Source organism: Chitinophaga agrisoli, assembly GCF_008386695.1.
GTDB classification, from domain to species: domain Bacteria; phylum Bacteroidota; class Bacteroidia; order Chitinophagales; family Chitinophagaceae; genus Chitinophaga; species Chitinophaga agrisoli.
On the sequence record NZ_VUOC01000004.1, the window covers coordinates 3,212,085 to 3,442,770 of the forward strand.

166 protein-coding genes (2 of these 166 only partly in view) are annotated in these 230,686 nt (G+C 50.6%); 77 read left to right on the plus strand and 89 right to left on the minus strand.

Annotation, left to right across the window (positions count from 1 at the left end; all coding sequences use genetic code 11):
* The 4 genes from F0L74_RS31750 to F0L74_RS31765 form a co-directional block, all read right to left on the minus strand.
* On the minus strand, window positions 1–1,902 hold the 5' portion of the coding sequence (locus F0L74_RS31750) for a SusC/RagA family TonB-linked outer membrane protein (RefSeq protein WP_246197898.1). It extends 1,629 nt beyond the left edge of the window; the window shows 1,902 of its 3,531 coding nt (coding positions 1–1,902); its start codon is at window positions 1,900–1,902; its stop codon lies off the left edge, out of view.
* A gap of 112 nt (window positions 1,903–2,014) precedes the next feature.
* Complete coding sequence (locus F0L74_RS31755; protein ID WP_149841896.1) at window positions 2,015–2,983, minus strand: FecR family protein; 969 nt, start codon at window positions 2,981–2,983, stop codon at window positions 2,015–2,017.
* 66 nt (window positions 2,984–3,049) lie between these two features.
* Window positions 3,050–3,619 (minus strand): RNA polymerase sigma factor, encoded by a 570-nt coding sequence (locus tag F0L74_RS31760; protein ID WP_149841897.1) that lies wholly within the window; start codon window positions 3,617–3,619, stop codon window positions 3,050–3,052.
* A 174-nt stretch (window positions 3,620–3,793) separates the two neighbouring features.
* On the minus strand, window positions 3,794–4,537 hold the full coding sequence (locus tag F0L74_RS31765; RefSeq protein ID WP_149841898.1) for a hypothetical protein: 744 nt from the start codon (window positions 4,535–4,537) through the stop codon (window positions 3,794–3,796).
* Between the two features lie 90 nt (window positions 4,538–4,627).
* On the opposite strand from F0L74_RS31765, the gene F0L74_RS31770 reads away from it, so the two are divergent.
* The 5 genes from F0L74_RS31770 to F0L74_RS31790 all read left to right on the plus strand — a co-directional run bounded on the left by F0L74_RS31770 (window position 4,628) and on the right by F0L74_RS31790 (window position 9,001).
* Complete coding sequence (locus tag F0L74_RS31770) at window positions 4,628–5,005, plus strand: lipocalin family protein (protein WP_149841899.1); 378 nt, start codon at window positions 4,628–4,630, stop codon at window positions 5,003–5,005.
* A gap of 408 nt (window positions 5,006–5,413) precedes the next feature.
* Window positions 5,414–5,845, plus strand: coding sequence for an RrF2 family transcriptional regulator (locus F0L74_RS31775; protein ID WP_149841900.1), 432 nt, complete (start codon window positions 5,414–5,416; stop codon window positions 5,843–5,845).
* A 50-nt stretch (window positions 5,846–5,895) separates the two neighbouring features.
* On the plus strand, window positions 5,896–6,291 hold the full coding sequence (locus F0L74_RS31780; protein WP_149841901.1) for a group III truncated hemoglobin: 396 nt from the start codon (window positions 5,896–5,898) through the stop codon (window positions 6,289–6,291).
* A gap of 2 nt (window positions 6,292–6,293) precedes the next feature.
* Entirely contained in the window at window positions 6,294–6,728 is a 435-nt protein-coding gene (locus F0L74_RS31785; RefSeq protein WP_149841902.1) for a hypothetical protein, read from the plus strand.
* Window positions 6,729–6,760: 32 nt separating this feature from the next.
* Window positions 6,761–9,001 carry a nitric-oxide reductase large subunit gene (locus F0L74_RS31790; RefSeq protein WP_149841903.1) on the plus strand — a complete coding sequence of 747 codons (2,241 nt, stop codon included), beginning with the start codon at window positions 6,761–6,763 and terminating at the stop codon, window positions 8,999–9,001.
* A gap of 81 nt (window positions 9,002–9,082) precedes the next feature.
* On the opposite strand, the gene F0L74_RS31795 is transcribed toward F0L74_RS31790, so the two are convergent.
* The 9 genes from F0L74_RS31795 to F0L74_RS31835 all read right to left on the minus strand — a co-directional run bounded on the left by F0L74_RS31795 (window position 9,083) and on the right by F0L74_RS31835 (window position 23,200).
* Entirely contained in the window at window positions 9,083–10,330 is a 1,248-nt protein-coding gene (locus F0L74_RS31795) for a PQQ-dependent sugar dehydrogenase (protein WP_149841904.1), read from the minus strand.
* Between the two features lie 212 nt (window positions 10,331–10,542).
* Window positions 10,543–11,565 carry an isoaspartyl peptidase/L-asparaginase family protein gene (locus F0L74_RS31800; RefSeq protein ID WP_149841905.1) on the minus strand — a complete coding sequence of 341 codons (1,023 nt, stop codon included), beginning with the start codon at window positions 11,563–11,565 and terminating at the stop codon, window positions 10,543–10,545.
* Window positions 11,566–11,579: 14 nt separating this feature from the next.
* Entirely contained in the window at window positions 11,580–12,614 is a 1,035-nt protein-coding gene (locus F0L74_RS31805; RefSeq protein ID WP_149841906.1) for a cyanophycinase, read from the minus strand.
* A 21-nt stretch (window positions 12,615–12,635) separates the two neighbouring features.
* Window positions 12,636–14,033, minus strand: coding sequence for a RagB/SusD family nutrient uptake outer membrane protein (locus F0L74_RS31810; protein ID WP_149841907.1), 1,398 nt, complete (start codon window positions 14,031–14,033; stop codon window positions 12,636–12,638).
* Window positions 14,034–14,045: 12 nt separating this feature from the next.
* A complete protein-coding gene (locus F0L74_RS31815; protein ID WP_213087114.1) occupies window positions 14,046–17,414 on the minus strand; it encodes a SusC/RagA family TonB-linked outer membrane protein in 3,369 nt (1,122 codons plus the stop codon).
* Window positions 17,415–17,522: 108 nt separating this feature from the next.
* Window positions 17,523–18,626, minus strand: coding sequence for a FecR family protein (locus tag F0L74_RS31820; RefSeq protein WP_149841908.1), 1,104 nt, complete (start codon window positions 18,624–18,626; stop codon window positions 17,523–17,525).
* A gap of 75 nt (window positions 18,627–18,701) precedes the next feature.
* Window positions 18,702–19,262 (minus strand): RNA polymerase sigma factor, encoded by a 561-nt coding sequence (locus F0L74_RS31825; protein WP_149841909.1) that lies wholly within the window; start codon window positions 19,260–19,262, stop codon window positions 18,702–18,704.
* Window positions 19,263–19,264: 2 nt separating this feature from the next.
* On the minus strand, window positions 19,265–22,396 hold the full coding sequence (locus F0L74_RS31830) for a S41 family peptidase (protein ID WP_149841910.1): 3,132 nt from the start codon (window positions 22,394–22,396) through the stop codon (window positions 19,265–19,267).
* A gap of 93 nt (window positions 22,397–22,489) precedes the next feature.
* Window positions 22,490–23,200 (minus strand): type 1 glutamine amidotransferase domain-containing protein, encoded by a 711-nt coding sequence (locus F0L74_RS31835; protein WP_149841911.1) that lies wholly within the window; start codon window positions 23,198–23,200, stop codon window positions 22,490–22,492.
* A gap of 248 nt (window positions 23,201–23,448) precedes the next feature.
* Here F0L74_RS31835 and F0L74_RS31840 point away from each other — a divergent pair, with 248 nt between their 5' ends.
* Entirely contained in the window at window positions 23,449–24,420 is a 972-nt protein-coding gene (locus F0L74_RS31840; protein WP_149841912.1) for an aldo/keto reductase, read from the plus strand.
* A 51-nt stretch (window positions 24,421–24,471) separates the two neighbouring features.
* On the opposite strand, the gene F0L74_RS31845 is transcribed toward F0L74_RS31840, so the two are convergent.
* Window positions 24,472–26,478, minus strand: coding sequence for a beta-L-arabinofuranosidase domain-containing protein (locus F0L74_RS31845; protein WP_213087115.1), 2,007 nt, complete (start codon window positions 26,476–26,478; stop codon window positions 24,472–24,474).
* A 142-nt stretch (window positions 26,479–26,620) separates the two neighbouring features.
* On the opposite strand from F0L74_RS31845, the gene F0L74_RS31850 reads away from it, so the two are divergent.
* The 3 genes from F0L74_RS31850 (at window position 26,621) to fusA (ending at window position 29,566) form a co-directional block, all read left to right on the plus strand.
* Window positions 26,621–27,106 carry a YcxB family protein gene (locus F0L74_RS31850; RefSeq protein WP_149841913.1) on the plus strand — a complete coding sequence of 162 codons (486 nt, stop codon included), beginning with the start codon at window positions 26,621–26,623 and terminating at the stop codon, window positions 27,104–27,106.
* A gap of 67 nt (window positions 27,107–27,173) precedes the next feature.
* Window positions 27,174–27,302 (plus strand): hypothetical protein, encoded by a 129-nt coding sequence (locus F0L74_RS34045; RefSeq protein ID WP_262714244.1) that lies wholly within the window; start codon window positions 27,174–27,176, stop codon window positions 27,300–27,302.
* A gap of 203 nt (window positions 27,303–27,505) precedes the next feature.
* Window positions 27,506–29,566 carry an elongation factor G gene (fusA, locus tag F0L74_RS31855; RefSeq protein ID WP_149841914.1) on the plus strand — a complete coding sequence of 687 codons (2,061 nt, stop codon included), beginning with the start codon at window positions 27,506–27,508 and terminating at the stop codon, window positions 29,564–29,566.
* Window positions 29,567–29,620: 54 nt separating this feature from the next.
* On the opposite strand, the gene F0L74_RS31860 is transcribed toward fusA, so the two are convergent.
* Together F0L74_RS31860 and F0L74_RS31865 are read right to left on the minus strand one after the other, a co-directional pair.
* Complete coding sequence (locus F0L74_RS31860; protein WP_188316251.1) at window positions 29,621–29,851, minus strand: hypothetical protein; 231 nt, start codon at window positions 29,849–29,851, stop codon at window positions 29,621–29,623.
* A 13-nt stretch (window positions 29,852–29,864) separates the two neighbouring features.
* Window positions 29,865–30,158 (minus strand): hypothetical protein, encoded by a 294-nt coding sequence (locus F0L74_RS31865; RefSeq protein WP_149841915.1) that lies wholly within the window; start codon window positions 30,156–30,158, stop codon window positions 29,865–29,867.
* Window positions 30,159–30,696: 538 nt separating this feature from the next.
* Between F0L74_RS31865 and F0L74_RS31870 the strand changes: the two genes are divergently transcribed.
* Window positions 30,697–33,126, plus strand: coding sequence for a discoidin domain-containing protein (locus tag F0L74_RS31870; RefSeq protein ID WP_149841916.1), 2,430 nt, complete (start codon window positions 30,697–30,699; stop codon window positions 33,124–33,126).
* Between the two features lie 73 nt (window positions 33,127–33,199).
* Here F0L74_RS31870 and F0L74_RS31875 read toward each other — a convergent pair whose 3' ends face one another.
* The 6 genes from F0L74_RS31875 to leuC form a co-directional block, all read right to left on the minus strand.
* A complete protein-coding gene (locus tag F0L74_RS31875; RefSeq protein ID WP_149841917.1) occupies window positions 33,200–35,206 on the minus strand; it encodes a flavin monoamine oxidase family protein in 2,007 nt (668 codons plus the stop codon).
* Window positions 35,207–35,233: 27 nt separating this feature from the next.
* On the minus strand, window positions 35,234–36,979 hold the full coding sequence (locus F0L74_RS31880) for an alpha-keto acid decarboxylase family protein (RefSeq protein WP_149841918.1): 1,746 nt from the start codon (window positions 36,977–36,979) through the stop codon (window positions 35,234–35,236).
* A gap of 324 nt (window positions 36,980–37,303) precedes the next feature.
* Window positions 37,304–38,377, minus strand: coding sequence for a 3-isopropylmalate dehydrogenase (gene leuB, locus F0L74_RS31885; protein WP_149841919.1), 1,074 nt, complete (start codon window positions 38,375–38,377; stop codon window positions 37,304–37,306).
* Window positions 38,378–38,405: 28 nt separating this feature from the next.
* Window positions 38,406–39,899: a hydroxymethylglutaryl-CoA lyase-like TIM-barrel protein gene (locus F0L74_RS31890; RefSeq protein ID WP_149841920.1), complete on the minus strand. Its 1,494-nt coding sequence runs from the start codon at window positions 39,897–39,899 to the stop codon at window positions 38,406–38,408.
* 95 nt (window positions 39,900–39,994) lie between these two features.
* Window positions 39,995–40,591, minus strand: a complete 597-nt coding sequence (gene leuD, locus F0L74_RS31895) for a 3-isopropylmalate dehydratase small subunit (protein WP_149841921.1) — start codon at window positions 40,589–40,591, stop codon at window positions 39,995–39,997.
* Window positions 40,592–40,639: 48 nt separating this feature from the next.
* Window positions 40,640–42,049 carry a 3-isopropylmalate dehydratase large subunit gene (gene leuC / locus F0L74_RS31900; protein ID WP_149841922.1) on the minus strand — a complete coding sequence of 470 codons (1,410 nt, stop codon included), beginning with the start codon at window positions 42,047–42,049 and terminating at the stop codon, window positions 40,640–40,642.
* Window positions 42,050–42,355: 306 nt separating this feature from the next.
* On the opposite strand from leuC, the gene F0L74_RS31905 reads away from it, so the two are divergent.
* Together F0L74_RS31905 and F0L74_RS31910 are read left to right on the plus strand one after the other, a co-directional pair.
* Window positions 42,356–45,529 (plus strand): TonB-dependent receptor, encoded by a 3,174-nt coding sequence (locus F0L74_RS31905; protein ID WP_149841923.1) that lies wholly within the window; start codon window positions 42,356–42,358, stop codon window positions 45,527–45,529.
* Between the two features lie 114 nt (window positions 45,530–45,643).
* On the plus strand, window positions 45,644–47,581 hold the full coding sequence (locus F0L74_RS31910; RefSeq protein ID WP_149841924.1) for a sialate O-acetylesterase: 1,938 nt from the start codon (window positions 45,644–45,646) through the stop codon (window positions 47,579–47,581).
* Window positions 47,582–47,642: 61 nt separating this feature from the next.
* Here the strand turns inward: F0L74_RS31910 and F0L74_RS31915 are convergent, their stop codons facing one another.
* The 4 genes from F0L74_RS31915 to F0L74_RS31930 form a co-directional block, all read right to left on the minus strand.
* Window positions 47,643–48,407 (minus strand): SDR family NAD(P)-dependent oxidoreductase, encoded by a 765-nt coding sequence (locus tag F0L74_RS31915; RefSeq protein WP_149841925.1) that lies wholly within the window; start codon window positions 48,405–48,407, stop codon window positions 47,643–47,645.
* A 68-nt stretch (window positions 48,408–48,475) separates the two neighbouring features.
* A complete protein-coding gene (locus tag F0L74_RS31920) occupies window positions 48,476–48,862 on the minus strand; it encodes a helix-turn-helix domain-containing protein (protein ID WP_149841926.1) in 387 nt (128 codons plus the stop codon).
* Between the two features lie 22 nt (window positions 48,863–48,884).
* Entirely contained in the window at window positions 48,885–49,769 is an 885-nt protein-coding gene (locus F0L74_RS31925; RefSeq protein WP_149841927.1) for a CPBP family intramembrane glutamic endopeptidase, read from the minus strand.
* A 58-nt stretch (window positions 49,770–49,827) separates the two neighbouring features.
* Window positions 49,828–50,241: a nucleoside deaminase gene (locus F0L74_RS31930; RefSeq protein ID WP_246197899.1), complete on the minus strand. Its 414-nt coding sequence runs from the start codon at window positions 50,239–50,241 to the stop codon at window positions 49,828–49,830.
* Between the two features lie 81 nt (window positions 50,242–50,322).
* Between F0L74_RS31930 and F0L74_RS31935 the strand changes: the two genes are divergently transcribed.
* Both F0L74_RS31935 and F0L74_RS31940 read left to right on the plus strand, forming a co-directional pair.
* The gene (locus F0L74_RS31935) at window positions 50,323–51,573 is read left to right on the plus strand and encodes a putative DNA modification/repair radical SAM protein (protein WP_149841928.1); all 1,251 of its coding nucleotides are present in this window, start codon (window positions 50,323–50,325) and stop codon (window positions 51,571–51,573) included.
* 12 nt (window positions 51,574–51,585) lie between these two features.
* Entirely contained in the window at window positions 51,586–52,347 is a 762-nt protein-coding gene (locus F0L74_RS31940) for a TIGR03915 family putative DNA repair protein (RefSeq protein WP_246197900.1), read from the plus strand.
* A gap of 56 nt (window positions 52,348–52,403) precedes the next feature.
* On the opposite strand, the gene F0L74_RS31945 is transcribed toward F0L74_RS31940, so the two are convergent.
* The 9 genes from F0L74_RS31945 to F0L74_RS31985 all read right to left on the minus strand — a co-directional run bounded on the left by F0L74_RS31945 (window position 52,404) and on the right by F0L74_RS31985 (window position 68,043).
* The gene (locus F0L74_RS31945) at window positions 52,404–53,165 is read right to left on the minus strand and encodes a hypothetical protein (RefSeq protein WP_149841929.1); all 762 of its coding nucleotides are present in this window, start codon (window positions 53,163–53,165) and stop codon (window positions 52,404–52,406) included.
* Window positions 53,166–53,242: 77 nt separating this feature from the next.
* The gene (locus F0L74_RS31950; RefSeq protein ID WP_149841930.1) at window positions 53,243–55,018 is read right to left on the minus strand and encodes a DUF5107 domain-containing protein; all 1,776 of its coding nucleotides are present in this window, start codon (window positions 55,016–55,018) and stop codon (window positions 53,243–53,245) included.
* A gap of 38 nt (window positions 55,019–55,056) precedes the next feature.
* Window positions 55,057–56,862 (minus strand): DUF4091 domain-containing protein, encoded by a 1,806-nt coding sequence (locus F0L74_RS31955; RefSeq protein WP_149841931.1) that lies wholly within the window; start codon window positions 56,860–56,862, stop codon window positions 55,057–55,059.
* Between the two features lie 190 nt (window positions 56,863–57,052).
* The gene (locus F0L74_RS31960; RefSeq protein WP_149841932.1) at window positions 57,053–58,747 is read right to left on the minus strand and encodes a RagB/SusD family nutrient uptake outer membrane protein; all 1,695 of its coding nucleotides are present in this window, start codon (window positions 58,745–58,747) and stop codon (window positions 57,053–57,055) included.
* 11 nt (window positions 58,748–58,758) lie between these two features.
* Entirely contained in the window at window positions 58,759–62,208 is a 3,450-nt protein-coding gene (locus tag F0L74_RS31965; protein ID WP_149841933.1) for a TonB-dependent receptor, read from the minus strand.
* Between the two features lie 247 nt (window positions 62,209–62,455).
* Window positions 62,456–63,640, minus strand: coding sequence for a FecR family protein (locus F0L74_RS31970; RefSeq protein ID WP_149841934.1), 1,185 nt, complete (start codon window positions 63,638–63,640; stop codon window positions 62,456–62,458).
* Window positions 63,641–63,973: 333 nt separating this feature from the next.
* The gene (locus F0L74_RS31975) at window positions 63,974–64,564 is read right to left on the minus strand and encodes an RNA polymerase sigma factor (protein WP_149841935.1); all 591 of its coding nucleotides are present in this window, start codon (window positions 64,562–64,564) and stop codon (window positions 63,974–63,976) included.
* Window positions 64,565–64,740: 176 nt separating this feature from the next.
* On the minus strand, window positions 64,741–66,342 hold the full coding sequence (locus tag F0L74_RS31980; RefSeq protein WP_149841936.1) for a hypothetical protein: 1,602 nt from the start codon (window positions 66,340–66,342) through the stop codon (window positions 64,741–64,743).
* Window positions 66,343–66,468: 126 nt separating this feature from the next.
* Complete coding sequence (locus tag F0L74_RS31985; protein ID WP_149841937.1) at window positions 66,469–68,043, minus strand: glycoside hydrolase family 28 protein; 1,575 nt, start codon at window positions 68,041–68,043, stop codon at window positions 66,469–66,471.
* A 177-nt stretch (window positions 68,044–68,220) separates the two neighbouring features.
* On the opposite strand from F0L74_RS31985, the gene F0L74_RS31990 reads away from it, so the two are divergent.
* Both F0L74_RS31990 and F0L74_RS31995 read left to right on the plus strand, forming a co-directional pair.
* Window positions 68,221–69,078, plus strand: a complete 858-nt coding sequence (locus F0L74_RS31990; protein ID WP_149841938.1) for an AraC family transcriptional regulator — start codon at window positions 68,221–68,223, stop codon at window positions 69,076–69,078.
* A 63-nt stretch (window positions 69,079–69,141) separates the two neighbouring features.
* A complete protein-coding gene (locus F0L74_RS31995) occupies window positions 69,142–69,795 on the plus strand; it encodes an HD domain-containing protein (protein WP_149841939.1) in 654 nt (217 codons plus the stop codon).
* 72 nt (window positions 69,796–69,867) lie between these two features.
* Here the strand turns inward: F0L74_RS31995 and F0L74_RS32000 are convergent, their stop codons facing one another.
* The 6 genes from F0L74_RS32000 to F0L74_RS32025 form a co-directional block, all read right to left on the minus strand.
* On the minus strand, window positions 69,868–70,605 hold the full coding sequence (locus F0L74_RS32000; RefSeq protein WP_149841940.1) for an SDR family oxidoreductase: 738 nt from the start codon (window positions 70,603–70,605) through the stop codon (window positions 69,868–69,870).
* 295 nt (window positions 70,606–70,900) lie between these two features.
* Window positions 70,901–71,506, minus strand: coding sequence for a TetR/AcrR family transcriptional regulator (locus F0L74_RS32005; RefSeq protein ID WP_149841941.1), 606 nt, complete (start codon window positions 71,504–71,506; stop codon window positions 70,901–70,903).
* 74 nt (window positions 71,507–71,580) lie between these two features.
* Window positions 71,581–73,029 carry an MFS transporter gene (locus tag F0L74_RS32010; RefSeq protein WP_213087116.1) on the minus strand — a complete coding sequence of 483 codons (1,449 nt, stop codon included), beginning with the start codon at window positions 73,027–73,029 and terminating at the stop codon, window positions 71,581–71,583.
* Window positions 73,030–73,082: 53 nt separating this feature from the next.
* A complete protein-coding gene (locus F0L74_RS32015; RefSeq protein ID WP_188316252.1) occupies window positions 73,083–73,640 on the minus strand; it encodes a TetR/AcrR family transcriptional regulator in 558 nt (185 codons plus the stop codon).
* Between the two features lie 185 nt (window positions 73,641–73,825).
* Window positions 73,826–77,056, minus strand: coding sequence for a chemotaxis protein CheB (locus tag F0L74_RS32020; protein ID WP_149841943.1), 3,231 nt, complete (start codon window positions 77,054–77,056; stop codon window positions 73,826–73,828).
* Between the two features lie 243 nt (window positions 77,057–77,299).
* Window positions 77,300–77,470: a chitobiase/beta-hexosaminidase C-terminal domain-containing protein gene (locus tag F0L74_RS32025; protein ID WP_213087117.1), complete on the minus strand. Its 171-nt coding sequence runs from the start codon at window positions 77,468–77,470 to the stop codon at window positions 77,300–77,302.
* Between the two features lie 278 nt (window positions 77,471–77,748).
* On the opposite strand from F0L74_RS32025, the gene F0L74_RS32030 reads away from it, so the two are divergent.
* The 6 genes from F0L74_RS32030 (at window position 77,749) to F0L74_RS32055 (ending at window position 84,418) form a co-directional block, all read left to right on the plus strand.
* A complete protein-coding gene (locus F0L74_RS32030; RefSeq protein WP_149841945.1) occupies window positions 77,749–78,327 on the plus strand; it encodes a hypothetical protein in 579 nt (192 codons plus the stop codon).
* Window positions 78,328–78,416: 89 nt separating this feature from the next.
* A complete protein-coding gene (zwf, locus tag F0L74_RS32035) occupies window positions 78,417–79,922 on the plus strand; it encodes a glucose-6-phosphate dehydrogenase (RefSeq protein WP_149841946.1) in 1,506 nt (501 codons plus the stop codon).
* Between the two features lie 290 nt (window positions 79,923–80,212).
* Complete coding sequence (locus tag F0L74_RS32040; RefSeq protein ID WP_149841947.1) at window positions 80,213–80,698, plus strand: peroxiredoxin; 486 nt, start codon at window positions 80,213–80,215, stop codon at window positions 80,696–80,698.
* Window positions 80,699–80,704: 6 nt separating this feature from the next.
* Complete coding sequence (locus F0L74_RS32045; RefSeq protein ID WP_149841948.1) at window positions 80,705–81,220, plus strand: DsbA family protein; 516 nt, start codon at window positions 80,705–80,707, stop codon at window positions 81,218–81,220.
* Between the two features lie 88 nt (window positions 81,221–81,308).
* Window positions 81,309–82,079 carry a 3-keto-disaccharide hydrolase gene (locus F0L74_RS32050; protein WP_149841949.1) on the plus strand — a complete coding sequence of 257 codons (771 nt, stop codon included), beginning with the start codon at window positions 81,309–81,311 and terminating at the stop codon, window positions 82,077–82,079.
* Between the two features lie 122 nt (window positions 82,080–82,201).
* Window positions 82,202–84,418 (plus strand): carbohydrate binding family 9 domain-containing protein, encoded by a 2,217-nt coding sequence (locus F0L74_RS32055; protein ID WP_246197901.1) that lies wholly within the window; start codon window positions 82,202–82,204, stop codon window positions 84,416–84,418.
* An 82-nt stretch (window positions 84,419–84,500) separates the two neighbouring features.
* Here the strand turns inward: F0L74_RS32055 and F0L74_RS32060 are convergent, their stop codons facing one another.
* Complete coding sequence (locus tag F0L74_RS32060) at window positions 84,501–84,950, minus strand: hypothetical protein (protein WP_149841951.1); 450 nt, start codon at window positions 84,948–84,950, stop codon at window positions 84,501–84,503.
* Between the two features lie 211 nt (window positions 84,951–85,161).
* On the opposite strand from F0L74_RS32060, the gene F0L74_RS32065 reads away from it, so the two are divergent.
* The gene (locus F0L74_RS32065) at window positions 85,162–85,665 is read left to right on the plus strand and encodes a DinB family protein (protein WP_149841952.1); all 504 of its coding nucleotides are present in this window, start codon (window positions 85,162–85,164) and stop codon (window positions 85,663–85,665) included.
* A 202-nt stretch (window positions 85,666–85,867) separates the two neighbouring features.
* Here the strand turns inward: F0L74_RS32065 and F0L74_RS32070 are convergent, their stop codons facing one another.
* On the minus strand, window positions 85,868–88,048 hold the full coding sequence (locus F0L74_RS32070) for a glycoside hydrolase family 3 C-terminal domain-containing protein (RefSeq protein ID WP_149841953.1): 2,181 nt from the start codon (window positions 88,046–88,048) through the stop codon (window positions 85,868–85,870).
* 119 nt (window positions 88,049–88,167) lie between these two features.
* Here F0L74_RS32070 and F0L74_RS32075 point away from each other — a divergent pair, with 119 nt between their 5' ends.
* Genes F0L74_RS32075 through F0L74_RS32085 form a run of 3 tightly spaced genes read left to right on the plus strand, consistent with a single transcriptional unit; the run spans window position 88,168 to window position 92,118 of the window.
* On the plus strand, window positions 88,168–89,196 hold the full coding sequence (locus tag F0L74_RS32075) for a LacI family DNA-binding transcriptional regulator (RefSeq protein ID WP_149841954.1): 1,029 nt from the start codon (window positions 88,168–88,170) through the stop codon (window positions 89,194–89,196).
* Window positions 89,197–89,221: 25 nt separating this feature from the next.
* Window positions 89,222–91,342: an alpha-glucuronidase family glycosyl hydrolase gene (locus F0L74_RS32080; RefSeq protein ID WP_149841955.1), complete on the plus strand. Its 2,121-nt coding sequence runs from the start codon at window positions 89,222–89,224 to the stop codon at window positions 91,340–91,342.
* A gap of 41 nt (window positions 91,343–91,383) precedes the next feature.
* The gene (locus F0L74_RS32085) at window positions 91,384–92,118 is read left to right on the plus strand and encodes an SDR family NAD(P)-dependent oxidoreductase (RefSeq protein ID WP_149841956.1); all 735 of its coding nucleotides are present in this window, start codon (window positions 91,384–91,386) and stop codon (window positions 92,116–92,118) included.
* On the opposite strand, the gene F0L74_RS32090 is transcribed toward F0L74_RS32085, so the two are convergent.
* Window positions 92,119–92,643, minus strand: a complete 525-nt coding sequence (locus F0L74_RS32090; RefSeq protein ID WP_149841957.1) for a class I SAM-dependent methyltransferase — start codon at window positions 92,641–92,643, stop codon at window positions 92,119–92,121.
* A 45-nt stretch (window positions 92,644–92,688) separates the two neighbouring features.
* Here F0L74_RS32090 and dusB point away from each other — a divergent pair, with 45 nt between their 5' ends.
* From dusB to F0L74_RS32130, 8 genes are all read left to right on the plus strand, one after another.
* The gene (gene dusB / locus F0L74_RS32095; RefSeq protein ID WP_149841958.1) at window positions 92,689–93,726 is read left to right on the plus strand and encodes a tRNA dihydrouridine synthase DusB; all 1,038 of its coding nucleotides are present in this window, start codon (window positions 92,689–92,691) and stop codon (window positions 93,724–93,726) included.
* Between the two features lie 380 nt (window positions 93,727–94,106).
* A complete protein-coding gene (locus F0L74_RS32100; protein ID WP_149841959.1) occupies window positions 94,107–97,178 on the plus strand; it encodes a SusC/RagA family TonB-linked outer membrane protein in 3,072 nt (1,023 codons plus the stop codon).
* 10 nt (window positions 97,179–97,188) lie between these two features.
* Window positions 97,189–98,535: a RagB/SusD family nutrient uptake outer membrane protein gene (locus F0L74_RS32105; RefSeq protein WP_149841960.1), complete on the plus strand. Its 1,347-nt coding sequence runs from the start codon at window positions 97,189–97,191 to the stop codon at window positions 98,533–98,535.
* Between the two features lie 23 nt (window positions 98,536–98,558).
* Entirely contained in the window at window positions 98,559–99,923 is a 1,365-nt protein-coding gene (locus F0L74_RS32110; RefSeq protein ID WP_149841961.1) for a DoxX family protein, read from the plus strand.
* Between the two features lie 24 nt (window positions 99,924–99,947).
* The gene (locus tag F0L74_RS32115) at window positions 99,948–101,594 is read left to right on the plus strand and encodes a hypothetical protein (RefSeq protein ID WP_213087118.1); all 1,647 of its coding nucleotides are present in this window, start codon (window positions 99,948–99,950) and stop codon (window positions 101,592–101,594) included.
* Window positions 101,595–101,597: 3 nt separating this feature from the next.
* Window positions 101,598–102,185, plus strand: a complete 588-nt coding sequence (locus tag F0L74_RS32120) for a c-type cytochrome (RefSeq protein ID WP_149841962.1) — start codon at window positions 101,598–101,600, stop codon at window positions 102,183–102,185.
* A 10-nt stretch (window positions 102,186–102,195) separates the two neighbouring features.
* Window positions 102,196–103,416, plus strand: coding sequence for a sulfite dehydrogenase (gene soxC / locus F0L74_RS32125; protein ID WP_149841963.1), 1,221 nt, complete (start codon window positions 102,196–102,198; stop codon window positions 103,414–103,416).
* 121 nt (window positions 103,417–103,537) lie between these two features.
* On the plus strand, window positions 103,538–104,968 hold the full coding sequence (locus F0L74_RS32130; RefSeq protein WP_149841964.1) for a phytoene desaturase family protein: 1,431 nt from the start codon (window positions 103,538–103,540) through the stop codon (window positions 104,966–104,968).
* On the opposite strand, the gene F0L74_RS32135 is transcribed toward F0L74_RS32130, so the two are convergent.
* From F0L74_RS32135 to F0L74_RS32145, 3 genes are all read right to left on the minus strand, one after another.
* Entirely contained in the window at window positions 104,963–105,913 is a 951-nt protein-coding gene (locus F0L74_RS32135; protein WP_149841965.1) for an ADP-ribosylglycohydrolase family protein, read from the minus strand. The genes F0L74_RS32130 and F0L74_RS32135 overlap by 6 nt on opposite strands.
* A gap of 26 nt (window positions 105,914–105,939) precedes the next feature.
* Complete coding sequence (locus F0L74_RS32140; protein WP_149841966.1) at window positions 105,940–108,114, minus strand: alpha-L-rhamnosidase-related protein; 2,175 nt, start codon at window positions 108,112–108,114, stop codon at window positions 105,940–105,942.
* A 75-nt stretch (window positions 108,115–108,189) separates the two neighbouring features.
* Window positions 108,190–109,086, minus strand: a complete 897-nt coding sequence (locus F0L74_RS32145) for a serine hydrolase (RefSeq protein WP_149841967.1) — start codon at window positions 109,084–109,086, stop codon at window positions 108,190–108,192.
* Window positions 109,087–109,189: 103 nt separating this feature from the next.
* On the opposite strand from F0L74_RS32145, the gene F0L74_RS32150 reads away from it, so the two are divergent.
* From F0L74_RS32150 to F0L74_RS32160, 3 genes are read left to right on the plus strand one after another with little or no spacing between them, the layout of a single operon-like run.
* Window positions 109,190–109,507, plus strand: a complete 318-nt coding sequence (locus F0L74_RS32150) for a hypothetical protein (protein WP_149841968.1) — start codon at window positions 109,190–109,192, stop codon at window positions 109,505–109,507.
* Between the two features lie 19 nt (window positions 109,508–109,526).
* Entirely contained in the window at window positions 109,527–110,273 is a 747-nt protein-coding gene (locus tag F0L74_RS32155) for a hypothetical protein (RefSeq protein WP_213087119.1), read from the plus strand.
* 5 nt (window positions 110,274–110,278) lie between these two features.
* Window positions 110,279–111,058, plus strand: coding sequence for an Fpg/Nei family DNA glycosylase (locus F0L74_RS32160; RefSeq protein ID WP_149841969.1), 780 nt, complete (start codon window positions 110,279–110,281; stop codon window positions 111,056–111,058).
* A gap of 73 nt (window positions 111,059–111,131) precedes the next feature.
* Here the strand turns inward: F0L74_RS32160 and F0L74_RS32165 are convergent, their stop codons facing one another.
* The 4 genes from F0L74_RS32165 to F0L74_RS32180 all read right to left on the minus strand — a co-directional run bounded on the left by F0L74_RS32165 (window position 111,132) and on the right by F0L74_RS32180 (window position 118,140).
* On the minus strand, window positions 111,132–112,544 hold the full coding sequence (locus tag F0L74_RS32165; RefSeq protein WP_149841970.1) for a RagB/SusD family nutrient uptake outer membrane protein: 1,413 nt from the start codon (window positions 112,542–112,544) through the stop codon (window positions 111,132–111,134).
* Window positions 112,545–112,555: 11 nt separating this feature from the next.
* A complete protein-coding gene (locus F0L74_RS32170) occupies window positions 112,556–115,840 on the minus strand; it encodes a SusC/RagA family TonB-linked outer membrane protein (RefSeq protein ID WP_188316253.1) in 3,285 nt (1,094 codons plus the stop codon).
* 446 nt (window positions 115,841–116,286) lie between these two features.
* Window positions 116,287–117,471 carry a FecR family protein gene (locus F0L74_RS32175; protein ID WP_149841972.1) on the minus strand — a complete coding sequence of 395 codons (1,185 nt, stop codon included), beginning with the start codon at window positions 117,469–117,471 and terminating at the stop codon, window positions 116,287–116,289.
* 81 nt (window positions 117,472–117,552) lie between these two features.
* Window positions 117,553–118,140, minus strand: coding sequence for an RNA polymerase sigma factor (locus tag F0L74_RS32180; RefSeq protein WP_188316254.1), 588 nt, complete (start codon window positions 118,138–118,140; stop codon window positions 117,553–117,555).
* A gap of 261 nt (window positions 118,141–118,401) precedes the next feature.
* Here F0L74_RS32180 and F0L74_RS32185 point away from each other — a divergent pair, with 261 nt between their 5' ends.
* From F0L74_RS32185 to F0L74_RS32195, 3 genes are all read left to right on the plus strand, one after another.
* Complete coding sequence (locus tag F0L74_RS32185) at window positions 118,402–120,783, plus strand: ABC transporter permease (RefSeq protein ID WP_188316255.1); 2,382 nt, start codon at window positions 118,402–118,404, stop codon at window positions 120,781–120,783.
* A 36-nt stretch (window positions 120,784–120,819) separates the two neighbouring features.
* Window positions 120,820–123,168 (plus strand): ABC transporter permease, encoded by a 2,349-nt coding sequence (locus tag F0L74_RS32190; RefSeq protein WP_188316256.1) that lies wholly within the window; start codon window positions 120,820–120,822, stop codon window positions 123,166–123,168.
* An 80-nt stretch (window positions 123,169–123,248) separates the two neighbouring features.
* Window positions 123,249–123,698, plus strand: coding sequence for a DUF6934 family protein (locus tag F0L74_RS32195; protein ID WP_149841976.1), 450 nt, complete (start codon window positions 123,249–123,251; stop codon window positions 123,696–123,698).
* Between the two features lie 169 nt (window positions 123,699–123,867).
* Here F0L74_RS32195 and F0L74_RS32200 read toward each other — a convergent pair whose 3' ends face one another.
* Entirely contained in the window at window positions 123,868–124,764 is an 897-nt protein-coding gene (locus F0L74_RS32200; RefSeq protein WP_149841977.1) for a LysR family transcriptional regulator, read from the minus strand.
* A gap of 117 nt (window positions 124,765–124,881) precedes the next feature.
* On the opposite strand from F0L74_RS32200, the gene F0L74_RS32205 reads away from it, so the two are divergent.
* The 6 genes from F0L74_RS32205 to F0L74_RS32230 all read left to right on the plus strand — a co-directional run bounded on the left by F0L74_RS32205 (window position 124,882) and on the right by F0L74_RS32230 (window position 132,254).
* Window positions 124,882–125,676 (plus strand): SDR family NAD(P)-dependent oxidoreductase, encoded by a 795-nt coding sequence (locus F0L74_RS32205; protein WP_149841978.1) that lies wholly within the window; start codon window positions 124,882–124,884, stop codon window positions 125,674–125,676.
* A 462-nt stretch (window positions 125,677–126,138) separates the two neighbouring features.
* Complete coding sequence (locus F0L74_RS32210) at window positions 126,139–127,392, plus strand: TolC family protein (protein ID WP_149841979.1); 1,254 nt, start codon at window positions 126,139–126,141, stop codon at window positions 127,390–127,392.
* 1 nt (window position 127,393) lies between these two features.
* Window positions 127,394–128,413 carry an efflux RND transporter periplasmic adaptor subunit gene (locus tag F0L74_RS32215; RefSeq protein WP_149841980.1) on the plus strand — a complete coding sequence of 340 codons (1,020 nt, stop codon included), beginning with the start codon at window positions 127,394–127,396 and terminating at the stop codon, window positions 128,411–128,413.
* A gap of 77 nt (window positions 128,414–128,490) precedes the next feature.
* Entirely contained in the window at window positions 128,491–128,790 is a 300-nt protein-coding gene (locus F0L74_RS32220) for a DUF190 domain-containing protein (RefSeq protein WP_149841981.1), read from the plus strand.
* A gap of 28 nt (window positions 128,791–128,818) precedes the next feature.
* Window positions 128,819–131,962: an efflux RND transporter permease subunit gene (locus tag F0L74_RS32225; protein ID WP_149841982.1), complete on the plus strand. Its 3,144-nt coding sequence runs from the start codon at window positions 128,819–128,821 to the stop codon at window positions 131,960–131,962.
* A gap of 79 nt (window positions 131,963–132,041) precedes the next feature.
* Window positions 132,042–132,254 (plus strand): hypothetical protein, encoded by a 213-nt coding sequence (locus F0L74_RS32230; protein ID WP_149841983.1) that lies wholly within the window; start codon window positions 132,042–132,044, stop codon window positions 132,252–132,254.
* A 128-nt stretch (window positions 132,255–132,382) separates the two neighbouring features.
* On the opposite strand, the gene F0L74_RS32235 is transcribed toward F0L74_RS32230, so the two are convergent.
* The 8 genes from F0L74_RS32235 to F0L74_RS32270 all read right to left on the minus strand — a co-directional run bounded on the left by F0L74_RS32235 (window position 132,383) and on the right by F0L74_RS32270 (window position 141,627).
* Entirely contained in the window at window positions 132,383–132,841 is a 459-nt protein-coding gene (locus F0L74_RS32235) for a response regulator (protein WP_149841984.1), read from the minus strand.
* Between the two features lie 64 nt (window positions 132,842–132,905).
* Window positions 132,906–133,901 (minus strand): DnaJ C-terminal domain-containing protein, encoded by a 996-nt coding sequence (locus F0L74_RS32240; RefSeq protein ID WP_246197902.1) that lies wholly within the window; start codon window positions 133,899–133,901, stop codon window positions 132,906–132,908.
* 225 nt (window positions 133,902–134,126) lie between these two features.
* Complete coding sequence (locus F0L74_RS32245) at window positions 134,127–135,191, minus strand: HmuY family protein (protein ID WP_149841985.1); 1,065 nt, start codon at window positions 135,189–135,191, stop codon at window positions 134,127–134,129.
* A gap of 25 nt (window positions 135,192–135,216) precedes the next feature.
* Window positions 135,217–137,256, minus strand: a complete 2,040-nt coding sequence (locus F0L74_RS32250) for a TonB-dependent receptor plug domain-containing protein (protein ID WP_149841986.1) — start codon at window positions 137,254–137,256, stop codon at window positions 135,217–135,219.
* Between the two features lie 309 nt (window positions 137,257–137,565).
* Window positions 137,566–138,597, minus strand: coding sequence for a hemin-degrading factor (locus tag F0L74_RS32255; RefSeq protein ID WP_149841987.1), 1,032 nt, complete (start codon window positions 138,595–138,597; stop codon window positions 137,566–137,568).
* Window positions 138,598–138,601: 4 nt separating this feature from the next.
* Window positions 138,602–139,447, minus strand: coding sequence for a heme ABC transporter ATP-binding protein (locus tag F0L74_RS32260; protein WP_149841988.1), 846 nt, complete (start codon window positions 139,445–139,447; stop codon window positions 138,602–138,604).
* Between the two features lie 99 nt (window positions 139,448–139,546).
* Window positions 139,547–140,632, minus strand: a complete 1,086-nt coding sequence (locus tag F0L74_RS32265) for a FecCD family ABC transporter permease (protein WP_149841989.1) — start codon at window positions 140,630–140,632, stop codon at window positions 139,547–139,549.
* Window positions 140,633–140,784: 152 nt separating this feature from the next.
* A complete protein-coding gene (locus tag F0L74_RS32270) occupies window positions 140,785–141,627 on the minus strand; it encodes a heme/hemin ABC transporter substrate-binding protein (RefSeq protein WP_149841990.1) in 843 nt (280 codons plus the stop codon).
* 491 nt (window positions 141,628–142,118) lie between these two features.
* Between F0L74_RS32270 and F0L74_RS32275 the strand changes: the two genes are divergently transcribed.
* Window positions 142,119–142,370, plus strand: a complete 252-nt coding sequence (locus F0L74_RS32275; RefSeq protein WP_149841991.1) for a hypothetical protein — start codon at window positions 142,119–142,121, stop codon at window positions 142,368–142,370.
* 232 nt (window positions 142,371–142,602) lie between these two features.
* Here F0L74_RS32275 and F0L74_RS32280 read toward each other — a convergent pair whose 3' ends face one another.
* Together F0L74_RS32280 and F0L74_RS32285 are read right to left on the minus strand one after the other, a co-directional pair.
* Window positions 142,603–143,472: a DUF4249 domain-containing protein gene (locus tag F0L74_RS32280; RefSeq protein ID WP_149841992.1), complete on the minus strand. Its 870-nt coding sequence runs from the start codon at window positions 143,470–143,472 to the stop codon at window positions 142,603–142,605.
* A 10-nt stretch (window positions 143,473–143,482) separates the two neighbouring features.
* On the minus strand, window positions 143,483–146,119 hold the full coding sequence (locus tag F0L74_RS32285; protein WP_149841993.1) for a TonB-dependent receptor: 2,637 nt from the start codon (window positions 146,117–146,119) through the stop codon (window positions 143,483–143,485).
* 202 nt (window positions 146,120–146,321) lie between these two features.
* On the opposite strand from F0L74_RS32285, the gene F0L74_RS32290 reads away from it, so the two are divergent.
* On the plus strand, window positions 146,322–147,350 hold the full coding sequence (locus F0L74_RS32290; RefSeq protein WP_149841994.1) for a quinone-dependent dihydroorotate dehydrogenase: 1,029 nt from the start codon (window positions 146,322–146,324) through the stop codon (window positions 147,348–147,350).
* A 6-nt stretch (window positions 147,351–147,356) separates the two neighbouring features.
* Window positions 147,357–148,121, plus strand: coding sequence for a TerC family protein (locus tag F0L74_RS32295; RefSeq protein ID WP_149841995.1), 765 nt, complete (start codon window positions 147,357–147,359; stop codon window positions 148,119–148,121).
* A 45-nt stretch (window positions 148,122–148,166) separates the two neighbouring features.
* Here the strand turns inward: F0L74_RS32295 and F0L74_RS32300 are convergent, their stop codons facing one another.
* The 3 genes from F0L74_RS32300 to dnaB form a co-directional block, all read right to left on the minus strand.
* Complete coding sequence (locus F0L74_RS32300; protein ID WP_149841996.1) at window positions 148,167–148,871, minus strand: RsmE family RNA methyltransferase; 705 nt, start codon at window positions 148,869–148,871, stop codon at window positions 148,167–148,169.
* A gap of 182 nt (window positions 148,872–149,053) precedes the next feature.
* A complete protein-coding gene (locus F0L74_RS32305; RefSeq protein WP_149841997.1) occupies window positions 149,054–150,403 on the minus strand; it encodes an MATE family efflux transporter in 1,350 nt (449 codons plus the stop codon).
* Window positions 150,404–150,608: 205 nt separating this feature from the next.
* Window positions 150,609–152,204, minus strand: a complete 1,596-nt coding sequence (gene dnaB / locus F0L74_RS32310; protein WP_149841998.1) for a replicative DNA helicase — start codon at window positions 152,202–152,204, stop codon at window positions 150,609–150,611.
* Between the two features lie 506 nt (window positions 152,205–152,710).
* On the opposite strand from dnaB, the gene pheT reads away from it, so the two are divergent.
* From pheT to scpB, 11 genes are all read left to right on the plus strand, one after another.
* Entirely contained in the window at window positions 152,711–155,143 is a 2,433-nt protein-coding gene (gene pheT, locus F0L74_RS32315; RefSeq protein WP_149841999.1) for a phenylalanine--tRNA ligase subunit beta, read from the plus strand.
* Between the two features lie 211 nt (window positions 155,144–155,354).
* Complete coding sequence (locus F0L74_RS32320) at window positions 155,355–155,663, plus strand: hypothetical protein (RefSeq protein WP_149842000.1); 309 nt, start codon at window positions 155,355–155,357, stop codon at window positions 155,661–155,663.
* Between the two features lie 36 nt (window positions 155,664–155,699).
* Window positions 155,700–155,993 carry a cell division protein ZapA gene (locus F0L74_RS32325; protein WP_149842001.1) on the plus strand — a complete coding sequence of 98 codons (294 nt, stop codon included), beginning with the start codon at window positions 155,700–155,702 and terminating at the stop codon, window positions 155,991–155,993.
* A 453-nt stretch (window positions 155,994–156,446) separates the two neighbouring features.
* Window positions 156,447–158,012 carry a ribonuclease Y gene (gene rny / locus F0L74_RS32330; RefSeq protein ID WP_149842002.1) on the plus strand — a complete coding sequence of 522 codons (1,566 nt, stop codon included), beginning with the start codon at window positions 156,447–156,449 and terminating at the stop codon, window positions 158,010–158,012.
* A 97-nt stretch (window positions 158,013–158,109) separates the two neighbouring features.
* The gene (locus F0L74_RS32335) at window positions 158,110–158,961 is read left to right on the plus strand and encodes a hypothetical protein (protein ID WP_149842003.1); all 852 of its coding nucleotides are present in this window, start codon (window positions 158,110–158,112) and stop codon (window positions 158,959–158,961) included.
* A gap of 61 nt (window positions 158,962–159,022) precedes the next feature.
* Window positions 159,023–159,637 carry a 3-keto-disaccharide hydrolase gene (locus F0L74_RS32340; protein WP_149842004.1) on the plus strand — a complete coding sequence of 205 codons (615 nt, stop codon included), beginning with the start codon at window positions 159,023–159,025 and terminating at the stop codon, window positions 159,635–159,637.
* Window positions 159,638–159,829: 192 nt separating this feature from the next.
* Window positions 159,830–162,829, plus strand: a complete 3,000-nt coding sequence (locus F0L74_RS32345; protein WP_149842005.1) for a SusC/RagA family TonB-linked outer membrane protein — start codon at window positions 159,830–159,832, stop codon at window positions 162,827–162,829.
* A 19-nt stretch (window positions 162,830–162,848) separates the two neighbouring features.
* On the plus strand, window positions 162,849–164,480 hold the full coding sequence (locus F0L74_RS32350) for a RagB/SusD family nutrient uptake outer membrane protein (RefSeq protein ID WP_149842006.1): 1,632 nt from the start codon (window positions 162,849–162,851) through the stop codon (window positions 164,478–164,480).
* 133 nt (window positions 164,481–164,613) lie between these two features.
* The gene (locus tag F0L74_RS32355; RefSeq protein ID WP_149842007.1) at window positions 164,614–165,195 is read left to right on the plus strand and encodes a DJ-1/PfpI family protein; all 582 of its coding nucleotides are present in this window, start codon (window positions 164,614–164,616) and stop codon (window positions 165,193–165,195) included.
* Between the two features lie 190 nt (window positions 165,196–165,385).
* Window positions 165,386–166,276 carry an ATP synthase F1 subunit gamma gene (gene atpG, locus F0L74_RS32360; RefSeq protein ID WP_149842008.1) on the plus strand — a complete coding sequence of 297 codons (891 nt, stop codon included), beginning with the start codon at window positions 165,386–165,388 and terminating at the stop codon, window positions 166,274–166,276.
* Between the two features lie 114 nt (window positions 166,277–166,390).
* Complete coding sequence (gene scpB, locus F0L74_RS32365) at window positions 166,391–167,566, plus strand: SMC-Scp complex subunit ScpB (protein WP_149842009.1); 1,176 nt, start codon at window positions 166,391–166,393, stop codon at window positions 167,564–167,566.
* A gap of 64 nt (window positions 167,567–167,630) precedes the next feature.
* Here the strand turns inward: scpB and F0L74_RS32370 are convergent, their stop codons facing one another.
* The 3 genes from F0L74_RS32370 to F0L74_RS32380 all read right to left on the minus strand — a co-directional run bounded on the left by F0L74_RS32370 (window position 167,631) and on the right by F0L74_RS32380 (window position 173,090).
* Entirely contained in the window at window positions 167,631–168,455 is an 825-nt protein-coding gene (locus F0L74_RS32370) for a purine-nucleoside phosphorylase (protein WP_149842010.1), read from the minus strand.
* Between the two features lie 94 nt (window positions 168,456–168,549).
* Window positions 168,550–170,010 carry a RagB/SusD family nutrient uptake outer membrane protein gene (locus tag F0L74_RS32375; RefSeq protein ID WP_149842011.1) on the minus strand — a complete coding sequence of 487 codons (1,461 nt, stop codon included), beginning with the start codon at window positions 170,008–170,010 and terminating at the stop codon, window positions 168,550–168,552.
* 14 nt (window positions 170,011–170,024) lie between these two features.
* Window positions 170,025–173,090, minus strand: coding sequence for a SusC/RagA family TonB-linked outer membrane protein (locus tag F0L74_RS32380; protein WP_149842012.1), 3,066 nt, complete (start codon window positions 173,088–173,090; stop codon window positions 170,025–170,027).
* Between the two features lie 400 nt (window positions 173,091–173,490).
* On the opposite strand from F0L74_RS32380, the gene F0L74_RS32385 reads away from it, so the two are divergent.
* The 3 genes from F0L74_RS32385 (at window position 173,491) to F0L74_RS32395 (ending at window position 177,568) form a co-directional block, all read left to right on the plus strand.
* Window positions 173,491–174,867: a 3-keto-disaccharide hydrolase gene (locus F0L74_RS32385; protein WP_149842013.1), complete on the plus strand. Its 1,377-nt coding sequence runs from the start codon at window positions 173,491–173,493 to the stop codon at window positions 174,865–174,867.
* Window positions 174,868–175,018: 151 nt separating this feature from the next.
* Window positions 175,019–176,788, plus strand: a complete 1,770-nt coding sequence (locus F0L74_RS32390) for a DUF885 domain-containing protein (protein WP_149842014.1) — start codon at window positions 175,019–175,021, stop codon at window positions 176,786–176,788.
* Between the two features lie 429 nt (window positions 176,789–177,217).
* A complete protein-coding gene (locus F0L74_RS32395; protein WP_149842015.1) occupies window positions 177,218–177,568 on the plus strand; it encodes an MmcQ/YjbR family DNA-binding protein in 351 nt (116 codons plus the stop codon).
* A 66-nt stretch (window positions 177,569–177,634) separates the two neighbouring features.
* Here F0L74_RS32395 and F0L74_RS32400 read toward each other — a convergent pair whose 3' ends face one another.
* From F0L74_RS32400 to F0L74_RS32415, 4 genes are all read right to left on the minus strand, one after another.
* Window positions 177,635–178,975: a Gfo/Idh/MocA family oxidoreductase gene (locus tag F0L74_RS32400; RefSeq protein WP_149842016.1), complete on the minus strand. Its 1,341-nt coding sequence runs from the start codon at window positions 178,973–178,975 to the stop codon at window positions 177,635–177,637.
* A gap of 664 nt (window positions 178,976–179,639) precedes the next feature.
* A complete protein-coding gene (locus F0L74_RS32405; protein ID WP_149842017.1) occupies window positions 179,640–181,004 on the minus strand; it encodes an alkaline phosphatase family protein in 1,365 nt (454 codons plus the stop codon).
* A 55-nt stretch (window positions 181,005–181,059) separates the two neighbouring features.
* Window positions 181,060–182,271, minus strand: coding sequence for a metabolite traffic protein EboE (eboE, locus tag F0L74_RS32410; RefSeq protein ID WP_149842018.1), 1,212 nt, complete (start codon window positions 182,269–182,271; stop codon window positions 181,060–181,062).
* A gap of 39 nt (window positions 182,272–182,310) precedes the next feature.
* On the minus strand, window positions 182,311–183,486 hold the full coding sequence (locus F0L74_RS32415) for a 3-dehydroquinate synthase (RefSeq protein WP_149842195.1): 1,176 nt from the start codon (window positions 183,484–183,486) through the stop codon (window positions 182,311–182,313).
* Between the two features lie 288 nt (window positions 183,487–183,774).
* On the opposite strand from F0L74_RS32415, the gene F0L74_RS32420 reads away from it, so the two are divergent.
* The 7 genes from F0L74_RS32420 to F0L74_RS32450 all read left to right on the plus strand — a co-directional run bounded on the left by F0L74_RS32420 (window position 183,775) and on the right by F0L74_RS32450 (window position 194,424).
* Window positions 183,775–185,739 carry a tetratricopeptide repeat-containing sensor histidine kinase gene (locus F0L74_RS32420; RefSeq protein WP_149842019.1) on the plus strand — a complete coding sequence of 655 codons (1,965 nt, stop codon included), beginning with the start codon at window positions 183,775–183,777 and terminating at the stop codon, window positions 185,737–185,739.
* Between the two features lie 25 nt (window positions 185,740–185,764).
* On the plus strand, window positions 185,765–186,403 hold the full coding sequence (locus tag F0L74_RS32425) for a response regulator (protein WP_149842020.1): 639 nt from the start codon (window positions 185,765–185,767) through the stop codon (window positions 186,401–186,403).
* Window positions 186,404–186,465: 62 nt separating this feature from the next.
* Entirely contained in the window at window positions 186,466–186,990 is a 525-nt protein-coding gene (locus tag F0L74_RS32430) for an RNA polymerase sigma factor (protein ID WP_149842021.1), read from the plus strand.
* Window positions 186,991–187,057: 67 nt separating this feature from the next.
* Window positions 187,058–188,122 carry a FecR family protein gene (locus F0L74_RS32435; protein WP_149842022.1) on the plus strand — a complete coding sequence of 355 codons (1,065 nt, stop codon included), beginning with the start codon at window positions 187,058–187,060 and terminating at the stop codon, window positions 188,120–188,122.
* A 108-nt stretch (window positions 188,123–188,230) separates the two neighbouring features.
* Window positions 188,231–191,419: a SusC/RagA family TonB-linked outer membrane protein gene (locus F0L74_RS32440; protein WP_149842023.1), complete on the plus strand. Its 3,189-nt coding sequence runs from the start codon at window positions 188,231–188,233 to the stop codon at window positions 191,417–191,419.
* A gap of 9 nt (window positions 191,420–191,428) precedes the next feature.
* Window positions 191,429–192,889 carry a SusD/RagB family nutrient-binding outer membrane lipoprotein gene (locus tag F0L74_RS32445; protein WP_213087121.1) on the plus strand — a complete coding sequence of 487 codons (1,461 nt, stop codon included), beginning with the start codon at window positions 191,429–191,431 and terminating at the stop codon, window positions 192,887–192,889.
* A 26-nt stretch (window positions 192,890–192,915) separates the two neighbouring features.
* The gene (locus F0L74_RS32450) at window positions 192,916–194,424 is read left to right on the plus strand and encodes an alkaline phosphatase family protein (RefSeq protein ID WP_213087122.1); all 1,509 of its coding nucleotides are present in this window, start codon (window positions 192,916–192,918) and stop codon (window positions 194,422–194,424) included.
* Window positions 194,425–194,557: 133 nt separating this feature from the next.
* On the opposite strand, the gene eboC is transcribed toward F0L74_RS32450, so the two are convergent.
* The 7 genes from eboC to F0L74_RS32485 all read right to left on the minus strand — a co-directional run bounded on the left by eboC (window position 194,558) and on the right by F0L74_RS32485 (window position 207,904).
* The gene (gene eboC, locus F0L74_RS32455) at window positions 194,558–195,457 is read right to left on the minus strand and encodes a UbiA-like protein EboC (RefSeq protein WP_149842024.1); all 900 of its coding nucleotides are present in this window, start codon (window positions 195,455–195,457) and stop codon (window positions 194,558–194,560) included.
* Between the two features lie 54 nt (window positions 195,458–195,511).
* On the minus strand, window positions 195,512–196,498 hold the full coding sequence (locus F0L74_RS32460) for a TatD family hydrolase (protein ID WP_149842025.1): 987 nt from the start codon (window positions 196,496–196,498) through the stop codon (window positions 195,512–195,514).
* Between the two features lie 129 nt (window positions 196,499–196,627).
* Complete coding sequence (locus F0L74_RS32465; RefSeq protein ID WP_149842026.1) at window positions 196,628–197,530, minus strand: EboA domain-containing protein; 903 nt, start codon at window positions 197,528–197,530, stop codon at window positions 196,628–196,630.
* Between the two features lie 79 nt (window positions 197,531–197,609).
* A complete protein-coding gene (locus F0L74_RS32470; RefSeq protein ID WP_213087123.1) occupies window positions 197,610–199,034 on the minus strand; it encodes a vanadium-dependent haloperoxidase in 1,425 nt (474 codons plus the stop codon).
* 79 nt (window positions 199,035–199,113) lie between these two features.
* The gene (locus tag F0L74_RS32475) at window positions 199,114–202,689 is read right to left on the minus strand and encodes a VCBS repeat-containing protein (RefSeq protein WP_149842027.1); all 3,576 of its coding nucleotides are present in this window, start codon (window positions 202,687–202,689) and stop codon (window positions 199,114–199,116) included.
* 125 nt (window positions 202,690–202,814) lie between these two features.
* Window positions 202,815–204,572: a RagB/SusD family nutrient uptake outer membrane protein gene (locus F0L74_RS32480; protein ID WP_149842028.1), complete on the minus strand. Its 1,758-nt coding sequence runs from the start codon at window positions 204,570–204,572 to the stop codon at window positions 202,815–202,817.
* A 125-nt stretch (window positions 204,573–204,697) separates the two neighbouring features.
* Window positions 204,698–207,904, minus strand: a complete 3,207-nt coding sequence (locus F0L74_RS32485; protein WP_149842029.1) for a SusC/RagA family TonB-linked outer membrane protein — start codon at window positions 207,902–207,904, stop codon at window positions 204,698–204,700.
* A gap of 293 nt (window positions 207,905–208,197) precedes the next feature.
* Here F0L74_RS32485 and F0L74_RS32490 point away from each other — a divergent pair, with 293 nt between their 5' ends.
* Entirely contained in the window at window positions 208,198–208,626 is a 429-nt protein-coding gene (locus tag F0L74_RS32490; RefSeq protein WP_149842030.1) for a transmembrane 220 family protein, read from the plus strand.
* Between the two features lie 281 nt (window positions 208,627–208,907).
* Here the strand turns inward: F0L74_RS32490 and F0L74_RS32495 are convergent, their stop codons facing one another.
* From F0L74_RS32495 to F0L74_RS32530, 8 genes are all read right to left on the minus strand, one after another.
* Entirely contained in the window at window positions 208,908–210,026 is a 1,119-nt protein-coding gene (locus F0L74_RS32495) for a redoxin family protein (protein WP_149842031.1), read from the minus strand.
* Window positions 210,027–210,149: 123 nt separating this feature from the next.
* Window positions 210,150–213,566: a ThuA domain-containing protein gene (locus tag F0L74_RS32500; protein WP_149842032.1), complete on the minus strand. Its 3,417-nt coding sequence runs from the start codon at window positions 213,564–213,566 to the stop codon at window positions 210,150–210,152.
* Between the two features lie 15 nt (window positions 213,567–213,581).
* Window positions 213,582–214,322, minus strand: coding sequence for a ThuA domain-containing protein (locus tag F0L74_RS32505; protein ID WP_149842033.1), 741 nt, complete (start codon window positions 214,320–214,322; stop codon window positions 213,582–213,584).
* 100 nt (window positions 214,323–214,422) lie between these two features.
* Window positions 214,423–215,217, minus strand: a complete 795-nt coding sequence (locus F0L74_RS32510; RefSeq protein ID WP_246197904.1) for a 3-keto-disaccharide hydrolase — start codon at window positions 215,215–215,217, stop codon at window positions 214,423–214,425.
* 244 nt (window positions 215,218–215,461) lie between these two features.
* Window positions 215,462–215,881, minus strand: coding sequence for a c-type cytochrome (locus F0L74_RS32515; RefSeq protein WP_149842034.1), 420 nt, complete (start codon window positions 215,879–215,881; stop codon window positions 215,462–215,464).
* Between the two features lie 204 nt (window positions 215,882–216,085).
* A complete protein-coding gene (locus F0L74_RS32520) occupies window positions 216,086–217,138 on the minus strand; it encodes a sugar phosphate isomerase/epimerase family protein (RefSeq protein ID WP_149842035.1) in 1,053 nt (350 codons plus the stop codon).
* Between the two features lie 81 nt (window positions 217,139–217,219).
* Window positions 217,220–218,386: a Gfo/Idh/MocA family protein gene (locus tag F0L74_RS32525; protein WP_149842036.1), complete on the minus strand. Its 1,167-nt coding sequence runs from the start codon at window positions 218,384–218,386 to the stop codon at window positions 217,220–217,222.
* 11 nt (window positions 218,387–218,397) lie between these two features.
* On the minus strand, window positions 218,398–219,672 hold the full coding sequence (locus tag F0L74_RS32530; protein WP_149842037.1) for an MFS transporter: 1,275 nt from the start codon (window positions 219,670–219,672) through the stop codon (window positions 218,398–218,400).
* Window positions 219,673–220,056: 384 nt separating this feature from the next.
* Between F0L74_RS32530 and secA the strand changes: the two genes are divergently transcribed.
* The 4 genes from secA to F0L74_RS32550 all read left to right on the plus strand — a co-directional run bounded on the left by secA (window position 220,057) and on the right by F0L74_RS32550 (window position 225,860).
* Window positions 220,057–223,386: a preprotein translocase subunit SecA gene (gene secA / locus F0L74_RS32535; RefSeq protein WP_149842038.1), complete on the plus strand. Its 3,330-nt coding sequence runs from the start codon at window positions 220,057–220,059 to the stop codon at window positions 223,384–223,386.
* Between the two features lie 150 nt (window positions 223,387–223,536).
* Window positions 223,537–224,223, plus strand: coding sequence for a deoxyribose-phosphate aldolase (gene deoC, locus F0L74_RS32540; protein WP_149842039.1), 687 nt, complete (start codon window positions 223,537–223,539; stop codon window positions 224,221–224,223).
* Window positions 224,224–224,248: 25 nt separating this feature from the next.
* Entirely contained in the window at window positions 224,249–224,692 is a 444-nt protein-coding gene (locus F0L74_RS32545) for an SPOR domain-containing protein (protein ID WP_188316257.1), read from the plus strand.
* Window positions 224,676–225,860 carry a M20 metallopeptidase family protein gene (locus F0L74_RS32550; RefSeq protein WP_149842041.1) on the plus strand — a complete coding sequence of 395 codons (1,185 nt, stop codon included), beginning with the start codon at window positions 224,676–224,678 and terminating at the stop codon, window positions 225,858–225,860. Before F0L74_RS32545 ends, F0L74_RS32550 begins: the two co-directional genes overlap by 17 nt.
* Window positions 225,861–225,931: 71 nt before the next feature.
* Here F0L74_RS32550 and glyA read toward each other — a convergent pair whose 3' ends face one another.
* The gene (gene glyA / locus F0L74_RS32555; RefSeq protein ID WP_149842042.1) at window positions 225,932–227,209 is read right to left on the minus strand and encodes a serine hydroxymethyltransferase; all 1,278 of its coding nucleotides are present in this window, start codon (window positions 227,207–227,209) and stop codon (window positions 225,932–225,934) included.
* A gap of 218 nt (window positions 227,210–227,427) precedes the next feature.
* On the opposite strand from glyA, the gene F0L74_RS32560 reads away from it, so the two are divergent.
* Both F0L74_RS32560 and F0L74_RS32565 read left to right on the plus strand, forming a co-directional pair.
* Window positions 227,428–228,420, plus strand: coding sequence for a sugar phosphate nucleotidyltransferase (locus tag F0L74_RS32560; RefSeq protein WP_149842043.1), 993 nt, complete (start codon window positions 227,428–227,430; stop codon window positions 228,418–228,420).
* 33 nt (window positions 228,421–228,453) lie between these two features.
* On the plus strand, window positions 228,454–229,419 hold the full coding sequence (locus F0L74_RS32565; RefSeq protein ID WP_149842044.1) for an NAD(P)H-dependent flavin oxidoreductase: 966 nt from the start codon (window positions 228,454–228,456) through the stop codon (window positions 229,417–229,419).
* On the opposite strand, the gene F0L74_RS32570 is transcribed toward F0L74_RS32565, so the two are convergent.
* Window positions 229,412–230,686 carry the 3' portion of an ABC transporter permease gene (locus F0L74_RS32570; RefSeq protein ID WP_149842045.1) on the minus strand. 30 nt of this gene lie beyond the right edge of the window, so only the last 1,275 of its 1,305 coding nucleotides appear in the window; the start codon falls outside the window, past its right edge; its stop codon occupies window positions 229,412–229,414. The genes F0L74_RS32565 and F0L74_RS32570 overlap by 8 nt on opposite strands.

The following is a 230,686-nucleotide window of genomic DNA, read 5'->3' on the forward strand; positions in this document are numbered from 1 at the left end:
ATAAGACAGATCCACAGAAGTACGTACCATCAGGCTTAATTCACTGGTAAAGGAATAGACAGCCTGCACATTACCAGTAACACCGTTACGGTTAGTACGGTTGATGAACTCATTGGAAACGGCATATGGGTTTTCCGGGAAAGAGCTGTACGGGAACTTGATCTTCAGGCCTTCCTGCCCATGCACCCAATAGTCCTTTAACCAATCTACAGCAGCATTGGGCTGCCAGAAAATGTACCAATACATGATGGACTGGTTGCCGTAGCCGGCGCCGGGTAAATTATCGCTCCATTTGTTGGTGTAATCTATCTTGGAAGAGATCTGCAGTTTATCTGTAGCCTTGGTGCTTACGGACATGGATACCGTATTACGTTTGTAACCGGTATTTGGGATGATCCATTTGTTATCCACGTTGGTGACGGAGAAACGAGCCGTAGTCTTGTCCGTACCACCAGATACGCTGATGCTGTTGGTGAATGTTTGTCCGGAGGTGAAATAATTCCGGCTATCATTCTTATAAGGCACCCAGGGGGTTCTTTCCTTACCCTGTGTTTGCGTTACGGGATCATACTGATAAAATGACTGCCCATTGAACTTAGGCCCGTAGGCAGAGCTGGTGCTGGAAGTGCTGGGACCATCCGCAGAAGCGCCATAGGAGTAGTAATCCGCGCCGCCTAAGCCCTGGCCGTATTCATATTGCAGGGCAGGCCAGCGGTTCACCTCTTCTATATTGGCATTGGAATTAAAGGTAACCCCCAGGCCTTTCTTTTTGCTGGCGCCGGTCTTGGTGGTGATGATGATAGCGCCGTTTGCACCACGCTGGCCGTACAATGCAGCCGCACCGGGGCCTTTTAACACGGTAACGGATTCAATATCTTCCGGGTTAATATCGTTGATGCCACTGCCATAATCCGCCGGCATGTTATCACTGCCGGTACCATAGGTAAGCTCGCCGGTAACCGCTGTGCGGCGGCCGCTGCCCTGGTTAACCACTACCCCATCCACTACGATCAGCGCTTCGTTATCGCCGGTAAGGTTATTTTCTCCGCGGAGGATGATCTTATTAGAGCCGGTAGGGCCACCGTTGGACCTTACCAGGTTAAGGCCGGCCACTTTACCGGAAAGCGCGTCTGTCCAGTTGGCGGAAACGGCATTGGTCAGCTGTTCATTTGTTATTACGGTAGCGGAATAACCCAGGGCTTTCTCTTCGCGTTTGATACCCAGGGCGGTGTTGATCACCACCTCGTTCAGGGTGCGGGAGTCCGGCATCATGCGGATGTCCATGTTCTGGGCCTTTTCTACCGCCACTTCGCGGGGGCTGTAGCCCAGGAAGGAGAAAACGAGTACCGTGCCTTTTGGCACGGTTAGCGTGTAACGGCCATCAACATCGCTGATAGCGCCTTTATTACCATTTTTGGTACGGATGTTAACACCTACCAGTATTTCGCCTTTCTCATCTGTTACTTTGCCGTTGATGGCCACTTCGTCTGCAGGGTCTGCGGATATTGCAACGCGGGACGTAGCATTTTCTTCGGCGGACAATTTGTAGATGATGTTCTTTTCCTTCAGCTGCTGGTAGCCGAAGCCGGTACCGGACAATACTTTTGAGAGCACCACCGCAACGGTCTCGTCTTTATAGGCGCCAGACACTCGTTTGTCTGATTTCCTAAGCTCCAATGCATCGTACATAAAACGCGCATTGATCTTCTTCTCTATTTTATGGATAGCGCCGGTAAGGTCTTCGTTAGAAAATGCTACGGAGATCTTTTTCTCTGCAAAGCTTTCTGCCTGGCTGAACGCCCAATCCGGCTGCAGGCATATGAGCAAGCCCGCAATGAGTATGCAGGTCCTGCGCCGCATACGATGGGCCCATTGTGTAAAGTTTGTTTTCTTCGGGTACATATTTTTATTAGCTGGTTGTTTATTCTTTATTTTCTGACAATAAGCTTCCTGTTCCATTGTTGCCAATGAAAAAAATTGTTCCTGGGCGGGTAGCACGGGTGAGGCTACCTGCTTACGGATATGCTATACTGATAACTCCTGCGGTCGTCTGTTTCCACTTTATCCCTGTGGCCAAAGCCAGGGCGGACATCATATCATCCAAACTATCGTTACTGGTAAAATCTCCGGAGAACTCCTTTCCTGAAGGTACAGGCGGCAGTATCATCCTCACATTCCATTGTTTTGCTATTGTTGTTAAGACCTGTTCCAGCGGCGCTTCCTGAAAGGACAGGCTGTGCTGCGTCCAGGCGGTTACCTGCTGTACATCTATACGCAGCAGGTTTGCCTTGCCGGATTGTTTGTCATAGCGTACCTGCAGACCGGGCTGTAATTCTGCCAGCTGCTGCTCATCCGCCGCTACCCTTACCCTGCCGGTAATTACGCTGACGGTAGCAAAGGCCCGCTGCTCTCCTATTACAAAGGAGGTGCCCAGCACCGTTACATCCAGCGAGGAGGTATGTACGATAAAAGGTTTATCCTGATCTTTTGTTACTTCAAAATAGGCTTCGCCGCTGACGGTAGCCGTGCGGTTGTGACCACGGTAACGTACCGGGAAGCTGATGGAGGCGCCGGTATTAAGGGTTACCAGTGTGTGATCCGGCAGCGCTATCTTTTTGATCTCATAGGGGCCGGCCTTAATGGTCTTAAGGGCCACGGGCGAGATAGTATCTGCCAGCTGATAGCGGAAGAGCCATCCCAGGCTACCGGTAAGGGTGAGGATGATGGAAGCGGCAGCAATACGTACCACCCGTTTAGAAAGGTGGCGGAGTAGTCCCTTAGTCTGCGGGACTTCCTGCGGATGGGTAATGGCATGGAGCCTTGGCAGCAGCCTGGCGGCCACCATCTTTTTCCGCTCCTCTGTAAGTTGGTAGTCATTACCTTCTGTGCGGCGCAACCATTCCTCTATCAGCAACAGGTCGTCATCTGTAGCCTGACCGTTGAGGTACCGTTGCACCACTTTTTCAAATCCGTTTAGATCCATCAATGCGTCTTTACCTATATGTCCGGTAAAATCGCTTTTTAACCAGATCCGAATGTTAAGGATATATTAACAAAAGAAACTGAGCAGCATAGCGTGCTGGAGCGATTTCTTTAACCGGCCGCGGGCAAGGCCCAGCTGGTTGCGCACGGTTTGTTCTGAGAGGGAAAGCAGGTGGGAGATATCTGTTATGGAGCGGTGCTGTTCTATATATAATAAGTAGATCTCGCGCATTTTGGCGGGCAGGGACTGAACCCCCTGGCTGAGGATATGCTGCAGCTCTTTGGAGAGCAGGCCCTCTGACGCATTGTTGACAGCAGGCAACAGCGATTCCCGGACGTAATCCAGTTTTTCCGGGTGCTGCATCATGGCGGCAATGCGGTTAATGACCTTGTATTTAACGGCGGAGAAAAGGTATCCTTCAAAACTGTCCCTTACCTGGAGGGAGTGGCGGCGCGCCCAGAGGCTGGCGAATACTTCCTGCACCACATCTTCCGCATCTGATTCTGTACCCAGGCGTTTCATGGCGAACACGAACAGGGACTCCCATAAACGGAGATACAGCGCTTCGAATGCCTGTACATCATCCTGCTGTATGCGTTGTAGTAGCCCGGTGTCAGTGAGTTCGCTGATGCTCATTTTGATCGATAAACAGAGTTTAAAAAAGCGTTGCAAGTTAACCGCTTTATGCAACAAAAGGAAAGGGCCGGTTTTATTATATTATGAAACACTACGGCCACCAAGCCGTTAAAGTACGGGCGGTATATGAACTTTATGTTAAGCGATCATTAAGTTTAAGCCAACATTCATGCATTAGTAATAATGCGAATATTGAAATGCCTGTGCCTGGCGGAGGTAAAAATGATCTGTGATGAGGCTATCCAGGGCGGCCACAAATACGCTGATCTGTTGGCGCCGCTCTTCCAGCCGTTCCGGCGAGTAGTCATCCCGCCCGGCATTAATATCATCTGCTATACGCTGGCGTAATGCAGCGAGGTAACACTGTTTCTGCGGCCCCACATCATACGGCTCTTTGAACCAAACATTACGGGTCCGGTATTCGTATACGCCGTATTCCGCGTAGCCGACGATCCTTTTAAACTGATGGCCAAAGTAGGTACCCCCATTATTGAGGTAGTCAAATACAAAATTGATGTTACGGAAAATACCTATAAGCGTATCCCTTTTGCCTTTAAGCTCTTGACCGGTATTATGTTTTTGCAGGAACCAGCCGTAGAGGATGTAATAATCATCCTGTCCGGCGAGGCTGGCGAAGAGGATACTGGCGCCGCTCTCCGGCGTTTCTGCGCCGTGCAGGCTGCGGGCCCAGGTGATATCCGGCGGGTCCGGCATTTCTTCGTATAGTTCAGGGTAAAAGGCTATTACTTCCTGCATGTTTTCTTTGGAGAAGGTGATGCTATCGGAGTCTGTAAAGGGAATGGTTATGCTGCTGTCCGGCGCGGGGGTTTTATCATCCGCCTGCTGCTGGCTGTTGCCGGGGGGTGTGTGGCAGGCGGATGTTAACAGGATGCTGTATAATAGGGGAAATATTTTCATAGGAACGAAGTTAGCAAAAGGGTTGGATAGAAGTATGGGGGCGTTGGATGGATAGGGTTATATGGTATTTTGTGGGACAAATCTATAGCTATGAAATATTTATTCTTTCTGCTGTTTTTTATTCCGTTTGTGCAGATATCAGCGCAGACTACCATTCCCGGGAAAGAGGAAGTAATAACGTTGTTGTGTCATAAATGGCACGCCGAGGAAATAATAGCGGGCAATAAAAAACAGAAGGCGCTGCCGTATGTTGGCTATACAAGGTATAAAACTGATCTTACTTATGAAGATAAGGATGGCGATCATGTTGAGAAAGGCACATGGCAATATGACGAGGCCACCAACAAGCTGACGCTTAGCTCAGGGAGTGTTTATACTATAAAGGAAATATCTGCTACGCGGCTGGTAGTGGGTTTTGTGATGGAAGGGATGGCTGGTGGTTTTGTATTTAAGAATATTGGAGATTAGTGATATCGGATGCTACCATTAAGTAGAAAAGGTCTGGGGGCATCTCCGGACTTTTTTTTATCCGTTATCCGTTAAATAATACCTAATGCGCGGCAGGTTCAAAAACGGCCTGCGCCTGCCGCGGGGAGCTCGTTTGGCAAGTAGGCTGCAGGAACCGCGCCAGCCAAGGGCCGTTTTGAATCCTGCCGCGCAAGGTAGGATGCTTTAGGGCGGGAGTGGGTTGGCTGATTGGAAATGGGCTGAGGGAGCTGCGCCAGCTAAGGACCCTTTTGAATGCTATCCATGTGAGGTGGAAAGCCTTGTGACGGGAGTGGGTTGGCTGATTGGAAAGATCTGAAAGTAATTAAAAGAGTTTTTTGTCTTTTATTCCAATATTTAATTATTTTTGTGCGGTAAAAGGAGGTGTTCATGTTTTCCAAGACTTGTGAATATGCCGTAAGGGCGGTGATGTTTGTGGCGCAGCGGTCGAAGGACGGCGAGAAGGTAGGTATTAAAGAGATAGCGAAGGGAATAGATTCCCCGGAGCACTTTATTGCCAAGATCCTGCAGGACCTGGGAAAGCAGGGATTGATACAATCTGTTAAAGGACCTAATGGCGGTTTTTACCTGGACGCCGCCACTGCCAAGTGCAGCCTGGCGGATGTGGTGAAGGCCGTAGATGGTGATAAGATCTTTGCCGGTTGCGGGCTGGGGCTAAAACATTGCTCTGAAACGCACCCCTGCCCTATCCATCATGAATTTAAAAAGATCCGGAAAGACATCTTTACTATGCTGGAGAAGGCTAAGCTGGGCAAGTTCAATGAGCAGCTGGAGCAGCATCTGGCATTTCTGAAACGTTAAAAATTTTATCTAAATAAAGGACAAAAAGGTCTTAATATATTTTTATAGATATGAGCACAACAACAGACATCAGCAACAAAGCTGATATACGGCTGCTGGTAGATACGTTTTACGGGCAGGTGCGGGAGAATACTTTACTGGGGCCCATTTTTAACGGGGCAATAGGCGATCACTGGCCGGCGCACCTGGAGCGGATGTACAGCTTCTGGCAAACGGTGCTGTTCCATGAACAGGACTACCAGGGCAATCCTTTTATGAAACATGTGAACCTGCCCATACACCAGGATCATTTTGACACCTGGCTAAAACTGTGGCACGCCTCCGTGGACCGGCATTTTAGCGGCGAGAAGGCCACAGAAGCAAAATGGCGCGGGGATAAGATGGCCGCCATGTTTATTTCCAAACTGGATTATTACCGCGCTAACCCGGGAAGACCATTACTATGAATATGCAGGTATCACAACCGGCCGCCCTGGTATGCACTTTTACGTGGACCGGCTTTGTATGCGGCATCAGTTTCCTGGAAGCCTGGCTGAAGTTCCGCGCACCAGGAATAACATTGCCCATAGGGCTGGGCATAGGACGGCTGGTATTTGGCGCGCTGAATAAAGTGGAGTGGGTATTTGCCGTGATCGTAACGCTCAGCGCCATCCTATACGGCGGACCACTGCTACGGCTACCACACCTTTACTTGCTGGTAATACTGACCGTACTGCTACTACAGACCTGCTGGCTGTTGCCAGCGCTGGACGCCCGGGCAGAGCTACAGATCCACCACCAACCTGTAACTAATTCTTATTTACATTTCTACTTCATAGGCGCGGAATTCATTAAAACCCTGTTACTGATCGCCTACGGGCTGTCGCTTTTTAAGCGGAGCTGACGACCACACTATCCATTATAAATCACAACATTATGTCAACGAAAAAATTATGGCGAGGGCTGACCCTCGTAATGGTGATCTCTTTTGCCGTACTGATCCTGTTTGGTACAGATATTTACCGGCAGGCCCCTCCTATCCCGGACCGGGTAGAAAGCGAAAACGGCGAGCTTCTTTTTACCGGCCAGGAAATAAAGGATGGCCAAAATGTCTGGCAATCCATAGGCGGACAAACCGTGGGCAGTATCTGGGGACACGGCGCCTATATAGCCCCTGACTGGACGGCAGACTATCTGCACCGGGAAGCTTTGCTGGTACTGGCCGCCCTGGCACAAAAAGACGGCAAGGTATACACGCAGCTATCTGCCGCTGAGCAGGCAGCGTATAAAGTAAGGCTGCAGCAGGACCTGCGTACGAACACCTATAACGCAGACAGGCGTACGCTCGTGTATTCTACAGCACGCACGGTCGCCTTTCACGCGCTGGCGGCGTATTATGGAAAGCTGTTTATGAACGATCCCGGTTTTGCCGCCCTGCGTAACCAATACGCCATACCCGCAGGCACCATTAAAGACACGGCCCGTATGCAAAAGATGGCTGCTTTTTTTGCCTGGGCATCCTGGGTGTGCGTGGCAGAACGGCCGGACAGTAAAGTAAGCTATACCAACAACTGGCCGGGGGATGAACTGACCGGAAATGTGCCTGCCGCCAGCCTGCACCTGTGGAGCGGTTTTAGCGTGTTGTTGCTACTTGCCTGTATAGCTTTGCTGGTGCTGTATCATATCCGCCAGAAAGAAGAGGCGCCAGCGGTGCTACCGCTGGAGGATCCGCTGCGTAATATGCAGCCTACCGCCTCTATGAAAGCCACGTTGAAATACTTCTGGATCGTGAGCCTGCTGATACTGGTGCAGATGCTGGCCGGCGTGATCACCGCGCATTACGGCGTGGAAGGCAGCGCGTTCTATGGGTTTCCGCTGGATAGATACCTGCCACAATCCGTATCCCGCAGCTGGCATGTGCAGCTGGCGATTTTCTGGATAGCTACCTCCTGGCTGGCCACCGGCCTTTATATAGCGCCGGCCGTATCCGGTCATGAACCACGCTTTCAGCGGCTGGGCGTGAACATCCTGTTCACCGCACTGCTGATAGTGGTACTGGGCTCTCTGACCGGGCAGTGGCTGGGCGTAATGCAGAAACTGGGATTGGTGGATAATTTCCTGTGGGGACACCAGGGTTATGAGTACCTGGAGCTGGGCCGGATATGGCAGATACTACTGCTGGGCGGTCTTATCATCTGGCTGGTATTGATGTTGCGCGCCCTGTTACCCGCATTACGTAAAAAAGATGAAAGCCGGCATTTACTTACCCTGTTTGTGATCGCCTCCATTGCTATTGCCGTATTCTATGCCGCAGGGCTGATGTATGGCCGCCAAACGCACCTGGCAGTAGCCGAGTACTGGCGCTGGTGGGTAGTGCACCTGTGGGTTGAAGGCTTTTTTGAGGTGTTTGCCACCGTGGTAGCCGCGTTCCTGTTCTGCAGACTGGGGTTGCTGGAGATAAAATCCGCCACAACAGCGGTGCTGTTCTCTACTATTGTATTCCTTGCCGGCGGTATACTGGGCACCTTCCATCATATCTACTTTAGCGCCACCCCCATAGCAGTACTGGCCCTGGGGGCTACGTTTAGCGCCATGGAAGTAGTGCCGCTGGTGCTGATAGGTTATGAAGCCTACCAGAACTACCTGCTGAGCAAGTCTACCACCTGGATAAAAGCGTATAAATGGCCTATTTATTGTTTTATTGCTATGTGTTTCTGGAACTTTTTAGGCGCGGGCATATTTGGGTTTGCCATCAACCCGCCTATTGCGCTGTATTATATACAGGGATTGAACACCACAGCTGTACATGGCCATGCGGCATTGTTTGGCGTGTACGGGATATTAGGTATAGGACTGATGCTGTTTGTACTGCGGGGATTGTACCCACATCAACACTGGAATGACAAACTACTGGGAGCGGCTTTCTGGAGTATTAATATAGGATTGTTGGTAATGGCAACGGTGAGCATGCTGCCTATCGGGATCATGCAGGCAGGGGCATCTATACAGCATGGATACTGGTATGCGCGGTCTGCGGAATTTATGCAGCAGGATGTTGTGAAGGTGTTGCGGTGGCTGCGGGTGCCGGGGGATATTATATTGGCGCTGGGAGAGACGTTGCTGGTGGTGTTTGTAGTGGGGTTGAAGACGGGATGGTCGTTGAAGGGGAGAAGGTAACCATCAACAGGTTGCTGGAATTGTGAGGCCCGTGTGTAAATAGGCCGTCTCTTTTGAGGCGGCCTATTTTAGTAGCGCTTCTTATAGCGCCGTTATTTTATAGATCACACCGGAATGGTTCAGGGCGCCTACATCATTCTGCGTTACCATATAAATCTCTCCATCTTCTCCCTGGCCAAAGCTGTTGATGCGGAAGGGGAAAACATTATCCTTCTTATCTTCAAAATGTGCATCGTGCATGGCCCATTTATCACCTTCCTGCTGCAGGTAAAAGACTTTAAACGCCCAGTCGGCAAAGATGTATTTGCCTTCCATAGCGGGGTACTGGCTGCCACGGTATACAAAGCCGCCGGTGATGCTAACACCGGTAGTATGTTTATATTCTGCAATGGGGCGAATGAAATCTCCTCCCCTATTGTATAATACCGTATCATAAATATGGAAACCTTCCATAGCCCGCCAGCCATAGTTGAGCCCTTTTTCAATGATGTCCACTTCTTCGTAGGTATCCTGTCCTACATCCCCGCAAAACAACTCACCGGTTTTGCTATCAAAAGAGATGCGCCAGGGCATACGCATGCCATAGGCCCATATCTCCGGCCGGGCCTTTTTACCAACGAAAGGATTATCCGGCGGTATCTTATAAGGAGCGCCATGATTAACGTCTATGCGGATGATCTTACCTAAAAGCTGGTTTAGGTCCTGGCCGTTGCCAATGGTACCGTGTTTATCCCCCTGGCCGCCACCATCGCCAAAGCCCATGTAGAGATAACCATCCTTGCCAAAGACGATGTTGCCGCCATTGTGGTTCTCTTCCGGCTGGTCAACGATCAGCAGTACTTTACCGGTAGGAACGGCCTTGTCTGGATTATCTGTGGATACGTGGTATTCTGCTAATACAGATTTATTATCGTAGCCTTTAATGCGCGGCGGCGCGCTGTAGTGAACGAAGAACCGGCCGTTATGTTTATAGTCCGGATGAAAGGCGAAGCCCAGCAAGCCTACATCCATGTATTTATCTTCCATGTGCACTAAGGAACGCCGTATATCCAGGAATGGCTCCCTGGAGGGCTTGCCGTTTTTAATGATCCAGATGGCGCCGCCCTGGCCGCCTACAAAGAGCCTGCCGGTGCCATCATGGGCATTTTCCAGGGCTACAGGGCCGGGAAGGCTGTCTGCCACTTTGATGAGCTTGAATGTGAGCCCACTGCTGTCTTTGGTGCTGATCGTATCATTACCGGTGGTTTGGTGATCTGTGCCGGATGGCTGATGGCAGGCGGCCATAGCAAGCGCTGCCGCGAGTATAACGGCTTGTAGGTTTCCTTTCATGGCGTGTGCGTTCGATGAGAGGATAAGATAGTGGAATTGTGGGGGATGTCATAATGGGGAGTTACTATAGAAAAAGATAGGTGATGGACCAGAGTGAAAATCCGAGACAGTGTCTCGGATTTCTGTAAGCTTATCTAAACCACTCTTAACACAAAAACGGCCACCACACACAAGTGGCAGCCGTTCCATTCTATAAGCCGTGTGTTAAAAGCTTAATCTTTGTAGATATGTATCTCTATCTTACCATCTTTGGTAACCGCCCCGCGATACATACCTTCTGTATTAAAGGACATTGTCATATGCCCATTATGATCCAATGCGATCAGGCCGCCATCGCCGCCCATATCACCTACTTTCTTTATCACAGTATTACCGGCATCCTGCACGGATAAACCCTTGTATTCCATTAATGCGGACAAGTCATAAGCCACTACATTGCGGATGTAAAACTCGCCCCAACCAGTGCAGGAGATAGCTGCTGTTTTATTATTGGCATAAGTGCCTGCGCCTATAATGGGAGAATCGCCCACGCGACCGTACTTTTTGTTGGTCATACCGCCGGTGGAAGTACCCGCCGCCAGGTTACCGGCTTTATCCAGGGCCACGCAGCCTACGGTACCAAATTTGTAATCGTGGTTCTTGCTGCCCAGCTTCTGTGAGGGGTTGTAAGCCGCGGCGTCTTCCTGTATGGCTTTTTGCAGTTCGTCCCAGCGGGACTGCGTACGGAAATAGCTGGGATCTACGATCTCCAGGCCAGCGTCTTTGGCAAACTTTTCTGCACCCGGGCCTATCATCATCACATGCTCTGACTTTTCCATTACGGCCCTGGCGGCGCTGATGGGGTTCTTTATGGTAGTAACGCCGGCCACTGCGCCAGCCTGCATAGTTTTGCCGTTCATGATGGCGGCATCCAGCTCGTTACGGCCTTCGTGGGTGAATACGGCTCCCTTGCCTGCATTGAACAGAGAATCATCTTCCAGGATGTGGATGGTGGCCTCTATGGCGTCCAGGCTGGTACCGCCGGACTGCAGCACTTTATAACCGGTTTCCAGGGCCTGGGTTAATACGGCGCGGTAGGCCTTTTCTTTTTCCGGCGTCATGTTCTTTTTCAGGATAGTGCCGGCGCCACCATGGATAACCATTACATAGGAGGCGGCTGTTTTTTGCGCCACTGCCCAGTGGCAGCATAATATCAGACTAATTATAAACAGACTATAACCTAACTTCTTATTCATATACCATTTCAGATTTAGTGAGTGATCTCCTTTTTGTTCAGCTGCCCGTTCTGTACATACCACCAGTACCAGGCGCCGCCGCTGGCCTGGGCGGGGTCAAAGTCTGCCACACGGAAGCGGCCGTTACCGTCTGCACTGGCGGGTATTTCGTATACTTTTAGCGCCTGGCCGTTATCATTCCATTCCAGGGGTTGGCCCTGCTCACAGCGCTCCGGGGCTTTGCTTTTGTCTGTGCTGATAAAGTAGGCTTTGCTTACGCCAAATACTTTGGCGTTGCCCTTGTCATCAATACAAACGGCCGTGCGCTCGTCTACGGCGATGCCCTTGGGATAGATATGCCAGTCCTTTATGATGCGGCTCATGAAAGTAACGTGTCTCCCCTCCCGTTTGCGTTTCAGGTAGTGCTGGTCACTGATGACCTGCTGCAGATAGGGCGCCTGCAGGAAATCATTGTTATAGACGGTTACCAGTGAATCGTAAGGGTTGGCCAACACCACATCAGAGGTAGCGCTGCCCCCTTCGCCACTGTAATACATACCGCTGAGGATAGCGCAGCCGGCGCTGGTACCGCCTACGGGCACCTTCTTTTCGCGCAGCAGGTAGTTAATGGCTGCGTTGGTCTTGGTACCCTTCCACTGGTTCATATAGCGCGACTGATCACCACCGGCGATAAAGAGCATTTCTGCTTTACGGATGATGTCCGCCACGGTATCATTATCTGCCAGCTCGCGGGTGGTGATGTTGAGGGTTTCTACGGAGCTCACTTTACCCAGGGCATTGATGTCTGCATTGTAATCGCTGGTACCGGAGGCGGTTAGTACTACTACATTGCCGCCACCGCTCCGGCCTATCATCCAGCGGAAAGCGCCATCCACATTGCCGCCACCGCCTATAAGGGCTACACCGCCGTGGGTGGTCGTTTGCACGTCTGCCGTGTCGCCAATGATGCCAATGGAAGCCGGGCGGGATGGGTAAAACCGTTGCGGCTCATTCTTCCAACTCAATAGTATAAGCGCGCAGATGCCTGCGGCATGGATTCCTTTTATCATTATATGCGTAGTTTCTCTGGGTTAATAAGCTGGGTTTTGTTGCATGTTTTTGTTGGCCTTGGTCTCCGCATCCGGGATAGGGTATGCATAGCCTTTCTGGCCGGGTTTGAGGAGCACTGCGCCCAGGGCGTTGGTAGCATCTGCCGGCTCCCGTGTTACGGGCATATCGCGTCTGCGAAGGTCGAAGAGGCGGTGGCCTTCAAATGCCAGCTCCTTATAACGCTCTGTATAGATAGCGGTGATAAGGGCATCCTTGCTGGCGAACGCCTGTGGCGTGTAACCGGTAATGCGGGCCGCGCGAAGATCGTTCAGGTCTTTGGCAGCGCCGGTAAGATCGTTGTTCTCTGCCCGTGCTTCTGCGCGGATGAGGTACATTTCGCCAGTGCGGAAAAGTTTGATATCCGCCAGGCCCAGGGCATCGTCGCTACCCATGTATTTATTTACCAGGTATTGCGATTTGCCGGCGCCACGGGTATTATCAAATAGGATGTAAGCGGCGTAACGTACATCATTTGTTTTGTCGAACTGGTTGATGAGCTCAAAGGCGGGCGCATATAGTACGATCTCGTTATTGTAATACAGTTTGCCCATGAAGTCATCGTCTGCTGTTTTCTTGAGCTTCCATAACACCTCTGTTTCTTTGGTATCTGTCCAGATACCGGAAAAATCCGCTTTTGCAGCCAACGGCATGGCTTGTATTGCCTCTGTTGCGAAGGTGGCTGCATCGTTCCAGCTTTTGGCATACAAGGCTGCCCGCGCCTGTATGGCTGCCACCGCTGCCGGGGTGATACGGGTATCATCTGTAAAGTCTGCGGGAATGAGGCCTTTAGCGGTCTGCAGGTCTGCCATGATCCGTCCCATCACTTCGCCAAAGGTTTGGCGGGAGGGTTTGCTGATAACGGAGCTATCCATAAAAGGTACGCCCAAAGCATTGGGCTCATAGGCCTCCGCGAAGTTCTGCAGCAGCTCAAAATGGCAGAAAGCGCGCAGGGCCAGTAACTCGCCGTGATATTGTGCGCGTAAAGGCTCTTCGTCCGGTTTGGCGGTCACTTTATCCACGGCAGCCAATGCCTGGTTGGCCCGGTTTATAACAATATAGAGCTCTGTAAAGGGAGCTGTGATGGTGGTGCTGCTGGGATCTATCTGCCAGCGGTAAGAGGCCACACCGCCACCGGTGCCATTCTCATTGGGCAGCGTAATCTCATCAGAAGTAAGTGATACGGCATAGATAGTATTATCACTCAGCCCGGCGTATGCCCCCAGCAAACCGCCATTGAGGTCTGCTACCGTCCGGTAGGCTTTGGATGCATCTATGGTATCGCTGGGCTGAAGGTCCAGCTGTTTGTTACAGGACAGCACGCACAATGAGAGTAATACAGCGCTATAACGGATGGTATATTTAATATATCGGATGATCATGATTGCGAGCTTTTAAAATTTTACATTCAGACCAACGGTGTAGGTTCTGGCAGCGGGATAGTCAAAGCGGCCATCGCCATTATTGCCTTCCGGGTCAAAACTCTTCCATTTGGTCCAGGTGTGGAGGTTCTGCGCCTGTACGAATACCTGTACATCCTGCACATGTTTTAAACTGGCCAGTATGCCTTTGGGCAGATGGTAGCCTACGTTCACATTCCTGAGGCGGATAAAGGAAGCATCCTGTATATCCCTGGAGGAATAGTGCCTGCCATCATCAAAGCGGGGCAGTATGGCATTGTCGCCAGGTTTCTTCCAGCGGTCGTATAACATACGGATAGACTGATTACTGCTGGCGAAGTCCGGATTTTCATTGAAGTAGTCCTCGTTCAGGTAACGCATGGCATGATCTGCAAAAGTGAACAGCGCATTCACGTAGAATGTTTTCCAGCTGAGGGAGGTATTGAAACCGCCGGTCAGGGAAGGGATGTATGTACCAAATTCCGCTACACTGAGATCTGTTTCATTATAGTCTGTAGTAATCTTGCCATCCCGGTCGTAGTATTGGCCGTTACCAGTTTGCGGATTTACCCCGGCCCATTTGGGCGCGTAGTGAGAGCCATAGGGTAGGCCTACCCGGATGATCTGTGTGGTACCCGTCAGAAATTCGTCCGCTCCACCCAGATCAGTGATCAGGTTCTTATTGTAGGCAAAATTGCCGCCTATTGTCCAGGTAAGATCTTTCTTACGCAGCACATCTACCTGGAGGTCCATTTCTATGCCCCGGTTACGCATGGAACCGGTGTTGAGCATCAGATAGTTCTCCTCGAAGCCGGCAGTCAGCGATAACTGCTGTTGAATGAAAAGGTTGCTAGTTATTTTATTATACACATCGGTGATAAGCCGGATACGGCTATTCCATACTGCCAGGTCAAAACCGGCGTTGAATTCCTTTGCATATTCCCAATCATAGTTGGCGTTACCGGGCCGTTGCGGTACAATGGCGCTATTGCCACCGTACTGTGCGCCACCTGCAAAAATGGGCAGGTAGGCAAATTCAGATGCGAATGGGCTGGCAGTGGTACCGTAACTAACGCGGAAGCGCAGGTTGTCTATCAGGTCTACATCCTTCAGGAACGATTCCTTCTTGGTTTCCCAGCCAATACCCAGTGAATAGAAACCATGCCAGCGGTTGTTTACCGGTACGGTAGAAGCGCCATCATAACGGTAGCTGGCATTGAGGGTATATTTTTCGTCGAATGTATAACGTCCCAGGGCGATATAGGATGCCAGCGCACTTTTTACACGCGCGCCGCCCAACTGAGGGATCAGCGAGTTGCTGGAAGAACCGGGCGTAATACCGGCAGGCGTTTCCGGCAGCCGGTCGTCTATCCCAAAGCCCGTATAGTTAAAGGCCCGGTAGTCATTTTTTGTGAACTCGAAATAACCGGATACCTCAAAATCATGTTTTGCGGCAATCACTTTGGAATAGGTAAGCCCGGAAGTGGAAATGATCCTTGTATTACGGGTAACACCTTCGCCAAAGCTTCCCCTGCCACCGTTGGATACTTTGGAGCCGGAATAAGAATCCGGGTTAATGTAACGCTCTGTGGTAGTTTCGCGGAAGTCTATGCCCAGTCTTGTTTTGGCTACCAGGCCTTCCAACAAGGTATAATTAAGGGATGTACCTAAGATGCTTTTAAGCTGGTTATCCTTGCTGCTGGTATTCAGCAGCGCTTCCAGGGAGTTGCTGCCTTCGCGCAGATCCTCTACCGGGTATATATCATCATTGCCACTGCTTACCAGCGTACCATCCGCCGCATAAGGATACTCATAAGGCAATGCATAATAGACAGCTGCTAAGGGATTGGCGCCGCTGCTGGATGCTTCGCGCTCAATGAAAGAAGAAGTGGAGTAAGCCAGGCCCACATTCACATTACCGGATAAACGGCCGGCGTTGAAGTCTACATTATTCTTAAGTGAGTATCGCTTAAGGCCGGAGCGCTTTACGATGCCTTCCTGGTTGTAATAGTTAAGGGAGCTGTAGAAACGGATATTATCATTCCCACCGCTGGCGCTTACCTGGTGCTCCTGGAAAGTACCAGTTTGCAGGAAGATCTTTTTCCAGTCCGTATTGCTGTTACGCAGGCTATCGAGGATATGATCCGCTTCGCGCTGCTCTTCCGGGGTTTTGGTAGCGTAGTCCGGGTTCTTTTTGGAGTATTTCCATCCCGGGCCTATCTCTGAACCGGTTTCCAGCCCAATTTCTTCATCGAACTGCAGGTGCTCTGCGGAGTTCATCATCTGGAACTTAGGATTGGGAATATTGGAGATACCGTATTGGGACTGGTATTCTACGGATACTTTACCGGATTTGCCTTTTTTAGTGGTGATCACGATCACGCCATTTGCGCCGCGGGAGCCGTACATGGCTTTGGCGGATGCATCCTTTAACACGGTAACGGAGGCAATATCTGCCGGGTTAATGCCCTGGAATACGCCCGCTTCAATGGGAATACCATCCATCACATACAACACGGCGGCGTTACCGTTAATAGTACCTACGCCCCTGAGCGTTACATTAGCCGCCGTACCTGGCTGACCGGAGCCGGAGGTAACCACCAGGCCCGGCACCCTGCCTTGTAATACCTGGTCAAAAGTAGCCATGGGCACCTGGTTGATCTTATCTGCCCCAACAATACCGGAGGCAGCGGTAGATTTATCCCTGGCGTAGTTGGTATAACCAGTGACGGTGACGGCGCTGAGCGTTTTCACATCCAGCTCCATGGTAATATTGATCACCAGGTCGTTACCTATCTGCGCCTGCTGACTCGTATAACCAATGAGGGAAAATTGCAGTGTTTGGGCAGTATTGGGGGCGGACAGCGTATAGGCGCCATCCACACCGGTCAGCGTACCGGCGGAAGTGCCTACCGCGCGTACGGTTACGCCAGTTAGGGGCAGGTTATCCGCATCCCGTACAATGCCGCGGATGACCTTATCAGGCGCTACGGGGGCCGCCGCGCTGGCAAAGATCACCACCAGGCCGTCTTCCTTTACGGACCAGGCCAGGTTGGTGCCCCGGAATGCCTGTGTTAAAACGGCATCCAGCGTAGCGTCTTTTGCCACCACGGTAACGGTCTTGCTGTCCGGCAAGGTCTCGTTATGGTATACAAACCGGTAATTGGTTTGCTGCTCAATGGTCTTAAGCACGCGTTGAATGCTGGTTTCCTTTAGCTGCAGGGTAATATTGCCCTGCGCAAAACCAACCGCGCTTGCCTGCAGACAGATCAGGAAAAAGAGGACAGTTAATTTCATAGTTAACAGCAGTTTGCCTGCAGGAATGGGCTTCCCCTTCCATTCCAGGAATACGACTTTTAGCATACCTTTGATGTTGGTTTAGTTAATGATTCATTCAGGACATTTTCTAGCCTCAGGGGAAGTGTGCCAGCACTTCCCTATTTTATTTTGGTTGACTGATTCTTTGGTTGATCACTTACTGATTATAATAACGCCGTTCTCCATCTTAAAGTTAAAGGGATACGAGAGCTGCAAGGCATCAAGGGCTTTGACCACGGTCTCGCTTTCGAAGGTGCCGGAGTACCGGTAGCCTTTTACTTCCTCATCTGCAAACTGTACCGGGATGCCATACCATTTCTCCAGCTTGGCCGCGATCTGTACCAGCGGCTCGTTCTCTATTTCCAGGCGGTTACGTACCCAGGCTATTTCCCGGGCTTTATGATTTACCGGGTCTGCATCCAGGGGCGCTACCTTAAAAGCGCCGGCTGCAGTAATTGGTTGTTGTATGTTATTGCCGATCACCAGCTTCTGGTTAGGGCTTAATATGATCTTATGGTTGGCGTCCTCTTTCCAGACTACTTCCACGCTGCCCTTGAAGAGGGCGGTCTCCATCTGTTTATGATCCTTATTAATGCTTACGTTAAATACGGTACCCAGCACTTTTATATCTGCCAGGGCGGTATGCACCAGGAACGGGCGCTGCACATCGTGGGCCACATCAAAAAAGGCTTCCCCCGTAAGGGTAAGCTGTCGGTTCTGTAAGTTAAACCCTTCATTGAGCGCAATGGTACTATGGGCCCGTAAGATGATCACGGAGCCATCTGGCAGTACGACTGTTTTGCGGGGGTCATTACCGGCGCTGAAAAAGGCTGCATTGGCAGGCGTGGTAACGGCCGGTTTTTGTGGCGCGCGCAGGAAGAACAGCCAGGCCCAGACTGCCAGCGGCACAAAGATGGCCAGGGCGGTAGCGTACCGGCGTACATAGCGGGTGCGGCGGGGGGTAATGGGGGCGGTGTCTTCCGGGATTGGTAAGGCTCCTTTTTCCAGGGCCTGCCGGAGCAGGTCATACTGCGCAATGCCATCCTGCAACTGACGCAGCTGCTCCAGGCGGTTGCCCTGCCCGGCGGATAACAGAACGATCATTTGCCGGGCTTCTGCAATCAGGGCCTGCCGCTCCGGGTGCGTAGCGATCCAGTTTTCCCAGAATGCGGTATCCGTATCATTACCATCGAGGCAATAACGCTGAAAAGACTCGTCGCATACAAAGTCCTCTACCTTGTAATCGTGGAAATTCATTGAAAAAGTCCCCCCCCTTTATATAACAGGCGGCGGAATGGAATGGATTTCCTAAGGAAACGGGAAAAATATTTTTCAGGGGGTCTGTTTCAGGAGCTTACGCAGGGTCTTAATAGCGTCGTAGACGGTATTGTAAGCTGTTTTAACGCTTTGGGAGGTTCTGCCTGCGATCTGTTCATAACTCATGCCTTCAAAGAACCGCAGGCGTATGAGCTCTACCTGGCGGGGAGTAAGTTGTTTGATGGCCTGGTGCAGGCGTTGTTTTATTTCTTCGTCCTGCTGTACGCGGATGATGATCTCTTCATAGGAAAGCTCATTCTCCCCTTCCTTGTCCGTCATCCGGTGCACGGCGGTATGGATCTTTGACTGGTATTCCAGCTGGTCGATCAGGTCCCGTTTGAAGGCGGTAAACAGGTAGGACTGTACATTCGTGACCGGTTTGAGGGTATCCCGCTTGCCCCATAACTGCAGGAACAGCTGGGTGATGCAGTCCTTCACCAGCTCGTCGTTGGCGCAGATCTTTAGCCCGAACCTTACAAGGTGGAAATAGGTATTGTTGTACAGCGCAAACAAAGCTTGTTTGTCGCCGTTCCTGAGCTGCTCCCAGTAAATACCGTTCTCTTCTGCGTAAGACATACTTATAATGCCAGCATTAATTGTTTGATGGCCTCCTGCAGCTGCTGATCAGTGCCGGTGCTGACTTTCTCAAATTCATTCATGACGGGGATATCCGGTTCTGTCTGATGATTTTCCAGGTAATAACCTTCCATGCTTTTTACGCCCAGGGAAGGCACGCTCCAGTGCATGCTGTTATCCTGCAGGGACTCGCCCGTCATAAACGTGCAGGAGCCGGGCACGGGCATTCCTACCAGCTTGCCCATGTGCAGGTATTGGTAGCCGAACACAAAACAATGGCCATCGCTGTAATTAGCTTCATTGGCCAGTACGATGGAAGGTTTTGTCCAGCGGAAACCGGGCTCTATCCCTACCAGGCGGCTGTCTGTCGTATTCTGCAGGATCTCCTGCCCGCTGAGGAACATTTCCAGATCGGAGGCCAGATCGCCACCGCGGTTAAAGCGGGTATCTACGATAATCCCTTTGCGGTTGGTATAACGGCCCATCATCTCCCCATAGGCATTGCGGTAGGCGTCATCGTTCATGCGGTAGAGGTGCACGTAGCCCAGCTGGCCCTTGCTCTTTTCCTCTACCTCCTGCTGGTTGCGTTTTACCCAGCGTTTATACAGGAGATCCGCTTCTTCGTCCGGCGAAATGGGTTTGATGGTGATATTATGGCCGTTGATGGTGAGCACGGCAGGCTTACCTGCTTTATGGTTAAGGTATTGGGCCAGGTCTTTATCCGGCGTGATGGGCTGCCCGTCTATCGCTTCTATGAGCATGCCTGGTTGCAGGTGCAGGCTGCTGTTATCCAGCGGGCCATTTTTAATGATCTCTGTTAACCGCATGCCCGGCCCCTTGTACTGCAGATCATACAACGCGCCCAGGGAGGCAGTTACGTCTTTGCCGGACATCTTATTATTATAGGTAGCACCGCTATGGCTTACGTTCAGCTCTCCCAGCAATTCGCTGAGCATTTCTGCCAGCTCGTAATTATTGCTGATATGGGGCAGGTATTTTTCGTAATCCCGTTTATAACCATCCCAGTCTGCGCCGTGATAACCTTTGGTGTAAAAGGCGGATCTTGTGCGGTTCCATACATGCAGGAACATGGCCCGTCTTTCTGCGGCCGGGTTTATGCTCATGGAATCTTTGATGGTGGTATGGTGTAGTTCTTTACCATCCGCACCCAGCTGGATAATATTGTTATCTGCCAGCAGGAACAGGCGGTGTTGTGCGCTATCCCATTGCAGGCTGGCATCGTCTGCTTTTACAGTGAAGGGAACGGCGGAAGTATTGTTACGCAGGTTGGTGATCCACAGACTGTATTCTCTGCCGGCAGTAGCGAGCGTATAAAGGGTATCTCCGTTTGGCGTGAGCAGGGCGTCTGCCAGCATGGATGGACTAAGGGTGAGCTTTACGGTGCGGTCTTTAAGACCGTCCCAGTCTATCTGCAGGCCGGCATCTGTGGTGCGGGCTGGCGGTTGATTTTGTAGAGAATAAGGCAGCGAGGTATCCTTCTCCCATTTAAAATGCTCCCAGGCATTCTGGGTGAAGAACAGTGCATAGATATCATGCTGGCGGCGGCCGCTGTTGGAGTAACTGCGCAGACCGTTGCGGTCGCTGTTCCAGATCATCATGCTGCCGTTCATGGCCCACTGCGGATGCTCATCGCCATAACCACTTTCTGTAAGATTTTGCAGCTGGCCTTTACCATCTGCGCGGATGATGCCTATATCCAGGTTGCCGGCGCTGCCGGGATTATATTGAAAGAGTATCCATTTACCGTCCGGGCTCCAGCGGAAGAACTGATCATGATCGCTTCTGCTGGAGAGCTGTTCCACACCCAGGATGGTGCGGGTTTGCCGGGTGGCGGTGTTGTAGATCTTTAGCGCAGTGCGGTTGGCGATGTAAGCAATCTCCTTACCATCCGGCGAGTGGAGCGGCTGGTAATTATCTTCCTCGTTTTGAATAAGGACAGCCGTTCTGCCGGAGGCGATGGCGGTTTGGGCAATCTGCCAGCCTTGTTTGCTTTCTGTAGCGTATAAAAGGTACTGGCCATCCGGGGAAAAGCTAAGGTCTGCTTCTTCTCCCGGCGTATCTGTAATGCGTTTAATGGCGCCGGTGGCGATGTTGCAGGCAAATACCTCTCCCCGGCAAATGAAGGCGGCTTCTTTACCATTGGGAGATACGATGAGGTTGTTAATGTTATCAGTAATGGCTACCTGCTGGCGGTTAGTTTGCTGTGGTACAGCAGGTATGCGGACCCGTAGCTTCTGCGCGGTTTTATTTGGTTGCTTTGTATACAATTCCCCGTTGTAGCTGAAACAAAGGGTACCATTGCCGGCGATGGTTAGAAAGCGTACCGGATGCTTCTGGAAATTGGTTACCTGTTGTGTTTGCGCGGGATTGTTTAATGATAGCTGGTATACGTTAAAGCTGCCGCTTGTTTCGCTGAGGTAATAAATGCCTTGCTCATTGGGGGTGAAAACGGGGTTCCTGTCTTCCCCTTTGAATGTGGTGATCTTTTTATGGGTATTGGTTTGCCGGTCATAGATCCAGATATCGCGGGCAATAGAAGATAGCTGATGTTTGCGCCAGGCATTCTCCCGGCCCTTTTTATCATGGTAGATGATATACTGGCCGCTGCGGCTTATCCTGGCGTCTTCTGCCGGGGTGGTGAGTACCTGTGTTACACGGCCGCCACCAGCTGGGACCTGGTATAATTCGGGCATACCGTCAGATGGGAACTGCCGGTTGCCGGCATCATCCAACCGTACCGCGCCAAAGAAGACGGTACTGTCCCTTTCTGTAAAGTCATAGGGGAACTCATCCGCGGAGTGAAAAGTAAGGCGCGTTTCCGGGCCGCCGGTAGCGGGGATCATAAAGATATCGAAGTTGCCATAGCGGCTGCCGGCAAAGGCGATATAACGGCCGTCGTGGCTCCATACCGGCATACATTCATGCGCACTGTCTGTAGTAAGAGGTGTGGCCGTGCCACCATTTGCCGGTACTTTATAGAGGTTGCCCTGATAGGTGAATACGATAGTTTGGCCATCCGGAGAGATGGATGGATACCGTAACCAGGAAGGCGCTTCCTGCGCCCATAGTCCCCCGGCCAGGAAAGTACATAACAAGATAAGTAAGCCTTTCATCCGGGCAGAAGGTAGAAAAAAAAGCGGAATATATCTAAAAAGGCACGGACCGCCACTGCGATCCATGCCTTATACAATATATACACTATAACACTATGCTTCCTGCGGAGTAGCTATATCGATACCTAAAGCAGCCAGCACTTTCCGGCCTACAAATTCTGCGGAAGCTGGGTTCTGACCGCTGATGAGATTCCCATCCTGCACGGAAAACGGCAGCCAGTCCGGTCCTTTTACAAAATCAGCGCCTTTTTCTATTAACATATCTTCCAGCATATAAGGCACCATATCGGTGGTATTGCCGGCAATTTCTTCTGAGTTGGTAAAAGCAGATATTTTTTTGCCTTTTACCAGGGGTTGTCCGTTAACATCTTTAACATTCTCCAGCGCGGCTGGCGCATGACATACCAGCGCGGTGGGCCTGCCGGAGTTATGGAAGGCTTCCAGCAGGGCGATAGATTTTTCGTTCTGCGGCAGGTCCCACATGGGGCCATGTCCGCCGGGATAGTAAATGGCGTCATAATCTGCATCATTCATATCTTCCAGCTTAAGGGTGGTCTGCAGCCTGTTAAGCGCTACTTTATCTTCCAATATCCTTTCTACTGACGGGGCCATGAACTGCGGTTGCAGACTAAGGGGATCAACAGTGATAGCACCTCCTTTAGGACTGGCGATGGTAATATCAACGCCGTTATCTGAGAGCAGGTAATAAGGGGCGGCAAACTCTTCCATCCATTGACCAGTGATCTTACCGTTGGCAGCTTTGTTGGCAGAGGTGAGCACGAACAACACTTTTTTTGTTTGCATGGCATTTGGTTTTTAAGGTTAAAATTTGTTGATACCGCTTAATTTCAATTCAAAGGTCAAGTAAAAACAATGCTTTATGTGGTGATCTGTATCACTTTTTTTGACCAGTGATCCCGTTACTTTTGAGTAGTTTGCCCAATGTGATGATAACAGCTTATCTATCTGTCAGCTATTTATCTTAATAGAAGGTATATTACCAAAAACAATATTTATTTTTATCGCTCAACACTGTAAAAAATCAGAAACATATGCAATACAGAAAATTCGGAAGGACCGGCTGGAACGTGAGCGAGGTAGGCTACGGTATGTGGGGTATGGCAGACTGGACCGGATCAGAAGAAAAAGAAGTCAACGATGCGCTGGACAGGTCCATAGAACTGGGCTGCACTTTCTTTGACACTGCCTGGGGCTATGGCGAAGGCCGTAGTGAAGGCATCCTGAACAAGACCTTAAAACGCCACCCCGGCAAAAGGTTATATGTAGCCACCAAAGTACCGCCTAAGAACCGTAAATGGCCTTCCAAGCCGGAATTTACAATAGACGAGGTATTCCCTGCAGACTATATAGTGGAATACACAGAAAAAAGCCTTAAAAACCTGGGCGTAGAGACCATTGACCTGCAGCAGTTCCATGTATGGGAAGATAACTGGGCACAGCTGGATGAATGGAAAGAAGCCATCACTAAACTTACCCAACAGGGCAAGGTACTGGCCTGGGGCCTGAGCGTGAACCGTTGGGAACCGGATAATTGCCTGGAGACCATCAAAACCGGCTTAATAGACGCCATACAGGTGATCTATAACATATTTGACCAGAACCCGGAAGATAATTTATTACCCCTGTGCCGGGAGAAGAATATCGGCGTAATTGCCCGTGTGCCCTTTGACGAAGGTACCCTCACCGGCACCTTTACCAAAGAGACCACTTTCCCTGCAGGCGACTGGCGCGGCAGTTACTTTGTACCGGAGAATCTGAACGCTAGTGTGGACCATGCCGATGCACTAAGGCCGCTGATCCCCGCTGGTATGACCATGCCGGAAATGGCGCTGCGGTTTATCCTGAGCAACCCGGATATTGCCACTACCATACCTGGTATGCGTAAGATCAGGAACGTGGAGGCGAATATGGGAGCCAGCGATGGCAAGGGATTGCCCGCTGATCTGCTGCAAACGCTGAAAGGGCATAGGTGGGATAGAACGCCTACGGAGTGGTCACAATGATCTTGTATAATTTTATGTGAAAGGGCCGACAGTGTTGGCCTTTTTTTTATTTTACCACCTTCTCCCCACTACCGGAAACTGCGCAATCCTTAAATGCGTACAACCATATGGTATCAACGTAACTTCCTCTTCCGGCCCTGTTTCCAATCCATAGCCAACACTGTAAGGCAACGGACCTGTCATATCATTATACAATCCCCAGGACGGGATCCGCCTTGCCTTTGTTTTAATGACCAGCGGTGCAGCCTCCGGGCTCCAGGGATAGGCAGCCACAGCGCCTTTCTTTTCTACCGTAAAGGCTGTATCCAGCTTATTATCCGGAGTTTCCGGCAGGCCGTAATTCCAGGGCGTGGTAGGGTGTATCTCTTCATAGGCAGCGCCATAATCGATAGGATCTTTATCATTCTTTATGTGCTTCCGCTCCTCCCCTATTTTTAATGCATAGGTAAGCGGGCCACGTTCCACAGACATAGAATTCTCAAACCAGCGCTCCTTAAAAACATGCATAGGCAGGTTCAGCTCCACCACATCACCAGATGACCAGCTACGGCTGATCTTAACCAGCTGCCCACTACCGGCTTCTTTAAAAAGCTTACCGTTGATGGAAACCGTGCCCTTCATACACCACTCCGGGATCCGCAATTCAAGGGGAAAGGTCACCGATCCTGTTGCCTTCTGTGCTATCTGTAAGTTAAACCGGATGGTCTCTTCAAAAGGATAATTAGTTGTTTCTTTCAACGATACTTTAACCCCATTCGCCACCGTGGCATGTACTTCGCTGGGCGAGTACAGTAAAGCAGCAAGCCCTTTATCCGGTGTAGCAAACCACAGGTTCTGCGTAAACTTGGGCCAGCCCTGGTGCATATTGGAAGTGCAGCAGGGGTAACCGGTCAGCAGGCCATAACATACATCCGTACCGCTATGGTTTACATCAAAATTGCGGGTATGGCGCGTAAGCATTACCTGGTTGGCCTGCTGAAAATACTGCCGGCCGTTAAAGTCTTCCGTGATCTGGGTAGGCAGGGCATTAAAAGCGATCTTCTCCAGCTGGTCTGCAAGACTACCGTCGCCGGTGATAGCCAGCATACTTTCCAGGGAGTACATCATCTCTACTGCGGTACACAGCTCTGATCCCTGTGTGGGATTATTGCCATGCAGGGCCTCATCCGCCCCATATAAACCATGCGCCATACCATCATATTTACGCAGATCCTGCAGCGCTTTTTTAATCGCATCCAGGTATTGTTTGTCCGGGTGTTGCTGATAGTAGATCACCGGCTCTTTAATGCCCTGGGCCAGGTTAACGCCATGGATACTGCCGGCAGTGGCCAGCATATCCGTATGCAGAAAAGCTTTTGTATAATCAAAGGTTTGTTTGTGCAGCAGGTCTGCCAGCTGCAGCAGGAACTGATCGCCGGTGATATTATAGAGCCAGTACACCACCATCAGGTTATCGCCGGCGCGGTACCGCGCCCAAAAAGACCAGTGATCCAATGGTTTGGAAGGCAGCTCTTTTAACTGATAGCGGAAATACCCCGTCAGCATTTTAATAACGCGTGGATCATTGGTAGCGGAGTAATACTGCTGCAGCACTTTTAACATCACCATCTTAGGCCACCAATCCCGGCTATTATCCCTTTGCAAACCCCGCTCCGGACCATAATCTTTAGCGGGACCAAAATAACCATCCGCCTGCTGACTGTTAATAGCCCATTCCACCCAGGGTTTTACCTTAGCGATCAGGGCGCTATCCTGCAGTATATAAGCCAGCGGCAGCAGCCCGTCTATCCAGTAGGGGCCGCGTTCCCATTGGTCGCCATCGCCGCCTAACCAGCCATTACGCTGGTTCATGACCAGCGGATACAATTGATCCAGATTACCGGTAGCGCCGTTCTTCTGGCGGATCAGCATTTCCTTTAACCAACCCTGTGGCTCAATAGCGCCTAATGGCAGCGGTATATAAGGATTCTGCCGCAAAGGGCTGCGGCTGTTTACCTGTGCGGAAATATGCAATGTGCAGCAGATCAACAGGGCCTGCAGTAACCATTTCATGCTCATGTAGTGGAATTTAACAACAGCTGAACATACGAAGTTCTTTTGTAATTGTCAATCTGCACTTTAATTATATATTACGGAATGGCGCAATTTCCTTGTTATTTATATCTTTAAAGTCTGTTCCTGTTCCAACAAATTATAATTTATGTTCCCTTTTACGATCTCTTCCCTGCTCACAAAAAAAGAGTATACAAAAGCTTATATAGCAGCTATCTACAGAAAGCCCCTTACCCTGGTGATCACCGGGGCGTGTTTGCTGGTAGCAATCTCAGATCTGTTGCAATATTGCGGAATACCATTGCTGGGGACCTACCGGCCGGATCTTACCAACACATTACTGGTCGCTTTTGCCCTTGTGGCGTTGCCGCTTTCTTCATGGATGCGGGCCAGCCGGTATTATGATGCGCAGAAAAAGATCCAGCAGGTGATAAACTACCAGTTTACTGATGAAGGCCTTACCATTAGCGGTGACAAATTCACTGATCAGTACACCTGGCAGGAGCTGCACAAAATAAGGGTCTACATAGGCTTTGTATACATCTATCCTGTGCAGGGTATGGGATATGTGATCCCCCAGAAAACATTCACCACAGAACAGGTTGCAGCCATCCAGCAAAAAATGAAACGCTAGCAGCACCTGCACACGCTTGTTCATTACATTAAATTGTACTATCTTTGCACCGCAAAATTGATTTATTATGATCAACAACTTCAAATACAACACAGGTATCCTTACCAATACCACCATCAGGGCGGTAATTGCCAGTACTTGTATTGTCTTTATTAAGAACGGGGAGACAGATCCTGTTCAGGATAAAAGAGGTTAAGATCATTCTCTTGAATATACTTCAGGGGCCTCTTCATCCGAAGAGGCCTTTTTTATTTGTCTCCCCGTACCTCCAGACACACTAATCAATTTATTTATCCAATTATTTGATCTGTAACAACAGGTGTGCGTGCTTATTGCCATCACCTGCCCTGTTACGGAACGGGCAGCTTATTGCCTGCCATTTTGCAAACATTATAATATATGAAACGCTTAGATCAATTCAGGAATATAGGGATCATGGCCCATGTGGATGCTGGTAAAACTACTGTTACAGAACGTATGCTGTATTACACCGGGCTTATACATAAACTGGGTAATGTAGATGATGGTAATACCGTAATGGACAGCGATCCGCAGGAAGAGAAAAGAGGTATCACCATTTCTTCTGCCGCTATTACCACCTACTGGAAACATGGAGATGATACTTACCAGGTGAACATTATTGATACGCCGGGGCACGTGGATTTTACCGCAGAAGTAGAGCGTTCCCTGCGTGTGCTGGATGGCGCCATAGCGGTATTCTGTGCAAAATCCGGCGTACAGCCGCAATCAGAGACCGTTTGGCTACAGGCCAACCGTTACGGCGTACCACGTATTGCACTGGTGAATAAAATGGACCGGCAGGGCGCGGACTTTATGCACGTGGTGAATGAGATCCGCGAACAACTGCATGCCAATGCAGTACCTATACAGCTACCCATTGGCGCGGAAGATAATTTCATTGGCGTAATAGACCTGGTGCGCATGAAGGCTTTAGTATGGGACAGCCAGGATGGTAAGACATACACAGAACAGGATATTCCTGCGCATTTGTTAGCGGAAGCAACGCAGGCACGTATGCATTTACTGGAAGAACTGTCCCTCACAAATGAAGACATCTTTAACCAGTTTGTAGACGATCCTGCGGCGATCAGCACCGCCAGTATTTATGACGCATTGCGCACCGCTACCATTAAGATGCAGCTGGTGCCCGTACTGGCAGCCGCCGCGTATAAGAACAAAGGGGTACAACCATTACTGGATGCCGTGGTGCAATACCTGCCCGCGCCGGTGGATATACCTTCTGTTACAGGAACCGATCCCTATACCGGTGAGACCATCACCCTTCATACAGATACAGCAGCTTCCTTTACCGGCCTGGCCTTTAAGACCATTGCCAATGATTATACGGGCAAGCTGACCTTGGTACGTGTATATTCCGGCATCCTGCACGCAGGCGATACGCTGTGGAACAGCCGCACGGGTAAGAAAGTACGCGTAAGCCGTTTGCTGCGTATTATGTCTGACAAATACGAAACCACAGAACAGATCACCGCCGGCGATATTGGCGCAGTAGTAGGTTTGAAAGAGATCAGAACAGGCGATACCCTCGCCAGTATTGATACCCCGGTATTATTGGAACAAATGCATTTCCCTGAGCCGATGATCGGTTATGCGATAGAAGCAAAATCAGCGAAGGAATCCGGTAAGATGGGCGAAGCCTTGTCCAAACTGGTAGAAGAAGACCCTACCCTGACGCTGGAAATAGACCCTGCCTCCGGACAAACCATCCTGAAAGGTATGGGCGAACTGCACCTGGAAGTAGTGCTGGAAAAGCTGGCCACAGAGCACCAGGTGGAAGTAAATAAGGGCCGTCCGCAGATCGCTTATAAAGAGATCTTTACGCAGGCAGTACAGCATAAGGAAGTATTCCGTAAACAAAGCGGCGGCTCCGGCAACTTTGCGGAAATACATTTTGAGTTGTCGTCCCGTGAGGATGAAGAGCCGGGCCTGGAGTTTGTAGACGATATCCGTGGTGGCGCTATACCAAAGGAATTCGTCTCCGCTGTACGCAAAGGGTTTGAAGACGCCATGCGTACCGGCGTGCTGGCTGGTTACCCGGTAAAAGCCATGCGGGTAAGATTGTTTGACGGAGATGTGCACGTTAAGGATTCCCATGCGCAGGACTTTGAACAGGCCGCACACCTGGGCTTTAAAGCCGCTGCCGCCAGGGCCATGCCCCGGTTACTGGAACCACTGATGCTGGTGGATGTGACCTTACCGGAAGAGTACACCGGCATCGTAACCGGTGATCTGAACCGGCGCAGAGGTCTTATAAAAGGCATGGAGATGAAGGACAATGCCCAGTATATAAAAGCAGAGGTACCGTTGTCTGAGTTATTTGGCTATATAACGGTGCTACGTACACTTACCTCCGGCAGGGCTGCCGCATCGCTGACGTTCCAGCGGTATCAGCTGGCGCCGGAAGCGGTGATGGCGTAAAGGCAAAGAAGGGTGTATCGGAGTACGGTACACCCTTCTTTTATCTAAGGATATCTAATGAGACAAATAGTCGTTTATGCAGCTGGAGGCTTTACCTTGCCCACAACAGAGGTCCAGCCATTTGGCATAGCCTTGTTTATGAATAGTTGTTATAAGATGATCTTCCGGTTTAAATCTAAATTCCTGTTCGTAGCTATTGATACCGCTGGCATTACGCTCGCGGTTCATTCTTGTGTTGGCAACAACAGAAGACCAGATAAGTTCAGATTCCGAAAGCAATTCCATACCAATAATTAATTCATGCTGTATGCATAAATATACTCATCATACGCAACAACGCCAAGCCCCAAAGCGCCAGATATACCCAACCCATCACACGTAAAAAATGACGATGATACCGGATAGTTATTATACCTAAAATTGGTAACACCACTAATATTCCAAACGCAAAAAAAGCATTCCAGAACGCGCTGCCCAATAACTTAAAATCTGTCCCCAACACCCACGAAATGGCTATCCTGCCTGCGCCATAAGAAAAACACAACGCAAATACATGAACCAGAACAACCCATATGTTTTTTAGTTTTGCCATGAATTATGCTTAATAGTGATCTCTTTTTTTTAATCCCCTAAATATCAGCATCTTCTTAAGAAATTCTAATATTAGATGAATTTCGTATTGCAAATAAGGGTAAATAGTATAATTTTACATTAACGAAAAACATTATTCAAGTATTACGAGAGGCCGTATTGTTTACTGTGAGCTATTAAAACCATCTGTCTGTTATTCCCATGTCGTGTAGTTTATGAGATTAAGAATTATAGTATAAGGCGTAACAGTTTATCTTTTGAAAACCTAAAATAACCAATTTGAAGAACCAGACACCAGCAGTTTCCAATTTAGAGTAGCAATTACCTGAGGGTATTACCTCCGGCACGGAACTTTTATTGCATTATCTGTAGCGTGCTATCACCAGCCGTGCGGGAATCTTATGCCCGTTAACTAAAGCCAATGGATGTGTATTAAAGCAGTTGCGGTAGCTAAATACCCTTCAGCATAGTACTGTTGTTACGCTCATACGTCATCAATACAAACCTTACCATAATCTTTAAAAATCAATCCTTCAATTATGCAGAGAATTAAACTCCTATTTGCTCTTGCTTTCGTTTTAATAACAGGGCAAACGTTTGCACAATCGTGCTACAACATTGTGGGGTATTTCCCCTCCTGGGTATCCGGTGGTGGTAACTACATCAACCACCCTTCAGAGATCGACTACAGCAAATACACCCACATCTGCTATGCTTTCTCTATTCCCGGCTCAGACGGTAATATGGGCATTGACGGGCCGTCTATCCTGCGCGACCTGGTAACCAGGGCGCACGCCAACAATGTTAAAGTGTTACTGTCCATCGGTGGCTGGCTGGATTCTTCTCCCAGCAACACCCCTTTTGAAGCAATTTCTACCAATCCCACTGCCATTAATAACCTGGTAAATGCCTGCGCCAATTACGTTACGCAGTACAACCTGGATGGTATTGACATTGACTGGGAATATCCTACGCAGAAATCCCGTTGGAATGCAGTAGCCGTTCCCCTGGGCAACAGGCTGCACAGCATGGGTAAAATGTTCACTGCTGCTGTATCTGAAAGCGCTAATAACAACGGTAACAATTACGATAACGTTACTATGTTAGACCTGGTGAATATCATGTGCTATGGCAGTGATAACCTGGCCAGCAGCGCTATGAGCTACTGGACTTCCCGCGGTGTAGCTAAAGAAAAAAGAATGCTGGGCGTACCTTTCTACAGCGGCGACAACAATACTGCTGAGCATATCCGCAAAGCCAACATGGCAAAATCTACCGGTGGTGGTATCATGATCTGGGATATCGCTACTGAATATGGCGATATCAACGCGATCTACAACACCTTAGGCAATGTTTGTAAGAACGGTCAGAACCCCGGTGGCGGAGATACAGTTCCTAATAACCTGGCTAAGCACAAACCTGTTAAAGTTTCCTCCCTGGAACCTAATCCTCCCGTAACCATCGCTGCTGACTACCTGACAGATGGCGACTACGGCACCCGCTGGTCTTCTGCCTGGGCAGATCCTCAATGGGTATATGTAGACCTTGGCGCTAATTACGATATCAGCCGCGTTAAGATCACCTGGGAAGCTGCTTTTGCTACTGCTTATAAAGTACAGGTAGCTACAGACACCAGCAACTGGGTGGATGTGAAGAACGTTACCGGCAATGCTACTACTGTTAACGACTTTACCGGTCTTTCTGCTAATGGCCGTTATGTAAGGATCTATGCTACCTCCAGGGTTACTACTTACGGCTACTCTATCTATGAGCTGGAAGTATATGGCAACACATCTGTTGCTCAGGCGCCTTATGGTGGTACAAGGGCAACCATCCCCGGCCGTATCGAAGCGGAGAATTATGACCTGGGTGGCGAAGGCGTGGCTTACCACGATCTTACTCCCACCAACATGGGCGGCCAATACCGCACCACTGAAGCGGTTGACCTGGAAAGCTGCAACGAAGGCGGTTATGACCTGGGTTACAACCAGAACGGCGAATGGTATGAGTACTCTGTAAACGTTACTACTCCTGGCGTATATACGCTGCAGGCCAGGGTATCTACCAATGCTGCCGGCAAATCCTTCCATGTAGAACTGGATGGCCAGACTATTGGCACCATCAACGTACCTAATACCGGTGATTGGCAGATCTGGAACACTGTTTCCATCACTACGCCTTCATTAACTACCGGTAACAAAGTGCTGCGCCTTGTAGTTGATAACGCTGAATTTAACATTAACTGGATCGAGTTCTCTTCACAGGCCAGCAGCGGCGCCGGTAACCTGGCGCTTAACAAACCTGTTCACGCATCTTCTGTAGAAGAAGCTGGTTTTGAAGCGTACAAAGCGGTTGATGGTAACGCTACTACCAGCCGTTGGTCTTCCCTGTACAATAACGGCGAATGGATCTATGTTGACCTGGGCAGCGCTCAGTCTATCAATAAAGTGATCCTGAAATGGGAGAACGCTTATGCTACTGCTTACCGCATTGAGACTTCTACCGACAGCGTTACCTGGACTCCGCAGCAAACTGTCTCTGCAGGTGCTGGTGGTACTGAAACAGTAACCTTCCCCGCTGTTACTGCACGTTATGTGAAAATGCAGGGTGTAACCAGGGCTACTCCTTATGGTTATTCTATCTGGGAATTTGAAGTATACGGCGCTGGCCTTCAGTCTATGAAACAGGCCGCCAGCATGGTTAGCAATAACAACCTGACCATCAAAAATACTCCCACTCAGTTCTCTGTAGCTGTTAGGCCTAACCCGGCTTCTAACATCATGACAGTGCAAACTAAGGGCGAAACTGTACCCGGTATCTTAAAAGTGTACAGCTTAAGCGGTCAGCTGATGTATCAATCAAGGGTTTCCGGACAAGCCGGCCAACAACAGATCGATATCTCCAGCTGGGCTAAAGGTGTTTACATCGTTACTATAGGCGAAAGCCGTACGAAAGTGGTGGTACAATAAAAGATCGTACCTGGTAACCACAAAAAAGGCCGTCTCCCAAGTGGAGACGGCCTTTTTCATTTATTGCTGCCTGTTATTTTTTAACGCTGCAGGGGCAAATGAACGGATAGTGCTCCGTTGAGATGATAGGCTGTATACCAAAGAAATCGTTCAGTACGGATTCTGAGGTACAGTAAGCGCCTTCTACCCAGGCCTGGTCATTGGAGTAGGCTTCGCCCACAATAAAGATGTCCGCATCCGCGCCATCTATCAGCTGACTGGGTTTACGGATCTTCTGCTGTACATCGCATACATCGTAGTGACCGGCATAGGCATGGTAACCTGCATTAAACGGCGGCAGGGACCAGTCCATATACCTCGTTTCCAGTGGTTCCGGTACAAAGCTATAATCCGCCTGGGGACCAAAATGCACCTGTGCCAGCTGCGTACGCAGGGCCTTTACCATTACTTCCGGCGCCTGACGAGGCCCTTCCAGCGGCTGATAGTTTTCTGAGATAGGCCGTTCGCGTTGTTTGTTGGGCCCAATCTCCAGCTCCTGCCAGAACGTGGTGAACTGTTCATCGTCATAAGCGGCCAGCAAGCCATATACCGGTTTTCCCTTTGAGTCCAGGGCGTTATTACCAAAATACACCACCTGGCGGATGGGCATATCTGTTACACTGGGGCCGATGGTATTACGAACGGATGTGTTCAGCAATTGCTCTTCCTGTTTTACCGTAAGGCGTTGCTCAATACGCTGCTCCACAGCCTTGATAAGCGCCGCGGAAGAGGAATAAGGCACCTCCACGATCGTTGTGTTATCCGTGGCCATGAGTGCTATATACTCCTTGGGGAAACCATTCTTTTCAAGCTGCTCCAGCACATCTTTGGTTATTTCATAACCGCTCACCTTTGCCGGGTAAGGCGCCGGATTTTTTGTGTAGTTATCTGCCCACCAGGGTTCATGGAAGAACATACCTACTTTATAGGATGGTTGTAAAACGGCAGACTCCAGGTACAGCTGTACTTTCTTATGGTTAAGTACATCCAGCCCTTCATGTTTTTTATAACGGGTAGCCTGTGCTACCAGCTCTATCGCATACCGGGGCATCGCCATCCACGCAGCGGCAGTAGTGCCTTGTCCTGATTCCTTGTTGGGATTTTCACGGGTAGCAGTAGTGTAGTGGATCACTTTGTCTATCACCAGTATGGAGTGCAGGCGGGTGTCAGGATGGTAGTCAAACTTTACGCCCTTATCACCAGCCAGCTGTATAATGGTATTGAACAGCGCATTGAACATGCTGGAATAACCGTGCGTAAGCGTGCGGTATTCCGTGCCCGGCGTAAACTCATTATTAGCCTGGAAAGCCACGGCAGAGTTCCAGTTGATCACATTGGAAGTATAACCATTACCATCAGAGGTATATTTATACCCTTCGGAGCCCAACTGGTCAAACATCAGGTTCCAGTAACCAATATCTTTCAGGTGATCACCTTTCTTAAATATGGAAGAATCCGGCAGTTCTGCCTTGATGGTGCCATTGCTGTAAAAATCACACCACTCCAGGCGGGTCTGAGGCCCGGTATGTTTAGTTACTGACAGGTTCTCTACGATATTAAAACCGGTATCCGGTGAGTCCGCCTGACCAAAATTCTTTACATTATAAGGCGCGGGATTGGCAGATGAGATATCATTCAGGTACATGTTCTTTGTGCGCAGATAGAACAACGGATTGGTTGATTCATTAAAAGGCACAGAGAACTTTTTGAGATCCAGCTTTTCTATCACAGTCGTTACCAGGCGGTGACCACCGGTTTTGGGTTTGCCATCCCAATAGGAATAACGCATACCACCCAGCTCCAGGTAGGAGTTATTAGGATCATCTTTATAATGCCAGGTACAGATGCGGGCGCCGGCTTCGCGGGTGCCCTTGTTTTGCTCATTGAAGTAATACCGGCCCCAGTCATATAGTTCCAGGGTATCGCCGGGGGATAATTGCTTGGAGGATACAACTTCGCTATTGCCCATGCTATCCAGCAAACGCCATGCGGTATACAATCCGGCAGCGCCGGCGCCAAAAATAGAATACTTTTTTCCCATGATTATGTTGGTTTGAGGGTGATGTTTTTATGCAGGTAAAACTTCTGTGCCAAGGCGGTACATCTGGCGCGGCAGGTCCTTTTCGGGGATCACTACTTCTACCAGGGTAGGCAGGTTCTGATACTGTGGCTGTGTCCATACTGCCGCCAGGGCCGCATTCAACTCATCTACCGTGGTTACGCGGATAGAGTTTGCGCCAAAGGCTTGTGCCAGGGCCTGATAATCCCATTTAGGCAGGAGGTCAAAAGTGTCAAAGGGTACTTTCTTTACCGGATCAAAAGCCTCAATATTCACATACACCTGTTCAATAGCATACACCTGGTTGCTCATTACAAAGATCACAGCATTAAGGTTGTTCCGCACCAGGGTAGAAAGGGATTGGCACACCATCATGAAACCACCGTCGCCGGCTACCGTCCATGCACGCTTGCCGCTACCCAGCTGTGCGCCGGAGGCCGCGCCGGTCTCATACCCGATGATCTGCCAGGCCGCGGAGGCAAGGAAGCTGTTCTTTTTTAAGCCATAGGCATTAGTGGCCACATACATGGCAGAGCTGATACCAAACGTCCATACGATCTGATCCAGCAGGTTATTCTGCGTCAGGTACTGCATGCTGTGCTGGAAGAAACGGTTGTAGGTAAGAATGTTGGGCTGGGCATCAAACCAGGGATCAGAGTTAGACACCCAGGGCTCCGGGTACTTGGGCTGCGGAGGGGCCGTTACTGTTAACGGATAGGTATTGGCCTTTTTGAAACGGATCAGCAGCGCATCCATAAACTCCTCCATGGATACATTCTCATAAGTAAAATAGCCCGCGCGTGTGTGCTCAGTAGTGCACAACACCATATAGGGATACTTGTTCTCCACAAACCAGAGATAGTCATCCGTCATAATGGTGCCCAGGGTAAGGATACAATCAGACTCTTCCACCGTCTTACGTACGCTTTCGATGGATGCCGCATCTGAATAGGTGCCGATAAACTTATCCCCGCCTTCGTCCAGCACGGTTTTACCCAGGGAAGTAGTAGTGTAAAGGAAACCGCTGGCATCAATAAGGTCCTGCAGCAGATCAGACAGTCCATGGCGCAGTACTTCCACACCGGCAAAGATCAGCGGTTTCTTGGCCGCGGTGATCTGTGACCAGGCCTCGTCTACCGCATTCTTGAGTACCAGGGGATCAGTGACATGTTTTCTTGCCCGGGGCAGGGTTTCAGGCAGCGGCTGCGGGCAGGGCTCGCCCCATACTTCTTTGTAACATTCAATAAATACGGGTCTTTTGTGGGTAAGGGCCTCTGTCAGCAGGTGGTCTATCTTTTCCGCAGCGCCTGCGGATGTGCTGAGCGTAATAGACCCTACGGTCACCCCTTCGTATACCTTCTGGTCATATGCCAGGTCGCCGGTGGAGTGGTGGTACAGCACATCATACATTTTGCCTATCCGGCGGGCGTCAGATCCTGGCGTGGCGCTGATCACCACTACAGGGCTCTTTTCTACATAAGAGCCGCCAACCCCATTCAGGGCAATAAAGGTACTTACGCCATATTGCAGGGATACGGCGGCAAGGCCCCTGGTGCGCCCATAAGCGTCTGCCGCATAACCGGCGTCCAGCTCATTGATACAGGCAACGGCATTGACGCCGTCAAAATGCTCCAGGGCTTGTGTGAAATTCTTTACGTAATCGCCGGGGATCTGGAAGACCTCCGTAACATTCAGTTGCTTTAACCTCGTGAGCAGGTAGTCTGCCACGGTAAATGGTGTTGCTTGCTGTTGCATTGTCAGCTTGGTTTATTGATTGAGGGATATTGTGTACGGTGTAGCGGTGGTGTTTCTCAGTTTTTCATCAGGACGAAAACAGTGTCATATCTACATAGGATTTTATGGTAAAGCGGGCCTTCCTGGGAAGTTGTTTACTATCTACAAAAAAAGCAAGCAATATTCTCTAAACATACACAAAAAACTGATGTGAATACAGTTGAGTTATGTTAAAAAAATAAAAGCCTTTAGTCTAACGACTTAAAGGCTTTTTTGTTCAAATAAATTGCGGAATAACCGTAATTTTTACAAGTCTCCCATTTTTATAGCTATTAGCTCTATTTTTTAGATAAACTGCAATACTTGTTCCCCCATAGCGGCGGTACCCAGTATTTTATCGGCGGCAGTTTGCTGGTCGGCAATATCCCTGGTACGGAAACCTGCTTTCAGCACTTTATCCACTGCATTGATCACCGCTTCAGATTCCGCTTTCAGGCCAAAGGAGATATCCAGCAGCAGCGCGGCAGACAGGATAGAGGCCAGCGGATTGGCTACGCCTTTACCGGTGATATCATGCGCGGAACCGTGGATAGGCTCATATACGCCGGTGCCATCACCTATGGAGGCAGAGGCCAGCATCCCCATGGAACCGGCTATCTGAGATGCTTCGTCCGTTAAGATATCGCCAAAAAGATTAGCCGTCACCACCACATCAAAACGGCGCGGGTCTTTGATCAGCAGCATGGCGGTAGCATCTACGAACTGGTGCTCTACTTCTACATCCGGGTATTCCGGCGCTATTTTCTGGATCACTTCGCGCCACAGGCGGGAGGTCTCGATCACATTGGCTTTATCTACGGAGCACAGTTTTTTACGGCGGGTACGGGCTGCCTCAAATGCTTTACGGGCAATACGCTCTACCTCAAAACGGCTGTATTCTGCAATATCGTAGGCGGTATCGCCATCATTCTTACGGCCTTTTTCGCCAAAATAGATATCGCCGGTCAGCTCGCGGAAGAACAGGATATCTGCGCCTTTTAATATTTCCGGTTTGATGCTGGAAGCGCCCAGCAGCTCATCAAACAGTTTAATGGGGCGCAGGTTGGCATATAAGCCCAGCTCCTTACGCATCTTTAACAGGCCCTGCTCCGGTCTTACCTTGGCGGTAGGGTCGTTATCATATTTAGGATGGCCTACAGCGCCAAATAATACGGCGTCAGACTTGCGCATCTTCTCCAGCGTTTCATCCGGCAGGGGAAGCCCGGTAGCCTCAATGGCTACGTGACCAATTAACGCCTCATCATACGTGAAAGTATGGCCGAATTTAGCGGCTATCTTATCCAGTACTAACTTTCCTACGGCAGTTACTTCCTGCCCGATTCCGTCGCCCGGAACAATTAAAATATGTTTGCTTGCCATTCTTGGTTTGATTGATATAAAAGGTGTGTCAGATCAGGTTCAGCATTTTCTGGGTAGCCTTGATAGCGGATACCGTCTGGTCGCTATCAAGCCCCCTTGTTTTAAATTCCTTGTTCCCGTGGCTCCAGGTGATGATGGTCTCACAAAGGGCGTCGGTCTTACCACCGGGCGGAATGCGCACAGCGTAGTCAGTAAGCGTGGGTAGCTCCTGCTGCTGTTTTTTATATACTTTCTTCAGCGCGTTCATAAAGGCATCGTACTGTCCATCCCCCTGGGCATGCTCCTCAAACAACTCGTCCTGTATGGAGATCTTGAGCGTGGCGGAGGGTTTCATATTACGGGCATGGGTAAGCACATAATCCTCTATCCTTACTTTTTCACTGATCGTATTGCTATCCAGGATATCGGAGATGATATAAGGCAGGTCTGCCTGGGTAACCACCTCTTTACGATCGCCCAGCTCGATGATACGTTGGGTCACCTTTTTCAGGTCCGGCTCAGAGAGCTGTATACCCAGCTGTTGCAGGTTGTTTTCTATATTGGCTTTGCCGCTGGTCTTACCCAGGGCATACAGGCGCTGACGGCCAAAACGTTCCGGCATCAGATCGCTGAAGTACAGTTTGTTCTTTTTGTCGCCATCTGCATGGATGCCCGCCGTTTGGGTGAACACATTCTCCCCTACCACCGGTTTATTCACCGGTATACGGAAACCGGAAAAGGTTTCTACCAGCTTGCTTACGCTGTATAACGATGCTTCCACAACGGCTGTTTTCACTTCCGGCAGAAAATCATTTAATACCGCTACCGCACTGGCCAGGGGAGCATTGCCGGCCCGCTCTCCCATCCCATTGATGGTGAGGTGGATGCCATGTGCGCCTGCTTTTATGCCTTCCAGCACATTGGCCGTGCCCAGGTCATAATCATTATGCGCATGAAAATCGAAATGGATACCGGGGTACCGCTGTACAATAGTGCTTACATACGCATATACCTCAGAAGGGATCAGCACGCCCAGCGTATCCGGCAGCATAATACGTTTTACCGGCTGGTCCTTCAGGAAATCCAGGTACTGGAACACATATTCGCTGGAGTGGCGCATGCCATTACTCCAGTCCTCCAGGTACACATTACATTCCAGGCCGTTTTTATTTGCCAGGGCTATCACGGCTGCCACCTCCGCAAAATGCTGCGCCGGTTGTTTTTTTAACTGATGGGTAAGATGGTTCAGCGAACCTTTGGTCAGCAGGTTCATCACCTTGGCGCCGGCTTCCTTCATCCATTTAATGGATACATCGCCATCTACAAAAGTGAGTACCTCTACCTTATGCAGCAGGCCCTGCTCCGCCGCCCAGCCGGTAATGGCCTTTACGGCCGCCAGCTCGCCTTCAGATACACGGGCAGATGCGATCTCAATCCGGTCTACCTTTACTTCAGTTAACAACAAACGGGCAATGGTGAGTTTTTCAGACGGGGAGAAAGAGACCCCGCTGGTTTGCTCCCCATCCCGCAGGGTGGTGTCCATTATCTCTATAAATCGTGGGACCGCTGGCATATTAGTATCAGTTGTGGTAGTATACAGTTAGCGGCATGACTCTCTGCCGCTAACTGCAGATAAGTTTAGTATATACTTTTGGCGGCGAACGTCTGTATATCGCCTTTCATGGCCTGCAGATAATCAATATCATCAAAGCCATTCATCATGTTATGCTTTTTGTAGCCGTTGATGTCGAAGGAAGCTTTTTCGCCGGTGGCCAGGATCGTGATGATCTGGTCCTGCAGGTTCACTTCCAGCTCCGTTTTAGGATCCGCCTCAATAGCGGTGAAGATCTTATCCAGGAATTCCGGGGTGATCTGCACGGGTAGCAGGCCTATGTTCAGGGAGTTGTTCTTGAAGATATCCGCAAAAAAGCTGGATACCACGCAGCGGAAACCATAATCATAAATGGCCCAGGCGGCGTGCTCACGGCTGCTGCCGCTGCCAAAGTTCTTGCCGCCTACCAGTATCTTACCGGTGTAGATAGGGTTATTCAGCACAAAATCCCGCTTGGGGGTATCGTCTGTATTATAACGCCAGTCGCGGAACAGGTTATCGCCAAAACCTTTACGCTCCGTAGCCTTCAGGAAACGGGCGGGAATGATCTGATCAGTGTCCACATTCTCAATGGGCATGGGCACTGCGGAACTCTTTAATATGGTGAATTTATCGTAAGCCATTGCTTTGTTTCGTTTATTGTTTTTGCAGATTGTGAAAGAAGCGGCTTTTTAGTCCGCCAGTAATACCCTGGGATCCGTTACAACACCGGTTACGGCAGCAGCGGCAGCCACCAGCGGGCTGGCCAGCAGCGTACGTGCGCCAGGGCCCTGCCTGCCTTCAAAGTTGCGGTTGCTGGTGCTTACGGCGTATTTGCCGGCAGGTATCTTATCATCATTCATGGCCAGACAGGCGGAACAGCCAGGCTGACGCAGCTGGAAACCGGCTGCAGTGAGGATGTCCAGGATACCCTCTTCTTTGATCTGCTGTTCAACGATATGAGAGCCGGGCACGATCCAGGCAGTCACATGATCCGCTTTCTTACGCCCTTTTACAATAGAGGCAAATGCGCGGAAATCTTCTATGCGGCCATTGGTACAGCTGCCAATGAATACATAATCCACTTTTTTGCCCAGCATGCCTTCATCTTCATGAAAGCCCATGTAGTTAAGGGATTTTTCGTAGCTGGCCTTACCGGCGCCCGCTTCCTGTGATACGGGAATATGGTGGGTAATGCCAATGCCCATACCCGGGTTGGTACCGTAGGTGATCATGGGCTCTATATCTGCTGCATTGTATTCATATTCCAGGTCAAAAGCGGCGCCTTCGTCTGTTTTCAGCGTTTTCCAGTAAGCCAGGGCCTTATCCCAGGCTTCGCCTTTAGGCGCTTTTTCGCGGCCTTTGATATAAGCGAAAGTGGTCTCGTCCGGGGCGATCATACCGCCGCGGGCGCCCATTTCTATACTCATGTTACAAACCGTCATACGGCCTTCCATACTCATTTGCTCAAATACCTCGCCCGCATATTCTACGAAATAACCGGTAGCGCCGGCTGCGGTGAGTTTGGCAATAATGTACAGGATCACGTCTTTGGGAGAGATACCCTTGCCCAGCTGACCATTCACCTTAATGCGCATCTTCTTGGGCTTGGGCTGCATAATACATTGTGAAGAAAGCACCATTTCCACTTCTGAAGTGCCAATACCAAACGCAATAGCGCCAAAAGCGCCGTGTGTAGAGGTATGGGAGTCGCCGCATACAATGGTCATACCCGGCAGGGTGATCCCATTTTCCGGGCCTACTACGTGCACAATACCGTTCTTGGGGTTACCCAGTCCCCAATGGGAAATACCATATTTGGCGGAGTTTACCTCCAGGGCTTTCAGCTGGTTGGCAGAAAGCGGATCCTGTACGGGCAGGTGCTGATTGATGGTAGGCGTATTATGATCGGCGGTAGCAAAGGTCTTTTCCGGGAACATCACTTTCAGCCCCCTGCCTTCCAGGCCCAGGAAAGCCACCGGGCTGGTAACTTCATGAATGAAATGCCGGTCTATAAAAAATACGTCTGGTCCGTCATCAATTTTCCTGACCACGTGGGAATCCCATACTTTGTCAAATAAGGTAGCGGGTAATTGGCTCATTTTTCACAATTTAAAAGTGCAGTGCAAAAATCTTAAAACCTATCCAGATAATTTGCTTTTTTTCTGAATTTCGTCTAAAAATACGGCTTAAACGATAAAAAATCAAGTATCCGGGGCAACATAGGCGCTGGTGGCCGTTTACATATAAAAACAGAGCCGCATATCAGCCGACAGGGTCAGCCATGGCATTTCCGGAAAATTTCCCAACTTTTATAAAAACAAGGTAACTGTTTAGCTAATATGAACTTTACGTTACCAAGCTGTAGCTGTATTGCATCACTTTTACCACCATTCTAATTTAGCGTCATGAAACCTATCTGCAGAACCTTATTCGTACTTCTGGTATGCTGTGTTACCCATTTTAACCTGTTTGCGCAAACTACCCAGGCCTCCATCACCGGCGTAGTCACTGATGAATCCAAACAGCCTGTTCCCGGAGCATCCATACTGGTACGTAACGAATCCACCGGCTTCAACACCCGGAGCATCACCAACGCCAAAGGCGAATTTTTCCTGAAAGAGCTCCCCCTGGGCGGACCGTACACCATCACGGCCACTTTTATGGGGTATGCGGAACAAAAACTGACCGGCTACGCGCTGAACCAGGGCGACCTGGTAAAGGTGCCCATCCAGCTGCGGTCAGCCGCTGTAAGCATGAATGAGATCACCGTATCCGGCAGCGCCCTTAAAAACAAAACAGAGAACTTTGGCGCCGCCACCACCGTTACCGCCCGCGATATTGCACGCCTGCCGGTAAACGGCCGTAATTTCACCACGCTTATTGATCTGTCGCCCTTAAGCAGTGGCAGTAACCTGGCGGGCCAGCTAGGCTCTTCCACCAACATCACCATTGACGGTACCTCTGCCAAGAACCCTACTTCCAGCGCCGGCACCAACTCCCGTATCGGCGGGCCTTATGCCATTTCTATGGAAGCCATCCGCGAGTTCAAGGTAGTGACCAACCAGTATGATGTTACTTTCGGACGCGCCGGCGGCGGTACCATCAGTACCGTAACAAAATCAGGTACCAACACTTTTTCCGGTACCGCCTTTATGTATGCCCGCGCAGATGAGCTCTCCAGCTCCTATGATCTCCGCGGCAACAAACGCCAGAATGATTTCTCCACCTATCAGTACGGCTTCTCACTGGGCGGCCCTATCATCAAGGACAAGGCGCATTTCTTTGTAGCCTGGGACCGCCAGGATGATGCCCGTCCTCTCTTCCTGGCAGACATCCAGACGCCGGCCGATGAAAAACGCCTGGGCGTCAGCCAGACCACATTGGACCAGTTCCTGGGTATTGCCCGTACCAAATATGGCGTAGCCAACACGCCGCAGTTTGGCTCCTTTGACAAAAAACGCCATACCGATGCGGTATTTGGCCGTATAGACTGGCAGCTGAACGAGAAAAACCTGCTTACCATCCGCGATAACTATATCAATGACCGCGCTCCCCTGGGCCGCGACGATAATACGCAGATCAACATGTACGAGGTATATGCGGATGCCCATGCGCTGAATAACAGCCTGCTGGCCACCCTGCGTACCGTGGTAAGCTCCCGCCTTACCAATGAGCTGAAACTGCAGCACCTCTACACCTTTGAAGAAAGCTCCCCGGGCGATGAGCTGCCGGATGCCAACATTCCCCGCGCCATCGTAGAGCAGATCCGCTCCAGGGTAGGCGCCATTACAGATAGCGGTACCGCTGCCATACAGCTGGGCGGCCAACGCTATTCGCCGGAGCATTTCTACAACCACGTAGTACAGCTGGTAGATAACGTATACTTCAGTACCAACAAAGCCAACTACACATTTGGTACAGATATCATGTACAGTCATATGAATTCCTTATATGGCAGTGAAATGAACGGCCGTTTCTATTTCTCCGGCATGGACAATTTCAATAACCTTACGCCCTACCGCTATGCGCGGGAGGTGGCGCTGGCAGACGATCCGGCCCTGAACCAGAACATCATCGCCGCCGGTGTTTATGCACAGATGCAGACCAAACTGTTCAAAGGTTTTGAAATGATCGCCGGCCTGCGGGCAGATTATACCGCCTACCTGAATAAAGCGAACTTTAACCAAACAGTGTACGATGAGCTGGGCCTGCGTACCAACAACGGCTTCACCACTTTCCAGCTGCAGCCCCGCCTGCAGTTTAACTGGGATATCAACGAAAAGCATAAGGATTACCTGCGCTTTGGCGCCGCCATCTTTGGATCAGACATTAATAACTATGCCGTTATCAACAACATGCTGTTTGACGGTACCAAGGTATTAACCGTGGATGTACAGGGCGCCAACGTACCCAAGCCTAACTTCCCCGGTTACCGCAAGGATCCTTCCACCGCGCCCGGTAAGGAACTGTTTGACCAGCTGGGCCTGCCCCGCCAGGGCACTATCAACCTGAACGGCGCAGATGCCCGTATACCCGTGGTATACAAGGCTAATCTCTCCTATAACCACTTCTTTACAGAGCGTTTGAAAGCAGGCGTTACCTTCTTTACCACTATTGCCCGCAACAACTATATGTATGTGGATCGCAATATTGCTGACCAGCCTTTCTTCCGCCTGGCCAATGAAGATAACCGCGGCGTATATGTACCCGCCAATACCATCAACACCACTAACGGCGCTACAGACTGGCAAAAAGGCCGCAAGACCACAAACGTGAGCCGCGTGCTGGAACTGAACAGCGCAGGTAAAGTGAACCAGTACGCCTTTGTATTGGATGCTACCTACCGCTACTTTAAAGATGGCGAGGTTACCTTCAGCTACACCTGGAACGACGCAAAGGATAATACCTCCTACAATGGCGACGTAGCCAACAGCGCTACCTTATCGCTTATGGTAAGGGACGATCCCCGCGATCTGAGCCATATGACCTACTCCGATGTACAGTTTCGTCATAAAGTGGTTTTCTACGGCACCCTGCCCAGCTGGAAAGGTTTTGTGGTAGGCGTGCGTTTCTCCGGCATAGGCGGTACCCGGTACTCCCTGGCGGTGAATGGCAACGTAAACGGCGATTTTGTGGCGTCTAACGACCTCGCCTATGTATTCAATACCAGCGATGCCTCCGTACAGGAAAAGATCAGGACCGGTATACAGACCCTGCTGAATAACCCCAGCGTTTCGCAGAGCACCAAATATTACATCAGCAAAAGCATGGGCAAAATAGCGGAGCGTAATGGCGGCGAAAACGGCTTTTACGGCGTGTGGGACCTGCGGGTGGCCAAGAAGTTCAAGATCCATAAGTCACAGAACATAGAGATCTCCGGCGATATCTTTAACGTAGCCAACCTGCTTAACAAAACCTGGGGCGCCAACAAAGCGCTGGGTAAACAGAACCTGTACACGCTCAACGGTTTTGACAACGTAAATAACATCTATAAATACAACGTAAACGCGAATACCGGCGTAGTAACCCCAGGTGGTAACCCCTGGCAACTGCAGTTTGGCGTTCGTTATTCATTCTAAGCTATATTGATGACGGGATGACCCCAAAGGAATGGGTCATCCCGTTTTACAACCCCTCCGGTTTGAAATCCCATAGCGAAGCCGTATCTTCCAGAGATATTGCGATCGCACGTTATGAAACATTCTTTCCTCATTGGGGCCCTATATGCCCTTTGCTGTTTTCAACCCGCCCATGCCCAGGTAAGATTACCGCGTTTAGTACGGGACAGTATGATCCTGCAACGGGATACGAAAATAAAGCTATGGGGCTGGGCCGGCAGCAAGGAAAAGCTAACCATCCGGTTTACCGGTAAAACTTACCATACTACCGCAAACGCCAATGGCGAATGGACCATACAACTGGCGCCTCTGCCGGCAGGCGGCCCATATACCATGGATCTTATCGCCAGCAATCATATTACCCTAAAGGATATATTAATAGGCGATGTATGGCTTTGCGCCGGGCAATCCAACATGGTGCTGCCTATGGAGCGGGTAAAGGAAAAATACCCGGCAGAAATAGCGGCGGCCAATAACCCCGCCATCCGGCATTTCTTCATCTCTACCCTCAGCAACCTGCAAGGCCCGCAACCAGACCTCCCTACCGGCTATTGGAGATCTGCGGTGCAGGGAGATATTCTACAATTCTCCGCTACGGCCTACTTTTTCGCAAAGAACATTTACGAAAAATACCATGTGCCTATTGGGTTGATCAACGCCAGCGTAGGCGGCACACCTATTGAAGCCTGGATCAGTGAAGATGGCCTGCGATCTTTACCCGCCTACTCGCAACGGATACAGCAACTAAAAGACACCGGTTATGTAAACCCCATTAACAGGAACGCGGACGCCATTGCCGCCGCCGTAAAAGCCGCCCTGCCACCAGATGATGGCCTCACCGCCCCGGTAAAATGGTTTGATACCGCGTATATTCCTAAAGGATGGCGCCCCATCAACACCCCCGGCTATTGGGAAGAACAGGGTATAAAAGACCTCCGCGGCACTGTATGGTACCGGCGGGAGATAACAGTACCGGCAGCTATGGCGGGTCTTCCCGCCAAACTATTCATGGGCAGGATCAAAGACGCAGACTTTACCTATGTGAACGGGGTGCTCGTGGGCAATATCACCTACCAATACCCGCCCCGCAGGTACACCGTGCCTGCCGGCGTATTACGCCCGGGCAAAAACCTGGTAGTGGTAAGGGTTACCAACCAAAGTAAAGGCGGTGGTTTTGTACCGGACAAGCCCTATTACCTGGAAGCAGCAGGCCAGCGCATAGACCTCAAAGGAGAATGGTTATATAAAACCGGCCAGGTATTTCTCCCAACTGATGATGACGTACCGGTCATAGACGCAAAGTACGAACCGGCAGCCCTGTTCAACGCCATGATAGCGCCACTTACAGGCTACACCGTAAAAGGCTTTCTCTGGTACCAGGGAGAAGCCAATACAGACCAGCCAGAAAACTACAAACAGCTCTTGCCCGCGCTCATCAACGATTGGCGCAAGCAATGGCAACTGGGCATTCTGCCTTTCCTGTATGTACAGCTGCCTAATTATATGGCGCGGCAATACCTGCCATCAGAAAGTAACTGGGCTATTTTACGGGAAGGCCAGCTAAAAGCATTATCCACCCCTAATACCGCCATGGCAATCACCATTGACCTGGGCGAGTGGAACGACATTCATCCCCTGAATAAAGCAGATGTAGGTAAACGCCTGTCCCTGGCGGCGCAAAAACTGGCTTATGGGGATACCACCATCGCTGCATCCGGTCCCATATACCAATCAGATAAAATTGAAGGCGATAACATCATCATCACCTTCAGGTATGCTGATGGCGGATTAGTAGCCAAAGATGGAGAGCCCCTCAGCCAGTTTGCCATCGCTGGCGCAGATAAACAATTTGTATGGGCACAGGCCATCATATCCGGCAACACCGTGATCGTACACAGTAACCAGATAAAACACCCCATGTACGTACGCTACGCCTGGGCAGATAACCCGGATGGCGCTAACCTCTCTAACGGACATGGGTTACCGGCGTCCCCTTTCAGAACAGATCAATAAGCAGAATAGGAAAGATAAATTGGCAGGCCTGCCGTTGAAGGGATTAACTTACCATAACAAATTACAGATGCATACCACCGGATGCTTCCAGACGCTGACCATTCACCCAGCGGGATTCTTCGCTGCACAGGAACGCTACTACTGCGCCAATATCTTCCGGTACGCCTACCCGGCCTAACGCAATATGAGAGGCTATCAGGTCATTGAGGGCCTTGGTATCGCGCACCACGCCGCCGGCAAAATCTGTTTCTATAGCGCCCGGGGCAATTACATTGGAACGGATGCCCCTGGCCCCCAGCTCCTGCGCCTGATACCTGGTCAATACCTCAATAGCGCCTTTCATAGCGGCATAAGCACTGTAACCAGGCGTAGTAAAGCGGGCCAGACCGGTAGATACGTTTACAATAGCGCCGCCATCCGCCATCAACGGTAATAATTTTTGCGTAAGGAAGAATACGCCTTTGAACTGGATGTTCAGCAACTCATCAAACTGCGTTTCCGTAGTCTCTGCAAACGGGGCGTATACACCAATACCGGCATTGTTCACCAGGGAGTGCAGCTTATCTGCGCCAAAGCTATCTTTCAGCGTAGCGCTTACAGATGTAACAAAAGCGTCAAAGGAGCCAATATTGCCTACATTAAATTGTAAGGCGGCGGCTTTCTGGCCGGTTTGCTCGATCTCCTTTACCACTTGCAGCGCTTCCTCTTTTTTACTGTTATAGGTAAGGATCACGCTAATACCTTTTCTGGCCAGGCTTAAAGCCATGTCTTTTCCCAGGCCGCGGCTACCGCCGGTAACCAGGGCAATCTGTTGTGTCTGTGTCATATTGTTTGTGTTTTATTGTTCACACAACAAAATTACCACAGCCCTGTGCCTCAAAAATGGTGTAAGCTTCAGATTTTAGTTTCCCGCTGGCTTTTGCGGTATTGCAGGGGCGTAATACCCGCCATGCCTTTAAAGAATTTGGTGAAATTGGTGGGATCATTATAACCAAAACGGTAGCCAATATCCGCTATGGACAGCTCCGTTGCCCGCAGCATTTGCTGCGCCTCTGCCAGTATCCGCTGCTCCATAAAATCGCAGGGAGATCTGCCGGTAGTTTCCCGCAGGGTGTTCGTTAGATGCCGGGGGTGAATATATAACCTGCGGGCAAACTCCGTTGCACTAAAACGGCCTTCTGCCCGCCCACTCAGCAGATCTGCGATATGTTCTTCCATCAGCTGTAAAAAGCTGGTGGTAATTTCCTCTTTCCTGGTAAGTGCTGCTTGTGACAATGCCATAGCTGACAGGCTTTGTGCAAATTTAGCTAATATCTGCGGGCACAGGTAGCTCTTTCCGTTTTCGCCAGAAAAGATAAGCCACAATTACAGTAGCAATAGGCAAGCCTATCCCAAACTCATCAATATAATAGGCGGTTTGCCCTTTATCTACCGTTAGCGGCGTAAAGATCACCTGGATAAACAGGTTATGACTGGCGTGCAGGATAGCGCCGGTCCAAAGGCTACCGGATTTAAGACGCATCCAGGTAAATATAAAACAGCTGGAAAAGATCATGACCGTAAAACAGGTCAGCGAAAACCATTTGGAAACGCCGGAATTATAATCAGCAAACATCAGCAAAGGATAATGGTAAAGCGACCATATCAACCCCATCCACAGGGAAGTGGCCGTGTAGGAATTAACCTTGGCTATTTGCGGCGTAAGAAAGCCCCGCCAGCCAATCTCTTCGCCCACCGCAGACGACATAGAACGGGCCATTCCAAAAATACCTACCAATATTACATACAGAAAGATCACTACGCCATCCGGCAGGGACCAATGGAAGCCCTCCCTTACCTTATCCAGCAGTTCCTTGTTATAGAACCCGCCTTTACCGCTGATCCAGATGATGAGATAAGGGACCAGGGCATAAAAAAACGGGATCAGATAGGACCATAACTGGTATTTGGTCTGGCCCCATTTCCAGCCCAGGGAAGCCACCGGAATACGCCGGATGGCACAGGTAATAAGCGCGCCTATCGCCGGGCACCACATGATCATGATCGTGTAACCAGCCCCGCCAAAACCGGCTCTAAGCGTACCCGCGCGGGCAATCAAAATGTAAAGGGGAAGGCATAACAAGCCAGTAATAACCAGGAACGTGGTAATATTCTTCCTGGTCGCAATTTTGGTTGAAGGAGTTTCCATACGTGGTGCTACATTAAGGGTATCTGGTAATATACAGAAAAGGTTTGATATAAAACAGCTACGGATAAATAGTCACCACCGGTGGCGGCCCCCAGGAACTGATATCATCCGCAGTTAAGATATGATACCGTGAACCAGCCCCGCCCAGCTCGCCGGTATATTTACTGAACACCACCTCCACTATACGATGGTGGCGGATCATATACGAGCACAATATACAAGGCTCTGCATTGCTATAGATAGTAGCGCCCGCACAACTCCCATGGCGTTTTACCGCCTCCAGTACCGCCAGCGCCTCCGCATGGCGCGAGATATCTTTCAGCTGCCGGCTCTTTTCAGCGGCCTCACCCAGTATTACCCCATCCTTTACCACTACGCTGCCTACCGGGCTCTCCCCTTCTGCAGCCGCTATGGCCGCCAGTTCCAGGCATCGTTGCATAAACGGGTAATGCGGGTCTGTTGTAGTATCCATATGGCGCAAATTAGTATTTAAACCCCAGTGTTTATTTGCTAATATTTTTAGTAATTTTGATAAAGACATAACCACCAACCCATGAGCGAGCGGATACGTGAGAAATTGACCTTACTGGCAGATGCTGCCAAATACGATGTGAGCTGCGCCAGCAGCGGCAGCGACCGGAAGAACGAGAACAAAGGCCTGGGCAACGCCTCCAATGGCATCTGCCACGCCTACACAGAAGACGGCCGCTGTGTAAGCCTCCTGAAAATACTCCTCAGCAATTTTTGCATCTACGATTGCGCCTATTGCATCAGCCGCAAAAGTAATGATATCAAACGCGTAGCATTTACCGTACAGGAAGTAGTAGACCTCACCATCAACTTCTACCGCCGCAATTATATCGAAGGCCTGTTCCTCAGCTCCGGCATCTTTAAAAACCCTGACTACACCATGGAGCGGCTGGTGCTGGTAGCTAAAAAACTACGTACAGAACATAATTTCCACGGATACATTCACCTGAAAACCATCCCCGGCGCCAGCGATGAGCTCATGCAGGCCGCCGCCCTCTATGCGGACCGCTTAAGCGTGAACGTAGAAATGCCTACCAAAGAAAGCTTGCGGCTCCTGGCCCCGGACAAAGACCGGGACGATATGCTCAAACCCATGCAGTACATTGATAAGGCCCTGATCCAGAACCAGGAGGAAAAGAAACAATTTAAGCAAGCCCCCACCCTCGCGCCTGCCGGACAAAGCACCCAAATGGTCATTGGCGCCTCCCCGGAAACAGATTTCCAGGTGCTTTATATGTCCGACTATTTCTACCGCAAAATGCACCTGCGGCGCGTATACTACTCCGGTTATGTACCCATAAGCTATGATAACCGCCTGCCTGCCATAGGTACGCCAGTCCCCATTATCCGGGAAAACAGGTTATACCAGGCAGACTGGCTCATGCGGTTTTACCATTTCAAAGTACATGAGATCATCACGCCGGATGCACCGCTCCTGGATATGCAGATCGATCCCAAACTGGCCTGGGCCTTACGCAACCTCCATTTGTTCCCCATAGACATTAATACGGCAGACTATCATCTCATCATGCGGATCCCTGGTATTGGCCTCCAATCGGCCCAAAAGATCTGCGAAGCCAGGAAGTTCAGCCGCCTGAACATGCACCATCTGCAACAGATAGGCATCGCCATAAACCGCGCCCGGTATTTCATTACCACCAGCGATGTAAAAATGGTAAAGGATTACCAGGCAGACCAGATAAAGGAATTCATTTTAAACGAAGGCAAGAGCAAATACGCACCTAACTTTTCCCAACAGCTAAAGCTGTTTTAATACAAGAAGTGAATGATGCAAACCGTGTTATATGACGCCAGCTTCGAGGGCTTTTTTACCGCCGTATTTGAGATCTACGAATACCGCATCAGCCAACCGGACATACAAAGGGAAGGCGCCGCTGCCGTAAGCCTCTTTGGCAATACCCACACCGTACATACAGACCGGAACAAAGCAGGCAGGGTAATAAAAAAGCTGCAGGAAAAACTCTACGAAGATGCATTCCGTCAATTATACTGGTCCTTTCTCTCCGCACAACCAGGCATAGAAAATACCCTGTTCCGGTATACCCGCTACGCCTTGTCATCGTCCCAGCAAATAACAACCGATTATAGCAACGCCGATGTACTGACCATACAACAAACCGCCAAAAAGATGGGACGGGAAAAACACCGCATGGAAGCCTTCATCCGTTTTCAGCAAACAAAGGACGGGCTGTATTACGCTGTAGTATCGCCAGACTTTAACGTACTGCCGCTGATCAGCCGGCATTTTGAAGAGCGGTATGCAGACCAGCGCTGGCTCATCTATGATACCACCCGCAAGTATGGAATATTCTATGATCTTAATACCGTCAGCGAAGTAAGTATTGATTTTACCACCTCCCCGCAGGATACCGCTGCTATCTATGATGAAAAAGAAGCCCTGTACCAATCCCTGTGGCAAACCTATTTTAACAGCACCAACATCACCGCCCGTAAGAACATGCCCCTGCATATCCGCCATATGCCACGGCGGTACTGGAAATACCTCACAGAGAAAAAACCTTATTAAACAACAAAGGCAGCCGATACGTTCAGCTGCCTTGTTGCAATTATGGCAAATACGGGTTATTGTTTCACTGTTACAAAGAAGCGGCCGGAAAAGCGGTACTTCACTTCTTTTTTGCTGATAACGCCGTCTTCCGCTACATCCGGCATAGTAAAGGTAGAGGTCTCCGTATCATACTCAATCAGGGAGCGGTCCCGCTTTTTACCGGATACCGTACTGGGATCAAAAGTAAAGCCCAGTTCATTGCTCATACGGGTCTCTGTTTTGATCAGGGGGATGGTATCATTCAGGCCATTACGGTCAACACTGAATGCTTTCACACCCTGGTAAGTATCTTTGGCAGAATACACCGCATGGCCAATACCCAGGTAAAAAGTCTTACCGGCAGCCTTTTTCACAAATACATCCGTGTACCAGAAACCTGCCGCTGCGCTAATATCCGGTTGCAGTTTGGCAAATACCTTATTGGCGCTTTTATATTGATAAATGTTACTGTAGTATTGCGTGCCACCCGTGCCGCCGGTGCGCCAGGAGTAGATCCGGAACGCGCCGCCTTCTGCCTCCGCCACATACAGACCTTCTTTTACCAGGGCTTTGAACTCATAGGTAAGCGTACCCGGCTCTGACAGATATGATAACAGGCTTTCACGGAAATAACGGTTGGCTTCCTTTAGGGAATCCGCGTTTGCTTGCTCTTTGAAGCTTACCCAATGATTGAGATCCTTTAAGATAACCGCCAATTTCTGTTCTCCCGCGGCGAGATTCTGGGAGTAGGCTGCCTGGCTATACACAAATGCAATGACAGCAAGTAATTTTTTCATAGGATGGAAATATTAAATGTTCTTACTATATAAAAATACCTTTTTTTTCCAGATAAGAAAATTAATTTCCCCGCCCCCTACTCATACTCCCTGTAGGCCCCAAAACGGGCTAGCCGGTCTTCTCCCAGCTGGGCAGGTACCTGCGTGCTATCCATACCCAACTGCCGGCAAAGCTGTACCCATAGTCCGGTACGGGTATAGGTTTGGTGCACCTGCTGAAAATGGGTGGCCAGCAGCAATGTTTTCGCCTGCTGGTACTGCCCCTGGTCGATCAGCAGCTGTATTTTCCGCTCTATGACCCACTCATCCGGCAAGGCATCCACGGCTGCCAGCCATTGTGCCCGCTCCGCCAGGGTCTCTTTGCCCAGGGCACGCAGTACTTTATCCCGCTCTACCACCACCTGCGGGTGCAGCAGCAGCCAGTTTTCCCGGATGCCGTCAAACGCCTTTTTAGCCCCGGGCACATCGCCTTTTAGTTTTAACAACCTGGCCAGCAATACTTTTCCCAAACCGGAAGACGATTGCTCCAATATTGTTATAGCCGCATCATGCTGGTCCCGGCCGGCCAGCCAGGCGCCATAATAGCACCGCCATAACGCCGCCACATCCCCGCTGGTTTGGGCTATTGCCCATTTAAAAGCGCCATCCAGGTCTTCCATACCAGAAGGCGCCCAGCGCTCCTCTTCTATTCCCGGTGGCTGCGGAGGGGTTGTTCTAGCCTTATAAGCAGCCTGCAGACGGGTCCAGACAGCTACGTCTTTTTCCCTTGCCCAGCTAAATAAAGGGATCGCCGTTACCGGCCTTAACTCCGCATGCGGCAATGGCAGGCTATAAATATCCAGCTCCTTAGCAGCGGGTATCCAATATTCCGTGTGTGACCGGGTGGCATTAGGTTCCAGCTGCAGTTTCGTAGCCTGGTCCCCAATAGGCCCGCCCTGCAGTTCTATATAGGTTTGATGCCGGGCAGTGCTAAGCGTAGCCCAGGCGCTATCTGCTCCCCGGCCATAACTCCAGAGCTTAATACCCGGCGCTATCTTATCATCAGCTATATGATACAGACCCGTACCAAAAGAAGGCGTATAGGCCCCAAAAGCATTTACATCTTTAGTCCGCCAGAAGTAACCGGTCATTTCATGGATATCATTTTCCGTTTTAGGCCCCTGGGTTTCCCAGTTGATGGTATCCAGCACGGAAGCATGCGATAATACACTGCCTTTAGGGAAATCATATTTGGTATCTGCGGCAGAAGGGATGGCCGCATTGGACCAGCTCATCCAGGGGTATGCCTGGCGGCCGGGGTTATGGAACTTCACTCGCTCTGTCAGATACTGATCGTCATCCCCCAACGAGTACTCCACAGACCATTGCATCCCAAAACGCAGTTCCCGCTCCCCACAGGTAACATAAATGCGGTTGGCCGTACGGTCTATACGGTACTGCACCCGCTCATTCTGAGAAGGAGAATGCGAAATAGGAAAACTCACCTCAATCCCTCCGGCTACAAAATAGAACCGCGGCAATATACGCGTATACCGCACCACATCCGGTTTATACAACACCTCTTTACCAGATGGCACATGTACCATGGACACCACTTTGCCACCCAGGTCCGGGCAGATGGTAACCCGGACCTGGCTATTTTCCAGCACTATAAAACGGTATTTCTTCAGCACCGGCCGGTTAGAGGTTTCCGCATAACTCTGGTAAGGATACACGCCGTTAGGATCCAACGCAGTAGGAATAGGCCCCGCCGGCGTTAAAACATGCGTAAGCCAGTAGTCATCATATTCCCGGTATTGGAGTTTACCGGGCGCAGGGGCAGTGGCTCCGGTAACAGCTGCAGTTCCCCCCATGATACTACTTATCAAACAAGCAAACATCCAGTGCTTCATCATAATTTGTCACTTAATTCAGCTATCAGTTCTTTTCCCTTGTCTACATCTGCAGTGATCTTTCCCTCTTTAAAATTATGCTCCGCCGCAAATGTTTTCAAATGCTGTTCCAGCGCCCCCCACAGCGCTTGCACATTTTTATCCTTTGAAGCAGCAGCTTTCTGCTTTAATATGCGCAGCTTTTCAAAATCCACAATCCCCTCCCGCAGCTTTTCAAAACGGATACTGCTATTAGCCCCTGGATACACCAGGAAACAATCCCCGGCCGGCCAGGAGCCAAAGCGGGCGTCCCTCATCGGATCTTCCGGCCAGGCGTCATATGCCCAACGCAGGAAACCGTCGTACCCACGGGCGGCAGAGTACCAGCTGATCCAGCGGCCCTCTATCGGCGGAGAGAATACAAAATTATTAGGATAGGGCGGGTTACAACATACGTAGTAGGTAGTAGTAGCGCCCCTTTTCCTCCGCTGTTGAATGGCCGCATCATCTGACTCCTTCCCATACAGGAAGCAATAATCATCCAGCAGGGTATCCAGCTGCGGATGCCAGTCGCCTGCATAGGTAATGCGCCATTGGGGGGAATGTTCCTTTACCACCTTGATGGCAGCCAGTGTTTGGCTCATCTCATTCTCATTAATACCCAGATAGGTCTTTTTAAACCAGCCCTTTTTCTCCAAATGGGCCCTCAGATCTGTAAGGAACACATGCCAGTACTTTTTATAATCTGCCGTACCGGGCGCCCAGGTTTCATGCACATAATTGCCCGTAGCGGCATCCAGGTAGCGGAAACGGTTACCCCAGGGCACCGGCGTATATACCGTTATAGCCTTATCTATCCCCAGTGACATAGCCAGTTCCACATACTCATCAAATATCTTGTAATCAAATGCCCAGCTGCCATTTTGTTGTTTTATAGATGCTATCATTCCACCCTCTATCATATAGGAATTGTCTGACCACGGGGAATGCACACCGTAGGTGGTAATATACTTCCCACCGGCATCCGCATACAGCTGCAGGTACTTTTTAAGCAACGCCTTATGTTCTGCAGACCAGGGCTCAATATGATTGGACCAGGCCACTACCCATGGATTCTGCCACAGGTCCAGGCGGTGCTGCCATTCATGCGGCGGCGGCAATACCGGCGCCTGTACTTTTATTTTTACCTGCAATTCCTGCGTATGCTTTTCTGTTTGCACCGTAATGGTACCGGTATACAAACCCGGTGCAGCGCCTGCCGGCACATTCAGCGATAGCCATACCGGCCGGGCGGTTTTACCGGGCAGCTCAAACCGGTCAAACGTCTCAAAACGATCCGGCATAAGATAACCGTTCTTATAGGGCGTTTCTCCGCATACGGCATCCCTGGCGCCATAAGGATAGTTGGAGAGCACATAACGCACCAAATGCAGCTGAGCCTCTGTAGCGCTGATGGTTTGCCCTTTTTCATTCGCCAGGTTATGAACAGTAAACCGTACCTGCCGCAGCGTATCCGGAGACCAGACCAGCAACTGGGTATTCAGGCGCTCGCCCCTCCAGCCGGTAGCCTCCCAGGAATGAGCTTCCTGTTGCACCGGTACTTCTGTCCGGAAATATAATTTATCTGTAGTGCCAAAACTTACATGCAATCCGGCAGACTGGCCCGTCCAGGCCTGGGCGTCTACCGGGGTATCAAAAGTATATTCCGGTTGATAGTGCGGCGGTGATGCCGGCATACGGCCGGCAGGTATTTCCCCTTTATGCTGTGCAAAGACCGGTGCTGTCAACCAAACGGCCAGGCTACATAACAATGCGAATTTCCTCATGTATGATAGTTTTATTGTATCCGGCGCAATCTGACAGGTAAAACATCGCTGCTCCGGAGATGGTTCTATGATGATGTTATTATGGTCCGGTGATAGTTCGACGATAGTTCGATGATACTTCGATGGTACTTCGACGATAGTTCGATGATAGTTCGACGATTAAGCATCCTAAAAGCGTACCCTCCCTATGCTACCAACCGGTATTCTGATCCAGTGTCGCATGCGATAACTGTATCTGCTGCAACGGCACCGGGTCCAGGTAGTGTTTAGGCAAAAAGCTCCGGGCGCTGGCCGGTTCCACGATAATAAACCCGTTCCCATCTACCTGTATATCCGTACCGATCTTCAGGTCCGGGTAGCGCTGCTGGTATTCCGTGCCCTGGAACTTAACGCCCCGTACCGCCATCGGCATCAGCGTTTCTGCTGTCTTCCACCGCCGCAGATCATCCCGCCGGAACCCCTCAAAGGCCAGTTCCACGGTACGCTCCCGCCGGATCTCATTCAGCATGTTTAACCCGTTGGCAGTAACAAAAGCATTCGTCAGCGGCGGCATATTTACCCGGGTCCGTAACTGGCTAATGGTCCGGGCCAGGTCCGCGTCAGAGATGGTCCCGTTCTTTTCATACAGGGCCTCTGCCAGTACCAGCAGCACCTCCGCATAGCGGAACTCCTTAAAATCGTATTGCCCCCGGAAAGTAGCCGCGTCAATGGTCTCATCCAGGAACTTACGCTGCATATAACCGGTACGGGTAGCATTCGTGCCCGTAAAACCCGGGAAAGTGGGCCGCATAATACCGCCCTCAAAAAACACATTAGAGCCGGGCATAATAAAGCTCATCGCCATCCGCGGGTCCCGGTGCTGGAACTCGCTGGTAAGGGTATTATACCCCTGGAACAGGGCCGATTGGGTAATGGGTAGCCCGTCCGTCATCAGGTACATATCCGCCATCGTTTTGGTAGGCACAGTGGCGTTAAACCAAAGCTCACGGGTCCAGTTATGCCAGTTCCGGTTGGTATAATAGCGCAGGGCCAGTATTACCTCCTTACTATCATCCCCCTGCTGTATAAAAAGATATTTATAACTATCTGCTCCCCTGCTGTTGTATAAAGCATATTCCCCGGAGCTGATGGCTTTATCGGCAGCATCAATGGCCTGGTCCAGGTATTTATTGGCGTCTCCCTGACCATGGTATTTAGCCCAGGTACCCATGTACAGGGCCGCCCTGGCTTTCAGCGCCAGTACCGCGCCCCGCGTTACCCGGCCCAGCTCGTCTCCTGTAAGCCCGCTTTGCGGCGGCACCTTGTCAACGGCATTATCCAGGTCCGTTAGTATAAAATCAATGATCTCTGCCTGTGAAGAACGTGGCGTATACAGTTCCGGCGAGTTTACCTCCAGCACCGTTTCAATCTTAGGCACACCGCCAAAGGTCTTTACCAGGTTCCAGTAATGATAGGCCCGGAAAAACAGGGCTTCCCCTACCCAACGGTCTATATCTGTTCCCAGCGTGGATGATTGGGCTTTTTGCAACAGGTAATTCGTACCCCGGATCCGTTTATAGGAACTATCCCATAAGGGCGAGGTAAGCGTAGCCAGGTAAGACCCGTTGCTCACCGCCCGGGCGTCTGCCCCCGTGCTGGAGATAACGCCGCCACCCACGCTGGTACCAAAAGCGATATCAGAAGTATTGTCTATATATTCTGGCACCGCCTGCAGGTCATAATAAAAATCATTGGCGGCCAGGTGAAAATCTTCCGGTGTATTCCAGAAAAGCGTATCTGCGATCTGGTCCTTAGGCGTAAGGTCCAGCTTCTTATTACAGGCCGCCAGCAGGAATGGTAGCAATGGCAGCAGTAAGTATTTATAGCGGTTGAATAAACGTAGCATGATCAAGAGCATTAAAAGGTGACGTCTAATCCGAATGAATAAAATCGCTGAAAAGGATAGTTGAAGCCGGTAACAGACGCTTCAGGGTCCCATCCGCCTTTTACATGATGCGCCTCCCACAGGTCCTGCCCGCTGAAGTACACCCTGGCCTGGGCAATAGACCATCTGCTCAGCAAACCGGTAGGCAGGGAGTACCCTACCTGCAGGTTCTTTAACCGGATGTATGCGCCATTGATCTCCTGTAATGTGGAGGGCTGATAGTTCCAGTACCGGATACTACCGTGGCTCAGGCGGGGATAATAAGCATCTGGCCGGTCTTCATTCCAGGTCTGTTTATAGTAGAATTGCGGAGGTTGCCGCCACCAATCGCTCCAGGGCATTGAATACTCTCCCGTGCGGAATACAGAACGTTTACCCACACCCTGCAGAAAGATCCCCAGGTCAAACCCTTTGTATTTTGCGCCCAGGTTAATGCCATAACTATACCGGGGCGTAATCGTGCCGGCATTCACCACATCGCCATCGTCGCCGGCTTTATCTCCCGTAGGACTGATCTTGCCATCCCCGTTCACATCCTTGAACTTAGCGTCGCCTATACCGATATCAGACGGCACACCACCCAGTTTTTTATAGGCTTCCAGCTCCTGCGGGGTACGGATCAACCCATCAAATACATAGGCGAAATACGTGTTGATAGGATAACCTTCCCGGATATTATTAAGCCCCGGCACATAAGTATCCGCGCCGCCGTAGTACACTACCTTATTCTGCGCATCGCTGAGCAGCAGCCGGGCGCTGTATTCCACATTACCTATCTTATCCTTCCATCCCAGCGAGGTCTCAAAGCCTTTGGTATGCAGCTCGCCTGAATTAGAATAAGGCGCTACGGCCCCTAGCACGCTGGGATAGGTAACTGGTATCAACAGGTCTTTATTCGTCTTAATAAAGTAATCAAATGAGAAAGTAAGGCGGGCGTCAAGTAGCGTAGCATCCACGCCAATATTCTTATTGATCAGCGTTTCCCAGGTACGGTCTGTGGATACAATACCCGCCACCGCGGCAGACTGTCCCTGCAAACCCGCCCCAAAAGGATAAGGATAACCCCTGCCTAAACGGATAAGGTTTAAATAATCATAATAACCGATCCCTTCCTGGTTACCCGTGCGCCCATAGGATATGCGCAGCTTCAGATCATTCAGCATGCGTACATCGCGTAAAAACCCTTCCCGCGAAATACGCCACGCAGCAGAGACGCCCGGAAACCATCCCCAGCGCCGGTCCGGCTCAAAACGGGAACTGCCATCATAACGCACATTGGCTTCCAGCAGGTATTTACTGTCATAGCTATAGCTTACCCTGGAGAACAGGGAACTGATGGCCCATTTAAACCCTCCGCCGGAATTGGTCATATTGCCCGTACCGCCCAGGTTTAATGCCCATGGCCCTTGCACGATATAATTATCCCGGCGCGCCCCAAATACATCATAGTCATTCTCTTCATGAGAGGCGCCTGCCATGATCTCTAAATTGTGCCGGCTAAAGTTTTTACTATACTGCAGATAGCCCGTATAATTGCGGTAGGTATTATCGGAATGAGATTTGGACGCCGAATTAGTGTTAGGATCAGCAATCGTATAATAAGCCAGATCGCCATCCCAGTTATACAGCGGTACAGATTTGGCAATATCTTCATCATTCTCTGAGCTATAGTTGATCCCCGCCTGCAGGTTCAGTTTCAGACCGTCCAGCACTTCTGCCGTCAGTTTGAAATTGGTGTTCAGATTACGCGTATTATAGGTAGAAGGCACCGCTTCCTTAGCCTGTGCCACCGCATTACCCCAACCGCCCTGTGCAAAGAACTTTCCATCCTTTGAGTACACCGGGTGGTTAGGCATGCCAAAAACAGCTTCTGTGATCACCCAATCACCCAGGCCGCCAATATCGCTCCGCTTCTGGTTCTCAAAAGATACTTTGGACTCCAGGCGTATACGTTTGGAAAAATCATAATCATAGTTAAGGCGCAGATTATACCTTTTGTTATTATCATCCGCATAGCGGATCACGCCCCGGGTATCCGTATAACTGCCGGAAAGATAGTAGCTGGAGCTTTCGCCGCCGCCGGTGATATTGATATTGTGTTTTTGCTGAAACCCGTTCTCCATTACCTCATGTATCCAGTTGGTATTGGTAAAGAACAACATCCAGCCGTCGTATAGTGGATGCGGTATGGGGTTGGGATCGTTGTTCTGTATCCGCTGTAACAGGTCCGATGTATACATGGGCGCGGCCCCGTTATGGATATTAGCTTCATTATCCATGATGGCCATCTCGTAATTGGTAGGGCTTTTCATCATACCAGACAGTTTGGTGATGGCCATATTGGTGCTGTAATTGATACGTGGCTTTCCTTTCTGTCCTCTTTTGGTGGTGATGATAAAAACGCCGCCGGCTGCACGTGCGCCATAGATAGAGGCTGCGGCATCCTTCAGCACATCAATGGACTGGATATCGTCCGGATTCAGCAAGTTAATATCTCCCGGTACGCCATCCACCAGCACCAGGGGCGAGTTACCGCCATTGGTAGAGGAATAGCCCCTTACATTCAGATCAAAACTTTCCGCCCCCGGCCGGCCGGAAGCCCGTTGTATCACCACGCCCGGTATCTCGCCCTGCAAAGCGGAAAGGGCATTGGCAATAGGGCGGGCCTTGATCACCTCCGAGTTCACGGAAGAAACAGCGCCGGTGAGGTTCTCCTTCTGCTTCGTACCATATCCCACTACCACAAAACTTTGCAGCGTCTTAATATCGGTGCTCATGCTGATGTTAAAGCTGGTACGGCTACCCACCGGGATCTCCTGCGGCAGGTAACCTGTAAAGGAAAATACCAGCGTACTACCCTGTGGCACCTGCAGGTTAAACTGGCCGGCGCCATTGGTTTGGGTACCCAACCGGGTCCCCCTGGCCAATACGGTTACGCCCGGCATTGCCAGACCGGCGGAGTCCGTGACCGTGCCGCTCACCCGCACCGTAGTATCTGTGGCTAAAGGCAATGCCGGTAGCAATGGCGGCTTATTGGCGGCGCTTTTGATGATGATATTGTTATCCCGGATAGTGTATATAATAGGCTGGTTCCTGATACAGATATCCAGCACCTGTTGTATAGGCACATCTTTTACGTTGATAGTAACCGGAGCGGTGCCCTTTAACAACGTTTCATTACATACAATGGAAACCCCTGTTTGCCGGGATATTTCAATAAACACCTTCTGCAGCGGGGCATCCCTTACAGTGAGGGTAACTCCCTGGGAGAGGGCTGCTGCGCTGATATGCAGACAGGCGACAAGCATTAAAAAAGCGGTCATTTTCATAACCAGGAACAGTTTAGGCGGCAGATAACGCGGATGATGTTTGGTGGATATACGTTCCCCAATTAACGTGGCTTTGCAAAAGTTTAAAAGCATACTTTTGTAGTGTTTGGTTGATTACGAGATAAATGGTCTTAGCGGATTGTTTCTTTTCGGAATGCCCAAACTTTCCGCCGGAAGTGGTACCAGCACTTCCGGCATCTTTTTTTGATGTGCTAATGTGCCGATATGCTAATTTGCTAATGAATTGGCGCGGTACTACATGAATTAATCAACATAATTAAATCATCCGCTGCACTCCCATTAGCACATCAGCACATTAGCATATCAGCACATTGGCATTCTATTGTACTATTACTTTCTTCCCTTCTACGGTAAATCGCACCCCATTTTCTTCCAGCAGGTGCAATATCCCTGACAATGGTTGATCCCTGCCAATACGGCCCAGGAAACGCTCTTTACTATGCGTATTCCTGTATTCCACTTCCACATCGTACCAGCGGGCTATCTGCCGCATAATGGCGGCCAGGTCTGTGTTCGCAAATTCAAAGAAGCCTGTTTTCCAGGCGATCACCTGGTTTACATCTGCCATCTGTACGGTCAGGGCATGATCTGTATAACCCAGCACCGCCTGCTGACCAGGCGAGAGGGTAGCGTTGGTGGCGCCCTGTTGCACCCGTACGGCCCCTTCCAGTAACGTGGTATGTATATGCTGCTCGTCGGTATAGGCCATAATGTCAAAGCGGGTGCCTAATACCTGTACTTCCATGTAGTCTTTGCCGTTTTGCCGGGCAGGTACCCGTACTTTAAAGGGCCGGCGCGCATCCTTTGCTATCTCAAAATAACCCTGCCCTTTTAGCTCCACGATCCTTTCCGCTCCCTTAAAAGCGATGGGATAACGTAGTGATGAAGCGGAGTTCAGCCATACTTTACTCCCATCCGGCAGGGTAACGCGGAACTGTCCGCCCGCGGGTGTGGCTAATATGTTATAACTATCCGGCCCGGTATGCCCGGCGGCGTATAATAGCTGCCCTTTATGCTGACTGATAGCAGCGCCGCCCTGCTGGATCGTCCGGCTCTCCGCGCTGTCCAGCGTCACGGTAGAACCATCCGCCAGGGTGAGTGTTGCCTTATTAACGCCCGGTGCTATATCTGTACTAATGGGGGATGGTACGGCCGCTATGTCTGCTTTGGGAATACGTTCCAGTAATAAATAGGTACCGGCTACCAGCAGTCCCGCCAGCACTGCAGCAGCAGCCCACCAGTTGCGCCACATGGGGCGGGCAGGCGGCAGAATGGCCAGGTCCTGCATTTCTTCCCGCTGCAGCAGTTCGTTATAAAGCGTATCAAGATGGAGATGTTCTGCTCCTCCAGCCGGCAAATGCTGCATGGCCTGCAGGATCATCTCGTCAAATGCTGGCTGGTTGGCCGGGTCGGCCGCCCAGATCCGGAATTGCAGGTAGTCATCCGGCGAGATGGTATCGTCCAGGTATTGGCGGAATAATTGGCGGGCCTGTTCCGTGGTCATTTATAAAAGCATTTAATTTTTAGCGGTTAGCACGTGGTCTTATCTCCGCAGGCGGTTAGCGTGAGCCAATAGTATGAACCTTTCTCTGCTTGTCAGCCTTTAGCTCCTTCATAGCACCCCTACCCGTTGCAATCGATGGGTAACGCAACCCTCTGATACTATCTTAACCTACATACCCTATTCGAACCTCAAGCGAACCTTAACCGAACCTTAACCGAAGGAAAAGCGAAGGAGAACCCAGGCACAAATCAGGTAAAATAATACCATTCACTACCCCTCCCTATCACCAGGACGAATGACTTTGAAAAAGGAATGCGTTGGAATAAAAAAATTTTAATGATCCTGGGAAAACCAGATCAGGAGAACAAGCAATGCTTCCGGATTTTCTGCCAGGTGTTTGCGCAGGTAATCCAGCGCCCGTACAATATAACTTTTGGAGGTTACCTTGGAAATATGCATTACCCGGGCTATCTCGTCATGACTATACCCCTGAAACCGCAACAAAAAAGCTTTCTGCATCTGCGGCGGCAGCCTTTTAATAATATTGTCTACCGCATGCTGTGCCTGTGTGCCTTCCAGTACCTGCTCCGGGGTAACGGGCTCCTGGGTAAGATACTCCAGCATATAGCCATCATTCCCCGGTTGGAATACCCGTTTCTTCAGGAAATCGCGTACCTGGTTGCGGGCTACTGTAAACAGGAAGCCCTCAAAATGCTGCAACTGCGGCAGTAGCTGACGGTGTACCCATAGCTTTACAAAGATCTCCTGCACCAGGTCTTTTGCCTGTTCCGGAGATTTGGTCATTTTCAGACCAAGCGCATACAGCCGTTTCCAGTAATGGTCAAATACGCGGCGGTAAGCAGCCTCATTGCCCTCAGCTATAAGCCGGAGCAGTTCTCTTTCATTATGTAGCACATCATGCATTCCAGAATGGTTGTCCCCTAAAGCGATCTAGCAGTTGGCAGTTGGCGAATTGCAGTGATTGACTGCCTGCTGTTTTGGTTTGTATTGCATTATGAAAATACTAAAATCCGGGGGAATAACCCCCAGATGTTAACGGCTCTTTACAAAAGGTATAATTCCCTGCTTTATCGGCTATATTAATATCCCACATTTTTCACCGCCTGCGCTCCCAACCGCTCTGCCAGCTGTGCCAGGTACAGGCTATTCGGCGTTACCGCCTCACCAGCTGCATCATAGATCCCCTCTTCCAGCAGCGGCGTTTTATCAAATGGCCTGGCTCGCTGCTGATGCGCCCCCTGGCTCCCTATTACCCAGTTAGCCGCTCCGGGTGGCTGCTGGTTCAGATAAGACCGGGCCTTGCAGTTCCAGGCCACCGCCCAGCCAATAGCCCAGCCATGACCGGAGCCCATCGCCCCCCTGTTCATAAAATCGATCCCGCCATCCGGCACATTACATCCATCTACCAGCAATACAGTAGCCCAGCGCTGGTGGGGCTGTATCCATCCATTTCCCTCAAACGTGCAGTGTAACAATACAACCGGTCCGGATACTTTAGGCCCGGTAGCAAAATAGAATACATTATCCCCTTTAATATAACACTGGTTAAACAACAGCTGAGACCCGCTGCCATTAAGGTCCGCCGGTTTTGCCGATCCCACGGTAGGCATGGTATGCGTAATCCGTACCCGCTCCACCGTGATCCGTTTTGCATCCGAAATGCTCACACTGTTGATAGTGTTCTGTATCTCGATATTCCGCGCCCAGCTATCTCTTACCCCTTTCATCGTAAAAGCCCGGTGATGCGCTTCATTGATCGTCCCGGTTTGATCCGGGGCCGCCATACGCAGGTCCTCGATCCCCGTCTGGAACAGCCCCCCACGTAGCGTTACCTTACTAACAGTAACACCCGGCGGGTTCAGGTAACGGGCATCATAATTATCAGTAAGTGGCAGGCCTACCGTTATGGTGTTATGGGTTATACTTTTAATCACCCGGTCAATAACAATATCGCCGCTGATCCAGGTCTGTTGTTTACCATCGCGGGTAAGCTGATCCATACCCATAAAATGTACCCAGGCCGGCGTTACCGGACGGGTAATACGGATGGTATCACCCGGCGCCAGGCCGCCCGTCTCATTTACGGTAAACGAACTGGCATTTACCGGCACATAACTATCCGTAATACGAACAGCATCGCCAATAGGCTGAGCGGTTACCATACCCGTAATAGTAATACACGCATGCGGGTTTCCTGTCATACGGATAACCGTACCATCCGCCCCGGCCCCACTGCCGCGCAGCACAACCCCGCTGGCACGGATAACCAGCGGCCGTTCACAGTCATAAATACCTGGTTGTAACAGCACTGCGCCACGGCTGCCATTTACCAGGGGCATGCCCGATACGGCGTCAATGGCCTGCTGAATAGCGTCCGTATTATCGCCGGCGGCAGGGCTAAGCGTTATCTTCACCGGTAATAGCGGAATGGCCACGCCGCCGCCTTTATAGCCGGCATAGGAATAATCCGGGATCCGGTCGCCCCGTTCCAGGGTTTTGTAACTAAGCTTACCCTGGCCGTTCTGATATACCCATTGGCTGGTACGCCGGCTGGCGCCGGACAAAGATGCGTCTTCGCTATGGCGGTTATTATTTGCAGATAGGTTTCCCTGGGCGTGTATCTGGACTAAGGGCCATAACAGTAGGGTTAAACAGTATAACAGGCAATTAAGTGATTGCATTTGATGACGTGCTTGAAGTGATAAATTTGTGTGATAATATCTCTGTGAATGATCTCACGGCAATGCATCTTATCAACATAACGATGATCTCACCCCGTAATAACATCCTCCCGTAACAGGCAGTCCCTATTGGGCACTTATAATTTCCAATTCCTTTGAAAAACCTTTACTACAATTCCCCGCTACTTTTACCCCACTACTCTCCCCCTCTACCCTTACCAGCGCCCCGCCCGTGCCCTTTGCCGCTACATCCTCCACATGAGCCCCTTTTACATGCTCCAGGCGGATCACCGCTTCCGCGCCCTGGGTTTCCGGCAACTGCCACCCATTCAGCCGGATCTCCTCCCCATCTGTGGCGATAAAAGCCGGCCGCAGATCATTGGCCGCCAGGCGCAGGGTAATGTTATTCAACCGCAGCCCTTTTACATGCCTTGCCCAGATACCATAAGCTGGTACCAGCGGCCCAAAGGTCTTCACCTCCGGGTATTTATCAACAGCCTCCGGCACTTCCTGGCGGGCATTGGCCGCCGTGCCGCCGCCAGCCAGGTCTATTTCTATATCTTCCAGCGTAAGGTCCGTGATAGCATGCCCCGGTACACCGGTGATAAGGATGCCGGAAGGTGGCATTAACTGCGCATTGGCCGCCGCCTTTGCCTTTACCCGTTTTACCACCACATTTTCAAAGGTCCCGGGCGGCTGCTGGGTATCCTGCCCTTTGCGGAATACGCTTAAACGCGCCCCCAGGCGGAATAGCATAGGCGTTTTTACATTCACCATGTTAATGTCCGATATAACCACATTGCGTAAATGTGCGCCATCTACCGTAAGCAGCTTTATCCCCCCGTTCTGGGTATCATAGATATAACAATTGGATATACGGATATTCTCAAAAGCAGCCATCGACTCCGTACCCATCTTAATAGCGCCCTGGTTACTCTTAAGCTGCATATTGGTGACCACCACATCGCTGCAGGCCATCTTGCTGGAAGTGGTCTTAAAACACAACGCATCGTCCCCGCTAACAATATCGCAGTTACTGATACGCACATCCTGACACCCATCTATATCAATCCCATCATTATGCGCCACCCCATGACTCCTGATGCGCACATTTTCTATACGTACCTGTTTACTCTGAAAATAATGGGAGGTCCAGGCAGCGGCATAGAACAGGGATACACCGCTAACAATAACATCCTCACAGCGCACGATCCGCAACAGAAACGGCCGCCGCCCCCATCGCTGAGATTCCGGCCGGGTATCCGTAAGGATCTGCTCCGCCTTTAGCTGCGCGCCCTGTCCGTCTATAGCGCCTTTCCCGGTAATGCCAATATGTTTGGCGTCTACCGCTACCAGCAACGCCCAACCTACATCTATGCCCAGGCCATCTGCAAACGGGTCTACATTCCGGTAATCAGCCACCTGCGTGCTGCCCAGCAATACGGCATTCGCTTGCAAATACAGCGTGGTATTATCTTTCAGCACAATAGTGCCAGACAGGAACCGGCCGGCCGGGAAAATAACCTGACCGCCGCCACTTTTGTTACAATCGTCTATAGCCTTTTGGATGGCAATGGTATTAAGAGTGCGGCCATCGCCAACAGCGCCGTAGGTGGTAATATTAACATCTGTAGCCCCGGCCTTGGGTATGATGCCTGGTAATAGCCCGCATAGCAGGCATAGGAAAATACAACGTTTCATAATGACGTGGAAACCGGTTTGATGACGTAATAAACAATAGGTAACAAGTTAGCAGTTCCACCAGAAGCTTTATAATAGTATCTTCCTGGCCCTTAATGCTATTTTAACGCCTGCCACGCCGCATTTAATTTTCAGGATCGTATTACCTTTGTCCTGTCATTTACAACTGCTTAGCGCATGAAGATCCAGGAGCTATCTACCGCAAGGTCTATGCAGGACCTGGCTTTTTACATCAGCGGGCTCGGGGCTGATAGTTTTATCTATGACAGCCGCCACCGCAATCCTTACCACACCATCATGTGGGTAACCGGGGGCCAGGGCGCCATGAATATAGATGGCAGTGATTATGCGGTAAAGGCCTCCGACCTGCTGCTCATGGCTGCCGGACAGCTCTACCAGGTAGCGCCGGGAAGCAATTTCCAGGGTTATATCCTTTCTTTTGGAGATCCCTTCTGGGAGCGCACGCCAGCCAGCGCCCGCAACTGTAAGGCCAGCCTGTTCAACAGCGCCCGCCTGCACCAACTGCTTACGCTGGATGAGAGCAATGGCCCTGCTATGACCAAACTCTTTGCGCACTTGCTGGATGAATATACGGCGGACAATTACTCCAATAAACCCGATGTAATGGCCGCATTCCTAAAGATCATCATTATAAAGGCCGCCAATATCAAATCCCTGCTCACGCTACATACCAATAACCACGACTACCGCCTGTACCAGCGCTTCCTGGAGCTCATTGGCCAGGATTTTACCCGCCAGCATAGCGTAGTGTCCTATGCCAGGCAATTGGGGCTTTCTACCCGCAAGCTTACAGAGATCTGTAAACTATATGGCGGCGAGGGCGCTAAGGAACTGATCAACGACCGCCTGATCGTAGAGGCCAAACGCCTGCTGCAGTTCTCCGTACAACCCGTGAAGGAGATCTCCTTTTCCCTGAACTTTGCTACTCCCTACCAGTTCAGCAACTTCTTTAAAAAACATACCCGCCAGTCGCCTACCGCCTACAAAAAGCAGTTTGCGGAAATTGGTATCTAATCTGGCCTTTTTGGTATTTACCCGCCTGGTATAGCGGCATAATTTTGAGTAAAAATTAAGATTATGTCACAGCTATTAACACAACACACGATTGCCGGTATTAACATACCGGATAGCAAGATTGCAAAAGAAGCCACGGACCTGTTATTAACGCATGGCACGGAATTCATATACAACCACTCCCTTCGGGTGTTCCTTTTCTCTTCTTTAAACGGCCAGCGTACCGGCCTTAAATACGATCCTGAGCTGTTATACGTAAGCGCCATATTCCATGACCTGGGCCTCACAAAACACTACAGCAGCCCTGACAAACGCTTTGAAGTAGACGGCGCCAATGCCGCCCGCGAGTTCCTGAAAGGCCATGGCCTGCCACCCGCTACCCTGCAGCTGGTTTGGGATACCATTGCCCTGCATACCACCATCGGTATAGCAGAATATAAAGAGCCGGAGGTGGCGCTTATGTACTCCGGCGTAGGGTTGGATGTAATGGGCGAGGGGTACGAGCACCTATCTGATGCCAACCGGGAAGAGATCATCGCGGCATTCCCCCGCAACGACTTCAAGAAAAACATTATCCCCACCTTCTTTAGCGGGTTCTCCCATAAAACAGACACTACTTTCGGCAATATCAAGGCCGATGTATGCGCCTTTATGATCCCTAACTTCCAGCGTAAGGATTTCTGCGATCTTATCTTAAGCTCCCCCTGGAGCGAATGATCCTGTTCCGGATACGGAAAAAGGGGCGCAACAAATGGCGCCCCTCTCTTCCGCTGTTAATCCCTACTCCTATTATTGTACCCCGTTGATATAGTTGAATGCAGTATCAGGCGACTGCAGGAACATATCATAGAACTGCGCGGTGGCGCCCGCCCTTACCACTTCTGTATTATTGGCCAGTCCTTCCAGCGTTGCTGCCGCCACGCCGGATGCAGGAAATTTAGGCATATCTATCCCGGTCGTCATATCAGTATCCGTTAGCGGGGGCAGTACTTCCATTACCTGCACATTTGTGCCTTGTAAAGCCAGCCGCAGCAGCCGGGTATAGGCCTGTAAAGCCGCCTTGGTGCCGCTATAAGTAGGCGCTAATGCCCAGGGGGCCAGGGTTACGATAGAGGTAACGTTGATAATAGCCGCCTGGGGCTGTTTTTTCAATACCGGCAGTAATTGCTCTATCAGGCGGATGGGCGCCAGATAGTTCAGGTCTATCTCCTTTTTGGCGTTTTCATATACATTGCCTTGTTGGGTAATGTCTTGTGGTATGCTAAGCCCAGAGTTATTCACCAGGATATTCAGGTCGCCAAAGGAGGTCTTTATCTGCTCTACCAGGCGGTTAAAATCTGCGTCATTGGTCAGGTCACAGGCGATCGCCGTTACATTCTTCAGCTGGGCAGCCGCTTTGTTAAGCCGCTCTGCATTACGGGCGGCAATAATCACCTTATTGCCCTGTTCTGAAAACTGCTTAGCTATTTCAAAGCCAATACCGGTACCACCGCCGGTGATCAATACTGTGTTGTGCTGTGTGTTCATTTTTAGAAGATTTTAAGTTTGTTTATAAAAAGATGCTCCCGTTCAGATACCTATAGGTATCCGTCAAGGCAAAAAAATATGTTGATTGCTAACTGTATGGTGGTGTTATACCTGCTTTCTTCCCATTGACCCTGCCATTCCCCTTTTAGCCCTCAAGCCCACCAGCCTCATTCATTTTACTTCCGCGTAAATACCTATAGGTATCCATCCAAAGAAAAAACCACCTTTTATCCATTCCACCTTCCCTCATCCCACTTATGAGATACCTAGCGGTATCCAATTCCACAAAAAAATATCAATGCTTCTTAGTGATATTATCCACCACCCCTCTCGCTATATCCAGCGTCCGCTCCAGGATCTCAACGTTCTGCGTAGCCTTCCCGATCATCACCGCCCCTTCCAGCAGCGCCATAATATGCAACGCTGTCTCCTCCGGGTCCGTGCTTTTACGGAACTCCCCCGCGGCCATGCCTTCCTCTACCAGCTTCACCAGGTCCTTTTTCCACCGCAAAAAGCCATCACCAGCCCGTTTCCGTAACGTTTCGTCCGTATCATCCGCCTCCAGGGCAGTATTCCCCATTGGGCAGCCCCCCTCCGGAATAGGCAGGTTCGCCTTGCTGCTAAAGAGGTGTATATGCGCCAGCAGCTTATCCTTATACGTCTTGGCCGCCTCTACCAGCCCTTTCTGGATGGTGCGTAAACAACCCAGGTTATAATCAAAAGCTGCCAGCGCTATATCTTCCTTGTTCTCGAAATTACCGTAAATACCACCCTTGGTAAGATTGGTGGCCTTCAGCAGATCAGACACATATGTTCCCACATAGCCCTTCTTATTGAAGATGCTGGCCGTAGCCTTAATAATGGCCCTCCGCGTTTCTTCTGACTTTGGAACAAAATTCATAATGCAAAGATACCGATCGGTCTCTGAATACCAAATTATTTTTACAACGAAAAAGCCCGGTTTCCTTATCAAACCTATTCAAATATCATTTCTTCCTCTACCGGCGCCCTACTTACCGCTGTATTCCCTGCAGGCGCTGCCACCTCTCTCTTATCCGGCAAAAGATATAACAATACCCCTACGATCACCGCACAGATAATATTCGCCACCATGCCATAATCAAATGCTTTTGTATAATCCCCCGTCTCCACGAAGAAGAAAAACACACCGCCAATAATACTGATCCCCAGCGCAGACGCAGTCTGCTGGAAAGTGGAATATACCCCTGCCGCTGCCCCTGCAAATTCCACCGGCACGCTTTTAAGGGCCATATTAAGCAGGGAAGGCAGTACCAAACCACTCCCCAGACCATAAATAGCCATCAATACCAACATGCTGATATGATTGGCATGAAACCCAAATACCAGCAATTCCATGATCAACGCCGCGATCATGATCACTACGCCTACCTGCAATACCCGCTTACCATACTTTACCACATAATGGATAGAGAGCATAGACGCAATCGTGAACATAATACCCATGGCAATAAAAAACAGGCCACAGTCAAAGGCGGAGAACCCCAGCCCACCCTGCAGATACACCGTGATGATCAGCAGATAGGCCGTATGCAGCATAAAAAAGAACAACACCGTCAGCAGCCCCAGGTTAAAATCCTTAAAGCGGAAAAGCCGCACATTCACCAGGGGCGCCTTATTAGCAAACAATTTCCGGCGCTGGTGGCGGATAAAATAAACAAAGACCAGCGCCGCGCCGCCCAGCATTAAGATGCTCCATAAAGGCCAGCCAGATTCGCGGCCCTGGATCAACGGATAAATAAGCGCTACCAGCCCCACAGTTAATATACCCACACCAGAATAGTCGAACACACTGGTATTATTCTTAGGCGTTTCTTCCAGGTACCGGTGCGTGGTCCACAGGGCGGCAATGCCTACTGGCAGGTTAATGAAGAATATCAGCCGCCAGCCTTCAATAGCAAAATGAGAGTCTGACAGGTAACCGCCCAGGAACTGTCCTATCATGGCGGCAATCCCCAGCGTAATACCAAAGTAGCCAATAGCCTTGGTACGTTCTTCCCGCCCGGTAAAGATCACCTGTATATAGGCAATCGTCTGCGGTACCATAAAAGAGGCGCTTACCCCCTGGAAAAACCGGGTCACATTTAGTTGCAGCGGCGTCATAGATAAACCACAAAGACAAGAGGCCACCGTAAATGCCAGCATGCCCCAGAAAAACACCTTCTTACGGCCAAAATGGTCCCCGGCACGGCCACCGGTAATAAGAAAGGCCGCATAGCCCAACAGGTAGCCGGCTATCACCAGCTGGATCTCTCCATCCGTGGCATGCACGCCTTTTTTAATGGCCGGTATGGCTACGTTAATGATAAACACGTCTATTACGGACAATAAGGGGGCCGTGAGCACGATCATGAGCTCACCCCATTTCCTGGAGGTAGTTGCCATCTTGTTTGGTATTGATTTATAGACAAATCTGTCTACTTTATAGGTAAAATTTTTTAAAGAAACTGTTCTATTATCTTTTTAGCCTTCCGGGTAGCCTCCGGGGAGTGTTGGATAACACCCGTAGTGGAGCTGCCTTCCAGTAAAAGGAAGATCGTATCCGTTAACATCTCATCTGTCAGGAACTTTTTATGCTCCGCCTGTTTTACCAGGGAGAGAATGTAATTATTAAGACGGTCCTTGAACATTTTTATCTGGTCCATTGCTTTTGGTTCTCCGCGGCCTATTTCTGCACTGGCCTTTATAAACTGGCATCCGCTGAAATTGCTGACCAGCTGCCGGTTCAGCCGGAAATCAAAAAGCCCCAGGATCTTTTTACGGGGATCCTTTATCGGGCTGAGATAAACTTCCATATCTGCAAACCAGCGCTCATGCGCCTGTTGCAGATAAGCTACCAGCAAGTCTGATTTAGAAGGGAAGTGATTGTAAAGCGAGCCCTTGGCGATGTCTGCCTCATCGATCACCTGGTTAATACCAGTGGAATTGTAACCCTGTTGGTAAAACAGGCGGGCAGCTACATCAAGGATCCGTTCTTTTACAGCTGATTCTCTCATGATACAAAGGTAGGACTTATTTTTGAGTAGACAAGTCTGTATATTTTTATGACGGTCAGGAGACATGGCCAGGTTACAGGCGCATGCCACAGGTTGCTAAGAAACAGCGCGGGGGGATCTAAGGAACGCCATAAAAGGAACATCACAAAAGGGGATCAGGCGCCCCCTGTAAAGCTGCCGCCGGATCAGCGGCCAGCTGGTTGATCAAAATAAATGCTGAAAGTGCTCCCTACCCCCGGTTCGCTTTCCACTTTCGTCATACCACCCGCAGCATCCACGATCTTTTTCACCACATACAGCCCAATACCCAGGCCCTCCGCATCCCGGTGCAGCCTTTTGTATATATTGAACACATTTTGCATTTTTCCCTTCTCCATACCAACGCCATTGTCTTTTACCTGCAGCAGCAGGAAACCGTTCTCTTTCCGCGTGGCGATATGGATCTCCGGCCGGCGCTCAGCGGCATAGAACTTCACGGCATTACTGATAAGGTTATAAAGGATGCTCCGGAAGTCCTTTGGAGAGAAGACGATCCTCGGCTCATCAAGCGTAATGGAAATATTGGCTTTGGCGCCCGTTATTTTGTCCTGTAAGCTTAACAGCACTTCTTTAAGCACACTGGCGATCTCCACTACCTGGTTTTCCTCGGGTATTTCGCCCTCTATGCTGCCTATTTGGGCCAACTGCTGCAGATTGCCCCGCAGCTTAAAGATCGAAGCCTCCATTACACTGGTAAACTGGTCTATCCCGGGGCTTTTATCATCCAGACTATCTCTCAGCTGCCGGATGGCTGCTTCTATGCTTGTCAAAGGCGCCAGCAGATCATGTGAGGCCGCATGTACAAAATTGTCCAGGTCTTCGTTGATGCGTTTCAGGGTCTGGTTAGAGCGGTGCAGCTCTGCCTGCGTTTTTTTCAGCGTGGTGATCTCATTAAACGTGATAATAGTGCCGTCCTGCACATTATTGGGCTGCCTTATATAAGGCATTATCATCATCTGGTACCATTTACCGCCTACGGATTCTACCTCGCGCAGCAGTACCTCGCCAGTGGCGATTACCGCCTTAATATCGCGCTCCAGGTTACTATCCAGCAGGTTGGTGGTAATATTATGAATGGGGCGGCCAATATCTGTTTCCCGCAGGTTGATATGAGTAACCGCCGCAGGCGAGAATTTCTTCAGCAACAGCTCATTGTCTACAAACAGCTGTCCGTTCAGGTTACTGCGGAAATAGTTATTCATGTCGTCATTGAGCAGGGTCAGCTCTTTGATCTTCAGCTGGTAGTCCGTATTAATAGTTTGCAGCTCTTCATTTACAGATTGCAGCTCCTCGTTGGCGCTCTGCATCTCTTCGTTGGTAGACAGCAGCTCCTCATTAAAGGACTGCATATTCTCGTTGGATGCTTCCAGCTTATCCAATGATTCCTGCAGCCGTTCCCTGGTTTGCTTCAGGTCTTCTTCCAGCCCTGCCATACCGGACTGCAGGTATAACTGCTCGTCAAAGGCCTGACCGCCGGGAAGCGATTGAATAGTACGCTTCTCTTCGCGAAAAAGCACCAGCAGCAGCCGCAGATCAGGATCCCTGGCATCCAAAGGCCGTATGATCATGGTCACCAGCCTGTTTCCGGCATCAGGCCCCGGCACGTTGATACCCGTAACGGCTACGCGCTCGTTATCGCTCAGCGCCTTCCGCGATGCAGTCACAAAGGCCAGCGCCAGGGGCCGGGGCAACAGCTCCATCAGATCGAAATTGAAGATCTTTTGTAGCAGGAATTCTTCCACCTTACCCAAAGACCTCACCACATTGTTATTTTGATCTACACAAACGCCGGCGTAACCGCCTTCCTCCAGTAGTATTCCATTTATTTCTTCCATCTGGCTGTTTTTATGGGGCAGACCTCCGGGCTTCTTGGCCTGGGTTAAGATCTGTACATGCGGATCAGGCATGCGGCTGGGCGTAAATATATCGAAACGTACGGACCTCGAAGATTCCAGGTTCCGGTAGATCTTCCATTTCTTGTCCTCCTCTTTAAGGAATGGCTGAAGGATCCCGGCATTTTCACTGGACCCCAGGAACAGATAACCATCTTTCCTGAGCCCGAAATGCAGCATCGAAAGCGCCTTATTCTGCAGTGCGGTGCTCATATAAATAAGCAGGTTCCGGCAGCTGATAAGGTCCATATTACAATAAGGCGGGTTCTTTGCAACATTATGTTGGGCAAAAATGAGCATCCTGCGGATATGGGGCCTTATCCGGTAGTAGCCGTCTTCTTCCTTAAAACACGCGTCCAGCCGCTCCTGCGTAATATCTTTGCTGATAGCTTCCGGATAGGCGCCTTTGCCGGCAAACTCAAGCGCCGCCTTATCAATATCAGTGGCAAAGATCCTTACAGGTATGTCTTTTTGAGCAGCAGCCAGCTGCTCATGTATCAGGATCGCCAGTGAATAAGCCTCTTCTCCGGTAGCGCATCCCGCTACCCAGATCTTTATCTCGTCGCTGTTTTTTTTACTGTTGATGATAGCCGGGATCACCGTGTCTTCGATCGCCTTAAATGCATCTTTATTGCGGAAAAAAGCGGACACGCTGATCATAAATGTTTGGGCCAGGGTGTCCATTTCATCAGGATGAGACAGCAGGAAGCCATGATAAATGGCCATATCATCAAAATTAAGATGGGCCATGCGCCGTTTGATCCGCCGGAGTATAGTGGTGGGCTTATAATCAGAAAAATCCAGTGGCGATCTGTCCTTTATCAGGCTGATGATCTCTGTAACATATCTTTCGCCAGAAGGATCTTCCAACACGCGTTTGTCTGCCGGTGGCGTCTTTTTAAAACCATGGTTAATATACCGGGTGATAGCAGCCGGCATACTGGCAGGTGTCAGCACATGATCCACAGTCCCTGTGGCAATAGCGTTCAGCGGCATGTTATCATATTTGGCGCTGGCAGGGTCCTGCACAATGACCAGGCCGCCTGCTTTTTTGATGTTCACGACACCTTTGCTGCCATCATCACCGGTGCCGGATAACACCACGGCAATAGCATGAACGCTGGTATCTGCCGCCAGCGAATTAAAAAAGGCATTGATCGTCTTATGTGGCGCGGTGTTTTGTTTTTTGTCCTGTAGCTGTAAAAAGCCGTTCTGGATATACATGTACTGCTGACTGGGAATCAGGTACACCTCGTTAGGCGCTACCCGCATATTATGGGCAGCTTCTTTTATCTTTAGCTGGCTATGGCTGGATAGTATCTCTACCATCCTGCTTTTATAATCTGCGGACAAGTGTTGTATAATAATATAGGAAGCCTCTGCAAGCGAGGTATTGTCAAAAAAGGCGAATAAGTCCTCAATGGCGCCCGCGGATGCCCCTATAGCAATAATGAAATGCTGCGTTTGGTCGTTCTGAATTTCCATATCCCAGGCTTAAAAATATGCACTATTGATTACATCTTTTAGTGCGGCGTTGCATACCATGAGTAACCAGTGGCTCTTCTATAAGCTAACATGCATGGGTATTCGCAAATCAAGGAGCAGGCCTCCCTGTATGCCCCTTCTAAATTAGTAAAATAATAAGCGCTTGCCAAGGCAAATACAGCGGGCAGACAGCATTATTATCGCTCATCCGTTATCTCCACCGCCTCACTTCCCCTGCCGCGGCTATCCAGTACCCGTAGGCGGATGCGGCCTGCGGCAGTAAATGGCCGCGCCTGGCAACTGCACATTGGCCCATACCTTACCGTCTTTTACAACAGCGCCCGGCCGCAGAACGCGGTAGTTGTAGCCGCCGTTATATACATCCAGACGCGGCAGTTCTTTTTTACCCAACACATTGGCAAACCTGTTCCGCCAGTTAGCCCCGTTGGTATACTCATATAAAACAGGTACTAACAGCGTTCACAATTGGGGTTAATAGCGTTCATCATATGGGTAACAGCGTTCATCCACCCTATATGTTATGTCATGATCCAATACGGTCAGGTATCCCTATTATTACTGGTTTATTCCTCCCAGTGTTACGATTTCTTGACATTTGCCAATTTTTTGCATTCGCCGCTCCCCTAATTTTGTACCCGTTAACATTATTTATTTATTAAAAATTCTACGTTATGGCCAAACAAACAGGCCCTGTATTTATTACAGGCACTTATAATGGAATTTGTTTTTATAAGCTGGGTGGTAAACATTATGCCCGCCGCCGAAGCTCCTTAAGCGGTAAACGGGTAAAAAAAGACCCCGCTTTTCAACTTACAATGGTCTACGCCGGTATGTTTGCCCAGGCGTCCGCAATAGCCGCAGAGGTTTATCGCGATCTCCCCGCCCGCAGCCGGCAGGTGGCCTTGTACCGGGCTATGACCAGCCAGGCGAACGGCCTCCTGAAAAAAGGCATAGATGCAACGGAAATAAAGAAGCAATTGACGGCACAGCACCATCCAACAGAGACCCCATCGCAAACCATAACCAGCCGCCCGGTAACGCAAAACACACAACCACATACACCCGCCAAATCTATACGGATATTAAGCGCCCGGCTCGTAAAACGCCCGTTGCTCCGTGACCGTAATGGCGCATTACATGTAAGCATGCAGGGACTGACTGCCAATACAACTCCAAACGGTATAACCACGCTACGGGCCAGGCGGCAAAGCCGGTTTACCGTAAAAGCGCATCCGCCGGCAGACCGGTAACAAGCCCCTTTATCCCAAACAGTGAAACTGCATAACTAATTTCCCATTGGTAATTAGTACCTTTCCTGTTATTCTAAACGCATGCTTGAATGAAACCTGTAAAAAAAACAACACCTTCCGTGATCGTCATTTTCGGCGGAACGGGAGACTTGTCAAAAAGGAAATTGATCCCTGCGTTCTATAATCTTTTTATAGAAGGCTGGATGCCGGAAAACTTTAACATCATTGGATTAGGATTAGAACAGTACGACGATGCGGCTTATCATCAGCACCTGCTGGACGGGCTGACCGCATTCTCCCGCAGCGGTACGCCCGAAGAAGCAAAGTGGCAGGAGTTTAAATCGCGCGTGCATTACATGGAGTCTAACATCGAAGATCCTGCTTTTTATGAGCGGCTCGCCGGCCGGCTGCAAATGCTGGACGAAGCCGTTGGCACACGGTCAGACCGGTTGTTCTACCTCTCCATTGCCCCGCGCTTTATTGCGCCGGTGACCATTAACCTGGGCCGCACTGCCATTGCCAACAACGTGCAGGCAGACCGTATCATCGTCGAAAAGCCTTTCGGGCATAACCGCGAAACAGCACAGGCCCTCAGCGATCTGCTCTGCCAGACTTTCCAGGAACAACAGATCTACCGTATCGACCACTACCTGGGCAAGGAAACAGTACAGAACATACTGGCGTTCCGTTTTGCCAACGCACTGTTTGAGCCGTTGTGGAACCGCAGTTATATCGATTATGTACAGATCACCGTGGCAGAAGAAGTAGGCGTAGAACAACGGGGCGGTTATTACGAAGGCGCCGGCGCCCTGCGCGATATGATCCAGAACCACCTCCTGCAGATCATGTGTATGGTAGCCATGGAGCCGCCCGTATCTTTTGAAGCGGAAGAGATCCGTAACAGGAAAGTGGATGTGCTCCGCGCTATCCGCCCGCTGAAACATGACGAAGTATACAAGTATGCCGCCAGAGGCCAGTATGCCCCCGGATGGATGCAGGGCAAAAAAGTAGCAGGCTACCGCGAAGAACCGGGCGTAAAACCGGATTCCAATACAGAAACCTATGCCGCTATCAAGTTTTACCTGGATAACTGGCGCTGGCAGGATGTGCCTTTCTATCTGCGCACCGGCAAACGCATGCAGGAAAAAACATCTTCCATCACCATCCAGTTCCGGCCAGTGCCACACGCCACCTTCCCGGACAAATACGCGGACAACCTTACGCCCAACCGGCTGATCATTAACATACAGCCGCAAATGGACATCCGCCTGCGTTTTACCGCCAAAAAACAAGGCCTGGTAATGAGCCTGAACCCGGTAGAGATGGTGTTCAATTACGAAAACCCTACCAACAAAACGCCAGAAGCCTACGAAACCCTGCTGCTGGACGCTATAGAAGGAGACGCTACCCTCTTCATGCGCTCTGACCAGGTAATGGCCGCATGGGATGTGATCACGCCTATACTGGAGAACTGGGAATCGCATGACTCATTACAGTTCCCGAACTATCAGGCAGGCACCTGGGGACCGGAGAATGCAGAATCGCTGATCGCACGGCAGGGACATACATGGACCTCGCATACGATGGATTATTGATCCTTCATACACCACAACCATGTAACCCGTGACCTAAGCCGGGATAATGGTCCCAGGCTTTAGCCGGACTAACGTTTTAACGGTGAACGATTAAAATATGTACGCACCGCGTGGATTTTTATTCCCACGCGGTGCGTTGTTTTTTGGCGGGCACGGCATTGGCCGCAGATCTGCGAAAGCCCGGTCTTCAATGGTATTACAGGCAATTGGAATGATAAGGATGGCACGAGGCCCCGGTGCAGGCCAGCCCGGTATGATATTCGTATGGTTATATAACAAACTCTATATAAATGGCGGATACAATCTTAGCAAAAGGCGCCCAGGCCCCGGATTTTGAGTTATCCTGCACGCCGGACCAGCGTTTACGCCTGCATGATCTCAAAGGCAAACGGGTAATACTGGCCTTTTATCCTGCGGACTGGAGCCCGGTATGCAGTGACCAAATGGCCTTGTATAACGAAAGCCGGAAACTCTTCCAGCAACACAACGCAGAAGTGATCGGTATTTCTGTGGATAGCAAATGGTGCCACCTGGCCTTTGAGCAGGACCGGCATCTGCACTTTCCCCTGCTGGCGGACTTTGAGCCCAAAGGGGCCATCTCCCGGCTGTATGGCGTATACAATGAGCAGGAAGGACAAAGCAAAAGAGCCCTGTTTGTGATAGACGAAGAAGGCCTGATCCGGTGGAGCTACCTCTCCCCCGATGGTATTAATCCCGGCGCAGACGGTATCCTGGAAGCGCTGGAAGAAATGGATAATGTACACGAGGAAAAATAGTAGGTTATGTCACTGAAACCCCCAATAACACACAATGACCAGCAGACCGGCAACCCGGACGCCTCCTTTGTGCTGGTAGAATATGGCGATTATCAATGCGAGCATTGCGGACATGCCTATCCGCTCATCAAAAGATTGCTCAAAGAAAAAGGCAAAGACTTATTATTTGTGTTCCGGAACTTCCCGCTGCAGGAAAGCCACCCGGCCGCCTATCCTGCCGCGCTGGCAGCAGAAGCAGCCGGTAGACAGGGTAAATTCTGGCCCATGCACGACATGATCTATGAGCACCAGGATAACCTGCACGGCAATAGCTTTATGCAGTTTGCAGAAGCCCTGAAGCTGGACATCGAGCGGTTCCGGGAAGATGTCGAAAGCGACGCCCTCGGACTGAAAATAGACGCCGATTTTGAGAGCGGGGTACGCAGCGGCGTAAATGGTACGCCCACTTTCTTCATCAATGGTGAATTGCTTGCATATGACGGCACGTATGCCTCCCTGTTAGCAGCCCTGCAACCGGTATAGCCATCTACCGCTCATCAGATTCCCTGATTTTATCCTATCAATTTATCATTTAGAAGATTAAATTAGAGGATTAAAATTATTGTGAATCATGCATAAGAGAATTATTCTGGCAGCTACAGCTGCCGTGTTGTCCACGTCTGTGTTTGCTCAAACAAAACCCGAAGAAACGGAAGTATGGTCCCCGGTTCCAAAAGTGGTGACTCCCGGAAAGGTTGCTGCAGATGCACCTAATGACGCTGTGATCCTGTTTGATGGTAAAGACCTGAGCCAGTGGGAATCTGTGAACAATCCCGGTCAGCCGGCGACCTGGAAAGTAGCCGACAAAATACTGACGGTGAGCAAAACCGCAGGCAATATCCAAACTAAACGCACCTTTACTGACTACCAGCTGCATATCGAATACCGCATTCCCGCCAATATCACCGGCACAGGACAAGCCCGCGGCAACAGCGGCATCTTCCTGGCTGGCATAGGCCCCGGCGATGCAGGTTATGAGCTGCAGGTGTTAGACAATTATAACAATGCCACCTATGTAAACGGACAGGCCGGCAGCCTTTACAAACAAACAGCCCCGCTGGTGAATGCCTGTAAAAAACCCGGCGAATGGCAGGCATATGATGTGATCTGGACCGCCCCCCGTTTTAATGACGATGGCTCCGTTAAATCACCCGCCCGTGTAACCGTTATCCATAACGGCGTACTGGTACAGAATAATACAGAACTGCAGGGCCCTACCCGTTATATCGGTAAGGCTTCCTATGATAAGGCGGCGCATGGCCCCAGCCCTATCAAGCTGCAGGCACATGGAGATAAGAGCGAGCCCCTGAGCTTCAGAAATATCTGGGTGCGGGAGCTGTAAATAAAATAAACGTATTAAAAAGGTGAAATAAGAAGCCGTACTTCTTGTTTCACCTTTTTTTATTAGCAACATGCTAAAATGATGAACGGCAACGCCGCCCACTGGCAAATACCACCTGCATTTTGTATTTTGTTCGGGTGATCAACCAGCAACTATCAACTGTCATACGAGCAATTCCACGTTTACTCTGCTGCTGCCTGTTTAGCTTACCACTTACAGCACAAAAGAAAAATGAGGCCTACCAGCTGCATATACGCAGGGCCAACTCCCCCGTTAAGATAGATGGCGTTATAGACGAAGCAGCCTGGCAGGCGGCGGATACCGCCACCAATTTCTACATGATCCTGCCCATGGATACCAGCTACGCACAGGTACGTACAGATGTACGCATGACCTACGATGCGCAGAACCTCTACCTGCTGGTAGAGAACTACAACAAGCTGCCTGGCCCCTATATGGTCGAAAGCCTGCGCCGCGACTTTTCCTTCCTGAAAAACGATAATTTCCTGCTCTTCATGGACCCGTTTGACGACCAGACCAATGGCTTCTCCTTTGGGGCCAATGCTGCCGGCGCACAATGGGATGGGCTTATGTACGAAGGCGGAAAAGTAGACCTTAGCTGGGATAACAAATGGACCTCCGTAGTTAAGAATTACCCGGATAAATGGGTGTTTGAAGCGGCCATCCCCTTCAAGAGCATCCGCTATAAAAAAGGCATTAACACCTGGGGCATCAACTTTGGGCGGAATGACCTCAAGACCACAGAAAAAAGCAGCTGGGCGCCGGTGCCCCGGCAGTTCCCTTCCGCCTCCCTGGCTTATACCGGGGTGCTGGTATGGGATGTGCCACCGCCGGATCCAGGACCCAATGTATCCATCATCCCCTACCTGCTGGGCGGCATCAACAAAAACTATGAAACCGGCACTAAATCGGATTTCCGCCGTAACGCAGGTGTAGACGCAAAAGTAGCCGTCACCTCTTCTCTCAACCTGGACCTGACCGTAAACCCGGATTTCTCGCAGGTGGATGTAGATAAACAGGTCACCAACCTGGACCGGTTTGAGCTTTTTTACCCGGAAAAACGCCAGTTCTTTATAGAGAACGGCGACCAGTTCACTAACTTCGGCTACTCCACTATCCGGCCCTTTTTCTCCAGGCGTATTGGCCTGGGCGTTCCTATCCGTTTTGGCGCGCGCCTGAGCGGAAAACTGAACCGCAACTGGCGCCTGGGCCTCATGAATATGCAAACCGCCAAAGACGAAGAACTGGGCCTGCCGGCGCAGAACTTTACGGTAGCCGCCCTGCAAAGACGGGTCTTTGCCCGTTCCAATATCGGGTTCCTCTTTATTAATAAAGAATCCCTGAACTACGACCCGGACAAGGTTACGGATAAACCCGTGTACTCCCGCTATAACCGTAACCTTGGGCTGGAGTACAACCTCGCATCGGCCAACAACTTCTGGACAGGCAAGGCCATCCTGCTAAAATCCGCCAGCCCGGGTAAAAGCGGGCATGACTGGGCACAGGCGGCTAACCTTAATTATACCAGCCGCTCCTGGAACATCAACTGGCAACACGAATACGTAGGGCGTAACTATAATGCGGAAGTGGGATATGTGCCCCGCCAGGGATACATAAAACTGGCCCCGCAGATCACCCGCCTGTTCTTCCCCAGTACCGGGGTTATCCTCAGCCATGGGCCACAGGTCACCTCTACCACTTTTTTTAATGAAGATATGCGGCGTACAGATAACGAAACGATGTTATCCTATGCGTTTGTATTCCGCAAACGTAATACCCTTACCGCCTATGCTTCCAATACTTACATACGGCTGCTGGCGCCTTTTGACCCCACCAACACCGGCAAGGATAGCCTGGCCACCGGTTCCCAGCATAACTGGAACACGGTAGGCCTGGACTATGTGTCCAAGCCGCAAAGCCTTTTCACATACTCCCTTTCCGGCCGTTATGGCGGTTATTATGCAGATGGGAAGCGGCTTACGCTGGGCTCTGAGCTGGGTTACCGTTTTCAACCTTATGTAAGCATTGCCCTTAGCAGCAGCTACAACGATATTCGCCTTCCCCAACCCTGGGGACATACCGCCTTCTGGCTGGTAGGCCCCCGCCTGGATGTAACCATGACAAATACATTGTTCTTTACCGGTTTTATGCAGTATAATGAACAGCTGAAGAACATGAACCTGAATACCCGGTTCCAGTGGCGTTACCGGCCGGCATCGGATCTGTTTATTGTATACACAGATAACTATCTGCCGGAGCCGTTTTATGTAAAGAACCGGGCTTTAGTGGTAAAACTGGTGTACTGGTTAAACCTATAAAATTAAGAGGGTGTATCAAGTACGATACACCCTCTTTCTATTCAGATACCTGATGGAGACAGGAGGCATCCTCTCTATCTGGCTATAGCGACGCTAGCATCTGTCCATCGGGTAATTCCGCGGCGGCATAATAGATCGTAAGCTGAGCGCCGGCGTTCTTATTCTCCAGCGCCAGCAGTTCTGCCACGGGTATGGTCATCCCTCCTTTGGAGGCAGTAGCATCTGCAAATTTCCATTGCTTTAATGCATTACCTTTATCGTCCTTTACAGTGATAGTCCGGGAAGTGCCGGGGCCTTTACCATGGCAGTGTGTATAATAGATCACCAGCTGATCTGCGGTGGCGGCTTTATCCAGCTGCAGGCTTCTGAGGCTGATGTCTTTTCTGGCATATTCTTTCAGGACCAGCTTATTGTTTAAATAGATCTCAAAACTGTCTATCCCCGTGGGCGCTTTAAATGCGAACAGGGTTAAACAGAGGGCGGTAAACATTAATGCCCTTGCCAGTGTTTGTCTGATAGGTACTTGTAGCATAGTAAATAAGTTTTGGGATGAATAATGTGTTTCCGATACAAAACAAGGCAATAACGACCTAAATAGGCCGGAGGTTTGACAAGGAGAAAAGGATCCTTGACGTAAGGAGGATTTTGCCACGAAAAAAAGTTTACCCCCTGCTGCCAGCTATTGACATACTGTTGTCACAAGCCCATGTCATCTTTGTATCAACAAACAAAAACCCATACACATGTCACAGATCCAAGCCTTATTGAAAGAATTAGAACAGGAAGCCAATACTACCCGCAAAATGCTGGAACGCGTACCTGTTGAGCATTTTAGCTGGAAACCCCACCCTAAAAGCGGCACCCTCCAGTGGTTATCAGCCCATCTGGCAGAGCTGCCAGGCTGGGTAAGCATGACGCTTACCACAGACGAACTGGACTTTGCCAACAACCCCTACAAGCTCCCCGAAATCCAGGACAAGGCCGGCCTGCTGGCATTTTTTGAACAGTCCCTGGCCAGCGGTAGGGCAGAGCTCGAAAAAGCCACAGAAGACCAGCTGGAAGAGATGTGGACATTACGCCAGGGAGATTATATCATCAGCAAATCCACCAAAGCAGAAGTGCTCAGGATGGCATATTGCCAAACCGTGCATCACCGGGCACAATTAGGCGTGTACCTCCGGCTGCTGGATGTGCCGATCCCTGGCAGCTACGGTCCCAGCGCGGATGATATGGCAGGTAATGAATAATGATCACCTTTCATCCCAATAAACAGAGGCCGTATCAGCATGCGATACGGCCTCCTTTCATCCTGTTTTATCATCTATCGGTCAACCTATTAGCTGTCATTGCCTGATAGTTTATAGCTATTATAGCAGCTATCTTATAGTTGCTATTGCTGATATTATATATAGCTATCATTGCCTGCTATCTTATAGATGCTATTCCTTGCTATTTTATATCTACTACTGCCTGTACGCCTTTACCAGCGCCCAGCGCTTCACTCCTCGCCCCAGGCAAAGCCCCGCCTATATAAATAGCCAGTTTGCCGCCCGGTTGTACCGCAACTCCCTGTTCATTTACCAGCTGCATCATATCAGGCGTGATATTAAAACTAAGCGTGGTTGCCTCCCCCGCCGCCAGCGTGATCCGTTTAAAAGCTTTCAATGTATATAAAGGCGCATCCGTCACACCGGGATGAGTAAGGTATAACTGCACCACCTCATCACCAGCCGTTTTTCCTGTATTCTGTACAGTAACAGTAGCAGTAACCGGGCTGCCTTTACGGATACTATTACTGTTTACATGCAGATCGCTATAAGCAAAACTGGTATAGCTTAAGCCAAAGCCAAAAGGATACAGCGGTTCCGCTGTCATATAGCGATAGGTGCGTCCCTTCATAGAATAATCCTCATACGCCGGCAGCTGATCCAGTGATTTTGGGAAAGTGATAGGCAGCTTACCGGAAGGCGCTACCTTACCAAAGATCACATCCGCTACGGCATTCCCCCCTTCTTCACCAGGATACCATACCATCAGCACGGCATCCGCCAGCTCATGTATCTGAGCCAGGTTCATAGGACTACCACCCGTGATCACGGCAATCACAGGTTTAGGGTTATTGGCCTTCATCTTTTTCAGAAAATCTACCTGGTTCTGCGGGATATTATAATCCAGGCGGTCGCCATACGAGGGCGATGCAATGGACTCTCCCTCCTCTCCTTCCAGCAGGCCGGTAATACCCAGCACCACGATGGTAGCGTCTACATTCTTTGCTTCGTCTGTGGTCCAGTCGATGGGATTTACATTGGGCCTATCCAGCAGCGCGCCGGGGCGGTACTGTAGCTGGCTGCCGGCCGGTATCTGGGCCGCTATGCCTTCCAATATCGTTACCAGGTTATTATTGATGCCATAATAATTACCCAGCAGGGCATCCACATTAGCCGCATTGGGGCCGGTGATAAAATACTTCTTAAGCTGGGTGCTTAAAGGCAGCGCCCCATTATTTTTCAGCAGCACAATGGATTGCTGGGCCACTTTCCGGGCCAGGGCCCTGTGCGCTTCGTTATTGATCTCGGTGACAGGAATGCGGTTATACGGGTTGGCCTCCTCCGGATCGAACATCCCCAGTTTAAAGCGGGTACGCAACAAAACAGACAATGCGGTATCTATCTGTTTCTCTGTGGCCAGCCCTTGTTGTACAGATTCCATGAGGTGCGGATAGGTATCGCCACATTCCAGGTTCACGCCCCGGTGCAGGGCCAGCGCCGCCGCCTGAGCGGGATTAGATACCACTTTATGCCCCTGGTAGAAATCTGTCAGCGCCCAGCAGTCGGATACAATATGTCCTTTAAAATGCCATTGACTGCGCAGCACATCCTGCAGCAGGTAGGTATTGCCGCAACAGGGTTCGTCATTGGTGCGGTTATAGGCGCACATCACGGCTTCCACGTTGGCGTCTACCAGGGCTTTAAATGCCGGCAGATAGGTTTCCCAGAGGTCTTTCATAGACGGCTTTGCATTAAACTCATGCCGCAGCCTTTCCGGGCCGCTGTGCACGGCGTAATGTTTAGCGCAGGCAGCCACCTTCAGATAGCGGGGATCATCGCCCTGCAGGCCCTTTACAAATGCTACGCCCATACGGCTGGTAAGGAAAGGATCTTCGCCATAAGTTTCCTGCCCGCGGCCCCAGCGGGGATCACGGAAGATGTTGATATTAGGCGTCCAGAAAGTAAGGCCGCCATATTTCAGATGATGGTCCCGTTTAATGGCGGCATTATACATGGCCCGGGCCTCGTCAGAGATAACAGTGGCCACCTGCCGGGCCAGGCTGTCATTAAAGGTAGCCGCCAGGCCAATAGCCTGCGGAAATACCGTAGCCGGACCAGAGCGGCCTACCCCATGCAGGGCTTCACTCCACCAGTTATAGGCAGGAATATTGAGCCGGGGAATGGCAGGGCTGTTGTAATTCAGCTGCGCTATTTTTTCTTCGAGCGTAAGCTGACGGACCAGGTCCTGCACCCGTGATTCCAAAGGGGCGGCAGGATTGAGGTACACAGGGGTTTGTTGGGCATAGGCAGCCAGCAGGAGCAGCTGCACGTTCATAACGGTTAGTAACAGGAATTTGCGCATAGTATAGTGGTTGATTACCTAAATTACCACTATTCCCCATAAATGTAACCGATTACATTACATTTTTACAAAAATATTCTATTACCTTTATCCAGCGTCATGTAACCGATTGCAGTAATATGGACAAAGGAAAAGATGTCACTATCTACGATCTGGCAGAAAAACTGAACATTTCTGTAGCCACCGTAAGCCGTGCTTTAAAGGACGATCCGGTTGTTAGCAAGAAAACAAAGAAGAAGATCTTTGAGCTGGCAGAAGAAATGGGTTACCGTTCCAACAACTTTGCCCGCAACCTGCGTACACAACGCACCAATACCATTGGCGCCATCCTGCCGCGGCTGAACAGCTATTTCATGTCAACCGTGATCGCCGGCATTGAACATGTAGCCAACAGTCAGGGCTACAACCTGATCATCAGCCAGTCATCGGAATCCGGCGAGAAGGAACAGCAATGCGCCCGCACCATGTTCAACAACCGGGTAGATGGGCTGCTGGTATCCCTGGCCTACGACACCGATACCATCCGGCATTTCGATTCCTTTTTAAAGAAAGACATCCCGGTGCTGTTCTTTGACCGCTGCGCGGAACATGACCAGATCACCAGTGTACTGATCGACAACCGCAAAGCCGCCTACGAAGCCACCAAACACCTGATTGCCCAGGGCTGCCGGCGGATCGTGCACATCACCGCCCATACCAGCCGTAACGTATATACAGAGCGCCTGGCAGGATACCGGCAAGCGCTGGAAGAAAACCAGCTGCCCTTTGATGGATCGCTCATTATTCGTAACAACCTGAGCCAGGAAGCCGGCTACGAAGCCGCCAAAGATATCCTGGCCATGCCCCGGCTACCGGACGGCGTTTTTGTGGCCAATGACAACTGCGCGGTAAGCTGTATGCTGGCCTTGAAAAAACAAGGCGTATCCATACCGGCAGACATGGCCTTTGTGGGTTTTAACAACGATCCCGTATCTATGGTGATAGAACCTAACCTGACCACGATCAACTATCCCGGGTACGAAATGGGCGAAGTAGCCGCGCGTTACCTGATCAGCCACCTGATGGGCGGCGCGCCCATGACGGCCACCAATACCGTGCTGCTGCGCTCAGAGCTGATCATCCGCGACTCATCCCTGCGAAACCCGTAACTCAAATCATACAAACTGCCACGTTATGCGAAAATATTTTTTGCTGCTCTTACTATTCGTTAACCTGCACCCCCTGCATGCAGAAGATGGCTATCGCCTCTGGCTGCGCTACGATCTTATTACCGATGCAGCCCTGTTACAGGATTACCGTACGCATATCTCCGGCATCTACATCACAGGAGAATCAGCCACCATGGCCGCCGCACGGCGCGAGCTAACCACCGCACTAACAGGTATGCTGGGCAAAACGATCCAGGAGCAGCCAAAGCCCCAGGGCGGTACGGTAATTGCCGGCACGGCAACAGCCCTTGGCCCCCTCCTGCCCAAAGGATCATTGTCCGCAACCGGCGAGGAAGGCTTCCGTATCCTCACAACAGCAGGGCGCACCATCATCACCGGCAACACAGACGCCGGCGTACTGCATGGCGTGTTTCATTTCCTCCGCCTGCTGCAAACACACCAGCCCATCCAAACGCTGGATCTCAGCAGCGCCCCAGGGATCCGTTACCGCATACTGGACCATTGGGACAACCTGAACCGCACCATAGAAAGAGGCTATGCCGGTTTCTCCATCTGGGACTGGCATAAACTGCCCGGCTACCTCGACCGCCGTTATACGGATTATGCACGCGCCAATGCCTCCATTGGCATCAATGGCACGGTGCTGAACAATGTAAACGCCAACGCCCTCTCCCTTTCCCCAGCCTACCTGGAAAAAGCCGCTGCACTGGCCAATGTATTCCGGCCCTATGGCATTAAGGTCTATTTGTCGGCCCGGTTCAGCGCTCCCATAGAAACAGGCGGATTAAAGACCGCAGATCCACAGGACCCACAGGTGCAACAATGGTGGAAAGACAAAGTGAAAGAGATCTACAGCTATATACCAGACTTTGGCGGCTTCCTCGTTAAAGCCAATTCCGAAGGACAACCCGGCCCGCAGAACTATGGCCGCTCCCATGCAGACGGCGCCAATATGCTGGCAGACGCGTTAGCTCCCTATAAAGGCATTGTGATGTGGCGGGCATTTGTATACAGCAATACCAACGAAGACCGTTTTAAGCAGGCCTACGACGAGTTCAAACCGCTGGATGGTCAATTCCGCGACAATGTGGCCGTACAGGTAAAGAATGGCCCTATTGACTTTCAACCCAGGGAACCATTCCATCCCTTGTTTGGCGCTATGCCGCGCACGCCCCTAATGATAGAATTCCAACTCACACAGGAATACCAGGGCTTTGCTACCCACCTCGTATATATGCCCCCGCAATTCCGGGAAGTACTAATGGCGGATACCTATGCAAAAGGCAAAGGCTCTACCGTGGCAAAAGTAATAGACGGCTCCCTGGAAGGCCATTCACTATCCGGCATTGCCGGCGTAGCCAATATAGGCAACGACCGTAACTGGACCGGGCACCCCTTTGGACAAGCCAACTGGTATGCGTTGGGCCGTTTGGCCTGGGACTATACCCTTACCCCAGACCAGATCGCCGATGAGTGGCTACGCCAAACCTTTACCAACGATACGCGTTTCGTAAACCCGGTAAAGGCAATGATGCTCGCCTCCCACGAAAACCTCGTGAACTATATGACGCCTTTGGGGTTACATCATATTATGGGCTATGGCCATCACTATGGCCCCGCACCCTGGTTTGATAAAGGCGCGCGGGCAGACTGGAATCCAGTATACTTTCACCGGGCAGACAGCGCAGGCATAGGCTTTGACCGTACCGCCACCGGCAGTAATGCCCTGGCGCAATATACACCAGAGGCCCGGCGGCAATGGGCTACGCTGGATAGCTGCCCGGATATCTGGCTGTTATGGTTCCATCACGTGCCCTGGAATTATACCTTACACTCCGGCAATACCCTATGGAACGAATTGTGCAAGCGTTATGAAGCCGGTGTACAGGGCGTACAGACCATGTGCAATACCTGGGATAAGGTCAGCCAGTTTGTAGATGAAGAACGTGCGGAGCAGGTAAAAATGCTGCTGCAAATACAGCTAACCGAAGCCGGCTGGTGGCGGGATGCATGTCTGGCTTATTTTCAGACTTTTGCAAAGATGCCCTTACCAGCGGGCATACCCGCGCCGGCGCATACGCTGGAATATTATAAGGAACTACAATTTCCTTTGGCGCCACATTGATAATTTTAAATACGAGCGATAACCATCACAATGAAAAAAATATGACTACAGCGATTGTAACAGGCGGCGGATCGGGCATAGGGCTGGCGATCACGGAAAAATTCGTACAACATAATATCCGCACCATCATCATTGGCAGGGATCTGAGCAAACTGCAGGCCGCACAGGAAAAACTGGGCGCGCTTTGCATTCCGGTAGCGGCAGACCTCTCTGATCTGGGCGCCATCCCTGCCCTGGTAAACAAGATCACCGCACAGTACGGACCCGTACAGGTATTAGTGAACAATGCAGGCATTAACCTGAAAAAGCTATTTACAGACGTTACGGATGATGATTTCCAACGGATCTTAACCACCAATGTAACCGCCGTATTTGCCCTCTCCCGTGAAATGGTAAAACATATGCGTACACTGGGCGGCGGCGCTATCATCAATATCAGCTCCATGGCTGCCCAATACGGCATCCCAAAAGTGATTGCCTATACCGCCTCCAAATCTGCCATTGAAGGCATGACAAAAGCCATGGCGGTGGAGTTATCGCCGGAGGGCATACGGGTGAACTGTATAGCGCCTGGGTTTATTGCCACGGATATGTCGGCCAAGGCATTGAATGATGATCCGGAAAGAAAACAGAAGGTGATGTCACGCACGCCGATGGGAGTGTTGGGAACACCGGCGGATATTGGAGATGCGGCCTTGTTTTTAGCAGGGAACGGCGCAAAGTATATTACTGGGGTAGTACTACCGGTGGATGGAGGTAATTCGGTGGGGTTTTAATTACCGCCCCACCACCACCGCATACATATTCGCCCTTCCATACACGGATGCCCGCTCTCCCAGCCGCTGTATATCCATAAACCCCTCTTTATGGAATAACCGCAGCAGCTTATGATAACTCAGCGGGTAAGGCACCCAGCGGTTAGCAGCATCCGTATCGTACTCCACAATTATAAAACGGCCATTTTCCTTCATATGCCGGCTGATCTGGCGGATAAATCCCCCCTGATCGGCCACATAATGCAGGGAATTGGCCATTAATATCCCGTCCAGGTCCTGGAAAGGCAACTCATTGGTCACAAAATCCAGCTGCAGCGGCTGTACCGCCACCCCTTCCGGAAATGGGGCCTCGTTGAGTATTACCCGTTGTTTATCAACGGCATACAACTGACTCCCATCCGCCAGCATACTGGCCAGCGCGGCCGTAAACAGCCCTGATCCACAACCCAGATCTGCCCAGGTAACCGGGCCATTGGGGGCTATTGTCCCGTCTTTTATAAGTGCTATTGCTTCCTTCAGTTCCATCCGCCAAAAAATGAATATCTTTGCGGCGCAAATTACACTATTGGTTTGATAAAGATCGGAAACATAACACTGCCTGAGTTCCCCTTATTGCTGGCTCCCATGGAGGACGTAAGCGATCCGCCTTTCCGCACGCTGTGCAAGGAAAACGGGGCTGACTTGATGTATACGGAGTTCATTTCCAGCGAGGGACTGATCCGTAATGCCATGAAATGCCGTCAAAAGCTGGACATTTTTGAGGAAGAACGCCCGGTAGGCATCCAGATCTTTGGCGGAGACGAAGACAGCATGGCCATGGCCGCTGGCATCGTAGACGTCACCAACCCAGACCTGCTGGACATCAACTACGGCTGTCCCGTAAAAAAAGTAGCCTGTAAAGGCGCCGGCGCGGGCGTGCTGAAAGATATAGACCTGATGGTGCGCCTTACGACCGCCTGCGTAAAAGCCACCAACCTGCCGGTAACAGTAAAGACCAGGTTAGGTTGGGACGATGACAGCAAGAATATCGAGGAAGTAGCAGAACGCCTGCAGGATGTAGGCATTAAAGCCCTCGCCATCCATGGCCGTACCCGCAGCCAGATGTACAAAGGCCAGGCAGACTGGTCACTGATCGCCAAAGTGAAGAACAATCCCCGCATACATATCCCCATCTTTGGCAACGGCGATATCGACAGCCCGCAAAAAGCGCTGGAATATAAGAACCGTTATGGCGTAGACGGCATTATGATAGGCCGCGCCGCTATTGGTCACCCCTGGATCTTCCGTGAAATAAAACACTATGTGCAAACCGGAGAACTGTTACCCCCTCCTACCGTAGCTGAGCGTGTATACGTATGTAAGGAACATATGCGCCGGGCCATTGCCTGGCAGGGCCTGAAAGTAGGCGTTAACGAAATGCGCGGCCGTTATGCCAGTTATCTTAAAGGACTGCCAAACATCAAAGAATTCCGCAGCCGTCTGCTACTGCTGAATAGCCCGGAAGAAGTAGAGGCTGTGCTGGATGAGATCCTGGTGAAATATGAAGGCTTTGAAATGGAAAGGGCTCCCATCACGCTGATCGATTATCATGAAAGATGCCCGTTGTAAGCCCTTCTAAAAAAAATAGTCCACCACTCTTGTAGACTAAATAATTTTTATCTAATATTGTACCGGCTTCTATAGCCAACACTCCGCGCTGCCGTTCTGCCCACCACTACAACAGCAGCCAGTCTATATCCTTGTGCACTGATCTGTAAGATCATAATATATATCATAACCACAAATGGGTGACATGCAACAACCAATTAAAGGAAGCAGCCGCCTTGCGCGTCTATGCCGGCGCTGCCCGGCCATTTTTACACATACGGACTTATAAAAAAAACCGGAATTGTTGCAGCAATTCCGGCGGATAAAACAAGGCTGAGCTAATTGGCAGCTGGTGAAAAACACCGGCCACCGCCTTATTGTTTATTACCAATACAAATATAATGAAGATCGCCATTATGTCGTGGTTAGCCTTGCTGCCACTGATTACCTATGCGCAAAGTGAAAACAACAGTAACATCACGCTATCGGGCGTTGTAATTGACGCACAGACAAAAACGCCGCTACCCGGCGCTACCATCCATCTTAAGAACACTACACACGACGGGGTAACAAATGACAAGGGGGAATTTAACTTCTTAACCGGGCAGAAATTGCCTATCACATTTCAGCTTACCTACATCGGTTACAAACAGGCAGAAATCACCGTCAACCAGCGCACCAATATCGTACTGGCATTAGAAGCCGCCAATACACAGCTGAATGATGTAGTGGTAGTAGGTTATGGTACCCAGCAGCGTAAAAGCCTTATCAGCTCCATTGCCAAAGTAACCGCCGCAGATGTAAAGGATATTCCTGTAGCCGGCGTAGATGCCCAGCTGCAGGGTAAAGCCGCCGGCGTGCAGATCAACTCCAATACCGGCGTACCGGGCGATGGGGTGTTTATCCGCGTACGTGGCGCTACTTCCATCAATGCCAGCAATGATCCGCTATATGTAGTAGATGGTGTCTTTATCAACAATACCAGCCTGCAGACAGTGAACACCGGCGGCCGCGCTACCTCTCCTATTGCAGATATCAACCCCGCAGATATCGAAAGCATTGAGGTACTGAAAGACGCCAGCGCCACTGCCATCTATGGCTCCCGCGGCGCTAATGGTGTGGTGATCATTACGACCAAACGGGGTAAATATGGTTCCAAACCAACCATCAACTTCAATACTTCTCATGGCTGGGCATGGGCGCCACAACTGTGGGATCTCACCACCGGCCCGGAGCATGCTACTATAGTAAATGAGTTTTACCGTAACTCAGAACAGGATGCTATTGCCGCGGGCGACCAGGCAGGTATCACGAAATATGCACAGCTGCCTTTCCGCTCTGTTGCCTCCGGCGGCCGCGGCTTACCGGAAGAGCAAAAGACCTATGACCGCCTGGGAGAGCTGTTCCGCACCGGCGCGCTGCATAATTATAACCTGTCATTACAAGGTGGTACCCAAACCAATAAATACTACCTGGGCGCCGGCTACCAGCAGCAGGAAGCAGATATCAGGCCTATTAACTTTAACCGCGCCAGTTTAAAATTCAATTTCGACCAGAAGATAGGCGACCATGTACAGGTAGGTACCAGCAACAGCATTTACCGCACCTACCGCAACCAGGCCCGCTCCGGCGATGGCCCGCAGGGCGGTTTGCTGCAATCTGCCTTACATACGCCTACTTACCTGCCGGAACTAAACCCGGATGGTACACCCGCTCGCTACGCCGGTTTCGATAACCTTCAGGTACTGATCGATAATTATGATGTACATTCTACCAGCCTCCGTTATATAGGTAACATCTATGCAGAAGCAGAGCTCCTGCCGGACCTGAAGTTCCGCACCAGCTGGAGCCTTGACTATAACCACTACGACGAATCCGAATACTGGAATAACCTTACCCAGCTGGGCGCGGCCCCTACCAATGGATTGGCCACTTCTGCCCTTACGCAGAACACTACCTGGATCAACGAGCAAACGCTGAACTACCGTAAGACCTTTGATGGTAAACATACCCTGGGCGTACTGCTGGGCAATACTTTACAGAGTAATATACAAAGCACTACCTCGGCGCAAGGCTCCGGTTTTCCCAGCAATGATTTTAAGCTCATCTCCGCAGCGGCTACCCGTACCGCGGACCAGGAATGGACCAAAGCTACGCTGGCCTCTTTTTTTGGCCGGATAGACTACAACTACGCCGGTAAATATTTTGTAGAAGTAAGCGCCAGGGCAGATGGTTCCTCCCGCTTTGGGCAGCACCATCAATTCGGCTATTTCCCTGCTATTGGCGGCGCCTGGCGGCTGAAGGAAGAACCGTTCCTTAAGAACGTAAACACGATCAGCGATCTGAAGCTGCGCGCCAGCTATGGCCTTACCGGTAACCAGAATGGTATCGGCAATTTTGCTGCACAGGGACTGTGGTCCGGCGGCGCAGGCTACCCGGAGACCAGCGGCAGCAGCGACCAGGCAGGCATCTATCCGCTGCAGCTCTCCAACCCGGACCTTAAATGGGAAAAGACCAGCCAGGTGAATGTAGGCGTAGACCTGGGCTTATTCAACGACCGCTTAGGCATTGAGGTGAACCTCTACTCCAAGAACACCACCGATGCGCTGCTACAGCTGCCCGTAAACGCCATCTCTGGTTTTAATACCTATTACGCCAATGCCGGTAAAGTGGGTAACAAAGGCTATGAAGTAGCCATTACCAGCATCAACGTGCGTAACAAACATTTTACCTGGCAAACCAATTTCAATATCTCTGGCAATAGCAATAAGATCAAAGAGCTGCCGGTGCCCGTCACCTATTATAACCGTGACTGGGTAAGATTACAACAAGGCTACTCCATGTACTCCTTTTGGCTCTATAAACAGCTGTACGTAGATCCGCAGACCGGTAACGCCGTGTTTGAAGATGTGAATAAAGACGGCCAGATCACCACAGCAGACCGCCAGATCATGGGCAGCGCCATTCCCAAATTCTTTGGCGGTATCAATAACAATTTTACCTATGGACCATTTGACCTGGGCATTGCATTCAGCTTCCAATACGGCAATGACGTCTATAACCTGAACCGCTTTTTTGGCGAAGGCGGCGGTACCCGAGACGCTAACCGCGTATTGTTTGCAGACCAGCTGAAACGTTGGCAAAAACCCGGCGATATTACAGATGTACCAAGGGTTACCGCCTATGGCAACAACTATACGCTGGAGCAGAGCAGCCGTTTCCTGGAAGATGGTTCTTTCCTGAAACTAAGCTCCCTCAGCTTTGGTTATAACCTTCCTAAAAGCCTTATCTCCAAAGCCGGCTTCCAGAACGTGCGGTTATACTTTATTGGCAGCAACCTGCTGATACTGAAAAAATATTCCGGCCCTGACCCGGAGATAAATGTAACCAGCCTGCAGAACGTACAGGGCCTGGATCTGGGCACCCCGCCACAACCCAGGACCGTACAATTTGGGGTGAACGTAACGCTTTAAAACTAACAACATGAACACACATAAATATATCATACCGCTGCTGGGCACTGTGCTGCTGTTCTCCTGCAAAAAGTTCCTGGATGTAGCGCCGCGCGATGCCGTATCTGACGAAACCGCTGCCGTGATCACGGATGGCACCTCCGCCGCCAACGCCGTAAGAGGCCTGTACCGGGGAATAGCCGCCGATGGGTATTACGGCACCACTTTTCAGGCTATCGGTTATCTCTCCGGTGATAATATTGTATGGACCGGCTCTCAATCCATCGTACAGCAATTCATCAGCCATAATGTAAGGGCCGATAATGCCAGTATAGCTACTGCATGGTCTGCCATCTACGCGGTTATTAACCGCGCCAATCATATCATTACGGAAGTACCAACCGTTACAGACCCGTCCCTCACACCGGCGCTGAAAAACCAGTATACCGGCGAAGGTTATTTTGCACGCGCATTAGGTTATTTTGACCTGGCCCGCACCTGGGGCGGCGTACAGATCACTTTAACGCCAACCGTAACAGCCCAGGATAAATACGGTATCAAACGCAGCACCCTTCAGCAAACTTACGCGCAGGTATTAAGTGACCTGGTAGCGGCAGATTCCTTACTGCCGGAGACCACCAATCGCGTACGCGCCACCCGTAAAACCGTCTGGGCCTTACGGGCCAGGTATCACCTGTACCGCCAGGAATGGGCAAATGCCGTTACATACGCCTCCAAATTGATAGACGATCCTTCGTATACGCTGCTATCCCCATACAGCGCCTGGTTCGCCAATAACGTAACAGGCACGGCGGAATCCGTTTTTGAAATGTCATACAGCACCACCTATCCCAATACCCACCGTAACAGCTGGCAACCGCCGGCCAATAACGGCACACGGCAATGGGCGCCTAACGATGCTTTCCTGGCATTGGTGAACGATCCCACGATAGGCGGCAGCCGCAGCGCGCTGGTAGCTAAAACCTCCGCGGGCCTTTGGTATGGCAACCTGTACTACCGCCCTAACCCGGCTACTGATCCTTCTTATGTTATCCGTATTGCAGAACTCTACCTGATCCGTGCAGAAGCCCGCGCACAGCTAAATGACCTGAATGGCGCGCTAAGCGATCTGGATGCCGTACGTACCAGGGCCGGCCTGGGACATAGCGAAGCAGCCACTAAAGAAAACATACTGCTGGCCATAGAGAATGAAAGAAGGCTGGAATTTGCATTTGAGCCACACCGCTGGTTTGACCTGGTACGTACCGGCAGGGCCGCTGCTGTGTTGAATGTGACCAATCCTGACCGCCTGCTGATGCCCGTACCGGCGTCAGAAGTACTGAACGATAAAGACCTGGATCAGAATCACGGCTATTAATAGGTTATTATAAAATATTTCCCATGACAACTGCCACGTACAACCCTGCACACACACCTCCCGCAGCCACCGGGTGGAAGGAATATGAAAAGATCATACTCCGGGTGTTCTTTATTTACTTCCTGCTCCAGCTAATACCGCTGGACTGGAAATTCTATCGCGATCTTTTTGCGATCAACTGGCTGCACCTGCAGTATGGCGATATCTTCCATATTGCGCATTACCTGCCCCGTTTCTTTGGCAGCGTGCCGCAGTTTACGGATGGTTTCATCTTCCTGCTCATCGCTATTATTGGCAGCGGAGTATGGACTTACCTGGACCGCAGGAATCATTACAACGTTAGCTACGATGCGCTGTATTACTGGCTGCGCGTACTGCTGCGCTACCGGCTGGCCATTGCCCTGCTGGTATATGGGCTTATTAAGTTCTTCCCCCTACAGTCGCCCTACCCTTCTCTTAGTAACCTGAATACACCTTATGGCGACTTTACTGAATGGAAGCTGTTCTCCCTGAGCCTGGGCATTGTACCCGGTTATGAGACCTTCCTGGGTTTAGTGGAGATCCTGGCGGCGGCATTGCTGTTATACCGTAAAACGGCCAGCGTGGGCGCATTTATCGTGTTGTTGTTTACCGGTAACGTGTTTATGTCTAACCTGGCTTATGGCGGCGGAGAAGCCGTATACAGCTTTTACCTGGTAACGCTGGCGCTGTTCCTGTTCGCCTATGATCTGCCGCGCTTAGTGAACCTGCTGGCGCTGGGCCGCCCTACCGCGCCCCCTCACTATAAACCCGCTTTTGATACGCCAAGGCTGCGGTATACCCGGCTGGCGCTAAAGACGTTTGTGATACTATTCTTCGGTGTATTATACGGCGCGCAGGCAGGCGCCGCGGCTACCTACCAATACCCCACCACACCGGGGCTAAGCAATACCAGCGGTTTATATAATGTACGCGAGTTCCGTCTCAATAACCAAACATTACCCTACAGCGATACAGATGCTGTACGCTGGCAGGATGTGGTATTTGAAAAATGGGCTACTATCAGCATCCGCTCCAACCGCCCGGTAACGGTAGACAGCACCAACGTAGATAATATCTATGCTGCCGATAAGGACCGCACGTTTGAGCTGGAAGGATCCGCCGCCAGGCATTACTACAACTATACGGCAGATACAGCACAGCAGATACTGACCCTCCACAACAGGAATAAACACCACCAGGAGGAGCAGTGGGTACTGCATTATAACCGGCCCAATGACTCTACGCTTATACTAAGCGGCGCTAACCAGCAGCATGATTCCGTATACGTGGTACTGGACCGGATCAATAAAAAATACCTGCTGGAAGAAGTCCGTAAAAATGGCCGGGGCAGGTCCATCAAATTGTAGATCACCATCAGAAAAAACTTTCTTATGTCTACCATCACCATTCCACAGATACAGCCTTTGCAGGGTAATGGTTTTACCCACACCGCAGGCGCTGCCGCAGCATGGAAAGCCTACGAACGCGTAGCTTTCCGTATTGCCTTTGTATTTTTTATTGCGATTGCTATCCCAAATAACACAGAATGGTACAGCCATGTGCTGGGCATTAACTGGCTACGCCTGCATTACCGGGATCTGTATGATATTGCACGGTTTGGCTCCGGCATCAATGTTTTTGGCAATACCATCTTTGGCAGCTCCCTGCTGGGTTATGCCAACTGGGTCATTACCTTACTGGTAGCTATAGTAGGGGGCCTGATCTGGACCTTTATTGACAGCCGCCGTAAAAACCCGGCGCTGGAATATAACCAGCTCTATTATTGGCTGCGCGTAGTGGTGCGTTACCGGGCCGGTATCGGCATCATTGGTTTTGGTTTTACAAAACTACTGCCCGTGCAGATGCCTTTCCCCTCCCTGGCATTGCTGGATACCAATTTTGGCGATTTTACCGCGCAAAAGATCTACTGGTTGATCATTGGCATTGTGCCCTGGTACCAGGTATTTGCCGGCATAGTAGAAGTAACAGCCGGTACGCTCCTGTTCTTCCGCAAGACCACTACCCTGGGGGCCGCCCTGCTGGTAGGCGCGTTGGGGGATATTGTATATGTGAACTTTGCCTATGATGGCGGTGTACACGTATACAGCTCTTATTTTGTGCTGCTGGGCGGTTTCCTGCTGGTACAGGATCTGCCCAAGCTGTACAACCTGTTGATCCGTGAAAAGCTGACCATACCGGTCTATCATTTCCCCAGCTTATCCAGGGGATGGCAGGCAGCGCGGATCACACTCAAATCCGTTACTATCTTCCTGTTCCTGGGTGTGCTGTTTTACCTGCAGCTCGTCAACTTCCAGTACGATCCGTATAAGCAGCCTTCCACCGCCGGCGTGCAGGCCTTACGGGGCAATTACCGGGTAACGGAGTTCCGTATCAATAACCAGGTATTACCATACAACCCTACTGATACCGTACGCTGGCAAAGCGCCACTTTTGAACGCTGGACCTCCCTTACGTTCACCGTGAACCGGCCTGCATCCATTGACCTGAGCAACGGTGGCGGCGATCCCATGCGCGATATTAACCGCACCTTTGAATTAACCGGTACCGGCGGTGGCAGAAGGACTTTCCACTATTTAGCCGATACCATAGACCATGTGCTTTACCTCCAGGATAAATTCAAAGCCATCCCAGACCGCCGCAACCGGGTAGCCGGCGTAGGCGGCGATGGTGACTACAACCAGAACCGTGGCGGCCGTGGTCAACGCCAGCAGGATCGCAAACCTAAACAGGATACAGCCGCCGCCAACTGGATCTCTCCCCAGGCCTGGGCCCATATTGGTAACGAAAATCACATGATAGACCCTAAGGGCTGGTCTACCCGCCGTGACCGCGAGTTTGCCACCGCGCCTAAAAATGAAAAGCGGAACCGCATGGTGCTGCAATACTCAACAACAGACGGTTCACATGTGATCCTGACAGGCATTAACGAACATAAAGATTCCATTTATGTAGTGCTGGACAGGATAGCGCGTCCCTATAAAGTATCCCGTAGCACCCTGGATGCGGGTAAATACTAGCCCATGCGTTTAAAAACGTACATCGTTCTTAGCTATATAACACTGGCTGCCTGTAAACCAACTACAGGCAGCCATACCGCGCTTTTACAAGATACCGGCAGCTGGCCGGCCAGTTTTCATATAGGCCGCCGCGCCACGCTGGCGGAGATCAACGCATTGGATATCGATATCCGGCCTGATGGTAAAGGTTTACCACCCGGCCAGGGCAATGCGCTTAGCGGACAAACCATCTATACCGCCAAATGCGCAGCCTGCCATGGTACCGGAACAGCAGCCATGAACGTGCAGCTGCCCGGCCCCGCCCTGATGAATGACAGTGCAGGCGCCAACAGGAAAAAGCTGCGCACTATTGGCAATTACTGGCCCTACGCTACTACCATTTTTGATTACATACGCCGGTCCATGCCATACAATGCACCCGGCACTTTAACGCCGGATGAGGTATACAGCATTACCGCCTATCTGTTGTATGCCAACAGGATCATCGATCAGCAAACGATGATGAATGCGGCCAGTTTGCCCGCCGTAGAGATGCCGGCTAAAAAATTATTCATAGCAGACGACCGGCAGGGCGGACCGGAGATCCGCTAACACATAGCACATGAACAAAAGAAAGATCAGCCGGCGCACCTTGCTGGGCGGGGCTGCCACCGCAGCCGTCATGCTCTTTAAATCATCCTATGGCAGGATGATACAAACGGCTATCCCGGAATCACTGTATACGGATGATCCCACCAAAGTGGTTGGCCCGCCGCCCGGAGCAGTGGGCGCCCGCTCCCCATTTGAGCATCCGGTAAAGAAAGCGTCCGATACCTCTTCCCGTACGCCACTACAGGACCTGTACGGCACCATCACGCCGGCAGACCTGCATTACGAGCGCCATCATGCCGGCGTACCGGTCATAGATCCGCATAAATATGAACTGCTCATACATGGCATGGTAGATAAACCCATGGTATTTACCCTGGCAGACCTGAAACGTTTCCCTTCTGTATCCCGCACCTGTTTCCTGGAGTGCTCCGGCAATTTCAGGAGCAATAAAGAAACCTTAACACCACAAGAGATCTGCGGGCTCACCAGCCAAAGCGAATGGACAGGCGTTATGCTCACTACCCTGTTCCGTGAAGTAGGCGTGCAGCCCCGGGCCAGCTGGTTCCTGGCAGAGGGCGGGGATGCTGCCGTCATGACCCGCAGCGTACCGGTCCGGAAAGCATGGGATGATGCCATGATCGTATATGCCCAGAACGGCGAGGCCATCCGCCCGGAGCAGGGGTATCCCGCACGCCTTCTGTTGCCCGGATGGGAAGGCAATACCAATGTAAAATGGTTACGTCGTTTAGAGCTATCGGATCAGCCCTTTATGACGCGGGAAGAAACCTCGCGGTATACCTACCCGGTAAAGGACCGCATCCGCCAGTTCAGCTTTGAGATGGATGCGCGTTCCATTATCACTTTCCCCGCTTTTCCGCAACAGGTAGAAAAAGGCTGGATAGAGATCCGCGGCATAGCCTGGAGCGGATGGGGCAAGATCGCCCAGGTAGAAGTAAGCACCAATGCCGGCAAAACCTGGCAGCCCGCCCGCCTGCAGGAGCCTGTACTGGATAAAGCCCACACCGCTTTCCGCTACCTGTGGCAATGGAACGGCGAAACCACAGAGATCCTGAGCCGCGCCACAGACGAAACCGGCTATACACAACCTACTATACAACAGCTGCTCAACGCCCGCGGTGCAGATATGGGCGGCTACCACCTGAACCCGGTAACCGCCTGGGTCATACAACGGGATGGTAAAGTGTTGTTCCGGCCTGAGAAATGGAAATAATGATCACAGGTATCATGCTATAAAAACATACCGTAATAGCGAAACCGCACACGTACGTAAACCGTGATAAAGGCAGTCTTATACCATAAGTAACTACCTTTGTCTTTAATATAAAGTCTATATGCAACAGGATTTTGACGCAGTGGTAGTAGGCGCCGGCCCTAATGGCCTGGCCGCAGCTATTACGCTGCAACAGGCAGGACTATCAGTTTTGTTGGTGGAGGGATCAGATACGATCGGCGGCGGCCTGCGCACAAAAGAGCTCACCCTGCCAGGCTTTTTACATGATGTATGCTCCGCCGTGCACCCTACAGCGGTGGTGGCCCCTTTTTTCCAGAACCTGCCCCTGGAGCAATTTGGCCTTGAGTTCATATACCCGGAGATAGCCGCAGCCCATCCCTTTGATGATGGCAGCGCGGCGGTATTGAAAAAGTCCATTACGGAAACAGCCAGTCTGCTGGGCGATGATGAGCAAACCTATTTAAAGTTATTCCAGCCCCTGGTAAAGGACTTCCGGCAATTGCTCCCGGATATACTGGGGCCGTTGCGTTTTCCTGCACATCCGCTGGTAATGGCCCGTTTTGGGCTAAATGCCCTCACTTCTGCCTCCTACCTGGCTAAACGTTTCCATACACAAAAAGCGCGGGGTTTATGGGCAGGCATGACGGCGCATTCCATACAACCTTTAACCAACCTTACCACCTCCGCTATAGGCCTGGTATTAATGGCCGCTGCGCATGATAAGGGCTGGCCTGTCCCCAAAGGCGGCTCCATAGCCATTGGCAACGCGCTGGTGGCTTATTTTGAGTCCATTGGCGGTAAGATAATGACCAACCATTATGTACGTAAGCTGAGCCAGTTGCCCAGCTCCAAAGCAGTACTGCTGGATGTTACGCCAAAACAATTGCTGGAGATAGCCGGAGACCAGTTCAGCTCCCTCTACAAACGGCAGCTGCAACATTACCGCTACGGCATGGGCGTATTTAAGATCGATTGGGCGCTGGATGGCCCTATCCCCTTTACTGCGCCGGAATGCCGGCAGGCAGGTACCGTGCATCTTGGTAATACGCTGGAGGAGATAGCCGCAGATGAAGAAGGTTCTGCCAAAGGCCGTACGCCGCAAAAACCTTTTGTACTGCTGGCACAGCAAAGTTTATTTGATACTACGCGGGCGCCGGAAGGCAAACACACCGGCTGGGCCTACTGCCATGTACCTCATGGTTCTACGGCGGATATGACGGAAGTAATAGAAAACCAGGTAGAGCGTTTTGCGCCCGGGTTTAAAAAACAGATAATAGCCCGGCATACCATGAATACCGGTCAGCTGGAAATATATAATCCCAACTATATAGGCGGCGATATTAACGGGGGAATCCTGGATATCCGGCAGTTATACACCCGGCCGGCACTGCGCAGCTCTCCTTACCGTACTTCTGCCAAAGGCGTGTACATCTGCTCCTCTTCTACCCCACCGGGAGGCGGCGTACATGGCATGTGCGGCTATCATGCCGCACGCAGGGCGTTGAAAGATGTGTTTAAGATCAGCTTATAGATATTGCTTTGCTAAGCGGTTACACAAGTCATCTACATCCTGGTGGCGGTGTAAACCTGTTTTCCATTTTTCCGGGATCTGATCATAACCATAATATAAACCAGCTAAACCGCCGGTAACCGCGCCGGTGGTATCTGCATCATTGCCCAGGTTGACGGCAGCCAGTACAGCGGCAGCATAATTATCCGTACTCATAAAACACCACATGCTGGCCTTCAGCGTATTCATTACATAACCAAAAGAAGGAATGGTAGCGATATCATATTGTGTGATATCATGCTTTAGCAGTGGATCAAACAAAGCGATCTCCCTTAAAACAATATCCTGTTTTGTAATAAAAGGAAGCACCTCAGCGGCGGTTTGCTCATACGCTGTTTTCTTATCCATTCCCTGAAGCAGCCGGTTGGCAAACTCCAGGTAATAAAAACAGGCGATCACGGAACGTATATGAGCATGGGTAATGGAAGAGATAGCCTTTGTGATGGCAAACCGTTGATTGATGTCCATATCCTTGATATAGAACAGCAGGGGCATTATACGCATCAGCGAGCCATTACCGTTATTCTCCTCTTCGTAATCTCCCGCCAGGTCCGGGCGGATATTCCGTTCCAGGCGTTCAATGGCCCTTTTAGTGGTCATGCCAATATCAAACAACTCATTATGAGCTGTCCAGTAAGCCTCCCGGTACCAGGCAATGAATTTTTTCCCAATATCCTGAGGATCATAGCCATTCACTAACGACTCCGCCAGGCAAAAGGTAAGGGAACTATCGTCTGAGAAAGTGCCGGCAGGCTGGTCATGGCTTCTGTATCCTTCATAATCTGTTATCGGTTCCAGGGCCAGTTTCTCCCGGCTCATAAACTCTGCGGGTACACCTAAAGCATCGCCAATGGCTACGCCAAACAGGGTGGCATGGATAGGCTGGGATTTATTTGCGTCATTCATACGCAAATAAAGTTACGGATTAGTCCTCATTTGAGCGCCACGTATTTTATTTCGTAAGATCGGCCCTGTTCTACCTGCATTTCGTAGGCATTATTCCCTTTATCCATAACTGTTCCCTGGGCGCATACCGGTTTGGTCTTGCTGTGGAAATACAAAATACCTTTCCCCTGTGCCGCCTTTACCTTTATCTGTTTAGTACTGCAGTGAATGGTAATATCTCCGTTGGGTGTAGGCACCGCGCCTTCCATCCATTGCAGGCCGCCCAATACCGGCGTAATGGAATAGGTCTGGTAACCGGGTGAAGTAGGTTTTACGCCTAAATAATATTTACCCAGCAGGTAAATAGGGCTGGCGCCCCAGGCATGGCACAAGCTGCGGCCAAAAGGACGGCCATACATAGCATAATGTTCCGCGCCTTTTTCTTTAGGATCATATTTTTCCCAGAAAGAAGTAGCGCCCAGTTTTAACATACCGCCCCAATAATCCTTCATTTCTTTAAGTACATAATCCTGTTCTCCCATAGCGCATAAAGCCTCCAGCTCATAAAAACGCATATAAGGGGTAGTGATCTGCTGTACGCTGTCGTTCAGCAGCACATGCTGTTTTACGCCCTGTTTCTGCGCTTCGTTCAGGTAATCAAAGAAGATGGAGAACATATTGGTATATCTGGTCACATAAGATGTAGGTTTACCGTTTATGCGGCTATGCACCAGGCCTTGTTTATTAGCATCCCAATAATAATCAAATAATTTAGCGCGCAGGTCTGTAGCCAGCTGTTTATACTGTGCAGCGCCTTTGCCATCCTTCACTATATCTGCACAAAGGGCCATCGTTTCCAGGCTACGGCAGAAGAGCAGCTGTTCAAAGCTTACTTCGCCCTGTTTGCTCAGGCCATCTGCCCAGTCGATAAATACCCAGTCGCCGGCCTGTCCTTCCAGCATACCGTCTTTATTACGGCGTTGCAGGCAAAAGTCTATCAGGCTTTGCATCCGGGGATAGAATTGCTGTATAAAAGATTGATCACCCGTATAGAGATAATAATCATAGATGCCCAGGAACCAGTAGAACGTATAGTCCATAATGGTATTGATATGGCTGCTCACCGGGTCTTTACCTCTCAGGGCCAGCAGCGTACGGGATACGGTAGGCGAATCAAAGAACAGGTAATAGTTCATCAGGAAGCTTTGATAAGCATCGCCTGACCAGATCCAGCGGTCGCGTTTAATACCGTCTATAAAGAACTCGCGGGTATTCAGGTGCAACGTATAAGCAGCTACGTCCCATATTTTGTTCAGCTCTTCATCTGAACAGCGGAAGCTGCCACGGTTGGCTACGGGTAAGAACTCGTACAACATGGATACGGAGTCTATCTGCACATTGGCATCGTATTGTATATGCACGTAGCGGAAAGCCTTGGACAAAGGCATGGTGGAGTCCTTAGCCGCAGGCTGGTTAATATCCAGCTGGTCCATCGTTTCGCAGGTGGCGGTAGCCTGTGCTTCTTCCAGCGATTCACCATAGTAGATAGCTACAGGTCCTGTTCCCTTTAATCCATGTAGCTTAATAAAACCAAAGGTTTCTTTACCAAAATCTACAGTCAAACTATGCGGCGCGCGGGTAATATGGGCAGGGGATTGCGGTTGTGTATTAAGCTTAAAGCCGGAGGGCGGCGACTGCGGATCATCAAAGTTCCAGGAGCCCGCATTGAGCCACTGGGTACCGGATTGGGAAGATACCATGCCGGTGGCGTCTATCCACTCCTTGTCTTCATAGGTCACTTTCCAGGTGGAGTCTGATATCACCGTTTTACCCTGCACAAAGATGGCCGGTACTTTTTCCTGGTTGTATACTTTAATATTCAACCGGTGTTTGCCGGCGGGAATGGTTACTTTTTGCGGACGGCCGGGCAGCATTTTACTATCCAACTTTACATTGTAAGCGCCTTCTGCATACAGCATTACTTCTTCCGGAGCGGAGAGGTCAAATACCTTATGAAAATCCATCAGCACATAATGGCTGTCCATCCGCCAGAAGGGAGGGAAGAAAGAGCCACGCTCTGTACGGCGGTTCTGCATCTTATTGCCCAGCCATATTTCAAAATCGCCGGGATACCAGATCCAGGTAGCTTTTGACTGTGCAATAGCAATATCTGTCAAAAAGACACTTAATAGTAAACAAACGCTGATTGATAGTTTTTTCATAACAGGAGACTTCAATGCGCACAATATACGAAAGTAAGCGGAAGTTCCTAACCTATCAGAGCCCTCTACAAACGGTCATTTACCCTCCGCCACTCTCTTATAGATCATCTCTGATACCGCCGCCATGGCCTGTACACCGCCCGCCGTATCCTGCAATTGTTTAGACAGTAGCACCAGCACATATTTGCGGCCATCTGGCAGGAAAACAATACCGGCATCATGCCGTACACCGGTGATCTCTCCGGTCTTGTGCGCTACGGTAACGCCCTGCGGTAACCGTGCCGGGATAATATCATTAAACTTTTGATCCAGCAGTATTTTTATCATCTGATTGGCGGCCGGCGTGTCTATTGTTTTGGCTTCCGCTATTGCGGTAAAGATCAGCATCAGATCATAAGCCGTGGTCGTGTTATTCACCCCCTTTTCAAATGCCTTACTATCCTCTACGCCACGTAACACTTGTATATCCTTTGCGCCCATTTGCCGCATGGTTTGGGTCACCTGGCGGCCAGTCACCATCTCCATAATGATATTAGTAGCCAGGTTACTGCTCATAATGATCATATCATATACCAGGGAAGACAAAGGCCAGCGTTCACCTATATGTGTATACAACTCCTGCTCACTATCATCTTCCGGATGCAGCTGAAAGCTGCTGCTATCTACTATACTTTTGAACTCATTTTTTATAAGCACAGAATCTGACAAAGAGAACTTCCCGGCCTTTGCCTGTTTAAACACCTCCACCATTACGGGCACCTTCATTGTACTGGCGGCATGAAAACTTTCGTGCGCATTGATCAGCAATTCCTGACCGGAAGCCAGGTCTTTAAATGCTACTGCAAAAACGCCGGCATGTTGCGCCAGTGTATCCGCTATCTGCTGCTGCAGGGAGGCAGGCGGTTTTCCGGAATGACAGGCGGCCAGGTGCAGCGCCGCCAGGGACAAAAGCAGGCTAAAACGGTGTGTCATATTGTTTAAAATACGGCAAAGCGCTCATATTTACAAAACCGGCGTTACTGACCCATCATCCCAACTCCGGCACATCCTTTGAGGCTTCTCTAAAAAACGCCGTATGCAATTAGTACCCGGAGAATTATACCTGGTAAAAAGCGAGGCTATTGATGAGCTGAGGCGCAAATACGGCCCGTTCACTTTTGTAGTGAGAGTAGAGCGGGTAGATCATGATAAAGACAAGGTCCGTTTTACGCTCTTCAGCTCTGATAACTGGAATGCCACGCCAGACGTACGCAGGTTAGTAGAAATGCACACAGATGGCCAAACCATCGACGAAACCACCGGTACGCCCATGTCCGTTGATCCTATCTTCCATACAGAAAGCAGGTTCATTTACTGCTTTGACAAAGGAACTGTGGAAGCATATACCCAATAAGCGCATTAAACTTATTCTTATGGCTACAACAGTAAAAAAGCGCAAGGCGGCGCCCAAACGGAAGCCCGTTAAAAAGACCACTGCCACGGAAAAAGCGCCTGCTACCAAAAAGAAAAAAGAAGCCCTCAAGGACCTGTCTGTTACCTACGACCAGTTCAAGGAATTTGAAGGCCAGCGTTATACCGGCATGAAGGTGGGTAAAAGCCACAAATGGTATTATGATAAAGGCGAATGGCATGAGACAAAGATCACACCCGATCTGTGGGAGATCGCTTACGCCGTTACCAAACGCAGGGCAGGTAAAGCCCCTCCCGGTTCCGGTGTACCGGTGGGCACTGCCTATCACTGGTACATATTCGCCCACCAAAATGTACGCAAGCTCAATGCAGATGACTATACCACTTCCATGACGGGCCTGAAATTCAAGTTGGCGCATAAACGGGCAGATAGTGAGAAATGGAGCGTTAGCGCCCATACCCAGCGTAAACACCTGGTGGCCTTTTTACAGGAGCTCATCAAACAGCTGGAACAGGAGCCCATTCCCGTGGAATTTGATTATAATGGCAAAACCTACAAAGGTGAAGCCATCCCCATTACCCAAACCTGCCTGGATGGGGTTTGTACCAAACTGGATGTGATCCTGAATGATGAACCAACCGGCATTATCCGCTACCTGAAAAGTGGCTGGAAAATAGATAACACGCCAGATAAAAAATTTGTACAGGCCATTGGACAATCTATCTTGCAATGGTATAACAAAAAATAAACGCTATGCCCGAATTACCGGACCTGCAGGTATTTAGCCGTAACCTGGATAAAAAGCTGGCAGGCAAAACACTGGAAAAAGTCACCGTGCCCAATGATAAGAAACTGAATGTTTCCGTTAAATCCCTGCAGTCCACCCTGCAGGGACAAAAGCTACAGAAAGTGCACCGGGTGGGAAAAGAACTGCATCTTGATTTTAAGGACGGTGATGTATTGGGCCTGCATTTAATGCTACGCGGACAACTGCACCTGTTCGAAAACAAGAATGATCACAAACATACCGTTATTGCCTTACTGTTTGATGATGGTACCGGTTTAGCCATGACAGACGGGTTTGGACAAGCCACCCCCACGCTGAACCCGGAAGACAGAGAAGCCATAGACGCCCTATCTCCCAAAATGACAGCCGCCTTCCTTACAGAACAGCTGCAAAGCACCAAAGCAGCGGTAAAGAACGTGCTGCTGGATCAAAACATTATCCGCGGCATTGGCAATGCCTACGCGGATGAGATCCTTTGGGATGCCGGCATCTCTCCTTTTTCTGCCGCCAATAAGATCCCGGAAGCCAGCATCAAGGCCCTGGCCAAATCCATCAAAGAGGTATTGCACAACGCGGAAAAACACATCCTTAAAGAACATCCGGATATTATCAGCGGGGAGATACGGGATTTTATGGATATCCATAACCCTCATAAAACACATAGCCCAAAAGGCGCTGCCATCCAGCATAAAACTGTTGGCGGGCGTAAAACCTATTATACAGAAGAACAGGAATTATACAAATAAAAATCCCCGTTACCGGATGAGTAACGGGGCTGCATGTACCGGGGCGCTGTATACACGTACGCTCCGGCAGTTGCTAATAACCTGTGGTTTGTTTTAATGATGGATTGGCTTTAAGATCTTCTACAGGGATGGGCCACCACTGCATATAAGGCTGCCAGCCCCTTCCTCCTTTCTGCGGCGTGATGATGGTCATAATCGTATTGAGCGTATTCCTTCTTCTCAGATCAAACAGGCGATGGCCTGCTTCCGCAAACAATTCTACCCGTCTTTCATGATCTATGGCAGTCAGCATAGCTGATTGCGTGGCTGCTGTAGTGCCGGGCAGTGCAGCCCTGGCCCTTACCACATCTATATCCTGCTGAGCGCTGTTGGCGCCCGTAACCTGCCCCAGCTGCGCACGGGCCTCCGCACGTATCAGGTATTGCTCCGCCAGGCGGAATAATACCAGGTACTCCTCGCCCGGCGTTTTGGACTTATACTTAGAAGGGAATACATAGGTAAGCGTATTGGAACTAACTGTTTTTGCCCATTCCGTTTTGCGGGCGTCACCCGGTTCAAAAGCGGCCGCCAGGCTGTCGCTCATGGCAACGAATACGTTACTGGCAGGAAAAGATGTTACCACATCCGGAATATCATTGTAATAAACGCTGTAATCATCTACGATCGCAGCCATATCCGGCGCCAGGGACCAGATAGTTTCCGGGCTGGCAGTAAGAAAGGTTTGCGCCGGTGGCACAAGTTGGAAGGCGGCATTTTCAATCAGCGTAGTAGCCTGTGCAGCCGCCCCTGCCCAATTGCCGGTATAGAGGTAAACGCGCGCCAGCAAAGCGGCAGCTGCCGCTTTATTGGGCCGGCCCCGGTTAAGAGTGACTGTGCCTTTGCCGTCTTTATACTCCACGCTTAACAGTTGCTGCGCCTGTTGCAGGTCTTTGATCACCTGCTGGTATACCTCGTTTACCGGGCTGCGGGGGATGGTATTGATCACGGTGTAATCTGATGTGGTGGCTACTACGGCATCTCCATACAACGCCGCTAAATAAAAATGCAGGAAAGCGCGCATAAAATAAGCCTCTCCCAGCCATTGATCCTTAAAATGCAGTGCCCCGGTATTATTAGCCGTAATGCCTTCAATAGCCAGGTTGCAGGTATAGATCCTGAAATACAGCTGTTCCCAGGGATTATCTGTATTGCCAGGCTGCACATTATTAGCATACAGCGCCAGCTCATCTACATCAAAGATGGGAGATAGCCCCAGGTCCTGCAGTTCATCTGTATACAGCCCTGCGCGGTAACCTACGCCGGCGCCGTCCATCATCTGCCCGGACATTAACTGGGAATATATCCCGTTCATCACGGCGGCACAGGACCGGTCAGAATCATAAGCACCGCTGCCTGCCACCTGGTTGGCCGGCAATGGTATTTCCAGGTAGTCCCGGCAGCCGGTGAGCAACAAGATCACTAAACAATATGTATATTTCCATTTCATGCAGTACTCCTTTATAGATCCATATTTACCCCGGCTGTATATATCCGTAACGGCGCCACGCCGGCGCCCAGGTTTTCCGGATCCCAATCTTTATAACCAGTTATTGTTAAAAGGTTCTGCCCTTGCAGAAAAACACTTAGCCTGCTGATATGCGTCTTTTTTAGTACAGTAGCAGGGAGCGTATAAGTAAGGCTGAGGTTATTGAGCCTGGCATAACCCGCATTGGCATAAGCCCCCGTGCTATTGTAAAAATTAAACTGGTTAAACAGGATGGGCGGGCCAGTAGTTACTTTTGCCACATCAGTAATATCGCCCGGGCGCTGCCAGCGGCGTAAAAGCGAAGCAGGTCCATTCCTGCCCATAAAGCCAAAATGAAAGACCTGCGATCCCATATAAGTCCTGGCCATCCGGTTGGTGAAACTGAACAGGAACGTGAGCGAAAAGTTTTTGTACTGCAGCGTATTCTGCAGGCCGCCAAAATATTTGGGCGCCAGGTCTACAAACTCCGTTTTGTCTTTTATCTCATCCAGTGCGCCACCGGAAACAAAGGTCCATTCCCCTTTTACCCCTTCCTTATAAAAAGTGTAATTGCCCGTTTGCGGATCTACCCCTGCATATTTATACAGCTTCTGCCCCTGGGTAGAGGCGCCTTCCTTAAGACTGGTCTGTGTTAATATTTCGTCTGAAGGATAGGCCACCAGTATATTCTTTGGGATGGATATATTCAGGCTGGTGGTCCAGGTAAAGTTGCGGGTGCGCATATTTACAGTATTCAGCACCACTTCCCAACCATAACTTTTGATAATGCCGGGCGAGTTCTTTGTGATGCTGGAATAACCGGTAGTAGAAGCCAGTGGCTGGGTAAGCAACTGGTTGCTGGTGGTATTGTTATAATAATTCAGATCCAGCGCCAGCTTTCCCTTCAGCACTTCAATAGAAAGCCCCAGTTCCCGTTTTGTGTTCTTCTCAAACTCCAGGTCCGGATTGGCCAACGTAAGCGGTATCAGGCTGGGATCTCCCTGGTAAGTGGATAATGTGTTATACGTGTAGGTATTCAGGAACTGATAGTCCTGGATAGCATCCCCACCTACAGTGCCCCAGCTGGCCCTTAGCTTGGCAAAATTCACCACGGGCAGCAGCCTGCGGAACCACGGCTCCTCACTGATGTTCCATGCTACCCCTACAGAGCCAAAAACGCCAAACTGCTTATTACGCCCAAACCGCGTAGAGCCATCATACCGCAGCTGGCCATTTACGATATACTTGTTAGCCAGGTTATAGTTAAGTATGCCAAAATAGCCCAGATATTTACCGGGTGTTTGCATATAGACCGTGGCTACATTGCCCGGTGGCGCCGCCGACGGATTATACAACTGGGCATCGCTGATAAACCCGGACCCTGTAACGCTTTGCCGGTAAGAAAGCCGGTCCATCAGCGTAGCGCCGGCCGTAGCGCTCAGCGTGCCGCTAGGGCCCAGCGGGGCAATATAATTGATATTGGGGTCCAGGCTCCAGGTACGGAGGTTATAGGTATTCAGCGAGCTGGTGGTCAGGAAAGTACTGCGGGGATTAAAGAAGGCGGTAGGCTGCCCGATGAACTGTTTGCCTTGCGCATTAAAATAGCCAACCGTAGCGCGCAGGGTAAGACCTGTTACCGGCATATACTTAAGCTCCATACTGGAGGTAAGGCTGTTAGTGGTATTGTTATAGAGCAGCGCGAAAGGGGATGCCAGGCTAAGACTGGTAGAATCTGCAGGACTAACCAGCGCATCCGGCGCCCAGTTAATGCTGCCATCCGGCAAAAAGGCCGATGGGGCATTAGGCGCAGCAAAATTGCTATTGTTATTATTGGTAAAATCTACCGGTATGATCTTATTCACCGTGCTGTTATAGATGGCAGACAGGAACAGCGATAGTTTCTGATTAGGCGTGGCGGTAGTGATATTAAAATTCATTCCCCCGGATTTCAGGTCGCCGGATTTACGCTGCACGCTCTCCAGCCGCCGGAAATTACCGCCCAGCAGAAAAGTGGTATTGCCAGCGCTGCCGGAATAGTTGAGGTTCAGGTCACTGGTTTGCCCGTGTGATCCGGTGAACAGGTTTTGCCAGTCGGTATACCGGTCTTCCGGCCAGGTACCGTTTATATCCAGATCCGCCGGGCCGGGCTGCGCATTATTATTCTTTAACGCCTCCCGCCGTAACAGCAGGTACTGTTGGGTATTGAGCAGCTTTACGGTAGTGCCTCTTTCCATAAAACCACTCCGGGCGCTAAAGCTAAGCTGGGGTTTGCCGGGCTTGCCTCTTTTGGTGGTGATCAGTATCACGCCATAAGCCCCCCGGGAGCCAAAAATAGAGGTAGCGTCCGCATCTTTCAGCACTTCTACCTGTTCTATAAGCGAAGGATTTAAATAATCCAGGATATTGCCTCCCTGTAATATACCGGGCGTAAGGTTAAAATAATTAAAGGGCAGGTTACCATCCGGGTAGCTAACGCCATCAATAACGATCAGGGGCCTGGCGGTGAAGCTCAGCGAGCTTTTGCCCCGTATGAAAATACTCACCGGCGTAGCCGGCAGGCCGCTTTGCTGCTGTATAAACAAACCCGGCACCCGGCCTTGTAATGCTTGTAATACATTAGGCACCGGGTTACGGGCAATCTCTTCTCCTCTTACGGTAAATATGCTGCCGGTGGTGAGTCTTTTGCTGGTAGTACCGTAGGCGGTGATCTGTACTTCATCCAGGCTGGAGTTGGATGGCTGCAGCAAAAGCAGCAGCAGATTGGTATTGGCCAGGGATACTTCCTGGGTTTCGTAGCCCAGGGTAGATACGATCAGCACATCCCCCACACTGGCCCGGATGGCAAAGCGGCCCTTTTCATTGGTATGGGCGCCGCTGTTGGGTTTGTTCTTTACCCGTATGCTCACGGCTGCCAGCGGGTCCTCAGCGGCCGCGCTTAATACCATGCCCTCAAAGATGCGGTATTTGTTTGCCGGCTCTCCCCCGGCCTGTCTATTGGCGGGCGCCGATACCGGGGGAGTATGCTTCCGGCTGATAACAATCGTTTTTCCCTTGATTGTATAATCTAACGATTGGTTCTTGAACACATCCTTCAAGAATGTCTCCAAAGGGATATGGCTTACGGTAATAGTTACTGGGAGGGCATCGCGGACCAATGCCTCGTTATAAAAGAATACGTAATTAGTTTGCGATTCTATACTGGTAAGCACCTTTTCCAACGCCACATTCTTCCCGGAAAAGGTAACAGACTGCGCCGCTACGCGAGCGCTGATCTGCAAAATAATTGCCGTTAAAAAAACGCACATTATTCTCATGGCATTCACTGTTAGGGTGCCTGCCTGCCCGGTAGGGCCATACTGCCCTGCAGTAGATCCATCTCAGGCCAGACAGCACATTGCTTGAATACCAGCCCGGATGATACTGTTTACCCTGAAGTGGTAAAGGGATAGGCTGGCTACAATACTCGTTTTTTTGCATAACTTGCAAATGTTTGGCTGATTAAAAAATAGTAATTCAAGCTTACGTTTTTGCTGTTGGCCAGATGATAAGCCGCCACGGATTAGGCCCCGTAGCGGCTTTTTTTCTACTGATGATGATCTATCTGTTGTTAAACCCTACTACTTGTTTCAACTTTTTTGGAGCTGTAGCGCGTACTTTACCAGATAGTTTATTGTTCACTGTTCTATTCCTGTCTATATGTTGGCATGTTATTCCCATTGTTGGCTCAGGGGGCAACGATCAGTTTCCTGCCTTCCACCCTGCATTTTACTTCTGAGCGTTGCAGCGCTTCCACTACATCCGCCAGGCTAAGGTCCCGGCCCAGTTTACCCCGGAAGGACTGGGCAGGCACGGCTCCCTCATATACGATCTCCACATTGTACCAGCGCCCTATCTGACGTAATACCGTGGGAAGGTCCGCATCCTTGAAATAGAAGATCCCATCTTTCCATGCCACCGCTGCTGAAAGGTCTGCATTGTTCACAATCTTTATGTTGCTCCCTTTGTTCACCTGCGCCTGCTGTCCCGGCGTCAAGGCCGCCTGCCGGTTGCCGGCGCGCACTCTTACAGCCCCTTCAAGCAGGGTGGTAGTAATGGATGGTTCATCCGTATAGGCATTCACATTAAAATCCGTTCCCAGAACCTCTATTATAGTTGTGCTCTCATTGTTCACCTTTACTTTAAATGGCTGGGTAGCATTCTGCATCACCTCAAAATAGGCCTCCCCGGTTACTTCCACTACCCGGTCCCCGGCCGTAAAGGCGGTGGGGTAGCGTAAGGAGGAAGCTGCATTCAGCCATACTTTGGTGCCATCCGGCAGCGTTACCCGGAACTGGCCGCCAATAGGAGTGGTTAGCTTATTATAGCCCGCCGCTTCCGGCGTACCCTCCGTGTAGTAGTATAGCTGGCCGCCCTGTTGCCGGATAGCGGTGTGACCTTGTCTGATGGCAAGGCCACCCGTACTGTCCAGCATTACCTCCGATCCATCTGCCAGCGTAAGCATAGCTTTGTGGCCGCCCGGCAGGATCACCTCTGCTGTGAGGTCCTGCTGGCTATGTGTTTGCTGTAACCAATAGTAGCCCCCTACTCCAATTGCCAGCACTAACACCGCCGCCGCTGCCACCCACCGGAACCTGTGCAGGATCGAAACCTTATGTACAGGCGCCGGCGCGTTCCCCAGGCCCAGCGGAATGCCCGCTGCTATCAATAACTGATCAGACCTTCTCTTTGCAGCCTCCAGCTCCCTTAATCCGTTTTCTACATACCCCTCGTGCAACATTTCTTCCAATGCCGCTGCATTCGCTGCCGAAGCCCGTTTCCAATCTTCCAGCTCCATCAATTCCTGTTCATTTGCTTCCTGCTTCAACAGCTTTGCGATCAAGATCGGTATTCGTTCCAGTGTATCACTCATAAAGTAAGTTCGCTATCCGGTGCTTTCTACTATATATACTGAGGGCCTGCCGGATTGTTACGGAGAAAAATGAATTTTTTTTCAGGGATTTACCCAAACGGCCATTTTTATGATGATGATCAATTCCGTGCGGTAGAGGGTAGCCCTTAAGATCTTCAGCGCTTCGGCCTTACGCACCCGTACAGAGGCGTCTTTCATGTTCAGTTGCCGGGCAATTTCCGCGTTCTTGAGGCCATCAATATAAGCCAGCTTAAACACCTCGCGTATATGCGGTGGCAGTTGGTCGATCTCTGCGCGGATAAGGGTGAATAAACGGCCTTCTATGATCTCGCGGAAGTACTGGTCCTCGTGCTCCTGCTCACTTATATGCAGCAACGCCCGCATATGCTGCATGTCCCGCTGCTGTTTTTTGAGCAGATCATAACAGGCATTACGGGTCATGACCCGCAGGTAAGCCAGCAGATGGCGGTCATTCTCGAACAGCTTACGCTGTGTCCACAGCTGGATAAAGACCTCCGCCACGATATCCGGGGCGGCGTCCGCGGCCAGCCGTTTAGCCAGGTAATAGAGCTCAGGATAGTATTGATTGTAGATGGCCGTGAAAGCCGTAGTTTGTCCGTCCGCCAGTTGCTGCAGTAAAGTTGGCTCCTCGTTAAATAATGCTTTCAATATCAGTGGTCGTTACAGATCAGATAAATCATCACTACTAATATACTGATTTACAGTTGAATATAGAAAACTATTATTTGTTGGCCGCCGGGGCGCTGTATAGCTATTTCAGGACCGGACGGCGCCATTCCATAATCGAACAGGCATTGTCCGTTTCCGGACAAACCGCCCTGTTAAAACGCGTCTTTTCCCCTGAAAATGAGGCATCTATATAACTGGCACAAAGACTGTAACTTACTGTCAACTCATTCTTTTACGGACATGCCTTATAACGATCTGAAAATTGCCGGGCGTAATCTACGGAAAGACCGCTTCTATACTATCATTAATGTAACAGGACTGGCCATCGCCATGGCCGCTTTCCTGCTCATTATCCATTATGTGCAGTTTGAGCGCAGTTATGAGAACTTCTATAAAAAAGCGGATCATATTTACCGGGTAACGCTGAACATGTATAAGGATGGGGCCTTTATTACCACCGATTGTGAAACCCATCCGCCCCTGGCGCCTTTACTCAAATCTCAGCTGCCGGAGGTAAAGGATTATGTACGTATACAGCGTATAGGGTTGAGTGAAGTAACCACCCCGCAACACCAGGCATTCCTGCAGGAGCGGATCTATGCCGCAGACTCTTCCATGTTCTCCATATTCAATTGTGAATTTATCAAGGGCGATCCTTCCCGGGCTTTAAAAGGCCCTGACGATGCCATATTAACCGCCTCCACGGCTCGTAAATACTTTGGCGACAGGGATCCGGTTGGCCAAACCCTTACCCTGAGAGGCAGAAACGTAACGGTAGCCGGCATTATCAAAGACCAGCCGGGCAATACCCACCTTAAATACGATATACTGCTTTCTTTTCATTTTGTGACTGAACTGGGAATCGACCTCGATAGCTGGAATAGCAATAATAATTTCCTCTACCTGGAGATGCAGCCCGGCGTTAACCTATCCGCTTTTAATGCCAAGCTGGCGGCGCTTTGCAAAGCGCAAACCCAGTTAAGGGATAAGATCTACACGGCAGAACCGATAAAAGATATACATCTCCATTCCAAAAAAACATTCGAGCCGGAAGTGAATAGTGATGTAAAGACCGTACAGTTCCTGCTGATCGTAGCCTTTCTGATACTGCTGATAGGCACCATTAATTATGTGAACCTTACTACTGCCCGGTCTGCGGAGCGGTTAAAAGAAGCCAGCATCAAGAAGATCCTGGGCGCATCGCAATGGCTGCTGATAAAACAGTTCTTTGCGGAATCGCTTATTATTAACGTACTGGCCTTTTCACTAGCCCTGGTACTGATCTGGATAGCCATGCCGTTCTATGCTGGTATTGTAGGTAAGGTGGCCGCGGCGGGTATTTTTACCAGCGCCGGTTTCTGGGGTATCAGTACTGCGCTGTTTGTATTAAACGGTTTATTATCCGGCCTGTACCCGGCCTATGCACTGTCATCCGCCAAAGCGGTGAGTGCCCTTAGCCGCAGCTTTACAAACGCATTAAAAGGCGGCAGCCTGCGCAAAACGCTGGTAGTAGGCCAGTTCACCATTGCATCTGTAGTACTGGTGGCCTCCCTGATCGTATACCAGCAGCTTTCATACATGCGCCATCAAAACCTGGGTATGAATATAGACCAGGTGCTGGTATTGCGGGCGCCAGAGCTGCAGCATGACAGCACCAGCGCCCCTGCATTCAAAAGCGAATTGCAGCAGCTGAGCGGCGTTCAAAAAGTAGCGATGGGCGGCTCTATGCCTGGCCAGGGACTGGAATATCTGTCCACCACCTCGCATGTAACGCGGCAGGGCGATAACGGCAAATCCAGCTATAACTACTACCTCTATGGCATTGACGCGGACTTTATACCCACTATGAATATAAAGATGGCCGCCGGCCGCAATTTTGTAGCGGGCACGCCCAACAACCGGGAACTGGTTATTAACGAAGAAGCCTGCAAACGCTTAGGGTTCCGCAGCCCGGAAGAAGCCATCGGGCAAAAGCTGAATTTCTGGGGAGGATACTCCACCGTAGTGGGCGTTATAAAAAACTATCATCAGCGTTCGTTAAAGGAAGCCCTGCTACCCATGATCCATTTTTATATGAATAATGCCGCAGGTTATTTTGCGCTGAAAATAAAAAGCACAGATCTGCCCCACACGCTGGCTGCTGTGGAGAAAAAATGGCAGGCCCAGTTTAAAGAACATCCGTTTGAATACTATTTCCTGGACGAAATGTTTAACCAGCAATACCAGGCGGATCAGCGCCTGGGCGAGATCGTGAATATCTTCTCTATATTCACCATCTTCATTACCTGCTTAGGGCTGCTGGGCCTTACCGCTTATAACGTATCCCGCCGCACCCGGGAAATAGGTATCCGCAAAGTACTGGGCTCCAGCGTAAGCGGTATTATACACCTGCTGGCCCGCGACTTCATCCGTCTGGTGGTCATTGCCATCATCATTGCTACGCCTATTGCCTGGTGGACGATGGATCAATGGCTGCAGGACTTCGTATACCGCATTACGATCCCCTGGTGGGTATTTATCACCGCCGGCGGGTCTATGATCTTTATCGCGCTGTGCACTATTGGCCTGCAGTCCGTAAAAGCAGCGTTGATGGATCCGGTGAAGAGTTTGCGGAGTGAATAACACATGATCCGTTTTATCAACCAAAAATATTGTTGCATGCTCCGGAATTATTTTAACATCGCCAAACGCAGCCTGATAAAAAACAGGCTATCGTCCCTGATCAACATATTTGGCCTGGCCATTGGGCTGGCCGCCGCTATCCTGATCTTTCTGCTGATCAAGCAGGACCTGGACAAGGATAAATTTCATCACAACCTGGCAGATATACACCTGCTGATGATGAACCAGCCCCAGGAAGGCAGGATCTTCACCGGCAGCTCAACCTGCGGCCCGCTGGCAGATGCTTTACGTGGCCAACTGCCGGAAATAACGCATATAGCCCGCACCAGCTCCACCAGCCGGCAGTTGCTTACCTATGGCGACAAAAGCATTTATGAACAGGGCATGTTTGCAGAACCGGACTTCTTTAACATTTTCCGGTTTCCGGCGGTGATGGGCAGCCCTATAAGCGCTTTACAGGAAACAGGTAATATCATCATCACGGAAGCTACCGCGCATAAACTTTTTGGTGATGAAAACGCCGTAGGTAAGATCATCCGCCACAATAATGAATACGATCTGAAGGTAGCCGCAGTTATACGGGACATCCCCGCCAACAGCTCCCTGCGGTTTAATGTGGTGCTGCCCTTCCGCATGTTTGAACAACAGAACCAGCGGCTGGTCAGCGAATGGAACAGTTATATATTGGCTACCTATGTATCCCTGCAACCAGGCGTAAATATGGCCGCTCTGAACAAAAAGCTGACCGCTATCATACTGCCCAAAACGGACAATAAGGATACACGCCTTTTTGCCTACCCCTATCATGATCTACAATTATTCGGCAGCTTTAAGAACGGTAAACCCAATGGCGGACGCATTGAAATAATTATCCTGTTAAGTGCCATAGGCCTGTTTATACTGCTGATCGCCTGCGTAAATTTCATGAACCTCTCCACCGCACGCTCCATGCACCGCGCCCGCGAAGTAGGCGTAAGAAAAACATTGGGCGCATCCCGCAGGCAGGTGATCCTGCAATTCCTTACAGAAGCACTCACCACTACGCTGGCCGCTTTTATATTGGCCGTATTATTCGCCTGGCTGATACTACCCAGTATCAACCATGCTATTGGCGGCAACCTAACGCTTTCCTTTACAGACTGGCAAACCGTGGGCGTGTTGTTAGGCCTGGCCGTGCTTACCGGTTTGGTATCCGGCAGTTACCCGGCCTTTTTCCTCAGCGCGTTTGAGCCGGTACGGGTATTAAAAGGCGTAACAGGCAACGGCAAAAAAGGCGGGCTGCTACGCAAAGGGCTGGTAACTTTCCAGTTCATTATCTCCATTGCCCTGATCATTACCACCATTGTGATCTTTAAACAGCAAGCCTATATTGAGAACCGGCCTATTGGTTATGAACAGGATAACCTGGTGGAGATCCCTGCCTCCGGCGATATGGGCAACGGGTTTGCCATACTCAAAGAAGAGCTGCTGCAGATCCCCGGCATCAAAAGCGTATCAGCCAGCACAGACAATATGGTACAGTATGGCGGCGCTACCAATGATATCAACTGGCCGGGCAAAACAGCAGATCAGAACTTTATGATCAACATCAGCCATGTGCAATATGACTGGGCACGCACCACCGGCGCCAGGATCATAGCAGGCAGGGACTTTAGCACGGCATATGGTAGCGATAGCCTGGGCGTTATCCTTAACCAGGCCGCCGTAAAACGTATGGGCTTAAAGGAGCCGGTAATAGGCGCCATGCTGGGCAATTATGCCGTAATAGGCGTAGTGGCTGATTTTAGTTTTAATGACGCTTTTAACAGCCCCGGTCCATTAGCCGTTTACCTGGGTACAGGCGGCATGAATCACTTCTTTATCCGGCTGGCTAATAATGACCATTGGCAACAGACCATGGCCAGGGTAGAAAAGACAGTTAAAAAACATCATCCCTCCTATCCGTTTGAGTTCCATTTCACGAAAGATATTTATGAAAAGAAATTCACGGGCATCCGCGCTACCGGGCAGGTGCTGTCTCTAACAGGTATACTGGCCATATTTATTTCCTGCCTGGGATTGTTTGGATTATCAGCCTTCCTGGCGGAAAGGCGTACCAAAGAGATAGGTATCCGCAAAGTATTTGGCGCTGGCGTGGCCAAGATCTGGCTGATGCTTTCCTGGGAGTTTATAAAGCCGGTATTGATCGCATTTGTGGTGGCTGCGCCGCTGGCGGGTTGGGGTATGCATATGCTGCTTACCAGCTTTGAATATCATATTAATTTATCCTGGTGGATGTTTGCCGCAGGCGGGGTAACGGCATTGGTGGTAGCACTGGCAACGGTAAGCTGGCAAGGGATCAGAGCAGCGTTGATACCGCCGGCGGAGAGTTTGCGGGCAGAGTAAATAATGCGCATTAATAGTGGATTAACTATTTACTGTGTGATAGTTATTTATTATTGCGGCTGTAACCCGTTTTAGGAAACATGCAGCTTGATAGATATTTTCTGTACGAAACGAACCCGCAATATTTAATTTATAAATTCCATAGTGATGGATGTAATGGTCATATTATGAAGATCATCGAGTACACGAGGATACAGGAAAAACCTGAGCCTGTGTATAATCTTGCATTTGGGGATATAAACATACAAACAGGTACCATTGACGACTTTTCAGTTAGTAACAATGGTGATCGGGATAAGATACTGGCGACGGTAGCGGCCACAGTGATAGCCTTTACTGATCACTACCCGGGCGCTCTCATATTTGCACAAGGCAGTACAGCCTCACGCACCAGATTATATCGAATGAGCATTGCAAAACATCATAATGAGATCAGCGGCATCTTTGATATTTACGGTTTCATCAAAGATCAATGGGAACCATTTAAACCTGATGGAGCTTATGCTGCATTTTTGGCTAAACGTAAATAAAGTCTTAAATTGCATAACAATGGGTATAACTCTTTCAAATACCACCAAAACCACAAAGGTCATAGTCAAAGTAAACGAACAACTTGAAAGCTATGCCAATGATCCCTTCTTTGTAAAAAAGAACCAGCAAGCCGCAGCCTTCCTGCAAGCCCACGGCCTACCCAAAGCCTTACGGAAGCGGCGTAAATAACCCTTTTACCATCTCCAACTCCCCACTACTCACCTTCGTTCTATCATACGCCAGGTAGATCGTATTCCGCGTTTCCACAGCCCCCTTCCAAATCAACTTTAGCTGCCCCTGCGCCAGCTTATCATTGACAAGATAATCCGTGGCAATCGTTACCCCATTGCCCAGCGCAATCGCCTTTAAAATGGCATCAAAATCCGGTACAATAAACTGCGGCCGCAAAGACGGCCGTTTCCGGAAATTCTCCAGCCAGAAACGGCGGATGATCATCAGATCGCTGGAATAAGCAAACCACGGCAGGGCGTTTAACCATTGTTCCGCCTTATTGAGCTCATTGCCGGCAATATACTCATCAAAAACAGCGGTATCCAGCGCAGGGTTACCTACCAGCAGAAACTGCTCCCCCAGCACCTGCTCATATACAATATGTTTTTCTTCCGTTTGCTGGGTAGCGAACACAAACTGCAGCTCGCCTTTCTGCAGGCGCTGCATCAGCCCCCTGGTAACGCCAAATTCCATGACAATGGGCGCGGGCATAGCGCTGATATTACCGGCCAGCCGCGCATGGAAAAATTCCTTGGGCGCGCCAATGTTAGTGAGCGGCAGCTGGCGGCATAAACAATCATGCCTGAAATGTGTTTCTACTTTTTCCAGCCGCTCTACAGATTCTATGATCTGGGTGTAGAAGAGTTTGCCGTATTCAGTTGGCGCCATTTTACGGGGTTTACGCTCAAATAGCTGCTGCCCTATGTAGGCCTCCAGCGAAGATAGGTGCTGACTTACATTGGGCTGGGAGATCAGCAGCTCCTGTGCAGCCCCGGTAAGGGTGCCGGTTTGATAGATAGCCTTAAAGGTGCGGTACCACTCAAAGTTCAACATGCGGCAAATCTATAAATAAATTTATACACCGCTATAAATCAAACTATTTTATTTATAGCAGAAAGAGACCCAATTTTGCGAAGGAAAATCGATAAAACTTAATAAAACAGCACTAAAATGGATTTACAATTAAAAGGAAAGACCGCTTTCATCAGTGGTTCCACCCTGGGCATTGGCTATGCAATTGCCAGGCAATTACTACAGGAAGGCGCTACCGTGATCATAAATGGCAGAAACGCCCAACGGGTGAATGAGACCGTGGAGAAATTGACCCAGCAGGTACCGGGGGGTAACGTACTGGGCATTGCCGCCGACTTTTCTAAAGCCGCAGAAGTGCAACACCTGATAGAACAGCTTCCCCATATAGATATCCTCGTCAACAATGCCGGCATTTTTGAGCCCAAGGCTTTTACAGACATCCCTGATGAGGATTGGTACAACCTTTTTGAGGTGAACGTAATGAGCGGCATACGCTTGTCCCGCGCTGTACTGCCCAAAATGCTGGAGAAGAACTGGGGCCGTATCATCTTTATCTCCAGCGAATCATCCATCATGATACCGGAAGAGATGATCCACTACGGCATGACCAAAACAGCACAACTCGCCATTAGCCGCGGCCTGGCAGAACTGACCAAAGGCACCGCCGTTACCGTGAATAGCGTACTGCCCGGTCCTACCCGTTCAGAAGGCGTGAGTGAATTTGTGAAACAGGTAGGCGTTTCCCGGGATATGACACAGGAACAGGTAGAAGCAGACTTCTTTAAGACCCTGCGCCCCAGCTCCCTGATCCAACGTTTTGCAGATGTAACGGAGATCGCCAACATGGTCACCTATGTGGCCAGCCCGCTGTCTTCCGCTACCAATGGCGCCGCCCTGCGCGCAGATGGCGGCCTGGTAAGGTCTATTATATAGTTAGTCCGGACACTGAACAATATGGCTTTGAGTGGCTGCAACGGCTGCTCAAAGCCATGTTTTTTTAACCCACCCCTCCTCCGCTAACATTACAATAACGTTTTACTTAACCGGGTATTAACCATCCCCCCTCTGAAACTGCCTAATATTGCAGTAACATCAAGCGATTTACACACACCCCGACGGTGTTTGTTTTTGGGTTTTCATAACGTGAATTATTATAGCGACCGCCTCTCAAGGCGGTTTCTTATTTTATGTGCACCTCTGCCACTTTTATATGAACCTCCGCTACCCGTTCTGTGTTAATGTAGCAACAACGCCGTTCCATACACCTGCTTGGGGACATTAAAATCCCCTTAAAAAACCACTTAAAATCCGGTTAAAATAAGCTGGGCGCGCAATGGCGGGTATAACTTTTGCCAACTTTACAGTGGTTTTCTAAAAAGTAGACAAGCATAGAGCATGAACAAGAAAATTGTTATTGCTGTGGCCTCCCTCCTGCTGACAGGCGCCGGGAAAGCTGTTGCGCAAACAGTATATACCCTGTCCTCCGCCATAGATACAGCGCGGCAAAGCAGTCCTGTATTAAAGGCGCAGTATATGAACATTGGATCAGCCCAGGCGGATGTTATTACCGCCAAACTACGGCCCAATCCCAACCTCAATAACCAGACCCTCCAACTGGCAGATGCCGGTCATTTTCCGCCCAACACCAAATGGTCTGACAATACCAACCGCCAGGTATGGTGGCAGCTCACCAAACCTATCCAATGGCCCGCACAGCGTAAATACAAGATCGAATCCGCCACACAGAATATTGCTGTAGCCAACGATACCTACCAGGAAAACGTACGCAACCTGTCCTGGAATGTAGGCAGCAGCTGGGTGAATACCTGGGTGTTGAAAAAGAAGCTTACCCTGTTACAGGAAAGCAAAGGCAACCTGGACTCCCTGGTAAAGATCAACGAAGTGCGTTATAAGAACCAGGCTATCACGCAAACAGACCTCGTACGTACACAGGTACTGCTTAAACAATATGATCTGCAGCTAACCGTATTCTTCCAGGATTATAATAACGAGCTGCAGAACCTTAAACTGCTTACCGGCGCGGCAGACAGTGTGGATGTGGATACCAGCAGCCAGGTAATTACATTGCTGCCCACGGTTACGCTGGACAGCCTTATAAACCAGAGCCGGGAGAACCGCGCAGATGTAGCCCTGGTAAAAAGCACCATTTCACAAAGCGCCAGCAATATCAAATACCAGCAATCCCTTTCCTGGCCGCAACCGGAACTGGGCGTTATCTATAACCCGCAGAACTCGGTGCCCTATGTAGGCTTCTTTGGTACTATCAGCATACCGATATTTGACCGCAACCAGGGCCAGATCAAAAAAGCGGAGATCCAGAAAGCCCAGGCGGAACAATCCCTGCAGGCTACCCAGCTACAGGTACAAACAGATGTTAGCACGGCTTATAAGACCTACCAGGTGCAGCAACGTAACATACAGCAATACGAGTCTGTGCTGCATCAATCACAACAGATCCTGGATAATGTAAAATATGCTTATCTGCGCGGTGGCACCACCATTATAGATTTCCTGGATGCCCAGCGCAACTGGTACGATACCCGCCTGCTGTATTATGACGCGTTGCAGGCTTACTATCAAAGCTACCTGCAATTATTATTTGTCACCGGCCTTATTAATCAACTGTAAGATGAACAGCACAATCATTCCGCTTTTAACGGCCTGCCTGTTTTTTACCGCCTGCTCCCATGCAAAAAAGGAAACGCCGGCCACCACTGACCCAGCGCCTCAGATAACGCATGACGGGCAGCGTATTGCCTTCCCGGATACCGCCATGGCCGCTTTTTTCCAGACAGAGCCCGCAGGCGACTCCGCCCTTTCCGGGGAGCTGCATGCCCCCGCCCGCGTAGCCGCTACCGTGCTTATCTCTGCAGAGGGCGCGCAAAATGTAGTGTTATTCGATAACCCCGATCTTGAAAGCAGCTACACCCAGCTCATGCAGCATCTCATCAACATCCGCCACATACAGGATATTAATATCAAACAACGCAAAATAGAACTGGAGCGCGCACAAGATCTTTTTAATCACGGCGCCGCCACCGGCAAGGACCTGCTGGATGCCCAGGCTGCCCTGAGTATGGAGCAGACCAACCTGGCCAATGAAAGGGCCGCCATCATAGAGCACGAGGCCAAACTAAAGGCCGGCGGCTTTAACCCGGAAGCCCTCCGCAGTTCCAACCCAGGCATAGCGTACATCATCTGCGATATACCGGAAACACAGATCAACAACGTAAAAGAAGGCAATGCCTGCCGGATTGCCCTTCCTGCTTACCCGGAAATGCCTGTCAGCGGTAAGATAGAAGACATTGCAGACGTGATAGACGCTACCACCCGTATGGTAAAACTGCGTATCCGCATCAGTAATCCCGGCAACCAGGTAAAAGCCGGCATGTTTGCCACCGTGTCTTTCCCCGTGGCCATGGATCTGAAAAGCAATAACACCATCAGCATAAACAGAGCCGCCCTTATCACCGCCCAGGGACGCAATTACGTGTTCGTAAAAACTGCGCCTGCCACCTTCGAAAGAAAAGAAGTGACCACCGGCCTGCAGATAGGCGACCGTATCAATATATACAATGGACTGGCCCGCAATGAAGACGTAGTAATAAACGGCGTCATGCAATTGAAAGGGCTGAGTTTTGGATACTAAAAACCAGCTATTAGCCTTTAGCGGTTAGCCTTTAGCAAAAGGCCGCGCCAAAAGCTAATAGCTAAAACCTAACCGCTATGCTACAGGCCCAGATCTATATAGATAAAGACGAAGTATTTGGTTCGCTCCCTTTGTACGAATACATCCTGCGTTTCCTGATCCGCCACCGGGTAGCAGGCGCCACCGCCTTCCGCGGTCAGATAGGTTTTGGCGTACATCACCAGCTGAAACGGCCCGACAGCATTTTCAGCTTTGACGAGCCGCCCATGCTCATCATTTTTATTGATGAAGAGCACCGGGTACGGGAGGTACTAAAAGCCCTGCGTAAAGAAATAAGCAGCGGTTTGATCGTAGTAAACCAGGTAGAAAAATTCTGACCGGCTATTAACCGTAATACAAGAACAGATGATCCGGAACTTATTGATATTCTCGCTCAGGAACCGCTGGGCCGTTATATTGGGAGGTATTGCCCTTATGGCCATTGGCTATTGGTGTTTTACGATGCTGAAAATAGAGGCCTACCCGGATATTGCAGACACTAACGTGATCATTGTAGCCCAGTACCCTGGCCGCGCGGCAGAGGAAGTGGAGCAGCAGGTGACCATCCCCATAGAAAGAGCCCTGCAGAACACGCCCAATGTGCTGGACCGCCGCAGCCGCACCATTTTTGGCCTGAGCGTGGTACAGCTTACTTTCAAAGACGGTACAGACGATTATTTTGCCCGGCAGCAGGTAAACGAGCGCCTCTCTACCGCGGAGCTGCCAGACGGCGTAGCGCCGGAACTGGCGCCCTTGACCACCGCCGTGGGCGAGATCTTACGTTATGTGGTAGAAGCCCCGCCCTCTTTTACCCCCATGGAGATCCGCGACCTCCAGGACTGGGTAATAAAACCCTACCTGTTACAGGTACCCGGCATTGCGGACATTACCACTTTTGGCGGCCCGCTGAAGGAGTTCCATATCCTCACCTCGCCGGATAAACTGCGCAAATATGGGCTGGACCTGCAGGAAGTGGTAGATGCGGTACAAAAGAACAACCAGAACACCGGCGGTAATATCATTGCCCGCGGCGAACAGGGATTTGCCGTGCGCAGCCTGGGCGCTGTAAAATCAGAAACAGATATCGCCAATATTGTGCTCACGGAAAGTAACGGCATGCCCGTATTCCTGCGCGATGTGGCCACCGTGGAAATAGCCCCGCCACCGCCCAGCGGGGTAATGGGGTATACCATCAAAAGCGCCGGCATTAACTCCAGCAACGGCATAGAAGGCATTATACTCTTACGCCGTTACGAGAACCCCAGTGAAGTGCTGAAGCTCTTAAAACAGCGCATGCAGGACCTCGAAACGGACGAGCTGCCCAAGGGTGTAAAACTGCGCACCCTCTACGACCGCAGCTTCCTGATTGACCACTCCCTGGAAACAGTAGGCCATACCTTGTTTATGGGCGTATCCATCGTGATCATCATCCTGGTATTTTTCCTGGGCAGCCTGCGCAGCGCGCTGGTAGTAGCGCTCACCATCCCCTTTTCCCTGTTGTTTGCATTTATACTGATGCGGCTTACCGGCATACCGGCCAACCTGCTATCCCTGGGCGCCATAGACTTTGGGATCATTGTAGATGGGGCCTGCGTAATGGCGGAGCACCTGATCCGCACCTACCGCACTGCCCCGCCGGAAGAGAAAAAACGGGGCATTATCGCCCTTACCCTGCACTCCGCCCAGGAAGTAGGCCGCGAGATCTTTTTCTCCGTTACCATCATCATCCTGGCATATATGCCCATTTTGCTGATGACCCGCGTAGAGGGCAAATTGTTCTCCCCCATGGCCCTTACCCTGGCCTTTGCGGTAATAGGCTCTATGCTGGCGGCACTGACATTGATACCCGTGCTGATCTCCTTTGCCTATAAAAAAGCCTTCAATAACCAGGATAAACCCATGAAACAGCACCGGAACGTGGTGCTGGACTTCCTGGAACGAGGTTATAGCAAAGTGCTGCGCAACGTGCTTAAAGCCCCTCGTGCTACAGTGCTGGGCGGTTTCCTGGTCGTGGTGCTGCTCATCCTTTTTGGCGGCAGCCTGGGTACAGAGTTCCTGCCGGAGCTGGACGAAGGCTCCATTTTCCTGCGTGGAAACTTCCCTTCCGGCATCACCATACAGGAAAACGCGCGGTATGCGCCAAAGATCCACGAGATCATCAGCAAATACCCCCAGATAGATTTTGTGATCACCCAAACCGGGCGTAATGACGATGGTACAGACCCTTTCCCCGCTAACCGTAACGAGATCCTGGTAGGCCTGAAGGAATACAAGCTATGGAGTGATACCATCTCCAAGAAAACGCTGGTCACCAGTATCCGGCACGACCTCGAGAAGGCCATGCCTGCCGTACACTTCTCATCCGGGCAGCCGATCATTGACCAGGTAATGGAGATCGTGACCGGCAGCGCCGCAGACCTGGCCATCTCTATTGTGGGCGATGACCTGACCATGATGCGGGGCAAGGCGGATACCATTGCCAATATCGTACAGCATATGGCCGGCTCAGAATCTGTGAATATAGAACAGGAAGGACCGCAGGAGCAGATCGCCATCAACATAAACCGGGAAAATGCCGCCCGCTTTGGCATTAATGTAGCGGATATCCAGAACATGATAGAAGCCGCCATTGGCGGTAAGGCCATCAGCACTTTGTATGATGGCACCAAACGGTACGATATCACCATCCGCTACGTACCGGAGAACCGCAGCACCATAGAGGCCCTTAAGAACCTGCAGGTAACCGCCGCCACCGGCGCGCTGGTGCCCATGAACCAGCTGGCGGATATTGAATATGTGCAGGGGCAGACAAACATTTACCGGTATAACGGCAAACGGATGATCACGGTGCGCACCAACATACGCGGGCGCGACCAGGGCGGCTTTGTAAAAGAAGTAAATGATAAGATCAATGCACAGGTACATGTACCCAAAGGATACTCCATTATTTACGGCGGCCAGTATGAGAACCTGGAAAGGGCCAGCAAACAGCTTTCCTTTACCATCCCGCTTACCATTGTAATGGTATTCCTGGTGCTGTTTATGCTGTTCCGCAACATGCCGCATACGATCGTTACCATCAGCTGTATCTTTTTTGCAATGGCGGGCGGTATTATGGCGCTGTTCATCCGGGGGTATCATTTTAATGTATCCGCCGGGGTGGGTTTTGTAAGCATTTTTGGTATCTCCGTAATGGCCGGGGTGCTGCTGGTATCTTCTATAACGCGGTTAAAGCTGGCGGGAGAGCATGACCTGGGGCAGAGCGTATACCTGGCTTCCCGGGATCAGCTGCGCGCTATCCTCTCCATCCTGATCGTGGCCATTGCCGGCCTTATACCGGCGGCTACCTCCTCCGGTATTGGATCAGATGTACAGCGCCCGTTAGCTACGGTGATCATAGGCGGCCTTACCAGCACTTTATTGTTTGCGCCGCTGCTTATTCCCCCTTTATACTGGTGGGTAGAAAAAGGCAGAAGCGCCAGAAAGCCGGCTGTAAGGGAAGGTGAATAAATATTTGTGACAATTGCACCACGAATGTGCTATCTTCGCACCTTCACGTTTCGCTTTTGATGCTACTAACTTTTGTTAAATGAAGAAAACTGCCCTGTTCATCCTTGTTGCAGGTATATTAATAGCCGTGCTGACCTATATTGCCAACCTCACCGATCTTATTGGCGTTAAATCATTCTTTAAACTGGGATTCCTGGCACTGACCCTGATGGTAATATCCGCCGGGTATTTCCTGATCTCTTCCGTCCTTGAATGGGCAAAAGAAACAGAATTCTTTAAGAAAGTGTTGTAAGACAGGCTTTAGCCCCGGATAATGAACAACCGTTTAGTTCCCCAGGCAGCATAACACTCCCATTTACCGCCTTCCGGCTGTACAATCGATTAATTCATTCAGGTAACAGATGAGGGAGAGATTTGCCCTTACAAAGGCAGCTGTACGGTGTTGAACCAGTAATCATGTAACATACCGGCAAATTGTACCAGGTCTGAGAAGTTGGCGGGTTTGATCATATAACTGTTTACGCCCAGCTCGTAACAATGGCTGATATCCTTGGCAGCGGTAGAAGTGGTAAGGATCACTATCGGCAGGGATTTGAGCAGCTGGTCGCTTTTTATTTCACGCAGGGCGTCCCGTCCATCCTTCTTAGGCATGTTCAGGTCCAGCAGTATAAGGCTGGGAAAGGGATATTGTATTTCATCCTTGTATTTACCCCGGCGGTGCAGATAATACAGTAATTCCTCCCCGTTCTCCACAAAACAGATCTCCGCTTCCGCCCCTTTCTCCTCAAACGCCACTTTTATCAACTCCCTGTCATCGGCATCATCGTCCGCCACCAGGATACATTTTCTCGCTGGTTGGCCATTACCGTTAATGATCATTCAAATATTGGGTTTGACGCTAAATTTACAACAAGTTTCGTTGTTCAGTGCGCTTTTACTCAACTTACTTTTTCTGCAGTTTTGCCAATTCCGCAAACAGCTCTTTTTCCTTATCCGTAAGATGCTGTGGGATATGTATTATAGCGGTAAGGTACAGATCGCCTGGTTGGGAGGCATCGTTAGCGGACGGCATACCCATACCTTTGAGGCGGAACACCCGTCCGCTATCGGTACCGGCCGGTATATTCATATTCAGCGGGCCGCCCAGTCCCTGCACGGAGATCTTGCCACCCAGGATGGCGGTATAGAGCTCCACCGGCACATCGCCGTACACATCCTGTCCTTTTAAGTCATATTGGGGGTGTTTGGCCAGCTGGATGGTGATCAGCAGGTCGCCGTTTTCCCCGCCGCCGCGGCCGGGGGCGCCTTTGCCTTTGAGGCGGATCACCTGCCCTTCGTACAGGCCGGGTTTTAGCTTTATGTTCAGGCGCGAGCCGTTAACGGTCACCTGCCGGGAGCCGCCGGTATAGGCGTCTTCCAGGGGTATTTCCATGGTAGCGGTGAGGTCTTGCCCACGGCCGGATCGTTGCCGGCGCTGGCTGCTGCCGCCGCCGCCAAAAGAGCGTCCAAACAGCTGCTCAAAGAAGTCGGAAAAATTACCGCCGCTTTCGCCGCCAAAAAAGTCTTCCGCATTGCCCTGGTAGCTATAGGTATTGCCGCCACCACCAGCGCCCCATTGTCCCCAGTCATAATCCTGGGCACGGCCGCCGTGCTGCTCATAACTCTTCCAGTTCTCGCCCAGGGTGTCGTATTTCTTCCGTTTTTCCGGATCGCCCAGCACCTCGTAGGCTTCGTTTATCTCCTTAAATTTCTCCTCTGCCGCTTTGTCACCAGGATTCTTGTCCGGGTGATACTTCACGGCCAGCTTGCGGTAGGCTTTTTTCAGCTCTGCCTCCGTGGCCCCTTTCTCTACGCCCAGTGTTTTGTAATAATCCTTGAATTCCATATGCAGGAAGGCAACAAGAAGTATACCATGGGCAGCGGCATAACATTCTGTCACCTTTTCCTGCAGGAAAGACAGGGTTAATGTGCAGATGTGCTAATGTGCAGATGTGCTAATGGGTGAATAATGTTTTAATGTGTAGATTAAGGAAAATCATGGGATAGTAAGCAGTTATATTATTGGGAAAGATGAATGAAGGCCGGGGCTACGAGGATCAGCAGATTAATACATCAGCACATAAGCAAGGGCCGGCAAACGCCAGCCCATACTCCCTTGGCTTTTTCATTTTATCAACTTGTACGCAATTTCAGGATAACCACGCTGGCCGCCATCCTGGCCAATGCCAGCGCTAATGAATTTTAGTTTATAATGATTGCCCGCACCGTCCTTGATCACATAAAAACGGTCGGTTTTAATACCCAGGGTACCGCCGGAGGTGACCCGCCATTTGCTGCCGATAGCATCGCGCGCCCCGCTGAATACCAGCCTGGTATTGCTGAGGTCTGTTGCTTTAAACGTATCATAATTGAACCCATCTGCGGTGGTGGCTTCTGCCGCCTGTACCCCGCCCAGGGTATTGCTATACACAAAATCAGAGAACAGGTAAGGGATCACTTCAGGGCCAAACGCAGTGGAGTATACGCCATAGGACCACTGGATATCCCATTCCGCTTTTTTAGGCTCCGCCGCCACGGCTTTACCGCCATTCAGCGAGAAGAAACTAAAATTGAAGTTTTCATCTTTGCTCATGTCTGCCGTGCGGATACTGGTCTCCGCCAGCTTTGCGTATTGCAGCTTATACCCGCTGCCGTTGCGGCTTATCTTTATCTTATACCAGCTGGTATGATCCGTGGCGCTGGCCGTTTCCGGCTTTACCAGGTATACCTTGTTATCAGCGTCCGTAGCGGATACCGCTGCAATAGCGGTTTTGCTGATATCGCCGGTAATATCGTCTATCATGCTCAGCGTACCCTGCCCCTGCCCTATGGCCAGGCTGATGCCGGTGGTATCATCCAGGTCAACCTGGGTGATATCTGTTTTAGCCAGGGCTGCTATGGAGATGGATGAAGTATAGTTCAGGACCACCCGGAAATCATTGCCGTTATAAAAACCCAGGTCCCAGCTGGTACGCGGCACTGCAGTGGGTTTATCCGCACTAAAATCCACATACACGGCATTGGGCGCGCCTGCGCCACCACCGCCATCCAGTTTTAATTCAGCCCCATCAGAGGGCGGGATCACCGGCACAATATCATTATCATCATTACTGCAGGCGCTGAAAGCAGCGGCCAAAAAAAAGGCTAAAACGCTTTGACGGATATACGCTGGTTTTGTGTTTTTGTACATGTTTTTATAGGTATTTATGTTGATATTATTTTTTTGCCCACCGGAAATTCAGTCCCAGGAAATAAGAGCGGCCGTACCACATCAATACCGGGCCACCGGTGCTGTGGGCTTGTCCTGCATCTGCGGCCGTGTTCTTTAACCGGTCCACATCAAACAGGTTCTTTACGCCTGCATTCAGGGTAAGGTACGGGGTGATGCGTTTGCTGGCCGTAACATCCGCATAATGAAAAGCCGCTGTTTTAGCCAGGTGCACCACTTCCACGTTATTGATAGCTGCCAGCTCATAGGTAGGCCGTTCGCCGGTGTATTTGTAGAACACATTCAGCGTAGCACCCAACCGGCGGAAACGGTAGCTGATATTGGCATTCACCTCCGGCGTCCATACAAAGGCGGGCGTAGCGGTAGTTTTATTATAGGCCGTATCATCCGAGAAACGGTTATAGCGGCCTACCCATACCAGGCCCACGCCGGCTTCCAGCGCTTTCCAGCTAAGGGTATGTTCCAGCATGCCGCCGGTGGTCCGGAACTTATTTACGTTGATATAGGTGCTGATCGTAGGGTCTGCAGCGCTGTAGCCGATATCTATCAGGTTATCGAAATCATTATAAAAACCGGAAAGGGCTACGGTATAACGCAGCTCTCCGCGACGCAACGCCTGCCAGGTAAAGGAGCCGTTAACACTATGCGAGTACTCTGCCTTCAGCGCTGGGTTGCCTTTAATGGAGTGACTGGCGTCAAAGAAATAGAAATACAGCTCCCGCAATGCCGGCGCGCGGAAACCGCGGGCATAGGATACCCGCAGGTCCATATCCTTATTAAAGGCCCATTTGGTATTGATGGATGGGATCACCGGCGGCGCACTGTACACGGAGTTATGGATGAAACGCAGCCCCGGCCGTATATTGAGCCAGGATACGGGCTTGAGCTCCGAAGACACGAATACCGCATAGTCATTGATCACCGGCGAGCCTTCAATACGCTGCCCACTGCTGCCATCCCGTTTGATCTCTATACCGGGTTGCAGCATTACGGCGTCTGATAATTTGTATTGTACCGTACCGCGGAAGAACAACATATTGAACTTTGACAGGTCCTGCGCGCCATCATCCTGCGAGCGTGTTTCCGTATTGGTACGGAAATCTTTTATGTTGGTTTTTGTTTTACGTGTATAATCCTGGTAAGAGAGCGCTCCGTTAAAACTTAAGCGCTCCGTAGGTTTCCAGCTACCTTGCAACTGGTGCGTATAACGGTTGGTATTATAATACTGATCTGTAGACCGGTAATTACCCGTATTGATATCACCCAGGCTTTTGATGGATTCATCCAGGTAATCCAGCCGGTACCAGGCTTCCCATTGATGGCCGCCATAACCGATGATGCCATTCGCTAAATACTGGTTCTTAGGATGCCACTCTTTTTTACGGCCGGTAAACTGGCCCTGCCATCCGCCAAAATCTGTACGGGTAAAACCACCGCCGGCAAACCATTTACCGTTACCCCATTGCAGGCCCAGGTGCTCGCTGTGCAAGCCTTTACCATCCAGGGGACGGTACTCCCTGCCTACCGTTTCTTCCTGTGCACGGGCAGTAACGGTAAGATGCTCCGTTCTTTTTTTGGTGATGATATTGATCACGCCTGCCAGCGCATCCGTGCCATATATAACAGACATGGGCCCTTCTACGATCTCTATACGTTCGATGGTATTTACATCTATCTGGCTAAGGCTTTGTTTGGTGCTGCCGCGGTCTACCAGCGGTACCCCATCCAGCAATACCTTTACGCTCTGGCCGCTCATGCCCATCAGTTCTACATCGGTCTCGCCCAGGGTGGCATCGTTGGAGAAACGGATACCCAATTCATTATTTAATACGCCCAGTACATCTGTAGCGCCCCGCAGCTGGATCCGCTCACTGCTGATGGTGCGTACTTTATATACGGAGTTTTTGACAGATTGTTGCTGGTATTGCCCGGTTACCACTACGTCCCTTAACTGAACAGTAGTATCCTGGGCCATACTTTCATGGCATAGGAGGCCGCATATAAAAAGCGCCGTCAATTGTTTCATCCGTTGTAGTTTATTTTTCAGATCAATGCATATACCTGTTGCATCATCACGGCTTCATCTACGGTTGATGTAAGTATCAGGGTTCTGGTTTCACACATACTGAATATTGATTATGCCCGCATTGGTCTGTCCTACCCGCCACACACATGCCTAAAGCCGGTATAGCGGGCAGACAGGAGGGTTGCAAAGCTTATAATGGAAAAGACTTATTCTTATAAATGCCGGCGGAGAGTGGCAATACAAAAGTAATCAGTAGTGTGCAGGCGCATTGCTCAATTCAGGAAAACTATTTACGTTAAAGGGAAATCATTACAGCCCTTTTACCAGTGCTCTCCAGGCTTCCAGCTCTGGCGCGCCGGGCTTGCGTTTGCCAAAGAACTGTACGATCATGTCCTGCTTTGCATCAAATACTTCTACAGAAGTAACAATACCATCTGCAGAGGGTTTTTCTACCGCCCAGCATTGCCCAATATCATCTGTCTTCAGGTGCAGGTTAAAATCAGGATCCATTACATTGATCCATCCCGGTATCTCAACTATCTTATGTACCGGGCCTGTATGGATCTCTATATTGCCGGGATTACTCACAAATACCATGATCTCCAGGCCGGTGGCCGCAGCCTGTTCCAGTAGGGTCTTCACGGCGTTACTGGGTACGCGGCGGGTAAAGCGGCCGGCAGCTGTTTCCAGGGCATGAAGGCGGGCCGCTTTGTATTTACTCAACAAGGGAAAGAAATCATGCGTATCCTGCAATGCCGCCCAATCTGCCAGAAAAGCTGCCTGGTCTATTTCCTTCGCATACACCGCAGGGGCAGGCGCAGGGATCAGGTGGATGGTATCCGGCTGTGTAGACGCTGTAAAGTCCTGCACCAGCCGGTCCCAGGCCGCCAGATCGGTTTCCGGCACTGCATAGATCTTGATCACGGCGCCACCCTGCGCGTCAAATACCTGTAAGGACCTTTTAAAGCCCAGCGTTTCATCATCCAACACGGCAAAGCCATATACCCAGCGGGAAAAGAACATACGCAGGTCTATATCCGGGCCTACTACGACGCCTACATGACGGCTCTCTGTGCGTACATCTTCAAAAACGCCTTTTCTTTCTATTACACAGCTTTCATTACGGGTAAGCACCATTAGTTTTCCCAGTGGCGGCATGCGTTGCAGCAGTGCGGGAAAATCATTACGCAGGTGCAGCACGGTAGCGCCGGTACAGGCGGCCACCAGTTCCCCTTCACTGGTTTGCAGTTCACGGGCGGCGTCGCGAATCCTGGTTCTGGGATGTTGCTGCCGGTAGGCTATCCATTGCTCCTTTAAGTTGGAGGTAGTAGTTGTGCTCATATCGTTAATATACGTTTATTGCCTTATCGGCAGGTGATGGGAATAAAGCGCCCGCGGGGCTGGTAGCCACCAGCGGGTACACACAGTCCGGATGATGCAGTACGGATACCTCTACGCCAAAACATGACTTTATATACGCGGAGGTGAGCACGTTAGCTACATCGCCCTGTGTAAACAAGCGCCCTTCTTTCAGTAAAAAAATACGCTGTGCATAGGCCGCTGCCAGCTGAAAATCATGCAGCACCGCCAATACCAGCACCCCTTGTTGTGATAGCCGGGTAGCGAGTTGCAGGGATAATTGCTGATGTAATATATCCATGCCTGTTACCGGCTCATCCAGTAATAACATTTTGCGGCCGGTATAATCAACCCCATCCAGGTCCGGCGCTTCCAATAGCTGGGAGAGCACACGGGCCATTTGTACGCGTTGTTGTTGCCCGCCAGAGAGCGTAAGATAAGAACGGTCTTTCAGATCATATACCTGTAGTAATTGTAAGGCATACGTAACAATGGCTTTATCCAGGGATGTTTCCCGGGTATAATAGGCATAACGTCCCATACCGGCTACTTCCATCACGGTAAAAGGCATCTGCAACACCAATTGTTGGCCTAATACGGCTCGTTGCCGGGCCTGTGCTGCTACGGGTATCTGGTGCAGTTCCCGTCCGTTAAGGGTGATGCTGCCCCGGTAATGTATATATTCCCCTGCAATGGTACGCAGCAAGGTGGATTTACCCGCGCCGTTAGGCCCCATGAGTACGCACAATTCTCCCGGCCGGGCCTGCAGCTGTACACGGTCCAGTATACGGGCCGCGCCAAAAAAAAGGGAGAGCTCTTTTATGCCTAACATAATGCTGTTTGAATGTTTGAATAAGTTGTTGCTTTACCCCGGATTACGATATTTTAAAGCTGTTACCTGCCTTCTTTCCAATATCAGCCGGATAAAACATTATACAGCTATTACCCTTTTATCTTTTAAGATCAGCCAGATAAAAAACGGCGTGCCGGTAATAGCGGTGATGATCCCTACCGGCAACTCTGCCGGGGCAATGATCGTTCTGCAGATCAGGTCTGCCACGGTAAGTAGCAAGGCGCCGGCCAGTGCGGAACACGGGATCAACACCCGGTGGTCCGGGCCGGTGAATTGCCGCGTAATATGCGGCACCACCAGGCCTATAAAACTGATGATACCCGCCACCGCTACGCCTGCCGCTACCGCCATAGTAGCATAAATGATAAGCTGCGTTTTAAGCTTATTTACTTTTACACCGCTATGCATAGCCTCCTGCTCGCCCAATGCAAATACATTCAGGGCAGGCGCCATGCCTGGCAGTAACAGTACCGGCAGCCCCACAAAAGGCAGCACCGCCAGTACCGTTTGCCAGCTGGCGCCACCCAGGCTGCCCAGTGTCCAGAAGGTGATATTACGTAGCTGCTCATTGTCAGCTATAAAAGTCATTAATCCTGTAAAAGCCCCACAGAGCGCATTGATGGCAATACCACACAAGAGCATGATAGAGATCACTGCACGGTTGCCGTATACAGACATACGAAATACTGTCCATACCGTGATCATAGCCCCGGCAAATGTGATGATATTCTGCAGGTAGCTTTGCCACATATTCCCCCCGGCAAAATGCAGCCAGGGCTGCAGTACGATCAGCACTACGGCCGTAAGCGAAGCGCCGGCGCTAACGCCTATCAGCGCGGGATCTGCCAGCGGGTTGCGGAACAGTCCCTGCAACGCCGCCCCGGAAATACCCAGCCCCGCGCCTATTAATACGGCCAGTATCACCCTGGGCAAACGTATCATCCACAGCACGGCCACCATATGCTCCGGATAAGCCACCGGCAGGCGGATGCCTGCCCGCTCCAGCAATATGGCCACTACCTGCGCGGGCGATATATGCATAGCGCCCGTACCGGTGGCAATGATGATCACCAGCAACAGCAGTATGCTTAATATGGATATGCTGCCCAGGCGGGTAAAAGCTGTTATTGTAAGATAGGCCGCCGGCCTTGCTTGTTGTTTCAATGGTTCCTATTTTGTTGACGCCGATAAATACACACAGTCGTTGCTTTGCAGGCTACTGTATTTTATACGCCTGCGGTTCTGCAGATAGTGGCGGTAACGCGCTACAGTTTTCCCAAAAAACCGGATTATGTTTATACGCCCTGCAATTTTGTTTATACCCCTTGCAATTTCACGGATAATTCCTTGATGGCCTGTATCACCCGTGGGCCAAAACCAGACAGCAGCTGGCCATCCATCGCAACGATCTTTTGTTGTTTTCCGGCATTGGTTTGCGGTATGCCTGGCACTTTTAGCAGGCCATTCACCCCGCCTACGCTTTGCAGGCCGGTATCAAATAACAGGATCACATCCGGGTTGGCGGCTACCAGCGCTTCTGTAGTAAGCGGTTTAAAATCTTTAAAGCCATTGGCGGCATTCTGCGCGCCTGCCAGTGTGATCATATGGTCCAGCGGCGTTTCCTGCCCGGCTACCATCAGGGTACCCGCGCCACGCGCATAAATGAATAATACTTTTTTGGATTGTTGGGTGATATGCAGCGCCAGCTGTTCTTTATCCAGCTGTTGGCATAATGCGTTACCTTTTTCCGGCGCCTGCAGTGCGGCAGCTACCTGGCGGATAAGCTGTTTGGTACCTGCCAGCGTAAATTCCTGTTTCAGCACCACCGTTTTTACACCCGTTTGTTTAAACTGTTCCAGCACAGCGGGCGTGAGGAAATTATCCGTGGCCAGGATCAGATCAGGCTGCAATGCCAGCACCGGCTCTGCAGAGATGTTACGGTTATGGCCTACTTTAGGCAGCTGGCGTACACTAGCCGGCCAGGTGCTGGTCACATCCACCCCAGCCAGCGATTGTTCAAAACCCAGCGCACAAATGATCTCTGTTACCGTGCCATTAAGGGATACAATACGTTTTGCGGGTTGGGCAAAACCGGCTACCGTCAGCAGCAGGCAGGTACACAAAAGTATAAGGAAAGGCCGTAGCCGGTGAAGTTGCATAAGTTGTTTGATTTACGGAAGCTATGTATTAAAAAATTAATGGTTGACCCTACCCGCGCGGCTCGGGCCAACCACCACCTGCACGGAAGCACTTTACTCCGCCATGCTCCGGCAAGTATCTTTAGGGGAACAGGAAGCCGCTATCCTGCACAATGCACAGGATGCCAATTGCGTTAAACAATAACGATGAATTGAATATCAACACCGTCTACAGGCGCTGCGGAAATACACGCGTAGTATGGCTGCTACATTCATTTTCGGCGGAGTAAAGGAGTAGGGCAAAGCTACGTCACCGGAATGTAAAACATTACTCGGATCGGGAATTAAAAACAGGGTCATTTACGCAAAAAGAAAAACAACCGCCCGCCCGGGGAAAAAACAACCACCGATTTTGAACTAAACCCGCTGCCGATTGTTCTTCTTGTATACTAGCCTGATACTGAACCCTGTAATACAGAGAATACATCTAAACACCTCTTTAAAAGTATTTTATGGACTGGGACGAAATTCTGAATCCGTTGTCACCATTGTATCAGGATGCTATGTACGAGCAGCAGCAATTGGTGAGTTTGCAGGATGGCATGATCGAAGCCACAAAAAAGATCATTGAGACCGTATATCCCCAGCTGTACCACCTGGAGTCAGCGGGTTATAAGGAACTGGAATCTGTGATCATTACAGAATGCGTAAAGTTTTCCTGTAAGATCAACGAGGTAATGAACCGGTATTATTCCGGCGAATAGGGAGTACATTGCCATTAGCGGGCGGGATAATAAACCAGATAGGGGGATAATTATGGAAACAGTGAAACACAACTGCCAACGACCTGATCCTACCTCAAAGCCAGTACCCAATAACAGCAATGTTAACTAACTGCAAACCGCACTATTACCCGGTAACAGATGTGTACAACGGCAGGCATGGCCTGTAAAAACTGTTAACCGCAGCTCATTACTGCCGAGTGTCTTTTGTTACCTATTCTTTTACCTTACAGCTGATCCATTTCGCATACATGCCGGCTACGATGCCGTAACCATTCTCAATATTGGAATACACCTTTACAGGTGGCGTGAGCGCATTGCTTTCATCCGCATCGCTCTGCTGCCGGGCGGCTGTTTGCAGGTATTTATAAGCGCTTTCAGAAATACCTATCACCTGTGCCATCATAAAACGGTAGTCAATGGTATTGGATGTTTGCAGTACAAACTGTACCGTTTGCCCGGCAAAACGCTCATCCTTGATCACGATATCCTCATAAAAAGCATCAGAGACAATATCTGCAAAATTATTGCTGAAAGAAGGGTCTAACCGGTATACGATACGTTTCTTCGCCTTTAACTCGCCACCGGTAGTATCTGCCTCATACAGATGAATGCGGTAGTAATTGGTAATGCCCGGCGGGTCCTGCAGGGTAAACCGTACCTGGTTGCCGCCTTTCTGTGCAAAAAGGTCCTGTACTGCGGGCTGCATGGGTATGCTGTCTGTGCCGCGTACGCTGCTGAGCCCTGTCATGGCCGCTGTTACGGTATAATGTTTGCCAGGCCTGGCAGGTAAGCTGGATACAAAATATCCCTTGCCAATGATCTGCTGCCAGTTCACCGTTCCATAAGGCGCGCCATCTTCGAGGATGGTTACCTGCGCCTGCGGCAGCTCCTGAAAGTTCAGGTCATTGATCACCGCCACCGGCTGACTTTTAGTAACCCGAATATACACCGGGCTATCTACCTGTATAAACGTGTTCAGCACGATCCGGTCCCCTTCATAGGGAAGGTCGATATCCGCCTTTTTATTACAGGCCGTGCCTGCGATCAGTAGTCCTATTATACATAACAGCACAACACGCATATCGTTTGTTTTATAATTTGATGCTATAAGTGATACTGGGCAATATGGGCAGTATGGTCACCTGCTGCAGGTACCGTTCCTGTTTGTTATAATCCACCGCTATCTGGTAAAAGAAAGGGTTCTTTTGATTATAGGCATTGTACAGGCTCAGGTTCCAGGTCCTGGTCCGTTTCTTTTTCGTTGTGGTAAAAGTAACGCTCAGGTCCAGGCGGTGGGTATTGGCCGTGCGAACGGCATTGCGCGGCCCCAGCTCATCCACCCTTTGCCCCGGCCCGGCTACCGGATCATAGGGCGAGGGGTCCTGGATACCCTCATAACTGGCTACCGGCAGCGTAACCGGCATTCCCGTGGCAAACTGCCAGCTGCCGGAGAGCTCCCAGTGTTTCCCCAGCCGCTGCATGAATGTTAGCTCAATATTATGCCGTACATCATACTTAAAAGGGAAACGTTGCCCGTTATTTACATCAGGGAACTGGCGGTCTGTCCAGGCCAATGTATACCCCAGCCAGCCTTTGGTATTACCCAGCTTTTTCTCCAGCAGCAGTTCGCCGCCATAGCTGCGCCCGGAGCCTATGATCACCTGGTCATCCCATTTTTTCCCGGCAGAATTGAACATACTGGCTTCCTCCGTATATTCTATCACGTTATTCATGCTTTTGAAATACGCTTCCATAGAAAACTCATACTGATGATCCTCTGTGGTCTTGGCAATACCCAGCGCCCATTGCCTGGATAACATGGGCCGCACTTTTTGGGTAGATGGTACCCAGAGATCCGTAGGCAGGTTAGTACCATTATTGGTGAGCAGGTGGATGGGCTGGTTCATATGGGTATAGGCCGCCTTTAGCGCCCAATGCTGGGGCAACAGGTACCGCAAACCCAGGCGTGGCTGCAGGGAGAGATAAAAACGCTTCTCTACCAGGAAGCCGGCCGTATGCAGCCCTGCATTCAGGTGCAGGTTGGGCGCCAGCTGCCAGTCATCCTCCCCATACATGATCATCTCCACGCCTACCGTATTAAAATTATTATAGGTAGTATCCGGCAGTGATGGCGTAGCAGAATTATCCTCAAAGAAAAAACTGCCTGGTTTAAAAATATGGGTGGTGGAGCCTATTCCGAACTTCACCGCATGATTAGGATTAGGGCGGTAATCAAAATCTATCTTACCTACGCCATTCTGGATACGCGAAATATACCGGCCGTATAATTCAGAATGTTCCGGCACCGTGATACCATCATATTCGTAATGATAGTTAGTAAGGAAGTAGTATTGTGAGTAATTGAAGGTGACATTAGAGAACAACCGCGGACTAAACACATGGTTCCAGCGTAAGGTACCGGTAAGATTACCCCAGCCCAGCCTGAAACCATTCTTCTGGTTATATGGCCCCGGGGAAGGATCATCGCCATCGCTGTTATCATGCTCCTCCTTGATGGAAAGGGCATCCTCCCCGCCATAAGCGCTCAGATAAAGCCGGTCCTTTGGAGAAAAGATATGGTTAATACGCACATTGGCATCATAGAAATAAGCATAGAAATCGCCTTTTTTGCCCAGTCCCAATGTTTTATTCATCGCATCCTGCAACAGCAGGTCAATATAAGAACGCCGGCCGGAGAGGATAAAGGAGGTCCTGTCTTTCCAAAGCGGCCCCTCCACCATAAACTTGGCGGCAATGGTGCTGATGGATACCTCGCCATGGTACTCCTTCATATCGCCGTCTTTCATGGAGATATCTATCACGGATGACAAACGCCCCCCATAGCGGGCGGGAAATGCACCTTTATACAGGTCCGCATTTTTAACAATATCCGGGTTAAATACGGAGAAGATACCAAATACATGGGAGGAGTTAAACACCGGCGTACCGTCCAGCAGTACCAGGTTCTGATCCGGGCTGCCGCCACGTACGCTCATACCGCCGCTGCCCTCTGCCCCGCCGCTTACCCCCGGCAGGCTTTGCAGGGTCCGGAGTACATCCGGCTCGCCCAACAGCTTAGGCACAGACTTTACCTCCGTAACCGCCAGGTTGATCTTGCTCATCTGGGTCTGCTCCTGCAGGTGGGGCTGCATATTTTCCGTTACCACCACCTCCTGCAAACTGTTCAGCGGCTGCAGGGCCACGGTTAGCTGGCGGTTGCCCGTAGCCGGCAGCGGATAACGCTGCGGGGTATAACCCACATAGGACGCCAGCAGGCTGCTGGTATCCTTTTTCAGGGTAAGGCTGTAAAAGCCGTACTGGTTGGTAACGGTGCCGGCCTGCTGTCCGGGGCAATAAATGGTAGCGCCAATGAGCTTTTCGCCGGTATGGGCGTCTTCCGCATACCCGCTGATGGTACGGGCAGGGGTGATCTTTACCGTAAGCACCACCTGGTTGCCGATACGGGTATAGGCAATATCATTAGGCTCAAATAACAGCTCCAGTACTTTTTTGAGGGGTTTGTTGCGCGCATTGATGGTCACCTTACGGGAAAGATCCACCAGGTCGCGGCTAAAAGAAAAGTGAATGCCATAGTTCTTTTCCAGTAAACGGCAGGCTGTTAGCAGGGATTCCTCCTTCAGGACCAGCGTTACCCGGGTATGCCAGTCCCAACCCAGCACCTGCAAGGGAACACAGCTTAGCAGCATCCCTAGCAGCAGCTTTGACATAGACAGTTGGATAATTTGATGGTTAAACGCTTCATGTGACAAGTTTCCGCACACAGTACAGGTAAAGGTGGTAGCTATACGGGTGGCTATCAATTAAGACGTGCCGCCGGAGGGCTACCCCTATTTGCGGGGGTAAAAATAGGATTTAAATACCACCCCCCACCTTTGCACATCCACACATTATTTTATCTTTGCCCCACGCATGTATCAGCTTATCAAGAAACTACTTTTCAGCTTTCCTCCGGAAAACATTCACCATGGCGTTATGCGCGGCCTTAAGATCGCGCACAGCCTGCCACTGGGCAAAAAACTCATCAACGCTTTTTGCAGTTCCAAAAAAACCGGCCTGGAAAGGGAGCTCTGGGGCCTTACCTTCCCTAACCCGGTAGGCCTGGCCGCTGGCTTTGATAAAGATGCGCGTTATACCGATGAACTGGCCAGCCTGGGCTTTGGTTTTGTAGAGATAGGCACTGTTACGCCCCTGGCCCAACCTGGTAATGACCAGCCCCGCCTGTTCCGCCTGCCGGCAGATAAAGCCCTTATCAACCGGATGGGCTTTAACAATGAAGGCGCTGTGGCCGCCGCCAAACGGCTGCTGAAACGGCGCTCCAACATCATTATAGGCGGTAACATTGGCAAGAATAAACAAACCCCCAACGAAGAGGCGGTAAGCGACTACGAAAAATGCTTCCATGCCCTGTTTGATGTGGTGGATTATTTTGTGGTGAACGTAAGCTCGCCCAACACCCCTAACCTGCGCGCACTACAGGAAAAAGAGCCCCTGAAACAGCTGTTGCACCATCTGCAGCTGCTGAACGCGCAAAAAACAAAGTCAAAACCTATATTACTGAAGATAGCGCCGGACCTTACCCCCGAACAGCTGGACGACATCATCGAGATCGTACAGGAAACCGGGCTGGCCGGCATAGTGGCTACCAATACCACCATCAGCCGCGAGGGTTTACAGACCCCGGCGGAGGAAGTAACCGCCATAGGCGCCGGCGGATTAAGCGGCCTGCCCGTAAAGGACAAGTCCACCGCGGTGATCCGTTACATTCATGAGCGGGTCGGCAAAAAGATCCCCATCATAGCGGCCGGCGGCATTTTTACCGCCGCAGACGCCCGCGAGAAACTGGAGGCTGGCGCGGTATTGGTACAGGTATACACCGGGTTTATTTATGAAGGGCCCACTATCGCCAAAAAGATCTGTGCCGGCCTGACTAACCAATAATTGACCATGGAACAACTGTTCACCACGGAGTCCCTCATCAGCTTACTTACACTGGTGCTGATGGAGGTTGTACTGGGCATCGACAATGTTATTTTTGTTTCTATTGTAATGAACCGGCTGCCGGAGCATAAACGGCTGCAGGCCCGCCGTATCTGGATGTTTACCGGCATAGGCGTGCGGGTGATCCTGCTGCTGTGCATTGGCTATATTGTACGCGCGGTAAACCCGCTGTTCCATATAGGCAGCCATGGTTTTAGCCTGCGCGACCTCATTATGCTGGCCGGGGGCCTGTTCCTGCTGATCAAGACCACCCTCGAGATCCACCACAAGCTGGAAGGCGAAGAAGAGGTGAGCATCAAAGGCGGCGGCCAACAGGGCGCCACCCTCCTGAAAGTAGTAGGGCAGATCATCATCATAGACCTGGTATTCTCTTTTGATAGTATCATTACGGCGGTGGGTCTGGCTAAACATGTTCCCATCATGATCATTGCCGTGATCATTGCCATGATCGTTATGTTCATGTTTGCACCCCGTATCAGCAATTTTATACATAAACATCCCACGCTTAAGATGCTGGCCCTCTCCTTCCTGGTAATGGTAGGCGCTATCCTGATCGTAGAAGGCTGGAATGCGGAAAGGGCGCATGAGCTGCACCTGAAGAACTATGTATATTTTGCGATGGCGTTCTCCTTTGCGGTGGAATTGTTGAATATGCGGATGCGCAAGGCAACGGCGAAACCGGTGGAACTGCGGGAACCGAAAGCGGAGTAATTGATGTGCGGATGTGCAGATATGCACATTAATTCATTCTGCACATTAGCTCATTTTCATCAGCACCGCCCCTACCATGCCGGCGGTTTCTGTACGTAACCGGGTATTTCCCAATGATACCGGCTGAAATCCTTTGGCTAATGCAGCCACTACTTCCTCTGGGGTAAAATCCCCTTCAGGGCCTATCAGCAACAAAGTATCCTTACCGGGCAACATAACCTCCTGTAACGGGGTCTTCTGATCCGGCAGGCAGTGCGCAATAAACCGCTGGACCGCCTGGTGTTGCTGTACCAGTTGCTCAAAAGCGGTGGGCGCTGCCAGCTGTGGTAGATAATATTGCTGGGATTGCAGCATAGCGGATACCAGTATATTCTCCAGCCGCTCTGTTTTAAACTTCTCTTTTTCTGTACGATGGGTGATTAAAGGGATGATGCTTTGAATCCCTATCTCCGTAGCCTTTTCCAGGAACCACTCCATACGGGAGGCATTTTTGGTAAAGGCAATGGCAATATGCAGTTGCGGTGTAGGCGCCGGGACGGTTTCCTGCTGTTGTATCTGTACCGTGCAGCGTTTACGGTTATCATCCGTGATCACCGCGGTGAATTTCTGACCAATCCCATTGGCCAGCAGCACCTGCTGACCATTTTCCCTGCGCAACACCTGCACACAGTGTTTGGAGGTGGGCTCGTCCATTGTATAAGAGGCGGCCTCCGGGGATAAGCCTTTGGCGTAAAAAACCGGTAGTTCCATGACAAAAAATGAGCGGTTAAGGTAATTTATTATCCGGGGATCTGCGGTAGAAATCTGTTTAAACATAAGACCACTGTAAAGTTTTTCCAGTATAAGACACCCGTAAAATACGCCGGCTGGGGGAAAATACTACTGGCGGAATAAGGCCATTTGCCGTTCTGCATCTCAGGCGTTTACCGGTATTAGTTCCTTACCCCCGCCGCCACCAATTTCCGCGTTTTGCCCTGAAACCGGATAAACAGCAGCACAGACGCTGTTAACAGCCCCAGTAGCAGCCCCCACCAAATCCCCTGTATACCAAAGCCCCATTGTATACCCAACAGGTAACCAATTGGCAGGCCCAGGCCCCAGTATGCAAACAGGGTAATGACAGTAGGCATCTTTACATCTCCCATGCCGCGCAGGATGCCCAGCCCTACTACCTGGGTGCCATCAAACAGCTGGAAAAAAGCCGCTATGATCAGCAAATGGCTGGCAATAGCGATCACCTCTGGCTCTTTGATGTACATCAAAGGCAGCAGCCGGTTGCCCAGCATGAACACCAGGGCGGCAGTGCCCATCAGCACCAGCACCATATGGTAGCTGGCAATGGCGCTCAGGCGCAGCTCTTTTGGCTGGCCCGCCCCCAGGTGGTTGCCGCTTTTTATACCGGCGGCGGCAGATACGCCGCTGGCCATCATATAGGTCATGGTGGCCAGGCTAATGGCTATCTGGTGGGCAGCCAGCTCCCTGGCGCCTATCCAGCCTACCATGATCACCGCCCCGCTAAAGGCGCTTACTTCAAAGATGTATTGCAGCGCCACGGGCGCGCCTATACCCAGGATCTTTTTGATGGTGGAACGGGATACCTCCCGGAAGTTAAACTGCTGCAGGTAAGGTTTGAACCGGGGGGCTTTCAGCACGTAAATGGCCATACTGGTCCCCATCAGCAAACGGTCCGTGAGGGTGGCAATACCTACGCCTATCACGCCCATACGCGGCATGCCAAACAGGCCGTATACCAGGGTAATGCCCAGCAGCACATTGATCACGTTGCCAATGATGCTGATATTCATAGCCTGACGCGTAAAGCCCAGCCCTTCCGCAAACTGCTTAAAGGACAGGTACACCATCAGCGGCAAAAAAGAAAAACCCAGGAACTGCAGGAAAGGACGCGCCTGTACAGCTACGGCCGCAGGCTGATCCAGCAAACCTATATAGTGACTGCCAATAACGATCACCCCGCAGAGCAGCAGGCCAACGGCCATATTGATCAACAGGCTTTGGCTTAGCAGGGCGCCGCAATAAGCTTTGTTGCCACGGCCATTCTCCTGCGCTATCAGCGGCGTAAGCCCGTAGGAGATCCCGATCCCCATTACCATAAAGATGGTGAAGATGCTGTTGCCCAGGGATACGGCCGCCAGCGGCACCTCGCCGGTATGCCCGATGATGATGCTGTCTGACAGGCCCACCAGGGTATGCCCCAGCTGGGAGATCACAACAGGATAGGCCAAACGGAAATTATCCTTATAGTAAGGTCTGTATCGTTTCAAAGTAAAAAAGGTAAAAGTAAAAAATGGCGATCCGTAACGCTATAGTACAGTTAATATCAAAATAAAGGGCAAACGCACCGTCGTAATATAGTTCACTACCAAAGTAAAAAAGAAAGAGCAAAAATTAAAAAAGGAGGAAACGAACGCCCTCCTTTTTTAGTTTTTGCTCTTATGATTTCAGGGGTACTCCCCTCTTTATTTCATTTTAGAACGGTGCATCTTCCAGGCCATCATCCTCAAAATTCATATCATTCATCTTGGAGCCCTTCTGGATATACAGTTTGGCTTCTTCGCCACCACCGCGGTTACCGCCCATGCCTGCAAACGGACTACCGCCGCCACTACCGCCACCACTTGGGCCGCTAAAGCCGGGGTTCTCGAGGCTGCCATCGTCTTCAAAACGCTGGAACTCCAGTACGGCGCGCAGCTTGATGGTATCCAGCTGACCGTTACGGTGTTTGGCTATACGCACGTGGGTTTCGCCTTTATTGGATTCGCCCATTTCATTGGCGGTGATCTCGTAGTATTCAGGACGGTACAGGAACATTACCATGTCCGCATCCTGTTCGATAGCGCCGGATTCGCGCAAGTCACTCAGCTGCGGCATCTTGTTGCCATCCTTACGTTTTTCCACGTCACGGCTTAACTGGGACAGTGCGATCACCGGTACGTGCAACTCCTTGGCCAGGCCTTTCAGGTCGCGGGAGATCTTACTGATCTCCTGCTCACGGTTGGTGTTACGGCCTTCGCCGCCACCGCTCATCAGCTGCAGGTAGTCAATGATGATCACCCCTACGCCGTGGTTATGCACCAGCCTCCGGCATTTAGCGCGCAGCTCAAAGATGTTCAATGCCGGGGTATCATCTATAAAGATGGGCGCTTTGGCCAAACGCTCAATACCATGGGTCATGAGCTTCTTCATCTCGTACTCTTCCAGTTTACCGCGGGAGATCTTTTCCAGCTTTATCTCTGACTCGGCGGACAGGATACGCTGTACGATCTGCCCGGAGGACATTTCCAGGGAGAATACCGCGGCGCCTTTGGGGAACCGGGGATGCAACGCCGCATTCCTGGCCAGGTTCAGCGCAAAAGCGGTCTTACCTACGGATGGACGGGCCGCGATGATGATAAGATCCGTAGGCTGCCAGCCATAAGTTACCTTATCCAGCGATGGGAAGCCGGAAGGACATCCGGTAATATCGTCGCCTTTATTACGCAGGTCCTCGATACGTTTCATGGTATTTACCAGTACGCGGTCGATGGAGTCGTAGTTCTTACGTAAGTGGTTATTGGTGATCTCGAACAGCTTGGATTCCGCGCCGTCCAGCAGGTCAAATACATCGGCGGTGTCTTCATAGGCCTCGCTCAGGATCTCACCTGAGATACGGATCAACTCCCGCTGAATGAATTTCTGCAGGATGATACGGGCGTGCGCCTCAATATTGGCGGATGATACAACCGTATTCGTTAGCCGGGTAACATAGAATGGTCCGCCGATCATTTCCAGCTCGCCGGAAGATTTCAATTCTTCCACTACGGTCAGGATATCCACCGGCATGGACTTAGCTGCCAGCCGTTGCATGGATTGGAATATCTTCTGATGTGCCTCCACATAGAAACACTCGGGCTTCAAAATCTCTATCACGGTATCAAAGGCTCCCTTTTCCAGCATAATGGCGCCCAATACGGCTTCTTCCATATCCTTGGACTGAGGGGGGATCTTCCCATATACCATAGACGACACATCAATGGATGGCTTCCTTCTTACGTTGTTACGGTCTTTCTTTACATTAAGATCCATTTATGTCAACAGAATTAAAAAAAATGAATGAAAAGGATTACTCTTATGGCTTGTCCCCCATCTGGGCTTTACAATTTTTCTTGCATTCAGATGTTAAGCCTACTTTAACAAATTGTAAACTTTTTTGAGCCGTAAAAACTAAGGTAAAGGCATTTTTCCATTAAAGTCCTACGACCAAAGGATTATATTTATCCGACCTCACCCACACCATATACACACGCAAATTGTCAGTTATCCACTGACTAGGATATGGTTATCCACGTATTGGCTCAACAATACCCCACAAATCTCCGATTATTCACACACTTTGTGCAAAAAGATTTTCCACATAATGCTTGGTTCGTAATTCACATATTCATGTGACGGCAAGGGGCAGATGCTACCGGAAAATGCTTGTTTTTTTAAAAAATATGACACCTACCGGGTACAAAACCGGTAAAATTGGATTTGGCCCCCTCGATTGTTGGTTTATACTATCTTTACAGCACTTTTTATTCAATTATCAAATGACTATCTCTTATAATTGGCTTTGTGACTATTTACCGGTACAGCCGTCACCGGAGGAACTTTCTGTTATTTTAACCCGTATAGGCCTGGAAGTAGAGAGCCTGGAAAAGTTTGAAACAGTAAAAGGCAGCCTGGAAGGCCTGGTAATAGGCGAAGTACTGACCGTAGCAAAACATCCCAATGCGGATAAACTGAGCGTGACCACCGTTAATGTGGGTGGTGATACTCCTTTACATATTGTATGCGGCGCCCCTAATGTGGCTGCCGGTCAAAAAGTGGTGGTAGCCCCCATCGGCGCCACCATCTACCCCGCCTCCGGCGAGCCCCTGACCATGAAAAAGGCCAAGATCCGCGGTGAGGAAAGCGAAGGAATGATCTGCGCAGAGGACGAGATTGGCCTGGGCAGCAGCCATGCCGGCATTATGGTGCTGGATAGCGCCCTGCAACCCGGTACCCCCGCCAGGGAGGTATTTAGCCTGGTACAGGACTGGGTATACGAAATAGGCCTCACTCCCAACCGGATGGACGCCATGAGCCATATAGGCGTGGCCCGCGATGTATGCGCCTACCTGAATAATGTAGAGGGATCTGCCAGATACCAGGTGCAACTGCCTGCCGTAAAAGAGCTGCCCAAAGCAGATACGCCCCTGCCCATTACCGTTACGGTAGAAAATACTGCCGCCTGCCCCCGTTATGCCGGTATTTCCATTACCGGGGTACAGACCGGCCCTTCGCCGGACTGGCTGCGGAATAAACTGGCCGCCATTGGGGTAAGGCCTATTAATAATATAGTAGACATCACCAATTTTATACTCCATGAAACCGGTCAGCCCCTGCATGCTTTTGATGCAGACCAGATAGCCGGCAACAAAGTGATCGTAAAGAACCTGCCCGCGGGCACGCCTTTCATCACCCTGGACGAAAAAGAACGTAAGCTGGACGCCGCAGACCTCATGATCTGCAATGGCAACGGCGAAGGCATGTGTATAGCCGGCGTATTTGGCGGCCTGCACTCCGGCGTAACAGACGCTACCCATAATATCTTCCTGGAAAGCGCCTGCTTTAGCGGAGGCGGCATACGCGCCACCTCTTTCCGCCATGGCCTGCGCACGGATGCGGCTACCCGTTTTGAGAAAGGGGTAGATATCTCCAACACCGTATTTGTATTGCAACGGGCCGCCGCCCTCATTTGTGAGCTGGCCGGCGGACGTATAGCTTCTGATATAATAGATGTATACCCTCAGCCTAAACCCAAAGTGGAAGTAAAATCCACCTGGGCCTATATTAAAAAGCTCAGCGGCAAAGATTATAGTGAAGATAAGATCAGCAATATCCTGAGCTGGCTGGGTTTTGAGATCCTGGAAAGGACCGCAGAATTCCTGCGGGTGAGCGTGCCTTACAGCAAAACAGACATCAGCATACCGGCAGATCTTGTGGAAGAAGTGATGCGGATAGACGGGCTGGATAATGTAGAGATCCCCGCACAGGTGCGTATTACTCCCTCTATTACCGCTAAACCAGACCAGGAGAACATCCGGGAAAAAGTAGCGGGTTACCTGTCAGACAATGGCTTTTACGAGATCTTCACCAACTCCATCACCAATAGCAAGTACTTTAGCCCGGAAGTGCTGGAGCGTACTGTGAAGATGATCAATAACCTGAGCGCGGACCTGGATGTAATGCGCCCCTCCATGCTGGAAACCGGTCTGGAGAGCATTGCCCATAACCTGAACCGCCGCAACGAAAACCTGCTGTTCTTCGAATTTGGTAAAACCTATGCCACCACCGGCGTAGGCCAATACCAGGAAACACAGCATCTGAGCCTGTACCTGACCGGCGCTAAAAGGCCGGAAAGCTGGCTGTATAAGGCTGCCCCGGTAGATTTTTACTTCCTGAAAGGGTATGTAGGCAATGTGCTGGCCCGTTTAAACATCACCAACCTGCAATGGGCAGAGCTGGAGACTGCCGGACTGGATGCTGCCTGGCAGATAAAAGCCGGCAATAAAGCCCTGGTTACCTTGGGCGCTGTATCCGCCGCCAAACTGAAACAGTTTGACATCAAACAGGCGGTATGGTTTGCGGATTTCAACTGGGAATCTGTTTTGGCCGCCTTGCCAAAAAAGGATACCTTTTACAGTGAAATACCTAAGTTCCCCGCCGTACGCCGGGACCTGGCCCTGGTGCTGGACAAACAGGTACGTTTTGCAGATGTAGAGGCGGCCGCCAAAACGGTAAAAGCTCCGCTGCTGCAACATATCAACCTGTTTGACGTTTTTGAGAGCGAGAAGCTGGGCGCCAATAAACGGTCCTACGCGGTAAGCTTTACCTTCCTGGATACGCAGAAAACATTGACAGACAAGGAAATAGATACCGTAATGGATAAGCTGATCAAGGCGTTCGAGACCCAGTTACAGGCACAGATCAGGAAGTAATTACAAATTACGAATTACGATGACCGGAGCGGCTGAAGGGTAATTACGATGACCGGAACGGTCCCTGAGTAATTAATAATTACGGCAACTATACATCAGGAATTGATTGTATTGATAAAACAGCCAATTATTTTAACAATAATATCCGCTACATTACCATTCGTGATTGATAATTAGTAATTTGTAATTAGTAATTCGTAATTATAAAGGGGTGTTATTAGAGCAACATATACAACGCGTTGAAGAGAAGGTGCTCTTGCTGCTGAAAAAGCTACAGCAGGAGCAGGCGGACAATGCTTTGTTGAAAGAACAGTTGCAGTGGCATCAGCAAACAATGGCCCAGCAGCAGCAGGCCATTGAATCGCTGGAAGGCAAGCTGCAGATGGCCAAAATAGCCAATGTAGCCTCTGGGCCGCCCAGCACCCAGGAAGAGGACGAGGACTTTAAGAAGGAAATGCGCAATAAGATCAATGATTATATTAAGGAGATAGACCGTTGTGTTGCGCTGCTGAATGGGTAAGATACTATAAGCAGTAATTCACGTCAAAAACATGTCATGGAACAGCTGATCCCCGTAAATATATTTGTAGCGGACCGCTCTTACCGGATCAAGATCAACCCGGAGGAGGAAGAAGCTGTACGCCGGATCATGAAAGAGGTGAATGAGAAGATCATTGAGTTTAAAACGGCCTATGCCGGCAAGGACCTGCAGGATTATATCGCCATGGCCCTTATCATGTACGCTACCCATCCCGTAACAAGCGGGGGGAAAGCGCAGGCAGAAACAGCGCCGTTCCTGCAGGAGAAGCTCCAGAAGTTGGAGGCCCTGCTGGATGATCAGTTGAAGTAAGGAGGGATTGTAGGCTGACAGTAACCTGTTGACCACCAGGACCTGAAAGAAGCAGGTGGTCATTTAGGTTGACAGTAGACCTGAACGATGACTGGAAACGACAGACAACCGGTCAGTTTTGAAGGCAGATTGACGCGCGGACCAGGAAGAGAGCAGGGAGAAGTGCGCCGGGAGGCGGTATGCAGAGCAGATGCATGGAAAGGGTAAGTTTCGTGGAAAAAATAGATTTACATAAAGTAATACATACTACGCTGGCAGTATACATAAGTATCTCTATAACAACAGATTAAAATAACAGGCCGTAACAGTCCTGCTTTTTACCCCACCGTTCATCCCTACAGCATATCAGCACTTTAACACTTCAGCACATTATTTTTGTTATTTTCGCGCGTCACATCCCTGAAACCAGGGAGTGGAGGAATACTAATATATATTCAATTATAAATCGTTTGTATGGATGCAACTTTAATAACGACAATCGCCGCGGTAGTGGCATTGGTCATAGGGATAGTGCTGGGTAAGGTGATTTTTGCCAAGAGCACAGCGCACAAAATACAGGAAGCGGAGTTACAGGCTCAGAAAATAGTGAGTGAAGCCCAGATAACCGCAGAAACCCTGAAGAAAGATAAGTTACTGGAAGCCAAAGAGAAATACCTGCAACTGAAAAGTGAGCACGAGAAAGAGGTGTTACAGCGCAATCAGAAACTGGCCGACTCAGAGAACAGGATCAAACAGAAAGAATCCAGCCTGAACCAGAAGAACGAGCAGCTGACGAAACAGGTACAGGAGAATGAAGCTATCAAGGAAAACCTGAACCGTCAGATGGAACTGGTAGCTATCAAACGTAACGACCTGGAAAAACACCAGGAAGAGCATATCCGCCGCCTGGAAAAAGTAGCCGGCCTTACCGCAGAAGAAGCTAAACACCAGCTGGTGGAAAGCCTGAAAGAAGAGGCCCGCAGCCAGGCGCTGTCCCATATCCAGGAGATCATTGAGGACGCCAAGAGCAAGGCCAACAAAGAAGCGAAGAAGATCATCATACAATCCATCCAGCGTACCGCTGCAGAGCAGACCATTGAGAACGCCATTACCGTGTTCAACCTGGAAAGCGACGAGATCAAAGGCCAGATCATTGGCCGTGAAGGCCGTAACATCCGCGCCATTGAGGCGGCTACCGGTGTAGACCTGATCGTGGACGATACCCCGGAGGCCATTGTATTATCCTCTTTTGATCCCCTGCGCAGGGAAATTGCCCGCCTCTCCCTCCAGCGCCTGGTACAGGACGGCCGTATACACCCTGCCCGTATTGAGGAAGTGGTGGAAAAGACCAAGAAACAACTGGAAGAGCAGGTAATGGACATTGGCGAGAGAACGGTGATCGAACTCGGTATCCACGGCCTGCATAAAGAGCTGGTGCGCCTGGTAGGTAAGATGCGTTTCCGCTCCTCCTACGGTCAGAACCTGCTGATGCACTCCAAAGAAACCGCTAACCTTTGCGGCGTAATGGCGGCAGAACTGGGCCTGAACCCCAAGCTGGCCAAACGCGCCGGTCTGCTGCACGATATAGGCAAGGTGCCGGACGAAGAAACAGAACTGAGCCATGCACTGCTGGGCGCTAAACTCTGTGAAAAATATGGCGAACATGCCGCCGTGGTGAATGCCGTAGGCGCCCACCACGATGAAATGGAAATGCAGTATGTGATCTCCCCCATCGTACAGGCCTGTGACGCTATCAGCGGCGCACGTCCCGGCGCCCGGCGCGAGATCATGCAAAGCTACCTGCAACGCATCAAAGACCTGGAGAACCTGGCGCTGGCCCACGAAGGCGTGGAAAAAGCCTACGCTATACAGGCCGGCCGCGAACTGCGCGTGATCGTAGAAAGCGACAAGGTAACAGATGGCGATGCAGACCGTCTTTCTTTTGACATTGCTACCAAAATACAAACGGAAATGCAGTACCCCGGCCAGATCAAGGTAACCGTGATCCGGGAAAAACGTTCCGTGAATGTAGCCAGGTAAAACATATGATATTATAAATGTTAAAATCCGTTCACCAGCTGGTGAACGGATTTTTTTTTAGGTAGATAACGTAACTTGTAAGGCCAATTTTCCTCTTATGAGCCAAAATCCCTGCCGGTACTCCCTTTCCGGGCGTACATACTTACTCCCGTACCTGTTATTAACTTTTGCAGCCATAGTAATGGTATCCTGCGGTAAAGATGATGTAGCCCGTCCGCAACAGCCCAGGATAGACAGCTTGCATTCGCGGTTCGTGCTCAATGCCAGCGCATTCAATTACAGCATATTGCCCATAGGCGCTGTGCCCACCGGTGATCCCTTTCCGATGGTATTATTCTCCTACCGGGATGGGAAACCGTACCTGCGTACCGGCTATGGAATAGAATTGGGTTTCATCAATGTCCGCTACAGCCGGCTGGTATATGATAGCGTGGCTTATAACGGCAATAGCCTTATCACTACTATCACCATCACGCGGCATTACCGGGGCACAGATATTAACATGCCGCCCCGGCAGCGGGATATTGTCCTGGAAAACGGCCGCATGCTGCAGCAGATCACAGAAAAAGATACCACGCGCTACTATTATGACGGCAACAAGCTCTCCCGGCGCGAGATCCGCTCAAAAAGCCATAGAGTAACACAGCAGTTCTATTTTAACCTGAGCGGAAACCTCGAAAAAGTGACCAGCCGCGATAGCAGTAATTACGATAATGCATTACTTGGCACTACCGAAGAAACTTTTAGCGGGTACGATAACAGTCCTAATCCTTTCCGTCAGCGTTTCCTGATGATATGGGAGGACCTGTTCTACCGGAGCCTGTCCGTAAATAATTATACCCAATATAACATGGTCACCTACACACCAGGGATCGACATCCCCGCCATGACAAACATTGTCAGCACCTTTTACTACCGTAACGACGGCACGCTGGATTTTACAAAATAAACCGGTAAAATGCTTATCTTAAGGTCTTTGTGAACATTCAAATCCTTAATAAAGCAGCATCATGAAAAGCACCACGTCTTTACGCGCCGGCCTGCTGGCAGCAGGTTTATTTTTGGCTACAACAGCCGCTATGGCGCAGAAAGCCCAACCCTTATTCAATGGTAAGAACCTGGACGGCTGGAAGATCTACGGCACAGAAAAATGGTATGTAGACAACGGCACCCTGGTATGCGAAAGCGGCCCGGATAAAGAATATGGCTACCTAGGTACCGATAAGGACTTCAAGGACTTTGAACTGACCGTGGAGTTTAAGCAGGAAGCCAACGGTAACAGCGGCGTATTCTTCCACTCTACCATAGAAGGCACCAAGATCACCGGCTGGCAGGCAGAAGTAGCCCCTCCCAATTCCCATACTGGCGGTATTTACGAATCTTATGGGCGCGGATGGCTTATACAGCCCACTGCTGATAAGGAACAATACCTGAAAATGGGCGAATGGAACACCATGAAGGTGCGGGTCAAGGGCAACGAGGTAACCACCTGGCTCAATGGGCACGAAATGATCACCCTGAACGATGAAAAGATTGGCGGGCGCAATGGCCAGATAGCCCTGCAAATACATTCCGGCGGCGGTATTAAGGTACGCTGGCGCAATATCCGCATACAAACCCTGTAATCCGCAGCGCGGCACAGAAAATCATATTATAATACGCTGTAATGCACTACCAGCGGCCTGTTCCATTTATTAAGCGGACAGGCCGCTTTTTTATATATAATTATTGCAATCGTTTGCAAATTATCTACGGGGTTATTATCTTGTTAACTCGGACTGAAAAAACCATTTAAAGTTAAACTTACATTTCACGCTATGAAGAACATGCTCAAGAGGGGCGGACTGTGGCTATTTCTGCTATGCCACTGCCTGATCGTCCACGCCCAAAATGCCACCATTCAAGGAAACGTAACAGATGCCAAGACCGGCGCGCCGCTGCCGGGAGTGACGGTATCTGTAAAAGGCAAATCCAGCGGCACGCAAACAGACCCCCAGGGCCATTACAAGCTGTCATTGCCCGGCGGCGGCGCCACCCTGGTGTTTTCTTTTATCGGGTACCTGCCGCAGGAAGAACCGGTAAATGGCCGCTCCACTATCGACATAAAGCTGGGTGAAGACCTGAAAAAGCTGGAAGAAGTAGTGGTAGTGGGTTATGGCGCCCAGAAAAAGAAAGATGTGACCGGCGCTATTGCCTCCATCAATTCCAAATCCATACAGGAAGTATCCGTTACCAACCCGCAACAGGCGTTGCAGGGCCGCGTAGCCGGTATTGATGTATTGATCAACAGTAACAAACCCGGTGATGAGCCCCGGGTGCGCGTACGCGGTAACCGCTCCATTACAGCCGGTAACGACCCGCTGTATGTGGTAGATGGGATCCCTTATGCCGGTAACCTGAACGATATTAACCCTTCAGATATATCCTCCATGGATGTGCTGAAGGACGCCTCTGCCACGGCCATCTATGGCTCCCGCGGCGCCAACGGTGTAATACTGGTCACCACCACGCGGGGTAAGTCGGCAATGCCCACCCGGGTAACCTATAACGCAGATTATGGCATTATCAAAGCATTGGGTACCACGGATATGATGGATGCCACCCAATATACCAATATGAGAAGGGAGGCCAACCGCACGATCGGGAAGTATAATGATAACAACCCCGATTCTTCCGATGCCGCCATTTTCACGCCCCTTGAATACGAGAACATAAAACGGGGCGTAAATACCAACTGGCAGGACCTGCTGCTGTCTACCGGCTGGCAAACATCCCATAACCTGGGCATATCCGGCGGCTCAGAGAAGACCAAATATGCCGCCAGCCTGGGCTATTTTAAACAACAGGGCGTATTTGAGCTGCAGAGCTATGAGCGTTATAATATACATGTGAACCTGGACCAGGAGATCACCAAACGTATACGCGCAGGCGTATCCCTGCTGGGCACGTACAGCAAACGGCGGGGCGAGACCTATAACGGGATGAGCGCGGCCCTGAAAATGCTGCCCATTGCAGACCCGTACGATGCCAACGGTAACCTCATCATCCTCCCCACTGGCGATAGCCAGCAGCCCAACGCGTTGCTGGATTATGTGCCCGGCAACCGTGTAGAAGACAGGAACCGTTTCCGCCTGTTCACCAGCCTGTATGGCGAAGTGGATATCGTGGATGGTCTTAAATACCGGCTGAATGTAGGCCCGGATCTTCAGACCAGCAACTATGGCCTGTTCCAGGGTAAGAACAACACAGACCTGCTGATAGGCGGCGGCGATGCCACTGCTCAAAAGACCAACCAAACCGTATTCGCTTACACAGTAGAGAACCTGCTTACTTATAATAAAGTATTCAATAAGAAACATAACCTGGGCGTTACCGCCCTGTATAGCGTGCAGCGCCAGCGCGAAGACACCTCTAACGCCAGTGTAAGAGGCCTGCCGGTAGAAAGCATGCAATTCTATAACCTGGATGATGCCGGCAACGTAACCGCGCTTGGCAGCCAGCTGGGCACCTGGACCATCCTCTCTTATATGGGCCGTATCAATTATGGCTTTGACGACCGTTACCTGATCACCTTAACCCTGCGTGCGGACGGATCTTCCCGTTTTGCGCCGGGTAAACAATGGGGTTATTTCCCCTCTGTGGCCGTGGCCTGGAACATGACCAGCGAAACGTTCATGAAAAACATTTCCTGGCTGGACAACCTGAAGGTGCGCGGCAGCTACGGTAAGATTGGTAACACCGGTATACCGCCATATGCCACACAGGGCGCGTTGTTACGCACGCCGTACTCCTTTAACAACAAAGGCCTGTTGGGATATCAGCCCAACCAGCTGCGCAATCCCAACCTTACCTGGGAAACCACCGCTTCTGTGAACGTAGGCTTTGACTATAGCCTGTTCAAAGGCCGTATTAGCGGTACCGTGGACTGGTACAAACAGAAGACCACAGATCTGTTGCTCCAACGCCTGCTGCCCTTCAGCAATGGCTTCAACAGCGTGCTGGAAAACGTAGGCTCTACGCAGAACAAGGGCTTTGAAGCAGCATTATCCGCCGCCATTATCCAAAACCCTAATGGGTTTAACTGGAGCATGGATGTGAATTTTTTCCTGAACCGGGAAAAGATCCTGTCATTGGGCAACGGCGGTAAAAACGACCCTGGTAACAGCTGGTTCATAGGCCAGCCTATTACCGTGTATTATGATTACCAGAAAGTAGGTATCTGGCAAACGGAAGCGGAAGCGCAGGTATATCAGCAGCACCAGGGTGAGATCCGTTTAAATGATGTTAACCAGGACAAAAAGCTGGACGCAAATGACCGCGTGATCCTGGGTTCTCAACAGCCAGACTGGTCCGGCGGTTTTACCCAGCGTTTCTCCTGGAAAGGCATAGACCTTAACGTAGTAGCGTTTGCGCGCATAGGAGGTATGGTAAGAAGCGAGTTTTACCAGAACTACAATACCCTGTTTGGCCGGTATAACAACCTGGATGTAAATTACTGGACGCCCTCCAATCATACCAATGATTTTCCGCTGCCCAACCGCAACCAGGAGCGCCCCAATAACTATACCGCCCTCAGTTATTTTGACGCCACCTTCTTCAAGATCCGTAATATAGGCATAGGCTACACGCTGCCGCAGGATCTGATGAAACGCTGGGGTATGCAATCCCTGCGGGTACATGCGGATGTTAAGCAGCCGCTGATCCTGGCGCCTTACCGTCAGAAATATAAAGGTATAGATCCGGAAGATGTGACAACCATCACCGTGGACGCACCGGCCACCTGGATGCTGCAATTTGGGATCAATGCTACTTTTTAATGCTTAAAAACCGCAAGTAATGAACAAGAGAAAAATATACTGGTTAATAGCGTTGCTGGGCTTTGCCACGGTAAGCTGTAACAAAATGCTGGAGGAAGACCTGGTATCTACCGTAAACGACGATTTTTATAATACCGCCAGCGGCTTCAACTCCGCTATTAATGGTTCTTACCTGGCCATGCGCAGCTTTTACAGCACGGAAAGGGGAATGACGCTGACCGTGTTTGGCACAGATACCTACTCCAACGGCTCTGATGGCGACTTTAAATGGGTGAACCAATACACCTCCCAGCTGGATGGCCGCTATGCCCACCTGCGGGAGCTCTGGAACTCTGTTTACCAATCCATAAACACCTGCAATGTGGTGATAAGCCGGGCCGATAATATCCCTGGTCTGGATTCCGCCGTAAAACGTAATGGCGTAGCGCAGGCACGTTTCTGCCGCGCGCATTACCATTTTTTGCTGATGCAGATGTTTGGCGCCGTTCCCTTACGCCTGACGGAAAATAAGGATATCGTAACAGAAGCATATCGCGACTCTGCGGTGAATATCTATAACGCAGTGATCGAAGACCTGCTGTATGCGGAGGCCAACCTGCCGGAGGTATTAAATACCGCGGACTTCGGCCGCGCCAGCAAACCGGCTGCAGAGCACCTGCTGGCCAGGGTTTACCTGACCCGTGGCTACTCTAACCTGAAACAGCCTACGGATTTTGACAATGCCGCCAAATATGCGCAGATGGTGATCAGCAACTACGGCTTTTCACTGCTGCCGGATGTAGGCCAGGTATGGGCCCAGGGCAAGGAGAACAATGCAGAAACAGTATGGGCAGTGCAGTACACCAACGACGCGCTATACAATACCGCGGATAATAATGCCTGCCGGTTCTTCCTGATGCAGTATGACATCCTTAAAGGTATGAAGCGCGATCTGCCCAATGGCACCCCCTGGAAACGCTTCCGCCCTACAAAATTCCTGCTGGATACCCTTTACCAGGAACGGGTGCACGATAGCCGGTATGAGAAATTCTTTACCTCCGTATGGAGAGTGAACGCCCCCACCGGTAACCTGAAAATGGGCGATACCTCCGTATGGATGCCAGGTTATAACGTAACAGACGAAGAGATCAAGAGTAAGCCTTACCTGCTGGTACCGCCCCGGAACTATACACAGGTATTATATCCTTCCCTTAACAAATTTGCGGACGCGCTGCGCCCGGATAACCAGGCCTCCGGCGTACGGCCCTTTATCGCCTTCCGCCTGGCGGAAGATTATCTGAACGCCGCGGAAGCATTCGTGATGAAAGGCGAGCCCGCCAATGCCCTCCCCCTCATCAATACCTTGCGTATGCGTGCCGCCCGCCAGGGCGCCACACCGGAAGAAACGGAAGCGCACCGCCAGGCCATGAAGGTAACGCAGGCCCAGATGACACTGGATTTCATGTTAGATGAAAGGGCACGGGAGATGGTAGGTGAGCAAACCCGCTGGTTTGACCTGAAACGCACCGGCACCCTGCTGGACCGGGTAAAGAAACACAACCCGGAAGCGGCTAATAATATCCGGCCCAAACATCTGCTGCGCCCCATTCCGCAGGATCAGATAGACAGGGTGAGCAACCCGGCCGATTTTCCGCAGAACCCGGAATATTAGTAAGAACAGGTTTACGAATAGTTATATGATGTAGATCCGGCAGCGGGCTATCCTCGTGATGGTCCGCTGCTCCTTTTTAGGCAATATACCCGCTGATTTATTGTAACTTGTTTACCTTAAAAACCCTAACGTTATGTCCCAAAAGAAAATACTCTTCCTTACCGGCGATTATGCAGAAGATTATGAAACCATGGTACCGTTCCAGATGCTGCTGATGGTAGGCCACCAGGTGCATGCCGTATGCCCCGGCAAGGTAGCCGGCGACAAAGTGATCACCGCTATCCATGATTTTGAAGGCGACCAGACCTACAGCGAAAAACGGGGCCATTATTTTGTGCTGAACGCGTCTTTTGCGGATATTAACCCGGCAGATTACGACGCCCTGGTGATTGCCGGCGGCCGCGCCCCGGAATACCTGCGGATGGACAGGAAGGTAATAGACCTGGTAAAATACTTTGTAAATAACAATAAACCCCTGGCGGCCATTTGCCATGCCATCCAGATCCTGACGGTGGCGGATGTGGTACGGGGCAAAAAACTGACCGCCTACCCGGCCGTAGGCCCGGAAGTGACCATTGCCGGCGGACACTACCAGGCAGTGAACATAGACGAAGCGGTAACGGACGGCCTGCTGGTAACAGCGCCCGCCTGGCCGGCACACCCGCAATGGATAGCGGCTTTTCTGAAAGTGCTGGGCACGAAGATAGAATTGTAACCGGGGCAGGGTCATATATCAGAAACCCCCATACCTTACCGGGTTGGTGGTCTGTAGCCGTAATTTTTAATCGGTAACCCAATGATTTTTAGCCTTTTACTCCGTATTCAAATAATCCTTTCTCCCCTATTTCTTAATTTTGGCAGCAATGCTTACCTTTGCAGCCAAATTGAATAATTCCTAAACTACTATGTCCGGACAGCTTAAAGAAGTTCGTAACCGTATAAAATCAGTACAATCCAGCCAGCAGATCACCAAGGCGATGAAAATGGTGAGCGCCGCCAAGTTAAGGCGTGCGCAGGATGCCATTCTCCTGATGCGTCCTTATGCGCTCAAACTCCAGGAAATGCTGCAAAACATTGTTTCCAATACGGAGGGCGATATAGATATGTCCCTGGCTGCCCAAAGGCCCATAGAAAAAGTACTGGTGGTAGTGATCACTTCTGACCGCGGGCTGTGCGGCGCATACAACTCTAACCTTATTAAGCTCACCAAACAGCTGATCCGCGAGAAATACGCAGAGCAGTTTGCACAGGGGCATGTAGATATTATGCCGATCGGTAAAAAGGGCTGGGAGCACTTTGTAAAGAACGGTTATAAAGTAAATGACGAATACTGGCACCTGTTTGCCAACCTTAATTTTGAGCACGTAAAAGAGGCCGCTGCGGTAGCCTTGAACGGCTTCATCAAAGGTACTTACGACGCTGTGGAGATCGTGTACAGCCAGTTCCGCAACGCCGCTACCCAGGTATTTGTAGCTGAGCCTTTCCTGCCCATAGCTAAAGTGGAAAACAAAGCAGACGGTCAGAAAAAGATAAAAGCCGATTACATCTTCGAACCGGAGAAGGAAACGCTGATCGCGGAGCTGATGCCCAAGATCCTGAACACCCAATTCTTTAAGGCCATCCTGGACGCCCACGCTTCTGAGTATGGCGCCCGTATGACGGCAATGGATAAAGCCAGTGAGAACGCCAATGAGTTGCTGCGCAACCTGAAGCTTTCTTACAACCGTGCCCGTCAGGCCGCTATCACTACCGAACTGACAGAGATTGTGAGTGGCGCTGCCGCACTGGCAGGCTAATGTGAAGGTTATTCACAATAAATCAACAGCAGAAAATTCTTATTTCTTCAAGAACGTCAAAGACTGTAACTTTCGGTCCTTGACGTTTTTTTTGTGCGTCACAAACACATCACCATGGAAATCTCTCAGATCATACCGCACGTAGAGTCCTTAATATTCGCTTCAGACAGGCCCTTGCCTATGCTGGAAATAGTGGATATGCTCAATAATGCGCTGGCCTTCCTGGAAGACCGCGCCACATTGGACCAGATAGAGACCGCCGTGGAAGCCATCCGCGAAAAATACCACTCAGAGTTCTATGCTTTTGAAGTGCGCGAAAGCGGTGGCGGATACCAGTTCCTGACCAAAAAAGATTATTACCAGACCGTGGCCCAGCTGAACGGGGAAAAGTTCCTGAAACGCCTTTCCACCGCTGCGCTGGAAACCCTGGCCATCATCGCTTATAAACAACCTATCTCCAAAGGGGAAATAGAACATATACGCGGCGTAAGCTCTGATTACTCTATCCAGAAACTGCTGGAAAAAGAGCTGATCGTGATCTCCGGCCGTAGTGAAGACCTGCCCGGCAAACCGCTGCTGTACTCCACTTCCAAAGCCTTTATGGATTATTTTGGACTGAACGGACCAGCTGATCTGCCCAAACTGCGCGAAGTGTTTGATGAAGAAACGGTGATACAGCCTACGCTGATCAACGATGAGCATTTTACGCATACCAATAATGGCAGCCTGGTAGTATCCGAAACCGGGGAACTGGTAGAGGACTCGTTCATCCCTACGGTGACGATCATCGATGAAACGGCCTCCACTACAGCAGATGCGGTAGAAGAAGTACCTGCTCCGGAAGATGAAACACCGGAAACAGACGCTACAACAGCAGCAACAGATGCGGATGCAACCGCTGATGCGGAAGATGAATCTGCGATTGCAGAAACCACTGCTGAAGAGCAGCCGGATGAAACCACTGCTACACCAGATATTGAAGCCGCCGCTCCTATAGATGAGGATGAAGACGATGAAGACGAAGAAGAAGACGATTTTGATGAGGATTTTGAGGAGTTTGACGGCGAGGGTGAAGATGAGGATGAAGAAGACGACGAAGAGGATGAGGATGAGGACGAAGAGGAAGGTGATGAAGATGGCGATGAGGAGGAAGAAGAAGAAGAGGATGATGAAGACGAAGACGATGAAGATTTAGACGACGAAGATGAGGAGGACGAAGAGGAAGATGAGGATGACGAGGATGAGGATTTCGAAGATGAAGATGAGGAAGACGATGACGAGAAAAAATAAACCTTTATATAGTAAAAGCGTCCCGCTGATAAACTCAGCGGGACGCTTTTTTTATTAATAGCTATCAGCCTAATTGCTGTACCACCGCTGCAAATATGTTACTTAAATGCTGGTCTGCCTTACCGGCTACCGCAATGATCTCTTCAATAGATACCGGGTGCAGGTTATCAGGATCACATTCATCCGTGATCACAGATACGGCTGCGCAGGGCAGTTGTACCTGGTTCGCTACGATCACTTCCGGCACGGTGCTCATACCTACCATATCCGCGCCTATCATCCGCAGGAAACGGTATTCCGCCCTGGTTTCCAGGTTAGGGCCCATTACGGACACATATACGCCTTTTTTAAGCGGGCGGCCGCTGGCCTCCGCTGTCTGCTGCAATAAGGCGCTCAGCTCCTTATCGTAGGGGCAGCTCATATCCGGGAAACGAGGGCCAAATGCCGGGGCATTTAAGCCCCTTAGCGGGCTTTCCGGCTGCAGGCTGATATGATCATCCAGCAGCACCAGGTCGCCTTTTTTAAAGGCCGGGTTCATGCCGCCGGCAGCATTGCTCAGCAACAGCCGTTGTATGCCCAGGGCTTTCATCACCCGTATGGGAAACGTGATCTGCTGCATCGTATATCCTTCGTAATAATGGAAACGCCCCTGCATGGCTATCACCTTTACATTGCCTATACGGCCGTAAATAAGCTGCCCTGTATGCGACTCCACCGTTGACTCCGGGAAATGCGGGATCTCGTGGTATGGGATGCTTTTTTCTACCTGGATATGCTGTACCAGCTCTCCCAGCCCGGTACCCAATACAATGCCTACACGGGCCTGGTCATAATTGAATTGCCGCAGGTAGGCGGCAGTAGCGTCGATCTGTTGTAATAGTGTGTCCATGTTGGAGGAAAGATATAGGATGCAAATGTAAAAACCAGGAGCAATGTTTGGAGCATTGCGTCCTGGTTTTGGAGAAATATAGGTAAATGGTTCCCTAGTAGCCGTCGTTCTGTCCCAGTTTGGGATTCAGCAACAGCTCATTTTCGGGTATGGGGTACAGTGCTTTCTGAGGAGTATAGGCCTTTTTTGCCAGCGAGTCCGCGCCCATTACCTGGGTAAGCTGGCCCCAGCGGATCAGGTCATAGCGGCGGTTGTATTCAAAAGCCATTTCATGGGTGCGCTCCTTACGTACAGAGTCGCGGAACTGCGCCTGTGTAAGCCCGCTTAAAGCAGGCAAACCGGCGCGGTCCCTTACGCGGTTAAGGGCGGCATAGGCATTGGCCGGCCCGGCAGCTTCGTTCTCTGCCTCGGCATAGGTGAGCAGCACATCTGCAAAACGCACCACCGGTACATTAAGGTTAGTGCGCAGGTTATTGTCCTTGAAATTGGAACGGCCGGCGTCTATCCATTTATTGATATAAGGTTTACCCGCGCTAAAGGCTGGGTAGTTCTTATTATCCATCGTGGTCAGGAAAGTGGCGGCTTTGCGTTTGTCCGTATCCGGAAATTCGTTCATAAATGCCACGGTAGTGCTCCAGTAATCCCAGCCCGATTCGGCGTTTACATTGGCGGGCCTGGACTGTACAGACATTACGGATACGCCGGTACCGGAGCTATAATACTGGATGGCGAAAATGCTCTCTTTGTTATTATTGTTGGCCACTTTCCAAAGCGCGCTAAAATCCGGCAGCAACTCGTAATGGCCTTCATCTATCACCATTTTGGCGTAGCTGGCGGCGGCGGCCCATTTGCTGTTATCCTTCAGCGGTTCGCCGGCCATGGTGGCGTATACTTTGGCCAGCAGGCCGCGGGCGCTGCCGCGGTCCGGGCGGCCGGGCAGGTTATCCGGCCAGGATACCGGCAGGCTGTCGCTGGCAAATTTCAGGTCTTCCTCTATGAGCTTATATACTTCGCCGATCTCTGAACGGGTAAGGTTGGCCGCCTGGTTAGGGTCCGTTATGGGCGCGGAGATCAAAGGCAGCTTACCGTAGTTGCGCACCAGGTTAAAATAGGCCAGGGCCCGTATAAAACGGCCGGCGCTGGTGTACCAGCTCTTTTTCTGTGCGGTGATCTGGGAGGCTACCGGCACTTTCGCGATCATGGTATTAGCGCCATCAATAATGCTGTAGCTGGTACCCCATAAGTTTACCAAGTATTCGTTATTGGGCAGCCAGGTATAGGCGTCAAAATCATACCGGCTACCGGTTGTGGCGTTAGAGTTTACCAGCTCGCCACTTACTTCCGCCAGGAAATAATAGGCGCGGTCGTAATAGTTCTGTCCGCGGAATTTGCCCAGCGTGCCGTCCAGCAGCAGCTCTGCATCTTTTTCCGTTTGGGGGAAATTATCCGGCGTAAGGAAGTCAAAATCATCGGTCTTTTCTTCCAGGAATTTGCTGCAGGAGGCGGCGCTCATCCATGCGGCTATAATGAATATATATGTGCAAATGTTTTTCATGATGTACAAGCTTTTTAGAAGGTTACATTCAATCCAACAGTGTAGGAGCGTACAGCGGGATAGCTGCCCAGATCATAGCCCCATAATAAGTTCTTGTTCTGCTGCTGGGTATCATCGGCGCGGGAGTTCACTTCCGGATCATAACCGGTGTATTTGGTAAAAGTGAGCAGGTTCTGCGCGCTGGCATATAAACGGATCTGCTGTATACCCCAACGGGTGGTAAGGCTGGCCGGCAGGGTGTAACCCAGCATCAGGTTCCTGAGGCGCAGGTAGGAGCCATCTTCAATAAAACGGCTGCTCATATCGCCGGTACCCTGGTCCAGCGCCTGTATGGTATTGCTGGTACCTTCTCCATGCCAGTAACCCAGTACGGTGCGGAAGGAGTTCTCATCATTACCGGTACGCTCCAGCTTAAAGCGGTTCAGGTTCAGGATATCATTACCGTAAGAGCCCTGGAAAAATATGCTCAGGTCAAAATTGCGGTAAGAGAAATCGTTGGTGAAACCGTAGGTGAATTTGGGCGTGGCGGAGCCTATCACGGTGCGGTCATCCGGGGTGATCTTATTATCGCCGGTGATATCTTTGTATTTTACCGTGCCCGGTTGTGCATTAGGCGCCGGCAGATCTGCCACCTCTTTGGCGTTCTGGTAGATGCCGTCAAAGACATAGCCGTAGAACTCCCCTATCTCGTGCCCGATACGCAGTACGCCGGTACGGTCAAAACCGCTGCCTAATGCGCCGGCGGAGCCGTTCAGGTAGATCTCTTCCAGATCGCCCAGTTCCAGTACTTTATTCTTATTAGCGCTGAAATTCACGTTGGTGTTCCAGGTAAAAGCGCCGGTAAGGTTGCGGGTATTGATCTCAAACTCCCAACCTTTATTCCGCATTTTACCAATATTACTGATAATGTTGGCGTATCCGGAATAAGACGCGATAGGTTTGTTGTACAGCAGGTTGGAGGTGGTTTTCTCGTAATAATCCACAGAGGCGCTGATCCTGTCCTTAAAGAGACTGATGTCCGCGCCGGCATCCAGCTGGCGGGTGGTTTCCCAGGTAAGGTTGGGATTGGCCATGGCATTATTGCTGGCGCCTACCAGCTCCGTATTGCCATAAGCGTAGGCATTGGTACCAAGGGTAATACGGGCCAGCGACTGGTAGCGGGAGATGGCCTGGCTGCCGGACTGGCCATAGCTTACGCGCAGCTTCAGGTTATTGATCACGGCGCTGTTACGCAGGAATTCCTCTTCACTTACGCGCCATGCCACTGCAGCAGAGGGGAAGTATGCCCATTTGTTGTTTTTGGCAAATTTGGAAGCGCCATCCGCACGGCCGGAGACCGTTAACAGGTACCTGTCTTTAAACGAATAATTGATCCTGCCCAGGAAAGAGGCCAGCGTATTTTGTCCGTTATCAGAGGTGATCACGGCCGTACTGGCAGCGCTGAGATCATTGTATTGCAGTACCTCTGTGGTCAGCTTACGGCCGGTAGCGTCAAACTTGTAGCTTTCTTCTGATTCTGCCGTAAAACCGCCTACTACGGTCAGCTGGTGCTCATTGAATCTTTTGCTGTAGGTGAGTGTATTCTCTATGATCCAGTGGTTGTATTTATCATCTGAGGCTTGTGCGTGGCCGGCGTTCAATGCTTCCATCAGCTTACCGGAAGTAAAGAACTTATCCAGGTTATCCTCATAATCATAGGAGAAGCTGGAACGGAAATTCAGGTCCTTCGTGATGGCATACGTACCAAACAGGCTGGTGACCAGGCGGGTGGAGTAGTATTTACGTTGCCGTTCATAGATCTGGGCCACCGGGTTTTCCAGCTGGCTGCCTGCATTACGCATTTTGCTATAGGCGCCCTCCGCATTATATACGGGAATGGAGGGATCAAATTTGGTGGCATTCTGTATAATATCGCCGCCTTCTGAGCCGCCCGCCCTGTTTTCTGAAGAGCGGTCCTCGCCTGTTTTTACTATGTACATATTGAGGCCTACATGCACTTTGCTGCTTACTTCATGATCCAGGTTCAGCCGGAGGGTAGCGCGGGTAAAGTCCGATTTTTCCACGATGCCGTTCTGTTTCATATATCCGCCGGATAACATAAAGCGCGTTTTTTCTGTGCCGCCCGAGAGGGAGAGCTCGTGGCTCATTTGCAGGCCGGAGCGGTATACGGCGTCCTGCCAGTCTGTGTTAACAGAAGGGTCTACGGTGCTCAGCACATCGCGCAGGGCGGTAGCACGGGGATCGTTCTTTTCTTCATACATATCAAGCAATGCGTGGCGCATTTGCATAAACTCCTGCGCATTCATCAGGTCCAGCTTTTTAGCCACCTGCTGAGTACTTACATAACTATTATAGGTGACTTTTGTTTTACCTGCCTTACCGCGTTTAGTGGTGATGATGATAACGCCGTTAGCGCCGCGGGAGCCGTAGATGGCGGTGGCGGAAGCGTCTTTCAGCACATCCATGGAGGCGATATCGCTGGGATTGATATCCTGGAAGCTTGCGCTTATGATCCCGTCTATCACCACCAGCGGGTCGTTGCTGCCGTTAATGGAGTTGCTGCCGCGGATGTTGATGCGCACGGAGCCGCCGGGCCGGCCGCTGTTATTAGACACTTGTACGCCGGGCAGCTTGCCTTGCAGCATCTGGTCCGCGCGGGTAACGGGCAGTTTGTTCAGCTCTGCGCCGCTAACGGAGGTAACAGCGCCGGTAAGGTCTTTACGTTTCTGCTGACCGTAGCCTACTACCACCACTTCTTCCAGCTTACGCTCATCTTCTTCCAACGTAATATTAATAGCGGAGCGGCCGTCCAGCGGCTCCTGGCGGGGCATATAGCCCATAAAGGAAAATGCCAGCGTGGCATTGTTGTCCGGTACATTCAGCTGATACTGTCCTTTGGCGTCTGTTTGGGTACCTATACTTTTGCCGCTAACGGATACGGTTACGCCCACTAAGGGAGCGCCATCTTTAGCGGCGGTGACAGTGCCCCTGATGGTAAGGGATTGGGCATGCACAAGAAAGGTTGGGCCCATCAGGAGGCAAAGCAATAGCCACCTGACCGGAAATGATAGCAGTTTCATAACGGTTCGTTTAACTTAAATGGTTGTGATGTGAAAGTCTGTAATCCTGTTTTTTTAGGCCTTTTAGTTTTGATTGACGTGGTATACTACATGCTTGCTACAATATCACGCAAACGTTTGCGTAAATTTTCCGGGATAAAACTAAGTATTTTTATTAATTCTGCAATCGTTTGCATAAAATGTTTTTTGGGAAAGCCTGCATCTCAACCCATTGGAAATCCCATGGGAACGGATGTGTTTTCCGCTCATCACATTTTTCGTACAATTGGTTGTCTATTTTCCAACCATTTCCTATTTTGGAAAACATTTTGCAGCCTGTACAGCACGGGTAATGGTTAACCAGGAAACTGCGTAGAAGCCACTTTGAGGAACTTTGCTAAAAAACAGATAAATACACGGGATGAAAAAGATTCTATTAATATGCAGCAGCTTACTGCTGTTACATGGCGTTACAAACGCCGGTACAGGCGACAGAAAAGGACAATGGCAACCGCTTTTTAACGGTAAAGACCTGAAAGGCTGGAAGCAACTGGGGGGAAAGGCACAATACAGTGTGCAGAACAATGAGATAGTGGGTACTACGGTACTGGAAACGCCCAACTCCTTCCTGGCCACAGAAAAAGTATACGGCAATTTTATACTGGAACTGGAATTTAAGCTGGATAAGGAATTCAACTCCGGCATACAGTTCCGCAGCCAAAGCCGGGCCGACTATCAGAATGGCCGGGTATTTGGATATCAAATGGAGATAGACCCGTCTGACCGGAAATGGAGCGGCGGTATCTATGAGGAAGGGCGCCGCGGCTGGCAGTACCCGATGGAGCTGAACCCGCAGGGCCAGAACGCTTTTAAGAAAGCAGACTGGAATACCTACCGGATAGAATGCAGGGGCTCAGAGATACGCACTTTTGTAAATGGGGTACCTACCGCCCACCTGGTGGATACCGCCCTGCCAAAAGGTTTTATTGCACTGCAGGTACACAGCATTGGCAAAAAATCAGAAGATGCAGGTAAGAGCATCCACTGGCGTAATATACGTATCATAGAAGACCCGGCTGCCGGCCAGTATGCGCCATATGATAATATCTATGTCGTAGACAATGTGCCGAACGACCTGTCTGCCCAGCAGAAAAAGAACGGATTTCAGCTGTTATGGGATGGCAAGACCAACAAAGGCTGGAGAGGCGTTTATAAAAAGGACTTCCCCACCAAAGGCTGGACGCTGAATGACGGTACCATCACCATTCACCACTCCAACGGCCATGAAGAGGGCTCTGGCGGTGATATCGTGACAGACAAGGAATACGGCGCTTTTGAGCTGGAATTTGAGTTCAAGTTGACAGAAGGCGCCAACAGCGGATTGAAATATTTTGTTAGCGAAACATATAAAACTGACGGTAAATCAGCCATTGGCCTGGAATACCAGGTACTGGACGATGAACGTCACCCGGACGCCAAGCTGGGCCGTGATGGAGACCGCACCTTGTCCTCCCTGTACGACCTTATGCCCCGGAAACAAATAAAACAAGCACTCAAACCGATTGGAGAATGGAATAAAGGGCGTATTATTGTGTTCCGAAATAACCATGTGGAGCATTGGCTGAATGGTTTTAAGGTGTTGGAGTATGAACGTGGCTCACAGGAGTTCAAAGACCTGGTGGCCATCAGTAAATATAAAAACTGGAATAATTTCGGACTTTGGCCGGAGGGACATCTCCTGTTACAGGATCATGGTAATGAAGTTTCCTTCCGCAGTCTTCGTATAAAGACATTGTGAGACAGCCCTGCTGATCTCATGCATTAAAGAGTTTTCATTGTTCACTGTTCTATATAAAACATTCCGATTCTTCGGAGTGTTTTTTTATTTTTAGCTATAGCCATTCCTGTGTGCATACATGCATGGCTATGCCCTCACCAAACTACATTCCATGCAAACAACCAGATCTTACTGCTTATTAACGATCAGCGCAGCCTTGTTATGCGCCTGCGGTACCCGCCAGGAACAACAGGGCAGCAGCGCCGCCGCGGCGGATTCCCTGCATCATATCGTAGACCGCTATTATGATGAAAAGATGCAGCTGTTCCCTATTGAAGCTACATTTAACGGAGAGCATCAATACGACGGCACGTTGAATATTGATATCAGCCAGTCCTTCCGCCAGCACGAAGACAGCGTTGAAACCCGCTACCTGCAGCAGCTGCAGGGCGTAGATACCGCTGCGTTAACGCCTAATGACCGCATCAGCTATGATATGCTGTACCGCGAGCTGAGCATGGCCAAAGAAGGCTTACAGTTCCATGATGACCTGATGCCTATACATCAGTTCTGGGGCCTTACGCTTACACTGGCGCAACTGGGCTCCGGCACCAGCGCTCAACCATTCAAAACAGCGGATGATTACCATAAGTTCATGCAGCGCATGAAAAGTTTTGCCGCATGGGCAGATACCGCTATCGCCAATATGCGCAAAGGCATGGCTACCGGCTATGTGCTGCCTAAAGCGCTGGTGGTAAAAGTGATCCCGCAATTGAAAGATCTGTCCAAAAAAGATACCGGCAACATCTTTTACAGTCCGCTGAAAACTATGCCCGCCGGCACAGATACCGCGCTGCAAACCGCTTACCGCCAGACCATAGAACAGGATGTGTTGCCCGCCTATGACCGGCTGCGCACTTTCATGGAAAAGGAGTACCTGCCCAAAGCCCGCACCACCAGCGGTATTGGCGGCGTACCGGATGGCAAGGCCTATTATGCCTACCTCATAAAATACTGGACCACCACCAACAGCACGCCGGAAGAAATCTTTAATACCGGTCAGCAGGAGGTAGCCCGTATACGCAAAGAGATGGAGGAGGTAAAGAACAGCACCGGCTTTAAAGGCGATCTGCCTGCCTTCTTTGAGTTTGTGCGGAACGACCCGCAGTTTAAGATCTTTAAAACACCCGCCCAGGTACTGGATTCCTTTAAGGCCATTGAGAACAAGATCATGCCGGGCGTAAAACGGATCTACGGCCATTTGCCAAAAACAGGGTTTGAGATCCGGCAAACAGAGGCTTTCCGCGCCGCATCCGCCAGTGCGGAATATATACAGGGCAGCGCAGACGGCAGCCGTCCGGGCGCATTCTATGTGCCCATCCTGGACGCCAAAAAGTTCAGTTATGTAGGCATGGAATCCCTGTTCCTGCATGAGGCCATTCCCGGTCACCATTTCCAGATCTCCCTGCAGCAGGAGAACGATTCCCTGCCTAAATTCCGCCGCTTTAGCTGGATAGGCGCCTATGGCGAAGGGTATGCGCTGTATTGCGAAAGCCTGGGTAAAGAGCTGGGTTTATATACCAATCCCTACATGTACTTTGGGCGGCTGAGCGATGAGATCCACCGCGCCATCCGCCTGGTGGTGGATGTAGGTATGCACGCCAAAGGCTGGAGCCGTGAAGAGGCGCTTAAATACATGCTGGATAATGAGCCTGCCTCAGAGGCGGAAGCCATTGCGGAAATAGAGCGTTATATGGCCATTCCGGGCCAGGCCCTCTCCTACAAGACCGGCGAGCTGAAGATCCGGGAGCTGCGCAAAAAGTATGAGCAGCAGCTGGGCAGTCAGTTCAGTCTGAAGGATTTTCATGATGAATTGCTCAGGGATGGTTGCGTACCGCTGAGCGTGCTGGAGCAAAAAATGAAGCGGAAATTTGAGAAATAAAGCCAATAACACAAAAGGGTAATGGAATTTGATCCGTTACCCTTTTGTTTTTATCTAAAGCAGCCTGTTTCGTATATATTACAATTTTAACAATGCATTGTTTTGTTCCCAATTTCACTTCATATCTGTGAGCGAACTGTTAAAATTAATGCCCATCAATCTCAACATTAACAATTTAATCATCTCCATTTACGAAAAGATACTTAAATTTATATAACTATACAGGGATCAGATAACAGGGAACACCCAGGTCAAAAGTGGATTGGCCATATCTTTCAGGACTTAGACTTACAACTCTCAGCCACGCTTTATTAACTATGAAACGCCGCTGACTGTTAACCACAGTCAATCAAGCTTTCGACCGCGCTACTTATCAGGGTTTGTGACGTAGGCGCAAACCGATTTTTAACTGCTTAACCTTGGGGTATTATGTTAGATCTTACATTTAATTACTGCTTGTCCTTCCCGGGCGTAACGGCAGAAGAAAAGTGGGATGAAGAGATGTGTTTTTCAGTAGGGGAAAAGCTGTTTTGCTCTGTGCGGGTAGATCCGCCTTACAAGCTATCCTTTAAATGCACGCCGGGTGAGTTTCACCGGCTGATCGCCCATCCGGGGATCGTGCCCATGCCTTACCTGGCAAGGTATCACTGGGTACAGGTAAAACATCCCGCCTCCCTGGAGTGGAACGAGCTGCAAGGCTTCATCCAACAGGCGTATGACCTGGTGGTGAACACCCTGCCGCCGGAAGAGCGGGATGCTATACTTAAAGCAAAAGTTTGATCTGTTTTAGAAAAACGAATGCCTGAACTGTTTCCAGCCCTAGATGATCCATCTTACTGAGCTTTGCTATACCTTAGGCTCCCAACCCTTCTCATAAGACCTGCCCCACAGTTTTGCCGCATCGCTATCATCGAGGATGTGCCCGTTGCTGGGATCGCAGTGTAAGATCCGTCCAACGCGCTGGGAGATGTTTGCCAGATGGCATAACATCACGGAAGTATGGCCGGTTGCTATCTCTGCATTCAGTTTAGCCTTACCGCGGATGCTTTCCAGGAAATTGCTGATATGGATAGCATCCAGGAATTCGCCTGCAGGGCTTACCACGTTGGTCACGTTCTGATCCCCATGATTCTGCTGCTTTACTTCCTTCACCACCTTGCCTTTAAAGTCTACGATCTTGTAGCTGTCGCCACCGGTGTTGTACAGGGCGCCGTTTTCGCCAAAGATGGTAAAACCACGGCCGCTGCCTTCCAGCTCAAAAGGATGACAGCTGCGGGCTTCCCAGGAGATGGATTTGCCGCCTTCAAACTCGAAGTTCACCGTTTGGGTATCCGGCGTTTCCCAGTCATCTTTAGGATAAGCGTAACGGCCGCCAGCGGATGTTACCTTGGTAGGGAACGTTACATCCAGGAACCAGCGCATACAATCCAGCTCATGGGTACCGTTGTTACATGCTTCGCCGGTACCCCAATGCCAGCGCCAGTGCCAGTTATAGTGCACGATATTGTCCAGGTAATCTTTACGGGGGGCGGGGCCCTGCCACAGATCCCAGTTAAGGGTAGATGGCACCGCTATCTTTTTACCGATGCCGATAGGCTGCCGGTTGTTTACATACCAGCCACGGGCATAATATACCTTGCCAATAGCGCCATCCCGTACTTCTTTTACCGCCTGGGTAAGGTTAGGCCAGGAGCGGCGCTGGCTGCCCATCTGCACCAGTCTGTTATGTTTGCGGGCTGCCTGTACCAGTAACTCGCCTTCGTGGGGGTTCTGGCTGCATGGTTTCTCTACGTACACATGTTTGCCGGCAGCGGTGGCCATGATAGCGGCCGGGGCATGCCAGTGGTCCGGCGCAGCTACGAACAGCGCGTCAAAATCCTTGCGCTCCAGCAGCTTGCGGATATCTTTGATCACTTCCGGCTTGCGCTGCTGGCCGCCGGGGCCTGCGATGGCTTTCAGGCCTTTATCAATGGCGCCGTCTTCTACATCGCATATATAGGCGATCTCTGCGCCGGGCAGTTTGGCTGCTACCTGTGCCAGCCAGTTACCGCGGGAGTTTACGCCCATTACTGCCAGCACTACCTTGTTGCTGGGGGCCTGCTGCCCAAATACCGGGAAGTTGAGGTAAGTAAGGCCGGCTCCCATGCCTGCCATGGCGCCGGTTTTCAGGAAATCTCGTCTTTTCATCCGTGTTGTGTTTTATTTCGTGGTATGTTGTTTACTGTCTGTTGTGATGGCTTGTGTACCAGTTTACGAATATCTACATTTTAATTGCAGCCGCTGTGTTAATGGCGGTTACAATCGGTTGCAAAAGATACGGCAACAAGGGAGATAAATGCAAATTATTAATGATGAGCGTACTGTAGAGGCGACGAATAGCAGGACATATGGCTCTGTGAGCTCACCAGCAGATCACTATCGCCCAATCCGGCAGCGCTATGCCGGCAATGTTCCTCTGGGCTAATGCGGATGGGCATAGGCTATGCCGGCAGTGTTCCTCCGTGGGGCTGCGCCTGCCGCGGTTGGCTGTTTGGCAAGTAGGCTGTAGGAGCCGCGCCAGCCAAGGCCCCACTGAGGAACCTGCCGGCAACGCGGTATGCACGTCAGGCGAGAGGGGTTTTACGGGTTAGGCGGGAGCCTTGTCATGGGTTAGGCGTGAGGTGCGGCAGATGAGTTCAGGGGATGACTCTAGGGCATGAGTCCAGCGGTGTAGAGGGATGGCGATGGGGCTGGATCTTTAATGGATGGCAGGGGTAAAAAAATGCCCCCCGGCCTGTTTGCCGGGAGGCTATAATATTATTGCATCATCAATATCGTTACATCATCATCGATAGCATTCTATCCAATATCATTACATCATCGTATTCCAGATAGTGCCGTAAACATCCGTCGCCTGCAGCTGTTGCGCTGCCTGGGCGGTAGGCGTGATCAGCACGGGATGGTAGGCAGGATCAGCCGGGAGGCGGCCATGCGAGCCTTTGATAAGTGTGGCATCCAGCGGTATCACATCCATGAGGTAGCGGAAGCCCATTTTCTTCTTTAGCAGCTTGCCTACGATCTTAGCCTTTACCATGGGATCTGCAGGGTTCAGGAACATTTCTACCGGGTCATAACCGGGTTTACGGTGGATGTCTACGATACGGGCGAAATCCGGCGCCTTGTTATCTTCCAGCCAGTAGTAGTAGGTGAACCAGCTGTTGCTGTCTGCTACTACCACAAACTCACCGCTGCGTTCATGGTGCAGGTGATGGGCGCGTTTGCCCTCCCGATCCAGCACCATTTCTACACCGGGTATATTTTCCAAAATGTTGCGCACTTTTCTGGCGCAACGGGGATCGTTGATATAGATATGCGCCAGCTGGTGATCCGCTACTGCAAAGGCCTGTGAAGCGCCGGGATCCAGCAGTTCCAGTCCTCTTTCAACACGTATCTGCAGCAGGCCTTCCTGCCGAAGTACACGGTTAATGTGCACTGGATTATTCACCGGCGATATGCCGTATTCAGAGAGTATGATGACCTGCGCGCCTTTCTGTTCGTAAAAGCTGACCAGCTGTTTGCAAACGGCGTCTACCTCCTGCAGCTCTTTGCTGATGCGGGAGAGATCCGGTCCGAATTTCTGCAGGCAGTAGTCCAGGTGGGGCAGGTAAATAAGCGTGAGCGTGGGATCGTAGAGGTTGTCTGTTACCTGGGAGGCGTCCGCTATCCACTGGGTGGATTTAATGTTGGCACCGGGCCCCCAGAACTGGAATAAAGGGAACTGCCCCAGTTCTTTTTGCAGTTGGTCCCGCAGGGAAGCGGGGTGGGCATAGCAGTCCGGCATCTTGCGCCCGTCTGACAGGTATTGCGGGCGGGGCGTTACGGAGTAGTCTGCGGAGGAGTACATATTGTACCACCAGAACATCTTGGCGCAGGTAAAATCCGGCTGCAGGCGGCTGGCTTTTTCCCAGATCTTCTCTGCCTGTACCAGCTTATTGGATTGTTTCCAGAATTTCACTTCGCAATCCTCGCGGTCGTACCAGCCATTGCCAACAATGCCATGGTCTGCGGGCCATTTACCGGTTACATAGGTGCTTTGTACGGCGGTTGTCACGGCGGGTAACATAGGTGTAACCGTTGACAAGTGGTTCCGCTGTACGTACTGCTGCAAGAATGGAGTATGCTCGCCTATTACGGATGTAGAAAGTCCAACTACATCCAACACAACTGTTTTTCTCATAGAGCCTTATATATGAGCGTTAATACAAATCCACCCCAAAGCTATGATGTGTGCGTCACAATTCCAACTGTTGCTTTACCCAGGTCAGTTCGCGGGCAATGGATTGGTCCATTGGCAACTTCAGATCTGCCGGCAGCACTTCCCAGGTGTAAGTCTCCACTTCCATATGCGCCGTAAAGGCCTGTTGCTGCTGTAAAGCCAGCACCTCGCGTATATCTTCCTGCGTGGCAGACAGCAGCCCGTAATGATCTATAAACAAAGGTACATGAAAGTGGGAGCGCCATTCCAGTACCTGCGGGTTCTCCGCATCTGCCAGGGCTTCCGGGAGATCAGGATAATGTTGAATACCGGCAGCAGTGCGGGCTAATACCTGGTGCAAATAAATTGGTTCATTAAAGGCGCGGAAAGCGGCTATCACGGCGTTCCGCTTCGGGGTACCGGCAGCCGGTAAGGCGGCCTTGAGGGCAGCGCTGATCTGCAGCTTGCCTATTTTAAGGCCATGCTCCCGCATGGTGGCCAATACCTGTGCCGGTTGCTCGTATGCCAGCGCAAAATGGCAAACATCGTAGCATAACTGCACATGATCCTTGATCATATCTGCCGCTTCTGCTGCGGTTACGCCCAGCTTATCTTCCAGGAAGGGAATGCCGGCGGGCAGCAGGCGCTGAAAATACCAGTGTATATATTCCTGTGAGTTCTCCAGCAGGCCATCCGGTTCCGGCTCAATATCAATATGCAGCAAAGGCCCGCCGTTGCGGCGGATGCGCGCCAGTTGCTCCACTACCAGCAGCAGGTTAAGGGTGCCGCTTTCTGTTACGGAATTCACTTCCTCTTCACAACGCGCCCAGAACTTGTAAGACAGGGGCGATGTGGAAATGCTGCCTTCCATCCCTTCCGGCAGCAGGGCCGCCAGCAGGCGGAACAGGCGGATGGTATAGATTACGCGGTCTGCCTGGGTCCAATCCGGTACATGTACCTGGTCCTTCACTTTTACATGATGGAAACCGCCATAGGGGAAACCATTCATGGTAAACACATAACAATCCTGTTCTTTAAGCCATTGTTTAAAGGCCGTTAGCTGCTCCTCTTTGCTCAGTTCCAGGCTGGCCTTATTAGACAGCCGTAAACCAATGCCAAAGGGCTGGGAAGGGCTTAAAACGGCCTTTACCAGGGGTATATGCTGCCGGAGCTGTTTAAAGTGCTCATCCCAACCTTCGCCGGGATGTATGTTAGTGCAGTAAGTAAGGTGTCCGTGGTTTGTGCGCATGGTAAAAATAGCGGTTAGCAGTTAGCCGTTAGTTTTTAGCTATTGGCTGACAACGGTTAACTGTTTTAATATATCGCCTGCCTGTTGCAGCAGGGTTACATCCATATCGTTTATTTCTGCCCCTTGCCCTATTGCCTTTAACAGGCAGATGGTGAGGCGGCCGCCCAGGTGCTCGCGGAACTCCTCCAGGCCCTTGATCACCGGGGAGGTAGCGCCCGCCTGCATATCCAGCAACGGATGGTATAACGGCAATCCCATTTGCTGCAGCAAGTGCAGGATGCGTTCCATAGACGGTTTATCCAGCCAGCCTATCAGGTTGGCGTATACGCTGTCCAGCGCAATACCAATAGATACGGCCTCGCCGTGGCGTAAGGAGAAGTTGGTGAGCTGCTCCAGCTTATGGGCGCTCCAATGCCCAAAATCCAGCGGGCGGGAAGAACCGCTCTCAAACGGATCGCCGCCACCGCCAATATGTTGCATATGCAGCTCCGCACAACGGAATACCAGTTTTTGCATGGCGTCCATATCACGGGCGGCCAGTGCGGTGGCCGCTCCTTCCATCCATTCAAAGAAGGCGGCGTCTTTGATAAGGGCCACTTTTACGGCTTCCACCATACCGGCGCGCCAATCGCGGGCATCCAGGGTGGTGAGGAAATGCGCATCATTGAATACGGCTGCCGGTGGCGCAAAAGCCCCCAGGAAATTCTTTTTGCCTTTGAAATTGATCCCGTTCTTCACCCCTACCCCGGAATCGTTCTGGGACAATACGGTAGTAGGGATCCGGATATGCCGTACCCCGCGGTGGGATACCGCGGCGGCAAACCCCACCAGGTCCAGCACGGAACCGCCGCCAATGCCTATCACAAAGGAGTGGCGGTCTATGGCATATTTATCAATAGCGTCTACTAAGCGGAAAAATAGCGCTTCGTCGTTCTTACAGGCCTCCCCGCCAGGTATCACGATGATCTCCGGCGCCAGCTCCACCTCCTTAACGGCCTGGAAATAAGCGCTTACCTGCGCTTGCAGGTAGGGATGCGATTGCCATACGCCATCATCCGCTACCACCAGCAAACGCTTGCGGTAATGCGGGCTGGCCTGCTCCCGCAGCCAGGCTGCGAGTTGGGTATTGGTGGGTTCAAATATGTGATCTGAAAAAAAGACCCGGTAGGCATAGTTTACCTGGAACGACTGTTGGATATAGTTGCTGATCTGCATCTTCACAAGCTCCTTTCTGTTGGATTAATGGTTCAAAGTACAAAAATATCCTAAAACCCTCATATGTAACCGTATTATTCCCTTATTTAGGCCACGTACTAGTACGTAAAACTTAAGGGATGCTACTGTTGCGCATCTTGCCGGAAATACCGACTTTTGCTACGGATAATACAATTGAATGTAACGGCCCCTGTTAACCCTGTAACAAAGTAAAATTTCCATAATACATTTTGTTGCATCGCCGCATTGGAGGATAATTCCGGCATTGCCAATTTTAGAAAAACAGGTATGAACAGGATCGTTTTATATATACTACTGTTATGCTGTTGCACGGGCTGGCGCGCCCAGGCGCAGTTAACGCGTGCAGACAGCCTGTACCGCCTTATACAGCGCCAGCCTGCTGATACGGCTACGGTAACTGCCATTTACCTGTATGGCGACCAGTTCTATCCTGACCAGCCGGACAGCGCGGCCTATTACTTCAAAAAGGGGCTGGCCCTCTCACGGCAGCTGCATTATCCGCTGGGCGCGGCCATTTTCACTTCTTACTACATTAACATACTGAACTTGCGGGGAGAATATACCAAAGCCTTATTCCTGGCCACCCAGGCAGCCGTGATCTATAAAGCGTTTAACGATGAACGGCGGCTGATGGTGTCCTATAACAATATGGGCAATGAATACCATGAGACCGGCAATTTCTCTGCCGCAGCCAATTATTACCTGCAGGCATTGGCGCTGGCAGAAAAAACAGGCCAGCTACCCGTAAGGAAGAAGCTCTATAATAACCTGGCTTCCATCTTCCTGAGCACAGAGGATTATGAAAAAAGCCTTACCTACGCCAACCGGGCCATTGCACTGGCCCGGCAGGACAGGGATACGCCCCGTACCGCATCTGCCCTGGTAAACCTGGGCTATGCCCTTACCAAGCTGGGAAAATCCGGACAGGGCGAAGCCACTTTCCTGGAAGTGATACGCCTGGGCCGCTACCTGGGCGACAGTACCTATGTAATGGATGGCCTGATCAATACCGGGAGCATTTATTCCGATATGAACCAGCATGACAAAGCGCTGCGGCAGTATGAGCAGGTGATGGCCATTACAGACCACTACCCGGACCAGGATTACCGCTTATATGCCCAGCTGGGATTTGGCCAGGAATTGCTTAAAACCGGGCAGGCAGCCAGGGCCGATACCGTGATCGCCTCTACTATAGCGCTGGCCAAACGTATGCAGGCAAATGACGAGCTACGGCAAACCTATCTCACCGCTGCAGAGATCAAGGAAGCATTGCGCCAGCCACAGGCCGCCTTACAATACCGGCGGCAATACGAAGCGCTGAATGACTCCCTTTTAGGCGCCAGCACCCGCAAACATGTGCAGCAATTAGAAATAGCCTTTCAAACGGCAGAAAAGGATAAAGAGCTGGCCCAGAAAAAACTGCTGCTTACAGAAAAAGACCTGCAACTGGCCTCCCGCGCCAAATGGCAGGCCATCTTCCTGCTGGCGGCCGGCCTGCTGGCAGCCCTTTCCCTGTTAATATGGCTGCGGTATAAACAACGCATCAAACTACAGGCACAACGGCTGCAGACCCTGGAAAAAGAGAAGACCGTACAGGTGCTGGAAGCCCTGATGCAGGGCGAAGAAAAGGAACGCGTGCGCCTGTCCAAAGACCTGCATGACGGTATAGGTGGTTTACTGTCCGCCGTAAAAATGCATTTTGCCGCTATCCGGCAGGAACAGACCGTGTTAAAGGAGAACCCCGCCTATATGCATGCCATCGGCTTACTGGACGATGCTATTGACGATGTACGGAAAACCGCCCACAACCTGATGCCGGAAACATTATACCGGCTGGGGTTAAAAGATGCGCTGCAAAACTTTTGCAGCAATATCAGCTACTCCGGCACCCTGCAGGTGCAGTTTTACAGCGCAGGTGAGATTGGGCGTTTTAAGCCAAATTTTGAACTGTCTGTATACCGTATTGTGCAGGAGCTGGTCAACAATATCATCAAGCACTCGCGGGCCAACGAAGCGCTGGTGCAGTTAAGCCGGCATGATAGCCTGTTGTCCATCACCGTAGAAGATAACGGCGTGGGTATTGACCAAACGGCCAAACAAACAGGCAATGGGCTTATCAGCCTGCAGTCACGTATACATGCACTGAACGGAAATATTGCCATTGACGGGGCAACCGGACAGGGCACCACTGCGTATATTGAGTTTGATGTAAGTATTGTATCGAATAACTAACCTGTAGCAAATAATATTAATTGATATGCAAATTAAAGTGGCTATTACGGATGATCATTTGCTCGTGATCAATGGCATCAGGACAATGCTAGCCCCTTATGCCCATATAGCTGTCGTATACCATACCACCGATCCCGAACAACTGTTGCCCGCGCTGGCAGATACTGGCGCGCAGGTACTGCTGCTGGATATACAGATGCCCGGTATGGATGGTATTGAACTATGCAAGCAGGTAGTAAAACACTACCCGGATATAAAGGTGATCGCCCTTAGCAGTTTTATGGAAACGCATTACATAAAACAAATGCTGCGTAACGGCGCCGTGGGTTATCTGCTTAAAAATACGGACCCTGAAACCATGCTGGCTGCTATAGAAAAAGTATATGAGGGAGAACAGTTCCTGGATGATTCCCTTAAACAAAGCCTGCTGAATGAAGTACTCTCCGGACAAAGAAGCAGTAATTACGAAATACCCCTTACCCGCCGCGAAAAAGAGATCCTGAAGCTGATAGCGGAAGAACATTCCAACCAGGAGATAGCGGATATGTTATATATCAGCTTACGCACCGTGGAGACCCACCGGCTGAACCTGACACAGAAACTGGCGGTGAAGAATACTGCGGGGTTGGTGAAGGAGGCGATAAAACGGGGATTGCTGGAGTGATCCATTCTTAACAATAGGATAACCCATCCCCTTCTCCACAGCTATTATTTTTATGCCCTATTATGGAGATCAGTATACAGGAAATAAGGGATGGGAACAACAAGACCTTTGACAAGGTGTATGCGCTGTACCATACCAAACTTTATTTCTATGTGCTGAAATACACCCAATCTGCTTACCTGAGCGAGGAGGCCGTACAGCTTACCTTTATCCGTATGTGGGAGCGGCGGCAGCAACTCTCTACAGAGGTGGAGCTCTCCAGGCAGATCTTCCGCATAGCACAAAGCACGATGATAGACCTGCTGCGGAAAGAAGGCAGTTATACCAAACAACATATTGCACCAACAGAAGCGGCGCAATCTGTTTTTATTGAAATGGATACCGTGCATAAAGATGAGCTGCGCAGGCTGCAAACCCTGGTAGAAGACCTGTCCCCCGCCAGGAAGATGATCTTTAAACTGAGCCGCTTCGAAGAACTGTCCCATAAAGAAATAGCCCAACAATTGTCCATCTCTCCCAAAACAGTGGAAAACCATATAGGCCGCGCACTCCGCCAGTTAAAGGATAAATTACTGTTGCTTTTCTGAGCATTCCCGTGTTAACTAATTGTTACGCAGTGAGGGATAGGACTTGTTCCTTACGAAGTAGGTATGTATGAAAATTACGGAAGCGCTTATTATACGATTCTTTAGCGGGGAATGTAACGAACAGGAAAGGCGGATGGTGAAATCCTATTTTTTGGAACATCCGGAAGCGCTACAGCAATACGTAACAGAAGAAAGCTGGGATAATTTTACCAGTAGTCATTTACTGCCGGAAGCTATTTCCGGCAAAATGCTGCAGGCTATCCGGCAGCAGACCACATTCCGGCGCAGGAAACTGATCACCCGGTATGGATGGGCGGCAGCAGCTGCGGTATTATTATCACTGGGAGCGCTCACTTATTATATGCAGGACCGTCAGCGTGCTATGGTAGCAGCAGCCCAACCGTCCATCGTGATCAAAGACAGTTTACCTGAGTATAAGGAACAACAGAATACAACGGCCACCATGTTATCTTTTTCCCTGAGCGATGGCAGCCGTATTGACCTGTTGCCACACAGCGCTATCCGGTACCGGACGCCTTTTGGCCAGTATAACAGGGATATACAACTGCAGGGAAAAGCCAGTTTTCATGTAGCGCAGAACAGCAGGCTGCCATTTACAGTATACGCCGGCAAACTGGCTACCACCGCATTGGGCACAGTGTTTACCGTTACTGCTTTTAATGCGGATAAAGACATGATCAGCGTACGGTTATTAAGCGGTAAAGTAGTAGTACGCCCGGATAGTATATTAAAAGCGCAAGGCGTAAAAAGCGCTTACCTGGCGCCCGGACAGGAGCTTCGTTTTAATCCGCTCCAAGGCAGCATAGCTATATACAGTGAACCAGTGAAGCGCCATATTCCGGCAAATGTTGTAGCAGCAAAACATACCATAGATACTGCCAACGCAGCTATGCTCACATTCAACAACGAGCCGCTGGATGAAATTTTCGACAGATTGTCTGCCAGGTTTAATACCCGGATCGTATTCCGGCAGGGCGCGCTGACCGGTATGCGTTTCACCGGCGGGTTTAACAGTGAAAAAGAGTCATTGATGGCGTTCCTGGAAACGATCGGGTTACTCAACCACCTGCGCGTGTATGAAAAAGAGGGAACGATCCATATAGAGGAGTAATAACATTCCAACAATGGTTTCATATAAGCATCCGCACACTGTATGCGGCATGCATAGGATTGCTTTTCTCTAAACTCAAAAAATATGAATGCGAAGATCTACCTATCTATGCGAACGATCAAAGCTACCGGCTTGCTATGCCTGTTACTGGCTGTAGCTGTAAGCAGCCAGGCGCAACAAATTCCCAGCGCCGCTGGTATTGTAAAAGATGGTAACGGCGAAGCCGTAATTGGCGTGGTGGTAACCATGAAAGATGGCGCCAATCATGTATTGACCAATACCACCACCAATGAGCGGGGCATATTCACCCTCTCTAACCTGCGCCAGGGCGGTCCTTATCATTTTGTATTCAGCCATGTGGGCTTTACAACAGACAGCCTGTCCGGGTATACGGTGGACGCCAATACCCGCCTGTCCCTGTCTGTTACCCTGCATGAACGTTCTGAAGAGCTGAATGCGGTAGTAGTGACCGCATTGGGCATACGCCGGGAGGAGAAATCCCTGGGCTACGCCGCACAGACCATCAGGGAAAATGCGGTAAAAGACGCCAAGACCAATAACTGGATCAACTCCCTATCCGGTAAGGTAGCAGGCCTGAATATACAGGGCGTAGGCGCAGGCCCTATGGGCTCTTCCAGGATCACGCTGCGCGGCGAGTCTTCCCTGAACCTGGATAATAACCAGGCGCTGATCATTGTGGACGGCGTACCGGTAAGCAAACGTATTACCGGCACTGGTTTTTCCTCCCACCTGTCTGCAGATAACCCTATTGATTTTGGCTCTGATCTGTCTGACCTGAACCCGGACGATATTGAAAAAGTGACCGTACTGAAAGGCGCCAGCGCTACCGCCCTGTATGGCAGCCGGGCAGCCACCGGCGCTATCCTGATCACCACTAAAAGCGAACAGCGTAAGGAACGCGGCCTGGGCGTTACCTATAATCTGAACGTAAGTATAGACCAGGTAAACCGCTGGCCGGATTACCAGTTTGAATATGGCGAAGGCAGAACGGATAAATATTATTCTTACCTGAATAGTGAAGATGGCGCCAATACCAGCACCACTGTGGCTGCGGGCCGTGCCTTTGGCCCTAAGTTTAACGGGCAATCGTATTTCCAGTATAATCCCAACTCGCCTGATGGCAAGCCCACAGAACGTACGCCCTGGGTGCCGCAGAAAGATTATATCTCCGGTTTTTTCCGTACCGGTATTACGGTATCTAACAGCGTAGCCATTGAGGGCAGTACGGAAAAAGGCGCTGCCCGCCTGTCCCTTACCCATCTGAAAAATGAATGGATCCTGCCCAATACCGGTTTTGAGCGTATTAACGCCGCATTGTCCGTAAATCAGCAGATCAATAACAAGTTAAAGATCAGCGGTAAGGTAAACTACACCAATAAAAAAAGCGATAACCTGCCGGGCGCTGGTTATAATAACCAGTCCATGATGTATTTCCTGATCATTGGCACCGCGCCTAATATAAAGCCGGAATGGTTCAAACCTTACTGGCAGCCGGGGCTTACCAATGTAAAACAGCGGAATCCCTTTAATACAGGGCCAGACAACCCTTACCTGGACCTCTACGAGATGCTGAATAAAATGGATAAACATGGGGTGATCGGTAACCTTACCATCAACTACACCATCACACCAAAACTGGAACTGATGTTACGCAGCGGTACCGATCTTTCCTTTGAATACAGGTCACAACAGCGTCCTTTCAGCATGACCAAGTATCCTAACGGTATGTTCCGCGAACAGCATGTTTTTAATATTGAGACCAATTCCGATTTCCTGCTGACGTATAATGACAAGATCAATAGTGATCTGAAATTTACGCTGTCCGGTGGGGGTAATGCCTTGCGGCAGAAATACGATTTTGCCGGCATGTATGCGGACAGGCTGGCACAGCCGGGCATCTATATGATCTCCAACAGCCTGGACCCCGCGGTGAGTGATCCGCAACGGTCAAAAAGGAACATTAACAGCCTGTATGGCGCCGGCCAACTGTCTTACCGGGAAAAGATCTTCCTGGATGTAACCGGGCGTAATGACTGGTCCAGCTCCCTGCCTGCCAGCAATAATTCCTATTTCTACCCTTCTGTAAGCAGCAGCTTTTTGCTGAATGAGATCTTCCCCATGCCAGCTATGTTCTCACTGGCCAAGCTACGGTTATCATGGGCGCAGGTAGGTAATGACGCGCCGCTTTACAATATTGATAAATATTATGACAAGATCTACGGCAACAGCTTTACCAACCCTGCGGCCCTGTTTAATGCCAACCTGAAACCGGAGATCACGACCAGCTGGGAAGCCGGTATCGATGTCCGTTTATTTAACAGCCGCATAGGCGTAGATGCTGCCGTGTATAACAATAACAGCCGCAACCAGGTCATCGCGATCCAGGTGGATCCTGTTTCCGGCTACAACAGCAAGTATGTAAATGCAGGCCTGATCAATAGTCAGGGCATAGAATTGACCTTAAACGGCAAACCGGTGGCAGGCCGTAATTTCAGCTGGACCACTACCCTTAACTGGAGCATGAACCGCAGTTATGTAAAAGAGCTGGCAGAGGGCGTACCCAGCCAGATCATCTATAACCATGGCGGTAACGTAACCATCGAAGCCCGCGTAGGCGGCCGCATGGGCGATATGTACGGCCTGGGCCTGCAACGGAATGCGGATGGCAAGATCATCTACTCTTCTGTAGGACTACCGGCCGCTTATGACCCTGTGGTGAAGAAATGGGGCAATGCCTTCCCTGACTGGAAAGCAGGGCTTATGAACGAGTTCACCATCCGTAATGTACGGATAAGTATACTGCTGGATGGACAGAAAGGCGGCAGCATGTACTCACAGACCAACCACAAGAACAACACGCTTGGCAAGACCAAGGTAACGCTGCCTGGCCGCGATGAGGGCATTGTAGGAGACGGCGTAGTGCTGAACCCTACTACCGGCAAATATGAGCCCAACACGGTAAGGGTATCCGCCGGTTCTTATTATGAAACCATCTATGCCATCAACAATGCGGAAAACAACATCTTTGACGCCTCTTACCTGAAGCTGCGCGAAGCCCGTGTAGAATTCAATCTGCCCGCCCGCTGGCTGCACCGCCTGCGCCTGGCGCAAACCAGCGTAGCCTTATATGGCAGGGACCTGTTCAACATTACCAGCTTTCCCGGTTTTGACCCGGAAGGCGGTAACCTGAATAACGGCACCCTCACACCCGGTGTGGAGCTTACCCAGTTCCCCTCTACCAGGACCATGGGCATCAATCTTACTGTAAAATTTTAATCATTATTTATGACAGCCATCAAACAGCTTTCTATTGTTATATTATCCGCCTTGTTTGCAGTTTCCTGCACCAGGAACTTTGACATACTGAGCACGGATCCTAACCGCCCTAAGGAGGTCACACCCGGCGTTATGCTGGGACAGCTGGAATACCGTATGGTAAATACCGCCATCAACGAAGGGCGTTTCTTCACCCATGAGCTGATGCAGGTAGACGCTCCGCGCGCCAGCAATACCGGCGGCGGCGTGCACCGTTATATCATCAACCCGGGAGAAGGCGTATGGACAGATTTTTACCGGTATATGACGGATATTGAGGATATCTATACCATCTCTTCCGGCCTGGGAGAGAATAACTACAAAGGCATTGCGCTGGTGTATAAGGCCTGGGCCTATTCCATCCTTACAGACCTGTATGGGGACGTACCTTATTCCGAAGCAACCAAGGGCGTGGTTGGTAATTTCCTGCCAGCTTTTGACAAGCAGAAAGATATCTATCCTTCCCTGTTAAAGCTGCTGGATACCGCCAACACCCTTTTTACCCCCGGGCCGCTTACTTATGGCGGCGATCTATTATACGATCCCACCAACGCAGGCACAGGAACGATGAAATGGAAGAAATTCGCCAATTCCCTGAAACTGCGTTTACTGCTGCGGATCAGCAAACGCGATGGGGAAGTGAATGTGAAAGAGCAGATCAATACACTGCTGGCAGACCCGGCTAAATATCCCATGTTTACCGGCAACGCAAATGAAGCCATCATGAAATACCCGGGTACTTATCCCTATTTTAACCCCTTCTATAACACACGGCAGCTGGAATGGCGGGACCAGGTATACCTGACCAAATTCTTTATTGACCAGCTGAATGCCAATGGCGATCCCCGGCGTGCGGTATGGGCCACACAGGTAGATAGTCCCCTGGTATACCGTGGCATAGAGAGCGGTTACCCTACCTCTGTAAGCTACCCGGTAGGCGACAATTCCAGCTATCCGGATGCATTGAAGACCTTTTCCGGGCTGGGTATTATGATGACCTATGCAGAACTGGAGTTTATTAAGGCAGAACTGGCGCTGAAAGGTTATAATACAGCGGGAACCGCGCAGCAGCATTACGAAGCAGGCATCCGCGCCTCTATGACGCAATGGGGCGTAACCATGCCGGAAAATTTCCTGCAGCAGCCCAATGTTGCTTATAATGCAGCCGGCACGGTAGATGCGCAGCTGCAGCAGATCATGCTGCAGAAGTATTTTGCCTTTTTCTTTACAGACTATCAATCCTGGTTTGAGAAAAGGAGAACAGGCTACCCGGTGCTGCCCAGGGGCAGCGGTATACCGATGGAGAATAAATTCCCGGTACGGATGCCGTATCCTCCTTATTTGCAGTCACTGAATCCCCAGCGCCTGGCAGAAGCGGTGGCCGGTATGGGTGGAGATAATACCAATATCAATGTATGGTGGGACAAATAAACTTTACAAACAATAACAGCAATATCATGAAACGGATCAACAGCTTTATGCTTATGCTGGGCTGCTGCCTGCTAACCGCCGGTTTGCAGGCCCAGACAGCGCCCAACGGCCAGGCCTCTACCCGGACCCTGATCGTATTCTTTGACGGGCTGCGCCCGGATTATATTACCCCTGAGCTGATGCCGCACCTGTATGCCTTTAAAAAGCAGGGCACTTACGGCCAGGAGCATCACAGCGTGTTCCCTACGGTTACCCGCGTGAATGCCTCTTCCTATTCTACCGGCAGTTACCCGGCAACGCATGGTTTAATGGGTAACTCCGTATACTTTCCGGAAGTAAGCAAAACAAAAAGTATTAATACCGGCGAGGCAGAAGAGCTGCAAAAAGTGATCACTGCCACCAATGGTCATCTGTTAACAGCCGTTACCCTGGGCGAGTTAATGCAGGCGCAGGGTAAACGTATGATGGTATTCAGCTCCGGCTCTACCGGACAGGCTTTGCTGCAGAACCATACCATCAGCGGCGGCGCTATCATCAACCCAGGAATGATACTTCCCGCATCCATCAAGGATAGCGTTACCAGGGACCTGGGCCCCATACCGGCAGAAGGCAAGCACAAATGGGTAACAGATGCCCTGATCCGTTATGGCCTGGCCAACAACGGCCCGGAAGTAAGCGCCATCTGGTACGGCGATCCTGACCATAACGGCCATGAACATGGTATTGGCGCCCCGGAAACCGTGGCCGCTTTAAAGACCGTAGATGCGCAGTTTGGCCGGATCATTGAAACGCTGGCACAAAAAGGGTTAACGGATTCCTATAATATCCTGATCTCTACAGACCATGGGTTTGCCACCCATGTGGGTAAAGCCGGGCTGGTACCCCTGCTGATCGCTGGCGGATTTAAACAAAGCGCCTATTCTGAAGATGTAGTAGTAGCTGGTGGCGCCATCTATATAAAGGACCATAACGAAGCGCTGATCGAAAAGATCGTAGCAGCCCTGCAGCCGCTGGAATGGGTAGGCGCCATCTTTACAAAAGCCGCCAAACCTGGTGATGCACAGGGGCATGTAAAAGGCACCCTTTCCTTTGACCTCATTCACTGGAACCATGAGCGGGCAGCAGATATACTGGTAGACGCCAACTGGGACGACCGTAAAAATGCCGCCGGTTATGCAGGCGCTACTTATATACCAGGCGTAGCCGGGCATGGCACCCTGGCCCCTTATGATGTGCATATTCCCTTAATTGTATCTGGTCCTGCGTTTAAGAAAGCGTCTGAAAGCAAACTGCCTACTTCCAATGTAGACCTGGTACCTACGGTGCTGTATATACAGGGCATTGCGATCCCCAAGGCCGCAGACGGAAGGGTAATGTATGAATTGCTGCGGAGCGCTACCGCGCCTGTGTTAAAACCAAAGAAAGAGAAGATCGAGACGATGGCAGATTATGCCGGCGGACATTATAAATTAACGCTGGAACGGACCATACTGGGTAAATACTGGTATGTAGATTTTGCGAAGACAGAGAGATAATGTGCGGATGTGCAGATGTGCGAATGTGCAAATGGATTGATGCGACGTAAAAAAAATGTGCAGATGAATAAATGCGGGTTGAACCGCTGCATTTCATCTGCACATTTGCATATATGCACATCTGCACATTAACTCATGTTACCGCAAATGCCCTGGCTAACAACACAGAAAGCGGCAGTAACAGTAATATCAATAATGCGTAAGGTAAGGTGAAGAAGGCGGCGGCCCAGGCGGCATTCATGGCAATAAGCGCCAGGATCCCTCCTTTTACTGCCTTGCCTATATTAGGCCCCGTGGGCGACTTCATGGCTTTGATCAGCGGCGCGTTGATCATGATCACAAACAACACCAGGAAAGGCAGCGCAGGCAACAGGCGCTCATTGATCACCGCCAGTACCGCGATAGTGCCATATACAAAGGCATAACAAACAGCTGCGATACGCAGGGTCTTAACACTGCCGCCATATACTTCGCCCCGGCTGATAGCGGTAATAGCCGCAATATAGATCACGGGGATAACGGCCATCCAGGTGTAGTGCTGCAATACCGGCTCTACCAGGCTAATACCTAACAGCAGGTTCAGACCGCGGCACAGGCCCATATTCACGGGCCCCCAGCTGGCATGTTTGCCCCATTTATCATAGATCAGCGCGGAGGCCATTATGCCCAGGGCTATAACGCCGGCGGCACGGCCTACGGTAAACGCAGCCAGTATACCTATCAGGAACAGGTAACTACCCAGTATGATGGCCTGGGTCTTTGTAATAAGTCCGCTGGGAATGGGCCTTTCCGGCCTTTCGACCTTATCGAGGGAGGCGTCAAATACATCGTTGAATACTACACCGCCGCCATATAAGCCCATAGTGGCTAAACACAGGCAGGCTACGGGCAACAGATCCAGGTAATTGGAATATCCTTTGTGCAAAAATCCCGAAACCGCTATTCCCGCCAGTATATCTGCAACTGCGGTTAGCAAGTTGGCCGGCCGCACCAACCTTAAATAACCTAACGATTTGCTAAGAATATAACTCACCGGATATAGGGGGTTTTATCAATAAATCTTCGTATCTCATTACTGTCTTATACTTTACCGAATGATCATCGCATTCCTGTCTATCCGTGGTTGCTGACCACCTCTTAGCACAGTGCTTCCGTTAAATTTCTCACTCTGATCTACCTGTTTCACCGTTTCAAAGTCTGCTTCATTGATTTGTCCGCTCTGGGCAAATGCGGTGATAGCATTACGGTAAGTTACCAAATGAATGTGGTTCGAGTCAATACCACTTTCGTGCATGAGGGCCGCTGTTTTGGGCACTGCCAGGGGATCACTGATGCCCCAGTCTGCTGCGGAATTGACCATAATACGCTCACTACCATATTGTTTAACGATGTCTACCATGCGCTCGTTCCCCATTTTGGTAAAGGGGTAGATAGTGAAGGCGGCCCAGAAACCCCGGTCCAGCACTTCTTTTACGGTTTCTTCGTTATTATGATCCACGATCACCATGGCGGGGTTGAGGCCATGTTCTATGGCAATATCCATGCTGCGCTGGGTGCCTTGTTTTTTATCGCGGTGAGGGGTATGGATCTGTACGGGCAGGTTCGCTTCTTTTGCCAGCTCCAGCTGGGCGCGGTAGTATTTTTCTTCTGCGGGGGTCTGGTCATCAAAACCTATCTCGCCCACGCCCACTACGCCTTCCTTGTAAATGAACAGGGGCAGGATCTCCATCACGGCTGCCGCCAGCTTTTCGTTATTGGCTTCTTTGGAATTGAGGCCTATAGTGGTATAGTGCTTAATGCCAAACTGGGCGGCGCGGAACCTTTCCCAGCCAATGAGGCTGCTAAAATAATCGCGGAAGGTATCTACGCCGGTACGGGGCTGCCCCAGCCAGAAGGCCGGCTCAATAATGGCGGTAATGCCGGCATCGGCCATGGCCTGATAATCGTCTGTGGTCCTGGACGTCATATGCACATGCGGATCGAAGAAACGCATTCCCTTAATACGATCCAGGTAATCCGGCAGCACGGAAAGCGGCTGCAGGTCTTTTTCTGTTAACTGGTGGCTATAACACATGAGAATTTCCTGTTTAATTTGATTGTCCGGAACTGATCTAAGCACCCCTTTCCGGAGATGGAACCGCTTAAACGCGGTACATCATATATTTATTTTATGCTTTTACAGCATAAGGTCCCCGTTGGTTTGTTATTGCAATGTTGCTTGTTTTTGTGCTACATGGGCCCAGCTCAGCCTTCCGTCTGCGATCTCCTGCTCCAGCATGGGCGATTGCCTCAGCAATTCCCGGGCAGGCGCATAAGCGGAATGATAACAGGCCAGGGCGGCGGCTTCCCTTTCAATATGTTCTGTGGAGTGCCATACCCGCTGCATATCGGGCATCACCCCTTCGTGTATAAATGGTGAAACGAGGCGCCATAACATGGGGTTCACCGGGCGGCCGGCGGCCCAGCGCTCGTGGGCATAATCCACCAGTATAGCGGCCAGGCGGGCATTGGCCCTTTCATCCAGCCCAATGATCTGGTGCACGTCTTTTTCTGTAAAAAAGGCTTTGAGCACCAGCTGGTTCCAGGCGGGTTCTTCCAGGTAACGGGCGGGATACGGATTATTGAGCATAATGGCTTCCAGCACGATCCCTATGTTGGAACGGATGCCTTCCGAGGTGCGCGCTTTCCACTCCTGCGGCCAGGCCAGCAGGGGCAGGGCGCCATACAACGCTACCAGCTCGTTCATTTCCGCGGCCTGGAACAGGCCTTCTATGGCATTTACATATACCTCCCGGTTTGCTGCCGGCCATTGCAGCAGCCACCATAACCGGGCCAGCCGGTCTAACGTATAACCCTGTATGAAAATTCCATGAGCGGTCTGCGCCAACTCACTGATAGTGCCGGTGGGTAACGTGATGCTCTCTTTACCGGTAAAACGCGGGATAGCGCTAAAGGTAAGATTAAACTGCTGTAATGCTTTGGTTTCCTGTAGCACTTTACTTTTTTGCTCCAGCCAGTCGCGTGCCTGAGTGGAACCGTGCTGTCCGATAATAGCATAAAGTAATGCGCTCACATTGTTCCTGTCATAGTCAAACGGATGCTCCATTGCGCCTTTGGTTCTAATAGGGAAAAATAGGCCTTTGAGGGGATAAAGATAGCAGATTTTGATGAACGGAAAAAGGACGTCAGGCCTTTGGCTTGTTGGGGATGACCGTATCGACTTTGATCTTCTGTATAATAAATGCGCCGATACGGCGGCCTTGCTCCAGCCCGTTCTCAATAGACGAGCGGTAGTGGATACCGCCATACAAGCGGCTGATGCCTGCCTCTTGTGCCGCGTGGGTAAAGGAGTTAAAATAGCGCTGGCCCGCGCCGTATTCCACTTCCGTGGTATCCATAAAAGCCACATTATCGCCGTACAGGCGGGTAAGGGTAACGGCGGCTGCGCCGGATACTACACTGTGCCCGCTGGTGTATTCCGGGAACGGCGGGGTTTGCAGCAGCGGCTCCCAGCCCTCATCAAAGGTTTGGTTGATAACGGTCTGCGGACGTATAACACGGCTGCGGAACTTCTCGTCCCAGCAGGAGATGAAGGCATCCAGCAGGGTGGCGGCGGTGAGCGCATAAGCCTGGCCGCTTTGTACATAACCTGCTTTTGCCTTACGGCTGGCAATGGCGGCAATGCCCATCCAGTGGCCGCCCGGCGTGATCTTTTTGGTAGCGAACATGGCATGGCCGGTATGGTGCATCACATAGGGGTTACAATCCCAGAAGCTGGCAATGGCCTTTTGCTCCTGGCTCAGGTTAATGCGGGCATTATATACTTCTTTCACTTCTTTATAGAAACTGCTGGTGGTATCCAGGTCGAATTGCAGGGCCGGTGGCGGCTGAAACTGGTTACAAGTATCCAGCATCAGGGGCTTAATACTGCTCCAGTAGGGCTCTACAGCATCCATATAATCCGGTGGGGTGGGTTGCCATACGCCTTTCTCGCGGGTAACGGTGTACCGGGGAAACCCACGGCTTTCCCGGTAGTTATCCTTGGCGGCGCGCTCCAGTACTTTGGCGGCCACGGCTTCCCCAAAAGCCATGGAGTTGGCAAAAGTGGTCTCGTTCACGCCGGCTTTACGGAAGCGGCCATACAGCTGCTGCTCAAATAATTTTAACGAGTCTGTAGAAAAGGTCACTTTCTGCGCTACGACCTGGAAGGCGCGCGCGCCCGCAAGCAGGTAGTTATATACCTTGCCCGGTTCGGGTTTGGGCATGGGCGGGAAACCGCGCATCTGGTCCGTGAGGGAAGGATACTGCGGCTCCTGGTAGCGCATGGTCTCATACATGGCCAGGCTGGTATAAGCGTAGATGCGGCTGGCTACCGGGGGTGAGAAGATATCATATACTATGATGTCTGTAAGGCGTTTTACAGAAGCGTGCACCACTTCCGGATCCTGCAGCAGTTTGGTATCTGAGGGTTGCGGGGCCTGGCAGGCAGGGATCAGGAGAACACAGCACAACAGGAAGCAAGCCATCCCTTTGGCACGGCCGGCCGCGGTAAAAAACCGGTTGATAATAGTATCGATACGTTGGTGGTATGTGGCGATAGCTACGTGCACGTTTAATGAAATTACTGATGAATGATCTTTATACAACTCATATTGCTGATAATGCGCTGGTAAACAGGAAAGGCGCCCCTCATTGCAGGGAAGCCGTTCTTTTCTGTCCGCGGTAATCTGTTATCTCTACAGACCTCACCGGGGCGGTAAATACCAGGCTGCGGCCGGATTGCGACAGGAAACCCTGCCCATAGCTGCATTCCTGTTTTTGTGTTTGCCCGCTGGCATAACGTACGGTAGCCCATGCATCATTAGGCCGCAGGGCCAGCTGTTGCACCGGTTGCCGTGCGCGGAAGATCTTTAGCGGCCCCTGGTTCTGAGAGGCGGCCAGGAGCAGGCGGCCCTGTCCGTCCTTTAGCTGTACAAGGGCCTTGCCATCGCCGGGAATGTAGATACCGCTGCTGCGGATGTCCATCGGCTCAAAGTCCCCTTTACCATTACCCAGCAGCACCAGGCCATCCAGGGCATCGTAGCGGCCTACGGATACTTCTGTGCCAAAGTCGTTGCCGTTAATGACCACATCCAGGTTGCCATCTCCGTTCACATCCGCCGCCACCATGCCATATAGCGGCGCAGCCTGGGCCAGTAAGGGCAGCGGGGTACAGGTAAAGCGGCCATTGCCTTTATTTTCCAGGTAGCAGGAGCGCAGGTTGGTGGCTTTTAGCTGCAGGGCGCCTTTGAGCTCTTCCGGTTTAAGCAGATCCTGTATGGTGGCTATTGCAAAATCGTGGTAACGGGGAAAGCGCGCCCGCATCATGATCATTTGTTTGATCAGGTCATCGCGGGTATGGGCGGGGAACTCCCTCTTTTTGCCGGTGCTGTCCGGCAAAAAGAGGGTGGGCACGGCATCAAAGCTGCCGTTTTTGTCAAAGTCCGCGGCATAAATGCATACCGGCTCTTTGGCGCTGGCCCTGTAGAGGGTATTAAGGCCGGTGTTGCCGGCTATATAGTCCATGTCACCGTCGTTATCAAAATCGCCGGCCACCAGGCTGCTCCACCAGCCGGCTTCCTGTTCCAGGCCGGTTTTGGCGCGCTCCAGCTTTCCCTGCCTGTTATGCAGGAAAACGGGGGCCATCCACTCCCCTGCCAGCAGCAGGTCTGTCCAGCCATCGTTATCATAATCTGTCCACAATGCGTCGCAGATCAACCCTACCTGTTGTAAGGCCGGGGCCGCTGCGGTGGTGATATCCGTAAATTTTACCTGGTCTTCCTTAGAGTCATTCCGCAATAGGTAACTATTGACCGGAACGGGGTATTTTCCAGGCTCTACCCGCCCGCCGATGAATAGATCCAAATCTCCATCCCGGTCGAAATCTGCCGCCTTTACGCACGATTTACTGGCATAAATGACGGGTATGGCGCCCTGCGCCTCCGTAAAGCTGCCTTTTCCGTTATTCAGGTACAGGCGGTCGCGGTAGCTGAGGCTGCCGGCCTTATTCTCACAACTGCCGCTGGCAATATAAAGGTCCAGGTCATTATCGCCATCCACATCCAGCAGCAGGCAGCCCATGTCCTCTGCCGCCTTACTGTCCGCCAAACCGGGCAGCAGGTCTTTTTGCGTAAAAGCGCCACCGGGCTCCTGTAACAGGAAGGCCCCTTTAAACTGGGTGGCGCCGCCAATGAAGATATCATCCAGCCCATTGCCGTCCACATCTCCCACGGCCAGGGCGGGACCGTACTGGGATAACTTATGGGGCAGCAGTTTCTGGTCATTAAAATCTATATAGTCAAACTCGTGGTGTATGAAATTAACGCCTACGCTGTCGGTAACCGTGGTGAACAGGGCTTTTACCGGCATCGCTTCTGTATCGGGTTTTAACTGGGACAGCGTATAATCGGCCACCAGCAACCGGTTGGCCGGCACGTTGCGCCAGGTTTGCACCCCACCGCCGGGCCAGGTCACTTTTACGGCCGTTACCGTGTCTACGGCGCCCAGGCCAAAATGCGCTACATTCTCTATAGAAGAGAGGTAACCGCGGTAGACCGTATTTTCATATACCTGTTGCTGCGGCCGCCCGTTCTGCTGGTAGCTGATCTCCACCAGGGCGCCCTGCGCCTGGGGATTGTGCGTGGGGCCTTTCCATTGTATACGCAGCCAGTGGGCCGGATTGGGTAATTGGTCGCTTTTGTTCTCGTAGATCTCCGCCTTGTCGTTGATGTTATTTACTACATAATCCAGGTCGCCATCGCCATCCAGGTCTGCGTAGGCGGCGCCATTGGAAAAAGAGGGCTGGTCCATGCCCCAGTCTTTGGCCACGTTGGTGAAGGTAAGATTGCCGTTATTGCGGAAGGCATAGTCCGGGATCTTTACCCGCGGCAGCTGATCCAGCATAAATTCCGTGGAGGCGTAGGGACCAGCGGTGGCGTGGAACGATACAAAATCGTGGTCTGTAATATCCCGGGGGAAACCGTTGGTAACAATGATATCCCGGTAGCCATCATTATCAAAATCCACTACCATGGGCGTCCAGCTCCAGTCTGTTTCCGCAATACCGGCCATAAAGCCAATATCGCTGAACGCTACGGCCGGTATGCTGTCCCCGCCGGGCACCGCGCCCCTGTTCAACTGCAGCATGTTACGCGGATACTGGTACTGGTAGCCATACTGGTCATTATTAATATAGGTAAAATAGTTGTTGGCGTTCATCATCATCTTCTTGCGCAGGTTGGTTTCCGGCAGCATATCCAGGCTCACAATATCCACCAGCCCGTCGTTATTGATGTCATTTACATCCGTTCCCATGGCGGAGTAGGCAGTGTGTTTGCAGTATTCCGCGGAACGGTCTGTGAACGTGCCGTTGTGGTTATTGATATAGAGGATGTCGTTGGACAGGAAATCGTTGGCCACATAGATATCCTTCCAGCCATCGCGGTTAATATCTGTGATATTGATGCCTAAACCGTAGCCTTCTATGAGAATGCCCGCCTGTTTGGATACGTTGGTATAGACCGGATGATGGAGGGAGTCGTTCCAGTCGTTACGGTACAGGCGGTCTGTATTCAGGCTGCTGCCATCGAGAGCGCGGGGTTTGTATTTGCTGGGAAAATGGGCGGAGTCTATCTGGTTGGTGAGCACATACAGGTCCAGGTCTCCATCGTTATCGTAATCAAAGAAAGCGCTCATGATGGAGTAGCCGGCGTCGTTTACGCCGTATTCCTTTGCCATTTCGCGGAATACAGGCACCCCGGTGGTTTTATCCACCCCCTGGTTTACAAACAGCATATTCTGGCGGCGGGTACTGTCTTTATTCATAGCGGCGCATATGTACAGGTCCATACGGCCATCGCTGTTAATATCCACTGCCGCTACGCCGGTGCACCATTTTCCATCGCCGCCTACGCCGGCCTTATCTGTTACATCTTTAAAATGCAGGTTGCCCTCATTCAGGTAAAGGCGGTTGGCCACCATATTACCGGTAAAACAGAGATCCGGCAGGCTGTCATTGTTAAAGTCTGCAATGGCTACGCCGCCGCCGTTGTAGATGTACTCAAAGTTGAGCACATTCAGGCTGTCGGTGTCTGTAATAATATTATTGAAATCGATGCCGGAGCGGGATGCATTGAGTGGTTGGAATAATGTAGGTCTTCGGTTACAGGAGCTGATAAGCCCTGCTAACATCCACATAAACAACCATAAACGAATGGTGGTTTTCATTGCCCTTAGTGATTTGTCCCTCAGTGAAGTGGTGTTCCCCTGTACGTGATGATGTGGCGGCTACAAACCAGGGGTAAATAAAAGAGAGGCACAAGTGCCTCTCCTTCCGCCATTCTAAAACCTGATCAATAATCAGGATTCTGTTTCAGAGCACTAACCCCGTTGGTCGCGCTCAAATCAATTTGCCGTTGCGGTATCGGGTAATAAATATTTTTCGGATCAACAAACCTGGCGCCTCTTAAAAGGCTCATGATGCCAGATTCGTATGCAATATAAGCATTTATCGCGGAACTTGCCTCTCCCCAGCGCACTAAATCAAAAAATCTGTGTCCTTCCATGGCCAGTTCAAGCTTCCGTTCAAAGTGGACGGCCTTCCTGGCATCGGCCTGTACCGTCCAAGCTGTCTTGTATGTGTTGATCACATAATTGGCAGCCAAACTACCATCCGGTCTTTTTACCCAGGCAGCGGTATCTTTCATAGCCCTTGTACGTACGTCATTTACATATTCCCGGGCTTTTTCCAGGGAACCGATCTCTACTTCGCATTCTGCAGCCCAGAGGAGCACATCAGCATAGCGGATCAGGATGTAATTGATGGCGGTGAGGCCGTTTGTCCAGGAGGAACCGTCTGTGAGGACTTTTTCCTGGGATTTGTAATATACATTCTTCTTGGGAGAATAAGGACCACCGTTTGACTGGTCACGAATCCAGGACACGCCCGGGTGGTTGCCCCAATCAAGATAAGGAATTCCCCTGCGGCCTACCGTCCAGTCAAGACGAGGATCGAGCGGGCCGGCATCCGGTGTAAAGGCAGCGCCTGCTGCTACGCCCTGGTCGCTCTTTACCTGGTTGGCGCCCGTGTTATAGGAACCATCCAGTAAGGGCAGCCCGGTAGTGGGGTTGGTGCGGTAAGAGTTCACCAGTTCCTGTGTAGGCTGGAAGAAACCGCAACATCCGCCCGGCGCACCGGCATCGGAATAAGGGAAATTCAGTATCTGATCAGGATTGGCGTTATTGCCAGCGCCGCCGTCATTAACGGAAGCCTGTACAGCAAATATGGATTCTGGGCCGTTCTTTGTGTCTGCGTTGTAATTGTCCGGGAAATGGGTTGCCAGGGCAAATTTGGTCCCTTTGGGATTTACGCCACTGGCGATAATGGCTTCCAGGAGGGGTTTAGCTTCCGCGTACTTTTTTTCGTACATATAGGCCTTAGCCAGGAAAGCGGCAGCTACCCATTTATTGGCGCGGCCTATCTGGGCCATGGCATTTGGCAGGGTATCGTAAGCTGCTTTCAGGTCTGCCTCAATTTTTGGCCAGGCGTCATCTGTGTTCGCTACTTTATAATTGCCGGCTACATAATCGATGGTCTCATCCACGTAAGGGATGTTGTTCCACATCTTCTTGGCTTCCAGGTGATAGAAACCGCGCAGGAAACGGGCTTCGCCCCGGATACGGGTACGGTCCTCATCGCTTACATCTGCCAGGGCCAATGCCTTGAGCACATTGTTTGCGCGGGCCACGCCATCGTATACCGCTTTCCATTTCACATTATAGAAATCATTGGTAGGCTGTGACTCATATCTTTCGATAGGGTTGATATCTGCCTGGTCACCGGCATTGGAGCCCTTATGCGCATCGCCACCGGCCATACTGCCATACACCCAGTTGGTACAGGACGCCTGCCAGTTGAAGCCGTTGTAGTTGCCGTCCAGCACCGCGTAGGCGCCTATGAGCAGCTCTTCTACCCCCTTTTTGGTGTTTACATCGGCGTCTCCAAGCTGGCCGATGGGGTTCCTGCTCAGGAAGGATTTTTTACACGCGTAAAAGACCACGCTCACCGTTCCCGCCAACAGCAACATCCCTATGATCGCTTTATTTTTCATCCGTTAAGATTTTAATATGTTTGAATGGCCCCTTTTCTTCCTGCCTGCTTTATTTTATCTGCAGCTCATGCATCGTTGTCAGGGCGCAGACAGGATACTATAGGTAGTCCGTTGAATGTTTATGATCAAAAAGTGGCGCTCAGACCCAGTATAAACTGGCGGGTAAGCGGATAGTTACCGTAGTCCACACCAAAATTGGTATCCACCCCACTCACCGCAGGGTCCAGGCCCTTGTATTTGGTGATGGTGAATACGTTGGTGGTCTGTACGTATACTTTCAGTTTTTCCATACCAATTGTCCGCGAGGTATAAGCGGGCAGCGTATAGCTGAGCTGCAGGTTGCGCGCCCGGATATAATCACCGTCTTCCATATAGTAGGAGTTAGGCTGGGTATTGGTGCTGAAGTTAGATACGTCTTCGAAAATGGGTACGGAAGTGTTCTTATTATTCGGCGTCCAGGAGCTCAACACACGGTCGCTGATGGCCTGTCCCGGGAAAGAGGGATAGAAGTCCGTAAACCAGCGGGTGTAGTTGATCACCTTAGAGCCTTGTACCATGTACAGGAACAGGTTCAGGTCAAAGCCTTTGTAACCAATGGTGAGGTCCAGGCCGGAGGTGAGGCGCGGGTTGGGATCGCCAAAGAACACGCGGTCATCCGGAGAGATCCTTTTATCGCCATTCACATCGCGGTATTTAAAGCGGCCGGGAGCAGCGCCATCCTGTATGGGGCTGTTCTTTACATCATTATCATCCTGGAAAAGGCCAATCACATCATAACCAAAGAAAGCGGAGATCGGGTGGCCTACTGCGTTACGGGTAAAGGTACCTATACGGGTGGAGCCGAAGCTGTTACCGTCAAAGTAATCTACGCCTTCCGCCAGTTTGGTGATCTCGTTCTTGTAGGTGGTTAGGGTAAGGTTGGCCTCATAACGCCAGTTCTTGGAGAAGTTACCGCGTTTGATGATCTGGAGGTCTATACCCTTGTTCAGCATACTGGCTACGTTAATGGTAGGATAGGTCACCTGTCCTAAAGTAGCGGCCAGTTCCGGGTTATAGAGCAGATCCCTGGTGCGTTTGTGATACCAGTCGAATATGATGTCCATGGTATTGTTGAACAACGTAACATCCATACCGATGTTGGTGGTAACGTTGGTTTCCCAGCGGCCTTCCGGGTTACCGATCCTGGCTTTGTTCAACCCTTCGAAAGTAGCAGTGTTAGCGCCATCTATAGCATAGGCAGAGAAAGAAGCACTGGCAGCATATAGGTTATATTGGTTGTTAAGATCTATACGTTGGTTCCCCATCAAACCCCAGCCGCCGCGGATCTTCAGTTCATTGAGCCAGGACACATTACGCAGGAAGTCTTCCTGGCTGATGCGCCAGCCGCCAGAGATAGCGGGGAAGGTACCATACCTGTTGGCGATACCAAAGTTAGAGGAGCCATCCCTTCTGAGCACAAAACTCAGCAGGTACCTGTCCAGCAGGGTGTAGTCTATTTTACCAAAGATGGAGAAGATATCGTTACCGGGGCTGCCATCACTGTTGGCAGTACGGCCGGAGGATTGCGTAGTAGTAAGTGTGCGGTAGTCTACCACATTGGTGAAGGGGTTCAGACCGGTGCCTGCCAGGTTACGGCCGGCGCCATCGCGGATGGCCTCTATGCCTACCAGGGCCTTGATATCGTGCATACCAAAGGTATGTTGATAGCGGAGGGTGTTGGTCCAGGTCCAGCTGTAACCATAACCTGCATTTTCGAATAACAGGTCGTTACCGATGTTCTCAGAGTTTTCGTATGTCTTGGGGGTGATACCATTTGCATAGAAGCTAAACAGGCCGCCACCAAAGCTACTGCGGAAGGTGAGGTCTTTTAAGATATCTGCTTCTGCATATACGTTACCGAAGATACCGAAGGCATGTCCTTTATTATCTTTTGCACGAGTTTGGTTAGCAACCGGGTTGCTGGGGTTATTAAACCCTTTAGCTGCGGTACCGGCCCATCCGCCGTTAATATCATAGATGGGTATGAGGGGGTTCATACGATAAGCCAGGGAAATGGCGTTACCCTCATCCAGGTTGGTGAGCTGCGGGTTATCCCTAAGCGCTATCTGGAAATTCTCACCTATACGTACCCTGTTCTTAATGGTAAATTCCGAGTTAGCGCGGACGGTGTAACGTTTAAGGTAAGTGCTCATTACCACACCCTGCTGGTTATAGTAACCCAGGCCCAGGTAGAAGCGGGAATTATCGCTACCGCCAGAGAGGCCTACAGAGTGTTGCTGGATGGGCGCTGTGCGGGTCACTGCATCATACCAGTCTGTACCGGCTTTATTGGCCCGTACGATCTGGTAGAGCGCACCTTTATTGGGATCGATATTATACAGGCTGGGATCAAGGGCAGGGTCACCTTCGAACAGGCCGGCTTTATCACCTGCCTTGATATAATCAGGCAATACGGGGTTTACGCCGTTGCCATACTGATCGTTCTTGGGATTGCCATTGGGCTCCAGCTTACCGGCATTGCGTAATGCGCTCCAGGTATAGTCTGCGGTTTGCTGGGGATTCAGGACCTTAAACCCTTTACCAGGGTTCTGCCATCCGTAGGAACCATCATAGGTAACCGTTAGTTTACCACGGGTACCGCGTTTGGTGGTGATCACGATCACACCGGCAGAGGCGCGGGCGCCGTATATAGAGGCGGAGCCGGCGTCTTTCAGTACGGTGGTGGTCTCAATATCAAAGCTGTTGATATTCTCAATACTGAAGGTAGGCACGCCATCTACGATATAGAGGGGCTCATTACCCGCAAAAGAGGCAAAGCCCCTGATACGTACCAGGCTGGTAGTACCAGGCTGACCGGAAGAAAGCACGGTTAAACCGGCAACGCGGCCCTGCAGCTGTTGTTCTGCATTACCGGCCGGTACGGCTACCAGTTCTTTGGCCTTTACCGTGGAAACGGCGCCTACGATCTCTTTACGTTGCTGGGTGGTATAACCAGTTACCACCAGTTCGTTGAGTGAGCTGGCAGAGGATTCCAGGCGGACATCAACGGTGGAGCCCTGTCCTACCGTCACTTCCAGGGGTTTAAACCCTACAAATGAAACGACCAGGGTGGCGTTGTCAGGCACTGTTAATGAAAAAGCACCATTCACATCGGTGACGGTGCCAGTGCTGGTGCCTTTAACCTGTACGGTAGCGCCTACTACAGGTTCGCTATTTTCAGAAGACGTAATATGCCCGGAAATTTTCCTGGTTTGGGCAAAGGTGCTGTTGACTAGGAGTAGAAATAACAGACAACAGCACCATGCCACCAGATTGTGGTAGATTTTTTTCATAACGTGGCTTTATAAAGGCTTTATGTGTGTGAATTATTTTTGCAAGATTTTGGTAGTTACTTTCGAGATAACAGCTTTATAATTCCTTTACAACGTGAATTTTGGTTGCGCTAATCAGATTTTGGTTTGTGCTCAGTGTCTTTATTGTTAACCCAATTTATAACTTTATTTTAACATTTGCAAGTATTTATTTCACATTTTTCAAAAAAACTTCCCTGAGTGCCAACACTCTATATAAATAAAACATAATGTCCGCGCATATTTATAATTTGTGTTAAAATGCTATATACAACATGAAAGTATTCATGAAAATATTCAACGTTTTCTTTTGCGTTGTTTTCATTGTATTTGCCGGGCTGCAGTACAATGATCCTGATCCCTATATCTGGATGCCCATCTATCTTTATGCAGCGGTGTTGTGCTGGCTGGCTTCCCGTAAGAAATTTTACCGGGGCGCTTACCTGATCGGTATTGTGGTGTACCTGGCCTATGCTACTTATCTCTTTTTTGATAAGTATGGCGTAATGGATTGGGCCACAGAGCATAACGCGGAGAATATTGCGCAGACAATGAAGGCGGGTAAACCCTGGATAGAGGAAACCCGGGAGTTTTTTGGGTTGTTTATATTGATCATCGTATTGCTGATCAATCATATATACTCCGGCCAGCGGGATATGAAAAAGCAGCGGAAGCAGGCGATGAAAATGAAAAAGCGGAGTTAGGCAAAAATTTGCAGCATCGTTTCAAAATAGGTGGGATACGGGTGTCAATGCAGTTGCAATGCAGTGTCAATGCAGTTACCATGCAATAACAAGGCTTTTTCCTCAAACGTTATGTAAATGCTGTTATGAAAAAACTGTATACGTTCTCTATTAAGAAAGCCCCTTTTAAAAGAAACCACCCAGCCGGAAAAGCCACACATTAATAATGGTGATCATAAATATGCAATGTAGTACCTGGCGGTCATGATAGCGGTATAGTTTTATGGCGTTATAATGACCGTCTAGTAATACCTCCCTATCAGCTTATTTTCCACGATGGCTTTGCGTAGTTCCAACATGTTAACGGCCCCCTGCTGACGGAACACGATCTTCCCTCCAGGTTCCACCAGTACCGTATAGGGCAAGGCGCCCTGCCAGGCCGGATCCACCGCTTCTATCAACTGGTATTTATCGCTGCCGCTGTAGAGGTAGTTCTTATTGGACGCTTCCAGCTTTTTTAACTGGGCCAGCGCTTTGGCCATTTTTTCCGGACTGTCTGTAGTGATGGTAATGAACTCAAAATCACGCTCCCGGTACATACGGTCTGTGTTGATGAACTCCGGCAGCTCCTGTATGCAGGGGCCGCACCAGGTGGCCCATATATTAATAAGGCGCAGCTTATCCCCGTCGTTTCTGAGCAGCTGTTTGATACCGGCGGCATCCATGGTATCCAGGCTTACGGGGCGTTTAGCCCATTCCTCATGGATCTTTTTATTCCACTCATCCTTCCAGGCCCATTTAACGGAGCAGCCAAAGGTTTTCTGTACGGGGTTAGGCACTTCTTTGTGCGCCAACACCGCGTCTATGGCGCCGCGGATATCTTCCGCCTGCCCTGTTCCGGGTTTTTCCTTACTATCCAGGCGGCCGGAGTAACGCAGCTTGCGGGCCTCGTCAAATATAAAGGCATGCGGGGTGGCAATAGGCCCGTAGGCCAACGATACCTGCTGGTTATCCCCATCATACAGATAAGGGAAATTAAACCCGTGCTGTTTGGCGCGCAGCTGCATCTCCTCGTAGGTATCGCTCATCTCCGTGTAACCCAGTTCTCCCAGGTTCACTGCCTTGGGGCTGTTGGGCGAGATCACCACTACGGCTACCTGTTTAGGCACATAATCCTTCGTAAGCTGCTTAATGCGCTCCTCATAGGCCTGCGCCGTGGGGCAGTGGTTACAGCTAAAGACGATAGCCAATACTTTGGCTTTGGCAAAACTGCCGAGGGTATATGTTTTTCCATCTGTGCCTTTCAGGGAGAAAGCGGGCGCCGCCGCGCCGATGGATAGTGTTTTGGGCTCCGGGTGTTCCTGCGCCCAGGTGCTGATCGCGCCCAGCAGGAGCAACAGGCAGAATAATGGCTTTTTCATAACTGAAACGGGGATTGATAAGGTAGAATAAGATACCAAAACTTTCCGGAGTTTGGGCATAAAAAAAGAGACTGTACCAGGCGGTGGTACAGTCTCTTTGTAAAAAGTAAAATAAATAACTGCCTACTTCGTAGTCAATTGCCAGCTTTCGATGCCCAAGGGTGTTTTTTCATTGGGATCTGCGGCCTTGATGCGGAAGTACAGCGTATGTTGCTTGCCATCAGATACGGGCGTAAAGCTGATCAGGGCTGTATTGCGCTCCGGTGTGATCTTACCGCCGGGGCCAATGGTCACCGTGCCCAGGGAAGTACCCTGCAGGCCATCCAGCAGCGCTTCTACGGTATAGCCGTACTGGGGCGCCTGCTGCTCACCGTAGCTGATCTCAATACCGCTCACTTCTGTGAGGTCCAGGTTTTGATAAGCCGCCCAGCCGGTGGTATTAGCAGCCGGTATCAGGAACTTCTTACCATCATCTGTATAGGTGGACACGCCATCTGCTTTGTCGTAATCCCCTGCCTGGAGTTTAGAGTTGAACAGTTCTACCGCAGCGGAACCAGTGATGGGCTTAATGCCGGGGCCACCTTTATCCGTATAGCTGGCCATCAGGTAAAACACGCCTTTGTCCTTGAGGGGGTTGCCCACTGTAGGCTCAATAGCGTTGTTCAGCGGCAGGGATTGCGGCCGTTTGGCATCTGACGCCTGTGACATTACATATTCCACGATCTGGTGCGCCTCGCTATTGGAAAGCGTGGGGTGTGCAGACATAGCCGTCTCGCCCCATACGCCGCCACCGCCTTTGATGATCTTATTGGCCAGGTAATCCGGCGCAGCAGGATCATTCTTATATTTTTCCGCCACCTGTTTAAAGGAAGGCCCGATGGATTTCTCATCCAGTTTATGACAGGTCTTACAATCGCCGGCTTCCATGATGTTCTTACCGGCAATAGCGCCGGTGATCACCTGGTGGCCCTGCGGCAGCGCGGCTTTATCCCGGCCTTCCACATACTCTGCTTTTACAAAGATGTTGGATGCGTCCAGTTTGCCATCTGCAGTAGTACCGTCTTCACGGTCATTTACCGTAACGGTGTAGTGTACCAGCTTGCCCGGGAAGTAGAACATCTTGTTACCGGTGATGTCTATTTTCACCTCCGGCGTTTCGTTACCGGCGTAGAGGGAAGTGGTGGAGGTGCGGGTACTGGCGCCTTTATCATCCGTTACCTCTACGGCTACCGGGTATTCGCCGGCAGTGGTGTAGGTGTATTCGATCTCCGGCTCTGTGCTTTCCTTTTTGTCGCCGTTGCCAAAGAACCACAGGTACTTCAGCTGGTCGCCATCAGGGTCTACAGATTTTTTAGCGCTCAGTTTTACTTTAAAGGGCAGTCCACCGGTAAGCTTATTTACCGATAATACGGCTTTGGGCGGGCGGTTGCCACCGTTAAAGTCAATACGGGACAGGGCAGCGTCTGCATTCTTGCTGAACCAGCCATTACCGTATTCCAGTATATACATACGTCCGTCAGGACCCATTTCCATATCGATAGGCGCATTGAGCTTGGTATGCTCCATGAACGGCTCCATCTTGGAAAAGCTGCCGTCCGGGTTCATGGTCACGGCTTTGATCCAGCCGCGGATCCAGTCATATATAAACAGCTTATCGTTGTAGTAATCCGGGAAGCGGGTCTCTTTAGGATAGTACTCGCTGTGATAGATAGGACCCGCCATGGCGTTACGGCCACCGCTGCCCACCTGCGGGAAGTCCGGCGATTTGGCATATGGATACCAGATAAATGCCGGCTGTGCAGGCGGCAGATCTTTGATACCCGTATTGTTCCTGGAATTATTGACCGGTTTCTCCGGGTTAAAAGCAGGACCGCTTTCGCCGGTGCCATAGTCATATAAACGGTAGGGGTAGTTATTCCCTACAAACATGGGATAACCAAAGTTACCGGCCTTTTTTGCCTGGTTCACCTCATCGTAGCCACGGGGACCACGGTTGGGATCATCATTATTGGCGTCCGGGCCTACTTCGCCCCAATAGAGATAACCAGTTTTCTTATCCACGGATATACGGTAAGGGTTACGTGTACCCATGACGTATACTTCCGGACGTGTTTTAGGCGTACCTGGTTTGAACAGGTTGCCTTCCGGGATGGTATAGCTACCATCAGGGCTTACCTTTATACGCAGGATCTTACCGCGCAGGTCATTACTATTGGCGCCGGTGCGGCGGTCATCATATTGCATATGACCGGGACGGTCGTCCAGCGGAGCGTAACCTTTGCTGGTGTATTGCTGGCCGGGCTCGTCAAACGGCGTACTGTTATCGCCCGTAGAGAGGTACAGCAGTCCGCTGCCGTCAAATGTGAGGGAGCCGCCGGTGTGGCAGCAGATCTGGCGTTGAGAGTACAGCTGCAGGATGATCTTTTCTGAAGCGGTATCTATTACGCCATTCTCAAATTTAAAACGGGACAGGCGGTTCACTGATGTATCTATGGGGGAATAGTACATATATACGTAGTGGTTATTCTTAAAGTCCGGATCCGCGGTAATACCCAGCAGACCTTCTTCCGCATTTACGTTAGGCACATCTGTCTTGTGATATACCCTTAACGCGCCTGCCTGGAAGATCTTTTTGGTAGCGGGATCCCAGTACAGTATCTCGCCGCGGCGCTGTACCACCAGGATGCTCAGATCCGGCAGCACGGCCATTTCCGTAGGCTCAAAGAATTCGCCGGCAACCAGTGTTGTTTTGGTAAAGCGGTCTTCTTCCGGTACGCGCAGCGTAGTAGCTTTTGCGTAGTCCAGCATACGGTTACCGCCTATGGCATATTGAATGCCGCCCAGGATATGTTTCAGGTAAGTAGCTTCGGTGTAGCTTTCATCTGTATGGCCCAGCTCTGTGTAGAAAGCGCGGCCGCCATCGAAATCATGGTACCAGCTAATGGGATGATCGCCCATGGTGCCGCCCTGGTAGGTCTTTTCATCTACCGTGATCAGTACATGGGTGGTTTTATTCAGCTTCTTGAAATTATACCACTCGTCAGTATGCTCCCATTTTTCCGGCAGGTCTTTGGTGGCGGCAAAGGTTTTATCCTTTACCGTTAGCGTGGCCTTGTGCACGCCGGGCGGATGGTTATCAAAATAGGCGCCTACCAGCTGGCCGTACCAGCCCCAGTCGTATTCAGTGTCCGTAGCGGAATGTATACCTACAAAACCGCCGCCGGCCTGGATATACCTTTCAAAATCTGCCTCCTGGTAGTTGTTAAGCACATCGCCGGTGGTGTTCAGGAAGATCACCGCGGAGTATTGCTGCAGGGAGTCTTCGTTGAACTTATCGGCATTTACGGTGGTATCCACTTCGAAGCCATTATCTTCTCCCAGTTTGGTGATGGCTTTTATACCTGCGGGTATAGAGGAGTGGTGGAAACCCGCTGTTTTTGTAAACACCAGTACTTTGGGTTTACCGGGCCGGGTTTTATGACAGCCGGTAATGAGGACGCCCAGGCCCAGCATTACCGTGATAGCGAATATATATCTCATTTCTTAAGTTGATGCTTATGCTTTCTTTTTTCCGTGACCGGTACCCATTGCATAGCGGATACCGCCCAGTACATGTTTTAAATACAGGGGATCTGCATAGGATTCTTTGGTATGGCCCATCTCTGTATAAAAGGCGCGGCCGCCGTCAAAATCATGATACCAGCACATAGGATGGTTATCCCCGTTCTTTCCTCCCTCGTAGGAGGTTTCATCTATCTTAATGAGCACGTGCACGTCCGGATTCAGGTCCTTAAAGTTATACCATTCATCCTTACGTACCCACTTTTCCGGCAGGTGCGCCGTAGCGGCGTTTTTGCGGTCCACTACCAGTAAGGTAGCCTCCTGCTGTTTGGGATGGCTGAGGAACCAGGCGCCTACCAGTTTGTTATACCAGGGCCAGTCATACTCCGTATCCGTGGCGGCATGGATGCCCATAAAGCCGCCACCGTTGCGGATATAACCTTCCATGGCAGTTTGCTGCGCATCATCCAGCACATTGCCGGTGGTACAGAGGAACATAATGGCGGCGTATTGTTTCAGGTTATCCGGCGTAAATACGCTGGCGTCTTCCGTGGTATCTACTTCAAAACCGTTCTCGCTGCCCAGCTTTATCATCGCCAGCTTGCCAACGGGGATACAGTCGTGGCGGAAACCCATGGTCTTTGAAAATACCAGCAATTTAGGCTTTGGCTTTGCATCTGCGGATAGTAACGCCCCGATCAGCAGCAGGAAGAGGGCCCATGTTTTTGTGCTCATAAAGTTATAGTTACGTTACGTGGAAGAATAAGATACTATTTGGGAAATGATCAATTACGGATGTACATCGTTGTCCGTAATTGACCATTTGTAATTACTACTATAATACGTGTATTTTAACATCCCTGTACCATACCTGGTGGCCATGGTCCTGCAGGGCGATATGACCTTTTGCGTATTGTGCAAAGCCGGGCCATGTTTTGAACTTGCTGTGCGCCAGCATGTCCTTCCACTCATCGGAGCCTATCACTACAGAGGCGGTTTCCACGCCGTTGAGCCACAGGGTCACTTTGCCATCTTTCTTCAGTATTTTGGCCTGGTTCCACTCTCCTACCGGTTTAGCGGGATTCTGGGGGGCTTTCTTCAGGTCATACAGATCGCCGGAATTATGTTTGGTGATCTTGCCATCCGGGTGTTTGGCATCGTCCAGCACCTGCATTTCCGGGCCGGTGAGGTAGGTTTGTTTGAACTGGGGATCTTCGTGTACGCTGAAGATGATACCGCTGTTACCGCCTTCGGATATTTTCCACTGCACGGACAGTTCGAAGTTCTCATATTCATCGTTGGTCACCAGGTCGCCATGAGGCGCGCCGGCGCTTTTCTGCACGGCGGGGTCCAGTTCCAGTGCGCCGTCCGTTACTTTCCAGGCGGGGCTTACATCTTTTTGCAGGTAGGTATGCCAGCCGGTGGTAGTTTTACCATCAAACAGCAGTTTCCATCCTTCCTTCTTTTCTTTGGAAGTGAGTGTGTTCACTTTCTGTGCCGTTGCAGACGTAGCGATCAATGCGCCCATTAACAGGGCGGAGCTGAATAGTTTCATATTAAAGTTCCTGATTTTACTGAGTGGGTGGATGGTGCGCCGTATGAAGAGCGTACTATTGAACGATTGTTCCATAACTGAGTACCTTTTATTCATTTTAGCAGCCGTAAAGTATATAAGAATAATTGCTTTTCCGTATTGTTTTTTATGAGCGGAGGCGCCCATATTCATCTGCTGTAGCGTATCTGCTCTGTTACCGGCATGACAATACTTTACGTACCGTTTGACCGGCCGCATGGTTTCCGTAGTTATGAATATTGAGGCAGGAAGCAGGATCACCGGGTATGATGACCCTGCCCTGAGATGGTTATGTCTTTGGCTATTTCAATGACAGGATGTATGTCACCATTTCCTTAGCGTCTTCTTTAGCCAGGGAAGGGTGAGGCAACATGGCTACATCGCCCCAGTTGCCGCTGCCGCCGTTGATCACTTTATCAGCCAGTTTGTCGATGGTTGCTTCATCGGCAGTGTATTTAGCGGCTACGTCTTTATAGGCAGGGCCTACGAGTTTCACATCTTCTTTATGACAGGTTTTGCAATCCTGGTCATCGATAAGTGTTTTGCCTTTTGCAACGGGTGCATTAGCGCCCGGAGATACCATAGAAGTATCTACTGCTGCTCCTTCCGTACCGGATGTGCTATTGTTGGCCTGCTGTTCACTGTTACTGTTTTGTCCTCCGCCGCAGGCAGCAAAGAATAAGGCACTCAATACGAACGGCGCCAAAAATCGCTTTCTCATGTTTGATCGTTGATAGTTTAAAAAATTAGCAATTAGCTGTTAGTTGTTAGCTATTAGCCATCGTACTATGTTTAAGGCTAATAACTAACGGCTATTATGTGTTAGTTGTTAGCACCCCCGTTGTTGAAATGTAACTGTTAACCATTACCTGCCGTCTAATACTAAACGTTAACAGCTAATGGCTAATGGCTAACAGCTATCTGACTATATTCCTAAGATCTTTTTATTAAGCGCTTCATCTGCGCCTCTTCCTGCAAAATCGTCAAAGGCCTTTTCCGTTACGCGTATGATATGTTCGCTGATGAAAGGCGCGCCTTCGCGGGCGCCGTCTTCCGGGTGTTTAAGGGCGCATTCCCATTCCATAACAGCCCATCCATCGTAATCATACTGCGTTAATTTACTGAAAACCCCTTTAAAATCCACCTGGCCATCTCCCAGGGAGCGGAACCTGCCGGGGCGGTCCACCCAACCCTGGTAACCGCCGTATACGCCGGAACGGCCGGTAGGATTGAATTCAGCATCCTTCACATGGAACATTTTGATCTTCTCGTGATAGATGTCAATATACTCCAGATAATCCAAACATTGCAATACAAAATGGCTGGGATCGTACAGCAGGCAGGCCCGGCTGTGGTTTCCGGTTGCTTCCAGGAAGCGCTCGTAGGTAACGCCGTCATGCAGGTCCTCGCCCGGGTGGATCTCATAACAAAGATCGACACCGTTGGCATCAAACTCATTTAAAATAGGCAGCCAGCGTTTTGCCAGTTCTTTGAAACCTGTTTCCACCAGGCCGGCGGGGCGCTGGGGCCAGGGGTATACGGTATGCCACAGCAGGGCGCCGCTAAAAGTAGCATGGGCGTTCAGACCCAGGTTACGGCTGGCTTTGGCGGCATATTTCAACTGGTTTACGGCCCATTCTGTACGGGCGGCGGCATTACCACGGTGCTGTTCCGGCGCAAAACCGTCAAACAGCTCATTATAGGCCGGATGCACGGCTACCAGCTGGCCCTGCAAATGGGTGCTGAGCTCAGTGATCTCCAGGCCGGCGGCGTTTACGACGCCTTTTATCTCATCTGCATAGGTCTGGCTTTCTGCCGCCTTCTGCAGGTCTATGAAGCTGCTTACCCAGGTAGGGATCTGTACCCCTTTAAAACCCAGGCCGGCGGCCCACTCGCAAATGCTTTTCAAACTATTAAAAGGCGCTGCATCGCCTGCAAACTGCGCCAGGAATATACCGGGACCTTTTATTGTTTTCATAATATTAGTACGCTTGGTGTTGAAAAAAAGCGGTTAGTGGTTAGCTTTTAGCCGTTAGCTGTAGACAGCTGCCGGCGTTTGCTATATTTCAAATGCCGTCCACTTCTGATCGCTCTGGGAAGACTTCACCACGTTATCGATGAAGGCCATGCCACGAACGCCGTCGTCCACGCTGGGGAAATCCAGCGCTTCAGGAGCCGGTTGCTGGCCGTCCAGTTTCGCCATCAAAGTAAGGGCAAAATTGCGGTACAGATTGCCGAATGCTTCCAGGTAACCTTCCGGGTGACCACCAGGCGTACGGGTATTGTGCACAGCAAAGCTGCTTTGGATACCGCCGTAGTTGGCGCCTGCACGGTAGATCTGGGCCGGCTGGTCCAGCCATTTCACCAGCAGGGTGTTAGGCTCATGCTGCGCCCATTCCAAGCCGCCTTTTTCGCCGTATACTCTGATCTTCAGCGCATTCTCTTCACCGGCAGCTACCTGTGAGGCCTGCAGTACGCCTGCGGCGCCATTGTCAAAGCGCAGCAGCACACCGCCGTCATCATCCAGGGCGCGGCCCGGTACTAATATATTTAAGTCGGCGCACAGCTTTTCTATTTTAGCGCCACTAATGTATTCTGCCAGGTTTGCGGCGTGGGTGCCAATATCGCCCATGCAACCGCTTTTACCGGAGCGTTTAGGATCTGTTCTCCAGGCTGCCTGCGCATTGCCTTCTTTTTCAGACATACGGCTTAACCAGCCCTGCGGGTATTCTACCCACACCTTGCGGATCTTGCCAAAAGCGCCTTCTGCTACCATACGGCGGGCCTGTTTTACCAGGGGATAGCCGGTATAGGTATGGGTGAGCAGCAGGGTAAGACCGGTTTGCTCTACTTTGGCTTTCAGTTGTTTGGCTTCGTCCAGCGTAAAGGTGATGGGCTTCTCTATCACTACGTTAAACCCTTTGTCCAGCGCCAGCATAGCCGGCTCAAAATGGGCAAAATTGGGGGTCACGATCGTTACAAAGTCCAGTCTTTCGCTTTCCGGGCGGGCCGCTTCTTTCTCCAGCATGGTCTTAAAATCCGTGTAGATACGGTCCGGTTCCAGGAACAGCATCTTGCCGGAATCTACGGCTACTTCCGGGTTAACGCTTAATGCGCCCGCTTTCAGTTCAATCAGGCCGTCCATATTGGCGGCAATACGGTGGATGGCGCCGATGAAGGCATCCTTTCCGCCTCCGATCATTCCCATTCTTAGCTTACGGTTCATAATTATTTGCTTTAAACTGTTTGCAACTGTTGTTTCTTTCTGCCCCTCATGTAGAAGAAAAGGCAGCCAAAGGCGGCTATCAGGATAATAGGGATGACGAGGGTAACCCTCAGTATTTCCGGACCGGCAACAGCCTGCGCCTGTAGAAAGGCGGTGGCTTCTGTGGTACCGGGGGCTGCGGAGCGGTAGGCGTCCAGGACGGCGTTGGCAGGCAGCTGAGAGGATATGATGCTATCATAAAAACCACCCATAAAGAACATGTATACAGATACGGCAAACATACCGGCGCCACCCATCAGGTTCATACCAAGCGCACCGGAGGCGGGGATATTCTCTGATACAAAACCCAGCATAGTGGGCCAGAAATAAGTAACGCCCATACCAAATATAAAGGCGCCTACGAAGATCATATTACCCGTTACGGTAGACAGCATGTACAGGCCCAGGGCAGACAGTATGGCAGAGATCAGCAACACGCCCACCGGGGAGATCTTGTGTACCACTGCGCCTGCCAGGCCCCTGCCGAATGTTTGCACACCGGCCGTTAATGCCAGTATCAGGATGGCGTTTTCCGTTACATTTTTTAACAGCACTTCTATCCACTGACCGGTAAACAATTCCGTAATGGCCGTACCGAACATGAGTACGAACATCACCAGGAATAATGGTGTGAATACGGCGCGGTACATTTCCTCTGTAGAGGTACCGGAGGCCACCCTTTCTGTTACCGGGAAGCTGAGGTTCATGAACAGGTATCCATACAAAAGGGTAGGAATGATCATAGTGGCCACCTGTATCTGCCAGCTAAGACCCAGCCTGTTAAACAGGAACACCAGCAGGGTGCCCACTACGATACCGCCGGGGAACCAGAGGTGGAAGTGGTTTAGCTTGGTGGTTTTGTTGGTAGGGAAAATAGTGGCTACCAGCGGGTTACAGGCCGCTTCTACCGTACCGTTGGCCATACCAACAAACAGGGTAGAGATAAATAGTGACCAGAAACCATTCGCAAATACCGTGAGCACTATACCAAGCAGGTGCAGGAGAAAAGCGGCCAGCAGCAGGCGTTTCATACCGATAACATCTACGATGAAACCACCTATCACCACGGCCAGGGGAAAACCCCAGAAAGCGGTGCTGGCAATAATGCTTAATTCCCTTACGCTTAAGTGAAATTCTACTCCGAGCTTGCCGAGTATACCGGCACGAATACCAAAGGAAAGTGATGTGACCAACAGGGCCAGACAACTGGCGACAAAGAGTTTATTTGGCTGTATCCCTTTTTCCATAATACGTGTGAATTTTAGTTTAGTTTTAGTACGTGTTAAATTTATGGACTATAAAACCTTTAAATTTATAAAAACTTATTGCATATTTTTCATCTGGAACATTTTTCTTTGATTTTATTTGACGGGCGGAAACTGCGGCTATGATAACGGCGCTTGTCCCTAAATGATCACTTCTTTAATAACCCTTAATTATTACATCCCTATCAGTAAATTATTCCTAATTTTACATTCCTTGTAAAACAGGGTGACGCTGACAGCTTGTCACTTATATTTTCCAAGCATATTATTTGTAATACATCCATTGCCAACTGTATCCATGCAACTGTTACTGTATGGTATGGAGATAAAAGGAACCCTTATTATTCGCATACATAATTTATTCGCATGTTAGGTTTTTTAACAAAAATTTTTGGCGGACACAAGTCTGAAAGAGATATTAAGACTTTGCTGCCCCGTGTAAAACAGATCAATGAGGCGTTTGAAAAACTACAGTCCCTGCCTTTGGATGACCTCCGTAATAAAACACAGGAGTTCCGCGCACGCATCAAAGAACATCTGGCGAATATAGACGAGGCGCTGGCTGCTAAACAGCATGCCGCAGAAACAGAGGCAGACGTTTCCCTTAAAGACACCATCTACCAGGAAATAGATAAAATGAAAAAAGACCGGGATAAACAGATCGAAGTTATCCTGGATCAGCTGTTACCGGAAGCCTTTGCCGTTGTAAAGGAAACCGCCCGCCGTTTTTCCCAGAATCCTACCCTCACCGCCACCGCTACTGAGCTGGACCGCCAACTGGCAGTAAAGAAACCTTACCTGACCATTGAGGGTGACAAAGTGACGTGGAAGAACACCTGGCCGGCAGCCGGTTCTGACGTTACCTGGAACATGGTACACTATGATGTACAGCTAATTGGCGGTATGGTACTACACCAGGGAAAAATTGCTGAGATGGCAACGGGTGAAGGTAAGACCCTGGTATCCACCCTGCCCGCTTATCTGAATGCCCTGGCAGCAGAAGGCGTGCACATTGTAACGGTGAACGATTACCTGGCCCGTCGTGACTCCGAGTGGAACGGTCCTATCTTTGAATTCCTGGGATTGACCGTAGATTGCATAGATAAACACCAGCCTAACAGCACCGAACGCCGGAACGCTTACCTGGCTGATATCACATACGGCACTAATAACGAATTTGGTTTTGACTACCTCCGCGATAACATGGTACACAGCCCGGAAGAAATGGTGCAGCGTAAACACCATTTTGCCATGGTGGATGAGGTGGACAGTGTACTGGTGGATGATGCGCGTACCCCGCTGATCATCTCCGGCCCTATCCCCCGCGGCGACGAGCAGGAGTTCCATGTACTGAAACCCCGCATACAACGCCTGGTAGACGCCCAGAAAAAAGTAACCACCCAGTTCCTCAACGAGGCCAAAAAACTGATCGCCGAAGGTAAGGATGACCCGAAGACCGGCGGTTTAGCATTAATGCGCGCATGGCGCGGCCTGCCAAAGAACAGCGCCCTGATCAAATACCTGAGCGAAGCCGGTAATAAAGTACTGCTGCAGAAAGCAGAGAACTACTACCTGGCAGACCAGCAGCGCGAAATGCCGAAAGTGGACGAGGAACTATATTTCCATATAGACGAGAAGAACAATAGTGTAGACCTTACAGATAAGGGTATTGCCCTGATCACCCAATCCGGCGAAGACGAAAACTTCTTCGTAATGCCGGATGTAGGATCTGAAATTGCAGAAATAGAAAAGCTGCCCATCTCCCCGGAAGAGAAGCTGCAACGGAAGGACCAGCTGCTGCAGGACTTTGCGCTGAAATCCGACCGTATCCACTCCGTACAACAATTGCTGAAAGCATATACCCTGTTTGACAACGACGTGGAATACGTAGTAATGGACGGTAAAGTAAAGATCGTGGATGAGCAGACCGGCCGTATACTCGAAGGCCGCCGCTATTCCGACGGTTTACACCAGGCCATTGAAGCCAAGGAAAACGTGAAAGTGGAAGCCGCCACCCAAACCTTTGCGACCATCACCTTACAGAACTACTTCCGTATGCACCACAAGCTGGCCGGTATGACCGGTACGGCCGTAACGGAAGCAGGCGAGTTCTGGGAAATATACAAGCTGGATGTGGTAACCATCCCCACCAACCTGCCCATTACCCGTATTGACGCGGAAGACCTGGTATATAAGACCAAACGCGATAAATACAGGGCCGTAATAGAAGAGGTCAAGGTATTGCAGGCCAAAGGCCGCCCGGTACTGGTAGGTACTACCTCCGTAGAAGTATCTGAGCTGCTGGGCAAGATGCTCACCTTTGAAAAGATCCCGCATAACGTACTGAACGCCAAACAGCACGCCCGTGAGGCCCAGATAGTGGCCGAAGCAGGTTTGGCCGGCGCCGTGACCATCGCCACCAACATGGCCGGTCGTGGTACGGATATTAAACTGGGCCCCGGCGTAAAAGACGCTGGCGGTTTGGCCATCATTGGTACGGAAAGGCATGAAAGCCGCCGTGTGGACCGCCAGCTGCGTGGCCGTGCCGGCCGTCAGGGCGACCCCGGTACTTCCCAGTTCTTTGTATCCCTGGAAGATGACCTGATGCGTATGTTCGGCTCTGACCGTATTGCCGGCCTGATGGACCGCATGGGTTATAAAGAGGGCGAAGTGATCCAGCACAGCATGATCACCCGCTCCATAGAGCGCGCACAACGTAAAGTGGAAGAGAACAACTTTGGCATCCGTAAACGCCTGCTGGAGTATGATGATGTGATGAACAAACAACGTACGGTGATCTATGCCAAACGTAACCACGCATTGTTTGGCGAGCGCCTGGCCATTGACATTGACAATGCATTCTATGACGTAGCGGAAGGTATCATTGCCACCCACAAAGAAAGCAACGACCATGAAGCCTTTACGCTGGATGCTATCATGAACTTCTCCATTGATACGGATATTACAGCAGAGGAGCTGGCGAGGACAGATGCTGCCCTGCTGACCACCAAGCTGTACCACCAGGCCAAGGAGAACTATGAGCGCAAGACCGCTGAAGTAGCAGAAAAGACCCTGCCCGTGATCAAACAGATCCATAAAGAGCAGGGCCACCAGATAGAGAATATCTCTATTCCTTTCACTGACGGTAAAAAAGGCATTAACGTGCTGGCCAACCTGCAGAAAGTAATAGATACCAACGGCACAGAAACCCTGAACGCCCTGGAACGCAGCATTACCCTGGCGCTGATAGATGAGTCATGGAAAGAGCACCTGCGCGCAATGGATGATCTGAAACAATCTGTACAGAATGCCGTATTCGAACAAAAAGATCCGTTACTGATCTATAAGTTTGAAGCATTTAACCTGTTTAAACAGATGGACGGCGAAACCAGCCGTGAGATCGTTTCCTTCCTGTGCAAATGCGGCATCCCCGTAAGGGAAGACCGTGAGCAACCGGCAGAGATCCGGGAAGGCCATGAGCAGCGGACAGATATGAGCCGTATGCGCGCCTCCCACCAGGAGTTTGAAAATGGCCACGGCGGCAACGCTACTGCCACAGAGCAGCAGGAATATGCCACCAACGCAGAGCCGGCACGCCAGGAGCCTGTACGTATAGGCCCTAAAGTAGGCCGTAATGATCCCTGCCCCTGCGGTAGCGGAAAGAAATATAAACAGTGTCACGGAAAAGACCTGTAAGTAATGTGCTAATGTGCAGATATGCTAATGTGCGGATGGATTTGAAGCGACTGTAAAATTACTGGATACCAATAAGTTAATGTGCTAATGGAGATCTTAGGATCATACCATTGGCACATTGACATATTAGCACATTGAAAAATTAATGTCATGGATCTGAATCAATACATTGACCATACTATCCTGAAACCTGTCACTACACAGGAAGAGATCAAAAACCTGTGTATGGAAGCTGCCGCTTACCAATTTGCGGCGGTTTGTGTGCCCCCTCCTTTTGTAAAGATCGCCAAAGCTTTTACTGCCAATACTCATGTGAAGGTAGCTACCGTAACCGGCTTCCCATTTGGCTATTCCGCCATAGAGGCCAAGGTAGCGGAAACTGTGCTGGGCATTATAGATGGGGCGGATGAGCTGGATATGGTGGCCAACCTGATCGCCATCCGCAACGGGGACTGGGCCTACCTGGAAAAGGAGATTGCTACCGTCATGCAGATCATCCGCACAAAAGGGAAAGTAATTAAGGTGATCATAGAAAGTGGCATATTATTGGAAGCAGAGATCATCAGATGCTGCGAGCTGTATGCCAGGTACGGGGTGGATTTTGTGAAAACCTCTACGGGTTATGCAGAAAAAGGGGCCAGCGTGGAAGCCGTACGGCTCATGCGCCAGCACCTGCCGGCCAATATACAGATAAAAGCGTCCGGCGGTATTCGTACCTTTGCCTTCGCCCAGGAGCTGATAGCCGCGGGAGCAACAAGGCTGGGCTGCAGCAGCAGCGTGGCCATTATGAAGGAAAGCGAAGGGGCATCCACTGCAGACGCAGGCACAGGCTATTAAAATGATCCGTATAAACATAATTCCGATGAAATTCTTTATTACAGCAGCATTCGTTTTGATAGGCGGGATAGCCGCTGCGCAAGACAGCAGCTTTGCCACGGCAAGCGGAGGCAATGTAAAGGTGATCAAGGACAGCCGTATTGATATGCTCATCAAAAAGCAGATCTATATCAATACCCTGGCCATCCGCAACCAGCCCGGCTTCAGGGTGCAGGTGATCACCACCAACAAACGTAATGAGGCCAATGAGGCCAAAGCCCGCGCCATGCAGGCATACCCGGAGTACCGCGCCTATATCGATTTCCAGGCGCCCTATTTTAAGGTACGTATAGGCGATTTTAAGAGCCGTGAAGAAGCAACAGACCTGCGTGATAGATTATCCGACCTGTTCCCGCACGGCGTATTTGTAGTACCTGCGGTTATCAATGTGTCTCCGGATAAAGAATTACAGAATGAAGAATCGTATTAAGCGCTTAGCCAGGGAGTATGCACCGGCATTTATAGATATCAGACATCATATCCATTCCCATCCCGAACTGTCTTTTGAAGAACACGCCACATCTGCCTTTATACAGCAAAAGCTGACTGAATTTGGCGTATCCTACCAGCCCAATGTAGCCGGCACCGGCATAGTGGCGCTGATAGCGGGCCGGAACCCTTCCAAACGCATTGTGGCCATACGGGCGGATATTGACGCCTTACCCATTACAGAAGCGAATAATGTACCTTATAAATCCCTGAACCAGGGCATCATGCATGCCTGCGGGCATGATGTGCATACCACCTGCGTACTGGGCGCCACCCGCATATTGCAGGAGGTAAGGGACGGGTTTGAAGGCACCGTTAAAGTATTGTTCCAGCCCGGTGAAGAAAAGCACCCCGGCGGGGCCAGCCTGATGATAGCAGACGGCGCGCTGGAAAACCCACGGCCGCAAGCCATCCTGGGCCTGCATGTGCAGCCTTCCATGGAAGTGGGTACCCTGGGTTTCCGCAGCGGCAAATATATGGCCAGTGCGGATGAGATCTATATCACCATCAAAGGCAAAGGCGGTCATGCGGCACAGCCCCATCTTACCGTCGATACCATCCTGGTGGCCTCGCACCTGGTAGTGAGCCTGCAGCAGATCATCAGCCGTAATAACGATCCCTTCTCCCCTTCCGTGCTTTCCATCTGCGCTTTCAACGGCGGCCATACTACCAATGTGATCCCCAGCGAAGTGAAGCTGATGGGCACATTCCGTGCTATGGACGAAACCTGGCGCTTTAAGGCCCATGACCTGATCAAAAAACAGGCTACTGAGCTGGCACACGCCATGGGAGCAGAGATAGAGATTGATATTTTAGTAGGCTACCCTACCCTTTATAATAACGAATCCGTTACCGCTAAAGCGCGCGCCCTGGCAGAAGAATACCTGGGCATGGAGCAGGTACTGGATACGGAAGTACGTATGGGAGCAGAGGATTTTGCCTATTACTCCCAGCAGATACCCGCCTGCTTTTACCGGCTGGGTACCGGCAATAAAGCCAGGGGCATTACCTCCGGCGTACATACGCCTACTTTTGATATAGATGAAAATGCGATCGAGATAGGGATAGGCGCTATGGCTTACCTGGCAGCGGAATTGCTGATAGATTGATCATAACGGAACGCACATAAATAAGAAAGTCCCGCTTCCGGAGCGGGACTTTCTTATTATATATAATCACTTTACAGCTCAGGATACAGCGGGAACTGGCCCATAAAGCTGTTTACTTCTTTCCTTACTTTGGTGATGGTGGCGTCATTGTCAGCGTCCATCAGCAGCTCGTCCATCCACTGCACGATCTGCAGCATATGTTCCTCTTTCAGGCCACGGGTAGTGATAGCGGGCACCCCAACGCGGATACCGGAGGTTACAAAGGCTGATTTATCATCAAAAGGCACCATGTTTTTATTTACCGTAATATCTGCCTTTACCAGCACCTGCTCTGCTTTTTTACCGGAAATATCCTTATTGCGCAGGTCTATCAGCAGCAGGTGGTTATCCGTACCGCCGGAGATGATCTGGTAACCTTTTTCTACAAAGGCTTTGGCCATAGACTGGGCGTTTTTCAGGATCTGGCGGGCGTATACATCGTATTCGTCAGACAGGATCTCGAAGAAGGACACTGCTTTGGCGGCAATTACATGCTCCAGCGGACCGCCCTGTATGCCGGGGAATACGGCTGTATCCAGCAGGGAGCTCATCATACGGATCTCGCCTTTGGGGGTTTTGAGGCCAAAAGGATTCTCAAAGTCCTTGCCCAGCAGGATCATACCGCCACGGGGACCGCGCAGGGTCTTATGTGTAGTGGTAGTTACAAAATGACAGTGCGCAAAAGGAGAGTTCAGTAAACCTTTGGCGATCAGACCGGCCGGATGGGCTATATCCGCCATTACAAAGGCGCCTACCTGGTCAGCAATAGCGCGGATGCGTTTATAATCCCAGTCACGGCTGTAGGCGCTGGCGCCACAGATGATCAATTTCGGCTTTTCTTTCAGGGCGATCTCTTCCATCTTATCGTACTCTACCAGGCCGGTTTCCTTGTTTACGCCGTAAAACAGCGGATGGTACAGCTTTCCGGAGTAGTTAACGGCAGAGCCGTGGGTCAGGTGACCGCCCATGCTCAGGTCCAGGCCCAGGATCTTATCGCCGGGTTGCAGGATGGCCATCATTACGGCTGCATTGGCCTGTGCGCCGGAGTGAGGCTGTACGTTGGCATATTCTGCCCCAAAGATCTGTTTAGCCCTGTCAATAGCCAACTGCTCGCTTTGATCCACCACTTCACAACCACCATAATATCTCCGTCCGGGGTACCCTTCAGCATATTTATTGGTCAGTACTGTACCCATAGCCTGCATTACCTGCAAGCTGGTAAAGTTCTCAGAAGCTATCAATTCTATGCCGTGGCGCTGACGTTCCAGTTCCTGGCGGATGATATCAAATATCTGGTTGTCTCTTTGCATGTAGCTTTAAAATTTGCTGCAAAAATAGTGGAAAGGGTAATGAAATGCAATAATATCGGGATAATACGGGGTTAATTGCTAATTAGTGATCACTAATTAGCCCGTACTGGCCCTTTTTAAAAAAATTACTATCTTCACGCGCTCAGGGCCATATCCGGGCCGTTATATAAGCGCTGGAACAACAGACAGCCGAGCATATTCTAAACCTAATACCAAGAATGAAGGCCATAATACCAGTAGCAGGTGCAGGCACCAAGCTACGTCCACATACATATACACAACCCAAAGCGCTGATACCCTTAGCAGGAAGGACCATTTTAAGCATCATCATCGATCAGCTGGTGGAAGCAGGATTACAGGAATTTGTATTTGTAGTGGGTTACCTGGGGGAGAAGATCCAGCATTATGTAGAGCAGAAATACCCTACCCTTACCTGTCATTTTGTGCAGCAGAACAGCCGCGAGGGTACCGGGCACGCCATATTGCTCACCCGGGAGGTAGTAAAGGATGATGAGATCCTGATCGTGCTGGGCGATACCATCTGCGAAGGCGATTACCATGAGCTGATCAACTCACCGGTATCTATGCTGGGCCTGAAAAAAGTGGATGATCCGCGCAATTTTGGCGTAGCGGAGATAGATGAGCAGAGCCGCATTACCCGGGTGGTGGAAAAACCGCAGATCCCCAAGTCCAACCTGGCATTGGTAGGCCTTTACAAGATAAAGGAAACGGCGCAGCTGTATGATTGCCTGCAAAGCAATATTGACCAGAAGATAAAATCGCATGACGAATTCCAGCTCACAGATGCGCTGGAATGTATGATACAGCATAACGTCACCTTCAAACCCTTTAAAGTAAGCAACTGGTTTGACTGTGGCCGCAAGGAAACCCTGCTGGAAACAAATGCCATCCTCCTCAAAAAATACCGGCTGGCCAATAACCCGGTACTGCCCTATGAAGGCACTATCATCATTCCGCCGGTAAGTATAGGCGAAGGTTGTAATATCAAACACTCTATCATCGGCCCCAATGTAGCCATAGGCGACAATACCGTGGTGAGCTACTCCATTGTAAAGGATTCTATTGTTGGCTCTTTCACTAATCTATACGAGGTAGTGCTGAAATCATCCCTCATAGGTAGTGACGCCAATATACGCGGGTTAAGCCAAAGCCTGAATATTGGGGACAATACGGAAATAGACCTGGGCTAATTTGTAATTACCAATTAGTAATTAAATTGCTGTATGGTTACACAAGCATACAGCAATCGTATCACGCAACTCTTTCATACGCAATATCCTATTATACAGGCCGGCATGATCTGGGCCAGCGGCTGGCGTTTAGCCAGTGCGGTAAGTAATGCCGGAGGCCTGGGCCTTATTGGCGCAGGCAGTATGTACCCCGCGGTGCTGCAGGAGCATATCCGTAAATGTAAGGCTGCTACCAGCCAACCCTTTGGCGTAAACGTGCCGCTGTTGTACCCTGATATAGATCAGCTGATCCGCATTATTATAGAAGAAGGCGTAAAGATCGTATTTACCAGCGCCGGCAATCCCAAAACCTGGACGCCTACCCTTAAAGCAGCAGGCATAACCGTAGTGCATGTAGTATCCAGTTCTGCTTTTGCCCTTAAAAGCGAGGCCGCCGGTGTAGATGCCGTGGTAGCAGAAGGTTTTGAGGCCGGTGGGCATAACGGGCGGGAGGAGACCACCACTATGGTGCTGATACCAGCCGTATGCGCGCAGGTAAAGATACCGGTGATAGCCGCAGGCGGTATTGGCTCCGGAAAGGCCATGGCAGCGGCTTTTGCCCTGGGCGCAGAAGGCGTGCAGTGCGGCAGCCGTTTTGTAGCTACGCCGGAAGCCTCTTCCCATGAGCATTTTAAACAAGCCATCCTGCACGCAGGCGAAGGCGATACCATATTATCCCTTAAGAAAGTAACTCCTGTACGCCTGATCAAAAACCAATTCTATGACAGCATAAAAGCAGCGGAAGACCGCGGCGCCAACGCAGAAGAATTAAAACAACTGCTGGGCCGGAGCCGCGCCAAGAAAGGTATGTTCGAAGGACAGCTGGAAGAAGGCGAACTGGAAATAGGCCAGGTAAGCGCGCTGATAAATAACATCCAACCGGCTGCAGATGTAGTAGCAGAAATATGGAACGAGTTTAGGGAAACATGCCGGAGGCTAGCTGTTAATGGCGCTATCTAAATATCCACTTCGCGGCCTCTTTCAATGAGATCTTTTTCCCATACATCAATATACCCGTACGGTATATTTTCCCGGCCGCCCAGGTAGTAAATAAAAAGCCTGCTATCAGGCATATAATGGAAAGCCCCAGTTCCCAGTACGCCACGGTGCCGGGCACCCCATAAGGCAAACGCGCCATCATTACCATAGGAGAAGTAAACGGAATAATGCTGCCCCATACCGCCAGCGCGCTGTTAGGGTTTTGCACAGCGGAGATCATGATCATAATACCAATGATCACCGGCAGGGTAATAGGAAAAGTAAGCGCCTGCACATCATTGGGATCTTCATTTACCAGGCTGCCCACCGCGGCAAACAGGGATGAGTAGAACAGGTAACCACCCAGGAAATAGAACAGGAAACAGCTCACCAGCAAGCCCCAGTTAATGCTGCCCGTTACATAGTTAAGCTTTTCCATCGCTTCTACCATAGCGGCATTGCTGGTATTCTGCGCAGCTGCGCCGTGATTGAGCGCCTGCACGCTGTCCGGCGAAAGGAAGAGGGGCAACAGCAATTGTATACCCACGAGCAATACCGCCCAGATAAGGAACTGCAACAGGCCTACGCCGGCAATGCCTACGATCTTACCCATCATCAGCTGGAAAGGTTTTACGCTCGAGATCATCACTTCCGCTATACGGCTTACTTTCTCTTCCATTACGCCACGCATCACGGACATACCAAATACCATCAGGATAATATAGATGATAAACCCGCTGCTGTAGCCTACTGCATAGGCAACGGTAGAGCTCCCCTTCTTCTCATCTTCGCCACTGCGGAAATCAATATCTATATTGCTTTTGGCTTCTTCCAGCTTTTGCCGGTCAATACCCGCTTGCTCCAGCCGTTTCTTTTCTATGATATCGTTCACCTGCCGGTTAAGGTTGCTTTCCAGTGTCATGCTGGCGCGGCCTTTACTGTAATAGGCAATGCCGGTAGGGCGGTTTAGATCCAGCTCCGGTATATACAGCACTCCGTCATAACCGTAAGTGTCGTAGGTATGTTTGAATGTATCAATATCTACAAGGGTGAGCGGTTTAAAGTAGATGCCCTTTGCATCCGGCATATTACCGGTGAAGAGCTTACTTTCATCTATCACGGCAATACGTTTGTTATCATCTCCCTTAACGGCGATGAGTACCGGTATGATGACCACGCCGGCAAAGAATACAGGAATCAGGAACGTTAGCAGCAGAAAGCTTCTTTTGCGTACGCGGGTATAGAATTC

Coding starts and splice junctions, on each gene's coding strand:
- F0L74_RS31770 (WP_149841899.1), top strand. CDS start 4,628: ATGAAATATTTATTCTTTCTGCTGTTTTTTATTCCGTTTGTGCAGATA.
- F0L74_RS32565 (WP_149842044.1), top strand. CDS start 228,454: ATGGTTACACAAGCATACAGCAATCGTATCACGCAACTCTTTCATACG.
- F0L74_RS31935 (WP_149841928.1), top strand. CDS start 50,323: ATGAGCGAGCGGATACGTGAGAAATTGACCTTACTGGCAGATGCTGCC.
- F0L74_RS34045 (WP_262714244.1), top strand. CDS start 27,174: ATGATCAACAACTTCAAATACAACACAGGTATCCTTACCAATACCACC.
- F0L74_RS31980 (WP_149841936.1), bottom strand. CDS start 66,342: ATGCAATCACTTAATTGCCTGTTATACTGTTTAACCCTACTGTTATGG.
- F0L74_RS32500 (WP_149842032.1), bottom strand. CDS start 213,566: ATGAGATATATATTCGCTATCACGGTAATGCTGGGCCTGGGCGTCCTC.
- F0L74_RS32010 (WP_213087116.1), bottom strand. CDS start 73,029: ATGGCAACTACCTCCAGGAAATGGGGTGAGCTCATGATCGTGCTCACG.
- F0L74_RS32230 (WP_149841983.1), top strand. CDS start 132,042: ATGAAGAAAACTGCCCTGTTCATCCTTGTTGCAGGTATATTAATAGCC.
- eboE (WP_149842018.1), bottom strand. CDS start 182,271: ATGCGCACAAACCACGGACACCTTACTTACTGCACTAACATACATCCC.
- F0L74_RS32040 (WP_149841947.1), top strand. CDS start 80,213: ATGGCGGATACAATCTTAGCAAAAGGCGCCCAGGCCCCGGATTTTGAG.
- F0L74_RS32130 (WP_149841964.1), top strand. CDS start 103,538: ATGCAACAGGATTTTGACGCAGTGGTAGTAGGCGCCGGCCCTAATGGC.
- F0L74_RS32485 (WP_149842029.1), bottom strand. CDS start 207,904: ATGAAAAAAATCTACCACAATCTGGTGGCATGGTGCTGTTGTCTGTTA.
- dnaB (WP_149841998.1), bottom strand. CDS start 152,204: ATGGATCTTAATGTAAAGAAAGACCGTAACAACGTAAGAAGGAAGCCA.
- F0L74_RS31805 (WP_149841906.1), bottom strand. CDS start 12,614: ATGATAAAAGGAATCCATGCCGCAGGCATCTGCGCGCTTATACTATTG.
- F0L74_RS32195 (WP_149841976.1), top strand. CDS start 123,249: ATGCAGCTTGATAGATATTTTCTGTACGAAACGAACCCGCAATATTTA.
- F0L74_RS31985 (WP_149841937.1), bottom strand. CDS start 68,043: ATGAAACGTTGTATTTTCCTATGCCTGCTATGCGGGCTATTACCAGGC.
- F0L74_RS31760 (WP_149841897.1), bottom strand. CDS start 3,619: ATGAGCATCAGCGAACTCACTGACACCGGGCTACTACAACGCATACAG.
- F0L74_RS31835 (WP_149841911.1), bottom strand. CDS start 23,200: ATGCAAACAAAAAAAGTGTTGTTCGTGCTCACCTCTGCCAACAAAGCT.
- F0L74_RS31860 (WP_188316251.1), bottom strand. CDS start 29,851: ATGGAATTGCTTTCGGAATCTGAACTTATCTGGTCTTCTGTTGTTGCC.
- fusA (WP_149841914.1), top strand. CDS start 27,506: ATGAAACGCTTAGATCAATTCAGGAATATAGGGATCATGGCCCATGTG.
- F0L74_RS32355 (WP_149842007.1), top strand. CDS start 164,614: ATGTCCCAAAAGAAAATACTCTTCCTTACCGGCGATTATGCAGAAGAT.
- leuD (WP_149841921.1), bottom strand. CDS start 40,591: ATGGCTTACGATAAATTCACCATATTAAAGAGTTCCGCAGTGCCCATG.
- F0L74_RS32190 (WP_188316256.1), top strand. CDS start 120,820: ATGCTCCGGAATTATTTTAACATCGCCAAACGCAGCCTGATAAAAAAC.
- F0L74_RS31850 (WP_149841913.1), top strand. CDS start 26,621: ATGTTCCCTTTTACGATCTCTTCCCTGCTCACAAAAAAAGAGTATACA.
- F0L74_RS32290 (WP_149841994.1), top strand. CDS start 146,322: ATGTATCAGCTTATCAAGAAACTACTTTTCAGCTTTCCTCCGGAAAAC.
- F0L74_RS32505 (WP_149842033.1), bottom strand. CDS start 214,322: ATGAGCACAAAAACATGGGCCCTCTTCCTGCTGCTGATCGGGGCGTTA.
- F0L74_RS32350 (WP_149842006.1), top strand. CDS start 162,849: ATGAACAAGAGAAAAATATACTGGTTAATAGCGTTGCTGGGCTTTGCC.
- F0L74_RS32205 (WP_149841978.1), top strand. CDS start 124,882: ATGGATTTACAATTAAAAGGAAAGACCGCTTTCATCAGTGGTTCCACC.
- F0L74_RS32465 (WP_149842026.1), bottom strand. CDS start 197,530: ATGGAGCATCCGTTTGACTATGACAGGAACAATGTGAGCGCATTACTT.
- F0L74_RS32000 (WP_149841940.1), bottom strand. CDS start 70,605: ATGAACACACAGCACAACACAGTATTGATCACCGGCGGTGGTACCGGT.
- glyA (WP_149842042.1), bottom strand. CDS start 227,209: ATGCAAAGAGACAACCAGATATTTGATATCATCCGCCAGGAACTGGAA.
- F0L74_RS32245 (WP_149841985.1), bottom strand. CDS start 135,191: ATGTACAAAAACACAAAACCAGCGTATATCCGTCAAAGCGTTTTAGCC.
- F0L74_RS31920 (WP_149841926.1), bottom strand. CDS start 48,862: ATGGCATTGTCACAAGCAGCACTTACCAGGAAAGAGGAAATTACCACC.
- F0L74_RS32415 (WP_149842195.1), bottom strand. CDS start 183,486: ATGCAGATCAGCAACTATATCCAACAGTCGTTCCAGGTAAACTATGCC.
- F0L74_RS32530 (WP_149842037.1), bottom strand. CDS start 219,672: ATGGAAAAAGGGATACAGCCAAATAAACTCTTTGTCGCCAGTTGTCTG.
- F0L74_RS32140 (WP_149841966.1), bottom strand. CDS start 108,114: ATGAAAAAACTATCAATCAGCGTTTGTTTACTATTAAGTGTCTTTTTG.
- F0L74_RS31830 (WP_149841910.1), bottom strand. CDS start 22,396: ATGAAAGGCTTACTTATCTTGTTATGTACTTTCCTGGCCGGGGGACTA.
- F0L74_RS32405 (WP_149842017.1), bottom strand. CDS start 181,004: ATGAGAAAAACAGTTGTGTTGGATGTAGTTGGACTTTCTACATCCGTA.
- F0L74_RS32400 (WP_149842016.1), bottom strand. CDS start 178,975: ATGAAAAGACGAGATTTCCTGAAAACCGGCGCCATGGCAGGCATGGGA.
- F0L74_RS31995 (WP_149841939.1), top strand. CDS start 69,142: ATGTCACAGCTATTAACACAACACACGATTGCCGGTATTAACATACCG.
- F0L74_RS31970 (WP_149841934.1), bottom strand. CDS start 63,640: ATGACCACGGAACAGGCCCGCCAATTATTCCGCCAATACCTGGACGAT.
- F0L74_RS32440 (WP_149842023.1), top strand. CDS start 188,231: ATGCGAACGATCAAAGCTACCGGCTTGCTATGCCTGTTACTGGCTGTA.
- F0L74_RS32425 (WP_149842020.1), top strand. CDS start 185,765: ATGCAAATTAAAGTGGCTATTACGGATGATCATTTGCTCGTGATCAAT.
- F0L74_RS32185 (WP_188316255.1), top strand. CDS start 118,402: ATGCCTTATAACGATCTGAAAATTGCCGGGCGTAATCTACGGAAAGAC.
- F0L74_RS32165 (WP_149841970.1), bottom strand. CDS start 112,544: ATGAAATGGAAATATACATATTGTTTAGTGATCTTGTTGCTCACCGGC.
- F0L74_RS32110 (WP_149841961.1), top strand. CDS start 98,559: ATGACAACTGCCACGTACAACCCTGCACACACACCTCCCGCAGCCACC.
- F0L74_RS32390 (WP_149842014.1), top strand. CDS start 175,019: ATGCAAACAACCAGATCTTACTGCTTATTAACGATCAGCGCAGCCTTG.
- F0L74_RS32070 (WP_149841953.1), bottom strand. CDS start 88,048: ATGCGCAAATTCCTGTTACTAACCGTTATGAACGTGCAGCTGCTCCTG.
- zwf (WP_149841946.1), top strand. CDS start 78,417: ATGAAACCTGTAAAAAAAACAACACCTTCCGTGATCGTCATTTTCGGC.
- F0L74_RS32005 (WP_149841941.1), bottom strand. CDS start 71,506: ATGAATTTTGTTCCAAAGTCAGAAGAAACGCGGAGGGCCATTATTAAG.
- F0L74_RS32255 (WP_149841987.1), bottom strand. CDS start 138,597: ATGAGCACAACTACTACCTCCAACTTAAAGGAGCAATGGATAGCCTAC.
- F0L74_RS32260 (WP_149841988.1), bottom strand. CDS start 139,447: ATGTTAGGCATAAAAGAGCTCTCCCTTTTTTTTGGCGCGGCCCGTATA.
- F0L74_RS31975 (WP_149841935.1), bottom strand. CDS start 64,564: ATGCATGATGTGCTACATAATGAAAGAGAACTGCTCCGGCTTATAGCT.
- F0L74_RS32300 (WP_149841996.1), bottom strand. CDS start 148,871: ATGGAACTACCGGTTTTTTACGCCAAAGGCTTATCCCCGGAGGCCGCC.
- F0L74_RS32445 (WP_213087121.1), top strand. CDS start 191,429: ATGACAGCCATCAAACAGCTTTCTATTGTTATATTATCCGCCTTGTTT.
- F0L74_RS31790 (WP_149841903.1), top strand. CDS start 6,761: ATGTCAACGAAAAAATTATGGCGAGGGCTGACCCTCGTAATGGTGATC.
- F0L74_RS31840 (WP_149841912.1), top strand. CDS start 23,449: ATGCAATACAGAAAATTCGGAAGGACCGGCTGGAACGTGAGCGAGGTA.
- F0L74_RS32560 (WP_149842043.1), top strand. CDS start 227,428: ATGAAGGCCATAATACCAGTAGCAGGTGCAGGCACCAAGCTACGTCCA.
- F0L74_RS31870 (WP_149841916.1), top strand. CDS start 30,697: ATGCAGAGAATTAAACTCCTATTTGCTCTTGCTTTCGTTTTAATAACA.
- F0L74_RS32085 (WP_149841956.1), top strand. CDS start 91,384: ATGACTACAGCGATTGTAACAGGCGGCGGATCGGGCATAGGGCTGGCG.
- F0L74_RS32475 (WP_149842027.1), bottom strand. CDS start 202,689: ATGAAAACCACCATTCGTTTATGGTTGTTTATGTGGATGTTAGCAGGG.
- F0L74_RS32495 (WP_149842031.1), bottom strand. CDS start 210,026: ATGAAAAAGCCATTATTCTGCCTGTTGCTCCTGCTGGGCGCGATCAGC.
- F0L74_RS32020 (WP_149841943.1), bottom strand. CDS start 77,056: ATGGAAATTCAGAACGACCAAACGCAGCATTTCATTATTGCTATAGGG.
- F0L74_RS31865 (WP_149841915.1), bottom strand. CDS start 30,158: ATGGCAAAACTAAAAAACATATGGGTTGTTCTGGTTCATGTATTTGCG.
- F0L74_RS31795 (WP_149841904.1), bottom strand. CDS start 10,330: ATGAAAGGAAACCTACAAGCCGTTATACTCGCGGCAGCGCTTGCTATG.
- F0L74_RS31880 (WP_149841918.1), bottom strand. CDS start 36,979: ATGCAACAGCAAGCAACACCATTTACCGTGGCAGACTACCTGCTCACG.
- F0L74_RS32175 (WP_149841972.1), bottom strand. CDS start 117,471: ATGAGTGATACACTGGAACGAATACCGATCTTGATCGCAAAGCTGTTG.
- soxC (WP_149841963.1), top strand. CDS start 102,196: ATGAACAAAAGAAAGATCAGCCGGCGCACCTTGCTGGGCGGGGCTGCC.
- F0L74_RS32525 (WP_149842036.1), bottom strand. CDS start 218,386: ATGAACCGTAAGCTAAGAATGGGAATGATCGGAGGCGGAAAGGATGCC.
- F0L74_RS31800 (WP_149841905.1), bottom strand. CDS start 11,565: ATGAATAAGAAGTTAGGTTATAGTCTGTTTATAATTAGTCTGATATTA.
- F0L74_RS31915 (WP_149841925.1), bottom strand. CDS start 48,407: ATGACACAGACACAACAGATTGCCCTGGTTACCGGCGGTAGCCGCGGC.
- F0L74_RS31755 (WP_149841896.1), bottom strand. CDS start 2,983: ATGGATCTAAACGGATTTGAAAAAGTGGTGCAACGGTACCTCAACGGT.
- F0L74_RS32270 (WP_149841990.1), bottom strand. CDS start 141,627: ATGCAACTTCACCGGCTACGGCCTTTCCTTATACTTTTGTGTACCTGC.
- F0L74_RS31910 (WP_149841924.1), top strand. CDS start 45,644: ATGAAACATTCTTTCCTCATTGGGGCCCTATATGCCCTTTGCTGTTTT.
- F0L74_RS32550 (WP_149842041.1), top strand. CDS start 224,676: ATGAAGAATCGTATTAAGCGCTTAGCCAGGGAGTATGCACCGGCATTT.
- F0L74_RS31780 (WP_149841901.1), top strand. CDS start 5,896: ATGAGCACAACAACAGACATCAGCAACAAAGCTGATATACGGCTGCTG.
- F0L74_RS32480 (WP_149842028.1), bottom strand. CDS start 204,572: ATGAAAAATAAAGCGATCATAGGGATGTTGCTGTTGGCGGGAACGGTG.
- F0L74_RS32435 (WP_149842022.1), top strand. CDS start 187,058: ATGAAAATTACGGAAGCGCTTATTATACGATTCTTTAGCGGGGAATGT.
- F0L74_RS32060 (WP_149841951.1), bottom strand. CDS start 84,950: ATGCTACAAGTACCTATCAGACAAACACTGGCAAGGGCATTAATGTTT.
- F0L74_RS32420 (WP_149842019.1), top strand. CDS start 183,775: ATGAACAGGATCGTTTTATATATACTACTGTTATGCTGTTGCACGGGC.
- F0L74_RS32345 (WP_149842005.1), top strand. CDS start 159,830: ATGAAGAACATGCTCAAGAGGGGCGGACTGTGGCTATTTCTGCTATGC.
- F0L74_RS32145 (WP_149841967.1), bottom strand. CDS start 109,086: ATGACACACCGTTTTAGCCTGCTTTTGTCCCTGGCGGCGCTGCACCTG.
- F0L74_RS32545 (WP_188316257.1), top strand. CDS start 224,249: ATGAAATTCTTTATTACAGCAGCATTCGTTTTGATAGGCGGGATAGCC.
- F0L74_RS32220 (WP_149841981.1), top strand. CDS start 128,491: ATGCTACAGGCCCAGATCTATATAGATAAAGACGAAGTATTTGGTTCG.
- F0L74_RS32275 (WP_149841991.1), top strand. CDS start 142,119: ATGGACTGGGACGAAATTCTGAATCCGTTGTCACCATTGTATCAGGAT.
- F0L74_RS32160 (WP_149841969.1), top strand. CDS start 110,279: ATGCCCGAATTACCGGACCTGCAGGTATTTAGCCGTAACCTGGATAAA.
- F0L74_RS32515 (WP_149842034.1), bottom strand. CDS start 215,881: ATGAGAAAGCGATTTTTGGCGCCGTTCGTATTGAGTGCCTTATTCTTT.
- F0L74_RS32395 (WP_149842015.1), top strand. CDS start 177,218: ATGTTAGATCTTACATTTAATTACTGCTTGTCCTTCCCGGGCGTAACG.
- F0L74_RS32050 (WP_149841949.1), top strand. CDS start 81,309: ATGCATAAGAGAATTATTCTGGCAGCTACAGCTGCCGTGTTGTCCACG.
- secA (WP_149842038.1), top strand. CDS start 220,057: ATGTTAGGTTTTTTAACAAAAATTTTTGGCGGACACAAGTCTGAAAGA.
- F0L74_RS31810 (WP_149841907.1), bottom strand. CDS start 14,033: ATGATCATCCGATATATTAAATATACCATCCGTTATAGCGCTGTATTA.
- F0L74_RS32150 (WP_149841968.1), top strand. CDS start 109,190: ATGCAATTAGTACCCGGAGAATTATACCTGGTAAAAAGCGAGGCTATT.
- F0L74_RS32385 (WP_149842013.1), top strand. CDS start 173,491: ATGAAAAAGATTCTATTAATATGCAGCAGCTTACTGCTGTTACATGGC.
- deoC (WP_149842039.1), top strand. CDS start 223,537: ATGGATCTGAATCAATACATTGACCATACTATCCTGAAACCTGTCACT.
- F0L74_RS32120 (WP_149841962.1), top strand. CDS start 101,598: ATGCGTTTAAAAACGTACATCGTTCTTAGCTATATAACACTGGCTGCC.
- F0L74_RS32065 (WP_149841952.1), top strand. CDS start 85,162: ATGTCACAGATCCAAGCCTTATTGAAAGAATTAGAACAGGAAGCCAAT.
- F0L74_RS32325 (WP_149842001.1), top strand. CDS start 155,700: ATGGAACAGCTGATCCCCGTAAATATATTTGTAGCGGACCGCTCTTAC.
- F0L74_RS31905 (WP_149841923.1), top strand. CDS start 42,356: ATGAAACCTATCTGCAGAACCTTATTCGTACTTCTGGTATGCTGTGTT.
- F0L74_RS32225 (WP_149841982.1), top strand. CDS start 128,819: ATGATCCGGAACTTATTGATATTCTCGCTCAGGAACCGCTGGGCCGTT.
- scpB (WP_149842009.1), top strand. CDS start 166,391: ATGGAAATCTCTCAGATCATACCGCACGTAGAGTCCTTAATATTCGCT.
- F0L74_RS32335 (WP_149842003.1), top strand. CDS start 158,110: ATGAGCCAAAATCCCTGCCGGTACTCCCTTTCCGGGCGTACATACTTA.
- F0L74_RS31845 (WP_213087115.1), bottom strand. CDS start 26,478: ATGAGCATGAAATGGTTACTGCAGGCCCTGTTGATCTGCTGCACATTG.
- F0L74_RS31960 (WP_149841932.1), bottom strand. CDS start 58,747: ATGCTACGTTTATTCAACCGCTATAAATACTTACTGCTGCCATTGCTA.
- rny (WP_149842002.1), top strand. CDS start 156,447: ATGGATGCAACTTTAATAACGACAATCGCCGCGGTAGTGGCATTGGTC.
- F0L74_RS32090 (WP_149841957.1), bottom strand. CDS start 92,643: ATGGAACTGAAGGAAGCAATAGCACTTATAAAAGACGGGACAATAGCC.
- F0L74_RS31950 (WP_149841930.1), bottom strand. CDS start 55,018: ATGGGGGGAACTGCAGCTGTTACCGGAGCCACTGCCCCTGCGCCCGGT.
- F0L74_RS32215 (WP_149841980.1), top strand. CDS start 127,394: ATGAACAGCACAATCATTCCGCTTTTAACGGCCTGCCTGTTTTTTACC.
- F0L74_RS31990 (WP_149841938.1), top strand. CDS start 68,221: ATGAAGATCCAGGAGCTATCTACCGCAAGGTCTATGCAGGACCTGGCT.
- F0L74_RS31825 (WP_149841909.1), bottom strand. CDS start 19,262: ATGTCTTACGCAGAAGAGAACGGTATTTACTGGGAGCAGCTCAGGAAC.
- F0L74_RS32340 (WP_149842004.1), top strand. CDS start 159,023: ATGAAAAGCACCACGTCTTTACGCGCCGGCCTGCTGGCAGCAGGTTTA.
- F0L74_RS31765 (WP_149841898.1), bottom strand. CDS start 4,537: ATGAAAATATTTCCCCTATTATACAGCATCCTGTTAACATCCGCCTGC.
- F0L74_RS31775 (WP_149841900.1), top strand. CDS start 5,414: ATGTTTTCCAAGACTTGTGAATATGCCGTAAGGGCGGTGATGTTTGTG.
- F0L74_RS32510 (WP_246197904.1), bottom strand. CDS start 215,217: ATGGAACAATCGTTCAATAGTACGCTCTTCATACGGCGCACCATCCAC.
- F0L74_RS32115 (WP_213087118.1), top strand. CDS start 99,948: ATGTCTACCATCACCATTCCACAGATACAGCCTTTGCAGGGTAATGGT.
- F0L74_RS32375 (WP_149842011.1), bottom strand. CDS start 170,010: ATGAAAAACATTTGCACATATATATTCATTATAGCCGCATGGATGAGC.
- F0L74_RS32105 (WP_149841960.1), top strand. CDS start 97,189: ATGAACACACATAAATATATCATACCGCTGCTGGGCACTGTGCTGCTG.
- F0L74_RS32210 (WP_149841979.1), top strand. CDS start 126,139: ATGAACAAGAAAATTGTTATTGCTGTGGCCTCCCTCCTGCTGACAGGC.
- F0L74_RS32015 (WP_188316252.1), bottom strand. CDS start 73,640: ATGAGAGAATCAGCTGTAAAAGAACGGATCCTTGATGTAGCTGCCCGC.
- F0L74_RS32460 (WP_149842025.1), bottom strand. CDS start 196,498: ATGTGTTATAGCCACCAGTTAACAGAAAAAGACCTGCAGCCGCTTTCC.
- F0L74_RS32250 (WP_149841986.1), bottom strand. CDS start 137,256: ATGAAACAATTGACGGCGCTTTTTATATGCGGCCTCCTATGCCATGAA.
- F0L74_RS32200 (WP_149841977.1), bottom strand. CDS start 124,764: ATGTTGAACTTTGAGTGGTACCGCACCTTTAAGGCTATCTATCAAACC.
- F0L74_RS31820 (WP_149841908.1), bottom strand. CDS start 18,626: ATGAATTTCCACGATTACAAGGTAGAGGACTTTGTATGCGACGAGTCT.
- F0L74_RS32520 (WP_149842035.1), bottom strand. CDS start 217,138: ATGAAAACAATAAAAGGTCCCGGTATATTCCTGGCGCAGTTTGCAGGC.
- F0L74_RS32280 (WP_149841992.1), bottom strand. CDS start 143,472: ATGCGTGTTGTGCTGTTATGTATAATAGGACTACTGATCGCAGGCACG.
- leuC (WP_149841922.1), bottom strand. CDS start 42,049: ATGAGCCAATTACCCGCTACCTTATTTGACAAAGTATGGGATTCCCAC.
- F0L74_RS32295 (WP_149841995.1), top strand. CDS start 147,357: ATGGAACAACTGTTCACCACGGAGTCCCTCATCAGCTTACTTACACTG.
- F0L74_RS31890 (WP_149841920.1), bottom strand. CDS start 39,899: ATGGACACCACCCTGCGGGATGGGGAGCAAACCAGCGGGGTCTCTTTC.
- F0L74_RS31965 (WP_149841933.1), bottom strand. CDS start 62,208: ATGCTTTTAAACTTTTGCAAAGCCACGTTAATTGGGGAACGTATATCC.
- F0L74_RS32285 (WP_149841993.1), bottom strand. CDS start 146,119: ATGTCAAAGCTGCTGCTAGGGATGCTGCTAAGCTGTGTTCCCTTGCAG.
- F0L74_RS31925 (WP_149841927.1), bottom strand. CDS start 49,769: ATGGAAACTCCTTCAACCAAAATTGCGACCAGGAAGAATATTACCACG.
- F0L74_RS32045 (WP_149841948.1), top strand. CDS start 80,705: ATGTCACTGAAACCCCCAATAACACACAATGACCAGCAGACCGGCAAC.
- F0L74_RS32075 (WP_149841954.1), top strand. CDS start 88,168: ATGGACAAAGGAAAAGATGTCACTATCTACGATCTGGCAGAAAAACTG.
- pheT (WP_149841999.1), top strand. CDS start 152,711: ATGACTATCTCTTATAATTGGCTTTGTGACTATTTACCGGTACAGCCG.
- F0L74_RS32135 (WP_149841965.1), bottom strand. CDS start 105,913: ATGAATGACGCAAATAAATCCCAGCCTATCCATGCCACCCTGTTTGGC.
- F0L74_RS32450 (WP_213087122.1), top strand. CDS start 192,916: ATGAAACGGATCAACAGCTTTATGCTTATGCTGGGCTGCTGCCTGCTA.
- F0L74_RS31875 (WP_149841917.1), bottom strand. CDS start 35,206: ATGGGAAAAAAGTATTCTATTTTTGGCGCCGGCGCTGCCGGATTGTAT.
- F0L74_RS32155 (WP_213087119.1), top strand. CDS start 109,527: ATGGCTACAACAGTAAAAAAGCGCAAGGCGGCGCCCAAACGGAAGCCC.
- F0L74_RS31955 (WP_149841931.1), bottom strand. CDS start 56,862: ATGAGGAAATTCGCATTGTTATGTAGCCTGGCCGTTTGGTTGACAGCA.
- F0L74_RS31815 (WP_213087114.1), bottom strand. CDS start 17,414: ATGCTAAAAGTCGTATTCCTGGAATGGAAGGGGAAGCCCATTCCTGCA.
- F0L74_RS31945 (WP_149841929.1), bottom strand. CDS start 53,165: ATGAAAAAATTACTTGCTGTCATTGCATTTGTGTATAGCCAGGCAGCC.
- F0L74_RS32430 (WP_149842021.1), top strand. CDS start 186,466: ATGGAGATCAGTATACAGGAAATAAGGGATGGGAACAACAAGACCTTT.
- F0L74_RS32235 (WP_149841984.1), bottom strand. CDS start 132,841: ATGATCATTAACGGTAATGGCCAACCAGCGAGAAAATGTATCCTGGTG.
- F0L74_RS31940 (WP_246197900.1), top strand. CDS start 51,586: ATGATGCAAACCGTGTTATATGACGCCAGCTTCGAGGGCTTTTTTACC.
- F0L74_RS32100 (WP_149841959.1), top strand. CDS start 94,107: ATGAAGATCGCCATTATGTCGTGGTTAGCCTTGCTGCCACTGATTACC.
- F0L74_RS32080 (WP_149841955.1), top strand. CDS start 89,222: ATGCGAAAATATTTTTTGCTGCTCTTACTATTCGTTAACCTGCACCCC.
- F0L74_RS32030 (WP_149841945.1), top strand. CDS start 77,749: ATGGCCAAACAAACAGGCCCTGTATTTATTACAGGCACTTATAATGGA.
- F0L74_RS31785 (WP_149841902.1), top strand. CDS start 6,294: ATGCAGGTATCACAACCGGCCGCCCTGGTATGCACTTTTACGTGGACC.
- F0L74_RS31930 (WP_246197899.1), bottom strand. CDS start 50,241: ATGGATACTACAACAGACCCGCATTACCCGTTTATGCAACGATGCCTG.
- F0L74_RS32490 (WP_149842030.1), top strand. CDS start 208,198: ATGAAAGTATTCATGAAAATATTCAACGTTTTCTTTTGCGTTGTTTTC.
- F0L74_RS32370 (WP_149842010.1), bottom strand. CDS start 168,455: ATGGACACACTATTACAACAGATCGACGCTACTGCCGCCTACCTGCGG.
- atpG (WP_149842008.1), top strand. CDS start 165,386: ATGTCCGGACAGCTTAAAGAAGTTCGTAACCGTATAAAATCAGTACAA.
- leuB (WP_149841919.1), bottom strand. CDS start 38,377: ATGGCAAGCAAACATATTTTAATTGTTCCGGGCGACGGAATCGGGCAG.
- F0L74_RS32380 (WP_149842012.1), bottom strand. CDS start 173,090: ATGAAACTGCTATCATTTCCGGTCAGGTGGCTATTGCTTTGCCTCCTG.